Genomic DNA, 230,686 nt, shown 5'->3' with positions numbered 1-230,686 from the left:
GTCGGAGCCGGCAGGACCACGCGTTCTCGCACGATGTCGTCGGGGAAGGGTTGACGCACCGGCCGCTTGCGCTCAAACGAACGCACTGTCTGCGTCTTCCCGGCCGCTTTCTCGGCAGCGAGTTCATCCTCGGTCGCGTCCGCCTCGAGTTCCTCAAGCTCAAGCTCCAGCTGATCGAGCAGCCGTGCCGACCGCTCGGAGCGAGTGCCATATATCGTGCGTCGAAGCTTCTCGATCTCGAGCTTGAGATGGGCAATCAGTGCTTCGGTGCTCGATTGCTTCGCCTGCGCATTGGCCGCCTCACCAAGCCGGGTTTCCGCCGCAAGCCTGGCCGTGCGTTCGGCCAAATCATTGCATGCGCGGCGGCAATATCGAGCGGCATGTCGGCGCTGGAGTCCATGGCCAGATGGAATCACATTCGATGCCAAACTTACCAAACTTAAATGACAGCTCGATCTCGATCCGACGCTCCGTCGAATCTGCGGGCGCGCTCTCCGATGACGCCGCCACCGAGTCGCGCGCAACCCCTCGGCCACAACCGCCACAAAGACAGCCCCGGATTTGGTCCGGGTCGCCGCGAACGCTCTTCGCCAAGTCACCAATAAAGAACGCGACAAGCCGTATCGCCGCGCTGTCGCCGCAACCAGGCGGGGCTCGGACATGCTTTCTAAAACAATCCGCGCCTCCAGGCGATTCAGAGTACTGATCGTATGGCTGTCAATACGTACAGTTCTCAAACATCAGGCCAGCCCGCCGCAAGGCGGCTCCCCTCGGAGGCTTACGACCAAGTCCGCATTCTAGAAAAACTACGCCGTTGCTTCCAGGCACTTCCAGAGGGCGATTGCTGAAATCGACAAATCCATCGATCATCTTCAGAAAACGAAAAATGGAGGGAGACGAGCGGATCAGGAGGGAGTACGTCGTAGACACCGCCGATGCTGCAACGACAAACTCTGCTGAAGTTCCGGCTTCTGACCGCGTTGTCCTGATCGAGCACAACAGCGCTGGCTAGCGCGAGGCTGAAGAAGCGCTCGGCGATCTTGAGAATGACCTGCAGTCGGCTAATCATTTTCCGGACCAGCCCGAGGAAGAAGACCAGTTCGTCGCCGAAATCTCATCGGCGCGGCGGCTTTTGCAGGGCGCCCGGGTGCGGATCGTCGCCGTCGTTTGAGCTTCTAAAGCCGCTCCTCGCCATGGCAGTGCGGGAAATTATCCAGCACCCGGTCACGTCTCTCCTGCAGGGCCATCTTGATGTCGTTGAGCTCCCGCGCTACGGTTGCTTCATCGATGCCGATGGCTGACCACAGAGCGTCAGCTTGCCAAAGATCAATTCGACGAGCCGGCTTGCCACGAATGGTCGATGGCCCCCATTCAGCGCGCTTGAGGTGCAGGCACACCTTCTCGGTTCAGCTCCAAAGCGATTGTGCGTGAGGGCTTGCCGGCGAGGTAATCTGTGAACGTGCGGCGAATAACAGCCGCTTCGGCCTTGTTGATGGCACGGTCACCGGCCTGATACCTTCTCGACGGCGCGCTTTCAAGTGGTACGAAGCTTACGTGACCTCCCGCAACCATTTGGCCTGATCGCCGCGCTCGTGATGGATCTTCACGTTGGCGAGATGCGCCTTCATGCCCTCAATCACGTTGTCAATTGGCATCACGTTGAGGGTGGATCCTGCTGGAAAATAGCGTTGTTTTGGCGAGGTGCACACAACCGGAAGATGGACCACCATTGTCCACTCTCCAACGATCGTCGCCACTGCCCCTCCGCGGTCGTGTGTTGAGCTATGTCTCGTTGAAGACATTGATGTCACGAGCGTGACGGCACGACGCGAACTAGCGCGGCGAGAGCGCATTGTTTTTTCAGGAGTGTTTTCACTACGTCGTTGGCACATCGGTTGCTTGAGAGGGAGCATGCGTCGCGACCACAACAATCTAGCAGCTCACTTCTAAGAGTTCAGATGAAATTCGCTCAATCGATCCTGATGCTAGCGCAGCCGCGCGCGCCATGGTGGCGAGGTCTCTCATGTCATGAGGGCTACGGCTTCCCGGCGAGGTCAGGAGGCCGTATCAGGAATGGGCGAATGGGAGTGGAGGACATGGATTGGCGGGCTCTTGCCGGCCTGGCCCGTCCAAATAGCCATACCTGGGCTTTCCGCTCCGGGAGCGCGCGGGAGCCGCGCTTCTAGCTCAGAACAATGGCCTGCGCGCTTCCAGAATAGTGACTTGCACCTGTATTCCTGGAATCAAACAATATGATTGTGCGTAGCCTGCACGATGTTGAAGCGACCGAGCACTTCGTCGATTGGGGCAATGGTACTAGCCACCGCCTCCTGACGACTAGGGACGGCATGGGCTTTAGCATCTGCCACACCGTAGTGCGCGCTAACACCGTCTCGCTTCTGCAATACCGCAATCATCTCGAAGCCTGCTACTGCATCGCCGGAGAGGGCGAGGTGGAAGACATGAACGGCAATGTCTTCCCCATTCAACAGGGCGACATGTATGCGCTCGACAAGCATGACAAGCATCTTTTGCGCGCGGGACGGCACAAGGATCTGATCCTCGTTAGTATCTTCAACCCGCCCCTCAACGGAACCGAACGCCACAAGCTCAACGACCCGGCAGGCTCGGCATACTAAGCAACGTGAACCAGCCTCGGGCGTGCTCTGGAGGCCATTTGGTTCGAGTTATGCTGGCATAGCTGGTTGTCCGGCCATTGTCCGGGCTCGGCGGGGGAATGATGTTCCAAGGAGCCGTCAATTGTTGACCAATCGACCAATTCGACGGTGGAAATTCGACAGCCTCGAAGCTTCGCCATGGCGCGGCCGATAAATCACGTCGGCCTTCTAGGGGGGAGGGTACGGCGAGAGCGTCGTCACAGGATCTCCGACACTGCCGACAAATGCTCCGCGCGCACTTCAGTCAGGCACTCGGTGTAGCTGATCGAGAGGTATTGGGCAGCCATATCGCTATGGCCCAAGAGCGCCGCGACGGACCAGCCGCCGCAGGGTCTGCTCTAGCGTATCGAACACGAAGTGGGCGCTTGTCGTGCACTAGGCCTGCCACTTCACGATCCTTCGAGGATAGGGGCGACGTAGACGGAGCCGGTCGAGGTCGCGATATAGGTGAAGTCTTAGAAGGGCATTCGGTCGTGACGCCTTGAACTGGCAGTTGACGTATCCAGCTGGCAAGCCGCCACCTTGTCGCTGATCATGGTCTTGACAGTCTTGCCGCGGATACTCTTGCGGACCGATGCCCCGCCTTAATGGCGAGACAGTGGAACGCGCAATATCAAAAGATCTCTGCGCTTGAATTGGCTTTAGACCTCGCGCGCGCGCTACACGGAGAAGTTCTGATGAAGATGCGCCGAACCTCGATCTTCGGCGCCGCATCCTGCCGGGCGCGCTCTGACAGCTTGGCCGGATCGGCATAGGACGTCGAAAGGGCGCTCGGCAAGCCCCATGATGATCGTCAATGAAGGCGATCATCGCTTGAACATGGCGGTCGACCCCGCCATCGCAAAAATAGTCGCTCGCCTTGCGCGGATCTAGCCCAAGCTCGCGGTTCTCCGGTTCCAGCGCCTTCAACTTCTCGGTCGGAACGCCGGCCCGCTGCCTATTGACTTCCACCTTCTTGGCCCAGTCATGCAGCATCTCCGGTGTGCAGCCGATCTTGGCCGCAATCGAGGCCCGCCGCCGAGCGCGACGGATGCTCGCTGGCGTGATCCAGAACCATCCGATCATAGGGGCGGACCTCGGGTGAAAACTTGTTCGCCGTCTTGCTTGTCATGGCTCCATCCTCGAGGACTTGGAGCCTCCGGCAAACTTTGGGGCGGTTCAACGGCCTGTGGAGTTGGTGAATCGTCCAGCTCTTCGAGCCACAGGAATGCGCCCGCCAACGACTTCGCAGCCGCCCCGATCCACGAGCACGCCCACTGCGAGTACCAGTGGCCGCAATCACGCATTCTTGGAATTTCAAGAGAGCCACACCCCAGAAGGCGGTGCGGCGGCCCGGAAAAATCGCTTTGACGTTCTAGGTCCCGCTTTTCTTTGCCCGGAACACATCGGCCGAAATTTCAGAAGCCTTGGGCCGATTGATAGCGCGCTCAGTTGGTACGATGTCCGACGAGGTCGGATAAGCGACATAGCAGGCTAAGGCCTAGCATACTGACAAAGAACGATTCCTCCGTTGGCACAGTACATGCGTAGTCTCCTCTATAGAAGCGTTCTGACTGAGGAGCCGTCGTCCGATGATCTTTACTCAGACCAGGCTGAGATGGCCGCTGCGATTCTGCCGGAGACGATTTCTGGAGGCGTGCGGCCTGCCCGCGACATTGGGAAGATCTTGGCTGGGCCTAAGAGCTTCTGCACCGCCAATGCCCCTACATTGCGCAAGCGACTGCGGGCGCGGTTATCCCAAGCAAATTCGAACCAGTGTGGCTGATTTGAGTCGCTTCGTGGCGCGACGCCCGTGGTGGGAATGCCAGCTTGATGGATCGACTGCAGGAGGATGAAGATGTCGTATCGCGTATCTCCGGCGCGCGGGAGCGTCTGCCAGCCAGGCGATCAGGATAGGCTATCTGCGCGATCGATCTCCTCTACCGTCTTTGTCGGCAGTGGTACGCTCGCTATCAGGTGTGTGCAGCTGGCAATTGAGATGGGCCACGTCATTGGTGCAGCATTGTGTGCTGACGGCATATTCCGCGATTGGGCTGTTCGCTCGAACATCCCGTCTATAGCAAGCGTTGAAGAGCTCTCTACTTTTTTGATGGCCGCGCCGGTAGATTTGATTTTCTCAGTTGCCAACCCGTTCATACTGCCAGCGGATGTATTGGAGTGGGTTCGTCGAGGGGCTTTTAATTGCCACGACGGTCCATTGCCACAATATGCGGGAGCGCACGTGACGTCCTGGGCGCTGCTGGCGCATGAGTCCGAATATGCCATCAATTGGCACTCGATCGATGACGGTATTGATACCGGTGACGTCGTGGTTCAGCACCAGGTGTTGATTGCGCCCACCGATACGGCACTGACCCTGAATCTTAAGTGCCATAAAGCCGCGATCGAAGGCTTCCGCAAGCTCTTAACTGGCCTCGAGAACGGGACGCTTTTAGCCCATCCACAGGCACTGGTGGACAGAAGCTACTTTCCGAGACATCGACGCCCAGATTCCGCGGGCTGTCTCCGGTGGGATCAATCCGCGCAAGAGATATCGGCGATGACACGGGCCCTAGACTTTGGGCCGTATGATCTAAATCCAATGTGTCTGCCCAAGGCTCTCATAGGCGATCAGGCTGTCAAAGTCAGTAACTTGAAGGTGTCGGCTCGAAGCTCGGGCAGTCCGGCAGGTTCCCTGATTGAAGTCCACTCGAGCCTTTGGCGTGTGGCGACGGCCACCGAGGATGTCGATGTTTGCTTTGACGAACTCGATGGGCGGATGCTGGACGCGCGAGCCCTCGCCAGGCATTTCAATGTGGATGAAGGCAGTCGCCTCCCGATCTTGAGCGATGTACAGGCGCGGAGCATAACTGCCACCCATGAAACGCTGGCGCCTCTGGAGGATTTTTGGCGACGACGGCTCGGACAGTTTAAAACATTGCATCCTCCTTTCCTGTCATCGTCCGTGGCTGCGGCGCCGCCCGCATGGCAGTCGAGTTCGTGGTTCAGTCCAAGTGCCTTGGCTAAACTGTCCCCGCTCGATTGCTCGGAATACTTGGCAACGGTTTGGCTGATCTATCTCGCCCGCATCACAGGAGAAACAGAGTTTCAGCTGGGATGGACGCCTGCATCGGATGCATCGCAAGCTGCCGCCGAAGCGCTGGAGGTGTTGATCTCCCCTGTCGTGCCGATGGAAGTGACCATTGAGCTTGCTAATGATCTCGAAGAAGTGCGCAAGACCGTAGCGGCCGAATTCACTCAGCTGAGGGCGCACGGTAGCTTTGCCCGGGATCTTATCACGCGTTGCCCGGTCTTGCGAGATATGGAGGCGCTACGCTCGCGCCGACCCTGGCCGATTGGCATTGCAATCACGACAGAGAGCTGCTCGGTGGCTGGCGATCTGATGAGCAGTCACAGAGCTGGCCCGGCCCTATGCGGCGATTTGCTGACCTTTGAGATTTGCGCTCTGGATGGGAGCTTCCGCTGGCATTTTGATGCCAATCGATTGGCGCCGAAGCAGATCGGTCGCATGACGCAGCATTTGCAGACTTTGTGGAATGGTGTGATGGCCGATGCAAGGCAGCCGGTCGGCCGCACCGACATTCTCCCGGCAGATGAACGCAACTATCTGCTGGAGGAGCTGAATCGGACGGCGGCGCCTTATCCATCGGAGCGGTTCATCCATGAGCTGTTCGAGGCGCAGGTGCAAAAGGCGCCGGAGGCGTTTGCTGCGGTCTATGAGAACGAGAGACTGAGCTATGGCGAACTCAACGCGCGAGCCAACCGGTTAGCGCATCATCTGATCGGGCTCGGGGTCAAGCCGGACCAGCTGGTGGCGATCTGCCTGGAACGCGGCTTGGCAATGGTGGTTGGTGTCTTGGCGATCCTGAAGGCTGGGGGTGCCTATTTGCCGCTCGATCCGGCTTATCCGTCGGCGCGGCTGCGGCAGATTGTCGACGATGCCGCGCCGCGACTGCTGCTTTGTGATGCCGCCGGTCGAACCGCATTGGGCGCCGAGGCCGTGGCCGATGTCAGCGTAGTCGATCTTGATACTGCCACCCCGGTCTGGGCCGAGCGGCCGCATTCGGACCCCGACCCGCGCACGCTTGGCCTCACATCCCATCATCTCGCCTATGTGATCTACACCTCAGGCTCAACCGGAACGCCAAAGGGCGTAGAAATGTCCCACGGCGCGCTTGTGAATTCGCTCGCGGGGGTTGGCACGTCAAAACGATGCACACTTCAATTCGCTACCCTGAACTTCGATGTGTCCTCTCAGGAAATGTTCATTTGCTGGAAGGACGGTGGACTGCTCGTACTTGTGCGGGAAGAGACCCGTAGGCACTTCTCCGAGTTACTCGAATTCATGGAAAAGGAGGGGATCGAGCGACTTTTCCTCCCATTCGTAGCATTGAACCATTTTGCGGAGGTCTGGGGCGCGCAGCAAGTGAAGCTGTCCTCTTTGACTGAGGTTTATACAGCGGGTGAGCAACTGCAGGCCACTCCACTGCTGAGGGCCTTCTTCGAAGCACACCCAAAGGCGAGATTGATCAATCAATACGGGTCCACGGAAATCAGCGTCATTGCCGAGCATCACCTTGCAGCTGACCCATCATGTTGGCCCCAGTTGCCTCCCATCGGCCGTCCGATTGCGAACACGCGGGTGTATCTGCTGGATGGTCATGGCGCGCCCGTGCCGTTCGGGGCGGTGGGCGAGCTTTACATTGGCGGGGCGGGAGTGGCGCGGGGCTATCTGAACCGCCCCGAGCTGACAGAAGAGCGGTTCATCGCCAGTCCCTTTGTGGACGGCGATCGGCTGTACAGGACCGGCGACCTCGGGCGTTATCTGCCGGACGGCAATCTGGAGTTCCTGGGCCGCAACGACGACCAAGTGAAGATCCGCGGCTTCCGCATCGAGCCGGGCGAGATCGCGGCGCGGCTTTGTGAGCACGCCTTTGTGCGCGATGCGGTGGTGGTGGCGCAACAGGATGGCCGCGGTGACAAGCACCTCGTCGGCTATGTGGTGTGTGCGCCCGAAGCTCAATCGGATGAGGTGGATGGCCCTGACCTTGCCAACACCCTGCGCGCGCACCTAAGTGCGCGGCTGCCGGACTACATGGTGCCGTCGGCGTTCGTGCGGCTATCGGGGCTGCCGCTGACGGTGAACGGCAAGCTCGACCGCAAGGCACTGCCGGCGCCGGCTGACGATGCCTATGCGCGGGCGGCCTATGAGGCGCCGCAGGGCGCAGTCGAGGCGGCGTTGGCGGGGATCTGGGCCGAGCTTCTCGGGCTGGAGCGGGTCGGACGCAACGACCACTTCTTCGAACTGGGCGGCCACTCGCTCTTAGCGGTGCAAGTGTCGAGCCGGCTGTCACAGGCTGTTGGGGTCGAACTGCCGCTATCGACGCTGTTCGCCACGCCGGTGCTGGCCGATCTTGCCGCAAGCCTTCGTCCTCATGAGGTGGCGGTACCTGCCAGCTTGATCACCGAGCAGAGTACGGCGATCACGCCGCAGATGCTGCCGCTGATCGAGCTGGCCCAGCCTGAGATCGACCGGATCGTCGCCACGGTGCCTGGTGGCGTCCGCAACATCCAGGACATTTATGCGCTGTCGCCGCTGCAGGACGGCATCCTGTTCCATCATCTGCTGGCCAGCCGGGGCGATCCCTATCTGCTGGTGTCGCAGATGGCGTTTGCCGACCGTAGCCTGTTGGAGCGCTATCTTGATGCGGTTCAGCAAGTGGTGAACCGGCACGACATCCTGCGTACGGCCTTTGTCTGGGAGGGACTGTCGAGCCCGGTCCAGGTGGTGTGGCGTCGTGCGTCGCTTGAGGTGAGCGAGGTCGAGCTGGATGGCTGTGATGGTTCTGGCGCCGATGAGCTGCGGCGCCGGTTTGATCCGCGCCGGCAGCGCATCGATCTTGGCCGGGCACCCTTGTTGCGGTTTGTGACCGCGCGCGATCCCGGCAGCGGGCGCTGGCTGCTGCTGGAGCTGCAGCATCATTTGATCGGGGATCACACGACGCTGGACGTGAGGCATGCGGAGGTGCGTGCCATACTGGCAGGGCGGGCCCATGAACTGGCCGCGCCGCTGCCGTTCCGTAATCTGGTGGCGCAGGCGCGTCTTGCTGTTGATGCCAAGGCGCATGAAGAGTTCTTCCGAGGGCTGCTGGCCGACATCGACGAGCCGACCATGCCGTTCGGGCTAAGCGAGGTCTACGGCGACGGCAGCGGCGTCGGCGAGGCGCATCGGATGCTGCCGCAAGCGCTCAACGAGCGGCTGCGCGAACAGGCGCGGCGGCTCGGGGTGAGCCTGGCCAGCCTGTGCCATCTGGCCTGGGGGCAGGTGGTGGCGCGCAGCAGCGGCCGAGAGCAGGTGGTGTTCGGCACGGTGCTGTTCGGCCGGATGCATGCGGGTGCGGGCGCCGACCGCACAATGGGCCTGTTCATCAACACCCTGCCTGTGCGGCTTGCCTTGGACGAGACCGGGGTTGCGGCGAGCGTGCGCAGCACCCACGCGCAGCTTTCCGAGCTGCTGGCGCACGAGCATGCCTCGCTGGCGCTGGCGCAACGCTGCAGCGGCGTTGCGGCGCCGGTGCCGCTGTTCAGCGCGCTGTTGAACTACCGCCATAACAGGCCGGCAGCCACGCCCGGCTCCGGAACGGATGATGTCCTGTCGGGCATGGAATGGCTCGGCGGCGAGGAGCGCACCAACTATCCCGTGACCCTGTCGGTCGAGGATTATGGCGAAGCGCTCGGCCTGACGGCGCAGGTGGCGGAGCCTGTCTCTGCGGATCGGGTCTGCGGCTATATGCAGCGGGCGCTCGAGCAACTGGCGCAAGCGCTGGAGCATGCCCCCAACACGCCGGTGCGCGAGCTCGACATCCTGCCGGCCGACGAACGCAGCTACCTGCTGGAGGAGTTGAACCGGACCGCCGCGGCCTACCCGACAGAGCGGTGCATCCATGAGCTGTTCGAGGCGCAGGTGCAAAGGGCGCCGGAGGCGGTGGCGGTGGTCCACGAGAACGAGTGCCTGAGCTATGGTGAGCTCAACGCGCGGGCCAACCGGTTGGCGCATCATCTGATCGCACTCGGAGTGAGGCCGGGAGATAGCATTGCGACAGTGCTCGACCGCTCCGTCGCTCTTGTAGTGGCGCAGCTGGCGATCCTGAAGGCAGGCGGAGTGTATGTGCCGATCGATCGCGGCCTTCCATCTGCGCGACAAGAATGGCTGATGGCTGATTGTGCTGCCCGCCTGGTGCTTAGCCGGATCGACGGTGATGATCTGATTGAGGCGACGATACCTGTCCTGGCTATTGAGCCGCTCATAGTTGGAACGGGATGCATTTCCGATCCTGGCCTAGCGTTGAGCGCTGAGGCTGCCGCTTACGTAATGTACACCTCCGGCTCGACCGGAACTCCCAAAGGAGTTCTTGTTCCTCATCGTGCTGTCAACCGGCTCGTGATCAATAATGGATATGCGAAGATTGAGGCTGGCGATCGCGTGGCATGGGCTGGCAATCCCGCTTTCGACGCAAGCACATTCGAAGTGTGGGCGCCGTTGCTTAACGGCGGTTGCATTGTTGCAATGCAAGCTGTCACAGATACTCGCAGTTTTGCCCGGGCGCTTAGACAGCACGGGGTGACGTCGCTTTTTCTAACAACAGCATTATTCAACCAATATACATCATCGATTGCTCCGACATTAGCCCAACTTAAGTACCTCCTCTGTGGAGGAGAGCGCAATGATCTACGCTCATTTCTGAGATTGCTGAAAGAAGAAGGCCCCGTACGTCTCATTCACTGCTACGGCCCGACCGAGACGACGACCTTCGCGACAGCGTACGAAATCAACTTGAGTAACGAAACACTCCGCCGTCTCCCGATCGGCCGTCCGATTGCGAACACGCGGGTGTACCTGCTGGACGGTCATGGTGCGCCCGTGCCGTTCGGGGCGGTGGGCGAGCTTTACATTGGCGGGGCGGGAGTGGCGCGGGGCTATCTGAACCGCCCCGAGCTGACAGAAGAGCGGTTCATCGCCAGTCCCTTTGTGAACGGCGATCGGCTGTACAGGACCGGCGACCTCGGGCGTTATCTGCCGGACGGCAATCTGGAGTTCCTGGGCCGCAACGACGACCAAGTGAAGATCCGCGGCTTCCGCATCGAGCCGGGCGAGATCGCGGCGCGGCTTTGTGAGCACGCCTTTGTGCGCGATGCGGTGGTGGTGGCGCGCCAGAACTGTGCCGGCGACAAGCATCTTATCGCCTATGTGGTGGGCTCGGACGAGGCTGACTCGGACGAGCACGATGGAGGCGGGTTGGCCGGCGCCCTGCGCGCGCACCTAAGTGCGCGGCTGCCGGACTACATGGTGCCGTCGGCGTTCGTGCGGCTATCGGGGCTGCCGCTGACGGTGAACGGCAAGCTCGACCGCAAGGCACTGCCGACGCCGGCTGACGATGCCTATGCGCGGGCGGCCTATGAGGCGCCGCAGGGCGCAGTCGAGACGGCGTTGGCGCGGATCTGGGCCGAGCTTCTCGGGCTGGAGCGGGTCGGACGCAACGACCACTTCTTCGAACTGGGCGGCCACTCGCTCCTCGTGGTGCAGGTGTCGAGCCGGCTGTCACAGGCTGTTGGAGTCGAACTGCCGCTGTCGACGCTGTTCGCCACGCCGGTGCTGGCCGATCTTGCCGCAAAGATCGGCGAGGTGTTGAGCCGCTCCGGTCCCCAAGACCTGCCGGCGATTGCGGTCGTATCGCGTCATGAGCCGCTTGCGCTATCGTTTGCGCAGCAGCGGCTGTGGTTCTTGGCGCAGCTGGATGAAGGCAGCACGCACTATCACATTCCGCTAGCCTTGCGGCTGCGCGGAGTGCTCGATCGCAGCGCCTTGCAGGGCAGCCTTGACCGTCTATTTGCGCGTCACGAGGCCCTGCGTAGTGTCTTTGTCGCGCCGCAGGCCAAGCCCCGGGTTGAGATCCTGCCGCCTGAGGCCGGACTGCCGGTGCTTGAGCACGATCTACGGCAGAGGCTGGATGCGGACGCGGCACTTTTGGATCTATGCCATGAAGAGGAGCGCACGCCGTTTGATCTTGCGCGCGGGCCGCTGATACGCGGGCGTCTGGTGCGGATGTCGGATGAAGAACACGTCTTCCTGCTGACCCAGCATCACATCGTCTCGGACGGCTGGTCGATGGGCGTGCTGCTGCGTGAACTCAGTCAGCTTTACCGGGCGTTCCAGGCTGGACAGGACAATCCTTTGCCGCCGCTGGCGATCCAGTATCCGGATTATGCCGCCTGGCAACGCCAATGGTTGTCGGGGGAACGGCTGCAGAAGCAGGCGAAATATTGGCGCAACGCCCTGTCAGGCACGGCCCGTCTTGTCTTGCCGACGGACCGTGCCCGACCGGCCCAGCAGTCGTTTGCGGGGGCTAGTATTCCTATTGTCATCGATGCGGATCTGACGCGGGACTTGAAGCGGCTGAGCCGGCAACATAGCACGACGTTGTTCATGACGGTGCTGGCAGGCTGGGCGACGGTGCTGTCGCGTCTTTCAGGGCAGGACGACCTTGCGATCGGCGTGCCGAGCGCCAATCGCTGCCGGCGCGAGATCGAAGAATTGATCGGCTTCTTCGTCAACACCCTGGCGCTTCGGCTGGACCTATCGGGCGAGCCAAGCGTGTCGGAGCTTCTGGAGCGGACGCGGCGCACGGCGCTAGCTGCGCAGGAGCATCAGGACCTTCCGTTCGAGCAGGTGGTGGAGATCGTGCAGCCGCCCCGGACTCTTGACCACACGCCGTTGTTGCAGGTGATGTTGGCCTGGGAAAACAACGCGGTCAGGTCATTGGACCTGCCAGGACTGAGTGTGGAGGTTGCCTGGAGGGGGCTCGATCAGGTCAAGTTCGATCTGGAACTGAGCCTTGGCGAGCATGGCGAGGAGATCGCTGGAACATTGAGTTATGCCACAGCGCTTTTTGATCAGGCGAGGATCGAGCGGCAGCGTGGTTATCTGCTGGCGCTGCTGCGGGCGATGGCTGCCGATGCAGGCCAGGCTGTCGGCCACATCGACATCCTGCCGGCTGAGGAGCGCAACTATCTGCTGGATGATCTGAATCGAACGGCAGCGGCCTACCCGTCAGAGCGGTGCATCCATGAGCTGTTCGAGGCGCAGGTGCAAAAGACGCCGGAGGCGGTGGCGGTGGTCCACGAGGACGAGCGCCTGAGCTATGGCGAGCTCAACGCACGGGCCAATCGGCTGGCCCATCATCTGATCGCACTCGGCGTGAGGCCGGATCAGCCGGTCGCGATCTGCCTGGAGCGCAGCCTGGCGATGGTGATCGGGCTTTTGGCGATCCTGAAAGCGGGCGGTGCCTATCTGCCGCTGGACCCGACCTATCCCAGCGAGCGGCTGCGGCAGGTTGTCGACGATGCCGCGCCGCGGCTGCTGCTCTGCGATGCCGCCGGACGCGCAGCACTCGGCGCCGAGGTGCTGAACGATGTGACGGCGGTCGATCTGGACAGGGCGACGCCGGCCTGGGCTGAACGGCCGGCTTTGGACCCCGACCCGCGCACGCTCGGCCTCACATCCCGTCATCTCGCCTATGTGATCTACACCTCAGGCTCAACCGGAATTCCCAAAGGGGTACAGAATGAGCATCGGGCTATTATCAATCGCCTGATCTGGATGCAAAAGGCCTATGCACTCAATGCGGCTGATGTTGTCTTACAGAAGACCCCGTTTGGCTTCGATGTCTCGGCCTGGGAATTCTTCTGGACGTTGCTTGAAGGGGCGAAGCTGGTGCTGGCGGTTCCTGGTGCGCACAAAGACCCAGATGCGCTTGTAAACTTGATAATCGACCAACGCATCACCACTGCGCACTTTGTACCATCCATGCTGGCCAGCTTCATGGACACGAAGGGCGTTGATCGCTGCACATCGCTGCAGCGTCTCGTGTGTAGTGGTGAGGCGCTTTCTGCCTCCCTTACGCAGAAGGTTCGGCGCGTATTACCTTGGACTGGTCTGCACAATTTATATGGTCCCACGGAAGCTGCTATCGACGTAACGGCCTGGAATTGTCCGGCTGATTTTAATGAGGCAGTGGTCCCCATCGGCCGTCCGATTGCGAACACGCGGGTGTATCTGCTGGATGGTCATGGCGCGCCCGTGCCGTTCGGGGCGGTGGGCGAGCTTTACATTGGCGGGGCGGGAGTGGCGCGGGGCTATCTGAACCGCCCCGAGCTGACAGAAGAGCGGTTCATCGCCAGTCCCTTTGTGGACGGCGATCGGCTGTACAGGACCGGCGACCTCGGGCGTTATCTGCCGGACGGCAATCTGGAGTTCCTGGGCCGCAACGACGACCAAGTGAAGATCCGCGGCTTCCGCATCGAGCCGGGCGAGATCGCGGCGCGGCTTTGTGAGCACGCCTTTGTGCGCGATGCGGTGGTGGTGGCGCAACAGGATGGCCGCGGTGACAAGCACCTCGTCGGCTATGTGGTGTGTGCGCCCGAAGCTCAATCGGATGAGGTGGATGGCCCTGACCTTGCCAACACCCTGCGCGCGCACCTAAGTGCGCGGCTGCCGGACTACATGGTGCCGTCGGCGTTCGTGCGGCTATCGGGGCTGCCGCTGACGGTGAACGGCAAGCTCGACCGCAAGGCACTGCCGGCGCCGGCTGACGATGCCTATGCGCGGGCGGCCTATGAGGCGCCGCAGGGCGCAGTCGAGGCGGCGTTGGCGGGGATCTGGGCCGAGCTTCTCGGGCTGGAGCGGGTCGGACGCAACGACCACTTCTTCGAACTGGGCGGCCACTCGCTCTTAGCGGTGCAAGTGTCGAGCCGGCTGTCACAGGCTGTTGGGGTCGAACTGCCGCTATCGACGCTGTTCGCCACGCCGGTGCTGGCCGATCTTGCCGCAAGCCTTCGTCCTCATGAGGTGGCGGTACCTGCCAGCTTGATCACCGAGCAGAGTACGGCGATCACGCCGCAGATGCTGCCGCTGATCGAGCTGGCCCAGCCTGAGATCGACCGGATCGTCGCCACGGTGCCTGGTGGCGTCCGCAACATCCAGGACATTTATGCGCTGTCGCCGCTGCAGGACGGCATCCTGTTCCATCATCTGCTGGCCAGCCGGGGCGATCCCTATCTGCTGGTGTCGCAGATGGCGTTTGCCGACCGTAGCCTGTTGGAGCGCTATCTTGATGCGGTTCAGCAAGTGGTGAACCGGCACGACATCCTGCGTACGGCCTTTGTCTGGGAGGGACTGTCGAGCCCGGTCCAGGTGGTGTGGCGTCGTGCGTCGCTTGAGGTGAGCGAGGTCGAGCTGGATGGCTGTGATGGTTCTGGCGCCGATGAGCTGCGGCGCCGGTTTGATCCGCGCCGGCAGCGCATCGATCTTGGCCGGGCACCCTTGTTGCGGTTTGTGACCGCGCGCGATCCCGGCAGCGGGCGCTGGCTGCTGCTGGAGCTGCAGCATCATTTGATCGGGGATCACACGACGCTGGACGTGAGGCATGCGGAGGTGCGTGCCATACTGGCAGGGCGGGCCCATGAACTGGCCGCGCCGCTGCCGTTCCGTAATCTGGTGGCGCAGGCGCGTCTTGCTGTTGATGCCAAGGCGCATGAAGAGTTCTTCCGAGGGCTGCTGGCCGACATCGACGAGCCGACCATGCCGTTCGGGCTAAGCGAGGTCTACGGCGACGGCAGCGGCGTCGGCGAGGCGCATCGGATGCTGCCGCAAGCGCTCAACGAGCGGCTGCGCGAACAGGCGCGGCGGCTCGGGGTGAGCCTGGCCAGCCTGTGCCATCTGGCCTGGGGGCAGGTGGTGGCGCGCAGCAGCGGCCGAGAGCAGGTGGTGTTCGGCACGGTGCTGTTCGGCCGGATGCATGCGGGTGCGGGCGCCGACCGCACAATGGGCCTGTTCATCAACACCCTGCCTGTGCGGCTTGCCTTGGACGAGACCGGGGTTGCGGCGAGCGTGCGCAGCACCCACGCGCAGCTTTCCGAGCTGCTGGCGCACGAGCATGCCTCGCTGGCGCTGGCGCAACGCTGCAGCGGCGTTGCGGCGCCGGTGCCGCTGTTCAGCGCGCTGTTGAACTACCGCCATAACAGGCCGGCAGCCACGCCCGGCTCCGGAACGGATGATGTCCTGTCGGGCATGGAATGGCTCGGCGGCGAGGAGCGCACCAACTATCCCGTGACCCTGTCGGTCGAGGATTATGGCGAAGCGCTCGGCCTGACGGCGCAGGTGGCGGAGCCTGTCTCTGCGGATCGGGTCTGCGGCTATATGCAGCGGGCGCTCGAGCAACTGGCGCAAGCGCTGGAGCATGCCCCCAACACGCCGGTGCGCGAGCTCGACATCCTGCCGGCCGACGAACGCAGCTACCTGCTGGAGGAGTTGAACCGGACCGCCGCGGCCTACCCGACAGAGCGGTGCATCCATGAGCTGTTCGAGGCGCAGGTGCAAAGGGCGCCGGAGGCGGTGGCGGTGGTCCACGAGAACGAGTGCCTGAGCTATGGTGAGCTCAACGCGCGGGCCAACCGGTTGGCGCATCATCTGATCGCACTCGGAGTGAGGCCGGATCGGCCCGTGGCGATCTGCCTGGAGCGCAGCCTAGCGATGGTGGTGGGGCTCTTGGCGATCCTCAAAGCGGGCGGTGCCTATCTGCCGCTGGATCCAGCCTACCCGTCTCAGCGGCTGCGCCAGGTGCTGGGCGATGCTTCGCCGCAGCTGCTGCTTTGCGACGCGGCCGGCCGCGCCGCACTCGGCGGCGAGGTGCTGATCGATGTGACAGCGGTCGATCTGGACACGGCGACGCCGGCCTGGGCTGAACGGCCGGCTTTGGACCCCGACCCGCACATACTTGGCCTCACATCCCGCCATCTCGCCTATGTGCTCTACACCTCCGGCTCAGGGGGAAACCCAAAGGGCGTGATGGTCCAGCATCGGGGGTTGGTCAATCTGATGTTGGCTCAGGTGGGTCTTTTTGGCGCTTCTTCCAACAGCCGAGTGGTGCAGTTCGCCTCCGTTGGGTTTGATGCAAGCGCTTGGGAGCTTCTTATGGCGTTTGGCTCTGGAGCCGCATTGCACTTGCCTGCGGACGAGATCCGTCAAGCGAGCAACAAGCTCTCGGATTATCTCCGAAGCGAAGACATCACCCATGCGACGTTACCCCCAGCGATGCTTCAGGCAAGCGAGAATCTGGAATGTTTGACGTCGCAAGTTCTCATTCTTGCTGGAGAGCTGCCGAAGGCTGAACTCATCCAAAGTCTTGCCCCGGCCTCAATTGTCAACGCTTATGGCCCGACCGAAACAACGGTCTGCGCAACAGTCTGGAATTGTCCGGCTGATTTTAATGGGGCAGTGGTCCCCATCGGCCGTCCGATTGCGAACACGCGGGTGTATCTGCTGGATGGTCATGGCGCGCCCGTGCCGTTCGGGGCGGTGGGCGAGCTTTACATTGGCGGGGCGGGAGTGGCGCGGGGCTATCTGAACCGCCCCGAGCTGACAGAAGAGCGGTTCATCGCCAGTCCCTTTGTGGACGGCGATCGGCTGTACAGGACCGGCGACCTCGGGCGTTATCTGCCGGACGGCAATCTGGAGTTCCTGGGCCGCAACGACGACCAAGTGAAGATCCGCGGCTTCCGCATCGAGCCGGGCGAGATCGCGGCGCGGCTTTGTGAGCACGCCTTTGTGCGCGATGCGGTGGTGGTGGCGCGCCAGAACTGTGCCGGCGACAAGCATCTTATCGCCTATGTGGTGGGCTCGGACGAGGCTGACTCGGACGAGCACGATGGAGGCGGGTTGGCCGGCGCCCTGCGCGCGCACCTAAGTGCGCGGCTGCCGGACTACATGGTGCCGTCGGCGTTCGTGCGGCTATCGGGGCTGCCGCTGACGGTGAACGGCAAGCTCGACCGCAAGGCACTGCCGACGCCGGCTGACGATGCCTATGCGCGGGCGGCCTATGAGGCGCCGCAGGGCGCAGTCGAGACGGCGTTGGCGCGGATCTGGGCCGAGCTTCTCGGGCTGGAGCGGGTCGGACGCAACGACCACTTCTTCGAACTGGGCGGCCACTCGCTCCTCGTGGTGCAACTGCTCAGTCGCGCAGCCGATCTCGGGCTCAAATTCAGCGCGGCCGACCTCTTTCAAGCCCCCCTTCTGAAGGAAGTTGCATCGAAAGTTCATTTGGCGCCACAGCCCAGCTGTTTGAGAGCGATTCGCGTTCGAGAAGTCGGATCGCGATCACCGCTGTTCTTCGTTCCCACAGGTTTGGGCGATTGCTCCTATGTCCCCAGTTTGGCGCAAGAAATGGACGTCGATTGTCCTGTCTACGCCTTGCCATGGCCGCAATACAGTGCATTTCGATTGCCAACTCTTCAAGAGATTGCCTCGCAAGCGAGCTTGGCGATTCGCGAGATCCAGCCACGAGGTCCATATCGGTTGTCTGGATACTCATCAGGAGGAATCCTGGCTTATGCAGTTGCGCAGCAGTTACTAAACCTCAACGAAGCTGTTTCCTTCATCGGCCTCATTGACGTTGTGTTACTCGCAAATCCATCAAGGGCATCACCCACCCAAATGATACAAGAAGTAGCGTTGGAGTCTCTCGAATTGAATGACGAGAAGTTCGAAATCCTCAACCGCTTTGCTGGACAAAGTTCAATTTCCCGTCTGCTTGAAAAGGCTCAGGCAATTGGAGCGATCCCGCTGGATCGTGATCTCCGCAATGATATTCTGACGTATGAAAGGGCCACGCAGTTCCAACGGGCGCTGTGCTTGTATCAAGTTCCGTCCCTCCCAGTTGAGATACACCAATTCTATGCGGAGCGGCCTCTTAGCAGTCGGACACGTTCTCGAAGAACTTCATTAGATCCAGAAGCAGTCTCGCCTTTGCGGGGTTGGGACCGAGTTCTAAGTGCGGAGGCCATTCATGTCGTGCCAATTCCAGGCGACCACGTGACTATGGTGGATGTCCCGGAGAACCGCCAAGTTCTGGGTCGGGCGATCTCAACGGCGTTAATCGGGACTCTTAGATAGTCGTCCGTTCTTTAATCGCTCCGGCACGGTGTCAATCCCGCATTACCTGATAACCTCAAGGCCGGCCGCGATCTCGACCTATCCGATTCGGAGCTCACGGCTCTGCCGAACAATCTATCGGTTGGTGGCGATCTCAGGCGCGTTGGCCGGGCGCTTCGCCTGAAGAGATGACGCGCCACGTCACCGACCGGATCGAGAAGAAGCGCGAGGAGCTGGAATCGCTCGATTACACCAAGAGCGTCGCTGTTGCGGGAAGACCACTTTTTTCGTATCTGCGTGACACCACCAAGGCTACCGGTGTGAAGCCGACCTGGATTTGCGTCCGCAATATGATCGCAGACATCAAGACCGATTTTCCTCAAGGAGTGATTGGCAGTGCCTGATAAGTCGAGATCGCCGCCGACTGACAGGCTTTCGTGGTGCGGAAGCTCGATCGCCTTGGTGCTTTGATGCCGACGGCAGGCAGTGCGTCCTTTTGCAAGTCCAAGGTTTGAGAGAAGCGCGGCTATCGTTAATCGTAAAGGCGCTTTGCGATTTTACGATGATCCGGCCGAGAGGTCGCTAACAGACTAGGCGTAATGTATCACCCTCGGTGCCAATCCAAGGTGTGATCCATGCCAAACCCCAAATTTCCGAAGATCTCTTCCAACCTGGATGCAATCTTCGAATCGGCCTCCCAATTGAAGTAGGTACAACGGGATGCTCGTTGTGCCGAAAAACACAAACTGATCCGAAAAGGCATTCTCGGTGTGCTCTCCCCAGTCGATGGCGATCGAATAGGAGTTGTGCGGTGATGTCAGGCGCAAGGGCCTCAGAAAGTCTTCGGTGATATTGGGCGCGGATGCCTTCTCTGCGGCGGAGACTTTCAGCCAGGTCCTGCCGCACCATTCCGCCCATTCGGCGAGGGTCGCCGGCCCGCTGCTGCCAGATCTTGCCTTGCGCTTGACACCGCCCCACAGCACGCGATCGCCGTTCTCATACCCAGTACAGGCGATGTCGTTCATTGGCCGCATCACCAGCAAAGACGACTACAAGGCAATCGGGGGCCGATGCCTTCAGCATGTCGGGAGTGGCGATGATGTTGATAGGGCGGTAGTAGCCGGCGTCCGGCGCATCGCCGAGCGTCCCGGCGACCAAAAAGCTCGAACACCTCTATGTGCGCCGCAAGGCCAAGCTTTTCCAGCAGCGCCGACGATGCGCGGTCCGACATCAGCCGCCGCAAAAGCGCAAATGCGATTCTGCGACAATGCGTGTTGACTCTTTGGCTTATCGGCCTCTGCCATGGTGAGGCGGCGGTCTATTCGCTTGCCGTCGTCGCGCTGGCCTTCATTCTCTGTCTCAGCTTGCGCCGCTGACGTCAGCGTGCTGCCCTCGGACCATCGGGGCTGCAAACAATGCATGAAGACGTGTTGCCGTCCCGTCCATGCTGAAAGCGATGCCATGACTGGCGAGCACGCCACTGAACGGGCGCACGTGAGCTGTGAGAACGCAGTGGCCGCACCGTCGGAATCAGGTTGTCCTTCAGCTGAATGGCCCGGCTGCATCTCCGCTACGATGATCAAACGAGCCATGCACAAGGCCTGGAAACCGCAGAACGTTCTCCTTCTCGTTAGCAAGGAAGCTCCGGGCGTGTGTAGTATGAGTGCGTCTCCGAATTACGCTTAATACGCCGTCCGCAACATTGGCGTTAGTGGCGGCGATCCACCGTGCTGTATCTCTCCAATAACCTTGAAGCCATGGCGCTGGTAAAAGGGAATGTTCTTTGGATTCGAGCTTTCGAGGTAGGCAGCGGAGGCCTGCTCATCACATCGTTGGAGAGCGTGCTTCATCAGCAATGTGCCAAGCCCTTGCCCGATCCATTTCGGATCAACGGCAATGAGAGGCAGATACCAATGTGGCTCGGGGGGACGATGTTCGGCCATTCCTCGCCTTAGGTAGGTCATATCTTCCCTGACATCGGGGCTTAGCGACAGCGCCATAATCAGGTTTAGGGCCTCCTCATCCTGCTGCACGCCGGGAGGCAGCCACAGAGCCGCCGCGCGACTGTCTCCCGTGGCGTATGCTGTGCCATGTTCGAATGCTCGTCCGCCGGAGGCGCTAATGAACTGCGGCATGCTCGTAAGATATTGCCGGAGGTCAGGCCAACTCCAGCGCATTAACGGATCGGCGGCAAAGCCGCGTACAATGGTCCAAACAGTGCTTACCTGAATGCTCGCGTTCGCAGTTGTGATATCCGCCTCCATTGTCATGATATGGCTCTTCGAGCGCGGAGTCGCGAGATTGGCATAGGGAACCGATGCGCTTGGATGTGAGCAGAACGTGAGCAACGCGGAGGGGGCCTCGGATGCGTTTGTTTCCCGTCTCGGGCTCTCATCCTGATTACGGCCTGGCCTAACCGCTTCGGACGAAGCTTCCTCGATGGGAGACCCGGACCCTTGTATCTCACGGTGAGGACCCGTGCTTGTTGCGCTGTACGCGTCATGTGATCGTGCAAGGTGTGCTAACGACAACGTTTGGCAGCCCTAAGATAGCAACGAGAAGCCAAGAGCACTCAGCTTGCCAAAACAATGCGAACTGGTGTACTCGGGGAAACTGGATTCACCTAACCAGTTTAAGCACCGCGGTCCAATTTGAAACCCACCAACTTGAGGGGGCGCGTTTGTGATTCTTTTCACTATGTTTGCGAGTTGTAAATCGCGCTCTAGTTGGCCTGCAAGATTCCCAGCCTTACCGCCGCCGCTGCAGCGGCGGTCGCGCAGAGAGATGGATGCGCAGAAGGGCGCCGCGCTGATACGTTCCCTCCATAATGATGTTGTGAAGCACACCGCGAGACTCAGCGTCTCGCGTAGTCTGTAGATGGAAATTGGCCTGGCTTGGTCGAGCTTGGCCTTGCGGCGCGTGGCCGTGGTGGCCTGCATGGCCTGGGTCGCAGCGCGCGGCCTTCCAGATCATCGGGCTTGAGTTTGGAGGGTTCCCATGCGGCAAGCTCGAGCCGAGGGTCCTGAGCATCGAACGTCTAGGGCGCTTTGCCGAGCAACCAGGCGATGGTGACGTCATAGATTTCAGCAAGCCGCGCGAGCTCGACGACACTCGTCAATGTCGCCCGCGCTCTTGGCATGGCCTCCATCCCAGACCCGCTTCTCCAAGAACTCAGTCTGCGTTTCCGAAAGGCCCGCAAGGCTGCTGGCTTGTCTCAGGAGCAAACCGCTCTTCGTGGGATGTCTGCGTCCGGGGATCTGTTTACATATCATTTCCGGCGATCAGCTCTGACAGTCGGAAGGGAAACAGCTGAGCGGCCTTTTCGGCGATCATGGCAGTCTCGAAGGCCGAAGGAACACAACTGCCGTAGGAAACCTCTTCGTGCTCACCGGTCCTAGAAGATTGCGCGATGCGCCGACACGTTCCACCCGGCGGCGTCTTGCTACGCTGTCGGTACAGTGAATGTGACCGTGGATGGTGGTTTCGAGCGTAAACTGGAATGGGAAGAAGTCGTCTAGATTGAGCGTGCTGTCGACGTTGGTGATCGAGTTGACCAACGCAAAACTGCTGTCACCAGATGCTTCCCTCAGGACGCGTTCAAAGAAGAAGAGATACATTCTGTGCCATGAAAGAAAATGAGATGCTGGTGCACCCTGCCTAGAGTGTGGACAGGTGGCCCACACTTCTTCTGCAAGCTCGTCGGGTGGGAGGAAGTGCTTCAGGCCGGCGTAGAAACCGGCGTAGAGCAGCGCGTTCGCCGGAAACCGCGCTTCGCGGGCCAGCCGGACCTGTTCAACGGTCCCGGCCAGAGTTTGGGCCCGGATAGCCGTGGATGTTCGCCCAATATTCCCAACTGGTACGGTATTCTCTGGAATCCGGCGACGCCGCATTGCGCCGCTTCATCTCGCTGACGCCGCGAATTAGGGTCGCCAGCTTCTGGGGGCGCGGGCGAAATCCGACAGATTCTGCCGGACAAATTTCGGCTCTCCGGCAATGGCGCCGCCGACGCTTCCGCCGGTAACGCTCAGCATGGCGCACAGCATTGCCCCGAGCGTGAGCGATCACAACCCAATGATGCTTGGCCAGATGTCCTTCCAGGGGGGCTACAAGGGCATGTGCGTCAGGATCGCCATCCAACGCATTTGCAGCGATAGGGACGCTGACGGCAACTCTTCGCCCGTCAAGGCTTCAGCTTGAACGTGCCCCACATATCCGCTTCATGAACTATGCACCAGAAATTCACGTCATTCTGAAACTTCTCCGTCACTTCTAGTTTTAGCGAACTTGTGAGTGGCGCCACATTGAACTTGCTGCCGGCATTGCACTCGATTTCGCGCAGTGGGTGTTTCGGCTCCGGCCCGGGATCCTGTCCGCAGGCCAGAACCAGATCCAGGGCCGCAGATGGTGATTGGTCTCCCGGCTTGTTGATCGTTGCGACACCGTGATTTCCAGTCACTTTGAACTCGAGCACGTCGCCTTTCTTGACCTCGACTGACAGCGAGGGATTGCCGATAGTCTCTCCAAACTTCCACTTTATACCTTGGTTCTGGACCAGGATGGTGTCGGCGAATGCCGATCCGGAGAACGATCCACCTATGAGCAAGCACAGCGTCAGTACTGCTGCGTTAGGCGACATCCGCATGATATCCTCCCTATTTGGTTTTGCACGGCGACCAGCATCCGCTTCGCGAGGATGCTTGAGACGATTACTGGATCACGGCCCTCGGGGGTGGATTCCACACTTCGATCGGAGCCATGAGGCCGGTGTCTTCATGTTTCAGAATATGACAATGAAAAACGTAGCGGCCGATCTGCTCGCCGGCGACAAAGCTCATAATGACGTAGACTCTTCGGCCCGGAGGCATCGGGATGGTATCGTGCCATCTCGTATTCTGGTCCGAGGAACTCGTGTCATAGAGCTTGTAGACGGGCCCCGGTGTCGTGCATGCAGGCGGATGCGCGCAGATTTCTGACGGTTCAGCCGGTGGACCGTCCAACTTAATCTTGAACCGCGTGGTAAGCTCGTCCGCGGTTGCGAGGCGGAATTTCATCTGGTGAATATGAAAATTGTGGAGTTCGCCGGTCTCGTTCTTCAGCACCCAGAGTTGCTGCAGACCGCCCTTTTGTGCGGGATCGTCCGGATCAACGAAGATGCATACATGCGGCCTTTTAGCGTCGTTGCCGTTGGCGTCCTTGTTCTTCCAGTCAATCTTGCCGTTGCCAAGGTCGTATTCCTCGAAAGGCATTCCCAAAAATTCGCCATCAGGCTGTTTCATTCCGACAGTCTTAGCGTTGTCGGAAACAAAGTCACCATAAGGCACAGGCAGTTTAGTAGGGTCGTCGCCCGGTGGCCGGACAATCTCAGTCTTGACGCTCCAGGACGTCGCCCTGCCGTCGGAGGTTTCGCCGCCATCGACGAATGTGACTCTTCGATGTTCGGCCTTCGCCGGATCGATGTCGTCGACGCAGCCCTCCGGCTTCGTCACTGCTTCCCTGTTTTCTTTTCGCAGACCGGCGCCAGCAAGCTCAAGTCTTCCTGCGACGGCATTGAGTGCAATTTCCTCGGTGCAGGACACAGTGCTTGGCGCCAGCTCGATACGCATCAACTGGATCTCGGGCCAGCGGTCGGCCAGCCCGTTGTTTAATCTGCCAGCGATCACGCCCTTGGTGCGCAGGATATAGGTCTTTGCTTTCGTCCGCAGGCAATCGTTCCGGATGAGGATTTCTGCGCGCGATGCGGGCATGAAAACGAGATCATCCACGGCGGTGGCCTTTGCGGGCTGCCGGTTCGGGTCAGCGAGAACGGGCTTGGCGGGTACGACACCATCGAGGCCCAGAAGCAACAGCTTTTCCTTGTCGTTGTCGTCCTGCTCGTTAGAGAGCTCCAGCCAGTACACCACGTTGGAGCTCAAATTGCCGAAACGAAGCAGCAGGTTCCTGCCACCCTCTACTTTGATCGTGGGAAATCGCTGTCCATTGACGGTGAAGAGCCACGCCTTGTCGCGATCCTGCTGGCAATATCCCTTACGCAGTTTCGCATTGGGGTCACCCGGGTCCTGCGCCGTGCGCCAGACCTTGCAATCGCCATGCTGCTGCAGCCAGCCGTTCAATTCGGGTGCCCAGGTTGCGGTCTTGGGCGCCGTCGTGCCGGCTTCGGGCGGCGCGCTGATTTCTTTCAGCGAAATGTCTCGCAGCAGAGCGTAACGGACATCGGTGCGAGCCTTGAGCGCGGCGGTCCCGTTCGGGTCGTCCTTGCACTTGGCCGGATCGACCAGATCCTGTTTGCATGCGACCAGGTTGGCCTTTGCGTCGCCGACGGAAAGCAGCCCGGACAGGCCGCCCGTGACCTGATCGGAAGCGTATCCGTGCAGGTGCGCGTGGTACCAGTTGAGACCTGTGGGATGCGGGATGACGCCGGCTCCGTCGATCACGCGCGCGTCGAGCCCGGACGGTATGGGCACTTCATAGACGAAGGGCGCGCTGCCGCGTTTGAAGTATGTGTAGATGTTGTCACCGTTGCCCTGCGTTGCGGCTTGGTCGGCGGGATCATTTGGCACCCGGGCGTTTCGTGGGGTGACAATGCCGCCATGGAAAAAGTGCAGGTTTGTGGGATTGTCGCTCGCGTGGTGTGCATGACCTCCGGTCTGCGAGCCCGATGGTTGCCGGGCGTCGAGTGAATTTTGGATCCTGGCTGCTACGGTATCGCCAGGTAGGGCTTCAACGACGGGCGAGAGATAGGACGCGTTGTAGTTCTCGGTCGAAACCGCGTAACCACCAACTTGGATCTTTCCGGTCGTCGCCTTCAGGCCTATCTCGACCCGCTTGCCTCCCGAGGGCCCGTGCAAGGACGTGACGTCGCAAACGCCTGACGGGGCGGTCGAGGAGGCCGGATCCCGCGAGCAAACGGGCGGCAGCACAAGTTCGCATTCACCCAAAGTGGGATCTTGTTCGCAAAGGGTCTGACCATGCGAAGGATCAGCCGCAAGCGCCAGGGCGATGACGGCAAACATCCATCCCGACCGTGCACTCGCAGAGCAACGGAATTGCGAATTTCCATTTCTCCAGCTTTGGGCTTCGCAGGAGAGAGGAGAATGAGCCCCCTGTCCCGGTGCCCCAGCTTCGACACTCGCTTCAGCGTCGACAACTTGCAAGTGAGTCACCGTCGCTACCCTCGCAACCGATACTAGATCTGATCACAATCACAGATCGATTGCAATACTGGCTGCACGCGTTGGGGAGTGGCCTAGTACCGTGACAGCTTTTCCGGAGTGCACCTTTCTTCCGCTTCAGCTCCTCGCGACAAGCAATCGAAGGCGGCGCCGCAGCGCAACCAGCGAAGGCGGGCTGTTGGCCCTGCGAGTTCTTCGGCTGTTTAGGCGGGGTAGGAGGTAGGGATCGCATCATAGATCAGTTGGTGGGTCAGATGCTTTGCTTTCTCGGAGTGAAACTGCACCAGAATCAGCGGCTTTATTCTAGGCAGCGCACCGGCCTTTCACCTTTCGATCTGATGTTTGTTCTTGTGGTATCGCCGAACCAAGTCTGTGGACAGGCAGTTCTGTTCGCCTTGTCTCCTTCAAGCTGGACCGCTGCGTCTTTCGCGAGGCGCTTGGCGTGTGTCGGAGGATCAACATAATCATGTTTGCTATCGCGTCGGCTTCGGCGAGAAAACGTCCGTGCTTTCGTAAGGTCGTGCAATGGCAGCCGAGAGGCAGTCCGGCCTCCGAGATAGTGTAACGCGTTCATTCACTAAGAACCGTGGACAAGGGGTCTGTAAGAAGGCCTGACGGGTACGACGTGTTGCATGTCGCGACGGAAGAGCAGCCCCCGGCCCGTATTGAACTGCTTAGTCGCTGCACGGATCGGCGGCAGCCTCAGCGATATGGAAGGCCTCGACCGTGCAGTCTTAGAACCTCTTGAACCCTTACGGGATGGCCCTGGCGTTTCGTCAGGAGGGGCTGGTTGTACTGACGCCTATGTAGAGCGATCTCCGCAGATCTTAGTGTATCCGCAGACCAGTCCAAAGGTCTTTTGGGACCCGGGTGTCCAATCTGCATCTCACGTTGGAGGCGGGTACTAAGCCCATGATTTTAAGCGATACGCCGCTATGCTAGTTGCCGGATCACGGCGATCGAGGGCGGCGACTAATTGAAGTTGACCGTTTCTTCCGCGATGACCTCTTCCTCGAAACCGGTCGTTCGTAACACGCGTACCTCGGCGCGTTTGGCGCCTGCGAACTGATTGCGATCGACTTCCACTTCGGGGGTGGGACGACTCACTGCGATCGTGTCCCACGCCGACTTGTTGTCTGGCCTGACCTGGACCGAGTAGGTCACGCCGGCGACGGGCTCCAATCCGGCGAGTTGGTCGATCTTCAATGGCCGACGGCTGGTCGCCGCCGCTCCGGCAAGCTCCAGTCCGAATGTCGCGGCCGGTTTGGCAGGCGCCGGCCCGGCCTCGTACCGGCTGATCTCCTTGCCCTTGAGCTCGAGGCTCACGGACTTCATGCCGGCGATGCGCGGAAGGTCCGCTTGAATCAGGCCGACCTCATTCGGTCGGTCGGGTTCGGCGGATGACCGGCGGACCACGACCGGATTACGATACACTTCCTTGCCATTTGTGTCGTAGGCCACAAGCTCCACGTCCTTGTCGGTGGCAGCGTCCGATGCGACGGTAGAGACCGAAGGGTTCACGTACATGATCTTGCCGTCCCCAGCGGTCTTGTTGATGGTGGCGACGACGTGGACGAACGATCCGGTCTTGATTTCGGTCTTCATCGGATCCTCCTAGGCCACCGGCGGACCGAGGCCATCCTCTTCCAGCAGTCGGGCGGATATCGCCTGATAAGTGTACGCCGATAGCCACTGGTTGTCTGCATAGGTCATCACATCGTGATATGTGAGCCCCGGCAACGCAACGGCCGGCAAGCCGAGTTCGTGATCTCCGGTGTCTACACCGACATATTTGTTGTCCGGCTTGCTGATGCAACCGTTCTCATAGGGGAATGTTGGATCGCTTGCGTCCTGCGCGCCGGGAGGAAAACCCGGATGAAAACGGCCGAACGTATGCCCGAGCTCATGAGCGCCGTACCAGTCGGCATATGACGCGTCGCGATCGCCAGCAAAGCCGTTTGGCACACCTGCCGGGCCGGAAGCGACTGTATCGGGCTGGGGAGTGCCCGGAATGGCGAACGCCTTTCCGCGCATGAAGTTGGCGGACGCGTTGTCGTCAACAAGACCATAATAGTGCGTGCGCGGATCGACCCCGCTGCTCACCTCGCGACTTCGCAGCGCAGCGATCTGCGCATTGGCGAGGTCGACGGTCGAGTCGTCGAACGGTGCGGTAAAGTCCGCGTCCACCACCATGTGGGACCATTCGAGTGTGGCGACGGGATAGGCGCGGTTGAGAAACGACCTGAGATACGAAAAGTGCACCGCGGCGGGCGTGACGGTCGTCGCGCCCACCTTGTACCGAAGGCCGATCACCCGGATACGCAGCGGCGCGGCCGCCGTGAATGTTATGGGCCCGATGTTGAACGCCGCCGCCGGAAGCTCAACGCCTCCGGGCTGGAAGATGCGACTGATGCGCAAGTTGAGCTGGCCCGCGCCGATAGCCTCGGCCGGAAGGCGGAAGTTGAGGCTCTTGTCGAGATCCTCACGCTGTTCGCGGAGGCTGAAAGGCGAGCCCGGGTTCACTCGAAGCGAATTGATAGCGGGGAGGAACGTGTCTCCGCCTCCGCTCCGGCTCCAGGCAATTTCAGCGGTGATCTGCCCGGGCTGCGACAACGAGGTCGGATCGAGATAGAGGCGAACGATCGTCGCTTTATCAGCGACCAGCGGAACCGAGTTCGCCAGGTCCTGAACGCACTGGACGATCTCGACGCCGCGCACCTGCACACCAGCTTGCTGTTGAGCTAGACCGAGCGCGCGGGGCTTGCGAGTTTTTGTTCTGGGAAGGCCCGAGCCGCGATGCACACACATCATGCACATGGTGATTTTCCGGCTTTGATGACCCGCAACGCGCTCGGCTTTCGCTTTGCAGAGTGGACTTCTGGTGGGGGCAGGTGTATGGTCATGTTATAGTACTCGCTGAGATTGAAACAGGCCAGCCGGTGCCGATCGGTCATTTCGACGCGCACGGCTGACCGCCCCAGATGCCGTACCGTGAGCGGCTCCAACGCTCAAATTCTGGTGCGAACGATCTTTGTGATCCGGGAGGACGTCCGGTGTTGCATCGCTTTCAGTCGCGCGGGCTCGGCGCGGCGACCGCTCCGCAGAGCACCGTACCGCCACGCTCGGTGATCGAGCCGATCGAGGACATCCGTGCCTCGTTCATCGACAAGTTTCAGAAGCGGCGCATCGAGGCCGGCGAGAAGCCTGCCGAACGTGCCGTCTTCCGCAAGCAGCACGGCGCCGCGAAGGGCAAGCTGATGGTCGCGGACGAATGCCCACCGAAGCTTCGCAGGGGGCTGTGGCAAGGCGGCCCCTATGAGGTTTGGATGCGCTGGTCCAGCGACGTGCCGCCAAACATTCCGGATCAGAACAACAACACGCTCGGCTTCGCGCTCAAGCTGTTCGGGGTCAAAGGCCCGACGCTGGCAACCGACAATCCGCTCGCGTCTACGGCCGACCTGATCTTCCAGAACAGCGATATCTTTTTTGTCGACAACGCGCAGGAAATGGCGGCGATCTCGTCGGGAGACGAAACGAACGCTTTCACCGCGATCCACAAGCGGTCGTTACTGATCCTGAACGAAATGGCGAAGGAAGAGAGAAGTCTCGCGGCGGCGCGCTATTACAGCACGCTGCCATATGCGGTGGGCGAGGAGATCGTCAAATATCGTCTCATTGCCGCACAAGCGGTGCAGACCGTCGCGCCGGGCCCATCACCTGTCTATCTCGCGGAGGATATCAGGGCGCGGCTCAAGGCCGGTGCGATCAGTTTCGTGATGGAGGCGCAAACATTCGTCGACGACAGCGTCACGCCCCTCGATCGCGCAACCGAGCGTTGGGAGGAGACGATCTCCCCCTTTGTGCCCGTCGCCCGGCTGGTTATTTCATCGCAAGACATCGATCAGGCGGGGCAGGCAGCCTATGGCGAGGGCCTTGCGTTCTCGCCGTGGCGGACCTTGTACGAGAACAGGCCGCTCGGCTCCATCGCGGAGGCAAGGCGCATCTCCTATCCGGCCTCCGCTGCCGTGAGGCGCAGCCTGAACGGACAGCCGATGGAGGAGCCGGACCATCCGCGCTAACGGATGGCCGGCGGCCTGCGGCAATTCTCGTGCACCCGCCCCCCGCGTTTGGACAATCCCTTTTTAATCTAGAGGTCAGACGATGATCGACGCCAACGCAATTGCAGCGCTGAAAGTTTATCCGCCGATCGGCATCGCCCGCGTTGGCAATGCCCCAGGCGCGGATGACTACGTTATCGGCCCCGAAGTGATAGGCGGCGCACCGACCTTGCCCGGCGCGACGCCGGAGCAGCCGGCCCGCTTTGTCGAGGACTTCCGCACTGCGAGCGGCGAGATCAAGCGCCAGGCCGCGCGTTTCCGCGTCTACGCCCACATGAAGGACGGCAGCGTGCAGGAGGTGACCGCCGCATCCGCGAAGATCGAGTGGCGCGTCACCATTGCGAACCTCAAGGCCGGTTGGTACGACTTCAATCAGGCGATGGACCTCGGCGCGTTGAGCCACAACGCGTTGCAGCGAAACCGCGAGCTGGTTTTGCCGGACGCCCGGTGGAAACTCGACATCACTCCAGCGCCAAAAAGTATTGCGGGGCAGATGGCCGGCCCGATCAGGCTGGATGACGGCGCGTTCTGGGGCTTGCCGGTCTATCTCGGCGAGCTTCGCACCGATGAAGGCGGACGGCTGATCTTCCTCGGCGGCAACGGGGTGTCGCAGCCGTTTCGCAGAGGAACACGGCCGCTCACATTCGCCAACAATCCAGGTTGGCACGATGACGTCAGCGACGGGCCCGTGCGGGCGCAGGTCACTTTCCCGGGGCACGCACCGATCGATGCAGAGCCCGGCTATGTCTGCGTCACGCCGCCGAATTACGCGCCGGGCTTGTTCGGTCTCGTGACGATGGACGACGTGGTGCGGGAGGTCTTCTACGACAAAGGATGGATTCCACCACCGGTCAAGACCTCGTTCACCAATGACGTGCTACCCGTGTTTCAGCGTCTGACCGGACTGCAGTGGGTCAATCACGGGATCTTCGTCGTACACGGCTTTGGCACGCCGCTCGATGCGCAGAATCCGCAAGCCGTCGCGAAGCTCAACGACGCGTCTCCTGCGAATGCGGCGTGGCGCACCGCCGTGCTGGCGTTGTTTCGCGATCCAGGTGCGGGGGGCGCCCTGATCGAAGATCAGATCCCGCAGATCTTCGGCGATGCGGTCGACGAGTTCTTCGGCAACCCGCCGAAGCCACCGAATTCGCTGCTTGCCGTGACCAAGACACAGTACACGCACCTCAAGCGCTGGGCCTCTGGAACATTCGACGCCGACGGGTCGTCGAATGCACCGGCGCAGCCGCAGGACTTCTCCGCCCTGCCTCCGGAGATCCAGGTCGCGCATCTCGAGCGCGCGCCTTTGCACGACTGTCTCGGCGGCCCATTCCATCCCGCGATGGAGATGACATGGGTGATGCGGATTCCTCTAATGTGGACATCGGCGTATCGACTGAAAATCCTGCCCGGCGAGCAACCGGCGCGCCAGGACTTTGGGGGCACTCTCACGCCGGCGGTCTGCACTGGCGCGAACGGCCCACACGACGGCGTTGCGGCAGGCTGCCTCACCCGTTTCCTCGGCGTGCCCTGGCAGACCGATCATACCTCGTGCAATTCGGCGGCCGACTACTTCCCCTCGACATTCCTGTCGACGCCGACGTTCTGGGGAGCGCGTGCACCGGATCAGGTTCTGGCGGACGGAAATTATCTCCGTGCGGCCGCGATCGTGCCGCTCGGTCAGGCGACGCAACCGCAGGCTTTTAAGCACCTAATGAACCGGGTCGACTGGCTGCGCGATATCCGCGGCAACGATTACTATGACCGCCTGTCGAACATGATTGCGGAATGGTCCGAACTCGGCATGGTGTTGCCGGTGAAGAACGCGCCTGCATCCTTGCCGGTGCAGGACGTGCGTGTCGAGCAGGGTCGCTGCGACAACGGTGTGCTGATCGATGTCACGACCGATCCGAAGTATCACGCGGCGGAAAACATGGAGAGCCTGTTCTCGCCGCAGACAACGGCAGGCTTGGCACAGCGGCGCGCCGCTCGCACGATGACTCCGCCGCCGAAGCGGACCTATCGCCAGGGCGAGATCTGACTTGGACGTGCTGCGCACCGACTGTCTCGTGGTCGGCGCGGGGCCTGCCGGGTTGACCACCGCACGCCTACTCGCCCTCAAGGGTCGCACGGTCGTCGTTGCGGAATCCGGCAACTCTCGGACGACCCGCCTCGAGCTCCTGGCGCCGGCCTCGCTTGTCACCGTCGCGGCGTTAGGACTCGATCATGTGCTGGCCGATCCGGCGATCGCGCGGGGCTGTCTCGGAATTCGACGAACCGGCCGCTCGGGCGAGCGGGAGTACGAAGACTTTCTGCGTCATCCCTGCCGCCTCGGCTATGTGGTCGATCGCGCCCGTTTCGACGAGCGCCTTCGCGACGAGGCTGTCGCCGCCGGGGTTATGTTCTGCGGGCTGCGCGCAATCGGCGTCACGCCGGGCCGCGGCGTCATCTGTCGTGCAAGCGATAGCGCGAGGGCCAAGCTCGTGCTTGCGGAAATCGTCGTCGATGCCACTGGTCGCGCCGCCGCAATTGCGCGGCGTCGGGGTGCGCGCATGGCCGCCCGGGATCGTATGGTCGCCGAACTGGTCGAGGATGCGGCCATCGACGCGACCGCCGACAGAGTATCGTGGCTCGATTATCGCAGCGATGGACCGACCTGGTCCTATCGCATCCATGGGCCGGGAGGGCGCGTCCAGAATTGGCGCATTCGCGCCTCCGGGACACCGGCTGGACGCGCGCTGCTTAGCGTAGACGCATCCGCATGCACCCTCTCACAAGCTGCGGGCGAAGGTTGGATTGCAGTGGGCGATGCGGCGATAGCGTTCGATCCGATCGCCTCTCAGGGGCTGTTCAACGCTTTGTCGTCAGCGTTGGTGGCTACGGGTGCATTGCTATCGACCGATCGATTGAGTCCGGCCGCAGCTCGTTTATATTCTGACGCGGTCACCGCAACATTCGTTCGCTGCGAAGCAGGGCGTTTCAGCATCTACAACCTACACCGCCTTTCAGGTCGTGAAGTCCATGGCTAATCCAGCAAAAAGCGGCGGTGTAAAATCGAACCGCTCATTGATCATTGTCCAATTTGTGGTTGCTTGGTGCTGCTCGCAACCGAGTTAATCTCGATTCCAAGCGACCTGTAAAAACAATTCAAGTTTCCTTCCACCCTATCGGTATTTAACCTGGCAGCGTACGACCGGATCGGGCGCCGTCAGAGCACGGCGAAACCCCTGTCTTCCATCTTCGTGATTTCGAACCGCTCGACCTGCTTAGCTCGCTCGGAGATGTTGGCTTCTTCGTCAGCTATGAAAAGGGCTGGCTAAAGGGAATGCTGCCGGTCTGCCTGTTTCGCCAAGCCGCCAGGCGATCGGCGTCTCGTGATAACCGACGTCACGCGCCATGTCGTGCTGACGACGGTGGCCGGGCGCCATACCTAGTCACGCGTGTCGAAGTTGAGCGAGGTCGGTATCGGCAACAGGCGGATGTGAGCATCAGTTCGCTGTGTCGGCTACGCAAATGAATGGCCTATGCTAGACCGAGCAACTCGTCCAACCGTTCCCAACCGGTATCAGCGCTCAAGCTTAAAGGGTCGGCTTACCATGACGAGTACCTCCTGCCGTCGTCATCCCATAAGGACAGTGGCGGATCCACACTCGAAGTGCAACACTTGAGAGGAGGCCTCTGCCGGGGTCCTGAAGGTCAAGGCACTTGCGTGGAGTGTTGTTGTAGGTGGCGACGAGCCGACGAAAAGCGGTGCTTGTCAGGGTGGCGAGATCGGTTTTCCGCGGGATGAAGCGTCGCATCCGTCCGATCGCGTTCTCGATGCCACCCTTCTGCCAGGGCGAGTGAAGGTCACAGAAGAAAATCGCGATCGAGAGGCGGTGCAGCGCCAAGTGATGAGCGAACTCGGTGCCATCGTCGGAGGTGACGGTCTGGCGCAGGTTCTCCGGCAGATCAGCGAACAAGCGCACGAGATGGCGCGCGACGCCGCGGGCGGCCTTGCTGGCGAGGCGGATGCCGAGCAGCAGGCGCGAGGTGCGCTCATGCACGGTGAGGACCGCCTGACAGTATTTAGAGAACATCATCAGGTCGACTTCCCAATGGCCGGCGACCCTGCGGCTGGCGGCCTCGATGCGCCGTTCCGCAGGCGAAACACGGCCTTCGCCGAGAAGCGGGCAATCTCGCATCGATCTTCAAGGGATAGCTGCTCGTAACTCCGCCCCAAGGCAACACATCCTCCAGGAAGTGTTGCCTTCTTTTGTGAACTCAGGCAGTTCCCCGCGAGACCACGGCATTGTGGGAAATGGTTCGTTGGCCGGCTGCAGGGCATGCCTAAGATTGTCGAGAAAGTTGGTCGTCTGAGTGTTGACGTTGTCCGCGACGGAATCCGTCATGACACGTCCTTCGCCGCAACTTAGGCCTGATCTATCATGCTTCTAGCGGTTCGCCGGCACCGCTATGAGATTAACCTGCCGGATTTCGCCTGGCTGCGGCGGACGCGCAGAGGCATCCCTTTGAACGACCTGCAGGCGCAATCGTAACCGCCCATCCACCAGTGTGACCGGTGGTACGGGAATCGTGGCGGTTTCACCGCGGAGCGCATCCGGGATGCCAAATGGTCTGACGGTGCCGAGGAGTTCGCCTCGTTCGGTTCTAACCTCCAGCCGAGCGCCGCTCGGCAGCGGTCCGGTGACCATCTGGATTTCGGCGGACTCATTGGCGGCTAGTGGTCGCAATAACAGCAATTCGATCACACCGTTCTCCTGCCCATCAAGCGCACTTGCAAACAGCACGCTGGCGCAGACCATGAGAACTCCGGTCGACAAGCCCGCTCGCATTGATCGCTAGTCTGTCCTAATTCGGATCGCGCTGACAAGAGGTGCTGGTGCTGCGGCTGCAGTCGCGGCCACACCGGGACGAGGCGGAGTGCCGATCGGCACGACACGCACATCGAGCGGAACGGTTGCCCCGGTCGCGGCCGAAGCCAGCGAATCCGGCAGCGGCACCGTAAATGTTGTCGGGCCGTGATGGGGATGGCCGAAGACAGTGATCGCGCCGGCCGCAACTGGCGTACTGCCCGAACCGGCGGACACCAGCACGCGAAAGCGGCGGCCAGCGTCATCATGACCGAGGTTCATGGTAATCTCCACCACAGGGCTGGTGTCGGCGGAAGCAGTCGCTCCCAGAGCGGCCGCCGGCACGTTGGCGATACCGCCGGCCGCGGTCGAAGCTCCGACCGCAGCGGATGTCACTTGGGCGGAAAATACCTGCGGTGAAGCTTCCGCCATCGGACCCGGCGCCGGCACCTGATCGTCGCCCGAACCCGGCGAATAATCGTAGTCAAACAGATCAGTCGCTGCGTAGTCACCGGCCTTGTTTTGCAAGACCGGCTCGCCCTTTGCATTGCTAAAGAACAGGAACTTCTCGTCGGACCACGCGGTGAGATCGGCGCCCTGCGGAAGGATTGGACGTCCGAGCGCAGTCTGCCGGCGCGTCCAGACCGTCCACAGCCGATCCAGATTGCCATGATGCAGGAAGAAGATGGGGTCCACCGGGGAAAAGAAGGAGATCATGAAGGCATCTCCGCCGCCACCCATGGCGCCGTGCACGTTGTCGTGGGGGCCGCTCTCGAGAATGCCCTTGATGCTGCCACCGCTATGGTTGGCAGCCTTCGCGCTCTGGAAGCCGGCCGGAGCGCCGGGAGCGCCGCTGCCGGCGAACCGGGAGGTCCGCAACGCACTGCGTATCGTGCTCATCCCGACCGACAACCTCGTGTTGGAATCGAGATCCGGATTGGTCGCCGTCAGACCTCGCGCACTCGGCTGATTGAAGAAAACTTGCGGCAAAACCTGCCAGAAATCGGCCGGCGTGGTGAATGGAAACGGCCGGAGCGCCAGCGCTCCCTTCTGTTCGGGCGAAAACGACGCATAGAGCGCCGTGACGGCTGGCTCGAAGGCTGTCTTGAATTTCTCGAACGTCGGGATGAATGCGCCGTTGTTGGGATCAAGCACACCCTCAAACATCGCCAGCGGTACGCGCTGCGTCTTGGTCCAGTCCCAGTAGGGCAAGGCAAACTCCGGATCGCCGGAGAGATCGCGCAGCGTCATCTCCAGCCAGCCGAGATATGCGCGATGCCAACCCAGGAACCACCAATTGCCATGCGGGCAGTCGAGGAGATGAACGATCGCGTTACGATACCAGTTCCGCGGATCGGTTGGAGGCAAGGCCAGCATTTTTGTGATCCCTGCCTTGTAGCTGGCAAGAACACGCGGAGGCATCGCCGGGTCGGTGATCTCCCAGCGGCGGAATTTTGGGGTCTGGGCCGAGGCGACGGACGGAAAAGCCTGCGATGTCGCGAGCGCGGCTGCTGCGGCTAGCAGATCGCGGCGAGTCAGAGAAGGACGAACGGTAAGGGTCATAGTTCTCTCCCATCCATTTGGCGTTTCGTCGCGCTTAATGGTTGTGATGTGCCGCTGCGATCCCACCCGTCCCGTCGGGAATGCCGATACGGACGTTCTGCATCATGCCCTGGTCCTCATGATCCAGGATATGGCAATGTAGGACGAAGTCTCCGATGTAGCGGCGATAGCGAGTGTAAACGTAGGCGGTGTATCCTTGGCGGACGAACAGTGTGTCTTTCCATACGCCCTTCAGGTTGGCGTATTGCGGCTCGTCGGCATCGCCGCTCACGCTCACATCCTGGCCGGTGGAGTCTTTGATGATCTTGGCGATCTGAAACGGATTGACGTGGATATGGAACGGATGTCCGAACGCATTGACAGTGGACAATTTCCATTCCTCGATACCGCCAAGCGGCAGCAACTGGTCAATGCGGTCCGGCTTGTAAGGATTGCCGTTGATCTGGAAGCCCGCCGCCCCGATCTCGAATTTGGCCTCCCGCTGCGGAGGCTTGATATCGGTATCGGCAATCGCGGCGTGCGGGACGAATGAATCGAGGCGAAGGCCGTTTGTCAGATCGTTGCGCACCTTCTGGCGCGCGGACACGGGCATGAAGCTGTCGGCAGCCGCGACGAGCTGCGCCTGGATGTACGCCTTGGGATCGGCGACGGCGGCGCCCGCGGCAACGGACACTTTGCCGAGAAACTGACGGCTCTTCGCCTGGCTGTTCACGGTACTGGTGGCGGGCGCCGCGCCGTCGAGCACACAATAATCGCCGGCCTCCGGGAAGACCACGAGCATGTCCTCGCGATAGCCCGGCTGAAGCGTAGTAGTGGAGCGCTCGACGATCTGCGAACGCGTCAACCCATCGGCGGCGACAGGGAATTGCGGGAGCAGATCGTTACCGGGACAGTTGCGCGCCACCCAGTCCTCCTGCTGCGGTGCTGCCATCACCGCATAGGGATCGGCGTTCGCCCGCATCTTCTTGAATTGCAGATTGACCGTATCCCTCACGCCGGCATGGACGATGCGCCAGCGCTCGATCGCACCGGCCAGGGCACCGGCAAAGGTTGGGATCACCTCACCATTGATGCTGGTGTAACGGCCGGACTTTCGCCACGTCGTCGGGCCGAACTGATCATAACCCTCGATGCCGCCAACATCCGTCGGGGCGCAGATGTAGAGACCGTTAGCATCCTGTTTGATCTGACCGTTGGCATCCCGGCACGCGTACTGGATCTGCTGCAGCAGGATGACGCGTTCGCGGTATTTCGTTCCATCGCTGTTGCGCAACAGGGTATCGATGTCACCACGACCGTCAGGGCCCGGCGGGCGATTGCCCCGGACGATCAGCACGCCGGCCATGCCGCTCGCCACCTGAAGCGCCGTCGAACCGTGCCTGTGCGGATGATACCAGTATGTCCCCGCCGGATGATCCGGCGGCAGGTTGTACTCGTACTGAAAGCTGACGCCCTGATTGATGCTGAGCAGGACATTGTCGCTGTTCCCTGCGGGGCTGACCCAAAGACCGTGCGCATGCAGGTTGGTCCGGTTGAAGCAATTCGGATGGTTGACATCTGGATCGGTCGGCGGGCATCGCGGGTCGGCGGGCAGCTTGTCGTTGTTCAGCGTGATCCGCACGGTCTCGCCGGGGTCGATCTCTATCGTCGGTGCGACGAAGGGGACTTTCGGCGCCTCGACTTCCCGAACATCGCGATAGGAGCGCAATTTCACCGAGTCGTATTGACCGAGCCCCGGATTATAGATCTTGGCGTCCGTGTATTGGATGTTCAGGTTGATCACCGCTTCTCCGCCGGCAACCGGCCCGGCCCGCGACGGCGCTCCAGCGGCCGTCGGTGCCGGCGCGCCCACACGCGGTGATAGACGCTCGGCGTTGGCAACAGGCGGATCCACGGCGATGCGCTCCACGGCCTGCCCCAATGCGAACTCGGTGCCGGCGAGCTGAGCTGCGGCGAGCAAAAACATGCCCTTGAGAGTCCTGCTCAAGGTAGCGGTGCGGATTGTCCTTCCAAAGCCTATCTTGGTCAGGAGATCCTGCGATGAAAGGCGAGTCGGCATGGCAATACCTCGAATGATCGGTCTGGTCCGAGCAATCCCTGAAGCCGGTGATCGCGCCTTTAGGACCGCTTCACGGCGATGAACGAGGCCACATAGCCAGCCGGGGCGCCATCGTGCGGCTTCGCACGAATCACGCTGCCGACGAGCGCAGGCACCTGGTTGACGCCAGCCGGCCATCGATAGTTGAGCTGGCCGCGATAGTCATATTCCCAGTTGGCAGTGCCGGTGCCGGGACGCCCGAGGCCCACGATCTCCACCATCGGCGCTCCCGTGACGGGGTCCTGCTTGACGGTGCCTTGCAGATCGAGCCCGCCACCCGGCCAGTCGATCGCTCCCTTCAACGTGGTGCTCGTCGGGATCTCAAAGGTGAAGACGGCTTCCGCGAAAATCAGCGCCAGCGCTTTCTCCGCGGCCGTGTTCGGATCATCCGCGACCGGCGTCGGGTTGTTGTGAAAGCTTCGATAGGTCCACTTCCCCGCCAGACTGCTCGCCGGATTTTCTTCTGAATGCAAAAGGCATGGCGACAGCACGACAGAGAGCGCCGCAACGGATGCGAATAGGTGTTGACGCATATCACACCCTCAAAATCTAAAGTTGACAATGCATTCAACATATCCCTGCGCTAGAGCAGCCGCAAGGCGTTATTTTCACGCATCAGCATCCGCCGGCTTCAAGATCGGTTCGCTCGCAAATCCAGCTCCGCCTCTCGTTGATCGTCACATCCTGCATCGCCATCGATTCCGCGTTCATGCAGGCGTGCGCCCATTGCATCTCGGGGCTGCCAAACTCAGGGCGAACTAGCGTGTTGTAGGAAATGACGCCCTGAATGTACCGTGGGCGAAATTCCCTGCTCTTGTCGCTTCGCCGACAACCTCGATTGCGCCCTGCCAGCACCGGCCCGCCGGAATCGCCCTGACAAAAGGCGCTCCTATGACGGTCGCCCTGGCCGGGCTTGAACCTGTACTGACCGCCGGCATCTTTCTGCAGCGGCACCGGCCAGGTCAGATTGAAGCGACCGAGCGTGCCCTGGTCGGCGTTCGAGAAGCCATAGCCCGCGATCGTAGCGTCTGGAAGAAAGCCTCCGGGACTCGCCAGGCGAGCCGTTTCGACCGGATCCGCCGGATATGGCGAGGACAGTTGCAGCAGCGCGAGATCATCGGAATAGTAGATATCGTTGATCTTGGCGGAGCCGCCATAGCGGCCATAGACAATCGCGCGCGACAGCTTGCGTTCGCGTTCAGTCGCGGTGAGCGTGACGGCGTTGTCCGCGGTGATCCGGAATTGGAGGAGTTCCTCCGCGCCCATGATGAGGTCAGCGCCCGAATTGGCGCCTCGCTTGCTCGGGGGATCGTCCTCGATCAGGCAATGGGCCGCCGTCAGGACCCATTGCGGCGAAATCAACGTGCCGGTGCACAGCGCATCCCAGCGGCCGGCGGCGCTGTTGTACATGCTCATCTGCACGACCTCAGTGAACTGCGACAGCGAGTATTGCTCGCAGCGGCGGCCCGCGGCAGCCGGGCCTGCCGTGCAGGACCTTGCGCGGTTAGCCAATTCGTCAAATGGAATGTCGCAGTCGGTCAGGCCGCTGTCGAAGGTCTGCGGACCGGCTCCGTGCCGTGGCATCGCCGCCGCAGCTGACCGCGGCTGCTCACGCTGGGAGATTGCGACACTGGGGTCGGCGATGATCACGGCCGTCCCGCCCTGCGGTACGACATGCGTCGTCGCGGATGCGGGTTGCCGATCCGGATCAACGTTCGATCGTGGAGACGACGGGCCGACCGGCGTGCCCGGCACGACGATGATGTTGGGGCCATTTGTACCGGGTGGACTCCGGGGCACCGGGACCACGATCACGTTCACGCCACCATCGGACCATCCCGCAGCCGGTGGCGCGGGAGCTGCAGCACCGGCGGGCGATGCTGCACTAGCGGCCGCTGGATTGCCCGCGCGTCGCGCGCAACCAGGCCCGGTGCAGGTGCCGCCATCCACGATCGGGGCAAGGCTGCGTCCGGCGCGGGCCGGTGCCGCGGCGCCGGCCGCCACCCCATCGAGGCCGTGCGTCCTGGGGCAACCCGGCCCGACGCAGTCGCCGGGATCGGTGATCGGATCGACCGGCCGCAGTTCGGTCTGTGCTACGACAGCGATACTGCCCAGAGCGATTGAAATGATGCCCAGGGAGACCGCAACAAAAAACGATTTTCCGTTTTTCAATTGCATGAGAAAATCCCAATTGACGATGCACAACTTAGCCGCGATGCTCGATTGTATCAACAGGATGTGCGCGCGGCGGATCGAATGCGGGAGCATTTGCCTTGAGAAGGATCTGCTGGCCGGTGCTGCTGGTTGCGCTTCTATTGGCCGTGCCTGCGCAGGCCTGCGACCCGGATCCGTGCCGCCGCATGATCGGCAAGCCTTTTTCGGCAGAACTCGCCGAGGAAGTGCGGCTTATTGCTGGAGCGAAAACCGTTAGACCAAGCGGACCGGGCATCCCCACCAGCGCCGACGTGCGCGGCGATCGGCTCAATGTTCTTGTCGACGAGAAGCACATTGTCGTCGGCTTCAGGTGCGGATGATAATCCAATCTTTTGGCGCGATAGGCGTCGCTTTGGGAGTTCACTAGGGGGTGAGACGCGATTGACGACGCGGAGGCTTCCGTCCTCGGCGAGCGTATCATTCAACTTATCGTTCGGCGGATAAATGGACGGGGCTTCTCAGGATCCTGATCAGCAGCAAAGCGCCTTGACGGATCTAAGCGGCGACTTCGTGACATGGAAATTCTGCTCTGAGGGACTCGATCGTTTGTCGAGGAGTGGGGGCGGCGTTGACCTCGGAGGCTGGGGCTCCGGAGAGCGATTCCCGAAACAGTTAATTTACTCGCGGCTCTTGAGGATATGGCGCAGGCGCAGGTGCAGCATGAACAATTTGCGCGGGAACGAGATCGGGTTGTTGCTGCTGCTGCTGCTGACGTTCGGGCACCACGTGACCAGCTTGTCACCTTGCGCGCGCAACGTGACACTATCAATGATCTGATCGTCAGACGGAAAAGCAAGATGATCTAGCTGAAGTTAAGGCGGATTTGCGCGTCATGAAAATAGGAGAGGACGTTTAATACATAAGCGGCGTGACCCATGAGCAGGAGCAGCGAGCGTTCTTCTCTCACGATAACTGCACGCTCTATCTTACCCAAAACAACTTAATGATTTTCAATCGCCATATGCAACCTCGTTGGCAGAGAGCAGCTCTTCGGATTGCGCCAGCTAATATACCTTCGTGGTTCTACGCGGAGAGGGAGATAGTCGGGATCGCGCGATCACCTCGAACACAAAGTATTGTCTCGACAAAGTTTTCTCCCAGGAGGGGCGCTGTATCCCTTCAGGAGCGGATGAAGGAGCCGTCTCTGGACCCCAGTTTGCAAGCGATGCTTCCGCAGCGGCGCGCTCGTCGCGGATGCGATAGATCGACTGGCGGCTAAGCGTCGTGGCCGACGATATCGGCTGATGCCTTTCCTTGCTCCAGCAGAGCAACTAGGAGCCCGGCAATCGAAGTCGCGGCGGAGGCGAGGGACGGCAATCCTTGTCGAGGTGGATATCGCCTCGTTCGTGCTCAGAGGACCAGGCCGTTAGCGCCAACGCCGCAAACGATCAGACGATCTATTTGTTCAATGGGACTGCAGGATGCGAATGGCACTCATATCGTTCAGCCGGTGCTCCAGTGAGGACCATCCTCCCGCGGCAGCACGAATGCTTGGGGCGCGCGAGCTTGCGGGTAGGTGGGCCAACGATCTGGGGTTCACTACCGTTGGGAAGAGGTCGCCCCTCTCACGGTCGTGACCGGTCGCATGACGATCAATGCTCAGGACGACGGTCTTTTCAGCTGCACAACGGAGTTCGACGGCTATCCTTCGACGCAGCTGACCGCCAAGAACCTTCCGGCGTTGGTCGGGTAAGTCCTGACCCTGGAGTCCTACAGGACGGGACTCACCCCGCCGCATCCAAAAGTTCCAATGTACGGAGTTCAGTGCGGATCTGTGTTCCGGATGCCGCCGCAGCCGCAGTCCTTTGGGCGGCTAGCGGAGGAGCGGTGATTAAGAAGGACACGGGCAACGACGCATGTGTCGTTGCCGATCCAGCGACGGAGACGTGACGATAACGAGGCTGAACCCTGAGAGGAACTGGACCAGGACTTCCTGCGAGTGGCGGAGTTGCTGCTTTCAGAGCCGCCAAAACGGATCCAGACGTTCAGAACGGTGCCAAGTCAGCTTCAATCCGCCGACGGTAAAAGGGCAGGGATCACTGCTCGCACCTTGACGAAAACGCGGCAGCACAGCCATGTCGATGAACATGCCGGCCGGCGATCCGTCCGAGCGATCTGAAATCAGCTCCCGCGGGCCTACCTATCGGCGTGGCTCTGCATCCAGCCATGCGGCTCGCATTCGCAATGGCGCCGGCGTCCCTGAGCACCGCAATCGCCCAGCTGCGTCACGACACGTTGGGGGGCGCAACGCAGCGCTTCTCAACGTTTCTGCGTCTTATAGGTGCTGTCTTGATGAACCGACGCAACGCCCTTCACCTTGCGGAGTTCAGCAAGGCCGTCCGCGTTGACGCTACCGTTGACAATCATAAACCTCTTATGGCTTTCGACGTCGCCGAGCCCACTCACCTTGAGGGCGTCGACGATCTCGTCCATTCGATTTTGCTCTGACTTCTCTATTCGGATCGTGACGTCAACTTTTTCGACCATTCATACATCGTCCAGATTAGAGGCCTACGAAGGTGGCGCCTGCGCAAATCCTTTACCAATGTCACGCGGCGGAAACCGCAGCGGCTTGGAGATCTGGAGCAGGCGCGCCCACAACGCCCAGCCTCGAAATGCATTATTGGACTGCGCAAGTAAAGCTGCAATCCCACTTACATGGGGAGTGGCCATGCTGGTTCCATCCCAGCGATCGTACTTATTTCCAGGTAAGCTCGAAAGTATGGCAACACCAGGTGCGGCAATGTCGACGTCTTGGTTGGGGTTCATTCCACCGCACGAGAACGAGGCAATGCGGAAGGCATTATCCACGGCCGCCACCGCCATAATCGTGGACGCATTTGCCGGCGAACCGAGTGGGGCGATCCGCTGTGGACGTGTGCTGTCGTTGCCGGCGGCGGCGATCACCAGTGTCCCTGCGTCCAGACAGACCTGTCCGATCTGCTCGTAATCGTCGCTTGGCTGGTCTCCAAGTCGCGTCGTGGCGCCGAGCGACATCGAAATGATTTGGCAGTTCTGATCCAGCGCCCAATCCATGCCGGCGATGATCGAGCGATCGGTGCCGAAACCGTCGTCACCCAGGACTTTTCCGGCGTAGATTTCCGCCTCGTAGGCAATGCCGTAGCGCGGGCCCGTGGTCGGACGCATCGGACCGCAAGCGGTACCGATGCAGTGTGTGCCATGGCCGACCATATCATCTTCGCTACTGCGGCTCGCAAACAGCTTCTTCGTGACGGCACGACCGACGAAATCCTGGTGAGTGTGATCGAAGCCGGTATCGAGTACCGCGACCCTGATGCCGGCGCCCGTCAGACTGCTGCCAATGACTCTGGTCGCTTGCAATCCCCACGTGGCCGCTGTCTCGTCAACCCGCGGCACGGCCGCCAGCTCGCCCTCCACCACGTCCTTGCCCAGCAGGCGATCAACCAACTCATTAATGCCGTCGCGGTAGCCTCGTAGGTAATCCTGATCCAATGTGGCGAGGCCAGCGAATGACGCTCGCCCAATCTCGGCGCGTTGCATTCCGGCTGCACCAAGAGCGCGATACGTCCGCTCGGGCCGAACGGAGCTTACGGTTTTATGCTGCATGGCCTTTTCCACCATGGGCTTCAACCGTTCGCCGTCCCGCCTGACGATGGCGATTCCGAAGCGCTCGAAGTACTGTACATCAGCGCCATCGAAGTCATTTGGCACTGCGTTAGCTGAGCGGAAATCCTTCGATGATGCCACGCGAAAACCACTTCCTTCGAGCTGTCTGACACCCGTGCGGGCCGCCTGTGGCGTAAACCGCACCACGGTGCCGAGGCGTTGCGTAGCTGTAGCCTGCTCACCGGTTCGGCGTGTCGATCGCTTCGCCATGAATCCCTCCTAATTGAATGGAGTTCCCACCTAATCGGTCTAGATCGAAGGCTAAAGAGTAATGGCTCACCTCAGGAATGATCAGAGACATTGCTCTGAAGCTTTGCGGTTCCCGGGCGAGTTTCTTGCAATTCTTGAGACACAAGCCCGGTTTTCATCGCTTGCGGCAATCTCCCCTGATACGACGACTGCAACCGTTGCATCGCACATACTGGAATATCCGGTAATTTTTGTATTCGGCCGCCCCGCTGCTGCGTTGCAGGTCATCGCAATGAGCAATCCGATAACTGGAATTCATAGCCGTTCCTCTCTGGCCCGCAGAAAAGGTACGCTATTTCGTTAGCCGAAAAGCTTCGAGATGCGATTTGAAACATCGGGGGGGAGCCTTGGGGCTTCCGCCACGCACAATCTAAATAACCTATAGCAATATAATACACGCGAAAGCGATGCGCAACTGTCTCCTCAGCGATCGCTACTGCGGTTGGGATGGAAAGCCTTTTCGGAAGGTAAGGTGCTCGTTTCACTTTCGTCGAGTTTGCTCTGCTTGTTCCTTTTCGGGAGAGCGGGTCTGGTCGGCGCGATCCTGGGCATCGATAGACGAGGTGGCAGCCTGCGGAAGCTGCCCAGCGCGCGGCTTTTGACGAGCAGATCGCGACGGCTGCGCGGTGAGTTTCCGTTTCTTAGACGGCGCGCACGAGGACGTTCTTGCTCCATAGCCATGACGCGATCCTGTCGCCGGTAGCCGACGGAACGTGATCTCGCCAAAACTTGGGAATGTCGCAATACGCGAACCGCTGCGGCAGAGCCGAAAGCAAGCGAGCCAAATCGACGCCCTCGACGTAAGCAACGTCACCGTTGATATTGGGGTGCCTGACGACCTGCCGGACCTGCACGAAGACGCCATCGATCACAGGCGCTGCGCCGAGCGAGACATCGGGCGAGACGGCGACCCGGTCGGATGCTGCGCGCGGCGGCGATTCCACAATTGAATCGAGGTCGCCGGCCATTGGAACGGAGGCATCGCCCGCACGCGCGCGCCAGAATGCGTTCGGATAGATGGCCGCGACGCGCGCATATTCCTGCTTCGTCCTGCCTGTATAACGACCGATCCGCTCCCCGGTCCGCATTAAAAAGAACTGCTGGGCTGCTTCGGTGTTTTCCGGCTTTCTCAGGATGGTATTGACGACGATTGAGCCTTGCAGGCCCGACTGCAATGCCAGATGGACGCCTTGCGACGAAAGCGGGTCGACGCTGAAACACGCATCCCCGAGCCGGATGTAACCGTCGCCGACGGGATCCTCGGCGTGGTGACTGGTAGCATCGCAGACTTGCGGAACGGAACTTTGTTCTCCCAATTGCTGCGGCCGCAAAGCGCGGAATTGCCGGAGCACGCCGGCGTACTGCGCTTGCATGCCGTCTGCCTTGCCTGCTCTGAGGCTGCGCGGATCGCAGAAGACAGATACCACCGCCTGATTGTGCCCCGTCTGGGCGTACCAGAGCCAGGCATCCTCCCCGGCTTCGATCAATCCGTCGAACGCGATCGTCCTCGAAGGCGCCCAGTTCGCATGGATCGATACCAGCGGTGGGCCATCCTTGATGCGCGCGCCTGAGATGGCGGGGCGCCGTCCGGCTGCGTCGACGATGAATTGCGCCTTCAGGCGCTGTCGTCGCTCGTTGGCAGCGATCGTTACGCTCCAGCCAAAATCCTCCAGCCGCCTCACTTCCTGGAGTTGAGCCGGCTGATAAATCCTCGCGCCCACCGAACGTGCTCGGCGCAACATGAGTTCGTCGAGCACGGCGCGATCCACATGGTATCCCTGTTGCGGAACGAGCCTTGCCTCTGGGTCTCCCCACCGCACGGCCGTGAGATGGCGGCGCCAGAACTGCGCATCGTCGAACTCGCGGCCAAGGCCGAGGTAATCGATCAGCGCGACCGTTTCATCCGATATGCAGATGCCGACATGGCCGCGCGGAAATTGAAGGCGCTCGAGCAGCCCAACGTCGAGGCCCATTTGCGCCAGCCGGATAGCGGCCGAGGCTCCCGCCTGCCCGGCCCCCAGGATCACGACATCATGCTCGGCGACAAATTCCATGCTTTGTCCGAAGCAAGAGAAATCAATGGATCGTCATGATACGCCTCAAACTTTCTGGATTGGTCCGCAACAGTTCAGTGTAAAGGACAAGGCAGTAGTTCAACCACCCGCGAATGTAGTCGCAGGCCGGCCGCCCGCGCTTGATCGACTCGTAGTGGCAGCTTCCAGAGCAGAGGTAGCGCGCCCAGCACGTGCCGCAGGGGGATTGCTTCTGAAGGTGGCGGCTGTCGAGCCAATTGGACTGCCTGACCTGATCCACGCCGGTGAACACATCGCCCATCAGGCCATCCTCGTCATTGACGAAGCGATGGCAGGCATACAGTCCGCCTTTCGCGGACACGCCCATATATCCGCCGCCGGCGCCGCAGGGATACTGATCCCGCTGTTGGTAGTGGATGCGCTGAAGGGTCGTGATGATGTTCGAGAACGGCAGGATGCGGCCCTGTCGCAAGGTGTCACGAAAGTTGTCGCCACACCTGATCAATTGCGCGAGCAATTGATCGAGGTCAGCAGTGTCCATCTCGTCCTCGCCGGTGGGCGCGCTGAGCATGGGCGAAAACATGATGGCGTCGAAGCCCATGTCCAGCAGACCGACCATAATCTCGGGGAGATCTAGGTTTTTCGGCGTCACGGTGACGCGCGCCAATACGCGATAGCGCCGTTCCTCCGCGGCCAGAAGCGCTTTCACATTCCTTGCAACTTGCTCGAAACTGCCTTTGCCTGAGCGATACGGACGCAGGTTGTCATGCGTTGCCTGCAGGCCGTCCAGACTTATCGTCAATATGAAGCCGTATTCCTTAAACAGCGCGATGTCCTCGTCGTTTAGCAAGGTGGCATTCGTCGTCATGGCGAAGCCGATCCGGATGCCACGCGCGGCGGCAGCGGCAGCGGCATACCGGGTCGAAGCGTGCAACGTCTTCCGGTTGACCAGCGGCTCTCCGCCCATGAACGCCAGGGTCAGGCTTTCGCCTGAAGCGGCCTCGCCAACCAGCCGGTCGATCGCAGCTCTCGCTACGTCGGGGGGCATACTGCCTGCCGCTCCGCCGAATGTTCCCTGCTGCGCATAGCAATAGGTGCAGCCGAGGTTGCACGTCTGCGCGACCGCGAGTGATATGGCCTTCACGGGCACGCTTGCCGGCGCGCCGGTCTGCATCGCCGCCGGGGTCGCGATACCGAATGCGAGAGCCGCCAACTCGGCGCGATTGGGGTCCCCCAGACGCAACGTTGCGTCCAGGACGTTGGCGTGCGCCGCGGGCAGCGGATGGATAGTTCCGCTCTCGACGTCGAGAGCGAAGTGGCCCACCGCACTTTCGAAGAAATGGAGCTTTGCCGAGCGCGGCCGCGTGTGAGCGTGGCGATCGATCTCCTCGACGGGGCCGGCGATCGCCATCGCTACGCTCCCGGCGGCAGCTGCACGGCTTCCACCGGGAATGGCGCCACCGGTTCGTCGCCGGCGGTGTCATTGGCGTCCCGCTCCGTCCCGTGCAGGAAGTTGATATCATTCTCGACGTCGCGGGCGATTTCCATCATGTCAATGTTGGCGTTGAGCCAATCGGGGTTGTTGATACGCGGGCCAGCGGCTGCAAATTGCTTTCGCGCCAGAACCCGTGTCTCCGGTTCCGTATCGGGGAATGACACATGATTGGGATAGGTCGACGTCCAGTAGTTCAGGCAGGCGCTTAGATCGGTCTGCCAGGCCGAGCAAAGTCCCGCGGTTAGCTGACCCGGCTTTGCGGTCGCATAGCTCGGCCGAATCTCGTTGTCGTCGATGTACTGCTGTCCTCGCGGAAAGAAAGCGCTGGCGGGATTGCGCAACGCGGGTCCTCCGTCGAGGCAGATTTCCATGCCCGGGTTGTAATCGGCATTCATGGTTTTCATCATCGCGATGTCCATGGCATAGCCGACCCCGGTAAGGCTGGCATTCTGCGGAATGTTCAGAAGCGTCCTCGTCTGCTTCACGAAATCTTTGTTCTGTAGATTGTCGATCTGGCCCGGGCCCACGTCGGGGGAATGATCCTGCGGGGCGACGATGACGCAAGCGGGCACGATCGGAATGTTGCCGGCGCCGGCCAGGCTGACATTAATCGAGCCATCGGATGTGGTGTCCAGGATGCCATTGTCGTTCCGATGAGCACCGTAGGGCGGAATAGAGGTGTCGGCGGTCTTTCGGTACGCCCCGCCCATGGGCGGGATGAACAGGCCATCGCCCGTGATGTCCCCGAGCCAGACCTTGCCCGGGCGCCAAGGATTGTCGCCCTCAAGGCGCTTGCTCTCACCAGCGGTGGCGGAAGCCTGCGCCTCGACCGCGGGCGTTGCTCCCTGGGACCAGACGTTGAGCTTCCGATTGGCTACATTCGCGGTCCAGGTCGCGCGTAGCCCCAGCCTGGTCATGATATCGCCCGTCAATTCCCCGATCTCGCGGCCCTGGTTGTCGTACGCGAATATCCTGAACCTCACCGCCTGCCGCATGATCCAGTGCTTGCCGTCACGCAGCGACATGTACTTTACGCTTTGCGGGTCGGCCTCCCGCTTTTTCTCTTGCTCGAAGAACTCGTAATAATCCTTGTTGCTGGCCAGCCGGGCACAGCCGATGGCCGGATGAATCTTAAAGGCTGCGACACCTGTCAGATCGTCTGGGAATGCCATCAATTCATACCTCCGGTTTGGGGACGCCTATCGACGGACGCCGTCAGGAGATCGGCGGCTTGGTGAACTCGAATGGAATGCCGGCCATTACATTTTTCTGCTTCGCGTTTTGAATGATCGCTGAGGCCTGGTTGGGCATGGTCTGCATGGTCGCCATCGCGTCGTCATAGGCCGCCTTCGCCTGCGGTTGCTGCTCCGGGGACGGGCAGTTGAAGGCCTGCTGCAATGCGTTGATCATGCTGGCGTAGTAATCGTTGAAACGCTTCATCTGCCGGCGGACGGTTGGATAGGCCTCAAAGTCCGCGGTTTTGGCGTTGGTACGGAATTCGTGCACGCCGCCCTCGTCAAACGGCAGATCGCCGCCCGAAAAGGAATATCCGAGTGTCTTGACCCTTTCGTCCTTGATGAGAAAACGCTGCTTGATGATCGACTCGAACCGGTAAAAGTGCGCGGGAATGCCTTCGGCGGTGAGCGGGTCGAAGGGGGCCGTCCCCTCGCCCTGACCGACGACCCAGCGCAGATGCCGGACGGCGGACGCCTTGTCCGTGATCCTGAAGTTGATGTCGTTCTTCAGCGGGTAGGCGTGGGTGTCCTGGTTGCTGAGATAGGCGATCGGCCTGAAATTCGGAACGACCTCCCTTTGCTTGTACGCATCGCGCGTGGCGTGATCGAACAATCCGGGAATGGTGTCACGATCGATGATCTCGATGATGCCCTCATAGAATTGCCCGATCGTTCTAGGCCGACCTGCGGCGAGGGCCATTGGAAAATGGACTGGATCCTCCGGCGTTTCGATCTGCATGAAAAGATCTTTGACCAGATCATACGAAAAAGAACGGAGATCGAGCTTGAGCGGCGGGTCAAGAATGGTCAGCTGACAGGGATAGTCGGGCACCGCGGACACGATGTCGGGCGCGACGCCAATGGCGTTCATGAGATTAGCCACCGCGGTCATATGAAGCATCTCTTCAATGGCCGCCCGCAGGATCAACTCGGAGATCTTGGTATTTGCGGTCGTCAGGCTGAAAACTGCCGACAGATAGGTCGGGATCGTCGCAAATTCCAGCTGTAAGGCTTGCTGCAGCAGCCCGCCGAGTTCCTGGCGCGCGGCATCGCCCTGGATAGCGGCCGTCTGAATGCTGCGGAGGCGGGCATCAAGATGGCGATTGATGGTCAGGGGAGAATAATTTGTCGCCATAATAACTCACCAACACTTCAATATCCGGGAATGATAGCGGGGCGCGCCGAAGATCGCAACCAAAGGTTGGTTGGGGCGATGGCAACTTACGGGCGAAAAGTTGGTTCGTCTCGTCATTGTCGAAATCAAACGTCAACCGGCCGGGCGGGCAGGTGGCGAGCAAATAGTGGCATAATGCCGCTGCCAGGATTCCTCTCGGCGGTACTAAGCATGAAGTCTTCACTGGGCAAATTGGGGGCGAGAAGCTGACCGATCTGTTTGGCACGAGTGTTGGAAGCTTACCCGGGCCTGTTGGCTTTGCCGACATTCCACTAACGATTTAGGTCGAGACATATCCTAAAGTGAACAACAAAGCTGATTTTGCCACTGCGGCAGGCGTGCCTCCGCCTGCAGTGTCGCAGCTGATTTGCGCGCTCAGGTGGCGGCTTCGCTAACGAGGCCGACCGCGCGGCACTTCGAAGGAGATGCGCTTGGGCACGTGAGAAGCGACAGCAAGCTTAACATGTCCATCAAACGCCACGGGCCAGCGCACTCGCGGCCGCGATTACTTTGGCGAGCTATGGCTGGTCAGTCGATTTGCAATCGACCTGAAAATCAATGAAACAATTCCCCCGCGTTATGTGCTGGGCGGATCTGCGCTGATCTTTCTAACTCGACTGGGCTTCGCCCGTGAGAAGCTGCTCAGCATCGCTCAGCCCAGTCCTGAATTTTAGTCGCATTGCGGCGCAAGGCCTCACAGAACGACTTCCTTAGTACTCCGCATGGCTACGCGTACGCGGTAGAGAGGCGATTTCCCCAATTGTTGCCAACGAGCGCACGAGCTCGGCGTGTCTGTTGGCTGGGCTGCCTGCTTCCCAATGGAAGCTCCTGGCCTAGGTCGCTTGCGTAATGAGGATCACAGCGTTTCTGGTGATAAGCTCCCCGCATTCGTTGCAGCTGCTGGCATAGATACTCGAGCTGTGATCGACAGACGATTGCTGCCGGAAGCTGCCGCAGAGGATGGGCCTACGCCGTAGCAGGGCCAACGGATCCGTCGGCATTGATGTTATCACGGATGCAAAGGCGCTTGCGAAGCAAGTTCCAAAATCGTCGGCATTAAGTATCCTCGCAAAGTTCAGGCCGCAACAATCACTCCCTCAGTCATAGCCTCCAAACATGAATAGCAACAGATTTTCATCGAGCAAGTTGGCAAGGGCATGAAACTGCCCTGGCTTCACCAAGGAAAGGTCGCCCGGCTTCATGATCCGCAATTCTACCGCGCGCTCGCGCGACGATGTTTTTTCCCAGTCGCCCATCACCATCAGCCCGCGCCCCTCCATTAGGAGGAACACTTCCTGGTTGTCGCGATGTCGATGCATGCCGATAATCGCGGCGGGCTTTAGGATATGCAGGTCCATGTAGTCAACGGCTAGGAAATTTTCCTGTTGCTTCCCCGAAGGTCGGCCGCGATCGGCATCGAACTGCCATTCTCGTATGATCCGCCCCAGTTCGGGTGTCCAGGTCGAGCCTAGCTCGCCACGCCGCTGATCCTCATGACCGAAATAGTTGGAATAGAGGTTGCGATACTCGAGCCCACCGATGCCGCCATGCGGATTTTGGCTCTCGCCGATCGCGAAGTAGCTGCCCCAGCCACGCAGCGACATCGAGAACTCGTAGACGTAGTTGCCGCCCGGCGCATGGTCCCATTTAGTTCCCGTCGTATCAGTCCAGGCAAGCTCGAGCCGCAGGCGTCTCACCGGATGCATCGTGTGATTGGGCACCCGGTCCAGCATGTTGATGCCCTCGCCCGCCTTCCAAGCCGCTGTGCGCGCTTCGTCAAACGGAAGACCTACGAAATCACAAAGCTGCCCATGCACCAAGTCAGGTCGCGCCAGCAGCGCCCCGCGGTCGACGGCATCCTTGCCACGTGGGCCCAGTCGCGCGGCCAAATCATTGCCCGGATATGCCCAGAGCTCAATCTCGTAGCGGGCTGAATCTGCGCTGTAAGGAACGGTTAGGTAGCTGGTGCCGGTCTCGTCCTGCCCGATCCTGAGGTAAAGTTGAACTGACTTTCCCGGAAATACACCGTCTGGATCCACGAGCGGCCGCCTCGGCACGTAGGCGATCCGCAGGAAGCTGCCGGTCCACTCACCGGCTTGCGCGTACCCGCGCGTAATCTCAGTCCCGTTCAGCACGAAATCATAGAGATTCTGCTTCTGGAAGTCCTCTTTGATGTCCTGAAAGCGTGGGTCGGTTGTCTGCCAATCATCGCCCGAAGGGCCCACCAGTGCCAGCTCTTGGAGCCCGAACAAATGCTGGAGGCTCTCCGGTAGATAATGCTCGCGATCGGCTTGAAGGTTGCTTGCTTCCAACACGTTCACCAGCTTCCAGATCGGATTGTTCTGGTTGTAGTTCGGCCGCGTGCCCGGCGGAAACGTCCTGACTTTGGCGATCTCCACATCGACGATGGACATGGTCAGCTTAGCTCCCCGTCGGTATTAGGTGCTGTGGTAGAGGAACGCGACGAACCGCAATGGCTCGTCGTAGGGATTCTCAATCCCATGAATGCCGCCGCTCTTCGTGTAGATTACGCTACCAGGGGCGACTTCGAGCTTCTTACACGGCTTTGGATCAAGGCCATAGATCTGCCGCGTTACCACCGGTATCGTGTCATCCTTGGCAAGGTTAGGATCGTCATTGGCGCCCATGTACGCGATGCCGCGCCCCTCGAAGACGTAGTAGAGCTCCTCGCTGCCAATATGCTGATGAGTGCCCTCAACCGTGTGCGGCGGGATCGTCACTTCATGGAAGAACACAACGGTGCCGCCGAACTCTTGCTGCAACACCCATCGCATCTCGATGACGTTGGCGTCACTTGCCTGCGGGTTGCCGGGCTCCATCATGCCGTTGCGATATCGGACCGGCGGGATTTCTCGGACTTTCTTGATGAACCAGCCGCGTTCGAAATCCACACCATAGCCGTTCTGCTCCACGGTGTTACGGTCGCTGCTCGGCTCTTGCGTGTTAGGTACTTGGATATTGCGCCTGTAGTAGTTGTCCCAGGCGGCATCGGAATCCTGCACAATGATGCGTGATGGGTAGGACACGTCATTTTCGCGGAACGCGAGATCGATCCGTTTCAGCGCGGGAAGATCGGCGAGCGCCGCCGCGAACTCCGGCACTTTGGTAATCGAGCCATGATAGCCCATCATGTCCAGCACTTGGTAGTCATGATTCTTGTCCACAGGCGCATCCAAAGTCTCCCAAAGCTCAACCTGATAGCCGTGAATCCAGGGGCAGAAATGCATGCGCACTCGTGCGTCGACTCGTTGCCCACCGGCTGGCGTGAGGCCGACGTTGGCCATGATATCCGGCCCCATGAGGCGGCCCCTCTCGCGCACGACCTCGGCCAAACGACCACCGCGCGCCTCAATCCGAAGGAAGTTGCAGATTTGTAGGCCGTCGATGAACACGTAGCCCTTGAGTGTAGTGATTTCAGACTTACCACGCACCTCTTGCACCACATACCGGTAGCGGCTGCTGCGTGTCGCGTTCAGATATTGTGCATGATAGACCCGATCCGGGAAGAACATGACCTGGAAGATCGAATTGCGTGGATCTGCCGCGATGTCATTGAACCTCGGGTCCATTGTAACCTCAGAGTTGCTTCAGGTGATCAGCGACCCGGAATGCATTCGCCTGTATCGTCAGCGTCGGATTTGCGCCTCCCGAGGTCGGCATGAATGAGCCGTCGGTCACGTAGAGATTGTCGATGTCCCAAACCCTGCAGTTTGGGTCCAGAACGCCAAGGTCGCGCGTCGGCGCGAAGCGAGCGCCACCCAGGATATGGTTCGCGATGCGCACCGCGTTACCGTAAACCGACCCCCAACCTAGCTCTGTGTATTCCGGCACGCCATTGGCCATGATTTGCCGGCACACGTCGGCGAAGGCTTTCATCACAGTTTCGTCGTGCGGATGGAAGTTCTTGATGATGTGGCCACATTTGCGGTTCCACTTGTCGCGAACGTTCGGGTGCAGCTCGATTCGGTTCACGAAGCGCGGCACCTGGTTGGCCATAAAGGCTGCGGACAGGCGCGAGCCGAAAGCGCCATTGAGCCATTGTAGCGCAGCCTCCGAAGTGTGGTCCTGGGCACCCATGAAGCCGCCCCAGAAGAAGTCGAGGTCAGTGTCACCCTCAGTCCGCGCCATGGTGATCGGCAGGCACTGGTCGGACGTGTTGTTGTAGATGGCCCCGCCCGCCCACAATCCGTGGTCATCCAAAAAGGCCTGAGAAGCACAGGAGTCGGTCGCATAGTCGCTGTCGAGTGAGATAGATTTGTCGAACCGCTGGCCCTTGATCTGCACCTCGGCACCACCGAACGCATGCGTCAGGAAGAAGCGACCGAGGAGGCCACCGTTCTCTTGGTAGCGTACGAGAGAGCCGAAGGTTTGCCGATCCTCCTCGGCCGATAACATCAACAGTCGGACAGACTCGATCGCCGAGCAGGCGACCACCACGGTCTTGCCGGTCACCGTACGGGTACGTCCGCTGGGATCGCGATAGTGCGCCTTCGACACCGTGCATCCGCTCGCCTCGAGATGCGTGACCACGCAGTTCGGCCGGAGCTCGAGATCATGCCCATCGTGGATGGTCGGACGCAGCAGAGACACCCAAGTGTTGGACTTGTAGCCAAGCGGGTCGCCGTACCGGTTAACGTAGCCGACCTTGGGGTCGCCCGCCTTGCGGCCGCTGGGCGCGTGATCCTCAGTGATCACCGCAAGCGGCGTACGGTACGTCTGAAGACCCAGCTTTTGCATACCCAGCCGGGCAAACTCACTAATCGGATTGGGCGGCAGGGGCGTTTGATAGCTGTCCTTCGAGAACTTCTTCGCCTGGCCCGCGACTGTCCCGTTGAGACCAATCAGATACTCTGCCTTGACGTAGTACGGCTCTAATGTCTCGTAATCGAATGGCCAGTCGATGACATGCTTGAGTGCGTCGCCGCCGGGATCGCCCTGGAGATTGCGTCCTTCATTGGCCGACTTCAGCTTGAAGTCACGTTCGGCAAAGCGCAGCGAAACGGCTCCATAGAGCTGCGTCCCACCGCCCACGACTTGGGCCGTGTAGCCCTCGACCGTGATCTTGGAGCCGTCCTCTGGCCTATCCACGTTGGTGAAGACATGCGGCTCGTCGTTGAGATCGGGCTCCACATGGCTGGTGAAGAAGGCCGCACCCGTGTTGGTCATCCCAGGGATATTGATGATCCGCTCCGGGCCGGCGTTGAACATTTCATCGCGCTTGAAATCGCTGAGCTTACCAGGACCACGCTCGTCCTGCGTACGCAGCAGCGGACCTTTCTCGAGGACCAACACGGATTTGCCCGCTTTGGCGAGCTCGTACGCAATGGGCGACCCGCCGGCGCCGCTGCCAATGACAACAACGTCGAACTGGTCCCGTATCGCACCCATCGCCTAACCTCGATATTCGTTGCTTTTACCGAGCGGTGCCTCGATGGCGCGCGCCCAATCGAATGCAGTCTTGGTAAGATCGGCGGTGGTGCGGAACGTCTCGCCCAGGAACGCCCAACCGAGGCCGCCAGGATTGCCGCCGTATTTCGGATGTGAGAATGCCCCGGTCCAAGTGTGGCGCCGTAGAGTATAGAGGAAGTAACCTGGATTGTCGTATACTGCGACGTCCCAGCCATCCTGCATCAGCGCTGCCGATCTATTCTTCATGTCGTCGAACAGCACTTTGTAGTCTGGATCACTGACGTTGACAGGTTCAATGCCGGAATGGCGTTTACGTAGCACTCGGTCGATCATCGGCAGACAGAGTCGGTAAGAATTGAGGTGGTGCCGCTCTTCGCGCGCCAGGATGTTGTCAATATAGTTCGCGACGCCCGCCGGGATATCCATCCGAAAGAAGTGCGTGACGTTTCCGTCATTCAGGCCGCGCTCGACGAGATTGCGCGTTTCGCGGCCCTGGAATGGTAGCAGCGCATTCGTCATTCGCCGGACGAGCGCTATCTCCCAACGCTCCAGGTTGATAGGCTCGTTATACGTCCAGGTCCAAAAGCTGGACCAGGTCTCGTTCTGCGGTGTCGTCGTGATCTGCGGATTAATCGGATCGAGTTGCGCGTGACCGTCTACTATGAACCGATATCGATCCCGACGTGCCTTAGAAACACGCAATGTCAGCGCCAGGTAAAGACTGTCATCTATGGGGTTCAGCGCCGCGGGCGCATGGAGTCCTAGGCACGGTGTCAGCAGTTGAACGGAGACGCCCGGATGATCTTCAGGCGCCTGATAAATAAAGGTGACATGGTTCCACTCAGAGGAGTCCGCAGCACCGCTGTCATCGGCATCTACAATCGGAAAGCGCCAGGATTCGCTAATTCGCGCTCGCGCCTGACCGGCATCCGAGCCAAAGAAGCTATGGCGCTCATCAGTGTTGTCACGCGCTAGATACTTAGCGCAGTGATTGAAGACGTACTCGGGCTCCTTTTGGACCACGACCGCGAGCATACACCCTCGCTTTCATGAACATGATCACACATCGATCGGCTCTCGTCTAGGTGGTAAAAATGTGCGAAGCTCCTCGTATCGCACGGAGTAGCAGGACATCTGGCACATGCCCGTCAGCCAAGGCCACGTGACCGGTGATATCCCGATGGGTTCCACCCTGGTCGACGGCGGGTGCGTCTTCCGCCTCTGGGCTCCGCGGGCGAGCGAAGTTCACGTCCTTGGAGATTTCAATCGCTGGCAAAGAACAGATGCTTCACTGCTGGTGAAGAATGCTGCCGGCCATTGGACCGGCTTCTTTCCCGGCGCGCAGGAGGGTGAGCAGTATAAGTATTGGGTGAGTGGGCCGGGCTCAGTAGGGTTCAAGCGCGATCCGTTTGCGCGCGAGCTGGAAGGGACCGCATGGAACTGTGTCATTCGCGACCCAAAGATCTACCCTTGGCATGATGCTGAATTCAAAGCACCTGCCTTCGAAGACCTGATCATCTACCAATTCCACATTGGATCCTACTATGCTGTCGACAATTCGGGCAAAGATGCGCGGCGAAACCGAGGCGCGTGCTTTCTCGACCTACTGGACAGAGTGGAGTACCTCGTCGAGCTCGGCGTAACCGCTGTGCAGCCGCTGCCGATTGTGGAATTCCCCACTCGTTTCAGCCAGGGCTACAATGGTACCGACTATTTCTCGCCGGAATTTTCCTACAGCGTCGATGATGGCGAGTTGGATCGCTACTTAGCGAGGGCCAATCGTCTTTTGTCCTTGCGCGGTAAGTCGCCTCTTAGACGGGAGCACCTTCGAGGCGGGGCCAACCAGCTCCGCGCGCTGATCGATGTCTTGCATGTCTATGACATCGCCGTGCTTTTCGACGTAGTCTATAACCATGCGGGTGGTGACTTCGGCGACGAGAGCTTATTTTTCATCGACCGACTTGCCTACGGCAATCACAACGATAGTCTTTATTTTACGGACCGGGACTGGGCGGGTGGGCTGGTTTTTGCCTACTGGAATGATGGTGTCAGGCAGTTCCTGATAGATAATGCCAGGTTCTTCCTGGACGAGTTCCACGTGGATGGCTTTCGCTATGATGAGGTGAGCGTCATCGACCGGTTCGGCGGGTGGCATTTCTGCCAGGCGCTGACGGAAACGATACGGTTTGCAGCGCCGTCCGCAGCGCAGATCGCCGAGTTTTGGAACCCAAGGAAGGAGTTTGCGATCAAGCCACCTAGCGCTGGCGGAGGAGGCTTCGATCTGGTCTGGGACGACCGGACCCGCGATGCGGTACGCGGTGCGCTCGCGCAAGCTGCCGCAGGTCGCGACGCGCCGTTCTCTTGGTCAGGGGTCGCAAGCGCGTTGGGCTCTGCTCCCGGCCTTGATTATCCGTGGCGTGCTGTCGCCATGCTCGAGAATCATGATCTCCTGCTCGCTTCCCACTCGGACGCGGACAAGAAGCCGCGCATTCCCGTGGTCGCCGACCCTAGCAACCCACGATCATGGTATGCGCGCAGCCGAGCCCGGGTTGCCGCAGGTCTGCTAATGATGGGACCGGGCGTGCCTTTGCTGTTCATGGGGCAGGAGTTCCTCGAAGACAAATACTGGGATGACTCGATAGGCGCCGCCAACCTCCTGATATGGTGGGATGGGCTCAGCACCGACCGGGCAATGTCGGATTACCTGCGGTTTATGCGGGAGCTAATCGCATTACGTCGCAAGCTGGATGCCGTGCGTCGCGGCCGGATTAACGTGTACCACGCTTGGGATACCACACGTGTTCTAGCCTATCACCGCTGGATCGAAGGCTCCGGGCAAGACGTCGTCATCATCGCATCCCTAAGCGAGGTGACGTATTATGGCTATCGGCTCGGCTTCCCACGTCCCGGGCGGTGGATCGAGTGCTTTAACTCAGATGTGTACGATAATTGGATAAACCCTATCACCGCGGGAAATGGTGGTGCCATCATCGCATACGAGAGCGGCATACATGGTTTGCCTGCATACGCAGATGTGGTCATACCTGCGAACGCGATATTGACGTTCAGCTTCGCGCCCTAGGCACGGATCTTCGACAAGGAGGTTCTCCGTTCTTCGGCCGAGACGCCGAATAAGGCTGGCAGAGACGAGCGGGCGCGCCAGAGACTCTAACGGCTGCTGGATGAAAGTTGAGTGGCAGGTCACGGGGGGTACAGTCCGTCGTTCAGACGATCAATTGTATCGAATCAGCTCATGAGGAGGACGCTAATGCGCACCGCGTTGTATTTTCCCCATACTGAGATCCGAAGCCAACATTTACTCAAGACGAGCCTGCTGCTCTGGGATAGAATTGAATTCATCGTCCCATATCCCGAGTACGTACCACATTATGCGGACGCCACCGTTGCGAGAGCCATCGAACTCATGGGCGTACAACACTATCCGACCGAAAAAGAGAAACAAGAAACGCATGATTTGGTCGAGGATCTTGCTACGCGCACGTTGCCAGACGTTTTTTACTATCGCCCGGACGTCACGCACGGCAGCTACGAAATTTATCCGCAGAAATTTTTGAATACTACGTGGAAAATTCTGGAGGAATTGCAATTGGCTGGCGCGCCTTTGCCGAACGCCGACTATCCGCTGACCACGACTGCCGGTCTCTCTGTCATGTCGATCCTGGCGGATTGTTGTGCTGGCGAGACCCGCGCTCGCATAACCGATCGGGGAATGGCCTATGCGACGATTACGAACTTGTTGGTAGATACCTCCAAACAAGATGCCGTGTCCCCTTATGAACGTATCGTACCGCTAACATTGAAGCTGATTGAAGCCACGAGCTTACCGTTGGACTCGCTTATTAAGTTCAGGGAGCGGGAAGAAAAGGAGTCGGGCGGACACACGCTGCGCAAGCTTCGTCACACATACCTCCGCCGTATCGAGGACCATGTGAATGCGTTGCAAAGGCTGACGCGCCCAGCAGACTGGGCGGAATTAGATCGAACCTTCGAGACGGACATGGCGGACGATCTGCGGCGTCTCGAAGAAGAGCTTGGCTCAGAGAAAAGGGGGGTCGCCTATTCCAAAGAAATCGTAGTGAGCGCACTCGCCGCCGCGGGCACCATTTGGGGCGCCACGCACGGGTTACCTTTGGAAATTCCGGCCGCTTTCACGGCCATAGGCGCGCCCGTTACCGTCGGCGGAATTCTCAGTTCGCACAACAAGTACGCGGCGGCCCGACGAGCGATCATGGAGAAACACCCGATGGCTTACCTTTACCAGCTTCAGAACATGCATTGAGCTCTCGAATAGGCAATTGTTCTAAGCGGCTCATGATTTGTCGCAAACGGTCAACGCTGACCTGGACAAGAGATGCTTTGCATCTTTCGATCAATCAGGCGATGGCTGCGCCTTGATGAGTTCGCAGCCTGGATTTCTCTACGTTGTACGCTCAGGTTGCCCCGCAACCTCCGGCTTCTCGCCTCCCAAAACGCAGCTTTTGAAAAGATCAGCCACTTGCGCGTAAAGTACGCGAAACGTTAAAAGTGTATCGTCTCATATTGATAGGCACTATCCAGGTATCGTGTCTGGACATTATTTCCTGCCAACAGTGCTTTCAGCAATTCCTCTGTCCCTGACTGGCTAAGGCGCTTCCCATCGACGATACGGTGATCACCGCTGCCTAGCGGGATATCGCTAGTCTACCGAGATCGGCATCGGCAGAAGGGCGATCGTTGGACGGTCAATGCGAACCCGAGTGGAATTGCGGGCGGCATGAGTCCCTCCGGGCCCGCACTGTCGTTGTTGGGTGCTGGCGGTGATAGCCCACTCTCAGCTTTCCGGATTGTCGCGGCGCTCACCGTATCGTGACATTCAGCGTGAGCGGATGCTCGCCCAGTCGCCATTCGTAATCCAATCCTCTCGGTTTGGCGGCGATGTTGATGTCCTGGCTAACGATACAGACCTCCAGTTTTCGTTGCAGCGCTCTTTTGAAGGCATATCCCGCAAAACGAGTGATATAGCCCGTTGTTAAACCGGAGCGGGAATTGCTTATCACATGGCTCCGCGAATGCACACCTGCTCCATATATGACAGGCGGATGAAGCTAGAGCACAAATCGAACAGTTGATTGACGAGCAAATTTACCGCTAACGTTTAAATTGTCTATTTAGATACTATAACGTAGGGTAGAGTAATAATGCGTTTGCGCCGATTCATTTGGGCCGCGAGACATCCGTTTCTTTCTTACAACCTCGATTGTACCTGTTGCGGACGCGCGAGGAGTTACCTTCCTAAAAATATCTTCAAGCTTGGCTCGCCGGCAAAACAAACATTTCTCATCGGCGAAAAGAATGCCGCTTTCGTTTCATGGACTGGACATCGATTGACCGTATGATTGCGATGTAAGAGCGAGGTGATTGATCATGTTGCACGTCGATCCCGGCACCGTTGCCCGTCGACTACGTCGTCTGATCAGAGCTGATGCAGGAGTGTGGATATGCGCGACTGAGCAGGTCACTCGGTGGTCGTGCTCCGTAGCCGACGACTATGGCTTCGCTTTTGGTGGCGGCTGCTGCAGCACATTGCGGCCGAGTAGGGCGCATCACCAGGCCGACGTCGTTGGCTTCTGTCGTTAGTCCTGCGACCAAGTTATCACGCAGCTTTGTTTACGCATCACGATAATGGAAGAGTGAGCATGAGCAACATGACGGATAAGATCATCCCGCGAGCGGATATCGTCAAATCCGCGACCCGGCTGGGTGCCGAGATCAAGAACGTAAGACTTTCGGACGAATTGTCCGACGAGGTCATCGGGGCCCTCGGCCAGCTACTCCTCGAGCACAAGGTCATCTTCTTCCGTGATCAGGGGCATCTCGATGATTTCGAACAGCAGCGCTTTGCGCTCAGGCTCGGTTCGCTGACAACTCCTAAGACCCAGGGATCGGTCCTGGGAAATGCGCCGGATCGTCGCAGCGGTCGTGATGACCAGATGCACACGGATGATCGATTCGGTGACGCATGTCCGAAGATTTCGGTGCTTCGCGGCGTGGTGATCCCACCTGATGACCGTGACACGCTTTGGTCAAGCACTGCGGCCGCCTATCTTGATCTTCCGGAGCCGCTGCGGATGCTGGCCGACAATCTCTGGGCGGTATACTGCAGCGCCCATGATTGTTCCGTGAACAGGCACTCCGGCGAGATGGATCAAAAGCAATTTGATGATATCTTCATCGGAACCATCTGCGAGGACGCCCGCCCGGTTGTCCGCGTCCATCCCGAAACGGGCGAGCGCTTGCTCGTACTCGGAGATTCCGTGAGGAACTTCGTCGGCCTAGAAAAGTACGCGAGCCAGAAGCTGCTTGATCGCTTTCGATCTTACCTCACCTCGCCCGAGAATACCGTACGATGGAGCTGGAGGTCGGGCGACGTTGTAATCTGGGATAATCGCGCGACGCAGTGCTATTCTACGAGGGAATCCAGCGACCTAGATCGGATGGAGAGATATAGCGCTATCGATGGCGATGTGCCGCTCAGCATCGCTGGTCCTCGCTTCGTGGCGCGCTCCAAGTCAAAGTCGCAGGCGGCCAAGGCTGCCTAGTTCGATCCCTGAGTTGCTCTATCAGTATAGAAGGAAACGATCTGAGCCTCGGAAGATGGCTTCAACGAGACATTCGTGCGGGCAATGAAGGCGGAGTAGCTAATGCGTACGCCTTGGTCTGTTGTTTCCCGACATTCGCGAAGTTGCTTCACTGAAGCTCAGATCGGTCCGCATCAAGGCGCCACAGGCTCCAGATCGTTGGTACTTCTCATGTTCGACTCCGAAACGACCGCTCTCTTGCGTGCAGTTCTGAATGACGTCTGTAAAGAAGTTTCAGCTCGCGAGACTAGCACCCGAACACACGTAGCTTCGAGAATCCTTGAAGCCGCGTCACGAGGAGAGACGTCCGTTGAGGTCCTAAAGCAAATCGGTCAGACGGCGCTGATCAGCGCCCCGCCGATGTCGCCCCAGAAAGGCTCTCGCCGTGATAATCCGGCAGCGCCGGGTGGGGCGGCGAGCTCACAGGAAACCAATATGGATTGAAGGATCAGATTTTTAGGGGATTCGATATGAAAAGGCCCAGCCACCGCAGGACTAGTTGATTGGAGATCAGTCTGGTTGGAGGCCTGCAAGCCAGTAGGGGCGACCGCATCGACTGCTGAAGCGAACCTCTACTTTCCTGAATGTCATAGGTTCAAATCCTATCCCCGCAACCACCGACGCTTGCGATGCAAGCCGTTCAGAGCCCCTGCTTCCGAAAGGACGTCGGGGTTCTTTTTGCCTGCCGCAAACCGGGAGGATCGCGGCTAGGTCGCCGCGCAGCACGATCGCGAGTTCCTCCGCCTCGGGCATCAGCGTCACCTGATCGACGAGGGTACGGAAAACCTCCGCTGCCTCCCCTTTGGCGTCGTCGCTTTGCAGGCTTTCGTACAGCGCGGCCACGCGCTGCCGATTCCGCCATGTTGGGATGTAGGAGAGGCGGCGGTTCTTCTGCGTTCGCGAGCTTCTCTCGTACCTCCACCTTTCTGGCCTCGAGCCGCGTCGTGTCCTCGACAATGGCCTCGATCGGACCTTCAGCCTTGATGGCGGCCACCAGCTTTCCAAGTTCACGTTCAATGCGCGGAAGCTCGTTCCTCATCGCCGCAAGATCCGCTCCTCGGTCAATCCGCAGCCGGTTCACCTCGCGGGTAAACTGGTGCAACTCATCGCAGAACTCTTTGAACAGCTCTGGTTCCATCAGGTGCGTGCGAAGGCCGCTCAACACGGAGGTCTCCAGCGCATCGTGCCGGATGTTCAAACGATTGTTGCACGTTCCCTTATTGCGAGCCGTTGCGCAGCCGAGCAGGTCCTTCGAAAATCATCGTGTACCCGCCGCCGCAGCATCCGCACTTCACGAGGCCGGCGAGGAGGTATTTGGGCCGATGGCGCTCATTAAGCCTGTTCTCGCCAAGCGCTGAAGGCTCGTAGGCTAGCGTCTGCTGACGCGCCTGACCGCATCCCACATTTCCTGATCGACAATGCGCAGCTCGGGGACTTCTTGGATCACCCATTCGGATTCAGGATTCAGACGAGAAAGCGCTGTCCGGTATCAGGGTCGTAGCGGAGCCGATTCCACACGAGGCGACCCACATAGAGCTCGTTGTTGAGGATGCCAACGCCGCGCTTTGGGTTGCCGTGAATGGTCGATGGTCCCCATTCAGCGCCTTGCGGTCCAGGCACACCTTCGCGGTTCAGCTCGAAAGCGATTGCGCGCGAGGAACTTGCCGGCGAGGTAGTCTGCGAAGATCCGGCGAACGACCGTCGCTTCGACCTCGTTGATAGTGCGGTCACCTCGGATCGGCTCGCCATTGGCGGCGAATTGCTTGACGACGTCATAACCGAAGCATAGCCCGCCGCCCGACTTGCCGTCCGCGACGCGGCCGCGCAGACCTCGCCGTGTCTTGTCAGCGAGGGCCTTCAGGAACAAGGCGTTCATCGTGCCCTTCAGCCCGACGTGCAGATGCGTGACGTCTCCCCCCGAGAGGGTGACTATCCGTACGCCGGCGAAGGCCATGCGCTTGAAGAGCCCGGCACTGTCCTCCTGATCGCGGCTGAGGCGGTCCATCGCCTCGGCAAGCACAATCGCAAACTTTCCGCGCATGGCGTCGCTGATCAGTTCCTGGATCCCGGGGCGAAGCAGCGATGCACCGGAGGCCACCCGGTCCGTGTAATAATCGACCGCCGTCCAACCTTGCTTCTCCGCGTGCAGGCGGCAGAGCCGCAACTGATCTTCGATCGATGCGTCACGCTGATTATCGGACGAGTAGCGGGCGTAAAGCGCGATCTTCATGACGCCTCCTTAGTCCGGGAGACGGTCATGCTTCCGGTTGTCGGTTTCGGCCTGGACGAAATCCCGCGCGGCTTGCCCGGCGAGCAATCGCACCAGATTGATAAGGCGAGAATCGGTGCATTTCGCACATTGCCGAGGCTGACCATGGCTGAGGAGAAGGAGTTTCAGGCTCGGCCCGGCCGCATCCGCTCCTCTAGGAGCCAGCGGGCCGAGCCATTCATCGCTCAGGCGCTCGCGGCCGCGCAGCGCGCTGGCGGCGGCGTGTCGCGAGCCGGCCGCCTCACCAGCCATCGTCACTCGCGCTTCGGCCGCGGCCGGGTCGCCAGTAAACGGGCGAACCGACTGCTCACCGGCCGCGCACCTCGGCTATCTCCGGCGCGAGGGCGTCATCCGGGACGGGGAGAGGGGCCATCTGTTCGGCCACGAGCGAGAGGATACCGATCCCAAGGCCTTCGCCGAGCGCTGCGAGGGCGATCGGCACCATTTCCGCTTCATCGTCTCGCCGGAGGACGCAGCCGATATGACCGATCTCAAAGGCTTTAGCCGCGAGCTGGTCAGCCAGATGGAAGTGGACCTCGGCACGAAGCTCGACTGGGTCGCCGTCGATCACTGGAACACCCGGCACCCGCGTCCATATTCTCGTGCGCGGCATCGCCGCGGACGGCCATGACCTTGTCATATCCCGCGCCTACCTCAAGGAGGGGATGCGCGCACGTGCGCAGGACCTGGTCACTCAGGAACTGGGACTGCGCTCCGATTTCGACATCCGCCGCTCGCTCGAGCACCAGGTCGAAGCCGAACGCTAGACGCAGCTCGATCGCCAGCTCGTCCGCGACGCAGGACGGCACGGTGTCATCGACCTTGCGCCCGATCCGGCGCAGCAGCCCGATCAGTTCCATGCGTAAGGCCGGCCGGTGCGGCGTTTGGAGAGCCTTGGCCTCGCCCATCAAGTCGGGCCAGGCCAATGGATGATAGGCGAGAGCGCCGAGACGACGCTGCGCGAGCTCGGCGATCGCGGCGACATCATCAAGCGCATCCACCGCAGCCTGACCGAGCGCGGCATCGAGCGAGGGGCCGCGAGCTAAGTGCTATCAGGCCAAAGCCTCGACGTCCCTGTCATCGGATGCCTCGTCGATCGCGGTCTCGACGACGAACCCAAGGGAAGCGCCTATGCGGCCGCACCCACCACACATCAGGCTACCCGATCTCGAGGCCGCCGGTGACAGTGCAGCAGGATCGATCGTCGAGCTCCGCAAATTCGACCACGCGCGCAGGCAGCGTCGCGTGGCGCTCGCCGTTCTCTCGGATCTGTCGATTGAAGCGCAGGTGACGACAAGCGGTGCGACGTGGCTCGACCGGCAGGCGGTCGCGCGCGATCCGGCGGCACTTGGCCAGGCCGGCTTCGGCGCCGAGGTTCGGCAGGCCATGGAACGGCGCGCTGAGCAGCTCGTCGAGCAGGGTCTTGCCGAGCGCCAGGCGCGTGGAGTGGTGTTCGCGAAGAACCTGATCGGCACGCTGCGTCGCCGGGAGTTAGAGGCTCTCGGTCGCCAGCTCGCCGCCGACATGGGCCGGCCGTTCAACCCATCGGCGGCTGGCGAATATGTCACGGGGACCTATCGCCAGCGCTTCGCTCTCGCCTCGGGTCGCTTCGCGATGATCGACGATGGTCTCGGCTTCCAGCTCGTGCCGTGGACGCCCTCCCTTGAGAAGCAGCTCGGTCACCACGTCTCCGGAGTCGCTCGAGGCGACGGTGGCGTTTATTGGGGTTTTGGTCGCAGCCGGGGGCTCGGCCTGTAAGCCATTGCTCGGATCGCTGATTTTAAGGAAAGGGCGGCCGCCGTGTCTGCTACCAAGATACTTTGGGGTCAGGTCATCACTGTTTTGGCGATCGTCCTGCTGACGTTCTGGGCCGCGACCGAATGGACGGCCTGGCGGCTCGGCTTCCAATCTCAACTCGGGCAACCCTGGTTCGAGTTGTTGAATTGTCCATTCTGCCTTCCGCCCGCCTTCTTATGGTGGTGGTATGCCTACGAGTGCCTATGCGCCGCACGTATTCATCGAGGGTGCCACTATCGCAGCATCCGGCGGCATCATCGCCGCGGCAGTCGCGATCGGCAGTCGGTGTGGCGCGCCCGCGAAGCGAAGAACGCCGAGACCTATGGCTCTGCACGCTGCGCAGAGGCAAAGGAGATCGAGCAGGCCGTTCTGCTCCGGCTCGATGGCGTGGTGCTCGGCCGGTTCGAGCGCGCCTATCTCCGCCATGATGGACCGGAGCACGTCCTGTGCTTCGCTCCCACGAGATCGGGCAAGGGCGTCGGCCTCGTCATCCCGTCGCTGCTGACCTGGTCGGGATCTGCCATCATCCACGACATCAAGGGCGAGAATTGGCAGCTTAGTGTCGGTTTTCGCGCGCGGCACGGCCGCGTTCTTCTGTTCGATCCGACCAGCGCGAAGCCGTCAGCCTACAACCCGCTGCTCGAAGTTCGGCACGGCGAGTGGGAGGTGCGCGATGTCCAGAACATTGCCGACATCCTGGTCGACCCCGAGGGCAGCCTCGAGAAGCGGAACCATTGGGAGAAGACCAGCCACGCGCTCCTGGTCGGCGCGATCCTCCACGTCCTCTATGCCGAGGAGGACAAGACCCTTGCCGGCGTTGCGGCCTTTCTGTCCGACCCCAAGCGGCCGATCGAATCGACGCTCGCCGTGATGATGCGGACGGCGCATCTCGGCGAGGCCGGCGTCCATCCCGTCGTCGCCTCCGCCGCGCGGGAGCTATTGAACAATCCGGCAACGAGCGCTCCGGTGTCCTGCGCACGGCGATGTCGTTCCTGGGCCTCTACCGCGACCCCGTCGTTGCCGAGATGACCAAGCGCTGCGACTGGCGGATCGCCGACCTCGTTGGTGCAGAGCGAGCGACGACCCTTTACCTCGTCGTGCCGCCATCGGACATCAACCGCACCAAGCCGCTGATCCGGTTGATCCTCAATCAGATCGGCCGCCGCCTGACCGAGGATCTCCAGCCCAAGGCGGGCCGGCGCCGGCTCCTCCTGATGCTCGACGAATTCCCCGCGCTCGGCCGGCTCGACTTCTTTGGGTCAGCGCTCGCCTTCATGGCGGGTTACGGCATCAAGAGCTTCCTGATCGCCCAGTCGCTGAACCAGATCGAGAAGGCGTATGGGCCCAACAACTCGATCCTCGACAATTGTCACGTCCGGGTCAGCTTCGCGACCAATGACGAACTGACGGCGAAGCGAGGTCCGACGCGTTGGCATGGCGACCGAGATGAAGGCGATGAAGAACTATGCCGGCAGCCGGGTGGCACCCTGGCTCGGTCACCTCATGGTGTCGCGGTCGGAGACCGCCCGCCCGCTGCTCACGCCCGGTGAGATGATGCAGCTCCCGCCATCAGACGAGGTCGTCATGATGTCGGGCCTCCATCCGATCCGCGCCAGGAAGGCGCGCGATTGCGAGGACAGACGGTTCCAGGAGCGCATCCTGGCGCCGCCGGTGCTGACCAGACCCAGCGATAGCCGGCCGGACGACTGGAGCTCACGGCCACTGCAGCCGCGTCCCACGGCACTGCCGGCATCGGCTGACGACAAGACCGACGTAGAGGATCTGAAGACCGCTGACCGCCGGCAGCAGCCGGAACTGGCTCGTGACCTCGTGGAGTGGAGAGAACCCCTAGATAGCGAGTTCGCCTCGGAATTTGCCGACGAGCTCGAGGAAGATGCCCCGCGGATCGGGCGTCACAACGACATGATGCAGGGCGTCGCGCGCCAAGCATCGCTGGGTCCCGGCGATGATCTCGGGCTGAGAGGCAGACATGACCGCGGCAAAGAAGAAAGGCCAGATGTCGGTCTACCTCGACCCTGATGTCATGAAGGCGCTCTCGGCCCACGCTGCCCGGCGCGAGCAGTCGCTGTCGCTCATTCCCGAAGCCGCGATTGCTTCTTTCCTGTCGCCGGACGCCGACGAGCGGCGGGAAGCCGCTATTGCCAAGCGGCTCGACCAAGTCGATCGCCGCGTCGCACGGCTCGAACGCGACATCGGGATATCGGAGGAGACCTTGGCCTTGTTCGTCCGGTTCTGGCTCACGACGACACCGCCTTTACCCGAACCGGATGCAAAGGCGGCAAGGGCACAGGCAGGAGTTCGCTACGACAACTTCGTCGCGGCACTCGGGCGGCGGCTGAATCAAGGGCCGAAGCTGAGACAGGAAATCCCAGATGATGTTGATAGCGTCCAGTTCCGCCCAGAACCACGCAGGCCGAGGGCAAATAGCAACGGGAGGCAGACGTGCTCGGCTCCATTTGTGTTAGCAGATCTTGCTTAAAAGGTTCTGTTCACGGAAACCCACGGCTCGTAGCGCGAAGCCCTTATAGTTGTTCCGGTATGCCACATTCATAACGTATCCTTCCGTTGAGGCTTTCAATTACCCACAAGTTCTCCTCCGACCATGGCGCCCAGTGCGATGTCGGTGAGGCGCGACTGCCCGCGCCGCATGACCGTATTGCCGAGACGCGGTACATGGCTCGTCGGGAAATTCACATCGGTCATCATCACAGCGCCTATGCGACTTTCGTCCACAGCAGGCCATCGGACCATACGTGGTCAACACGCCCCCATTGACAAGCCCCTGCGGCATCCGGGAAGAACCCGCATCCATTGAGATTGGCACTCGTATTGCAAAGCAGTGGGATGCCGGTAAGTTCTTCATACGCCACGAGAAGCTCAGCTATCTTGTGCGAAGAGGTTCTAGAGACAGTCTGCAATCGTGCAGATCCATCGAGATGTACCACAGCTGGTACTCTATCGAGCCATTCCGCTTTTGTCTGATGATCGAACAGCATGTAAGGATCCGGCGTTCCAGGGCAAAAGATATCAGGCGCACGATCCTCAATGCATATGGGCGCCACCGGCCGAAAGTATTCACGACGTTTGATCTGATTGAGATGATCCTTCATTCCCCCTGATGTCGCAGCCGCAAGGATGCTTCGCCCACCCAATGCCCGCGGTCCGAGTTCGGCACTGCCTGCCAGAAAGACGACCGGCTTGTCACTCGCAAGGATGTTAGCAAGCTCGCGCATATTGCACGGTACGGCCTCCCATCCTGGCGGCACCTCGCTCCGTCTCAGTTGCGGACCGCTGTAGACCGACCAATCCAGCGCCATGAAGCCTTGCCGCTCCGCTAGCGCGGCACAAGCCGCACCTATCGCTGCGCCGCTGTCATTCGGAAAGGGCGGTACCCAAACAGCGTCGAACAGGCCAGCGGACCGCACTGCGCTGTTCCACTTTATGTTAAGACCACAACCGCCAGCTATACATAGATTGTGTGATCCTGGGAGTTCTGAATGACGCTTTACAGCAGCCGCCAATTGCTCAACGAGGAGGTACTCGAGAAAAAAGTGAAATGATGCAAGTATGTCTTCATCTCGCTTGCTGTCCAATTGTGACGCGCATGCGTCAAAGAAGGCGTGCATAGCCGGAAACCAATCCCCGCTCTCGATCTCCGCACGGTAGCGACAAGCACGCGGTGTATCGCCCGCAAAGCATTGCTCATAGAGCTTGCGAAACACCATCACTATTTCATCTTCAACGCAACCCAGCGCGATATAGGCCATCAGCTTGCCGGCGATACCTAAATCCCAGGGTTTGCGGTCCATATCTTTGTAGGGCCCAAAGTGATCCCCGGCGACAGCATAGGCGTGACCTACAATTGGGAACAGACATTCAAGGAACCGAGCGCTTCGACGTCCAACATGGTAGAGGCGTGGAAGGGTTGAGCCGTCCCACACGAGGCAGAAAGCCGATTCTCCGGAATCGGCAAATGGGCTCGTGCAGTATGCGGAGGCTACATGCCCCGAGACGTGTGAATAGCTTTTATAGGGAAATGCTCTGCCTTCGAGAATCAGGCCAGAGCCATTGTACGAAGTGAGAAGCCCTTCCGCATGGGGTTCCACGTACGGCCCCCATTTGAGAATGACCGACTCGGCACCACTGAGCACCTGGGACTGACCGTCCCCTCCACCGTCGATCACGAACTGATCAACATCGCGCGAAGTCAGCCCGTGCTCCGCCAAGTCGGCGATGACAGCGTCAAGATTTTCGATTGCTTGGTACCGGAGATTGTTTTTCCGTTTCTCTTGCTCCACACAAAAGAGAAGCCGTCCGTTCTCGATAAGCGCAATCGCTCCGTCATGCCTCAACTTGATGCCGCAGATGCGCATAGCGTCTCCATGCTAACGTCGAAAAATCCAGCTTCCGCTGCATCTCGATGCAGAATCCGGGCCATGTGACCCAGCGGAATCGCTTGACGTCTTCGCTCCCGAATGTCGTTTCCGGTAGCAAGCTTGTCTGATTGCAGACTCGGGCGTGTTCGGTCTGGTACAGCCGCGCGTGCGAGCTTGCAACAGAACAGAAGGGGCGCCGACAAATGGCAACGAAGCGTCAATGGGTCTATGGGGGGAGGCGTTCCCGACAACAGTCGGTAAGCGATATCGCTGCTTTGAGTTGGCCCAAGAGTTGCTCTGCAATCGGAATTCGGAGCTATAGGGCGAGGCGAGCTGAGTTTCAATGGGCAGAACGACAAAGGAGACGGCTGCTCGCGACATAAGCCCGATCGGATGTCAGTTCATCGATTTGGCAACCGACGAGATCATCTTCGAGTCGTCTTTATCCATGCGCGAAGCGGTTTCTGCTGCCAATGCTGGAACGAAGCGGCTATAGACTCCCCCTCGGTCTGACATCCCTTCGTAGAATTGTTGCGGAAAAGCTGTCGGTTAAAACAGGGATGCCGTGGAGTACGGAAGACATCGTAATCTCTGCGGATCCAAAACAAGCGGTACGTGAAGCGGCCTTAGCCCTGCTCAGTCCAGGTGACGAGGCCATCATCATTCGTCCCTGCTCGCCCTTAATCCCCGACCAGGTTCTTCTCGCTGGCGCAACGCCGGTATTTGTTGATACTCGCCGTCCGAGATAATCTCCGGATACCAGAGCTCTCCGCGCTGCTGTCACACCGCGAACGAAAGCGATAGTAATAAACTCACCCAGCGATCCTACCGGCGCAGTTTATGATTGGGCCACTCTCGACAGGATCGGTGACCTGGCGCTCGATGCCGGACTCTGGATCATTTCCGAGGAAAGTTACTCTAGCTTTATCTTCACTGGTGCGCGCCGCCAGGAATCGGTCGTCATGGCGCGTCCAAGGGTATGTTCACGGACGATCGTCGTTAACGCGCTGTCGCACGAGCTCGCGACAATGGGGTGGCGTTTGGGCTGCCTGGCGGCACCCGGGGAGATCGTGTTGGCGGTAATGAGGAGGCGGCACTGCCATGCTGCCGCGCTGCCAAGTGTGACCGCACAGAGTGCGATTCTGCACCACATTCAGGTCAGCGACGGTAGCTTTAAGCGGGCGATACATCAGCGATTGCCGACCACGCAATATAGGTCTTCATATCTTATCCGATCTGCGTGACGTTACTCTGTCGCGCGCAGACGGTTCGTTGTTCTTCTTTCTCGATCTAAGCAGGCTCCTCTCCGCTTTAGCAAATAGCGCTCCCGTTCAATCCACGGACGAAATCGTGCGCTGGGAGGAAGCCAATGTAGCGTGCGTTCCCGGCTGCGCGTTTGGTGACGCAAACGGCCTACGGCTCTCATTCGGGGCCACACCACTACTTGTAGAGACCGGATTAAGACGCGTCGTTCACATCCTAAACAGTCTTAGGTCTCGGTAGCGTGCAACCGAAACCTCACTGGAAAAACGTTCTGGAATCCACACGTGCAGTTTCAATCGGCTCGAAAATTGGACGCCTGAATCTTCACCAGACCGTCGGTCGGACAGATTTCCGCACATGACGATCGGAGAGGATTAGCTCGCGGAGGCGGCATCTGCGGCCGGCCGCACGGGCAAAGCTCGATCCTTCTAGGGAGCATTGATTGCTTAATGGTGATTCACATCTTGTCGGCCGCCTAACTTTTGTTCAGAATCGATCCGATCGCTTTTACATGTCGAAAGCTCCGCAAGAATGCGAATCCACGAACGAATTCCCTTTTGAAAGGTGTAAAGATCGTACTTTTCATTTGGGCTGTGGTGGTGATTGTCAGATCGCGCGAAACCGATGGGCAGAGAGTCGAGTCCCAATCGATGCTTAACAATGCTTACGATAGGAATCGATCCTCCGCTTCCTATCAGCACAGACCCGCAACCCCATTCCTGTTTCAGAGCGGCGCGCGCGCAGTCCAGATACGCGTTCCTTGACTTGATAACAGATGCGGGGGTGGCTGTGAGGCCGACGAACTGCACTTTGCAGTCGGGCGGTGTTCGCGCGCGAACGTGATTGCGAAACTTCGATCGTATCTCTTCCGGATCTTGACCATCTACCAACCTGAAAGAGACCTTGGCCACGGCACTTGACGGAATGATCGTCTTCAGGCCAACTCCGCAATACCCACCTGCTATTCCGTTGATTTCGCAGGAGGGCCGAGTCCAGATCTGCTCCATTACTGAGTAAGAAATGTCCCCGGCCGATTGGGAGAGGCCGGCAGCTCTAAGGAATTGCTTGGTGTCGAAATTCAGCTTCAGTAGCTCGTCTCTGACTGTATTGTCCAACTCCGCTATGTTGTCATAGAAGCCCTCGATCGCCACTTCCCCGTTGCCACCTCTTAGGCTAGCGATTAGCTCAGCGAGAACCTGGATTGGATTGCGTGCAGCATTGCCGTATGCACCTGAATGCAAGTCCCGATCGGCGCATGTTACTCGAATCTCTTCTTCCAAAAGGCCGCGAAACATCACGGTAATCGCGGGTACCGAGTCCTTCCACAACGCGGTGTCGCAAAGCAGCATGACATCAGCAATCAGTTCATGTCCGAATTCGTCCAAGAAGGCCTCCATACTTGGACTGCCACTTTCCTCCTCTCCCTCGAAGAACATGGACACGCCAACTGGTAGACTTCCTGTCGTCGCCTTCCACGAGCGGCACGCCTCAATGAAAGTCAGAAGCTGACCCTTATCGTCAGATGCGCCACGGGCAACAATGTGGGCGCCCCCGTTGGACTGCATCCTAAGCATCGGCTCGAACGGTTCGGCCTCCCATTCATCCAGAGGCTCAACGGGTTGAACATCGTAGTGGCCGTAGAACAGGACATGTGGACCGGCGGCTTGTTTGCTGTGTCCGACCACTACAGGGTTTCCAATCGTAGCTCTGATAGATGCATCGAAGCCAATGCCGGAGAGCTCATTAGCCAGCCAGGAAGCTGCCTCGCGGCAGTGGTGCGCATAATGCGGGTCGCATGAGATGGATTGAATTCGCAGCAGTTGGAATAGCCGATCAAGGCTAGCATTTAGGGTCGTGTCCGCATGCCGCAGGACCTCGTCAACGGTTCGCTTGGACACGCAATGGCTATCCTCCCAAGGTCTTTCTTTCGGAGACATGCCTCTTTGTCCTTTCCTCTACGGAAGCTGTTGCTCGGATGCCGCCACTGTTGCGGGCTACTCTGGGATCGGCTAACTGGAAACTGCACCGCATGCGCCGCCGTCGACCGAATTGCCTCTCGAAGATTAGATCCTTGGTGCCGCGACCTGCCTCAACCGGCAAGATGGTAGATCCTCCAACCGGCAGGCTCAACCCCATGTTGCTAAGGTATGGTTTGGTGCGAGCCAAAGGTGATCCATTGCTAGCAAGCCTCGCGCTCCATTCCTTGTCTTATCCGCACTGGTGACGATTCAATAGCGTCTATTGGGACTGAGGTCCCTACGACTTCAACGCGGCGCAGACATCACGTAGTCGACGGATGGCGCGTTTTGCTCAAGGACGAATTCTTTCGACCTGCCGTCGAGTGCCCGAAAATCGAACTTCCCGTTGCGCAGTCGCGAGGTGACCTAGGGGCGGCCTGGGCGATCCACTGGTTATGTAGGGGCCCAGCAGGGCGTAGGACAAAACGACTATGCGCGAGGATGCAACTGTAGCTTGGCTTAACGGCTGTCGGAGCGATCGGCCTGTCCGACTCGGGTCGATGTGCCGCCGTTCCTGTTTGTAGGTCTGCACACACAAGTCATGTCAGCCTGTCTCTTTCCCGACACAGGCAACGCGTCTGTCAACAATCAGATATCGCAATCTCGATTAAGTGTCGGAAGTGACGCATACGTTCTTAGCGCTGACTTCTCTCCAAGTTGGCACAGCCTTTGCTGTTCGCACGGTTCATCGCCCATGTGTCACACCGGTTCCAAAACGGCGTTGTCACAACTTCGTCGATGCTCGCTTGTGGCTCTCCCGTGGCGAGCGGGTGCTCTTGAACGAAGGTGCCGAATGCCGAGAGCGGTTGTGGCAGAAAGATCGCGAGAGGCAGGCCCGTTATATGATGAACTTCGTGTCGAAGCTCAATTTGCCGTCTGCAGGAACGCTTGGCCGACGAAGGCCACTGGGAGTAGTCGGCGGAATGGGAAGTTTGGCAACTGCCAAATTCCTGGAATCTCTCGCCCGAAAACGCCAAGCGGAGAAAGATCAAGACCATATTCCGTTTGTTGCCCTATCGCTTCCAGACATCTCTGATAGATCGCAGGCAATCTCCGAGGGGAGTGATGCACCCTTGCGGCAAATTGTGGCGCGGGCTCATTGGCTAGAGCAAGCTGGATGTGGAGCGATAGCCATCCCCTGCAACACCGCGCACTTCTGGGTTGGCGAGATCAAGCGTGCGCTGTCAATCGATTTGATCGACGTAACCGAGATCACAGCCAAGAAGATTTGCGACATGAAGAATGATGAAATTCGAGAGTTTCGTTCAATTCTGCTGGGTACGAAAGCTACCATGCAGCACTCTCTATACCCACAAACGAATGAAACAAGTTTCGGTGAAGGATTCGTGCGCTGTCGTAAAAGACTTCAACGTGAAGCCATCCAGATCATCGCGGATGTTAAGTGTGGAAATACCGCAAAAGCACGAGCAGAACTGGAGCAGCTTATTCATCAGATTAGGTCCTTCGCGCCTGACGTAATTATCCTTGGTTGCAGTGAATTGTCCGCCATCTCGGGCGATCTCGCAGACGATGATGACGTCATTGATCCAATCAGCATTCTTGCTGAAGCCTGTATTGACTGGTGGAGAAAAGAAAATGAACCCGTAACCCAGGATCGTGCCGGGGGAGAATGATGAGTCGGATAGTACTTGCAAACACTGGCTCCGCTGCAATGACGCCTTCGGCTCACATGCTCTCAGACGACTTCCTGCTAACAAACGCCGCCTCAGCCAAGAGATTGATTTGGCTTGCTAAAGGCGACGATCTGCTTATCACCCCAACCCCCATCACGAAGGAGTTTCTGAAGTACGTCAGTTCCCTAAAAGGCGGAAGCAACATCACTTTGCTGTCGACTTCTTCGACGCCCACTAAGCGTCCCTTGCCGATCTCGGAGAAAGACATTGCGCCCGATAGCGCCTTTTCCAGATCGCTACGTGTGATGACTGCAGGCACTCAATTCTCGTCTCTGGAGCCTTATATCGCTGACGAGGTATCAATCTTCATCGCTAAAATGGTGGGGGACGTTCCTGTAAGATTCTCAAACGAAAACGTTAGAGCATGCCCCGCCGCGACTCGGCTTCTCAACGACAAGGAGAAATTCCGCCAATTTGCTTCCGACCTTGGCGTGCCGATCGCCAACGGCAGCAATTGCGCTAGCACACAACAAGTAGTCGACTCTGTATGTAGAGTTCTGTCAGCTTCCGGTCGGGCCATTCTGAAGGTAGCCCGTCACTCAGGCGGCGATGGAAATATTGTCATTTCGAAAAGTGTTGAAGGATCGTCGCAGGGCGCGACGCGGTCGGTCGTAGCACCGAAAGTTGATGCCAATTCTGTGCGCGAGACCATTCATGAACTTGGGTTGTCTCCGACAATAGAAGAGCCCGTGATTGTTGAGGTATATAGTGAAAATGAGTGTTCGATGGGCATCCACTTTGATGTCGGGAAGGACAGAGTTGAGCTTGTAGGCGCAGCTTCGATCCTGTTCAATCCAGGATATGGCGGAGCATACTGGAGTAGAACGCTGCTTGATCGTCTGCCCAACGATGTTCTTTCCTGGTGCCGAAATCTTGGCAATTACGCCCAGCAGATCGGCTATTTCGGGCCGCTCAGCGTTGATATAGTTAGAGCCAAAGAGGTTGGGTTCTTTGCCTGCGAAGTAAACGGGCGACACGGAGGCTTCTCTTCGATAAGGGCCGTATCAAACTCCCTAGGATTGGAATCCGATATCAAAAATGGAGCACGTGTTGCTCTCTCTCGAAATTGTGTCCCTATCGGACTCCGATTTCCCGATCTCGTTGATGCGCTGGAGCGAAGGCAGCTTCAGTATAAGCCTACCGATAGACTGGGCGTAATTGTGATGGCGGAAGGCCATGAAGACGCTGGTCCCTATGACTTTGTAATTTTCGGAAGAGATCTGGAGGAGCTTCAAGCTACAGAGCGTGATCTGGCTCAATTGTCGGGCATGAGAAACTGAGTACGACGACGGCTTCATCGAAGATAGGGTGTCATGGGCAATCGATGCGGAACTCTAGATAGAGAAGTTGGGAATCTTCTGCGCTTGGAGGAGCAGCGTCAGTTGCGTCAGCTAAGCTTAGTCGCCTCTGAAAACTATTCCTCTCCCAGAGTCAGGGGATTCGAAGGAAGCATATTTGCTGACAAGAATGCGGAGGGGTATCCGGGAAACCGCTGTGTGTCTGGTTGTGAATATGCTGACAAACTGGAAAGTTTGGCAATCCAGAGAGCAAAATCCGCGTTCGCATGCGAACATGCGAACGTGCAAGCGATGAGCGCTACCATCGCAAACTTCGCAATCATGAACGGGCTTTTTCAGCCTCAAGACAGGCTGATGGCGATGCGGCTTCAGGATGGCGGCCATTTGAGCCATGGAGCCTCTTTCCACGCGAGCGGCCAAAATTTTCGGTGGTGTTTCTATGGAGTGTCAAAGACTGATGAGCACCTGAATTATGATGAGGTGCGTTCGATTGCACTCGAGAATCGACCTGTAGCGATCATCTGTGGTGGTTCATCCTATCCACGCTTAGTTGAGTATGAGAAGATGCATGAGATCGCACGTGAGATCGGTGCGCTTCTGTGGGTGGATCTAGCACATACCGCAGGTCTCGTTGCGGGTCGCGCGGTTCCGTCTCCCTTCCCTCACGCCGATATTGTAACAACTTCCACACATAAGACACTACGAGGTCCGAGGGGTGGCGGGCTTGTCTTATGCAAGAAGAGTTTAGGAAAAAAGATTGACCGAGCTATATTCCCCGGACTGCAAGGGGCGCCGAAGATGGACTTAATTGCAGCACGAGCAGTGTTGTTGGCTGAAGTGCAAACTGCTTGCTTTCAGAGATATGCCAGGGCGGTCTTGAGAAACGCGAAAGCGTTGGAGCGTGGCTTGCTTGAGGCAGGAGCTACACTCGTTTCGGGGGGTACGTCGTCGCACTTGCTGCTTCTTAATTTGCTGAGCTGGAATATGAGCGGTCTTCAACTTGAGGCCGCGTTGTCAGAAGCTCAGGTCATCGCCAATAAGAATCCGATCCCGTTCGACAAGCGTCCACCATCAGAAGCAGGGGACTGAGAATTGGTAGCGCCGCTCTCACGACGAGAGGATTTAATGAAGCGCAATTCGTTCGGCTTGGAACGTTGATTGGAGATGTGATCACGTCGACCAATAGGCATCGCGGAATTGGTAGTTTGAGCGCTTTCGTTAAGGATAATACACAAGGGCTGCCATTGTTCAATGAGAAGTGGTTGGCGTAACTTAAGAAGCCCAATTCAGGCTGAAGTGTCTATCTAGTCCTTCTACGAAGGCGAACGTTCACCCCAGCGAGAAAATCAAAGTCAGTTCCGCGTTGGTCGCTCTGCCAGAGAGACCGAAGATCCAAATAGAATAAGTCCAGCGCCAAGCCACATCATGGGTGTAGGAGTCGTGCCAAAGCACACCAGATCAACCAACAAACTTGCTGGCAAACGAACGAAGTCGAATGGAGCGGCGCGAGCGAGGCGGACCAGAGCGTAACCTCGCCCCAGCGCGATCTGTGTCAGCACGGCCAAAACTGCAATAAGCAGCAATAACGGCCAATCAGCGGGCGCCGGCCAAACCCATACAGGGATTGCGAGAGGCAGGCCAATCGCGGAGCTCCATAGCATAAAGCTTAGGGCCATCCGTTCGGGAGCATTGATGCTCGCTATGCGCCGTATCATCATAACAGCGAGGCTGTCGAGGGCCGCCCCAAGAAAGCCGATGGCGATCCAGGCGTCTGCGCTGCTGATGGTCGGTTGAACTATGGCAAGCATGCCAAAGAACCCGAAAATCAGCCCAATGGTCGGCGCGACGCTCTGCCGCTCCTTCAATACTATCGTCGACAATAGCAAGGACCAGATGGGTGAGGTGTAGAATATTGAGGAAACTACCGTTAACGGAAGCTTCGATGTACAAGCGACGAATGCCAGAAAGCCCGTATAACCAAATGCAGATCTGAGAAAGTGCTCCTTCGAAAAATAGGGAAGGACGTCGAATCGGACATCTCTAGGGAGAACCAAGAAGAGTAGTGGAATCGACATCATGCTACGCAGGGCAGCGACCTCCAGCGGAGAAAGCGTCTGCGTTACAACCTTGATCACCGAAGACATAGTAACGAACATCAGGCTGGCGAAGGCAATATGAGCTATGCCGCTTAGTTCGGCGTCGCGGTTCATCTAGCCTCCTGAGGAACCTGGAAGGCGGAGGCATGATGAGCGTACCGCACGACTCTCTGACAAATCCAGGAATGTATTGGTCGCGGTCGTCCCCGGTATGCCACCGGAAGCATTGTGCTAGCTCGACGAGATTCTCGGAGACGTTTCGTGCAGTCACGGATGGTCAGTTCGTATATTTCAAACGGAGTGTGCGCCTTGAACTGATCCGCGAGAGGAGTGGATACGGAACTATACCGGCTAAGTGATCCAGCGCTGCCTTTACTAAGAGGGAGCCGTCCGGACCAGCGACCAGTAACATGCAAACGGAGCGTAACGCCGGATGGGCGGAGAGGCGCCAGTGCCTGCGCAATTCTGTCACCCGCAATGATGAGATAGGATGCGTTCGGCGGTCTGATGGCGTCCATCGTGAAAGGGATAGCGCAGCCGAAATGATTGTGCATGAAGGAGTCGTCGCACTGAAACTGATACTTCCGTTTCAGCCCTATTGCCCTGGCATCGATCTTGCCAGGTGCGCTCCATCTCAATCAACCACTAGGAATGGTAGTTGACCGTTAATCGTTGGCAATTCTCTTACAGACCAACGTCATCCTGCAGTTTAGCAAGTACGGTACGAAAGAGGTGTCCCGTCATTTGGGCTCCGAAGCGGCGTCGATAGACAAGCACAGGCAGCTTCAATGAATGATCTAAGGCCGGCAAACTTGACCAATTTTGGCTAGAGTTTTGCGCACCGATTCCCGGTTGGGAGGAGCGACGAACGATGAAGGCCTCAAATTTTTGGACGCTCAGAAGGCGTTCGTCCAGAAGCAGGGCCATGACGGGATTACGGTGGCAGACATCTGCCGCAAGGCAGGGATCAGCCAGGCGACCTATTTCAACTGGAAGAAGAAGTATGACGGGCTGCTGCCGACCGAGATGCGGCGGTTGAAGCAGCTTGAGGCTGAGAACGCCAAGCTGAAGAAACTGGTCGCCGATCTCAGCCTCGACAAAGAGCTGCTGCAGGACGTGATCCGCCGAAAGCTATGAAGCCTGGCCGGAAGCGCAAGCTGGTCTACTAGCTTCGCGGTGAGTGGCAGGTCTCGATCCGCAAGGCTTGCGAAGCCCTCGAGTTCGACCGGTCGACCTACCACTACAAGTCGCGTCGCTCCGGTCAGGCTGCCCTCGAACATCGGATCAAGGAAATCTGCCATGCGCGCGTTCGCTACGGTTACCGCCGTGTCCACGTTCTGCTCCACCGCGAGGGATGGCGCCACGGCCTGAACAAGACGCGGCGGATCTATCGCGAATTGGGCCTGCAACTGCGCAACAAATCACCCAAGCGCCGGGTCAAGGCCAAGCTGCGCGATGATCGCAGGCCGGCGCCGCGGTCGAACGAGACGTGGACGATGGATTTTGGACGCCTCTTATCGATCGGAGAGAGTGGAAGCCTGGCTGAAGGTTAAGTCCGTCCAGCGCGAGAAATTTCCCATGGTCGGGTTCATCAAGGACCCTACCGGTGTTGCCGCGCTCTATCTCGGCAAGCAGGAAGGCAAAGAGCTGCGTTACATGGGGAAGGTCGGGACGGGCTGGAGCCGCACCACCTCACGCAAGATCAGGGACGCGCTCGATACTGTCGTCAGCCCGAAGCAGAAGCTCACCAAGCCCATCAAGAAGCCGAAGGCCACATGGGTCGAGCCGAAGTTCTACGCCGACGTCGAATACCGGGATATCACATCCGAAGGCCTGCTGCGCGCCAGCTCATTCAAGGGGCTGAGCAAAGGAACACGTCGTTCCTGACCGCGTTTTCTCCGGAAAATGAGTGGAGTACCGGCATGCCGGATCCCGTAACCCAGGCGGTCAAAGAAGCCCAGGCCATCCTGGCTGGCCATGTCGAGCCTGGCCAGCGGGACTGCGAGAAGACAATCAATGACCTGCTCGCCGTCCTTGACGATGAACGGCTTGTGCAGGCGACGGAGGAGCAAGATGAGCGACAATCTCACCAAAAGGGACCAGCGCGACCGTAGCAAGATCAACATGCACGAGGACTTCGAGGTCAAATACTGAACCAAGGACTTGGGCGTCTCGAAGGAAGAGCTGCAGAAGGCCGTGGACAAGGTCGGGAATTCGGCCGCCGCCGTTCGCAAAGAACTGGCGACGTAACCGGAGGCGCGCGGTATGCTTGCGATCTTGGGAGCAAGGCCCGCGCGCTTTCTCATGCCATGACCAATCCCAATTGCCCGATCTGCTTCGGCATCGGCTTCGTCTGCGAGAACCATCCCGATCGCGCCTGGAGCGAAGAACTTGGCTGCCAGTGCGGTGCCGGCGAGCCGTGCGCCTGCAATCGCTCAGACGATATCGACCGGGGCATTGAAGAGCCGGACGTGAGCCACTTCATCCCGGATCCCCACGTGAAAAAGCATCGGCATTGAAATGAATTCGGATTTGTGGTAGAAGACCCTTGCTCGCTAACGCACGAGCTTGGTTTAGCTAGGAGGGCCCCACTGCAATGGGGCCTTTCCTTTTCCTAGAGCCGGATGGTGAGCATGAACGCGAGTTCAAGCCCCTTCCATGCGAGCCTTAGGAAGGCGCTCGCTGTACGCATCGCGACCTCCTTTTTCTTCTTGGTTTAGCACGGAGGTGCGTTGCCCTTGCGAGCCTTGGCAGTGTGAGGAGGCAACCCGCGCGCGGCAATGGATTCCGGCCGGGTTACGCGCAAAGCGCTCATTCGCCGGCAGCCCGTCGGATGCCCGACAACAGACAATAAACGCAAAAGCCGGCGGAAAACCGCGACTTCCTGCTCCCATCGCCCGGCTGTTGTTTCCACTTCACCCAGGTCCGCTCACAGTGAAGACGCAGACACCTGCGCATCTATCAACGTTTGAAAGAGTGGACCCATGGGTGAGAACACCAAAACCAAGCCGGCCTTTGAGGCCTTCGTCGTCGATGACTCGCCAGCGCGTAAAGGGTGAGCTGGGCGAACGGCTGGTTGGTACGGGCGCCGGGCTTGTAGTCGAGGATATGCAGGCAGCCGTTGCGCACCTGCAGGAAATCTATATGTCCGGTGACCTGCCGTGGCACGTGCCCGCCGGCTGGATGTCCGGGGTCGCGCAACTGCCTGGGTACGAGCACAATGCCGTGCTCGGCCTCCAGGGCGGCGATGTCGACCTCGCGGAGCCAGATCGGCACCTCGACGGCGATGGTGGCGGCATCGTTGGCGAGCATGAAGCGTTGCAAACGGCTGTGCCGTTCGTGGTTGCTGCCGACGCCGGGAATGATCAGCGCCGCGGTCTCGGTCGCCGCGTTCTGGCGCTCGATAACCTCCAGGCTGGCGATGTCTATGAACGTGTTGCCGAGCTGCGAGCCGCGGACTCCGTCTTCCGACTTGAAGAGGGTATGTGGACAGCTTGAAGGGATGCTTTCAATAAAGTCGGCAAACTTCTGAAATGAATCGGATGAACTGCGGTGGATGAACGGGTCGAGCATCCCCTTGCGCAGCAGGTCGAGCTTGGCGCGATGGTAAGCGAACTCGTAGACCTGCCGGTGGTAGAGCTTGTTGGTACGGATCAGCTGGCGCGGGCTGTAGAGACGCTTGCCCGCGGAGCGCAGCCGCGAATAGGTGGTGAGCGACGGATGCTGGCCCAGCCAGCGGGAGATGGTGGCAGCGCTGACCTTGTGGCCGTAGCGCGATGAGAGTTGCGCGCTGGTTTCGGCCAGGCTGAAGCCGCGGTTGTAGGTGGTGATGGCTTCCAGGATCTCGGTGAGCGGATAGGTCTTGTTGCGCAGCGCGCGCGGGCCCGGCGTGAAGGTGCGGCCGCAGGCCTTGCACTTCATCATCGCCACCGCCTCCAGCTTCTTGGTGCGGCTGCCCTTCTTGATGAGCCGCGTGCTGTTGCAGTGGGGGCAACGCTCCGGTGCCTTGATGCCGGATCGCGTCGGAGGCTGTCGGGCGTGATCGGATGCCATTCGCAAGGGTGGCGCCCGGATGCCGCCGTGTCACGGATATGCAAGAAAGTGGCGACGGGGCAGGTGACGGATTTACAACGGCGGTGGTCGTCGAACGGTGCTGCGTTCGGGCGACGGATTTGCAAGGATCTTGAGGCGCGGATGGCGGATTTTTGCAAATCCGTTGCTTTGGTCGTTCACACGGGTGTTCGGCTGTTTTCGAGGGCCAGGGGGCGGCCGCCGCGCGGGTGTGGATTTGCGCGAGGGATCGTGACCGGAGGCCGGGACCTCCTGGCCCGGCGCGCTTGCGCGTAGAGCCCGGTCGGGTTGCCGACGTGCCTACGTTCGTCTGTAGCCGTCGACAAAAGTCCCGTCCCAATGCCACCCCCCACTTGCTGATGAAGGTACGGAAGGAGCAGCCGACGAGGACATGCTGCCCGACCAACCGTGATGCCGAATTTGGTTCATACCGACGCTCCCGCAACGGTAGTGGCGCCGGCGTGGCTATACTTTCGTGGTACAAGGGGGCTAGAATAGCAGCGATACCAGCGCACGCATTCAAACCATCCGTTTATTTCGACGAATATTGCCGGAGACAAAGATGGCTAAGCCCGGTAGCACCGAGATCACTTCGACAAATCATGTTGTTGGCCGCACGCCTTGGGATTTCCTCTCAGACGCACTGCGGACGTTCGGGATCCTCGCTCCGCTGATCATAGTGTCCTGTTTGGCGGTCTACGTCATACTGCAGTTTCAGGCGGCGTTCCGGCAGACGCAGATCGATAACCAGAGCAGGCTGGAAGTCATCAATCGCGCGTATAAGGAAAGCATCGACAATATAAATCTGACCTACAAAGACAGGATGGTCACTTCGGGAGACACGTTGATCAAAACGTATGACACGATGGCAACGGTCAGTTCAGCCCAAGTCGATCAAATTAAGAAATTGTTTCAAATAACCGCGGACGCAACTTCCGCGGCCGAGGAAGCGCGAAAGAAAGCCGGAGAGGAAAACGCCAAGGCAATAATGGCCGCTGCCGAACAACTCAAGACCGCGAAGGCGTTGGAAGTTCAGCAGGCTGAACTTGCCCAAACCTCGCGGCGGCTGGAGGTAAGAACATCGGAGTTTGAGCGCATCAAAAAGCGCATGCAAGAGTTGGTGAAACTCGCCAACGCCGAGGAGTGGGAAGGAGCAATTCAAGGGCTTAACGACCTTCTGAGTGAGTTCGGTCTCCGCTTCGATAGTGAAGCTCTGTCCAAACTGGCCAAGCTGAGTGAGGGGGATGACCAGACCGAGGAGGCAGCGGCAGATGAAGAGATCGCGGCAAACCAAATCCGCTCTTTTGCAAACACCAGCCGCGATAACCTGGAGCTTGTTCAACAATGGCTGTCAAAAAACGGTCTTGACGTGCCGGTTGCGCTCTTCCTTCGCGCGAAATATCTCGAACAGCAAAAGAAAATGATTCAAGAGCTGAAAATGCCGATCGTGGAGGTTCCTCGCCCGCAGCAGAGCATTGAAATGCCGGAAGGGACACCTTTAACTCCAATTGAACGAAGGATGCCTGCTACGGTGATCCGATCGATTCAGCAAAATCTATGCGTACCGCCCAGCGGCGCTTTTGATCCTCAAACAAGGGAGGCTATCCAGCAGGCGAAGTTCGGAGCGGTGCGAAGCGGGGCTGCAACAGCTCCATTCGACAATGTCGAGGATCGTATCGTAAATACAGTAGAAGCCCAACTGCTCTCAAATTCGAAAGCCTGCAATCTTGATTCAGAAGGTGTGGATCGTGGATACCGAACCGCGTTCGAAAAGTTTGCTTTTGCCGATATAAGCCGTCTCAAATTGCTACAGTCCGTCCTTGCCGTGTGTGACCCCAATCTCAAGGGCCGAGAATCAGGTGTGTTCGATGCTGCCACGCGAAACGCAATCAGGCTGGCGAAGAGTAAGCTTAGCGCGGCGAGAAGTTCGCAACTGGCCGATCTGAACTCCGATGATCTGAGCTATAAATCCTACAGGGCCATTGCACTAGCCTGCCTATGAGAGAGGTTCGGTCGGCAATCCCTGGTGTAAGCGTCTGGTGCGAGTGACACCACTATTGGTGCTTCGCAGGCATATGGACTGTCTTTGGCGGAGTTTCAGCTTGTCATGAGACGGCGGGCTGCAGTTCCGATGTTGGCGTACCATGCAGCTGCCGGCGCGGGCGTGGTTGGCGCGGGACGCAGGGTGAGCATGTGGCCGGTGGCGGGATTGAGTGGTTACTTGCGGTGGAGACGCTGGCGGATTTCGTAGAGGCGTTCCCTCGTTATTCTTCCGCCGCGGGTGCCGGTGAAGCCCAGTTCCTCGAGCCTGGCAGCAAGCGCGGTGTATCCGGTGATGCCCTGCTTCATCAGCCTGCGCATCGCCGCGTGGATGGCGCTGGCATGCTTGTGCGCCTTCAAGCGATTGGCCTTGATCCCCTTCTCTGCCGCCTGGTGGGTGAAACCGGGCATTGGTCGGCTAGCGCAGTCCCGCCCGTTTCTTGAGGACTTCAATGTCGCGCTGCTGGCTATCCAGCCGCTTCTTCAGGTCGTCGTTGGCGGCCTTGAGGTTGTCGTTGGCGGCCTTCAGCTCCTTCACGGCATTGACCAGCGCGGCCTCGATGGGGCGGTCCGAGAGGGTGAGCTAGCCGCGCTGGTCGGTGCTCACCGCTTCCGGGATGGCCTTCTGCACGTCCTGCGCCGAGAAGCCGGCGTAGGTGGTGGTCATGTCGTTGCCGCTCTTCGCATTCCATTGGTAGACGATGGGGTTAAGTGACGTGATGGCTTCCAGGCCGCGGGTGAAGCCGCCCTTGATGTCCTTCAGGCGCTCGTCAGACGAGGCGGTGACGTTGCCGCTGGCGTCGGTGGTGAGCGTCCCCGCGCCATAGTTGTCAAGCTGCACCGCGCCGCTGGCGTAGAGGGTGGTCACGCTGGTGCGGTTGGTGGTGATGGAGATGCCGGTGGCGGCGATAAGGCCCGTGCCGAGGCTGTTGAACTGGCCGGTGGTGGCGCTTACGGTGCCGGAGACTTCGAGCGGGGTGGTGGGGGTAACGGTGCCAACGCCCATAAATCCGGTCTCGGTGAGACGCATGAGTTCCGTACCACCGCCGAAATTCTGCGAGCCCTTGGCGATAGCGAAGAAGGCGGTGGATTCATCGTTATTGGAGTCAATGTTCATATACACGCTGCTTGCGCCGGCAACACCGCCGCGACCTCCATTGTCCGCCGGCTGATATCGATTGAAGGCGCTGTTACCACCGACCCAGCCATACGAGTTCACACTGCCACTTGGGAGGTTGATGCTACTGGCGGAGATGGTGCCAGAAACTTCGAGGGGGGCGGTGGGGGTGGCAGTGGCGATACCGACAAGGCCACTGTTGTCTATCCGTACACGCTCGGTGCCGTTGGTATAAAAGGTAAGGTAAGACCCACCTCCGTTGGAATAAAGCGCCACATCGCTGCTGCTGTTGCCTGTACTCGGATAACCAACCCAACCATTATTGACCCCATCGCTTGCGCGGTTGAAGTAGATCCTGCCGCTGGCGCCGGTTTGCCCCATGTACAGATTGCCTCTGATGTTGGCGCTCGCTGCTACATCCAAACGGTTTGCAGGGGCATTGGTGCCGATGCCGACGTAGCCGGTGGAGACCATGCGCATGGCTTCGGTGCCGGAGGTGGTGAACGTGAGATAGTGGCCAGAGTTGCTGCCGCTCATGGTCTCGCTCCAACCGGGAAGACCGAACTGCTGGGCATTCATCGAGCCGTTCGCCACCATGTTGTTATTGGTTACGATGCTACCCGAGACAGTGAGTTGATAGCCGGAGGTAGGGCTGCCGGTGCCGATGCCGACTTGACCGGTGCTGACGATCCGCATGGCTTCGGTGGATGAAGTGTAGAGGGACATGAACTGCTGGTCGGTACGGCCGCGGATGTAGGTTGTGCCGTCACCCCACATCAGGTTCTGGTTATTGCCGATGATGACGTTGTTGTTGGTGCGGATCTGGCCGATGGCATAAAGGTCGTAACCTGCCTGGGGCGCAGTACCGATCCCCACCGGGCCGGTGAAGTAGCCGTTGGTGGCGCTGACGGGGCCAGTTGTGGAAATGCCCGGAAGAATGAACTTGCCCGAGGTGTCCATGTAGCCGGTGGTGGTGCCGCCGGTAGTAAAGCTGATGTAGCCGGTCTGGTTGGCTGTCATCTTGGTGGTGCCGCTGGCGATGGTGTCGCCGCTTGATGAGCCGACGATGCCGGTGAGCAGAGAGCCGTCGCCGACGAACCGTGTGGCGCTTACGGTGCCGGAGACTTCGAGGGCGACGCTGGGGGTGACGTAGTTGATGCCGACCTCGCCAATGCCCGAGCCACCATTGCTGCTCGCGACAAGTCCATTGCCATAGATGAGGTTGCCGATGTCGAGCATGTTGCTGCTGGTGGCAGTGGGAGCATAGGCGTAGCTGCCGATCATGATGTTGTTACCACCGGTGGTGACGTTGTAGCCCGCCTGCGTGCCGAGGAAGGTGTTGTAACCACCGGTGGTGATGCTGTAGCCAGCCTTGAAGCCGATCATCACCTCATTGAGCAGGCCGGTGGTGGAGCCAGAGACACCGTAGCCGGCCTGGTGGCCTATGAGCACCGATTGGCTGATTGTGTCGGTGAAGTTGGCTGCCGCAGAGCCCACGATCACGTTGTATACGCTATCTACACTGCTCTGGGCCGCTCCCGACCCAATGGCCGTATTGTAGAAGCCGGACTGGTTGGCGAAGAGGCTGGCGTAGCCAAGCGCCACGTTGTCGTTTCCGGTTGTGTTCTGGTAAAGTGCGCCCCTGCCTACGGCGGCGTTCCTCATACCGGACGTGTTGTTCTGCATGATGTACCGGCCGATTGCGGTATTGCCGCTGCCGCTCATGCTGGCGCTATTGAATATGATACTGCCCACAGCCGTATTCTCGGTTGAGCTTTGATTTCCGGTGGTACCCACGCCTGAACCGATGTAGAGGCTCCCCAGACTGGTACTGGCTGAGGCATCGCTGAGGTCCCTAAGCGGTATGATCTCGGCATTAATGGCCGTCGCGCTGATCAGGCCAGTGGTGGAGACGCCGGGAAGAATGAATTTCCCCGCCGTGTCCATATATCCGGTGGTGGTGCCGCCGGTGGTGAAGGAGATGTAGCCGGTGGTGTTGGCGGTGACGCGGGTGGTGCCGGAGGCGATGTTGTCGCCGCTGGAGGCGCCGACGATGCCGGTGAGGCCGGAGCCGTCGCCAACAAATCTTGTGGCGCTTACTGTGCCGGAGACTTCGAGAGGAGCGGTGGGAGTTGTGGTGCTGGCGATGAGAATGCCCGTGCCTTGGGGGGTGACCTTCATCAAGGAGAAGTTGGCCGACCCTGGATATCCAAACCGTTATTGGCGCCCGCCCCGGTGCCGCCAATACGCAAGCGGGCGGTGTTGCTGATCCAGCCCATGTAGAAATTGGCAGCAGAGTTGAGCGGGTTTGATGCGGCGATTTGCGCGGTTCCGTCGTAGGTCGATGCAGGAGTAGACACAAACCTGCCGCTACCGCTGACATCACCCACTATCTCAAGCTTAGCGTTGGGCGTGGAGGTGCCGATGCCGACGTAGCCGGTGGAGACGATGCGCATGGCTTCGGTGCCGGAGGTGTAGACCGAAACGTAACCGCTCGTGTCACTTCCCCTTATAAGGTTGTTGTTGGAAGTGCCGAAGAAGAGCGAGGCCGCACTGGTATTGGCAATTTGCATCCACGAGACCGCGGTCATGGTGTTCGCACCCAGGTTGGTGGAAACGTTCGCCGATCCGCTTACATCCAATGCTCTGCTGGGGGCCGTAGTGCCGATGCCGACGTAGCCGGTGGAGACGATGCGCATGGCTTCGGTGGAGGACGTAAGGAGGGCGATGTACTTGGTGTTGGTGTTTCCATCGCCGATGACGCGGTTGGCGTTGCCCCACCAAAGACCCGAACCACCACCCGAAGCTGCCAAGAAGTTGCTGGCCTGAACGTTGCCGCTAACGTGCAGTTTTTCCGCTTGGCGAGGTGACGCCGATGCCGACGTAGCCTGTGCTGACGATGCGCATGGCTTCGGTGCCGGAGGTGGTGAAGCGGATATAATGGTTGTTCGCCGAGGCATCCCCGTGAATGCTATCATTGGTTACAGCGCCCCAGGTCAATCGTCCGCCACTGGCGCTAAGAACGAAATTGCCATCAGTGCTTGCATTGCCGCTGAAATATCCATTGGTTGAGCTGACGCCTGCGGTGGTGAGGCTGATACCGGGCAGAATGAACTTGCCCGCCGTATCCATGTAGCCGGTGGTGGTGCCGCCGGTGGTGAAGGAGATGTAGCCGGTGGTGTTGGCGGTGACGCGGGTGGTGCCGGAGGCGATGTTGTCGCCGCTGGAGGCGCCGACGATGCCGGTGAGGCCGGAGCCGTCGCCAACAAATCTTGTGGCGCTTACTGTGCCGGAGACTTCGAGAGGAGCGGTGGGGGTTACGTTGTCGCCGATGTAGGTGTAGCTGGTGATGCGGGCGGTGCCGGACACGTGGAGAGTGGCGGAGGCGTTGAGGGTCCCGGTGCCGATGCTGACGTTGCCGGTGCTATCAACTAGCAGGCGGGTGTTATTGTTGGTGTAGAGGCCTATTTTGCCGCCGGTGGCCGCGGCGCGGATTGAGTTGTCTCCGCTGCGAGTGAAGACGAGGGAGCTGCCGGCAGTATCAAGGTACATACGGCCGTTGGTACCGGAGACATCAAGCGGGCCAGCAGGGGCCGTGGTGCCGATGCCGACGTAGCCGCTGCTGACGATGCGCATGGCTTCGGTGCCGGAAGTGGAGAAGGCCAGGTATTTGTTGGTGACATCACCGGTCATCCGTGCGGCGCCACCGCCCCATTGCACATAAGTCCCGTTGTTCTGGAAGTTAATGTAGGAACCAGTGTTTCCGGCTATGGTGAGGTTGGAGGCAATGGTTGTCGGAGCGCTGAAATAGCCGTTGGTTGAACTGATGCCGCTTGTTGTCAGGCTTACTCCCGGCATCACAAAATTACCCGAGGTATCCATGTAACCGGTCGTCGTTCCGCCGGTGGTGAAGCTGATATAGCCGGTGGTGTTAGCGGTCACGCGCGTCGTGCCGGAGATGATCTTTGTCGGCGACCGTTCCACCCCCGCTCGCCAGTCCAGCGGTGCCGTCGCAGAGGATGTTGGTGCCGTCGCTCCAGCAGATGCCGTTGTTGGTGAGCTTTGGGGTTTCCGGGTCGGTCATGCTGACCGTGGCGAAGTCGGACCATTCGCCGGGGGCGGCGAAGGACATGCTCGCGAGTGAGAGCAAGAGCAGTGTGGAGAGGGTGGTGAGGACGGCGGTGGGTCTGGAGGCGGTTTTGATGGCGGCCTGGGATTGTATACGTTTTGCAAATCCGTTGCCTGAAGCTTTGCAAATCCGACGCCTGCGCGCCGGGCCCCTTCCCTGAGCGAGGAGTGCGGCGGTGCGGGCCAGCAGCGCGCTCACTTGCACACCTGCTTGCGTCCGGTGAGGGGACTGATGCGTTCGGTGCCGATCTTGCACTGCGGCGCGACTTCGCGACGGGGTGCAGGCGTGGTCGGCGATGCGGCGTCCACTTCCGCGGCCGGGGGCGTGTGTGCCGGCCGGGTTTTGGGAGCAGCGAGCGGGGACGCCGCGACGGATGCCACCATCAGGGCATACGCAGCAACGCGGGCTTTGTGTCCGTGCACGAGCCCAATCTAGCGCGCGGAGTTGTATTCAGCAGCGGGGCTGCCTCTTAAGAAGCCAGCGGTGAAGTAATCGGTGATTACCGGCGTGGCAGGAAAGACACCGGGCGGTTGCCTGGCGACGTTCTGCCGCAGGGAGGATGGCCAACATTGCAGAACCTTAAGGTTGTGCTCACCTCCGGTTCATCTCGGCGGCCGCAGTCTCCAATCCCGTTGTCATTTCCAACGCAGGAAACGGGGTTCGGATCATGAAGCTCTCCCTTATGGCGATTGCGGTGCCGTTGGCTACTACCTGGCTGCCCCTTGCGTCCCCTGCCCATGCCGGACCTGAACGGCCCGCCCTTGTGCTCGCTGAACGGTTCGGATGGGTCCGGACGTCGGGATATGCCTTCAGGACTTTCGAGCTTACCGCAGCGGAGAGAGAAGCCGCCATGAAGGCGCTGATGTCTACGGGACGGTACGACTTCCTTATGGCGGCGGACGCATCGAGCGGGATGAGTGGTTCTGCGGCTCAGCTGCTCTCCCGCAGGTCCGACATCGTCGCGCTCGCCGACAGCGTCAAAGCTACCGGCTCGAGGTCCGGTGTGGAAGTCGCTGGTCGATCCGCTTCGGAGGCCGCCGCCGGTCTTACGATCAAGCCGTGGTCTCCCACGCGACTTGAAAGCATGGGGTTAGAATCTGCTGTGGCGAAACCTTCCGAGCGATCGATTACCATCAACCTCAACGGCAAGACCAAGGTTGAGCTGGCGAAGATCGATACCCGGTTTGGCAAGGTCAAAATCGAGGGAGAGACCAACGTCTACGTGGTGGGCGGTGCCGTTGCCGGCGTCGCCTGCCTTCGGGACGAAGACTGCAAAGAAGCGGTCGTAGAACTCGCCGATGAGACGCTTGGTCTCAAGAAGATACGCAAAATGGCCGAGATTGGCAGCAAGCTCGATAGCGGGAGCACTCTGCTGCCTACGTCTGCGATGCCTCCGGTCAACGTGCCTTAGGAGATAGCTCGCCCTTGCAAGAACGCAGCCGCTTCGCCAGCCTTTGACGCAGCAGTGAAGATGGCCCGCTTGTCGGCTTTTAGCACCTTCAGCCAGTGCGCCAGGTACTGCGCATGGTCGGCACGCGGCTCAACCGCAATCCCCAGCTCGGCGCACAGGAAGGCAGCGCCAAGCTCGGCCACCAGTTCTTCCATTGCATAGGCTTCAGTCCCGAAGCGGCCGGAAAGGTCGCGGTTGCAGCGGTGCGCCGGTCCGGTCCAGTGGGTCAGCTCATGGAGCAGGGTGGAGTAGTAGGCCTCGGTGGCGGTTGACGTTGCCGATCCGGTGAACAGCTCGCGCGGCGGCATGTGGATCTCGTCCAGCTTCGGAACGAAGCAGGCGCGGTTGCCGCCATGGATGATGTTCGCGCGGGTACGGGCGATGAAGCTTTCAACGTCGCCCAGCTGCTCTACAGGAGCGGCAGGTACGTCCTGCGGCAAACCATCGACCTGGTCGGCATTGAACACCGGCGTGGCCCGCGCGTATGCCCGCGTCTTACCGTCGGTTTCAGCCTCGTCATCGGATGCCACCTCGACCTGCTTGTAGAAAACCACGTAGGAGGCTTTCTCGCCCTTGCGGACGGTGGCCCCCTTCTCGGCCCACTGGCGGTAGGTGCCCCAGAGGTGTGATCCATAGCCGTTGACCTGGGCCTCGGCCCAGGTCTGAATTGCCTCACAACAATTTCACTGTCACCTTAGCTTTGCCTACGTTGTTCGGATAAAACGTTTCGCTGAGCCATGGCAGGCCGATCACCGCGTCGTTGACATAGAGAAAAAGCTCTCCGCTGCGCGCAGCCTTGAACGTTGCCTTGTACGTCTGCGGTGTCGTGTTCGGAAGCGGGATGGGATCAAGGAAATACTCGTCTACGCCGGTCTCGCCGACGCGCGCAATAATGCGGTACCAGGGTCTGAACAGGATGCGGCGGAGGAAAATGGCGCTGCGAAACTTCCACCGGCTGGCAAGCTCGACGGTGGAGGTCCGGAAACCAGCAGGTGTGGTCGGCCGCTCGGCGTCGGTCCAGGGCTCGGTGACTGCGATCCGGATCTCATACGAGCGACCGGAAAAGACCTTCAGGCCTGTTGGTGCACAGATCGCAGATGTAGCGAAGTCGGCGCCGTCCTGGTCGATGCCTTTGTTGACCGGAACAAGGTTGGCCTCCGCTGTGCCCTTGCAGAATGCTCCCATCGAGTCCGCGACGTTGAACAGGAAATGGCTCGCGACCGTCGCGCCGAGCCCCACCATTCCTACGACCAAAAGCAACGGCAGGACGTGCCGCTTCCCGGCGCGGATGACGAACTGATAGAGTGGATGGGTCCTGAACGCGTAAATGGCGTCGTGCATCAGACCGGAGAGCGGCACTGGCGCCGCCCGGTCCCGCCAGAGCAGGCGCATCCGGTCCTTGATTTTGCTGCTGAGGCTGCCGCCAAGAACCATAAGCAGGATCACGGCGGCGATGCCCCCGGCGAACCATTCAGGGTTCGCGGCGTACCAGTCCGTCCACCAGTGGAGTGATTTCGGCAGGAAGGATTCGAAGAACCGCACGAGTTCGGAGACCATTCGGATCGGCGACTCGAACTCATGCTCCTTGATGCGGTCGTGGATGAACGGGAATGCCGCAAGGTGCAGCGTGGCCGCCAGTGTGGCGAAATACGCCAGCCGGCGCATCCAGACGAAATTCCAGAGCTTTTCCTGTGCCACAAAACGGGCGGTCGCACCCGCCGACGTCTCGAATGTCGTCGGCCCGAGCGAGGTGAGCTTGCCGTTGCGGGAAACCACGACATATTCCGGTGGCAAGCCAATCGGAGCATAGGCATTGCAGCCGCTGTCGATACGGTCGAACACGCTTTCGTGGATCTTCGGCAACTTGACGCTGACGCCGACATCCGGGTCATTGCAGAGGTCGGAGACCTTCCGTGGGCCATAGCGATAGTAGGAGCCGAGGCCGGAACGCGAGTCGTAGAGGCGGCCGTCCTTGTCCTGCGCCGAATTGATCAGTTTGATGGAGTCCGGGTCCGCGAACGGGGCCTCCTTGAACACGAGACCACGCTTGATGGCCTCGTCGACCAGCCAGGACAGCGGCACGAACGACACGGCATCGTCGGGATACCCTCCGCCCACGTTGGCGTGCATGCCGACGAACCAGACCTGGACCAGGCGCTCGTCGTCGATGGTGGTGGGGACCGCCGGCTTGGATTCGCCTTCCTCGGTCCAGAGCACGGGATGGAAGGTCGTCCGCTCATCGTCGAGCGCGAGCGCGTGCCTTGCGCATTTGACGCGTTGATTCAATATCCGGTTCGGGAGCTCAAGGGGCCAGATCCAGTTGCTGACGCCGCGCGTCATCTCATCCATGGGAAGGCCGTAGGCCGCGACCGTGTCCCACACGCCGATGAACTCTATGGACGGGATGTCCCTGCGGACGATTTCGGCATAGGGCTTGTTGCGCCGCAGGAGGTCGAGCACCGGCATCACGACGTAGTCGCGCAAGGCGCGGAAGAGCACCTCGATCCCCAAGATTGAGTGGTAACCCTTGGCCCGGTAGGCCCGGTAAGCCTTGACCGCACCGTTGTGCAGCTCCGCTTCGGTATCCGCCACAACCAAGCCCTGCTGCAGGATGAGCGCGCCGAGGACGCGGACGGTGAACGCGCCACGGCTGAAGCCGAAGAGGTAGATCTTCGAGTGGTTCTGGTGATCGTAGTTGCGGCAGATGAACTTGTAGGCGTCGAGGATATTGCGCTTGAGGCCGAACCCAAATGCGCCGCCCAGCACAGCGAGCGGCACGAAGGAGGAGGTGCCCACGCCGTCGTCGTATTTCGCGGCCTGGCTGTTGCCTTGCAGGTCGAGCCCCTGGAACATCCGCCAGACGTTCGTGCGCCAAACGCTTGAGGCGGCATTACCGGTGCCGTCAGACAGGATAATGATCTTGGGGCTGGCCATGCGAGCGCCCTCCCTGAAAAGAAATCGATGAATGCAGTGAGCGTAACAGGTGCCGGGAAGATTTCAACCTTGGATAGTCGTTCTCCCAAACGCCGGAGCGTCACCTTCTCGCGGTGCTTTGGCCGAGCTACGGCCAATCCCCGCCTTCGTCGCCTTCATCGATCACGTCCGGGCATTCCTGGCCTTCGTAGGCCGGACGGAAATTGACGCAGAGCCCACCAAAGCCGCCTTCATATTCGGCGTGTTCGGAGATGATCCCGTAGTGGTCGGCTAGGACCTTGGCGACATGGGCCACGGAGGTTTCCAGCGTATCGATCAGGGCACGCTGCGTGTCGTCGTCGAGCGTGGACGCTGCGATCGCGTCACAAAGGTCGTTGACGTTCAGGATTTTGGTCATTCGAGGATCTCCCGTTTTGGTTTTCGCCGGCTGCGCCAATCGCGGCCGGACGGGAAATTTTGGGAGACGAGGAGATAGCGGGCGCGCAACGGGAGGGTCCGGCCGAGGGCTCCCCCTGGGATACGGTTGGATGCCTTGCGCCGACGCGCCTCGGCGCCAGTTTCCCCGTCCTTCTGGCCGTGCGTTGGGACTGACGTGCAACAGGAGATCGCCTTGAGACGCAACAGGACCGCGCCCGGATGAGTTCGACGCGTCGAGCGGAGAGAAGGATCTCGGAGGCCCTCAGCCTGCCGAGTCCGACATACCTCCGAAAATGCGGATGCGCCGCAGCTTGGCGCAGATTTCGTTCGTGGTTGAGAGCGGACCGCTGCAATCGCCGGCTTCGTCACGTAGCTGCCGCTGAAGCTCAATCGCGGCATTCTGACTCTCCATTTCCAACCGAAGGCAGTCCTCAATCAATTCTGCAATGCCTTTTGTGCCGAACAAAGGGGTTTCTAGGTAATTGGCAACGAGGCCAATCGTTGTCGCGGCAAAGCTGATCAATGCGGTTATGATGGTTGTTCTATTATCCCCGAAGATGGCTGATGAAACCACTCCAGCGCTGATAACGGTAGCCAAGACCGCGCCGGCCAACCGAATGCGCTTGGCCCGTATCGCTCGTTTTGGCAGCTCAAGAAGGATGGCCGCCACTTCGTTCTTGGCTTCTTCGAGACCAGCGCGGGTTAGTTCGCAAAGAACCCCGTGCGAGCGGGCGAATCCGCTGGTGGGGCCCAACGGAAGTCCTTCAGACAGCAGATTCACCTCGTTTGGAAAAGCCTCTTGCAGCTTGGTGAGTCGCTCCGGAGCCGACGCTCTGAGCAATTCGACAATCGCATTCGCTTTTGGGGCCGGCATCCGCACAACTACCCGTCAGACCACGTCAATGAGGGCAAAGACCGCTGCCGCTATCAGAGGTAGCGCCTTTACGGCGTAGAACGTAAACATCAATCGATTTGTGGAGCGCCGGCCTGAGATAGCCATCGAAATTCTTATCAAGCGTTCATCGAGCCAATCTACGATCATCCGTCTATTGCGGAAGATGAAGTAAGCGGCAACAACGAGGCCAAGCATCTCAACGACCACTCCCCACATGCCGATCGGGTAAAGAAGGATGCCGAGCAAGGAAGAGGCGACGACCACGGGGATACCGATCCAGAGAAGATTCGAAGCGAGAATGCATAGGCCGAGGAGAACCCGATGCGGGATAATCAGGAGCGTCCACAGCCCTTCAAGAACTTCGTCGCGAGTTCGCCAGGCCGATGTCGTAAAATTGAAAGCGGATAAGATAATCAGGGCAAAAAATACTGCGGCGACAAGAGGTGAGAGTAGGTAGAAAATGGCCATTCGCGCTACCGCCAGCGCCCGATAAAGGCGTGGCGACAAGAGCGGGTTGGGAAGGGTCGGAAATACTTTATCAAATGCACCAGTAAGTGACCTTCCGTCGAAGGCCTCGAGCGTCCAGGCCAGGCTGGCAGCGAAACCATAGGGCAATAGCAACAGCCACAACGTCGAATCTGCTTTTGAGGCCTTAGATAGGAAGGCGGCGACTCTAATTGTAATCGCTCCGCCGCGTACTGCCGCAGCCCCAGCCGGAAGACGCTCCAGTCTCGCCGTGAAACTTTCCGCTGCGGCGCTGATAGAGCTATTGGTGATGACGAACGGCGAATCGGCACTACCGAAAGCGGCTAGTAGATCGGCATTGTTGTCTGCTTGCAGGACCTTCCGAAGCGAATCGGCAACTTCAGTGTCGCGTACTATGCGCGTTGTTCCCGAAGCTCGACTGCACGTGTAGGTGTCGCATCCGACGAAGACGGCCGAAACGTCTTTCTCCTTTGCGGCCTTTTCAATGGCTTCGAAGCTGATGCTGTCGGCGAGCGTACCATCGGGTCGGCGAATAGCGAACCCGTTTCCTTCGACGTGACCGATTACGACGGTAAGCCCGCCTTTGCCTCCTGGTAGCAACAGTTGGCCATTTGCGTCCTTTATCTCATGAAGAGACTTCAGCTTGTCACCTGCAATCTGACCCAAGCGACGGAGAGAATCGGCGTCCTCGCGGGCCATAGTCGTCGCGATATGCAACTGACCTCGGTCTACGCTGCCTTCGAGGAATTGCCGAAAGATCGCTGTTAACGGCGCATCCTTGAGCGGAAGAAGGAGCCCCGGCTTAATTTCGAGTGCTGCGCCAATCTTGCCGAAATGTTTCAGGCGGTAGACGCCACCGCTTGGATCGGCGACCTGCACGGCAATACTGCGCTCTACGTCGGCGAAGTCGCGCTCTAAAGCTTTTATCGTTTGAAGGTCTACAACTAGTTGTTGGGGACCATCGCTGCTTTTTGCCGCGTTGACGAGTTTGGCCTTCCATTGCGCATCAGTGAGGTCGATGGTGGGACCGGCATGGCCTTTGACAAACCGCGTAAGAAGTTGGCCGCCCTCACGCTCGACGTAAATAGCGCCTGCTCCGACAGCGCTCAACGCAGCGAGGGCTTCCGCGCGTTTCGCGAAGGTCGATCCCGCGTGGCCTGCGGCTCTTCCTGCAGCTCGTCCCGCATCCTTTCCGGCTGTGGCAAGACCATGCTCGAATAGAGAGAAGAGCCCGGCATACGATGTCGAAATGGGCTGGAACGAGAGTAGCGTAGTGGTCGCAATTAGCGCAAAGTAAAATGACAGATGCATTGCCATAATCCTTCAAAATGAGCGAAGGACGTACTTCATTAAATGCCTCATTATACACGTTCTGAGTGTGAGTGGAAAGCGGGCATGGTCGAGCAAAGCCGATGGTCTGCGGAGACGCTCAGAATGCACCGCGTAAAAGCAAGCCGGGCTGCATTGCGGCCCGGCTTGTTGAATATAATGCGGTACCTAGGCGGCCAGTCCTTCGGGCTTTGCAGGATACAGCGGTCGCAGCACCTCCGGCAGCCAACACTTATCCGTTAGCAACCGCTCGGCGGCCTCGGCCATCGCGGGCTTCTTCAACTCCGCCAGCTGTGCGGCCGCTTCCTCCGACACGCCCTCACGCAGCGCCTCGACGATAACCGCCTTGGTGACCTGCCCGAGATAGTTGGCGGCGGTAGGCTGCCAGTGCGCCGCCATGTCCAGCGAGACCGCCTGAGACAGTGCCTCGGCATGTTTCAAGGTTGAAGATGACCCTGCACCCGGACGGACCACCGCATCAAGGGTAAGCGCCGTGCAATGCGCCAAGAGACGCATCAACTGCTCCTGCGTGAACCCCAGCAAGGTATCCCACAGGTCCTGCACATCGGTGGGCAACGCTTTGGCAAGCTCGGCCTGCCGATCACTGCACGCGCGCCCCTGCGGGCTTTCATCAATCCCTGCCGCATGTCCCGACAGGTAGACCGTGCGCACGGTAACATCGAGGCACGACACGCGGTTGCCGAAGTAGAACGTGGATGCGACGAACGCATGCACCACCGCGATGAACGCGATGTCCGGGCGCTGCGCCACCGCCTCCCGCAACGCCGCCGTGCGCTGGGCGGTCAGTTGCGCGAGCAGCCGGTCGGGTAGGGCGCTTCCCGGCTCAACGGCTTCCGGCTCGGCTTCGGAGCCGCCCTCGCGCCGCTGTGCAACGGGTGCCTCATCCTCCTTGCAGATGAACCCGCGCTCCACCCGCACGCCGCCCTCGTAGCCGAGCGACACGAGCGCGCCGCCCGCCGCCATGTCGGCCGGGTCGTAGACCGGCTGGCCCTTCAAGGCCTCCATCTCGGTTTCAAGCTGGTCGAGCCGCGTCTGCATGGCTTCGGTCATCTCCTCGTTCTCGGCGACGGCGGCCAGTTCGTCGTACTCCGCCGCCAGCTTCTCCAGCTTGCGCTGCGCCTTGGCGGGGATGTCCGGCTCGGTGGGGTAGACCCGGCGCATGGCGCTGGTGGCGCGGAAGTCGAACTCGGGCGTGACCAATACCCACGCCCAGCCTTCCGCGCGCACCGCCTGCGCTTCCTGCTCTAGCTTGGCCAGCACCAGCCGGTCGAGCAGCGCCGGGTCGGCGAAGTACCCGCCGTTCTCGTCGGCGAACAGGTCGCGGGTGATGACGCCCCCGGCCTCCACATAAGCTTCGGCGCCGACGAACCGCGCGCGTCGGTCGTTCGCGTCCACCTGGCCCTCGGTCAGCGCCCGGCGGATCGCCTCGGCCCCCTTGTCCCAGCCGAGGCCCTGCCAGACCTCCTGCTGCCGCGCATGGTCGTCGGTGAGGGTGAACGCCATCACCTGCTCAAGGCTCATGCCGCCTTCGCGGTAGACTGCCATGAGCGCCGGGCTGACCGCCGCCAGCTTCAGCCGCTGCCTCACCACCGCCGGGGTCACCTCGAACCGCGCCGCGATGTCGTCCGCCGCCATCCCTTTCTCGGTGTGGAGCAGCGCGAACGCCTCGAATTCATCGGCGGGATGCATCGGCGAACGGATGACGTTCTCGGCGAGGCTGATCTCGTGGGCGTCATGCTCGGTATCGAGCACGCAGCGGATGGGCTCGTCCTTCCTGATTTGCTTACGCTTGGCCCGCAGCAACTGTGCCAGTCTGCGGCCTTCGCCGATGGTGACGAAGTAACGGCCGGTCTCCTTGCCATTGCCGTCGCGCTCCGGCTCCACCACGAGGTTCTGCAGCATGCCGTTGGCCGCGATGCTCGCCGCCAAGCCTTCAATCTCCGCCGGGGTGTGATTGGTCTTCCGCACGTTGCGGGGCGACTTCTTCAGCATGTTAAGCGGTACGAAAATCTCGCTGCCACTCTTGGGTTGGGTTTTCTTGGTCATCTTGGTCTCTTTCCTAGGGTTTGAGGTTTCAGCGCAAATCCGCGCTGAACCTCTGCCCGTCGGCGAGACCGGGGAGGCAAGTGCAAGGGCGGACGCGGCCCGAGGGGTATCTCCCGGTCTGCACAAGCGTAAGCGCGGAAGACCGGGGAAACGGCTGCGGCCGAGCGTGATCTTCACGCGGTCCCTTGCAGGTGCCAGGGGCGGCGCCCCTTAGCTCTTCGCGCGAGGGATCGTGACCGGAGGCCGGGAACTCTTGGCCCGGCGCGCGATGCGCGTAGAGCCTGGTCGGCGTGCCGACGCGCCGAGTGACAACTTGCGCCGGTTAGGCAAGGCGGGATTTGGCGAAGCGGTTGAACCTAAACGAAAGTCGGTCCCAATATCCCCCAAAAAGGGCGCGCACGATGCACCTTTTTTATTGCACGGCGTCTCGCGCCACGGTTGAGTGGGCGCGGGAGGGGCAAGAATGGCGAATGACCAAAACGCGCTACCTGACCTTATTGAGGTCATCACGCGTGTCCAGAACGGCAACGAGCCAGAAAACAGAGAGGTCCGGGTCGAGCTCCGCATTGACAGCGTTACGCTGGCCGCTGACGAGTGCCTCGAGTTCATTGTCGAACTAAACCGCGCAAACCTTTCTCTCGATCTGGATGGATTCGAGGTGGTTCCCAAGAGCCGCCACGGCGAGCCGATGAAGCCGAACGACGTTTCCGTCGAGCACAAGCTCACGAGCGAACGAACCAAGCAAGCCGAGGCTGGTGGCGCCGCGGAACTGAACGTCAGTAGTCAACCCAGCGGATCATTGAGCGCGAAGGCCTCTGCGAGCGTCGCTTCGAAGACTACCGAGTCTGTAAGTTCGCAGCAGACTTACAGTCTGCTCAGAGTGAAGGCGCGTGGCAATTTGAGGTGGGAAATTTCAGAGCCCGGTGACGGAAGCAAGACTTTGGGGGACACATACTTGAACGATGACGTGCTCTGCAAGATAAGAGCACTGCCGGGGGCGAACATGCTGGCGGTCAAGTTGGCTGCATTTGCGCGAAAGCGCGATGTACGGATTACGCCCGCGAGCAAACTGAGCAAGTTCAGCTTCAAGAGTAAGAACCATGAGAAGATGCTCAATGCGCTCATTGGGAAGGCCTTAGCTCACAACGCGAGCAACGGCGGCATCCTCACTTTTTCAGTCTCGGAGATAATTGTTGAAGACGACGGATTACACAGATGATCCGATAAGCCGGGAATATCTCAAGCGGATTCCGCAACTTCTCGACCTTGAAGACACTAACTTCGTCACCCAGGCTAAATTCTGCGGCCTTGATCCGGCCGAGGATTTTCAGAATCTGGATCTCGGTGAGGTCGACTTTTCGAATTGCGATCTGCGTGGCTTCAACTTCTCGGGCTCGGACCTTCGTGGTTGTTACGGTGTCAACGTCAGGTGGGAGGTCGATGATCCCATATTCGACGGGGCCGACACTGACGATTCTCTATTTTCTCACCGATTGACCCAGGAGCGATACTTTCAAGAGCACCCGGACGAACTCGAGGTTGTCGATAGGCTCTCCATTGACTATTGGGCAAACGTCATCATCCGGGTTGAGGAGTTCCTGCAAGACAAAGCATCCGATCGCGGCGCGATGATTGCGCGAGCGCTGTTTGACAGGAGCAGAGACCCCACGGTCCGCATGAATATTCTCCTGTTCATGAAGGTAACCACTGAGCATTCTCGGGACCACAAGCTTTTCATATTCGACATTCTCTCAGGGTATGAGAGCGATCCGACTGTCACTCTTGCCGCCGTCCGCGCCCTCAATGTGTTTTATGGAGACGACCGGGACGCTTTCAATTGGCTTTTAAAGTACCTTGATCATTCCAGTCGGGAGGTGCGACGCGCTGCATTTCTTGGTGCGCTCAGGTCAGATAGAATCAAGGATGGCCTGCCTCGGATCATTTCTTACGTGAAGGACCAGGCCGACAGCGCCCAACGTCGCGCATTTGTCGGCGTAGCTTCGAGGTTGATTTCGTCCCAGATCAATTCCGCGGTCTACAACTGGCGGGACAAATGTTTTTATGACTTTCATGATGTTCTATCGACGAGCGATGTTCTGGCTTGGAATAACGAGGAGTTTCGCCTGTTCGAAGGGAGGCACACCAAGCAGGCTGCGGGGGTGCTAGTCAAAACGTTCCTCAAGCGCCGCCTCAATCTGATAGGGAAGTTCGGCGAGCGATACGGCTTCCACTTCAGGTATCAGGAAAAACCCAATGGGCCCGTCGTAGTACTGGGTGCCAAAGACGTTCAACTCGCCGAGTCCTTGCAAAGCCTTATTGCTCAGCGCCGTTGACGTCATCATCGAAGCATAACGGAAGCCCCACACCGTTGCCGGTGCGGGGCGCATAGCATTGCACGTTGCGGGTCATCAGCTCTCAACGGGCTTCGACCATTTCTGAGTTTCTAGAGATGGTTTCCCTCACCACGCCAGCGTGCCTAACCGCTGCTCTGGGAAGAATCGCACAAGGCTACTTCGCGGAGCCGGCAACTCATGCCGCCGGCGATAGAGCCGGTCAGGCGCTGCCGGCCTTGCGCTCACGGATGACGAGTCGTCCGCTGACGGGTAGGGCGATCAGGTCGACGTTGAAGCCCTTGGCGTTGTCATGCGGCCAGACCGCGCCGATCTTGGTCCAGAACGCACTCTCGCCTTCGCCGGTGATGACGAAGGCCTCGTGGCTCGGTTTCTTAGTTTTGGGTTTTGCGGGCATTGCATTCTCCAGGTTGGGGTTGCCGCGAGGGCAGGACCGGCCGGGAGACGAAAACGTTCTGGTGCCGGTCGTTGCCGGCATGCGGTTGCTTTCAACTTAGCAGGATACGGCGCGACAACGATTGCTGAGTGTCACTTCGCTCGTCGAAGGGTGGCGACGACGGCACGCTTCGTCGGACATAGGATAGCCTTCGGGAATCCAAAGCTCATGACACGCTGATTCAAGAAATCGATTCGTATGATTGCAAGAAAGAAAGTAGTGCAAATCTCTAGGGGATGATGAGGCTAGCGGCGCGTTATAACGCAAAAAACCGCAGCAATTACAATGGCTCGAGCGTCTTCGAATCGGGACGCAGATTCCTTCAACAGGTTTGTCAAGATTCAGCTTGCGACTCAAATTCAGCGCACCTAGCATTTCACTCAGAGTCCGAATCAGAGATTCGCAAATGCGTATCGTTGAACTCGCGTCTTCATGGAGCGACTCGCCGCCGAAGTGGTGCGGCAACTGGTTTTCGAATCCCGTCGGCCCCGAACAGCCGCCGCTCGAAAGGGCGTGCGGCTTTTTTATTGGAGCGCAACGGTGACGTTGAGAGAGGATCTAACCGAAGGAGTATCGCCATGAAGTAGCTCCACAGAAAGGAGCTGCGGATCGGAAGAAGACCCGTCGTTGCGCTAACAACGACGGGCCTCCCAGTTTACCGGTCTTGCAGATCCGTCCAGCTCGCCCCGTTGCAAGGAAAACGAGCTGTCCGCATGAGTGTCAACAAGGACCGATACCGATGAACGGTAATCCGTTTTGGTCATCCCTTGTATTGGATGACCTTTGTCGCGGGTTGGTTTGACCTTGGCCATAACTGGTCCCATGTCATCGGCCGCGTAATGACCGCCTCGCTCAACCTGAATGAAATCGTCTGGTTGGTCGTGTTGGTCTTGGCGAGCTGCCATCTCTGGCACCATCGCCATCATTGATCGCCCCTTTGGGGCGGTAGAAAAAGCTACATTTCCCGGCGCGTCACCGACGCTCCGGGACTTGCTTGTATGAACATAAGGCGAACAGTGAGGAAAATCAATAAGCTTGGATGGCCGGGGCCAGCCTGGCGACGCACAAGCTCGACGCCGAACAGCGTCTGATCCAAACGCACAAGCCGTCATCACTGGCTCGGCTGCCGGACTTTTGGCTGGGAACGAGCGAGGATCACCCCGCCAGTTCGACGCTGCACCAAATCCTGGCGCCGCCCCTGCTTGAGGGAAGGGAAAGATTGGCTGGATGCTGCCTCTCGCGGAATCGCAAGTCAAGGGCGTGTGCATGGCCCGCGTAACCCCGGAAAGTGGCGATCGGGAACGCAGTACGAATCATCCAACTGAATTGAATCATGATTTCTAAAGCCTGTCACGTTTGGGAAAAGACAATTGAAGTTAAGGAGAGAACGACCACGATTGGGCTTTTCCCCCTTTTCCACCGCAGCCCAGGCGCTCAGGGCGAGATGCATATGCATGAACTTGTGGTGTGCGTGGGCGTAGTGACCCGGGAATGTATCCTCCTGTGAACGCGCAACGAAGTGCGGCTTGAGACGCAATTAGACAAGGCCGGAATGCGTCAATGTGTGAGATGCGAGGGACACACACATCTCTGCCGAAGAACTCAGGGCCAGTGCTTCCGATGAGCTTCAGCACTAACGACGCACCGGACCGGGCGGATTGTCGCTGAGCAATGCTGAGGCTTCGCGCTTTAAAGGCGCGCCACGCGAGGTTAGCGCAACAAGTGTCGGATACCCCACCAGATTGGCGGCAGCGAAAGGACCAAGACTGCTGCGAACACGAACCCAGCCGCAATGTTGAACATCGTGAACTTACGCATAGCAATGCGAGCATTGACCGATATCTGCACACATAGATCATCGAGGTAACGCTCGGTGACGCTGTGGTTCTCTTGCGGCTTATAGCGCTCCGTTACCCGCGCATGATAACGCCCGACCGGTATCTCGGCGACGTGTCCCCAATAGAGAAGGCTTTTGTCGTCGTCATCTTGCTGATGAAAGCGGTCTAAGATCTGCGGAACGAACGACAGAATGCACACAAGGCCGGCGGCGGCGAATAGGGGCAGGGCGACACAGAAGGCTACAGCGTATCCAGCAGGTAGGGTGGCCTGCCCGGTCAGCAGGTTTATAGAACCGATGATCCATGCTGAGGAAAACGTCAGCAAGGCAGCGTTCTTTGTCTCCGCGAATCTAACAAAGTCGATGTTGCGGCTAAGTTGGGTTGAGAGGACTTTCTCGAATGCATCTTCCTGGTCGTCTTTCATGATGTCCCATCAGGTTTGCGCATCGACAAGCGAATAGCTTGTGCTCCTGCCGCCGGCAGCGTCTTTCTGAAGTATCCCGTGCTCAACAAGTTCGTCGATGTCTCTGGAGGCGGTGGCTTGCGACACTTTGGTAAGCTTGGCCCACTTCGACGAGGTCAGCTTGCCCTCGAAGCCATCCAAGAGGCGGTTGAGCACCAGCCGCTGGCGCTTATTGAGCTGGCGGGCATTATGCAAATCCCAGAAGTTCGCCTTGCGGAGAATGCTGGCAAGGATGACGTCCGCGCCGTCAAAGGCGCGATCGAGGCAATCAAGAAACCACGCCAACCAGTCGGTGATGTCGAGGTCTCCTTTCTGAGTCCGTTCGAGAATGGTGTAGTAGTCATTTCGCTCGCGACGGATCTGGGCAGACATGCTGTAGAACCGTTGCGCGCTCTGTTCGGAGCGTGCGAGCGCCAAGTCAGCGATGGCACGCGCGATGCGCCCGTTACCATCCTCGAACGGATGGATCGTCACGAACCACAGGTGCGCGAGGGCGGCTTTCAATACCGGGTCAATGCCACCAGCGTTGCCGTTGAACCACTCCAGGAACGCTTTCATCTCATGAGCAAGGCGCTCGGCGGGAGGAGCTTCGTAATGGACGCGCTCGCGCCCGATCGGGCCCGAGATCACCTGCATCGGACCGGCTTGCGCCGTGCGCCAGGCGCCCACAACGATCTTGGTCATGCCGCTTCGGCCGGTGGGGAAGAGCGCGGCATGCCAACCGAACAGCCTTTCGTCGGTAAGCTCGTCAGCGTAGTGCTCGGTCGCGTCGAGGATCATCTCCACGACGCCCTCAACGTGCCGGTCGGCGGGGACGAGCGCACCGATATCCATCCCGAGACGGCGGGCAATGGACGAACGGACCTGGTCACGGTCTAGGACTTCGCCTTCAATCTCGCTCGACTTCACGACTTCTTCGGTGAGGGTCTGGAGGGTGGCCTCGGCTTTGAGCCGGAAACCTAACCGCTCCATACGGCCCAGCAATCGCCCCTGCTTGTGTCGGACGGCGGCCAGGCGATCGGCAATCCTTTGAACGTTCCAGTTGAAGGCGGGCCACCCCGGCAGTTCGTGAATATAGACCATAATCTCATCATCCTTTGCAGAGATTATGGGGTCTATTCTCGTCATCGGCAAGGTTATTCTCCACAAAAGATGAAGAGAAAAGGGCGCCCAATCTCTGCATGGCGGAAAAGAGGGGAAAACTGCCCAAATCTGTTACAGCCGCCTTCTATCGGTTCTTCTTATGTTCTAAATATACGCGTACCGCGTGCAGGGTCAACGAGGCACCTCGCACTGCAGAGATCAATTACGCGCTGCCATCGCCGTCGCCCTTCCGGGCACCGCTCGTGCCGCGCAACCAAACGGAGCACCAGCAATGGCAGGTCGGAATTGGAATAAAGAGCGTGCTACAAAGCGGATTGATGCCAAGATCGAGGGCCTTCCGCTCAAGGCGATCGAAATCAAGGAATACGTGCGCGACACGGATCTCTCCAACCTCGCGAACACGGTCGCTTACCGGGTCGACGGCGTGCACCTTTACGCCGACGTGCTCAACATGAAGGACATGTTGGCAGTCACCGATATCGAAGGTGAGACTTGCCATAAGCGCACGCTCCGCTTTCTGAACCTCCATTACCGCGCGGTGCACCGGATCATCGCTCGGGTGGATGCCATCCTGGTCGACTTCCACAACCAGCGCCTCCATTCCGTGGTGGCTAAGCCCTACGACAGCGAAGCCAAACGGGTGCACCGCGCCGTTGCGACGGCACAACTGATCATTGACGTCTTGGCGCAAACGGGTGAGGACGCCGATCATCCGGCCGCGAAGGTGCGGGTCGGCATCGACACCGGCAAGGCTCTGGCGGTGAACAACGGACGTCGCGGCCACCGCGAACCGCTGTTCCTGGGTGAGCCCGCGAACTATGCGGCCAAGCGCTCGGGCGGTGGTACTGCGACCGGCATCTATCTCACCAACAAGGCGCGCAAAGCCATCGGGCTTTCCGAGGTAACGGACGTTGACGTGACACCGCTTTCCGCCGCTGAAATCGAGAAGAGCCAGAAGGAGGCCAAGCTTGAGGTCACGGCCGCCGAGATCGTGAAGGAGTGGAAGGAAGACCTGAAGAACAACCCGATCGGGGCGTTTGAGTTTTCGGGGCACACGCCTCCGTATTCGACGCTCGATATCGAAGCGCTTTCCGCAAAGAACTCGCGCCGGCAGGACGCTTGTGCGGTGTACGGCGACATCGACGGATTCACAAATTATGTGGGGAGGAACATCGCCACCGATGCAGGAGCTAAGCACGTCGTGCGAGCGCTGCATATCCTGCGGGCAGAGCTCGATGCCGTATTACATGAGGATTTCAAGGGCGTGAAAGTCCGTTTCATCGGTGATTGCGTGCATGGCCTGTTGGTGGAAGGGACTGCGCAAACCACTGATGTGGAGGAGACCATCAGCAATATGACCCTCTGCGCGGGCGGCATGCGCAGCAGCTTCGATCTCGCTTTGTCTCGCCTCAAGGCGAACGGGACTGACGCATCCAGCCTGGGCTTGGCGATTGGTTTCGACTTTGGACCGATGAACGTCACGCGCCTGGGCATCAAGGGCGAGCTTATTCGGTGCTCGGTCAGCCGCGGCGTGTTGGCGGCAGAGAAGGAGCAATCCCGTTGTGCCGGCACGGAGAGCGCAATCGGGGCCAACGCCTACGCCAAGGCATCGGAACCGGTACGCACCATCTTCGGTTCGGGCCGCAAACGCGCCGGTCTGGACTATGACACGGCCGTCAACGAGATGTCGGCCAAGGGTGATAAGGCAGCCAAGGCGGCGAAGGCTCTGTCCGCCGGCTCACTCTTGCAGCCGGCTGCCGCTGCGGCGCAGCCGTTCAGCTTCCCCAACCGAGCGACCGGACCTGCCACGCCCGGCGGTTTTGCTTAATGTGGTGGTATCTTGCCGATCTCGGCCGCTTCAAAAGCGAAAGGCTAGGGCTCGAAGCCCTAGCCGCGAGCGCGGATTGGCTGACCCCGCTTGGGTGGAGGACGGATGATACCAAACGCTTGATCTTCGAGGCCGACATTACGATCGGAGCACGCACCTATCCGGTGTACCTGAGTTATCCCTCGCATTTCCCTCATACGCCGCCCTCCGTGTACCCGCGGGGCGACCAAACGACTTTGTGGTCAAACCACCAGTTCGGTCCTGGCGGCGAGCTGTGCCTCGAATACCGCCCCGATAACTGGACCAGCGATATCACCGGCGCGATGCTGCTGGAGAGCGCGCACCGGCTGCTGTTTACGGAAAACCCGGCCGAGGGCGAAGCGGAGAGGGTCCCTTCGGCGCACGAAGTTTCGCTTGGACAGACCTTGCGCACGCGCAATCTCCGGATGCTACTGACCCGCGGGTTGATGGCTTTCTTCGCCGGCATGAAGACCGGCGAGATGCTCAAGAGCAATATGCTGGTGCTCTGCCGCCCGGAAACCAATGTGTACGTCATCGACAAAGTCACGAAATCGGACGGGGAGGTCTGGACCGATCCTGACGTGCCGCTGAAGCTGGGCAGTGAAACGTTTGAGCGATCGGCACCGATCCTGCGGATCGAGCGTACCCAAGCGCTGCCGCCTACGACAAGCGTTGCTGATTTCAAGGCAGCGACAAAAAAGCTGGGATTCGATGAGGATGCGGCCACAATCGTCATCCTCAGGGGCGACAAGGCTCATTGCTACTTTGCGTACGGGGAGTACGCCGGCGAAGCCGCGACCATCCCTCCTGAGCCCGTCGCCCATCGACTGGACGAAAGCCATGAGCGCCTCCGTGGCATGAGCGCGGCGCTGATCGGCTGCGGGTCTTTGGGAAGCAAGGTCGCGGCAATGCTTGCGCGGTCAGGGGTAGGCAATTTCTATCTCGTCGATGATGACCTTCTGCTGCCTGACAACCTGGTGCGCCACGATCTCGATTGGCGAGATGTCGGCACCCACAAGGTCGATGCGGTTGCACAGCGGATCAAGAACGTGAATCCCGACGCGAAGGTTCATGTCCGCAAGGTGCGGATGGCTGGCCAGGAATCGAGCGGCAGTGCGGAGACTGCCATCACCTCGTTGCTCGCACGCGACGTTATCGTCAACGCGACCGCAAACCCGAGTGTTTTCAATTTGGTCGCAGCGGTTGCTGAGTCGGACCAAAAGCCCGTTGTGTGGGCCGAAGTATTCGGAGGAGGGTTCGGCGGGCTTATGGCTCGTTATCGGCCCGGTAAGGAGCCGTCCCCTCAGCTCATGCGCCGCGCGATAGAAAACTGGTTTGCGGAGAGAGGGTATCAACCCAAGACCGTCACGCGGGATTATGGGACCGGAGGCGACGGGCCGCCGATGATCGCTGACGACGCCGATGTCGCCAGTATCGCTGCCGCCACCGCGCGGTTGGCCATTGATACGCTTCTGGCGCGCGAACCCTCTTATTTCCCGGTGTCGGCCTATGTGCTGGGCCTCGCGCCGGAGGATGGCCTCTTTACGCAAGCGTTTGAGACATTTCCCGTCCCAATGCCGGAGTCGCCTCCGCAAGAGATTCCGTTCGACATGTCAGCCGAAGAAGCCACCGCCGAAATCGTGGAAATCGCCAAGATCTTCGACAAGCAATGAAAGTGCTCCTTCCGTACGAAGTGGTCCAAAAGCTGGCGGCGGAGCTCAAGCGTGCAGGAATACGCGAAATCGGTGGTGTTCTGGTGGGGGAGCACGTCGCTGGCGAGACATTCCGCGTCGCTGATCTGTCCGTTCAGCACAGCGGCGGCTCGGCGACCCACTTCGTAAGGGACGTGGCGCACAATCGCGCGTTCATCGCGAATTTCTTCGCGCGCACCGGTCATGACTATGAACGTTTCAATTATCTAGGCGAATGGCACTCACATCCTTCATTCGAACCGCTGCCCAGTGGGCAGGATATCCGCGCGATGCGGGATATCGTCGAGGATCCGAACGTGGGAGTTAACTTTGCGGTTCTCTTAATCGTCACCCTCGCCAGAAGGTCCTCCCTGCGCCTATCCGGCACGGCCTTTCGCGCGAACGCCTCGCCCGTCAACGTCGACATCAAGATCGAGGGTGGTCCCGGCCCCAAACGAAACTGGATTGTGCGGTTTATCGATCTTTTTCGATAGAGAAGGTCCGCACCCCAAGGCGAAGTACGAGATCCCTGATGGTGTCGCATACCGGCGCAATCCGCTCGGCAATGGTTGCATCATCGCCCGCCTGGTAGGGCACAAGGGTCAATCCCTGTAAATCAGAGGGAAGCTTTAAGTCCTTCACCTTGGGATGCACCAGGATGGTGCGATAGCGGCTGAGCTTGCCCATAAACAAGCCAAGCTCGAAGAGAACATTGTCGCGGACGGTCGGCGCACGTTGCCCGCGCGATTCAGAGATGTCGTCCGGTTCGGCGATCGCCACCGCGAAATCGGATTCACCCACCTGCTTCTCTAAAGCCTCCAATGGGTAACCGCCGGCAAAAAATACGCCGTCATCCCACACCGTACTGAACACGTCCTTTTCCAAGCCGGAGCGAAGTGCGTGAGCGATCTTCAACGCCTCGGATGAGGACATAATAAAGAGCTTGGGGGCCTTGTTGGGAGGGTAGATGGTCTTGTTGCGTTGATGAAGGCGCTTAGAGAGTTCTTGCGCAATCGGCAGCCACAACTCGGGGAAGCTGTGTCCGACAGAGAGGAAGGCTGCACTACTGAGCTTTAACACGACCGCGCTCTCCAGCACGGTCACAGTGGCCGAGCGCGGTAGCGACGGTTCGATGGCCGCCATTTCTCCGACGTGTTGGCCCGCTGCGCGCGTTGCGACTTGAGCACCATTCACGATGACGGCGACGACCCCCGTCACAAGCAGATAAATGTCGTTATCGGCAGCGTGCTGAACGATGATGTTCTCACCTGGCTTGAATTCAACGAGTTCGCCCGCATCCGCGAGCGCGTTGGCGATTTCGAGCTTGCCTCCCGCAAATTCCTGGCGGCGAAGGGATGCAACGAGCTGAGGGCGGTTCTGCTCTCCTTCAAATCGCTCTTTCATCGCCACCTCAATTGCTCAATTGAAATCTCTGGTGCGGGCGGCCGGACTCGAACCGGCACAGGCCTTGCGGCCCCACGGATTTTCATACCACTTCGGCTTTCGCCGCCGCCCATCCGGCGTTCGTGGTCTGGACTATCCCTTCACCCTGGCGCTTGTCCGCTGTAGGTGCTGCCCGTCTAGTCTCTACACCTTCCCCCTGGCGGGGGCTTGGCTCGGGATTGCCAGTGAAGGTTTCCCCGACTTTGAGCAGTTCTGCGCCTGGGGTTTCCCCCAGGGCACTCAATGACTTAAGTCCGATGCGTCTACCAGTTCCGCCACGCCCGCATCGGTCCATCTATACGGCGCAATTCCGGTTTCGGCAAAGAGAATACAACCGATTCCGCACACGTATTGAGCAGCTTAGCGCAGTGTCTCCAGCTCGCCTTTGCGGATTTCCGCCACTTCCCGCTTCGGCCGCTTCTTGCGGACGTTGATAGCGCTGGCATCCAGCACGTCCTTCAGGTGAGCGGCATAGTACTTCTCAATCATTTCAACGCTGGTCCGGCAGTTCTTGGCCAGCATATAGATGTCGGCGCCCTCCATAAGGCGGAAGCAGATGTAGGTGTGCCGCAGGCTGTAGAGCGTGCGGGGACGTCCTTCCCGGTCGAATTTCAGGATTTCATTGAACATCGCGTGGTGCGACTTGGGGAAGATCCTGTCGGTCGGCTGCGGATTGTTGCGCTTCTTCAAACGCTCAAACACCGGCACGGCATTCTGGGTGCTCTTGCAGGGACCGTAGCCGCGCTTTCCGCGCACCTCGATCTCCAGGATGGTTTCCTGGGTACCTTCATCGAAGGCTACGGTCACGTCGCGATACTCAAGACGGAGGATTTCATCCGGCCTCATGCCGGTGTTGCTCATGAAGAGGATGAGGTCGTGCAACTGCTCGCCCCACCATTTGTATTTGTTGTTCTTGGGCTTCCGGGCCCTCCGCCCGGTCGCCTGGTAGAGCTGGCGATACTCTTCGCGGGAAAACCAGGCCCGGTGGGAAATCTTGCCGTTCTTCCGGTAAGGCTCTGAAAGATCAGGAAGTGAACTAAGCCATTGGTGGCGGATAGCCGTTTTTAGGATCTGCCGCAGGCAGACGATCTCCTGATGAGTTGTCGTGCGGGCAGGTGGCTTTCCCCACCTTTCCTTGGCGTCCGCAATCCGATGCATGCGGTACTCGTTCACGAGACCGCCAGTTATTTCGGAGAGACCCTTCTTGCCGAAAAAGGGGATGAGGTACTTGCGCGCCCGGCGCTCGTGGCCGGCGATGTAGATGGGGTTGCGCTGACCTTCCGTCAGCACCGGAAACTCTTCCAGAAATTTCTCGGCTGCGGCCTTGAAAGTCTTTTCCCTCTTGCGAGCGGTGACCTTTTCCAGGTCACCGCTGGTCACCAGCCCGCGCAGTTTCATGTACCACTGCTCGGCAATCTCCTTTGCCAATTGGAGATCATCCGCGCCTGTGGCTGAGCGGTGTTGTTTTTCTTCGATTGAAGCGGAGCAATGATAGTGGCCGCGCTTCCCGCGGCGGTAGATGTGAACTTTGCCACCGAGAATAACGTGGCTCTTTTGCTTCAAGGCCCGCGTCGCGAGTTCTTCCATGACCCTTGCTTTCGTTGGCTTCACGGCTCGCCACACGCTGGGCGTGCTAAACCGCGACTTGTGCTAACAGTGTGCTAAGGGTTTTAGGCTCGGTCAATCACCTAACATGATGATTTATCGTACATTTTTATCCTTAGCTTATCAAGGATAAGAATTAGTAAGTCTTTTTTCTCTGCTCTACGCCGGGCTCATACGCCGGCTGGATACTTGTTGAATTAACCCGTTTCCTGTCTTCTCTACTCGTCCGCGTCGCCAAGCACATACTGCAGTTGGCGCTCGACGGGGGACGATCGTGGCGGGCACCTCACTCAATTCGGAAGCGTTCTCGCGTGGCGCGCGCATGCTGCGTACCGCGCTTGGCCCGGCAATTGCGACTTTTCTCGAAGATCCCTCGATCGTCGAGGTGATGCTCAACCCCGACGGTCGGCTCTGGATCGACCGGCTGTCGGGCGGCCTTGAGGACAGCAGTCGGACGATGTCCGCGGCTGATGGCGAGCGGATCGTGCGCCTGGTGGCGCACCACGTCGGTGCTGAGGTGCATGCCGGCAGCCCCCGTGTTTCGGCCGAGCTTCCCGAGACCGGAGAGAGGTTCGAGGGACTTCTCCCGCCCGTGGTCGCGGCACCGGCCTTTGCGATCCGCAAGCCTGCGGTGGCCGTGTTCACACTCGATGACTACGTCGCCGCCGGCACCATGACCGCCGGCCAGGCGGCGGCGCTGCGTGCCGCGGTCGCTTCGCGCAAGAACATCCTGGTCGCTGGCGGCACCTCGACCGGCAAGACCACCCTCACCAACGCACTGCTCGCCGAGGTCGCCGGCACCAGCGATCGCGTGGTGCTGATCGAGGACACGCGTGAGCTACAGTGCAGGGCGCCCAATCTGGTCGCACTGCGCACCACGGACGGCATCGCGTCGCTGTCAGATCTGGTTCGATCGTCGCTGCGTTTGCGCCCAGATCGCATTCCGGTTGGCGAGGTGCGAGGTAGCGAAGCCTTGGAGCTCCTCAAAGCCGGGGCACCGGCCACCCCGGTGGGATCGGAGCGATTCCCGCAGGCTCCGCGCTGGGCGCGCTTCGTCGCCTCGAACAGCTCATTCAGGAAGCCGTCCTCACCGTTCCCAAAGGACTAATCGCCGAGAAGATTGATGTCGTCGCGGTGCTGCGCGGTCGCGGTAGCGAACGCCGCCTCGCTGAACTTGGTCTGGTCGCCGGCCTCGATCCCGCCACCGGCGATTACTGCATCCAGTCCGCAGGGGCCGGCGGTGACCCCTTGCTTCCCGGAGAGCCCGTATGATCCAGTTTCCTGCCGCGATCCGTCACGTTCGCCGCCGCGTTGCCGAACTCGCAGCGATCGCCTTCATCTTTCTCGCTTTCGCGCCAGCGGCCTCCGCTTCCGGCTCCTCGATGCCGTGGGAGACGCCGCTCAATCAGATCTTGGAGTCGGTGCAAGGTCCGTTCGCCAAGATCATCTCGGTTATCATCATCACCGTGACAGGCCTGACGCTTGCGTTCGGCGACACCGCCGGGAGCTTTCGCCGACTGATCCAGATCGTCTTCGGCCTGTCGATCGCCTTCGCTGCGTCGAGCTTCTTCCTGACCTTCTTCTCCTTCTCGGGCGGGGCACTGGTCTGATGGTCGGATTAGTTCATCCAGAGGTGCCAGGCTTCTTGAAGCCGGTCCATCGCGCCCTCACGGACCCATCAGGATGGGCGGTGCGCCGCGCCGCGTCGCGATCGCCAACGGCACGCTGGCGGCCGCCATCGCGCTCGGGCTGCGGCTCTGGATCCCCAGCGCACTGATCTGGGCCGTGGACCAGGCCGCGGCCGTCTGGGCCGCCAAGCGCGACCCGCAGTTCGTGGACGTCGTCAGGCGTCACCGCCGCTAGCCGAAGGAGATGATGACACGCTCGGTCGAAATCCAATGTCCTTTCTCCTGGTCAAAGAGCAGGGTAAGGAGGATTCTTGTGCTCAAGTTTCCTCGAGTGTTTCGTCCTCACTGTCCGTCTGTAGGATGGTTTGCGACAGGAGCACGGCGGCCTTTTGAAGTGAAGGAATGAAACGATCAAGTTCTTCAAAACTGACTCGCGCCACGGGCACCGATACGCCAAGGCAGGCTATCAGCTCTCGGTCCGGTGAAACTATCGGCACCGCGCAGCCGACGACGCCCTTCACGTATTCCTCATTGGTCTTGGCCCAACCATGACGGCGTGTCTCCTCGAGAACCTGCAGGAGGGTGTCGCAATCCACGATCGTGTTATCAGTGTACTGCGTCAGGGCGAGTGACCGGCACAACCTCTCACGTGCCTTCTCGGGTAGCCGGCTCATGTAGATTTTCCCAGTCGAGGTGCAGTGAAGTGGAGCAGCCTCGCCTGGATTGAATTGAAGCCCCTTTGGTTGAGTCACGCGTACGCTGTCGACGTAAGCGACGACATTGTCGCGCACGACTCCGATCTCGCACTGCTCGCCGATCTCGCCCGCAACCGCGCGCAGCACCGCATGCCGCCGCGCCGTGCGAAAAGCCGCGCCGATTACTCTGGCGGACAGTATGACCAACTGATTGCCCACCACGTAGCGCTTCGATCCAAGCGCCTTCTGCAGGAGGCCGCGTTCTTCCAAGTTTCCGACAAGCCGATGGGCCGTCGGGACGGGTAGCGAAAGGGCGTTAGCGATCTCCGCGACCGAGGCGGCCTTCGTCTGATTGGCGACATAACCAATGATGGCGAATGCACGGTCGAGAGGCCCAGTCGTCTTCTCTTGTTCAGTCATACAAAACTCCCGCAGCATTATTATCAATTTTCGAAACAAACGCTACTGAAATATGAAAAACTCGTTGGTTTCGCTCACATTTGCTCATATCGTTGGCGTTGCCACCTTCTGATTGGATTTTGTGCACTGCACAGTTCGGACATGGGTGGCGGCTTAGCGCTGAATTTGACCCGTGCGGCCGACGTGCCTGAAAAGGAGGTGGGAATGTCTCGTCATTACGACGTGGAAGCTGTACGCAAAGAGTTTCCGGCAGCCGAAAGGATGGTCTACCTCGACTCCGGGTTTCAGGCGCCTCTCGCGCGTCCCGTAATGGCGGCAGTCGAAACCTTCCTTCGTGAAGGTTTGGAGACGGCCGGACCGAAAAGCGTCTGGCTCGATCGAGTCGAGCAAACGCGTGCCAAGGTTGCCCGTTTCCTTGGGGTGTCGGCTGACGAAATTGCCTTCACGAAGAACACATCGGAGAGCATGAATATCGCGGCGAACGCGCTGCCGTTGCGAGGCGGCGATAACGTCTTGATGATCCACGGGGATCATCCCAACAACGCTTATGCCTTCCTCAATTTGAAGAAGAAGGGCGTCCAGATTGACTTCCTTCCGATGACGGACGTCGTAAACGCCGACACTTTCCTTCCACACATCGACGAGAAAACCCGCGCGATCTCGTTGTCGCACGTCACCTTCCACGCCGGGCATCGCTTCGATATCGAGAGCATCGGCGCTCTTTGCGCGGACAAGAAGCTCTACTTCGTCGTCGATGTGATGCAAGCAATCGGGGTCGTTCCGATCGACGCGAAGGCTATCCAAGCCACCTTCGTTGGCTCCGGGAGTCACAAGGGGTTGCTCGTCCCTCAGGGTCTCGGATTGCTCTATTGGGACATGACCCTGAAGGAACTAGAGCCCGCCTATCTCGCCGCTGCCAGTCTGGCGGAGGTTCCTCACGACCTCATCGCTCGTCCCGACCGCTTGGCGCCGTCTCCCACCGCGCGACGTTTCGAGCTAGGAAACTTCAATCTTCCTGCAATACACGCGTTGGGGGCCTCGCTCGAGATGATCGAGCAGATCGGCGTGAACAACATTCAGAACCATTGCTTCGATCTGGGCGATCATCTCATCGCTCAACTGGACGGGCTCGACATCGGTCTCGTCGGCCCGCGTCAGCGGCAACATCGCTCGCCCCACATCTACGTCGTCGGTCTGCCCGCGACAGATTGGCTCGGCTACTTCGACGAGAATGGCGTGCGTGTTTCCCCCGAACGCGACGGCATCCGTGTATCGTTCGGCATGTTCAACACGGTGGACGATGTAGATCGTCTGGTGCATCTCATCCGCGAACGCCGATCAAAAAAGTCATTCAGGGCCGCTTAGGACTTGGCATGGAGCAGCTCGGCAATTCGCACGCGAAGTGGACAGCAGCCTGATCTCGCCGAAGGGCGAGCATCATGCCTTTCTGAGGACGCGCATTTTGGTGACGCGATCGATTAGTACCGGCGCAGCGCGCACGACGACCGACCATGCGGAGCATGGCCGTCGTGCATATCCGCAATCGTGAGGCTCGCGATGTTCGGAGTTCTTTTTGAGCAGACCACGGATGGCCAGCGGTACATCGACTGGCTTCTTTCGGGTCTAGGTTGGACGTTGGCGCTTGCCTTCCTCGGTTGGTGGATTGCCTTCACAATCGGAGTCATCGTCGGCATAGGTCGAACCGTGAAGAACCCCTTCTTTGGGGCCTTAGCTCGATTGTACGTGGAGATCTTCCGGAACATCCCCGTTCTCGTGCAGATGTTTCTCTGGTATTTCGTCCTGCCCGAGCTTCTTCCGAGTGCTATTGGTGACTGGATAAAGCAGATACCTCCGCCCTGGGGATCTTTCTTTCCAGCCTTGTGGTGTCTGAGCCTGTACACCGCCGCGCGCATTGCAGAACAGGTTCGCGCAGGCATCGAAGCTTTGCCTCAGGGGCAAGCCGAAGCAGCTGCCGCACTTGGCTTAAGCGGCTATCTGACCTATCGCCATATCATCCTGCCGCAGGCACTACGCCTCATCGTGCCAAGCCTGACGAGCGAGGTGATGGGCATCTACAAGAACACGTCCGTTGCTCTGACCATCGGCTTGATGGAGCTCACTGCTCAGGCGCGCCAAATCAGCGACGCTACGTTCCAAACCTTCACCGCATTCGGTGCTGCCACACTCATCTATCTTGTTTTGGCTCTGATCGCCTACCAGACAATGATGCTCATCGACAAAGTCGTGCGCATTCCTGGTATCGCGCCGGGCAAGGAAGCCGCGGGGTCAAACTCTGACGATGTGAAGCTGGAGAGCCCTCTGCCTGGCAGTATGGAGGTCGTGAAATGAACAGCCTTGATTTCTCGATTGTCGCGCAGGCATGGCCCTATCTATGGTCAGGATTACTCTTCTCGCTTTCCTTAACGGCAGCCGCCTTCCTGATTGGAATGATACTTGGAACGCTCTTCGCTCTCGTGCAGCACTTTGAGCTCCGCATTCTGAGCCAGCTCGTCCGTAGCTACGTTGCACTCATGCGATCGATTCCGCTGATCCTCGTTTTGTTTTGGTTCTTCTTTTTGGTGCCCATTGTTCTTGGTCACCTGTCAGGGACTGGTCGTCCAATTCCAGTCGGTGCCACCTACACGGCGTTCATCACGTTCGGCCTGTTCGAGGCAGCCTACTATTCGGAAATCATCCGTGTCGGACTGCGCGCAGTGAACAAAGGACAATTTGAGGCTTGTCAGGCTCTCGCTTTGTCGACATTCGATTCATATCGGCACGTCGTTCTGCCACAGGTGTTCCGGGTCGCCAGTCCGATCATACTCAGCCAGACCATCATTCTGTTTCAGGATACGTCCCTCGTCTACGTCCTCTCGCTCACTGATCTCCTTGGCGCGGCTTCGAAGCTCGCGCAGCTCAACGGTCGCTTGGTCGAGATGTATCTCGCAGTGGCCGTCGTTTATCTCATCATAAGTTCTGCAGCGTCCCAATTCGTCGCTTCGCTCCGCAAGAGGTACGCGATCGCAGGCACAAACCGCTAGTCGATCGGTAATCTGACGGCCCGTCGTTCCTTAGGCTCTACAACCCTGGAGACCAGCATGCAGAAAGAGCGCGCAGTTAGCCCAGCCGACCGGTCTCCGATGGTTATCGTAGAGCACCTCGTCAAGCGGTTCGGCAGCTTCAACGCCCTGAGCGACATCAACCTCAACGTCGCAAAGGGAGAAAAGATTGTGCTCTGTGGGCCGTCGGGTTCTGGGAAGTCGACGTTGATCCGCTGCATCAATCATATCGAAAGGCATGATTCCGGCCGGATAGTTGTCGATGGAATCGAACTGACAGATCGGATCCGCGATATCAACAGCGTCCGCTGTGAAGTCGGAATGGTCTTTCAGAGTTTCAACTTGTTTCCGCATCTCTCGGTGGTCGAGAATTGTATGTTGGCGCCAATGAAAGTCAGAGGTCTTGCTCAGTCTGAAGCGCACGACCGGGCGATGGTCCTGCTGAGAAAGGTCAGGATTCACGATCAGGCCGAAAAATATCCCGTGCAATTGTCGGGCGGTCAGCAGCAGCGTGTCGCGATAGCTCGCGCCTTGTGCATGCAGCCCAAGCTGATGCTATTCGACGAACCGACTTCTGCCCTCGACCCGGAAATGGTCAAGGAAGTACTCGAAACTATGGTTGAACTGGCGCAGGACGGGATGACGATGGTCTGCGTCACACACGAAATGGGCTTCGCGCGCGAGGTTGCGGATCGCGTGGTCTTTATGGATCGCGGGTCAATCGTGGAAGAAGGCGATCCGAGCACCTTCTTTAGCGCGCCGAACACGGAACGTGCGAAGGCTTTCCTCAACCAGATTATTCACTGAGGCCGCGGTCCGCGCGGTCTTCCCTGAAAGCACAACAACAACGAGAGTTTGATATGACGAGCGCATCGCCCACAGAGCGCATCGAAAGCGATTCCCTTGGCCCGGTGACGATCCCGGTCAAAGCCTACTACGGACCGCAGACCGCGCGTGGGATCGCAAATTTCCCGATCTCAGGTATTCTGATCAATCACTTTCCCACGTTGATCAAGGCGCTGGCGTTCGTGAAGTTGGCCGCGGCAAGGGCAAATGCGCGTCTAGGGGACCTTGAGCAAAGCAAGGCCAATGTAATCTGCGAGGTTTGCAGCGAAATAGCGCGAGGAGCGCTGTTGAGAGAATTTCCGCTCGACGTCTTCCAGGGAGGAGCGGGAACGTCGACCAACATGAATATCAACGAGGTGATCGCAAATCGCGCGCTTGAAATCATGCGATTGCCGCGGGGACGATACGACGTCGTGCACCCCAACAACGATGTCAACCTGTCGCAATCCACGAACGACGTCTACCCGACGGCAATCCGGCTTGCGATTCTCCTATCCCATGGGCAGCTTCAGGCTGCGCTCGAACTTCTCGCGCTTGCCTTCGAGGAAAAGGCGGCTTCCTTCAGTGAAGTGATAAAGCTCGGCCGAACGCAATTGCAGGATGCCGTCCCCATGACGTTGGGGCAGGAATTCCAAGCCTTCGCGACGACTCTTCGCGAGGACGTTTCTCGGCTCGGAGAGATCGCCGCGTTCTTCCAGGAGATAAATCTTGGAGGAACGGCGATCGGCACCGGCATCAATACCAACCCCGACTATCAGGCGCTTGCCGTTTCAGAGCTTTGCAAGATATCGGGTCTCCCCCTCGTGGCTGCCGGAAACCTGATCGAAGCATGTTGGGATACCGGAGCCTTCGTTTTGTTCTCCGGGATGCTCAAGCGAACGGCGACCAAGTTATCGAAGATCTGCAACGACCTAAGACTGCTTTCCAGCGGCCCGCGAGGAGGATTGAATGAAATCAATCTGCCACCGCTTCAGCCCGGCTCGTCGATCATGCCTGGCAAGGTCAATCCGGTGGTGCCGGAGGTCGTCAATCAGGTCGCATTCCAGATTATCGGCTACGATCTAACGATCACGCTTGCTGCCGAAGCTGGGCAGCTCCAGTTGAACGTCATGGAGCCCGTGATTGCGTACAATATTCTTCACTCTCTCGAACTTTTGACGAATGCGGTCGAGGTGCTGCGCACCAAGTGCGTCAGCGGGATCACGCCGAATGTGCAAATATGTCAGAGACACCTTGAGGCCAGCACCGCGGTGGCAACGGCGCTCACCCCCGCGATCGGCTATGAGCGGGCGGCCGAGCTGGCGAAGAAGGTGCTCATCTCGGGCAAGACAATCCGCGAGGTGCTCGACGACCAGCCGGATCTTTCCCCGGATTTGATCGCCCAAACGACCGATCCGCATCGTCTTACAAGGCCAACGCGAAAGCGAGTGGTATCATAGATCGCGATCACTGACCGCAAGGAGAATCACGGAGTGACGAATGCTGATCGTCGTCCTGCAGAATTTGTCACTGGATGGAGTAGGTATGAAATCCAGAGCAGCCGTCGACTGGGAAGCCAAGAGGCCGCTATCGATAGAATCGATCGAAATCGGCGGTCCGCGACCGGGAGAGGTGCTTGTCGAGATCAAGGCGACGGGCGTTTGCCACACCGATGCCTACACGCTGTCGGGTCTGGCTCTGAAGGTAAATTTCCGGCGATCCTCGGCCACGAGGGCGCGGGAATCGTGCGCGAAGTTGGCGAAGGTGTGACCTCTCCGGTTCTGATCTCCGGTCCATCCATCTGGAGCCATATGACTGTTTGTCGCCGCCTTTGATGGACTATCTCGCCACATGGACGGCAAAGAAGAGCGGTGTTCTCCGCTGAGGTGGAGATAGCAAGATCATCCTGATCGGGAGCGAATAGGAGTGCCTCGAGTAGACTTTCGACACGATCTACCCACGTTACACCTATCGTGAGATGCCCGGCTCAAGCTTGCTAATCAGCGTTTTCAGTTCCTCCCTGACTTGGCCACCGCGCACGCGGTGGCCAATCTTTTTCGGACCGGAGCTGGTTGGAGTTTGGGCGCGGATTGACTTTGCGAAGGTCGACCGCTTGTACCGCCGGCACTGGCTTGAGTTCGAACCGTTGTACATTCAGCGGATGCCTGAAAGCGCCGACAGCGCGATGAAAAGCTTCGCCAACTCCATAGTCGGCTTGACCCGGAAGTGTCCCACTCAATCTCAGCCATGCCGTAAGCTTGGTTGGCGCCGGTCCTCTGTAAACGCCTCGTCTGTGCTCAAGGAGACGCTCGAACAGAACGTAGCTCTCGAAGACGTGGATTTCGAATTACGGAATCACCTATTTGGGGAACGATAGGAAAACGCGCGTCGCTCGGATTTCCGCGTTCCCGATCGCATATGATCGCCCCCCCCCCACACGCGGAAGTTTTGATTTGGAGATGCCAACTCTGACAAATAAATTATCAATTTTCGGAATAAACATACTCGCAAACTGACATTTTTGTGTCTTGAAGGCACCGCGTCGCCTATCATTTTGCCACGGCTGAGTGCTGCCCGGTTCATGTGCGGTGCCGAAATGAGTGGATCTTATGCTTCCCAAGTTCGAGGGCTAAGGGCGTCTGCCGACTGCTGGAAGTCCTCAACTCTAACGGGGCCTGTGCGCACAAGGGCCCGCGGCAAAGCACACGTCACTCCAAGACCAATAAGGCGCAAAAAAGCGCGTCCCACCTGAAGCAGAGGAATTCCCATGGCTAAAATGTTTGCACTGCTTTCTACCACTGTGATCGCCGTGTCTATGATCTCCACGGCCAAGGCGGGTTCAACGCTGGACAACATCAAATCGAAAAAAGTGATCACGCTTGGCTATCGCGAGGCTTCGATACCCTTTTCCTATCTCGGCGCTGACCAGAAGCCTGTTGGATTTTCCTTGGACCTGTGCGCGCACGTCGTCGATCGTCTGAAAACTGATCTCGGCACTCCAGACCTTCAGATAAAACTTACGCCGGTCAACTCGTCCAACCGTATCCCGCTTATCCAGAACGGCACGATCGATATCGAGTGCGGCGGCACCGCTAGCAGCAAACAGCGTCTGGAGCAGGTCTCATTCAGCGTTTCAACTTTCGCCAGTCAAACGGCGTGGCTCGCAAAGGCGTCGAGCGGACTCAAGGCACCCGACGACTTGAAGGGAAAGACTATTGTAGTCACACAAGGCTCCGACGCGCTCGATATTGCGAAAAGCATTTCGCAGAAGGACGGCCTCAACCTTAATATCGCGCAAGCCAAAGACCATGCGGAGTCATTGCTCCTACTCGCCACCGGCCGTGCCGCAGCCTGGGTGGAAGCGGACATTCTCTTGGCCGGTATGAAGGCGGAGTACTCGAACCCTGCTGATCTCACTTTCCTAAAGGCCAACTATGGCACTATTTACTATTACGGTTTGATGTTCTCGAAGAATGATCCAGACTTCAAGAAGATAGTCGACGACGTTCTCTCTAAGCTCATGGCTTCCGGCGAGTTCACGAAGATTTACGACAAATGGTTCATGGCTGCGATCCCGCCGAAGAACATCAATCTTAGCTTCCCAATGACCGACGCTCTTAAAGAGCGCGTTTCTCATCCCAGTGATGTCGTCAATAATTGATCTTGCCCGCCGCGTCCCTGAAGGCGCCGCGGCCGGCGCCCACGTACTGCATGGTCTAACGCCTGCTGCGATCGCGAATGCGGATGCAAGCGACTACCTTCACCGAAAGGGAACCCAAAATGAGCAGAGCTGCGATTAGCTGGGAGGAAATGACGGACTCCGATCGACAAATCGCACGATGGGTTGAGGAGACGCCGTTTGTAGATACCCATGAGCATTTGATTGAGGAAAGTCAGCGGCTGGCCGGGGCGATCCATCCACGAACATTGCCGTGCAACGACTGGGCTTATTTGTTCAGATCCTATGCTGCCGAGGATCTAGCGGTTGCTGGTCTGCCAGCAGCAGACTTACGCCGGTTTCTCGGGCCAGATCTTCCGAGCCAGGAGAAATACCGGTTGATTGCCCCCTTTTGGGCCCGCATCCGCCACACCGGTTACGCCCAGGCGCTGCGCCATACGTTTCGCGGCGTTTATGGTGAGGACGACCTGACTGTCGAGAGCCTACCCCGCATCGCCGAGAAATACCGTGAAACCATTCAGCCCGGCTTTTATGGGCGCATTTTCGACCTGGCAAACATCAAGGGCTGCCATGTCAATTCGCTACAGCGCATCTTCATGGAGACCGAACAGCCAGGGTTACTCGATCACGACATTAGCATCCTTCAATTGTGCCGGTGTAGCGCTGCCGACTTTGCGTGGGTGGAGGCCGAGACAGGCAGGCGCCCGACGACGCTCGATGAGTGGCTCGACGTCATCGACTTCTATTTCGCAACATACGGCGCCAAAGCCGTGGCTGTTAAATCGCAAATTGCCTATTCGCGCGCACTCGATTTCGAGCCGGTCACCAAAGCGCATGCGTCAAGGCTATTTCCGCACCACGCCGACCGAGTCGGAGCATTACATGCTCTCGGTCCTGACGACCTGAAGGCGCTGCAAGATTATCTGTTCCGCTATTGCGTCGGCAAGGCTGGCGAGTGCGGCCTACCGGTCAAGCTGCACACAGGCGTTTTGGCTGGCTACGGCGTGATGCAACTCGGTCATACCCGCAGCAATGCCGCAGACGTCTGCCGCCTATTGCAGGATTTTCCAGAAACCCGATTCGTTCTAATGCACATCGGCTATCCATACCAGCACGAGTTTATCGCGCTGGCCAAACATTACCCTAACGCCGCGATCGACATGTGCTGGGCATGGATTATCAATCCTGTGGCGGGCGTTCGCTTTCTGAAGGAATTTCTAATGGCGGTTCCGTCCAACAAGATCTTCACCTTCGGCGGCGACTATGTCGCCGTCGAGCCAATTTATGGCCACGCGTTCGTAGCGCGCCGCGGAATCGCACAGGCACTCTCGCAATTGGTCGCTGAGGGCTGGATCGCGCTTGAGGACACCCATGACCTGATTGATCGAATCATGTGCGGCAACGCGCTTCAGTTCTTTCGGAAAGGGCATCGAGCGGACGCGACACATTCGTGAACGTGGACCCAGCTTCTCGAGAGCTTTTCGACATCCGTGGCCGTCACTCCTTTGCCCGCTTGCCGCCCGGAGTGCACGCTCTTCATCGGACTCGCGCGCGCCGCACACAGGGTGACAACCACATTGTCCTCAATAGGGGATTTGATCTTCGTTGGCAGAGTAGGCAAGTATAGCGACCGGCGGGGATATCGCAGGGATGCAAGCCGGAGCCATGATCTTATATTCCTACTCACGTGAGGCTGAACCGAACGAAGACCGCTGGAAAGACACAGGAATCCCGAGTTTCTTTTTTGCAGAGCTGGAAGAGGTGCGACAGGTCGTTCTCGATCTCCGCGAGGAAGTCGCCTCGGATGAGGACAAGGAGCCCTCATGGAGTCCGGTTCGCATCGAGCGGATTGAACTCCTCGCTCCGACAGCGCACAAACGTCCTGATCCTGCTCAACAAGGGGATCGGACCTCTGATCCGGCGCTATGAAATCGTGGAAACCATCGTTTGAGCCGAGAGCTATCCGACCAATCGATACCCGCGCAGTTTTTGCCTTCCTTTGTTCGCAGCCGCGTTGCAACGACTGTTTCCGGGAGACACGCAAGATCGGTGAAGTAGAGCTCCAGGATAAGACCTCCCTCAACGTCTTCGCCAACTTCGTCATCGTGTGCTTGTCTGGCAATCATCTTAGCAACAGACATCACAGGCATGAAACAGCCCGATAGAGACCGAACAACGCGGAAAGTCTGACGCGGAACGGCAGCGCGACGCCAACCGAGCCGGCCAAATTGATCTCCGATGATCGAGTGCTTCATGGCGACGGGCCGCGCCTTTGCGAAGTCCCGGCGAAATGGCGCTCATTCCGTCCCTAGAGCGGCCGAGAGATCCGGATAGCGCTCGCGAAGCAGGCCGAGTAACCTACGTAGCGATGGATTATATTTCTAAATCAACAGCTTAGAAGGTTTTGGGACGCGAAGGCGCCAGTTCTGATCAGTCATGCAGCGAGTCTGGGAACTTCCTGTTCTACCAATCGCAACAATCGGGTGTTGCGTGTCCCCGCAACCAACGATTCTTGTGAAAGCTAGGCAGCTTCCGAAAGGACGGGCTGGGTTTTTTGGTTCGGGTCGAAGCGACGGATTCTAGCCAGGTCCCTGCGCAGCAGAATCGTCAGCTCGGCGTCGCCAGGCACCAGCGTCACCTGATCGACCAGCGTCCGGAACACCTCAGCCGCGTCGGCCTTGCCGCTCACTCCGTAGGTTCTCATAGAGCTCGGCGATCGGCGAGCGGTAGATTTCCGCCATGTTCGAACGCAGAAAGGGCGGCGGCTGTTCGGCATTTGCAAGCAGCTCGGTCAGTTCGAGCTTGCGGGCTTCAAGACCACCATCTTATCCTTAAGCTGAGCGCCGCCCAGACGAAGGTTTGTCCGGGGATCGATTCCGGCGAGATCCCTAATTAGGTGGACGATATCGCCCCCGCGCTGATGACCAGTTAGAGCACGCTTATCGCCGATCGTCGCAGACGCGGACACGATCTTTGACTTTTCATCTTTCCAGTCACGCTAGATATGTCAGGCCGAGCACGGCGAAGTGTCGGTCCCCGATTCCGATCTGCAGGTTTCAATGGAGCGACTCACTCTCAACTACGTTTGGAAGCAGAAGCCAATTCCGGTCGTGCTACGCCGGACCAGGCGTAGCGAGAGGCTTCGGGTGCGCCTACCGTTTGCCGACGACAATCGGCAATGGCTGCAGAACGGCCGGCGAACGACGTCTGAATGGATCGGCGGCAATCACCCTTATTGGGAGCTGCCGAAGTCCTGGTTCAACGACTTCGTCGATCGCGCCCTACAGCGCTACGGCAAGGTCTACATCATCCAGCCCTATCGCGAGCAGGAGATCTGTGCGCCAGCGTGCCAGAAGCACAGGGGCACGACTGCCAGTGTTCCTGCATGGGGGCCAACCATGGCATCGGCAATGATGGCAGCTGGTTCGAGGTCTCCGACACCTTCTCGACCGCTGGGGCGAGCGCGAGCTCGCTTGTCGGCTGCTGACGACCCGGTAGGGAAGATCGCCCGATGTGAACCTATGCCATTGGGTAGCGGATGAACTTCTCGACCACTCCGTCGAAAAACACCCGCTCGACATGGTGGCCTGCGCCTTCGACGAGACTGCGCGCCACCAGCGGTAGTTCCTAGTCCCGCACTGAGCGGGTCACATCGTCCATTGCGATCGGCGCGTCGCTTTCCGGCACATCGATCCGTGATGACGTTGCTCTTGCCAACTAGCAGATAGGCTTGGCCGTTGCGCGCTCGCTCATCAACAGTGAAGGTGGACTCACCCGTGCCCAGGCTTAGGATACGCACGTCCTCGCGTGCAATGTCGAAGCAGGCGAGGGCGTCGGCGAGGTAGGCGTTCATGACGGGATTGTTGGCCCAGATGCTGGCGCTCCACACGACGGCGGCCCCGTCCTATTACCCCGGTGTCGAGGACGACGGTTACGTCATGATCAATGGCGGCATGCCTGACGGGAAAATTCGGGAGACGAGGAGATAGCGGGCGCGCAACGGAGGATCCGGCCGAGGGTCCCTTCAGGGATGCGGTTGGATGCCTTGTGCGTACGCGCCTCGACGCCAGTTTCCCCGTCCTACTGGCCGCGCATTGGGGACAGACGCGCAACGGGAGAGTGGGCTTGAGACGCAACAGGACCGCCCCAGAGTTTTGTTTTCGTTGTCAGTGGCGTGCGGAAAGGCCGTCGCCCACAGGTAAAGTCGCCGTGCCTGCTCGCAAGAAGCTGCGGCTCGCGTTCAGCCTGCCGCGGGGCGCGATCAAGCCCGTCGGTACGGCCCACGCAACCCTGCAACAGCGTTGGCAGGTCCGAACTAGAAGCTGACGGCCTGCTGGCGCGGTCTACTCGGCAAAGATGCTGTCGAGCAAATCCGCGAGCCGAACGCCCGCCTTCTGAAGCTGCTCCCTCACGATCGGTTCGTTCGCGGCGAGATATTCGGCGCTGATGGTTACGCTGCCCGCGGGCCGGTCGCAGGAAGAGCCGTGCATCACGCAATAGCCCGTCTTCGCGGCTTCCGAGATTGCAAACGACTCGTTGGCCCAATCACTCGGGTCCGACGAAGTCCACCTGGTCTTCATCGCAGGAGTGATGGCATCAATGAGGTCAGAAGCCGCCTCATCGACATCGGGCCCGACCGCGTGTGTAACAAGACAACTATCCCAGGTGCCGTGCAGATTACCCGAGCACTCGCCGTTCACCCTGATATCGTTTCCTCCGCGGTCGTCCTCAAAGGACACGTGGAGAGGCTGATGGATGTCGCCAACCCAGTGTCCAAGCGACTTGAGCGCGATAAGCCTGTCGGCCCGCTTGGCGTGCCTCGAGTTCACAATCTTCGAGTCGTTGAGTATGGCCGTGAGCACACATTCCGGAGCGTTCGGGCAATTGTCCCCTGTTACCCCCCGCGCGTCGCGGGGCAGATTGATGAAGTGCTCCGATCGGCGGATGCGTGGATGGTCTGGAAACACGCAGGAGTCAGAAAAGGTGTCGAACACTTTGTCCGTCTGGATGAGTTTCCTTACCGCTGCGCGCGTATCCGGCTGGGCAAGCCGGTAGGCAATCTCGCAAACAATCCTGTGGCCTTCGTCGCCCCATGCCGAGGCGCTGGTGCAGAAAGCGAGGAGGAGAACAGCGGCTAATGAAAAACGGCGCATGCGGAATACCTCACGCCAAGACAATATGGCTGGAGCTTATCACCCAAGGTTGCCGGAGAGAAGGACCTCGCCGGCCGCCTGGAGGCCTTCAGGGTGGATATGACACTTCGCCGGGCAACGTAAAGTTGAACCCCGGTTCAGAGTGTGCATCAATAGGATCGGGAGGAGAATTGGGGAGGCGGCCCATTTTGCGGTCGGACTCCAGCCATCCGCCCGGTTATTTTTCATTCAGACATTTCAGGGGCATCCATGAGAGAGAACAGGACAAGGAACGGCTTGAAGGTGAACGCCGTTTCGGGAACTTACGTCGTCATGCTGGGCTTTAATCTGCCAAGGCAGTCATGCAACGGGCTGCGGGGTTTCGCGATTCACCGGGTGGATCACACGTCCGAGGAAGCCGGATTCATGTCCGGCATGAAGGCGTTCGCCGAGACCGACCCCGGCTTCCCGCCTCCGGCACACTACTCCACGCGGCAACATCCCATTCAGAGTTTTCAATGGGCCGACTACACGGCTGAGCCCGGCCACGACTATACCTACACAGTGTCGGCACTGAAGGGAGACCCGAAAGATCTTGCGGTGTTCCGCGAGGTCAGCGTCGACATCTCCTCCGAAAGCCCTGAGGGCGGCGACGAGGATGTTTACTTTGATCGGGGCGTTGCCGGCTCGCAGGCCTATGTCGCCCGGTTCGGTGACAAAAGCCCGAAGAACGTCCCGAACGGTCAGGCCTGGATTTGGCTGTCCCGCGGCCTGTATGAGGCGATCGAGGCGTTCGTGAATTCCTGTAAGAAGGGTGACGGACTGCGCATCGCAGCCTACGAATTCCACTATCCCGACTTCCTCAAACTGCTGAAGGCCGCGAAAAAGCGAGGGGTCGACATCAAGGTGGTTTAAGACAAGCGAGGAGCAAAGCCCGGCAGGAAGAACCAACAAGCGATCAAGACGGCAGGGATCGGCGCGTTCTGCATCCCGCGCACCGAGGGCAAGTCATACATCTCGCACAATAAATTCATGGTGCGGCTGCACAACAAAAAGCCGGTCTCTGTGTGGACCGGAGGCACCAACTTCTCAGACGGCGGCATTTTCGGCCATTCGAACGTAGGCCATCTGGTCGAGGACAAGGACGTTGCGGTCAAATTCCTGGAGTATTGGGAGCTGCTGGCGGAAGACCCGGAAACGCCGGCCGAGCGGAACGAGGTCGAGTTGATAACCCCGCTTCCGAAGGGGAAGCTGCCTAAGGGCGTGACGCCGGTGTTCAGTCCCCGTAACGACCTTTCAGCCCTTCAGTGGTACGCCAAGCTGGCGCAAGGCGCGAAGGAAGGCCTGATGATGACCTTCGCCTTCGGCATGAACAAGATCTGGAAGGACGTTTACCGCCAGAACAACGCGCAGTTCAGGCTGGCGCTGCTCGAGAAGGCGACCCGCCCCATGAAGGATGGCCCTGAGAAAACCAAGGAGTTGAAGGACATCCAGGCGCTGAGGGCAATGCCGGAAAACACGTTCGCCATCGGCGATTTCATCCGCTCCAACAAATACGATAGCTGGGTGAAGGAGCGGCTGACCGGCCTCAACACCAACGTGCGCTACGTGCACAACAAGTTCATGCTCGTCGATCCATTGACCGACGATCCCATCGTGGTCGCCGGTTTGGCCAACTTCAGCGACGCCTCCACCACGGACAACGACGAGAACATGCTGGTGATCCGGGGTAATACGCGCGTGGCCGACATCTATCTCGGAGAGTTCATGCGGCTGTACACCCACCACGCCTTCCGGGAGTCGCTCAAGCGGCGCAAGACGCCGCCGAAACCGCTTGAGACCGGTGATTGGTGGCGCGACTATTTTGGCAACACCGAACGTTCCATCCGTCGAAAATTCTTCGCCCGGACGTCGGACTAGCCAGCACTCTGCGCCGGCAAATAAAACTGCGAACCGGACAAGGCGAGGATGATGACCTGCCGGGCGCGGCCCGGCAGCTTTCAGCCAATAAAAATCCGCCTACCAAGGACTTGAAGGGGCCAGTGTCACTCAACAAGATGTGCAGCGAAAAGCTGAGCCTGATTTCGGACTTCTGCGAAAGTCCGGCCGAGCAATATTCTAAACGCTTCGCCAACAAGTGAATGTTTTCCATTTTTTAGGGAGGCGCAACCGTGTCCTTGTCGGTAACCCGTCACGATGACGGCACCATCACGATCGAGTGCAGCGGAGACGCCATAACGCTGGCCGCCAGTCCGTCCGCGAGCGCGCCCCGGCCGAAGCAGAACGCGGATGATGACATACCCGTGCTCTGGCCCAACAACGGCGCGACCGCCTCGATTGTCGCCGATGCCAAGGCTGAAATAGAGATCGTTCGCGTTCCTTCAGTGGATGAACTCTTGCGTGCCATCAAGGAGCAGTACGACAGTCATGTCATGGCAGCCAAGCCGACCCTATTTCAGTTCCATGTCCGGGGCAGCGCGCGCCGTTACAGGTGGACATGCTCAACAAGGTTCTCTCGGACCTCGGCAATCCGGAATGGATGGGCACACAGGTCAACCTAACCGGCCGGGACGATGAGTGACGGTGCTTCACCTGATCCCTACGCGACGGCGAAAGCGAACCTCCGCGATACCATCAAATGGCTTGCCATGAGTCTCTCTGCGGTCGGCGCAGCGGTCGTTGCCGGAGCCTCGATCAACGGCCTCGCACAATGAAGGGCTCCACGCTGGTAATTGCGGTGATAGCCGGCGGCATCGGTCTTGTGGCTCTGCTTGGCGCGATCGCAATCCTCCTGGGTCTCCTGACAGCGAAGGTTTTCTACTTCTCAGACCTGACGAAAGCCTCGATGAGCGCGGGCTATCCGTCCGCGTTCGACAACGCCGCGCAGTACCTGCTGCGCGAAGGCAAGCACCAGGAAGCGGAAGGACTCTTGCGGCGCGGGGTCCAGTTGGAGGACCCGGACGCCATGGTATCGCTGGCCGACGCCATCAGGGCCGGATGGGTATCACCGCATGTGGCTGGAGGGGACTTCATGCTTTATGGAAGAGCCGCGAAGCTAGGGCATCAAGGTGCGAAGAACACCGTCGATCGTGATGTCGGGATGCAGATCGGCAACGGGTTGATGCGAGCAATCGGACGTTAGGGCTGGACAAGCCCACAGGTGGGCTTGGCGATGGCAAGCCCCAAGTCGTCGCGCCACGCGGCCGTCAAGGGCGGCCCTGCCGCTCGTATTACCCTTGACGGGCGCGGGGAGCGGCGGCCCCTTTGTTTCTCGGACGTTTTATGTAGTGCGTTTCCAATGCACATGCCTTCATAAGTGGCGGTGGGAGCCGATTCCAGTGGCACCCGCACCTGGCGGTGCTGGCCAATTCTTGCGGATTGCTGGCAACCTTGGGCATGGTGCTGTTTTGCCTGCGCGTGATGTGGTTTGTCTTCTTTCTGTTGATGCGGACGGCCGTGCGCATCGGCAAACTCCTTTACGCGCTCCTAAGCTGGCAAGGCTGGAGTCTGGGCGGCGCGCTCGGCACCGCGCGCTTGCGACCTCATGGGAAATGTTGCGAGCGGGAGTCCGAAGAGGACGTGGACCAATCGTCGGCCGGATAGGCCGTTCTTTTTTGCGTTTTAACAAGGACGGGATGATTACCGTGTTCGCACCGATGGGCGCGGGCAAGGGCGTCGGCATCGTCGTTCCCAACCTGCTCTCCTACGAGGGCTCCATCGTCTGCACGGAAAGGGTGAGAACCGCGCCATAACAGAGCGCCAACGCCGCAAGATGGGCAGGGTGCGTGCGCTTGATACGCTCAAGCCACGCTGCTCCGACGAGTTCAATCCGCTCGACATGGTGCGCACCGGCACCTGGCATGAGCGGGACGACGCGGAAGCGCTCGCCAAGCTGATGGTCATGCCGGATGGCCACGAGAGCCACTGGGACAGCAAGGCGGAGGGCATGCTCGCATGCCTCATTCTCTATACCGTGCGCCTGGAGCCGCCGCGCCGGACGCTGTCGCAGATCCGCAATTTCTCGACGCTGCCTCCGGAGTCGTTCAAGCAGTTGCTGCAAACCATAGGCACCGACGGGCCAGTCACGGCTGCCGAGCTGGCCGCCAGCTTCCTCGCGATGGAATCCAGCGAGGAGTTCAAGAGCGTGCTTTCGAAGGTCGAGAAAGCCACGCGCGTCTGGTCAGCCGGTGGACCGGCGGCGCATGTCACGTCAGAGTCGAGCTTCAGCCTTGCGGAGCTGGTCGAGCGGACCACAACGCTCTATCTCGTGGTGGACGAGGAGAAGCTGTCCGTCTACGCGGGCTTCCTGCGCGTCATGGTCGGCTGCGCCATCAACGCGCTCACCCGCGCGAAAGGCCGCAAGCGGCCCAAGCACAAGGTGCTGCTGCTGCTTGACGAGGCCGCGGCACTCGGCAGCCTCGAGCCACTGGAGCGGGGAGTAGGCTACTTGCGGGCCTACTGCACCCCGATGCTGATCTTCCAGGACATGCACCAGCTCAAGACGCTCTATCGCCGATGGGGCTCGTTCCTCGCAAACAGCACCTGCAAGGTGTTTTTCAATATCGCAGACCTGGAGGCCGCGCGCTTTGAGATGCTCGGGCAGACCACTTCGGTCAGTCGCAGCGAGGGCACATCGCAGGCCAACACGGACCTGCTGCGCCAGCAGCTCTCTTCAGGCCAATCGGAGGCCGGACGCTGGCTGCTGGACCCATCCGAGGTCCTGCGCCTTCCTGGCAAGCGCTCCATTGTCCTGTACCGCTCCGATATCCTGCGGTTCGCCATCCTGGCGAAGAAAATTAATTACCGCGACTGGCAGCATGTAGGCTGGTGGGGAAAGTACGACCGTTGGCCAGTCCCCGATTTGCCTTGGTCCTCCTAAAGGCAATGCTAAAGTGATAGAACCTTGGTTAGCATGATCGACTGATGGACAATCTTCAACAGACGATGCGCGGGGTGTTGCGATGGGAGACGACCAAATCAACCAAGCGACATTGATCCTAGTCCCAGGCACTTTTGAAAGTAACAACGGGGACCTCCCTCGGTGGTGCAGCCCAAAAGAACAATTTGTCCGAACGTTGATTGAGCATGGGTTTTCCAATGTAGAGCCGTTTCAATGGTCTACAAAGAATTCTCACATAGCTCGCTACAGGGCGGCTCGCCGCCTATCGCGGGAGATCGATAGCACACAAGGGAATGTGATCCTCATAGGATATAGCCATGGCGGAACTGTCGCTCTCATGGCCTCAAATCTTGCGAAGAGAAAGCCCACGGGGTTGATCACCGTGGCTACTCCCTTCATCGAGTTTAAGCGTGTCGAGAAGGGTGAGCGACGGTTCGCGGCCTACTTCTTCTTCAAGTGGATTTCCGCCATCGTGGCAGGCGTTATCTTTGGCGCTCTATCGTGGTTGCTGGGCACGTCATGGCTAGTACGGATAGTGACGTTTCCATTGACTATGGGCATCGGAGTTGTCCTGGCAGTGCTTGCGCTAACCTATATCATAGATCGAGGCACTCTGTTGTTTCATGCGCGAACCAGGCGTCTAATGCGCAATAATGACATTCCTAAGTTCGTACTCTACATCAAGGATGATGAAGCCCTTGGTTGGCTCTTCTTTCTGTCAAATTACGACTTGTTGGAGAAGCTTTTCCTACCCGTTATGTCAGCATGCGTTGTAAGTTTTCTAGCTACGGTGATCTCTTTGCTCATTGGGGCCGAGCAAGTAGCGACAGTCTGCTTTGTGATCCTCTTGTTTTGTGCCATTTCTCCTGGCGTGGTCCTCATTGCCTTCTCAATCGCTAGAGGAGTGCTGTCTATGACCAAGTACGGATTTGGAGAAACGTTGGCGAGGACAATTTTGGGAGAACGCCTGGTTACTCCGTGGCCCGAACCAATAAACTTGGAGGATTATCGCATTGTTTTGACCGCTGGTGGGCTCGTTGACGGAAAGGGCTTCCGTCATTCCCGGATCATGCTGAGTGACGGGCTCGTTTTTATGATGGGGGAATGTCTGAAGAGGATCTGTTCGATGCCATCATTTCTCGACAAATTTCCGGTAGGCAAGCGACACCTTGCCTACTGGTTCGTCAGGGAAAAGAATGAACTGCCTGGCTGGATTCTTAGCAGGGCAGAAGCAGGAAAGCAGTTAACGGCACAGCCTACAGAGAACGGGGCTTAACGCGGTAGCGACCGAGGACCGGAGGCGCTAGGAGATGACTACGCCGCCTGAGCCGGTTGGCCCATTCGGTGTTCCGCGTCAGTTGCGACTCGCGAATGCCGAGGAGCGCGAGGAATAGCCGGTCAAGCTGGTCAATCATCCAGAGCAGTTGCGCGCGCCGCTTGCGGACGTGCTCATACCGGCTCGCGGGGCTGAATACTAGATCCACCACATCGACCGGCTGCGACCGCCTACGCGGCAGCCTGTGCAACGAATGAAGTTTCAGCACGCGGTCGTATCGCTGCAGGCGCTGCCTCATGCGCGCCAGTGTCGTTTCCGTCCGGGCGACCAGCCTGCCATACGCTTTCGCATTCCTGCGCAGCGTCCGCATGTTCCACTCGCGCCTGCTGCCGTGGTCGATAAGGTCGTAGCGGAGAGGGCGCTTGCCCTTCTTCAGATTTCGGCCGACAAGCCGGATCTTGCTCTTGGGTGCCTGCTGACGCGACGCCTTGCGGTCCTTGGGCCCGACGTGGATTTCCGGAGCACGGTCCAGCGTAGCCGCCGCGACGCGGTCACCGCGCTCCAGCGCCTTGCGGCGACGAACGGCAAGACTGCGATGATCAACCCTTTGGGTGAAGCCCCGCCGCTCCAGGGCTTCGTTCTGCCGCGCAGCCCATGCCGCGCGCCAGCGCGCGAGCATGTCGTCGCTGTTCCATTCGTGTGTCTTCACCCGCCGCAGGCCGCCACCTCCGGCCTAGCGCATGGTCAGCAGCACATGGGCATGAAAATTTCGCGGATCATCCCACTTCTCTATGACGGGTGCATGGATGGCGATATCCGCCACCATGCCCAACGAGACGAATTGCTCCAGAACAAACGAGCGCACCAGCGCTAGCTGTTCGTCTGCGTTAAGTTCGTACGGCAAGGCCATGTTGATTTCGCGCGCGAGCTGCGCGTCGCGGCGCGTCTCCATGCGTTCAACGCCATTCCAGAGCGTCTCGCGATCAAGCAGCCAGTCGGCAGAACCTTCCGGCGCAAGGATCTCGGCGTGAACCACGCCACGGCGCCGCCGAAAATCAACGTCTATCCCACGCCGCTCGTCCGTCAGCCTCTGACCGGCGCGGTAGGCGGCCATCGCCACCATGGAGCGGCCCTCCGAACGCTTCACCGCCTGCGCTGAAAAATGATAGGACGCCACGTCGCTCCGCTTTCTTGTCGCGGAGCGACTCCTTACGGCCAGCCCTGTGCTGGCCGTGCACCTATGTCGCGTAGCGATGTATAAGTGCGCCATTCCACTACTACACACTCTTTTCCTCGGTTGCCCTTGGCAACCTTGCAACAGTGGCTTCTAAGAAGAACGCATGGTGTGCGGCCAGGAGTGAGGTCGCCGACCACCGGTTCAGCGGACATTTATTGTCCGATGTTTTCGCCGGGCTCAAAGCCCCCGGACCCCCGATGTTCTGCTTTGCAGATTGCTGGTGCCAACCTAAAGTCCGACTTCGTCCTAACAGACCCAAATTAATCGTGCTGTTCTACTGGCTGCGGTTTTGGTATCGAGAGAAAAGTTGCCACCGTGGGTGGCAAGACGGCAGAGCCGAGAAGCCGTCAAGGCCGCCGCTCTGGGCCCTGAGCGGCTTTTACGCTGCTGGGTACAGACATTCGCGAGTAGATGACCAGTATCGCCCATCACCGGAGTTCAACAGCACACTAAGCGTCACCGCCTCGACCAGTCCCTTTGATTACGAAATCGATCCGTCACCTTATTGGCCGCCTGAGCCGCGAGAGGAGCCAGCCCTTTCGCCCGAAAGCAAGCAGGAAAAGCGCGAAGCCATCGCTCATGCGATGCTCATCGTCTTACCTTGTTGGATATTTCATAAGACCGATGCAGACCCGTGGCCGTCAGTCTTGCATGGCCACCACAACGAGCGCCCGTTGAAACGGATGCAATCAGCGGATTTATCTACAGCATCCATACGCGGCAGCACGTTCAGACCCTCCGTCCGAGGGAATTGACGAGGATCCAGACGGCATTGATGAACAGCAAGGACTTTAGCGCACGAGCGCGCCTCCTGATTGGTCCTGCCTAAATGCATGCCGAGCCCGTGATGCCGAGCCGTTGGGCTCACTGCAAGCAGTACGCATCCTGGCGGTCTCGCAATGCTGCGCATCAAGTTCGATGCCTGCGTACGCACGGCCTGACAATTGCGCCGCGACTAGGGTCGAGCCGGACCCGCAGAAGGGGGCGAGCACGAGCCCTCGCGCAGGACAGAATGCTTCAATAAGCGGCTGCAAGACCTTGATTGGCTTCTGAGTCGGATGAAGCCGGTTACCCGTGTAGTGCCAATCGCGGACATCGTCGATCGGCCGCAACGGACGGGCTGGCTCGCCCTTGGCGAGCAGGTAGGCCTGCTCGTGCTTAATCTGCTCGAAGCGCGACGACGAAGCGTAGCGCTTGGTGAAGACGATATGGCCCACCATGCGGAATCCCGCAGAGCGCCAGGCGCCGATGAACTTGTCGGCGGCATTCCAGCCGTAGAAGCTCAGGCATAGTGAGCCGGGCTTAAGCACGCGGTGCATCTCGGCGAAGGATGGCTCCAGCCAGCCGTCGCGGTCGTCGTTGGCGATGGTTTGGCCATCGCGCGAACGGTACCGGCAGAGATATGGCGGGTCGGTGAGGATGAAATCCACCGAGGCGGATTGCATCCGACGCATCACGTTGACGCAGTCGCCATGGACAACGGAGTTACGAAGGAGGGCGCTCATTGCAGCACTTCCAGTCCGAGGACGCTGGCGTCCCAGTCTACGGCGCTGACACCGCTGGAATTCAGCTCGTCCGGGCCAATGAGGTCGTTGATGGCAACCGCCTTGGTGATAGCGGCTTCCTTGCTGTCGGCAAGAACGATCATGTCGTGAGTCTCCCAATCGTGGAGTCGGACGCGGTAGCGCCGCGTAGCGGCGGGGCTCATCGCCCCGCCTCCGCGTCGGCCTTCGGTTCGCGAACCACGAGGCGGCCGTTCAAGGGCAGGCAGCTTAGCTGCATGTTGAAGCCCTTGCCGTCTTGGTGTTCGAATGCTGCACCGATCCGGGTCCAGAAGGCGTTGTCACCTTCTCCTTCGACCACATAAACCGCATGCGGCGCGATCTTCTTTTCATTGCGTTTCATCTTACGTTCTCCCGTTTGGTTTTACCGGCTGCGCCAATCGCGGCCGGACGGGAAATCTCAGGAGACGAGGAGATAGCAGGCGCGCAATGGAGGGTCCGACCCAGGGCTCCCTCCGGGATACGGTTGGATGCCTTGCGCGCATGCGCCTCGGCGCCATTTTCCCCGTCCGCCTGGCCGTGCGTTGGGGATAGCCGCACCACGGGAGTACGCCTGAGACGCAATAGAACCGCGTCAAAATGAGTTTGTCGGATTCGGGGTGGAAGGGGGGCGCCTGCCGAAACTGGAAGAAGCGGTGATTGGCCGAGGAAGCCGGGGGCAGTACAACGTACGCGAGCATGTTATAGGAATTGGCCCAGAGAGGGAGGACCGATGGCGAAGAAGGCGGAGATCGGCAAGTGCGTCCACTGCCTCAAGGACGGCGTCGAGCTAACATCGGATCATATGTTTCCGAAGTCATGGTATCCGGAAACGACGGCCGAGAACCTTGAGAAGTGGCAGTTTCCGTGCTGCCGCGTTTGCAATCAACGCTACAGCAAGATCGAAGATGACTTGCTGAACCGGCTCGCGCTTGTGCTGGATGCCAAGCACCCGGCGTCGCAGGGACTTGTCGACGCAGCACTGAGAGCAATAGATCCGAACGCGGGTAGGGACGAAAAGGATGCTGCGGCCCGCGCGGCAAGACGCAGGAAAATTCTGGCCGACACATTCAAGGGTGAAAAAATGCCCGACGATCAGGTCATGCATGGTCTGGGCGAGCGTTGGGGACGCGACAAAGCTGAACAGATGGCCATCCAGATCCCGCGTGCGGGTCTTGATGCCATGACCGAGAAAATCGTTCGCGGATTGGTTTACCGCGAAGACGGGCGCTTTATTGAGGGTTCATACAAGATAGCGACTTACCTCGATGGCCCGGGCGCCGAAATTGCCAGACAGATAATACAGAAGGCCGGGAAGGCCTATAAGCGCGAGCCTGGACTAGAGATAATCCGTGCAGTAGTCGACGGCGACCAGCATACCGCAATCTACGAGATAACGTTTTGGCAGCAGTTCAAAACATATGCGACAGTGCGGAGTGGTAGGCATGATTACCCCGAAGGGTATCTTCCCTTAGACAGGAATGAACCGGTTAAAGCGGGTGATCTATGGTGTCATCAGGGAGAGGTGCACCGGCAGTGGCTTCCTGCGAAGCTGTTTGGAAAACAGCTATCGAACAACGACTATTGCAGGAAGGCTGTCTAACTCAAACCACTCCGTGACACGGTTGCATGTCGTTTAGCTTGCGTGCACCAAAAAAAGGGAGTCGCAGCGACCCGCGTTTCGCACCTTCAGCCAAAGGCTCTTGCGCAACGCGGCAAAGCAAGCTCGGAGTGCCGAGACCGGTTAACAACGGCACCCGGGAACGCATCAGTGTTAGCGGTGCCGAAGGCAGATGCTTTCCCGAGTGCCTCCGGCGAGGGACCCATGTTGGGACCCTAGGCTGGGCTGTGACGCACGCCTGCAATCAGGGAACGACCTTCGCCGAGACGAGAATCGGCATCGGAAAAAGCTCTTCTTAAGTGCTGGACGTGATAGCCGCGCATGTGCAGCTTCATACCCGGGACTGTCGGTTCAAACCACTTGAAGGTGCGGTTTAGGGTTATGGCGAAGTCTTCACACGCCGCTAGGGTCCCATGAATGATGAGGTTTAGAACCGGTGCCAGTGGCGCCAATCCGTTCGCGACGACTTCCGTCTCGCGCCAGATATTGATATCGCGAAAAGAACCCAAGCTGTTGGTTATGAAGAACCCAGTCTCGCCGTGGAAGATAGTCTGAACGCGATGACCTCTATGGACGAGATCATCCCTGAATTGCCGGATCTTGAGAAACATGGGCGCGTGGCCTTCGTAACACTCCGCCAACGGCAAGGGCAGTCCATATTTTTTGGTGATTTCCTCGGCCGCCCGCGGTTTGTTGCCGTGCAATGCCATGTCGGCAAAACTCTTCGCGAGCTCCTTCTTTTTGACGGTCGTATCAATGAGAAGAATCGTTTCCCAAAGGCTCTTTATTACCTCTTGCAACAAATCGAAGACGCTTCGGCAAATGAATAGTATGTACTCCACCTCAGTAGCGGCTAACCGGCTTGAACCGTGCGCCGCCGTAGAGGAGGAATGAAAAATCGGTAACTTGGCGAGTGAGGCAGACAGGTTGAAGATATCGTCGCCGATTGCAGAGAACTGCCTCATAACCGAAAGCGTATTCGCCGATTGCGCTATGAAGTTGAGAAACTCGCTGCAAATGTCGTTCTCGTTCTCAGGTATGGCGGAAAAGTAGAACGACTCGGCAGGCCATGCATGAACCTTGACGAAGCGGTCGGCATCCTCTGTCCGCAGCCACGTGTGCCAATCAGCGGCTTCATAGAACATTGTGCTCGCCAGAAAGCGGTTCTGTAGATCAGCTTTCGTTAGGTATGGGATGTCCGATAGCGGTCCTATCTCGCCAAAGTTCATGCTGCCACCAAGCTTAGCCTTTCGACTTGCGTGGGTCCGCGCTACGGGGAAAGGTGCGTTCTTCCTGGTAGCGACCCGAGAGTTTCTCGATTTTGACCGATCCGCCTTGCGTACCAAGGGCGCGCGCCAAGGCGCCACCGGCAGTGGCGACGGCCTTTGTGTCGAACCACTTCACCAACTGATGCGTCTTATCTTGCCGCAGCTCCCAGCGGTCGCGGCTATCGTTATGAGAGAGGGTGTATTTTGGAAGTTTGGTCATTGTATCTCCTATCGTTAAGCGAACGTAAACTACCGGTCCACTCGACATTACCGCGCCGTATCCAAAAGTGAGATAGGCAGCCTGCAAGCTGGTGTACGGACGGCATGACGGTTGGCCGTTGAAGCCAATCGACAACGACGGTCCACGATGGCCGCCGGTCCGTTTGTAAAGAAAGGGCAATTTTCTGGTTGCACCCACATGGGCATTTGAAGCACGCCCATTTGGTGAAACTGCCCGTCCTGACGATGACAAAGTCGTCATCGGATAGTTCTGAAACAGACGGATGTTGTTCAGCGTAGCGCGTCAAGTAGCGCGGCTTCGCGATGACACCAAGCCAAACGAGGAAAAGCAGAAGGGTTCTAAGGACTGCGTTCATCCGACCAGATCCAGGAACGGTTCAACATCTGCCATGCCCCAGTAGAGCTTGCTCGCGCAAATAGAGCAGGAATTGCGAGGAGAGGCGGAAGTGGCTCGATCTTCGCAGAAGAGGAAGCGGCGGCGATGCTCGCTGCCCATCTCACGCTTCCGGTAGCCGACGATGCGATTCAGAAGCTCATTCACGGCCATGCAGGCGACTTCAGTCGTGAACGTGACCACTGCGGGATTCGGATTGCCTTCACCGCGGACGTAGGCTTCGCGCTTCTGGCGGTCGTATTCTATGGGATTGCGCCGCCGCAGATCCTCCTCGCGCGCGAGGTCAGTATCTACCACGTCGCGGCAGAGCAGGCAGGTCTCCGGGGGAAGAATTGTCGTCACTCGTGCCGAGATATCCGCCATTCCAACGGCAGGCGGCTTGGCGACTGCCATGGCAAGTCCCATGTCGATGACGGGGATAAAGTAGAAGTACGCCAGCCGATTGAGGAAAATTCGGCCAGAGTTGTCATCGGTGCAGCAGAAGATGATGTCGCAGGATTTCAGCGCATCCTGAACGTGGGGCGCGTTGGCCCAGCCCTTGAGGGGGACTACGCGAACGCCCAAACCCATCCTGGCGATTTCGCGGGCGGCGACGTCGGCCTTGCTCATCATTGCATCGGCGTCAGATTGGTTCGCCCCGTGGAGGCGGTTTAGATTGGTCGGCTCCACAATGTCGTCGTCCACCACCAAAATCTGGGCGGCGCCAGCGCGCGCAGCCAGCATTGCCGTCGCGCTGCCGGTGCCGCCAGCACCGATAATGCCGACGCGCAGTGCCTTGAGCTGTGACATCAGAGACGGTCCAAAAGCGAGTACTTGACGTGCGAAGACCTCGGAGGCCGGAGAGGGCGCGGTTGGGAAGTGAAACCGGAGCCGCTCACCTAGCACCGCAACCGATTTGCAGTCCTCTTTGTGCTTGGGATACTGCCAAACGCGCGCGCGAATACCGCCGTCGTCATAGAAAAGGATGCTGACGAGTTTTGTTGCAGGTCCGTTGCGATTGCAGGCGGTTCGGAGCAATTCCGCCTCGTTCCTGTCGTCCTGCTCGGAGAAGTCTCTCGGCCCGTGTGGATGGCAGTGAGCAATAGCGAGGACGAGTTCCTCGCGCTGGCAACGCTGCAAGAGTGCAACGAACCCCCCTGTATCCCAGGAGACGTGTTGTCCGCTGGACGAAACACGATGCTCGGCAGCAATCGGCACGATTTCGCGCACCACAAACTTGGTTCGCGAGCGTCGCTCCCAAGGGTCGATCGTGATTTTGCACTCGCGCAATAGCACGTAAGCAGCGCCTTCGACGTCCTTCGTTTCATGAAGGAGATCGCGCAGGTCAGCTTCCTGCTGTTCAATGAAGACGATATTGAAGTTAGTCACGCCGCTGCCTCCAGTGCTGTGTCAATGCGCCGGAGCATTGTCCAGATTCCGTCGACGCCCGGCCGCCACTGATCGTTATGCCGCGACCAGCGCTGCCAGCGGCGGCCCTGATAATCATGGGCCTGATCGGCGGCTCGCGGATACTGCGAAGACCTGGAAAGCTTGATCCAGGGCATCGCGAAGAACATGTCGGGTCGTACGTCGGGATATCCGGGTGGCAGAAGAACCAGGATGTCAGCTTTGGCCTGATCGAAGCGCCCGACGGGAAGGACGTAATCCCGAAAGATCACGCCCTTTTCGCTGCCGTCGACCTCTTCGAACGCGAGGCCGCGTTCGGTCAGGTAATTGCGGTCACGAATGGGAAGGACTGCCATGATTGCCCTCCGTGGTGTGTTTCATGACCGTGTAGAAGCGCTCGACGCCCTTCTCGGCAAGGTTCGCGGGATGACCGGCTAGCACTTCCTTGTCGGGCTGGTTCTTGAACTCCTGCCAGACCGAGAATTGCGTCGGATCTTGACCGGCCAGCTTGAGCAGCACTTCACGAGTGATGGTTGCCTCCGGCCATTCCTGATCCTTGCCGTCGATCTCGAAGCGGTACTCGCGGTCGCTCTTTGCGACGATGAATCGTTCCGCGCCCGGCTTACGCAGATCGGTCGTCTCATCGAGACGAAGACGCTCAAGGGAGCCATCGGCGAGCCACTCAAGCACTGCGTACTCTTCGGGAGGGCGTCCACCCGCCGCGTCGATGATCTGACGGCCGGTGGGCTCCGGATCGGTCAGCGTCAGGGGGCGGAACTGGAGGTCAGTTCCAGCCACCAGAATCTGAAAACTGCCCGGGTGGGGGTGGCCGTGAGGGTTAATTTCTTGATTTTGCAACATGTTCGTGTCCTTTGTCAGTTTGAATGGGATACTTTACAATAATAGTATGTCACTTGTCAAATAGACAAAATAGGTTTACAAGTATGGACAACTAAAAAAGTGGAGAAACAGCGTGCCCCTCGACCCCAAACACCTCATTGAACTGACGGATGCGGCTCTCTCGGCCGACTACACCCGAGTGCGTCGTATCGCGGGCAACCTCGCGCGCGAGCTTGCAAAGGCTGGCAATGAGGCCGCTGCTAAAGAGTTGAGGGCGCTTGTTCGCAAGCGTGGAGTGCCCCTCAGGGCGTCCGGATACGTGGAGACACTTCCGGTCGACTCAAAATCGCGCCTGCCTCTCGTTGAAGAGCAGTCGTGGCCCGATAATCCGATTTTTCTTAATGAAGCAGGAAATCGAGTATTCCGCGATTTCCTCACGGATGTTCAACACGTCGACGAGCTTAGCGCCAAAGGTCTCGCTTCTCGCCTCAATCTTCTGCTGTCTGGTCCTCCCGGTACGGGCAAGTCCTTGCTCGCCGGTCACATCGCCGCAAGCCTCGGGCGACCATTCTACGTGGTTCGTCTTGATTCCGTGATTACGTCACTACTTGGCGATACCGGCAAGAACATCCGGACGGTCTTCGACTTCGTGCCTTCTAGGAATGCGGTGCTGTTCCTGGACGAAATGGATGCCATCGCCAAGCTTCGGGACGATAGGAACGAGCTCGGTGAGCTCAAGCGGGTGGTAAATACCGTCATTCAGGGTCTCGATTCACTAGATCCGCACGCGGTCGTTGTTGCGGCTACAAACCATGCTCATTTGCTCGACCCAGCTATTTGGCGCCGCTTTCCCTACAAAATCGAATTTGGCCCACCGGAGGTCGAGGTGCGCGCCGACCTTTGGAAGCACTTCCTGTTTGAGGATAAGGACGGCGAGCAAATCGCTGATCCCCTTTCTGTTCTGTCAGAGGGGTTATCCGGCGCCGACATAGAGACAATCGCGCTGACGGCGCGGAGACACGCGCTACTCGACAAGCGGGATATCGACTTTGGAGCGGTTGCGCTGGCCATTCTCAACTTCAGGGCCGGTGGGTCTTCAATGCCGCAACGCACGGCGCTTGAACCGGAGCAGAAGAAGCAACTCGCTCAGGGATTGAAAGAAAAGGTTTCCGCAGCCAATATTGCGCGTTTGCTCGGCGTAACCCGCCAAGCTGTCTATCAATATTTCAAACAGGAGGAATAGCCTGTGGCTGATAGAGCGCCTCCGCTTCTGAACCCGGTTTTAAGCTTGCAGATGGAGCCTAAACCGGAAGCCCCAACCGCGCGCGGCAAGAGCCAGCGAAGCGTCGTGGTTGCGCGGCTCCCAACCCAGCAGCGCGTTCTCTCCTCATCAGCGCGAAGCTTGTACAGCTCGCGGAGTACGTTGCCGTCCTTTGCCGGAACAACGCACCTCGTGGTGCGCATGTTCTCAGAGGACTCATTGGCACCCACCCACACACCCGATGACCTATTTAGCCCGGTCAACGGCTGCCGTCTCGTTGCCCCGTACCGCGGAGGATACCTTATCGAGGCTGATCTGGAGCGGCTCGACCATCTCGCGAGGGCAATCGAGCATCCCGTCAATTACCCCGTCCAGGCCGACATATCCCGCGTTGAAAGCCTTTCGTCGTTCACACCAGCAGACAGGATACGCGGTCGAACGATCGACGACCTTTGGCAAGCGGCCCCCGAGGAGGACGGGGCACGATTATTTGTCGTGTGGCTGGCGCCTTTTCGTACACCTCAAGCCCGAGAGGTCTTGCTTGAACGTGTCGATCTACTTTCGCGGCAACAAATCCTCTTGCCGAGCTTCCCTAGTGTAAGGCTTCTGTCTGGCCCTGACACAACGGGTTCGCGCGATCTGACCTCTCAGCGTCAGTCAGGTATCGCGCGCGCGATGCGGAATTATCGTAACACCGGTGTCGGACGAGGCACCGTTCGTATCGCCTCCCGCGAGGCGCTTGGAGCGCTGCTTGCTTCCGGGGCGTCTTATAGGGTTGACCCCGTCCGCACGGTTCGGGTTGCGGCCCCCGGCGAAGGGACACATCCCGCGATTCCAGTTGACCTGGACAATGCACCGATCGTGGGCGTTGTAGACGGCGGCTTGCATGCGCCAAGTTACGCCCCAGCAGAAGCGTGGCGTGCGCCTAAGCTGGTGACCGATGCAGAGGCCGACCGCAGGCACGGCAGCGCTATCAGCTCGCTAGTTGTTCAAGGCCATGCCTGGAATACAAACCGTCTGCTGCCGGATCTAAATTGCCGTATCGGAACCGTGCAGGCGGTTCCTGCGCGCAACACCAACGCGAGAGTCGACGAACAGGATCTTATTGACCACCTGGCTGCGGCGATGAGGGCACATCCGGAGACGAAAATTTGGAACATCTCGGCAAACCAAGTTGGAGATGATCCCGAGACCGTAAGCCTTCTCGGTCACGAACTGACGGTTTTGAGCCGACACTTCGGCGTTCTGCCGGTCGTCTCGGTCGGTAACGTGGCTGCCTCTGGGGGTACCAGCCCCGAACCGCCAGCAGACTGCGAAGCTGCGATTGTGGTGGGCGGTCGTCAGGCGGATGCAAACGGCGGTCCTGCCGACCCCTGCCCCCGTTGTCTCGGAGGACCGGGACCTGACGGGATGCTCAGGCCGGACGTGTCCTGGTTCTCGCAGCTCCGGATGCTTGGCGGCGTCACTGACGTCGGCAGCAGCTATCCGACCGCACTGGTGTCGTCACTTGCTGCGCACACGTTTGAAAACCTACGAAATCCGACCCCCGATCTCGTCAAAGCACTCTTGGTAAGCGCGAGTGAGCTCGAAGAACATCATCCTCAGTTGGGATGGGGCACACCCTATCACGGCACGATGCCGTGGTCTTGTGCTCCCGGAACCGTTGCACTCACATGGACGGCTCAACTGCTGCCAGGAGTTGCTTACTATTGGACCGGAATCCCAATTCCGCCGGAAATGGTGCACAACGGCAAGCTGCTTGGGCGCGCGACCCTGACTGCGGTACTCAAGCCGGTAGTGTCGCCCTTTGCCGAGACCAACTACTTCGCTACACGGCTGGAGACGTCGCTTCAGCAGCCCGCAAAGAACGGCGAGTGGAAATCCTTGTTGGGCTCGATGATGGAATCGACTCTTCCCGAGAACGATGCGCGCGAGAACCTCAAGAAATGGCAGCCTCTACGGAGGCATTGTCGAGATTTCACGAAGGGAGGCGGCTTGGCCTACTCTGGCAATCAACTGCGCCTCTACGCCCGGGTGTACGCGCGCGACCTGTACCAATTCGGTTGGCAGAGCAACAGCGATGTCGGCGCACAAGAAGTAGCGTTTGTGCTTACCCTGCGTGGGCCGAATGACGAGCCGTCAATCTACAACTCGACGGCTCAGATGTTGGGCAATTTCGTGGAGAGTGCAGTGATCAACCAGGATATTGAAATCAACAACCAATAAATCGGGCGGCGCAAGGTGCCTGCAGCGCAGTCCGGGTTGAAAGATTTCAGAGACTTCTACGGACAATTTGGCAAAGCTTGGCATCGTACACCTGATTGAGAATCTTGCCGTCCAGAAGCATAGCGATGGCGTCTTCAATCGTGGGAAGTTTCAATAGGAACCACTCTTTAGGTTTGAAGGGCTTTCCAAACCGGTCCTTGATTTCAATGTTGAGGCGCGTCTCGGCGAAGAACCTATGAAGTAAGTACTCGAATTTTCCCGTGTTTAGGTCCACCGCGTCGTAGGTTCTAACCGGATGAACTGGTGCAAAGCGGAATGTGGGGTCATCTTTAGCATCCCGAACGCGGTCCTCGAATGAGCCGGTCGTGAACCCAATCTTGAAGAGGCGCCCGTCAAGTTCAGCAATCTCAGACGCGTTAGATAGGCTCTTCACCACGTAAATGCAGCCCGTTATACGACTCGCCGGAGCCGAAACCCTTTCCACTTCAGATGGCGAGCCGAAAAGTGGGCCCGCCTCGGCGCTGGAAATGCGTCGGCCACTCAGATCTTTATAAAGCTCGGTGGCTAGAGATCTGAGAAGATCCTCCCCTTCAGTGCCATTCTCGAGAATAAGGCGAAGACAAGCATTTCGCTTTCCATTGCGGAAGTGAGGGTCGTTTACTTCCGCAACATAGACCATCACACCGTTCAGAATGAAGAACTCACCAGCATTGATCTCTTGCTCATTGGCAAAATTCAAGCTCTTGGGCTTGCCGGAAACCAAATCGCCCACACACTCATCAAACAATGGCTTGAAGCGGTCAAAATCCCGGGCTGGCTTTCGTTCCGATACTTTATCTGGTCGGGCCGCTTTGGTCCGAGCGTGCCTCATCGTAAAGATATCGTCGTTCGGAGAACTCAGCAGGTCGTCATCCATGTCGAGAATCTCATCGACACTTGCGGGCTCTTTCATGCTGGTTGCCACCTCCGCCAATAGACCGTGGCGGTTACTCGGCATGTTGTCGGGATCATATAGCCAGGAAATCGTTTTACCGGGATGCGTCTCGCGCGCGCCGAGCACCTCCACAGCAAGGTCCTCGAGCGACGCCTTCTGTTCGTCTGAGAGCTTCGGGATTGGAAACGTATTATAAACAAGCGTGTTGGAATACCGGGGGTCCATCTTGAATCGTCCGCCTACCGAAGCTCCCCACACATAGTGCAGCCGGGATGAGATGATCGAAAAGATGTACGGGTCGGCATCGTAGACCGCAAAGGCCAGGTCGGAGATGACGCTTCCAGCCTCGATGAAACCGGCTGTGATGTAGAAACGCCGCTCCGACGTATTTTTGGGCACAATGATTGCATCGCTTTCCTTATGCCTCACTTCAGCAAAGCGATGGGGCACCGCGGCGAGCTCAGCCGTACTCTCTCGATCACTGTCTGATCGAGCCGCCCTGACTGCCTCTATGCGAGAGCGGATCGGAGGGATTTCCTCCGCAGCATCCACGTCGCGATCCTCGATCCATAGACACCACCTCTCGGTGCCCTTGGAGAACTCCTGCGAACCATAGAGGCGCTTGAAGAACTTCGTAGCTTCGGGATAGCGAGCCAGTATTTCGTCTTTCTCCGACGCGGACAAAAGGAGATTGCCGCCGTCATTGGCCATGCTGCCGAATGTCATATCCTTCTCGAAGGAAATCGGAGCGCGCCTCTTCGTAACGAAGATATCCTCGCCTTCTACAAGATACGGACTGATGTTTGTTACCCGACGGTGATAAGCATCGCTATACAGAACCTTGTTAGCCTCGGAAATTGATCGAATTCCGACGATCACACACGTCACAGCCGCATTTTTCGCCGCGCTGTTCCGCCACTTGAACGGCTGATGGGCAAATCCGATCTCAAGCTCATTCTTGTAAATGATGGGCCGAAGGAGGGCCACTTGCTCCCCCTGGCAAATAGAGTTTGTTGTAACCAACGCGCACTGCGCTCTGCTTGATTTGCAGTAGTGCGCAGCTTTCACGTACCAGCAGGCGACGTAATCGAGGCTTTTGTAGCTGACTCCGAGAGGCGCGAAGATCTTCGCCATATCAGCCTTCTGTTCCTTCGTTTGATCAGCCCGTCCCAGGTAGGGAGGGTTGCCAACGATATACGTTTCCCGATCATCGGTCAGAGGACAGACCTGCGTCCAGTCGACAAATGCGGCATTGCCGTGGACGATGTTACCGCTTTCGCGTAGCGGGAGAGCCGGAGGTGCCTTGCCAAACGTCGCTTTGAACATTTCGTTCATTTGATACTCGGCAATCCACAGCGATAGCTTCGCGGTTTCGGTTGCGAAGTCGGTGAGCTCGATGCCGTAGAATTGTGTGAGGGCGACCTCCGTCATTGGCAATGTCCATGACGACAGTTACGTCACGATATTCAAGCCGGTTGGCCTCGTCGGGACGCTGGCCGGTATTGGCCATGAAGATCACGTAGTCATGAAGCTGCTCGCAGGCGCGGCGCCAACGCTCGTTGATTGGATTTTCCGCGCGTCGCGAGGTCGCCACCCTACGGAGTCAAAGGCATGAAGCGCTTCGCCCGCGACGTAGGCGTCTGGCTTGGGACCGAGCTCGACTCCGACGGCGACACGCCGTTCGGTCTGGCCGATCTCGGCGAACCCGAACTGGGGTCGTTCAGCCTGGCAGAGATGATGGCAGTCCGCCTGCCATTCGATATGGGAATCGAGCACTCTCTTCGAGGGCATGGTCCCGATTTCGGTCTGGGTCGAGGCCGCGCGGCGGACCGGCGGCATCCGGGAGGCGGAGCCGATCCCCTATGCCGCCGCGCGGGCAAGCGGGAGGGCAAGTGACGCGCCTCTCCATCGTTACCTTGTGATGTCGCCGAAAGAAGAGAGGCAGAGGGCTGCAAACTACCATACGCGCGTGAATATATCTGCGCCCTTCAACTTGCTAGGCTTCCCGTTCTTATCAACGTAGAACAGCGTCCATGACGTGGGCATTTGAGCGCCGTTAGTTTTTCCGACCCAACGAGTAAAGGAATTGCATTGGGCAAAAGTAACAACAAAATACAAGCCAGTTGGACCAACAGCTCCCGATGCAGGATAAGGAATGCCCTGGCACGCAAACCCTTGAGCATGATTTGTGAAAGTCCCTTGTATTGCCCCGTTATTAGCTGACCAAATAAACAGTTCCGAGCCCCGTTCGTTCTTCCAGTATGAGGGAGCAGGAAGCCCCTGCGCCATAACCTCGCCGGAAAGAAACAAGAATTGAGCGATAAGCAAAAGTCCGAGAAATCTCTTCATATTGAGCCCCAAAAGAGTTCGCTTAAAGGTAGCAACTAGATAATGTGCTCGGATGATACAACGACTTACGCAGCTTTTTCTATTTCTAAAATTCCTTCGTACGAACCGTACATGAGCTCGCTCTCCCCAGTCCTACTGTTCTCTTGCAGCGAAATTTTTGGGAAGCTCGGAGTGACGTTCTTCACTCTTATCTTACATTCGGCGCCGGGATGCGGCTTGTATGCGCCAAATCGCGCCGGATCGCGGCGAGGTCGGATATATCAAGCGCCCGCGGAGCTTGGTATCCGAGCAGATGCTCAGCTATTTTGATGTGAGGCCTCTGCCGATGACCGCCATCGTCGGCCGGAATGCTGAGAGCAGAGGACGCAGCGACAAGCCTGACGACTCGCGTCAGGTCCAAGGAATCAGGTCTCCCGCCTCACATCGACATTGTGCCGCCTCCAGCGGCTGGCGGGGTATGGACCATACCGAACATTATTGCCGGGAGATGGACGCTCGCGCGCTTGCCTCCCCAAATTCCGTCGACCGGTCACATTAGCAGATTGCTGAATCAGGTACTGAAGCCCTTGCGGGTGATTCGTTGATGGTTGTAGGCTAGCGATTCGCGCATTGATGGTAGTAGCTGCGCGATTCTCGGCGTCGAACTTGACCGCCGTGTCGGGGCCGGGGGACGAACATGGCAAAGCCGGAGGACGACGCCCGCAAAGCGCTGCTGGACCGGGCGCAAGCGCTTCTCTCCAACGATGCTTCTCCGACTGTCAAGAAAAGCCTCAAAAGCAATCTTGAGCCGCTGGCCGCAACGTTGTTGCTCGAATAGATCGTGGGCGACAAACGCTTCGAGAGTCAGAGTCAGCAGACCGAATATTGGCTCTCGCGATTTTATGAGGGAGTATTCGTCGACGAGCAGCCCGATGCAACGCGGATCTACGAACGCTTCGGGATCAATCTGGCGCGCGCCGGATATCTGGCCCGCCTGCTGCGCGCCCGGCGAGCTTCTCAATGGCGCCAAGCGGCGCGAGCCGAATTGAAGACGCAGCTCGAACGATACAAGGCCCGTGCCGAGGAAGCCAGGAAAGAAGGCCAAGGTCACGTCACCGAGTTCGACGTAAGCCTGTCGCCTGGCGCTGCCGACGAGATGCGTGTCGTCTACGACCGGCTAGCGGCCTTCATGGCCGAGCGCGAACGGCCGAAACCTCCAAAGGCGAAGCCGGGTTTCGGAAATTCCAGATGGTTCGGCGTGCCGGCTGAAACGCTCCTTTCTATCCTTGAGGCAATTGCAACCGGAGATGGCGCATGAATGCAAATCCCTTGGCCACTGTTGGCTTGATGCTGACGCTGGCCGGCCTTGTCGGCAGTTTCTTTAATATTCAGCTCAGCCAATGGCTTCGTGACCTCGTTGCGGTCGCGCAGAAGGTGAAGCTCAACAAGGCGCAAGGCAACGACAACCAACAGAAGGCGATCGTCGAGTGCAAGATCGAGATCGAGAAACTCGCCAATGTCCAAAGCTATGTGATCAACGGACTGGTTCTAGCATTTGTCGTTTTCGTCCTCGTCAACGGTCTTGTCATGATCGAGGCAGCATCCGCGGACCCATTATATCCGCATGTCCATCGCGCTCTCTGGGTATTTCTTTGGTTCTTCATCGCTGTGTCGCTGTGGTTGAGTTTTGACGGTTGGCGCATCGCCAGAGGCATTCGGACGACGCTTGCGCAAAAGCCGTAAACCCATCAAACGTTCGCGTTCGCCGGCGTCGAAATCCAACCCAACGCTTTGGGCCATTGCCAAGGCGCTGTTTGCAAACGACGTTGCGCGTGATCGTGCCTATACGTTGCGGCGTTATCAGGTCGAGACCGCGATCCGCGCAGTTGAAATCGCCCTCGCGGGCCGGAACGCCGGAATTGAACTTCCAACCGGAACCGGCAAAACGCTGATCGCGTGCCTTGTGGCAGCGCTCTGGAAGAAATTGCGCCCCACTAGCCGCGTGCTGCTGATCGTGCCGTCACGCACCCTGGTCGTTCAGCACTTCGATGTGGCGCTCTGGATTGCGAAGAGCCTGATGGTGGACCGGCTGACCGATGACCAGTCCGGCGATCCCGGAGCGCTGCGACGGACGATTCTGCGAAGTGATCTTCTTGTTTCGACGCCTGGAATCCTCGCCGGGGCCGTCGCGCGCGGCATCGCCGATGACGTGATTGCGTCTTTCGATCTCGTGATTGTGGACGAGTTCGATCAGTTCGTTGTCGTTGACGAGACCGATCGAGAAACCGCTGTGCGATATGCCGAGCTCTGGCAACGGCTGGTACGGGAGCTTCCGGCCGCGGCGCGATATCTCGTCAAGTCGGCAACCCTCGGATTTTCGTCGCATCAGCCAAAGCGTCGAGTCATGACCAAAGCCCAGCGACGTTCAGCGTTGATTGGCAAGCTGCTCAACCCTGTGGCGATTACAGTTCCCGAACAGAGTTATGCCGCGGTAATTCCGTTCAAACCAATCCAGATGTCCCGAGTGCACGATGGCAATGTCGCCGTTCTGCTTGAAGCTGTCGACGTCTCGAAAGGCAAAGCCCACCTCCGACTCGATGAGGCAATTGGTCCGGTGGACTACAAAGACGTCGAGCGGCGCGCGCCGCAATTGTGCGAAGGCGCGGCGAATCGTTCGGCTCAGCTTCGTTCGGGAGCGGGTGCGATGCGCTCCATCTTCATTACAAGCCCGGTGCGTCAGGCGTTCTGCAGCATCACCAAACTGATGATGATGCCGCAACATATCCTCGAAGACCTGACGAGGGATCTGGGAGCAGACTTCGGTGACTGCAAGATTAAGACCCGGCGCAACGAGATTGCATATCTGGAAGATGTTCCGATCCTGCGCGATGATCGTGATGACGACCACTTTTACTTCCTGCGTGGCCAAAAGACCGATGCGCTCCAGGCGATCGTGACGGCGCGCGCGAAAGCCAGAGAGCGTGGCGTGCTGTTTCTGCGCACCATCACGCTCCTGGAAGGATTGAAGCCGATCCTGGCGGCCGCGCGCCTTCCGCTGTTCGAACTCACGGGGGAGAAGACTGACCATGAAAGAAAAGTAGCGATCGACCGGTTTCGTAAAAGCACCAACGGTCTGCTTCTCATGACTCGTACTACCGGAGGGCGAGGTCTCGATCTTCCTTTCGCCCACTATGCAGTCTTCTATTCCCCAAAGTCGGATCCGGTGACGATGTGGCAGGAGATGTCGCGCATTCGATCGACTGTATCGACTCCAAAAGATATCCATGTGCTCTGCTACGGCGACAGAGAGGTTTCAGTGCTGCAGCAAGTGGTGAGCGCGCTATTGGCGGAGAATCGGCGGGTGACCTGTTCGCAGATGGATATTCCCTGAACAACAAAAGCCGAATACCGAAATCTCGACGCCAACTCGCGACGCGGCCTGCCGCTGAGAGGGAGAGGAGGGTCGGCGTTTTCCGCGAACGGGTCGGAGGTCGAGAGAGGTCGAGAGAGGGTCTTGGCCGCTCGTTCCGGAGAAACTGATATGGCAAAGGCCGTCCAGAAAATCATGCTGTCCCCTCCGTGCGACATTCCCTTCAACAAACTCGTGCTCAGTCGATCGAACGTCCGTCGTGTGAAGGCCGGCGTCTCCATCGAGGAGCTGGCCGAGGACATCGCCCAGGGTACCTTGCTCCAAAGCCTCAACGTCCGGCCGGTTCTCAGCGCCGAACGCAGTGAGACCGGCATGTTCGGATCCCGGCCGGGAGGCGCCGTTACGGGCATTGGAGCTGTTGGTGAAGCAGAAGCGCCTGGCCAAGAGCGCGCCAGTGCTTTGCGTCGTGCGCGATCTCGCGACCGACGTTCTCGCCGAGGGCGACTCGCTCGCCGAGAACATCCAGCGCGCTCTGCTGGATGCGCTCGACCAGTGCCGCGCGTTCCAGGCGCTGCGCGAGAAGGGCCGGACCGAGGAGGACATTGCCGCTGCATTCTTCACCTCGGTCAACGTGGTGAAGCAGTGCCTGCGCCTTGCCTCCATTTCACCCGCGCTGCACGACGTCTATGCCAAAGACGGCATGACCCTCGAGCAGCTCATGGCCTCTTCCGTGACTGCCGACCACGCCAGGCAATAACAGGTCTGGGAAAGCATGAGTCGCTCCGGCTATGACGAACCCTACCAGATCCGCCGAATTCTGACAGAAGCGACCGCCCGTGCCTCTGACCGACGTGCGCGCTTCGTCGGATTGGACGCCTATGAGCGGGCAGGTGGTGGGATTCTACGAGATCTATTCGAGCACAAGGACGGCGGTTGGCTTCAGGATGTCGCTTTGCTCGATCGTCTTGTTACCGAAAAGCCTAGAGCGGAGGCCGAGACAATCGCCGCCGAAGGCTGGAAGTGGATCGAGGTCGCGATCGACTTCCCTTACGGCCATCCTCGTGGTTTGCGCGAGTTGGACGGTGTGCCCGCTGATCTCACCGCCGAAGAGCAGGCGACCATCGAGGCGCTCAACGCCGAATATGCGAGGCTCGAAGCCGAGTATGACAGCGTGGGCGAGCTGCCCGACGAGGTTGACCAGCGGCTCGGCCAGAGCGAGACGGCGCTCGCCGCCTTCGAGGATCGAGCCGTCATCTATCAGGCGGCCGACATCGCCCGCGCGGGCGTGTTCGTCGGCATGGACACCGAAAGCAGGCTGTCCGTCGATGGCGGCTATGTCCGGCCCGAGGACGAACTGCCCGTGGCAGAACCGGGGCAGAGCAGCGATAGCGAACAAGACGCCGCAGATGATATGGACGGTGCGAAGTCGACGGCGCCGGTCGTCCAGCGCGCGATCATCAGCATCGGTGGGCAGGTTGCGGAGCCCGAGGACGAGGATGAAGACGTGGCCAAGCCGCTGCCGGATCGCCTCCTGACTGAACTGACGGCGGAGCGGACACTGACGCTGCGCGACAAGCTGGCGATCACGCCGTCGGTTGCCTTTCAGGCGGTGCTGCACAAATTCTGCCTCGACGTCTTCTCCCGCTATTCCTCCTACGGGACGGCGATGGAGGTCTTCGTGCGCAACGCCAGCTTCCCGGTGCAGGCGCAGGGGCTGAAGGACACGCCGGCGGCCAAGGCGATCGATGCGCGCCACAAGGCCTGGGAGGAGCGCCTGCCGAAGGACAAGGCCGGCCTCTGGGATTGGCTCACCGGCCTCACGGGGGATGAGCAGGCGGCGCTCTCCGCGCACTGCGCCTCGTTCGGCGTCAACGCGCTCTACGAGAAGGGCGACCGCTACGGTGGCGGCGCCACGCCGCACCCGGACGATCCCACCTCGAGTATTGCTGCTCGCCTCCTAGGACAATCTGTCCGTCGGAAATGCCAAATCGGCTGAGATCGTAGGTGACGATCATGAAGTTTGCCGGCGCGAAGGTGGAATTCTGGCCCATATAGAGCGGGTTTGCGATAGTGCTTCGGGCGGCATCGGCAGCAGGTTGTTTGTAAGCTGTTGTGCGTCCAACCGATGTAGCCGATGCCGATATCTGCAAGCGCCGATCTAGATCAACCCCGCCCCCTGATCAATCGTGTCCGCAGGCCCAGGTATGTTGAACCACAGCCCTTTTTCACGCAGATTGTCGTATCTTGCGAAGGGATCGACGGTCGTTTGCGCTCTTGTCCAAACAGCTCTGCCCGCACGAGCGCGCTTTTCAAAAGGCACTCCACTAGTTGGAGCTGGCGCAGGTGCAGGAGAGCTGATTGTCCGGTCAATCCGGAGCTTTTCAATGCGACCAGTAGCCTTTCGTCTTCTGCTGGCCTGATCCACAGGACGGTCACTGAGATCAACCACGCTCGCCGTTTGCGCCAGTACGGAATAGTCGAACAGGCAGGCCGATAGCGAAACTGCGACTACAAGCCAACGGTGTTTTACCCTGGACTTTAGATTGAAAGAATGAGCCGCCGCCGCAGAGTATCTCCGCGGCAAAGTCCTAAGGAAGAAATCGCTCGCGGCGCAATTCGATTCCATATCTGCCCGCCATAAGTCGATTGCTTGGGCCCGATGGCCAAGACGACGCTCGCAGCGTTGTCGCGCCTAAGGGCGAGGGATGAGCTAGGTCTCGATTGGCCCGACCAGAACTCCTCACCGTGCAGGGCTGTTAGCCTGCGGGGCGATGACCAGGCCGCAACCTTGTTCATGAATGATGCCGGTATGCCGACAGGCGGCCGCAAGCGTTGGCTCGTCAAAATGAAAAACGAGAGCGCCGCGCTGCCAATGGGCAAAAAGCGCTATGGATGTTCACCTTGCCCGCCCATGAGCCAGACTTCGATGAGGCGCTCACCGTAACGAGACCGCGGCGGAATACGCCGAGCTGCGCTTCCAATCAGCTTCCTCAGCTATGGATACGCGCGCTTCGTATTCCGTACCTGAATGTCCGATTACCACCTCAATGTCGCAAATATGACAGAGCTGCCGGAGCAACTCCGCACGAAACGCTGTGCGTCGGCATGTTCTTCTGTCCAACAAGGCGCAGTCGAGATTTTGTCGCTGGCACGGCGGTTGCTAATGAGCAGAGACCGCCGGGTGGGGACGGGGAAGATGGTTGCAAGCGGACTTTGCACCGATGAGATGGTCGCCGATTCCAGCAGACGGGTTGCACGACGCGGCTATTGCGGATGCGCAATCCATCACGTCTCCTGCGGCTACAGGCCAAGCCGCTGCCCCGACCCAAGTCACAAAAGCGTGCCTCAGTCATGAAGGGCAGAATCCGGACCCAGACAGAATCTGCGCGAGCCCCGAGACCAAAAACTTGCGCGAGCTCAAAGAGACTTCTGTGGAAATGCTGGATGTTATTGGAATTGGGATCGGCCCATTTAACCTCAGTCTTGCAGCGCTTATTGAACCAACTCCGCTCCGTGCACTTTTTCTAGACAAGCGAGACACATTTTTCTGGCATCCAGGGCTTAGGCTGCCGAACAGTCGCCTACAGGTGTCGCCGCTCAAGGATTGCGTGACCCTGGTCGATCCTACGAGCCCACACTCATTTCTCAACTATTTGGCACTGCATGGCCGGCTCTACAGCTTTGTCAACAAGCGCAATGCTTCAACGTCTCGGCAGGAGTTCATCGAGTATTACCGGTGGGTCGCAGGGCGGCTCAATACTCTCCGGTTCTCAGAGGACGTCACAAATGTTGTTCCGTTCAGGGATGGCTATCGTATCAGCACGAATGCAACCACATTTCTGACGCGTGCTATCGTTGTGGGCGTTGGCGTAGAGCCCAAAATCCCCGACTGTGCCAGATCTTTGTCATCTGAAACCGTCTACCATGCGGCCGATTATCTCGATCGGCAGCTACCGCATGCAGCTGAGCATGTGCTCGTAGTGGGAGGCGGTCAGAGCGGGGCTGAGATTATCGAGGACATTCTTGGTCGTTCTGTATCCACCCAGATTACATGGGTAACGTCGCGCTCAAACTTGTTCTCCATGGACGACAACAGCTTTGTGAATGAGGCTTACACGCCGGCCTATAGCCGCCGCTTTCACGCTTTGCCGCTTCAGCAACGCCGGGACATAGTCGAGGGCGAGATGCTTACGAGCGACGGCATTTCTGCCGATTTATGCAACCGGCTTTATGAGATGCTGTACGATCGCAGCGTGGATCGCACGCTGGCCGACCGTTTTCGTGTGTTGTCCAGCGCAGTGGTGAAAGACATCACGTCCCACAACAAGCGCTGGCGAGTGGATCTAGATGAGATTGCAACGCAACGAAGTAGCAGCGTTGTCGTCGATCGTATAGTGCTTGCTACAGGGTTCCAGCCACGTATGCCGCCTTTCTTGGAGGCCCTCCTCGAGGGGGCGTGTAAGGAAGGTGGGCTACCCGTGCTGGGGCCGGACTACGCAGTCCGCTTCGGTCGGCACATGCCAGGACCAATATACCTACAAAATCAGAGCCGCGTGCAACACGGATTACAGAGCGCCAACCTATCTTTGGTCGCGTACCGCAACAGCCAAATTATCAACAGCCTCCTCGGCCGACCGTTCTATTTGAATACATCCGACAGGCAGATGATTCTGGGGTGCGCACCTTTGGATACCTCTAAACGAGACGCCGGTGTAGTTGCGATGCAATCAACCCGACACGTATTGGGTGGCACATGAACGGTGGCTCTGCCTCGCCGCTGCGAGGCCGCACTGCGGATGGAACGGTCATCACCGCGGAGCTGCTTTCGAGCACGCTCGACTACCGCGCCTTTGTCCCATTTTTGATTGCCTCCACTGTCGTAGCAGCAGCTTACGGCACTAGTTTTCTATTGCCGGACTACATGGATGCGCTTGAAACGGACAGTCGTGCCGCGGGTCATATCATTTCCAGTGGCATGGCTACGACTCTCGTTTGCTGTTACTTGGCAGGGTGGCTGTCAAGGCGGATAGGCCTATTACCCACGTTGACCGTCGCATCGCTGTTTATGGCGTTAGCCATGCTGGCCTTTGCCGGCGCTACCATCGATACGCGAGCAGCGTATGGTGGAGGACTCCTGGTGGGCGCTGCTTGGTCCGTGTTCTTCATTCTGGCGCCGCTGCAGCTCATCCGCCATCTGCGGCCGTCAGCACGTATTCAGTATTTGACGTTTTTATCGGGGTCACAAATGGCTGGGCTTGGCCTAGCTGCCCCACTTGGTCACTTGCTCGCAAGATACACTGGTTCGTTGGCCACGATCTACACGGTGCTTGCGATTGCGTGCCTGCTCGCCGCCGTCTGCGTAGACCTTACCAGACGCGCGATGTCGAGGCTATCTGCCCAGGCTATGCCCGATATCGCAATTACACTAGCCGCTACCACGACACTGCTTCAGAAATGCACGGCACTCCCCGTCGCCATGATTGCGATTTCAGCCTGCATATTCGCGGGGCTGTCCACATATCAGAGCGCGTATTCCGCATCTCATCACTTGAATTCCGATCTGTTCTTTCTCGTTTTTACTTCAACGAGCGTGGTGCTGCGCTTCTCAGTCGCTCACCTCATAGGCAGCCTGCCGTTACGCCGACTGGCGTTCGCTCTCATCCTAATGACCGCTGCCTCCCTAGTGCTGTTCCTTCTCAACGGTGGCAGCACCTCGCTCTATATTGTAGCTACCGTCCTTTTTGCCGCCGGCTACGGGTTAAGTTATTCAACCTTGAACACGATAGCGGTCAATCTCGCCGGCGAGCACGGCGTCTCCGTGCCTACGACCTCGCAGATCTTTACCCTCGCATACTTCCTCGGTCTCTTCGGCTTTCCCATGGTCGGAGGGCAGCTGGTCCTTGGATTCGGCCCTGACGTGATGTTGCTGAGCTTATTGGGCGCGACCGCTTTAAATGCAGTGCTAGCAACCCGCCTCGAACAAAGAACAACCGATCCGTCTCATCTTAGGAAGGAGCTCACACATGCTGACTGAGGCGCAACAATCGAAATGGCATCACGATGGATACCTTCGATTGGCAAAGTTCTTCAATCCAGCCACCCGCAACAAGATTTCTCGTTACGTTGAGGAAGTTGCACGTTGGGATGTAAGCTCCGACAAGTGGATGTTGTGGTTCGAGAAGACGAGTGACAGCCGGAAGATTATCTCCAAGGCCGAGAACTTCTTAGACTACCATGCCCCTCTACGGGAGGCGCTTCTAGCAGATGGCCGCATTCGTACGGCGGTCGAGACACTCTTGAATGAGAAGACACGGATGTTGAAGGAACTCCTGATCTTCAAGTATCCGGACAGCGGCGGATACCGCCCTCATCAGGACATCTATCATGTCCCACACAAGATACCCGAACGCATGGTCCACGCAATTGCATCAATTGCCGTGGACGACTCCGACCCGGGTAACGGTGGGCTGTTTTTCACGCCAGCTCGCCACAAGGAAGGAATGTTGCCGATGGATGCTGGCGGCGTGCTTGCCCCAGAGATCGCCGAGACCTTCACATGGGAGCCGGTGCGATTGAAAGCTGGCGACGTTTTGATTTTCGACGATTATGCGCCCCATTACTCCTTGCCAAACAAGAGCGATCGGTCTCGCCGCGCGATTCACTTGGTATTCCAGCGCGCATCCACTGGAGGTCCGACCCGCGCCGAGTACAACCGCATGAAGCGCGCCTACAACCCACCAGAGGACGCTGTGGCGGATCTTGAAAACCTAAAGCGTCCCAATGGCATATTCTATCGCAATTGATAGCCACGTCCGAGGATGACCAGCGTGTACACGATGCGGGCCGACCATTCTCTAATGCGAACCGAATACGGCGTTCTGGTCTGGCGCCTTTTGGAGCATCTCCCGGAGGGGATCAGCACAGCATTTGGGGCTTCAATCGTGGAACTCGCTCCAGGCGATGCGGTCGACCCGCACGATCATCAGGAGCACGAACTGTGGCTGCTGATCTCTGGACGGGGAGAATTCGAAGTCGACGGTCAGGTCCGCGATGTCAGCGAAACGACCTTGTGTTACATGTCGCCACACCAGACGCACACTATCCGCAATATCAGCCAAGACAGCGCTCTCAAATTTATCTCGATTTGGTGGGATTGACGTGCGCACCTATTTTGTCTGTCCCGCGCCGCCTTGTCCTAACGGCAAACTACATCTCGGCCACATCGGCGGTGTGTATTTACTCGCGGATATTTTCGTTCGCTTTCAACGCATGGCTGGCCATCGGGCCTACTACATCACTGGCTCGGACGAGCACGGCACACATACGCTCGAAGCGGCACGAAGGCTCGGCCGATCCTTTGGCGAGGTCGCAGAACAATATGTTCAGCAGATCTTGGAGTGCCTGCGCGCCGTGCAAATTACGCCTGATGTGTTCGTGCGAACGTCTAGCGCAATTCACAAGGAAAATGCGCTAGCGATATTTCGCGAGCTGCAAGTGGCCGGCTACGTCGACGTGCGGCCAGGCGTCCAACTGTATTGCGAACATTGCAATGAGCTCGTTGCGGACTCGCTTGCAACTGGTCGATGCCCGGCTTGCTCATCGCCTTGCGATAGCAACCTGTGTGAGAACTGTGGGCTGGCTCTTCAGCACGACACAATCCGTGAAGCACGGCACGCACGCTGTGGCCGCGATCTTGTGCTAAGACCCATCGCGCAGGCCATGTTCGATATGCCACGTCTCGCTGGCCAACTAGACGAAGCCCTTGGAGAGTGCGCATGGTCCGAGCCGATACGCTCCAAGGCGCGTGCTTGGCTACGCCGCGAAGTCGGTGGTTTGCCGATGACTCGCCATTTTAAGCACGGAGTGGAGATCAAAGAGCCTGAGTCTCTGGTCGGCCAAACGCTGCTTCCATGGTTTGAGGGCCTCTGGTGCTTCGACACCGGAATTCGCGAGCTATGCACCCGCTCAGGTCTGGATGCGAACGCGACGTTGCACGACGAGAACAGCGAGCTTCTCTTCTTTATGGGACAAGATAATCGCTTCTATTACACGCTGGGTGTGGCCGGCGCTCAGCTCGCGCGCGGTTACCCAATTCCAAAAAATAACTCCGTTCAAGATTTCTACAAGCTTGAGGGCGAGAAGTTTTCCACCAGTCGTGATCATGCTCTTTGGGCCGATGAGGTGGCGCGCGCGGTGGGCCCAAACGTACTCCGTTATGCACTGGCACGGGTGGCCAAGCCGTTTGGAACCGACGCAAACCATTTCGATCTCGATGTGCTCATGTCGGCAGCCTCACGCATTCGGGTCTGGGAGGATGCGTTACGGCGATGTGCAGAAAGCGCAGGCACCGCAGAGAGCACCGAACTCTCCCCGAAATGCCGCCGCTTCGCTGATGATTACGCCGACGCGGTCACCGCCCTTCGCTTCTGGGATGCCCTTGATATCATCGAGAGGTATTTCGAGCTAGTTGGCTTCTCAAATGCAGAGAATGAGACATGGAATTCTGTCCAGATCTCGCTGTTCCTGAGCTTACTCTATCCCGTAATACCTGAGCTCGCGATGGGCTACGGCCGGCACTACTTTGGCGAGGCGTGGGCGCCGTCCCTCGAGAGGTCAGCTGTAGCAGCCCAGCCAAGGGCGTCGGTGGACCTGCCTCATTTTGGCGCGCCAATACCTGCAAGCTTTGCCTTGGAGTACAAAAAGCGCTTTCGCCAAGGAAAAATTTGACAATCATGAAGGTCCGAATGACGAAGCTATGAATATGCGCATTTCAAAACGGAGCGCTCTCGCTCGAGGTTTCGCGCCGTTCGACGTCTCAAGTGCGAGGAAGGGTATTAATTTCGGTTACGCGCTGCCCGACCCGGTAATGTTCGCAGAACTGCCGTGGCCCGACGCGTTCGACGGACGGACAGGCGTGGCTTCCGCCGATCTGCCGCAGTATACGGATTCGGCGGGCTTGCCCGAACTTCGTACAAAGCTGGCACTGAGGTACGGTGTGGGGCGTGACCAAGTTATGCTGACGGGAGGGGCTTCACAGGCCCTGCAATTGCTTGCCGATGGCTGGATTGACCCCGGTGATGTGGTCCTGACGGAGGACCCCTCTTACTTGGGTGCACTGCGTATGTTTTCGATCGCGGGCGCAACCGTGGTCCAGCTAGGTATGGCCGCAGAGGGTGTGGATCTGAACGAGGTGGAGGCAATCCTGCAGACCAGCACCCGGGTGAAGCTTTTTTACACGATGCCGGCATTTCATAATCCAACCGGGCACCGGATGTCGTACGACTATGTGGCCAAACTGGCGGCACTGCTAGCCCGCAGTGGCGCTCTCTTGGTGCAGGATCTTGTGTATTCTGAGTTGCCTTATAACGGTCCAGCGCATTGGTTGGCGCCGGGCAACAACGTGGTCAATGTCCATAGCATCTCAAAAATTGCCGGACCGGGACTTCGGGTGGGCTGGGTGCTTGCGGAGTCTGACATCATCAACGGGCTTGCACACCTCAAACGCGACGGTGGCGTAAGTCCCCTTCTCAGTAATGTCGTTTTGGGATTGTTGAAATCGAGCGCGCTCGACTCGCACATAACTCGCTTGCGCGAGCACTACCGAGCGAAGCGTGACGGCGTACATAGGTTGTTGCAGCGAAGCCGGATTTGCGAGCCGGGGTACAGGGTGCCAAGCGGGGGCTTCTCGTTCTGGGTTCGGCTTACCGCGGGTACCGATCCGGAGAGGTTTATTGAAGCTGCAAGCCACGAGCACGACGTGCACCTTATAAATGGTCGGAGCTATGGCCCACGAAGTGGCCGTCACGTCCGCTTGTGTTTCAGCTATCTTCCAATGTCACTCATCGAGCGGGGGCTCGATCGCTTGGATGATTTGCATTCGAACCTCTAGACGCGCGTTTCAGCAGAGTGTGCCCATTTGAGACGTGGTCGCAGGTCCTGCTCTCAGCGCCGTCTGAAGGTTGAAGGTGATGAACCGCACGCCTCTGAGCTTTCCGTGGCTGCGGCGGCACCTGATGAACCGACCCAGCGAACAAATCACGAGGGACGCCAAGCGCCTTCCAGCTCTTGCTCACGGCTCACGTGCGACTGCTGCTTACGCGCTGGACCTCGCGGGTCCGCAAAACTCTCTTGCGGAAAAGATTCAATGTTGCGGCGACGTTCCGTTCTGTCGCTCTATATGTTGGTATTGCGGCTTCCATACGAGCCTTACTCGCCTGGCCGACGTCGTCGGAAAGCCCCAGCAGCTCCTTACCGCATATAATGCGATCGGCATCCGGCCGCGAAAGCAGCAACGACGCTGTCACGTGCGTTAGGAAATCGCGACCATGTGGAGCGGGTCCACCAACCCGGAAGTGCTTTGACTGATCAGAAGAACTGGGCTTTTCGATTCCGCAGCGCCCGCCCAACGTCCGGCCTCTGCTCCTTGTACAAAGCCCGTATGCCCGCAAATAGTACATCCAAGCAGTAATCCGCATACTCATGCAGGACATAAAATTGGTTTTCAGTAGCAGTCGCTTCTTTTCTAAGAACAATTGCCCCGTTTTTCGAACTCGAATCGTGTGTGCAAATGTCGCAGCGAGAAATCCTCCGCCTTCTCCCATTGGCGGCTGCACAACGAAGTAGATCAACCGCTTCGAAGGTTCATTTCCGACTGATTTGGTTGTCGGCGATGAACCTCTATCTTGCGATACGTATTTGGGGGTGGCAGCCCCTGAAACTGATAGACTCTAACGACCTCACGATGAGGCTGTGTAATCATCGTCCACGCAGTGTGCTCTGCGCGTACTATCGAGCCATCAGTTGGAGAAATGAACTCCGCTCGTCCGCCTCTTGAGAGGGGGCTCACGGTTCGCGGAAGCTGGTTGGCTGTTACGGGCGCTACCGAATAGTTTGTCGAACAGTCCCATCCGTGCTGTTCCGTTCTTGTGCCGCTATAACACAGGTCATGGTGTTTAAGGATTACTAGGACGAGGGCCGCGGGAAGGTCGAATCTGCTATCGGTCGATCCTGAGCTTGTTTTTCTCGTCTACGGCGTTATTGCTTCCTGCGGAGTGTTTCGACTACTTCTTCTTTGGTGTGCGATCTCCTGTTGGGCGCAACGGAGCGAGTGGGGCAGGTTCGGATTGCTCCGCTGCCAATTTTCGCTTCATTTCTCGATCGTCAGCAACATACTTTTCTAGTTCGTCTATACGCTCGTCAAAACGTCTACTGCTCGGGCGAGGAAGCCTAAATGGCTCGGGGGGCACCGGCCCTGGCTCTGGATTGGTCGGCTGCAATCGGCTCCTCTCTGCGACTAGCAGCGATTGGAGCTTCGTTTCTGGTAGTCTCTCGACCGACAGGGAAGAGACGGGTCACTCCCAAGGAAACCTCAACACTCATGCCGCGAACAGTCATGCCGCGAAGCGGCAATGCAGTTACGCCATTCAACCACCGCGAAACTTCGTCGTAGGAAATATCGCATTGGGGCTTCTGCGCTAAAGTCAGCTTCTGCAAGAAGTGCCTTCGTCACTAGCCTTCAATTCGTCCAACGTTCGCGCCGATGATAACGGCCTAGCGTGATCGACCTCCCATTGCCGATAATTGTCCCAGCCCATTGCTCTCCGAAACTGCCCAGCGATGTCATCGCGCAATTCGAACGATGAATCCGACGCGGAGGACCCGAAGACGGTTGGCCGCCGGCAGCAGCCGGAGCTGGCTCGTGGCGGCGTTACAGTGTCTCGCTAAGGTAGCCCGACGGATCGGGATGAGATGTGATCATATAGGATAAGTATCCTCAGACATCTGGGGCGATCGATCTTACGCCTTTGCATAAGCTTTATCGGCTCCACTAGTAGGTTGGCGCGATTATCGCCTCCGCTTCGGTCAGATATCTCAAACCATATATGTTGGAGCTTGGGGCTCCGCGCCGTTCATTGTGCTCACAGGCGCGGGCGAACAATGCGACAAGACTGGTGCGAGCGCCAAGAAAGAGACCGGCGACGGGTGAGACCTTGCGATGTGCACACCGCAGTGTTTCTTATTCGCGCGGCGGGGCCGCTGGTGTGGAGCGTCGGTCGAGATAGCCACCAGGAAACGCTGTCGGGGGAAGGATTGGCGTATATGGATGCCATAACGCGAGCCCAACCAGTCGCGCGTCAAGCCGTACGATCAGTTTGCGGGCGATCATGTTAGCTATTGCCGCCTCAATCTCACCTTGCATTACATTCGCGGCGCCCAGCCGTTCCCGCAGGCGGGTTTCAGGCGACCCTTCGTCCGCGGCCAGAAGAATTTCTCGCTCGATCCCTCTGACGCGGTGTTCGCGCTGGACTGCTACGGCTCGCGTGTCCTCGACTATGATTTCGTCGCCGTTGTCCTGCATCGACAGCATAGACAAAGTCGGCCCGCTCCAGGCTTTCAGCCAGGCATCGATGCCCTTGACGACGGCATTTAGTCCCGGGCGGCCGTGAGCGTCGCGCACTGTGAAATGGCCGCCGACACCGTTGTACTCGCTGTCTTCGAAGTAGTATACCTGATCCGAGAGATCGCGCTCCGACAACGGATAGACGTAGCGATAGGGGGCGGCGGGGAGCAGCTTCAGTCCATGTTTCTCGGCTGTGTGATGATAAGGGCTGTAGCGCTGGTATCTCAAGCGTACCGCAGGTCCCGGCTGCAGATGATGCAGCAACGGCAACCAAGAGGCCATTTCCGCATACCATACATCACTCTCGCCGGGAAAGCCCCACAATAAACTCCAACTGACCCGCACGCCGTACTGACGGCACCACTTCAAGAGAAGAACATTGTGCGCTGAGGTCGTTCCTTTGCGCATCAGCTTCAAAACACGAGTATCCAGGCTCTCAATACCCGGTTGAATCCAGCGGACGCCGGCAGCAGCTAGCTTCTCCACTTCGTGGCGCTTCAGATTGGCTTTGACCTCAAAGAAGATCGCGAGCTTCTCGGGTAGCGCGGTGAGGTGAGGCAGCGCGTTTTCGAGGTAGTCAATGGCCATAATATTGTCCACAGCTTCGATGCGAGACGAGCCGTAGCGCGCCGACATCTCAATCATCTCCGCTGCGGCCTGCCCCGCGGGCTTCTGGCGATAGGTCATCGATCCGCCGTTCAGTCCGCAAAACATGCAATGACTGCGCTCGCCCCACCAGCAGCCGCGAGAGAACTCCATCGGCAGCCCGACATGGATGCGATCGGCGTAGAGCGATGCCTCGACCTCCGCAAAATAGTCCGAGAAATCCGGCAGCGGCAGGTCACGCATGCTCTCGATCACTGCGCGGGGCACCAAGTCGCGCGTCAACGCCGCGGGATAGCTGGCCTCGCGATGCGCCGGACCGAAAACGCCAAATGGCAGGTCAGCAGGCGGAATGTCTCTGCCGCGATTGAGGATGTCCCAACACAGCGGGCCGATCAGTGCGTCGGCCTCGCCCGACACGACATAGTCGACCCATGGGAAACGCGCGTGAGTGCTCCACCCCATTACCGACTCGCAGTTTGCTCCACCCATGAGGGTGACAAGATCAGGTGAGCGCTCGCTCAGCCGGCGCAGCAACGCGAGCGATGGGACATGCTGGGTGAAGGTCGAGCTGCACCCGACCATAGCCGGCCGCTTCTCCAGTATCTTGTCAGCCGTCCAGTCGATAAACCCGCCGATAAGCGAGCGCAGCCTGAGGAAATTCGCACGACGTTCGGCCAAACCACTGCCTGCGCGTATCGGGTTGCGCTTGAAATAGAGGTCGAGGAAGGCGTTTTGTTCGCGTTCGAAGCCGGGAAAAGCAATGCCCGCGAACAGCCAATCAACCAGTGCCTCCTCTGGCGGGCAATTCTCAAGAGGTCCATAGTCGGCGATGCCTATGTATTCTAAAAACCAGATGTTGGCATAAGCTATGGTGGATTGCATTCCAGCCTGGGTCAGCGCTGATTTCAGCAGACCAAGCGCCAGCGACGGCCTTTCGACTGCCGACACAGGCATGTTGACTAGGACGATTGGTACATCGATACTCATAATCATACCACGTTATTCATGATGTGCGCACAGGTGCGTTCGCCCTGCCATGGTCTCACGCGACGGACGGCAAAGTGAACTTCTGCGCAATCCCTGACTGGAGACGTGAACATGAAGTCGACTAATTCCTAGTGCGCAGCCCGCTTCGAGCTACGATTTCCGCGCCACGTTCGTTGCCGGGCGATTGGACCGCATGAACAAGCAGAGAGTGTTGGAGCCGAGCGGTGAATAATTGCCTACCCGCAGCTCGGTCTTGAGATTGAGCGGCGCCACGCTGGAGTGCGACTCGTTGTTTTTCATCATCGATGAACGGATTGAAGTCGTCATTCACATGGACCTATCAAAGTTTCAGGTGCGTCGTCGTTCGCTACCAGGATCACCGCCAATGCAAGTTGCAATGGCGCGCCACAAGAGCGACGACCTCTCCGGAACCAGCGGCACTGTCGTCTGGCAGAACCATTTGATTGACGACTGGACGGGGCAAGCCATTCTTGACTGAACAGCGTGCGTCCAGTCGTGCACCGCTGATGCACGCAAATGAGGGCTTGGCTCGAAGCCGCAAGCGCGGAAGTCCCACTGGGCTTCTGTGGTCACGCCGGTTGTGCACGCCACGAAGCCACGGACCGTGGATGCGGAGCGGCTTGTCATCGCGCTCAGCACTGTTGGATGTGGGATGCTGCCGTAGCTTGAGGCTAAGTAGTACCTCAATGCGAATCGGCACAGTCTGCACCCGTGCGGGAGCCCGCGTGTTTGACTCCTTCGAGGCGGCTCGTCGTCCAGTCACCGGTCTGCCAGATGAAGCGATCGTCGAGGTCTTCTTCGATCAGGCCGGCCCCGTACAACTGATCAAGCAAGTCGGCGACCCCAAGGAGGGTCTTTCCGTCAGCTGCGGCCCGAATAACCAGCTCCGACATTGTGCAGTTGCCGTCCGCGATCAAACGGCCAACGGAAATCGGGGCGATGTCGTCGAGAACGCGGTGTTCTATGTTGCGTGAGCGAAGATGAAAGTACCGGTTCCCTGCCTCGTATTGCAGGTCGCTGCGGAAGCGGATTGGCAGATCATGGGCTGGGCTCTCGAGCATATGCTGTTCGATCATGCTCTGCAGCCCGCCCCGGAACCCGTCAGGCGTGCTGAAGAAGCGTTCGCCCAGAATGCGGTACCCGAGAGGCCAGCGCTCGCTACCCGGCACCGGAGTCACCAGTCGTAAACGCCCCTGCCGCATATTTACGAGGAAGCCGGAAACACAGGCGATTGTCGTGTGACTGCGTTCCAGAAAGGCGATTGCACGGTCCTTGTTAGCGCCCCTGAGCTTCTCCTTCCGCTCGCGTGCGCGCCCGGCCATGGCCTTTGCCGTCAGCGCCTCGTTGCCCTGCAGGATGAGTTCGACTCCTAGCAACTCCTCAGGCGAAAACGCCGTGTGAATCTGATTGAGATGTGCCGTACTCAGCACGGAGAAACGATTCGTCGTCGTGCGATATAGATTGAAGAGCCCGAGCACGCGGCTGGTGAGTGCCCGATCCTTGAGTGGGGCTGCCGTTGTTGTTTGTGGTAACGCCCCCGTAATCTGATAGTAGTCGAACAGAAAGCGGTCGTAGTGTGGGTTGTCCATAGGATCTGTGGCCCAGTAGCAGAAGCCCGTGCGGACTGCCGAACCAAACATTTCGCTCGCGACACCAACCACGCCCCGCCAAAGCGCTGCATGCTCTTTGCTATAGTCGTAATAGCCTTTGAAGCGATCGGCCGAGAGGCCGCAGAACCAACAGCCAACGGTGCAGCCTTCGCTTAGCTCGAAAGCGATTATGGGGTGCGTGAGCGCCGCCGCCGACACGCCCAATTGGTCATTGCAGCGCCGGATTTGCCTTTCGCGCCAAGCATGAAAGCGAGGATTGATCGTTGACATCTCGCCTTCGTCGCGCAAGAGGTCGCGGTGACGCATCATCTCGCGGAGGTACTCATCCCACATGACAGCCAGCGGCCACGGCGCAGACTCTGGCTTGAAGCGGTATCGTTGGTAGCCACCGCGCCAGAGCGGCAGCACCTCCGTCGGATCCACTTTGATCCCGTACCGCTCTGTTACCGCTCGAGGCGTGGCGGTTGCCTCCGCAAGCGCCCTGCGGAACTCCACGTCACCGACTAAGCGCTCCATGAAGCGTTTGAGGTGCGACAGGGTGCGCAGTTGCTCCGGGGTGCGTAGGTCAAAAATCTGTCGGTAGTGTTCGGCGGCAGCGTGTGTCATTTGACGAGGCTTACTTCATGTTCTCATCGAACTTCATCGCTTGCTTCAGCAACCAGCCGATGCGGTCAGAGCGAAGGGCAGGTCAGACCTCGGCCGCGACCGCAACAATAACAACCACAACAACTGCAACGGGCTCAACTGCCGTGGCGTGGTCAGAGGCCGGTTCCGCGGCTTGCGCGCCGCTCGTGGCCACCTGCGCAAGGGCCTGCACAGCGCCGGTCGAGATCGGATCACTCGAATAAAAAGTGCCACCGGCGAGCCGTTTAGTCGTCAGCTTCTGTCGGGCTCGAATGCAGCTTTTAGCTTCATCAAGTGTGAAGCTGTAGCCGAGGCTCTTTCCGATCGCGACAATCGATGCAAGGCCGGTAGCGATCGGTTTTATGCGTTCAAGCAGGCCACCCTCGTTCCCGAGATCGTTGACGAATCGCTCTACGTCAGTTCGCGACACAGCGAGTCTCCCTGCCTTTGCTCAAAGTCGCCAAATCATCCATCACGGGCTCACAAGTGCCGACGCTGTCAACAAGGCAAGCGGCGTGCCGAATTGAAGATTGCTGATTTTCGCTTTTTCTGACCGTGCGTATCGTCCACTTAGTGACATTTCGTTGCCGAACTGACAATCGACCCACTCCGCGGGACGAGGTTTTCGTTGTCGGTATGCAACGCAGCGGCTTTGGGGCGATATCAAAGCGCGGGAACCGAGTTCGAAAGTTGCTGATCGTCGGTGCGACCTTGATCATCAAGTCGCTTGACGAGGCTTGAAAGCCCCGCTCTGGATTCATGCCGGGACGCGATGACCCCACCAGAGCTGGCGCGAGAAGGTCCATGGCCGCATCCAGTCGAGGCAGGTTTTTTTCCGCTGCTTGACGGCGGGAAAAGCAGACGTGCTCCACGAAGCCGTCCGCCCGCAGGAACATCCTGGTGGCCGGCGGCGCCTTGACCGGCAAGACCACCCTGACGAACGCATTGCTGGCCGAGAGATCGCCGGCACCGCCGATCGCGTGTTCCTAATCGAGGATACGTGTGAGCTGCAATGCCGCGCGCGGAACCCGGTCGCTCTGCGCACCAAGGAACGTTGCGTCGCGACCCTGTCTGATCTGGTCCGCTCGCCCCTGTGCCTCAACCGAATTCAAATTGGCGAAGTCCGCAGCAGCGAAGCCTTGGAGCTGCTCAAAGCCTGGGGCATGGGGCATCCCGGCGGAACCGGAATGATTCACGCCGGCTCGGCGCTGGGCGTGCTTCGCCGCCTCGAGCAGCTCATCCAGGAAGCCCTCCTCACCGTTCTCAAAGCGCTGATCGCCGAGACCATCGATCTCGTCGCGGTGCTGCGCGGCCGCGCCTCACTGACTATTTTCTCGAACCGGAGCGGGCATCAATCCACGTGATAGCCGAGCTGCGGGGCGACCAGTTCAGAATGCCCGCCATGGAGCCGCTAGATCGAAGAAGGATATTTTCGGCTGCGAAACTTCGCAACGGTTTATCGGCGCGCCCTACATCCGCTGAAACAGGAGCTAGGAATGGACAAGGTCGTGCATTACGTAGTCAGCCGACTTCCGGTGATCGGCGCCGACCCGGCGGTGATCAACTACAATCGGATTGGTCGCCTTCGTTTCGCCCCTCAGGCGGGCGCATGACGCCGAGATGAAACGCCTGGCCGGGTAGATCAATGGACCATCCATGCGCTCGACGTCCTGCTTTGCCTTCCGCACATCCTCGAACCGGGCGACTGGGTCGAATATCGCTCGGCGCCGGCAATGATGGGCGCGATTTCGACCTGGAGACCAACCTGCCGGTCGCCGAGCTCAAAAATTCATTCGATGGCCGGGCGGCGCGGAGTCGATCCGTGAGATCCCGTGTTCAAGGATTAGCTGCTGCCGTTGCCGCCGCCAGGGTGATTCACGAGCGCCTAACTGAATCCGCTCTGCGCCCGCCACAAGCGAGCGTAAGCGCCTTCAGCCGTCAACAGATCAGCATGCCTTCCCTCCGCAACAACACGTCCCTTATCCAACACGACGATCTTATCGGCTCCGCAAATCGTGTTGGTCGATGAGAGATAACCACGATGATCTTGCCGGCCAGACGCAGTTCCTCAATCGCCCGTATGACAAATGCCTCGGCGACGGAGTCGAGAGAGGCGTTCGCCTCGTCGAGGATTAAGACCTCTGATCGCGGTTGGGCGGCCACAACGTCCCTCGGGGCCACCGAGCTTACAAGAAAATGGCACCTCGCGCACGAACCTGCGCGGGAGCAATATCTGCTGGTTACGGGTGGCGGTCCCAGGATCATGGAATGCCAAGACCATAGAAGATGTGACACCAATGATCTTCTTTGGCGCGGACGGATATTGGCGCGCAGGCAACCGACGCTCGCGACGGGCATCGAGGCGTGAGGTGTGTTCACCGGTGCGCGTCCTAGCCTGCCGGCCCATCAGAACAGCGCTCCTTGCACTGGCGGACGCTCTGCAGCGGCAGCCAAGCGGCCGAGGTGCTCGACTGTCTCGCCAATGATCTGCTCGCGGTCGACGTCAATCAGCAGCAAGCCGTCATCACCGCCAGCGGGATCATAAATCACGAAGTCTCGGCCCAAGGCGGCATGTCGCGATGGCGACGAGGCGCACGCCAGCGGGTACATCCTCCGCCGCCTTGAACTCGGCCTCAGGTGGCGACCTTGTACCCAGCCGCTGCCAAGAGTTGTTTGCGCGTCACGCCAAGGCGCCTTCCGTGGCGGAGAGAGCGGCTAAGCTGATCTCGCAGAAGCTGCGGGGGCCCACGCAATGGCCGCGGCTTTCGCCTCGTCAGATGAAGCCTTGTGCCCACCGCGCTGGATTTGGTCGCGACCGTAATCATGATCAACGGACACATGCCAGCACCATCCGCGATTGCGGTCGGATTGATCCGTGGCGGCAAGGCGCATGGTCGCGATCTCCGACTCGAAAGAACTTCCCACGGGCCTCGCGGTCCATCTGATGAGCGCCTTTCCAGCGGCGCCGCCGATGGCATCAAGGACGCCGAATTGACCTGGCTCGGCCCTGGCGAGTTCGACGCGCCCAGTCGGGGTAATTTCAATCTGGCCAGGATCAACGCGCCGCGCGAGCCCGCGGTTAACGAGAACGCGTTCCGGAGTGCAATCACCGTCGTCCCGTCGGCCGCGTGCGAGGCTATTGACCGCCTTGACCAGCAGGTTGCGATCGTTCTTGACATGCTGATCGAGCAACACAAAACGAGACTTCGCGCGGTCGACCCGGAACACACCGACGTATTCCCAGCCCAAGCAACCATGGTGCCTTTGGCTCGGAGCCGTGTTCAGGTCATCCTTGAGTTGGCGCAGGGCGCGAGCGGGTCCGCTCCATGGCGGCGTCCGCCGCCTCCGTTTTCGGCGCCCGCGCGACTGCTGTCGACGAAGCACTCAAGAGTCTGCGAGGTTAGCTTACGGGTCTCCAGTCCGCCGCAGTGACGCGTGAGGCGGGCACATCGAACGCGATGGTCCCGCTGATGATCAAACAATTGATTAGGCTGGGAAATTGACGATATTGGTGCCTTTAGGCGCCACTATCTAAGTTTGTGGTAGGTTAAGGCGCCAAGCGCTTGCAAAACATGACGGCGAGCTTTATAAAAGATGGGGACCATAAGGCGCCAAAAAGCCTTTTAAGGGAGCCTTAAGACGCCATGCCTCCTCGTAGCCAGTTAATCAGCGCGCCCCCTTCAGCCGTTCAGGATGCGATCAGGCGCCTGGGGAACAACCTTCGGACCGCACGCTTGCGCCGCAACCTGAGCCATGCGGAGGTGGCTGCCAAGCTGGGGGTAGACCGTCACGTCATCGCGGACGCCGAAAACGGTAAATTGAGCACCAGTGCCGGCGTGTATGTCGGCATGCTGTGGGCGATGAACCTGCTCGCGTCGCTGGCTGACGTTGCCAACCCGAAGAACGATGAGGAGGGGCTTGCTCTGAGCGGCCTCGATGAGCGCGAACGTGCGCGACAGGGGGGAGGACCAAGCAATGCCTTCTGAGGAGTGTTTCGTCTACATCACGCTGCCCGGCCAGACCGAGCCGGTTACAGCGGGGCGGTACCAGCTCGACACGACACGCCAAGGTGCTGCCGTTGGACAATTCGTCTATGGCCGCAGCTACCTTGAGCGAAAGGATCGCGTCGAGTTCGACCCGGTTGAGCTCAAGATTCAAGTCCCCCCGTTCCGGACAATGAAGCTGCGCGGCAATTTTGGAGCGCTGCGGGACAGCTCTCCCGACGCCTGGGGCCGGAAGCTGATCGAAACTCGTTTGGGCGATCCCTCGCCGAACGAAATTCAATACCTACTCAATTCACCCGATGATCGCGCCGGCGCCTTGGGCTTCGGTCTTAACGTGCAACCGCCGGCACCTGTTCGTGCGTTCAACAAAACGCTGGATTTGGCGCGGTTGATCGAAGTGGCTGAACAGATCGTCTCCGCTGAAAAGGATCCAGCAGCACCAGCACCAGCAGGTGCTGACGCCGAACAGGCTGAGGCGTTGATGCGCGCGGGCACCTCGATGGGAGGCGCACGGCCGAAGGCTACCGTCGAGGACGAGGATGCGCTTTGGCTCGCGAAATTCCCGCATCGCGATGATCGATGGAACACCCCCCGGGTCGAACACGCCATGCTGACCCTTGCTCGCGAGTGCGGCATCTCGTGCGCGGAGAGCCAAATGACTACGATCGGCGACAAGGATGTTGTCTTGATCAAGCGGTTCGATCGGAATAAGGCCGACAAAGGCTACCTCCGCAGCAGGATGGTGAGCGCCTTGACGCTGCTCGATGCCGATGACACGCCCGATACGGTCGATAAGCGCCAAAAATGGTCGTATCTTCTGCTGGCCGACGAAATCCGACGAGCCGCATCCGGAAGTCAGTCGAAGGATCTGCCAGAGCTGTTTCGGCGGGTGTGCTTCAATGCTCTCATCTCCAACACCGACGATCATCCACGCAACCATGCCATTTTGGCAAAGGATTCGGCCTGGTCGCTGTCACCGGCATACGACCTCACGCCGAACCCGATGATTGCCTTGGAACGCCGAGATCTGGCGATGGCTTTTGGCAACTGGGGACGATACGCCAACCGGCTTAATTTGCTGTCGCAATGCGAACGTTTTCTCTTGTCCAAAGAAGACGCGACGGCAATCGTCGACGGCATGAAAGCGATCATCAGGGAATCCTGGTATCGGGTCTGCCGGCAGGTTGGCGTCAGCGAGCGGGACTGCGAATTGATCCGCACCGCGTTCGTTTACGAAGGCTTCGGTTACAATTTGGCGGATCCGACGATCGCACCCGACGATGCCGAAGATCTGCCAACAACCCGTCCACGCTAAGCGAACGGAGGCGTTTTGCGAATTCCGTCGTCTCAGAGGCTCGTGCAGATACTTTTCGAGCTCGAAGCCGCGGACTCGGGCTTCTGGAAGGTTCTGAAGGGAGCCGCCGAAAATCATCGCGCCCTGGCCGAGCCTAATGTTGAACGGGATCGCTCCGCTGAAAAAGTCCTCGAAGGAACTCAGAGATGAGCAGCCTTCCGGCCCTTGGCAAGGCCTGCACCCTCCCGGCCACCATCGCTCCCGAGTTGGCCGCCGCCGTCGCATTCGCGAAGGCTGAGAAGGCGCCAGCAACCCGCAAAGCCTATGAGACCGACTTCCGCCTATTCCGCGCCTGGTGCCGAGGCAAGGGGTGTTGGCTCGCTCCCAGCGAGCCCCGAGACGCTCGCCGCATATCTGGCGTACGGTGCAGCCGCAGGCGCCATGGTCTCGACACTCAGCCGGCGCGTGGCAGCGGTCCGCTACGCCCACAAGCTGGCCTCCCTGCTAGCCCCGAGTGACGCTGAGGCCGTCAAAGTCACGCTCCGAGGCATCCGGCGCACCCTTGGCGCCGCCAAGGTTAAGGAAGCGCCTGCCATTGTGACGCGCATTAAGGCCATGGTCGAGACTTGCCCCGACACTCTGACGGGCAAGCGCGACCGCGCACTGCTGCTGTTGGGCTTCGGGGGCGCTTTCCGCCGTTCCGAGCTCGTCGCGCTCGACGTGGAGCATTTGGAGGTTGCCGCAGAAGGGCTGCGAGTCTTCATCGCACGCTCGAAGACCGATCAGGACGCCGAAAGGCACATATATAGCCATCGCCCGGGGATCCGTCGCTTGTCCCGTCGCCGCTGTCCGGAATTGGCTCGATGCTTCCGGCATCACCTCTGGCCCCGTTTTTCGACCGATCAACAAAGCCGGAACGGTGAGCAGAGTGCGGCTCACGGATCGATCAGCCGCCAACATCGTCAAAGTCCATGCTTGCCGAGCGGCCTGGATGAAAGGCAGTTTTCCGGCCACTCGCTCGGGCGAGGCTTCCTTACGTCCGCGGCTGCCGCCGGGAAGTCGATCTTCCGCATGATGGATGTCAGCCGGCACAAGTCAGTCGAGACGCTGCGCGGCTACGTCCAAGAGGCGGAGCTCTTCAGGAACCATGCTGGCGCTGGCCTTCTCTAGGTGACCTGAGAGGCTCTTGCACTTCATCGGAATGGCGCGCGCCTATTTTTTCAGATTGCGCGAGTGACCCGTTAGGGAGCGGCGCTCACAACGATTCTGCTGATCCATCGAAGAGTGCGAGAACCTGGGTCTTGCGGTCTTCCTCGTCGAAAGCGTCGTTTGTTTGGAGTAGCCGACTCCCGAGCTCCTTCGGCCACTGCAGGCGAGCGAAGGATTCAATAACAGCCTCACGACCTTCTTCAGCGAACCGAGTGATCAACGCCTCACGGTTCTCGTTGCCAACTGTGTTGGCGATGATGAGCGCGGCTGCGGCGCATAGCTCAACTCTACCGTCTTTTAGCCGACGAAGAGGGCTTTGCGGAACCCTATCTTGTTGGCGTATGAGAGCCGCTGCAGCCTCGCGCGCCGCCTTCGGTACACTCTCGATCTGGTTTGTCACGATTGCAACCTCATCGCTTTTCCGCAAACTTTATCAAGAAGCTTGTAAATTTCAATTTCGTCGGGCTTCCTGAATTTTTCCAAGTCCCGAAGAAGCACACAGAGGTGCCGGTATGGCGGCGAACCTAGCTTCCGACGATTTGCCGTCTTCATGATTCCATCAATGTCAGGTTCGAGCGGAAACTCCTTCGTCTCGCCTCGAAAACCCTGCCGCAGGAGATGTATGTATGCTTGAAACGCATGGCAGTTAAGGACTCCCAACAAATAAAACTCCGCTACACCGCCGATTTCCTCAACGGAAAGCATCCCTCGTTCATAATAATCACCCAAAACGTTGAGCTGGCTCAGAAGCGCGTCGACCATGCCCTCCTCTTGCGTGCCCCAAAAATGGCGAGGATGCCATCGTCGAGTTCCTGCTTTTCTCATTCGGTTCTCATCTTCGAGTGCTTTCTCGCGATCGGCTGGCGGAAGCGCATCAAGCTTGTCGAAGAGCCCATTTGGATAATTGTAAAAGAGTTCATACCAAGTTCTGAATGCCTCATCTGAGAATAGGCGGCCCAGATAGTCCTTCATCTGGTCAGCTTGTTTTATGATTGAGGTCAGCCACGCTTGGTAAGCGCCTAGCAGAATAGCCGGAACACCAAGGTAAAAGGTTGGACTGCGTAGGGCAGGGCTGTCGGAGAAAAATCGGCTCGCATATGCGCAACCTATTCCGATGGAAAATAGTATGAGATACACAACTATGGGATGATGAATCGCTTCTCGTCTCAACGCTCTGACAAATAGGCGACTCCTGTAATCTAAGCTTGACGACCGAGCGGGCCTGACCGTCGAGATAGTCTCGGCGAAATGATCAATGGCTTGTCGGTACTCACTCTGATTGCTGGAAACCAAGTTGGACCTCCAATAAGCCTCTTTGAACCGACCACGCAGGAGTAGCTCTCGAGCGATCTATCGAAAAGATGAGGTGCGCTATCTTCCTAGGCGCGCACTACCTCGGAGCAATCCGATAAGGCCAGCCTTTAACCTGACCGATAATGCCAAGGTTGAACAGAACTTCTACCCGATATTCCGAGCCCTCCTTTTGAGCTGACCGTTTAGGGGTTGGCATACCTACCCTTGGAGAAAATTGTGAGCAGTCCAGACATTGGCAAGAAGCCGATGGATATGCTGGTGTGTCAATAGTGCACACGGCAACCCTCACTGCATACTGATTTCGGTCGTTGAAGAACGGTTGATAAAGCTCAGTTGCCTCGGGCAATCCGGCAAACGCCGTCGCCTCAGCGCGTTCGCACTGATACAGGCCCGCTGTCTTACTTCCTGCAAAGCTAGTTGCTCTCAGCTGCATCGATCAAAAGCTGATCCGTGGGCGGTGGATCTTGATCGTATCCCATCAATCACGCTGGCCTGCCCGAACCAAGTTGCCCGGATAGACTGAGACGGTCGGCAGAACGGAAATTGCCAATGCCAGCCCGAAAGTTCGAATTATTTCGATTTTCACAATGATTTTTTCGACCTTCAAAATAGGCGAATCCCGCCCTTTTGGGCAAAACAATTTCCTCTTTTAAAGCGTGTGTAAGTTCGTCCGATTTATCCAGTCGCTGGAAATGCCCTTTTGGGGCTCGCAAGTCGAAAGGCTGGGGCCCCAAAAGGGCGGGGTACTTCCGAATAAAAAATTAGCGCTTCCGCTTCTTCATCCGGACGCCGGCACCGCCTCCGTTCTCTGGAATGAACTCGACGCCAGCCCTTTCGAGGGCCTTGGCTATCGCCTCGATGGTTTCTTCTGCGACCTTGATTGGACCGCCTGCTTCGGCGCGCTTCAACGTGGGCACAGATACACCCGCAGCCTCAGCTACCTCGGGCTGAGACAAGCCGGTCAGGGCGCGCGCCGCTCTAAGTTGAGAAAAATCCACCAAACGTCTTGATCCTTTTAGATCATTTTTTGTATGATCCTTTTGTATCAAAACTGATTTCTGAAAGCAACCCAGATGAGCAAAAACACCCTCCCGGTGAACGGCGGAGCCACGCCTTTAACCTCCCTCACCATCCGCAATCTTATCGATGAAGAAACCGGCCAAGTGAAAGTGTGGGTCCTCAAGGGGCTCGCTCGCCGTGAGGCAATACGGACTTGGTAGATTACCCCCCGGTCGCTGCGAGCCGCAGTCCGCACGCTGGCCGACACGATCCCCGAAATGCAGTGCGCTTGGCGTCAGCGCCACGGCTTGCCCGCCGCGATGACTACCATGATCCAATATGGCACTGCGTGCGATGGCGTACGTCGCTCGGCTTTCTGACGATGGCGCCGACACTTACCCAATTGCTGGCGGTCTCCAACCTGCTTACGGCGGCCGAAAGCGCCGTTCATTCGGGGCAGCTCTCTGAGCGGCAGCAAACGGCGCTTACGATGGCAATCGACCTCACGTCAAAGGCTTTCAGCTCAGCGTCCAGCCGTCGCGTTGATGCGGCGAGGCGCTCAACGAGCCGGGAAGGAGGTGAAGCACACTAGGGCGTCCCTCGCGACCACCGGGCGAGGGCGGAACCATACCGCTCGGCTGCAAGCGAGTAGTTGCGTACATCACTCCTCACATTGCGAGAGACGACATGAGCAACGCGGTAAGGACCGCGCGGCAACGGGCAACTGCGGCCCGTTCAGCAGCCGGCAATGATCCGACTGATTTCAAGATGCTTACGATTGAGCCGCCCCCGGGGCGCGCAACCATCTGGAGCGGCCACGCCGTTTTCGGAGGCCGCACCTACGAATGGTTCTATCAAATCGACCAGGACCACTTCTGGGCGCGAGCTGAAACGCCGGTAAATTGCGGCTTTTGGTGCAACGTTAAGACAACCCTCGCCTTCAAGGTTCTGTCTCTGGGGAGGATGCGATGAAGTCCGCCCCGAGTTGCGAACGTGCGGCCAATCTTCGGCGGCAAGCTAAGAAGCGCGCGTCAGCCCTCAGCCAGCTCCGGCAGCTTCGCAGCCAAGCCCGCGTCGAAATCGAGAGGCTGATTGGCTTTCTCGATGCCTCCGACCCCTACGTCACTACTGAGCGCGAGGACGAGGCCGACGCGGGCCCGTGCGACACCGACGAACTGGAACAGGATCTGGCATCGCCAGACCCCAGAACCGGCTTCGACTATCTCGGTCGATCTCCGTGGATGACAAGGAGCTTCGATCAAAGCCGCTTTCGGGCGAAGACGTCGAGGCCGACGACAGCGACGACGAACCCTCACTCGGCAGCCTTGAGCGCCACCCCAGCCTCTACGAGGTGGTAGACGGTCGCAACTGGACCGGAGATCAGACCGCGTGGGCCGCAGGCGGCGCGCAGGACCTGGAGGACGAGCACGACGGCGCCGAACCAGGGGAGGACGAAGAGCCCTCGCTCGGCTGGACAACCAGTGGCGTCTTGGGCACATGCCTCACCGATCGCGAGCAAGACGATTGCGACCGGGAGGACAGCGAGCCGTTGCTGAGCGAATGCGTTTGATGCGTGCGATATGGGCGCTCCAGCGGCTTAGGTGGCGCACTGGTGGGCTGAGCGTCGTGCGATCTGGCGATTCGAAGCCCGGTCGCTGTCTTCAAGCTACCCCTCCCGCCGGCTCGCAACGTCGGCGGGAATTTTTCTTGATTAGGCCTCTTGGCAGGCAATGTCGAAGCTATCGCACACGAGTGCGAATGAGGCTTTCGCTTCAGCGTCTTCAAAGCAAAACTTGGTGCCGACTTCCGCACGATCGGTCCACCAATTTACGTTGGCCGCTTTTGCGATGCGTGCAGCTTCCCCCCTCAGCAGGTCCAATTGTTTCCCAGCGGCACGTACAATCAGGCAATATTCCTTGGGCACGATATTGTCCTCCGTGCAGAGCAACGAAGGCCGCAGCAGGGATGCTGCTACGGCCAACGCGACGGCCAAAAAATTCCGAGTGAAATATTTAAGTGAACTATGATCCAGCCCCGGTACATCTACCAAAGCATCGCATTGTTTCAGGCGTGTTTCGTCGCGAACGGAAATGTCGTTCCTTTCGAGGAACTTAAGCAGTGTGGCAATTGTGTTTGGTCGACGAGGGAAGGCCCGCCGCGGGGCTGGCTAGCTGGCGGGCCCTCTCCCCCGAGCACAAAGCCGCGAAGATCCCCACGGCCCGTCCACATGCACGTTATGACAGGAATCAAAGCAATTTAAATTGCCCCTTGGGACAGTTGCAGAGCTCTGCTCAAAGATTCCACTTGCAATTGAGCCCGTCTATTGCCCTGATACCGAAATTGGAGACTATTTATTAAATAGTTCGGGGTTGCGTTGCGATGAGTATTCTCGATCGTGCTGCCGCTTTGCATTTACGTGTGGCTTTTCTTGAACATCAATTTGCTGAACTGGGTGTCCTGCGAAGCCGATTAGCCCAAGCTCAGCTGCGACGTTCGGGGTTAAGGCCGGATCGCTGCGCTTCCCACAAACTCGGTCGACGCCGCAAGTGTAGGTAGCTTTCAGCACAACCAACTCCGAGTTGCCATTTGCCCCACATAGCCTCAAGCTAATGGGCAAATCGTGAATTGGGGGATTCATGGAACGGAAGCCGTTTGAGACCATGTCTCTCGAAGAGCTGTGGCAACTTCACACGGTCGTCAATGACGTTCTCGCCGCGAGACTTGTGGCCAAGAAAGAAGAGCTTGAAGGACGATTAGATCTGCTCAATGGGGATGACAAGCCTCCCCGTGATCACGCTCACTAGCCTCTGTGCTAGCACTCGTAGTGCCGCGCCGATCGTGCGGAACGTCGCGGCATCGGCCGCAGGATCTGTCTCAGGGCAGCGCCTGCTGCCGGTTGTTCTTGGTCCGATCTCTTCGATGGGCCGTACTGTGCGCATTTGACCATCGGTGACCTCGTTTGTTCTTGGGGCCGCGGTTTGCAACCGAACCGGCACAGGTGCATTGTTCCCTCATCACCGGCTTCGGCACTGTCCGTAGGCGTCGGTGGCTGAGAGACCGAGCGTGCTCCCGCCTGCTAGGCAGAGGAGCGGCTGATGTCCAAGCCGACCATCCACGAACATATCGATTTGCGGCTGCGTATTGCTTCTAGAGAGACGCGGAGCTTATCGCCCGGACGCGCGAGCTGATCGCACGCTCCAAGGAGTTGCTGCGCCAGCCGGCGCCGTCAACCTTCCTCGGCAGGCTCGCTAAAGGCAGACAACGATAACCGCGGCTCGGATTGTGGAAGAGACCTAACTCAGTTTATTAGCTTCAATTATCATTTGTTGTAAGGTCCCCACTTGAATCGGGACCGCACGATATGAGCAACGAAGCTGAAACTGCGACCCGCAAGCCCTCTTGTGCCGATTGCCACACGCCGATGACGTTCCGGGCCAGCTTGTTTGACCCCAAGAAGGGCGGATACGTGCGAGTCTACGATTGGCTGACCTGCAAGCGGCTTCACTGGAAAAAGTAAAGGCCCGCCGGCCGCCAGGAACGACTCGCGGACCAAGACGATTTAGCTTTCGGTCTGTGGCGCGAGGATCAACCCAGCTTCGCGACATCCACCCGGGGCGGCCCATCGTTCGAACGCGCGTTTGGCGATGGGCCGGTTCTCGCAAGGCGCAGCCTCTTTTTCTAGGAACACATCGCAAGCGACCGGTTTGGTGCTGTGCTCCGGCAGTATCCCCCTCTGCGTGTCGGAGCGTTTAAACGGTCCCAGCCGCCGCCAAGTGCTGGGGCCGCTTTCTTTGGCAGGGCCCCGAGGAACAGTAATCGCACAAGGGAATCGTATTACAGCCTTCCTCACCCGAGGGGACTGCAATATGCGATATGTTGCGTACGCGGTCGACTTGTACGGCGTCGCTCGCGCAGTTTATGAGATAGATTGCCAGACCGACAAAAACGCCCAGGCCAGAGCCGAAAAGTTCTTGGAGGCCATCCAGCCGTGGAGTTATGGGACGGTCCACGCAGGGTTGCACGGCTCGTGGTGAACAGGGCCAATGAACCCGGTAAATCGCGGCGAACGTCAGTGCAATCGCGGACTGAAGAGGGCAGCCCGTAGCGCTGACGGATCGGAACACTTTGCGAGCGAAGTCAGCAAGTGAGCACTTGTTCAGCTCGATCGCTGTAGACCGGCCGCATGGGCGGTCCGATCAGTGCTTAGCTCACTTCGAATCAACCGATTCTCCTGCATTGCGCATATCTGATGACCTCCGTGGACACCCCAGAGCCGCGATTCAGGATTCGCCTCCGAGCGTGACCTCCGAAACTTGGTCACGTCTAACATCATTCGGAGAAACGCTATGACGGCTTGTTCGATGTGTCCGCATCCTGAAGATTGCGCAGTAATTGGTGAGTGCCTGGACAAGATCAACGCTCGCGCTCCTCGTCACTCAGTGGAATACATGACGCCAACTCAGGTGGCTGCCTGCATGGCGGCGTTAAAGGCGGGAAAATCGCAACGCACGATCACGAGTATCGGCGGCGCAATTGTTTCTTATAAGAAGCTGCAGAAGCACATAGCGAGATACCCTTTGTGGGGCGCTAAAGCGCTCAAGCTATTCGAGACCAATCGCAAGTCAGCGGACAAACGAAAAGGCAAAAATCGACGCACGCCCGAAATTGAGTCTAGGATCGAGGCTGTTCGAAAGAATAATGCCTCAGATACGCTTCAAGGGTTTCCGGAGTTAAAAGCTCGGAATTTCAACCCTTCAACGTGCGGGATGACGGCCGTGTGCGGCAACTGCGTGCATCCCAACGACTGCGCAAATAGGGGAGAGTGTCTCGACACAGTCAATGCTCGCGCTTCGTCGCCCCTCCGTCGAATATATGACGCCAGTTCAAGCAAAGGCATGCACATCTGCGCTGGAAGAGGGAAAGTCGCAGCGTGTTATTACCGGCATTGCGGGCGCCATCGTCTCCTACAAGAAGCTGCACAAACACATCGCTGCGCATCCAATCTGGGGCGCATGGATGGTGGCTTTAATTCAGCGCAATTTCAAATGGGCCGATAGGCGGAAGGGACACATGGCGGGCCGAACCGTTTGCAAACATGGGCACGACTTGTCGGTGCACAGCAAAACTTATTTGCAACGAGACGGCCGTTTGGGACCCACACACCTAAACCGGAGGTGGTTGCCGGGGTTATGGTCGCGATCAATAGCGGGCAGAGGGTGAGTTCTTTCACGCAGAAAGTTAAGCGCCCCGAGACCTTCATTTGTGACTTCCGACAATTAAGAGCGGTACGTCGGCTTCATCCCGAGCTGGAGCGGAAGATTATCGCAAACATGAAACTGCCGATCATACGGGTATCATCACCAAGCATCATTCGAACCAACGTCCGCACCCCGACGCTCACCGGCACGGTTGCAGCATCAGCCGATCCCTTCTACACACTTGCAGATCAAACAACTGCACGAAGCTTGCCACCCCATATCCGTAGGAGCGCTGTAAACTTACTCGCGGCGGCTTTGTGGCTGGGCGAGGTAAGGCCAGAGAACGTTGCAGCAGCAGCAAAAACCTTCGCAGATGCAGCTTGGAAGGAGGACAGCGTCGATGAGCGCTTGGTTTCGTTGGATGCGCCTGCCTTTCGCGACGGGGAAACGCCATTGGTGGAAAGGCTCAGCGTAGGCCTCTGGTCGTAAGCGTTCTCGCCCGTGCCCGGCGCGGCGAAGCCTGGAGATCCGCTTGGGTGACGCAAATTAAACCCCGAGTGACAAAACGTCGGGATTGGATGCTTGCCACCGCTTACGCGGCTTCGCAGACATCCAGCTATAGCCGACATGAGGGGCGACGTCGCGAGGACCATTCGGTCGAGAACCTCGCGTCCGAGGGTTGTCACTCCTCAGTTTGGGTCTGAGCGACGGACGAGCGTCTCCAACTCGTCATGGATACTAATGCGCACCGGAGCGGTCCGTGTCCGGCAGGAAATCTCAGTGGCATGTGAGGTGCAGGACTCAAGGGGATCCCAATCGGCAACCAAAGCCTATAGTCCTCGCGCGGGGGCTCGAAAAAATGGGCTGGGAAGCATGAAGCAGCCCAGCCCCAACCGAAAGATCAAGCGGCTTTCCGGGCCTTGCCGATGCCGCCGGTCTTGGCTGCTTGGCTGAAGTGCTCGTCCAGCTCGCCTGCGCGGACTGCCCCAATCAGCGCATCGATGACGGCCGGCAGCTTGTCCCTGGAGCCTACCACGATGCCGGCCTTACCCTTCTCAAACTCAATAGGCTTCGAGCCGAACTTAACTGACATGACCACTTGGCCAGACGCATCCGTCTTCCACCAGGGCCGGACGGCTTGCTGTTTAGTCGTGGCCTGACGCTCGCCGTTGACCTTAGTCCAGCGCTGGACGGTCCGGACGTGGTTGGGTCGGCGAGGAGCAGCTTTTGCTCCTCCAGCTTGGTGATGAACTTGGTCCGGCGTATCTGGACCGGATCGTTGGCAGCCTTGGGCAGTGCAGTGAAGGAGAGTGACTTGAGGATCGGCATCCGGGTTCTCCGTTGTTGGATAAACCCGTCCGATCCTAACGCGATGCAAAGCATTGTACATGCTAGCTGCGGAGCAAAGACTATCGCCTGCGGCCTATAATCATCCGGCCAAGCCTAAAAGCTAAATCGAGGTAATGGCTACGCGCAGAATTATTCGCACCACTGTACGCGACCACCTTTTAGCCAGAAATGCGAACGGCAGCCGCGCTGTACCCAAACCGACGGCTTCAGCGACGGACGCTGTTTTACATCGATGGAAACATCCCAACGAGGCTTCGCTTCGGGAACGACTAGCAACTCAATTGTCATGCCACAGCCGCAAGGGCAGCGCATTCCGACGCACCAGTCCTCACCGTCATCGCGAGCTAGGACGAGATCGGGCCTGGGCATCATAGCTGGCAGGCTATCGCCTTGTATGATTTGAATACGCCGCTCTGGTCCGAAACCATCCCACTTCTTGCGGGTCCAGCGCCAGGCGGCGTCCAACGATTCAAGTGCTGATCTAAACATCACGCTGCCGCATTTCTTGATCGTTTGAGCGCCGGTAACCCCAACATTGGTTCGAGGTCGCCACGTGCCAAGAGAGTGTTGTCGCCGCGCTTGAATTGCTCTTCGGAGCTGTACTCTTCCTCGCAGGCCGCGAGGCTGAATTCCGTGCGGGCGTAGTTCTCATTTGCATCGAGGCGAAATGGATACGCCCGAGCGATGTACTCGTTCACAGCTGCCGCGGCCGCGCGCATATTGAGAGTGATGACCGCGGGGGCTTCCTCAACAAGACCCTTGATGTAGCCGGCCTGTACTTCCTCCTGATGTTGATCAGGAGCGGTCCGGAGCAGGTATTCTGCGCGCACACGTGCAGGAGAATACACGTTGCGGTCCAAGAGAGTAGAACCACCTGGAAAGACATAATCGATGCGGCCACACGCATCGGCGATAGCAATCGTGTTACCGCTCTTGCGCGTCGGGATAACCACCCCGACGTCAATCATCGGCATGAGAAATGCCGCACCCATCATGTCCGCGATCTGCCGAGCCTCCAAAGTATCCACGCAGCTAAACAAGACATCGCCCATAGCCGCGGTCTCCACGGCCTCCCGTGTTGTCACCGACGCGGGTAGCGGGACTGCGATACCGGGCCCGCGATATGACGCGATCGCGCCGGCGAACATGTCGACCTTGAGAAGTTTGTGGTCGGCGTCGACAAGACGGGCGTTCAAAATTCGGTTCAAATTCTTCCGCTCGATCTTGTCGAAATCAATAAGAATGACCCGGCCGAAACCCAACCGCGCGAGCTGTTCGGCGACAATCGAGCCGGTGCCCGACACGCCAACGACGACTGCGGTTAGGCGGCTGAGTTCGGTTGTCATCGCGGCCGTGAATGTTAAAGGCCGCGAGGCCCGTCCTTCACCATTCGCCCACCAGTAGCTGATGTTATGATGAGCCATGGTCACGAGGTCTAGGTCACGCGCCACCATGTCCGGTGAGTAGATGCGTGCGCGCACCGCGCCGCCCGGCACCATCACCGCTGAGCCATGGGCGGAGCCGAAAGCCTGAAATAGCGAGGGCATAACCCGGGCGTCGCTCTCATCGTCAGCATCTGAAAACGCAAACAAGCCACCGGGATGCGAGTGCATCGCAATGATAGTGTAGCCCTGCGCCTCAGCGACATCGACTGCGGTTTCGAGGAATTCGCCCGGCCAGATGATCGCGTCGGCAGTTCGCTTGCGGCACGCATTGTGCGGAACGGGAATGAACGTGTGGCTCAAGAGGCGGCTTCGGTTACCCGGAGCGCGTGAGCAAAGCATAAGTCCGGCGGCTTCAAGGCCGTCGCCGGGGAAAAGATGGGCCTGCGCCTCGGCGTGGAGGGCGGCGGTCAACGTGAAGGTGTTGGCCGGGATCATTGGCCGGATTCCTTCGCCATCGCTTCGTCGACCAGCGTAAGCTGGGTAGCGACATTGTCCTTCGCTGGGTTCCAGACGACGGCTCCACGATTGCGGGACCAGCCATGGAACTCCTGGCCGCGAATCGTGCCGCGTAACTGCGTGTTCGGGATCGCGCCGCCTGAAGCCAAAGCAAGCGGCGGAAAGGCGTAGAATCCATACAGTGCCGCCTGGGGGTAGGTCGGCGGAATTTCCAGCGCGAGCAAGGTGAGCTTCGTCGTGAAGCCGTCGGGCACCGGATAGTTGTGGATGAGCAGCCAGCGTCGCTCATCGGCTTCGATGATCGTCTCCCAGCGGAGACCGAGGCGGTTGAGATGCTCCTCATCCGCATCGAGAAGGTCGAAAGCCCGCGTCGGCGCGGCCGCCTCGCCGTTGCCGACATGGTCCGGGGTAAGCCGCAACTTTTCGATGCCGGGCTGGGTCAGATCAACCGTGTCGTTCAGCGCCACCGAGCGCTTCGGCTGGCCGCGCACCTTCAGGAAGATCAGCCACCCCGCGTTGGGGTCGAAGCCCGCATCGACCAGCGCATTACGCACCACGATCGAAGGTGCGTCCGAGATCACCGGGACGCCTTGCACGTTCAGTTCCCACTGGCGCTTACGTGACTTGAAGGTCTCGACACCGGGATGGCCAAGATCGACCAGCTCATCACGGCCGATGACCTTGCCGCGCTCATCCTCCCGATCGAGGAGTAGGTCGCGATCATCGGGGATCTGGCCAAGCTTGCGGACCGTGCCGCCGGAAATGACGCGCACCGGCCAGTCGAAGCGCTCGGCATCCACCGTGAAGCGGTACGAACGATCGCTCTCGACGATGACAAAGCGTTCCTCGTCCGTGGTCAGGACCACGGATTCGGTCGGGCGAAGGTCCTCCAGCTCCCCGTTGGGGAGGATGTGAAGAACCGTGGCCTGCTGGGCAGGCTGGAACCCGGCCGCCATCGCCAACTGCTGGCCAGTCGGCGTCTTATCATCGACTTCACCGCGATGGAACTTGAGGTCCGCACCACTATAGGAGAAAAAGCGTTTAGTTATCATGTACTTAGCTCCTTCAGTTGTATCTGATCGGGTTCCGGAGTAGAACTTCAGAAAGCTCCCGAGTCGTCCCACTTTACAGACTGGAAGCTTTAGGACAAAATAGGACCTAGTTTTCATTTGTCAAGAGGGTGATGTCTATGGCGACCCAACCAGCCTTCAGCCCCCCCACCGCTCCGCACATCCACGTCAGCGGCCAGACTTGTCCCTACTGCCAGCAAGAAATTCCGAACGAACGCGTCGCGGAAATCCGCGAGCGCTACGAGGCTGATCAACAGCGTCAGGAAAAAGAATTTACCGCCCGGCTGGAGGCACAGGTCAGTTCGATCCGAATCCAGTTTGACGAAGCAAGGAAGGCTGCCATCGCTACCCTGAACGAACAGCACGCAGCGGCCATTGCGCAACATAAGGCCGAGTCCCTGCTTCAGCAGGAGGCGGCGCGGGAAGCAGGCAAGAAACTCGCCGATGCGGCGCTTCAGCAGCAAATCGAGTTGCTGACTGCTGCGCAGACTGCCTCAGCCGAACGGGCGCAGGAGGCAGAGCAAAAACGTCTCGAGGCTGCGAACGAGCTTGCCACGCTAAAGGCGCAGCAAGAAGCCACGATCAAGTTGCGCACTGATGAAGTCCGCACCGCGATGGAGGCGCAAAAGGTCGAAGACATCAATGCGGTGAATGCAAAGAATGCGGCGGAAGCGAAAGTTCTCAATGATAAGATCGCGGCGCTCCAGAAGCTTGTCGACGCGGAAGAAGCCGACGGCGCCGACCTCAAAGTGCTTGAACTCCTAAAGAAGGCCTATCCGAAAGATGACTTCCGAGTAGTAGTCAAGAGCACCGGTGCGGATGTTGTCCATACCGTAAAAAGTAATGCGAAGGCCTGCGGCATTATTGTCTACGATACGCGAAGCCGCGATATTTGGAATCCAAAGTTCGCATCCAATCTGCACCAAGACATGGTGACCGAAAAAGCGAACCACGCGGTCCTCGTGACCAGTAAGCTCCAGAAGGGCGCAGGTCACGTCCAAATTTGCGAGGGCGTAGTATGCGTTAAGCCGACCTGCGTTCTAGCAATAGCTGGCATCCTGCGTAACGAAATTGTCCGTAGTCACGGTCAGCGGCTAAGTGCCGAGGGGCGCGAGCGGAAAACCGAGCAACTTTACACTCTCATAACTTCTGATGGCTTCACGAAGCTACTTGAATCCATGGAAGGTACTGACGAGAAGTTGCTGAAACTCGAAGAAGACGAGCAAAAAGCGCACAAGGCGATGTGGAGCAAGCGAGGCTCGCTTATCAAGTCTCAGCAAAGAAACCACGCCAAAATGCGCGAGCAGATTGAAGCAATCATTGAATCCTGCAGCGACGAATAAGCGTATGAACAAGCCTGAAACTACCCCCCCTCGTGTTGTCGGCACTCAAGAACGTCCCCTCGGAGGAACTGTCCTGCGGACCTACCGCAGAAAGATCGATATTGATTATGTCGTTCCCAATCCAAGGCAGCCACGTCTCGGCCCCAAGGAGGACGAGGAGCTTCAGCGCCAGATCGTGGACAACAAGGGGATTTTTGAGCCGCTACTCGTTGAGCCGCATCCGGAGATCGAGGGAAAATTCCGGATCATCGATGGCGAACGACGATGGGAGAATTCAAAAGTTCTTGTCGATCAAGGAAAGTCCGAGTTTCGCGAGATACCGATCGAGGTGACGGATCGGGTTCTCAGCGAAGAGGACCGGCTTCGTGTCTGGATTTACATCCATAGGCAAAGAAAAGAATGGGATGCGCGAGAAAAAGAAATGGTTGCTTACCGTCTCATAGAATTAGTCGGACGAGCAAGCGCAGCCAATATATTAGGTATATCGTTTCGTGAGCTCGATAAGCTTATCGAAGTTTTTGATATCGCCAAGCGATTTAACAAAGAAGGTCTAAAAGATTTAAACGCTAGCATCGCTTGGGCGCGCGAGCTCTATGGCGTGAGCAAGAAGCTCCTTGTGCCAACAGTGATTGATGCAGTCGTCGATAAGGTCGCCAGAAAGCGCATTACCAATTCTAAAGACCTCCGCAAGTTGAGGGCAATTCTGCCGGACCCCGTTGCGAAAGCGCACTTCCTTACCCGCGACGGAGATATCGAATCGGCGATGCTGCGGATCGGCAGTAGTACGCAAGGGCAGACAGGGCTCTCTGGTGACCTTTCCGCCGTTGTTGAATCTATGAAGCGAGTCCCATGGACGGCTTTGGCGGAAATGAAGAATGACCCCGATATCCTGAAGAAAATCGATGAAGCTTCGGCTCTTCTTCGAACTTTGCGCCAGTCCATCACATCGAGCTGACCAAACTCCTTGCCTTCATGTCCAGTGTATCAATGTAAGGACTGAGCACGTTTGGTTGCGGGGCATCGAGCAACGGCATTGAGTTGATTATAGAATAACCTTCTATCATCAGTGCTCCCAAGTCCCTGACCCGTGGGCGCTTTCATGGCCGGCCCGAATGATCTCGTCCCGGCCTGATTACAATTCCGCTTTTCCCGCCGTTTCGTCGGTTCAAAAGGCAAGCGGATCGGGGCCAGCAGGCATATAAGGCGCTGTCACCTCAACATTGCCAATTGTCGGTCCCAAACGCTCCGACCGTGTCAGGATACGGCGACAAATATTTGACCAGCTTTGCTTTGGTTTGATTGATTGCCGTTGATGGAAGGACTCGGTCTTCAAATTTGTCCGCGAGGAGGCGTTCGATTCCGGCATGCCGGCCAAAGTCGTTGCTTGAAAGCCTTCAATATCGGTTCTGATCAAGTCAAAGGAAGTGATCATCAAAACTAATGATCTAGTTTGCAACTGCATCCAGCATGCGCCGAAAGCATCGCTGTATTCTCGGCGTCTCACCGTAAAATGCTCTTTTTGGAGCGCTTGGCTATGAGGCCCTGATGGACACCAATTACTGCCACACGACGCTTCAGATCCTCACCATCGCAGGTGCGATCTACACCTACATCATCCAGCGCTTTGAGCGTAAGGGCGACGAGACGGCTAGCTACATCCCCTCAGACTTGAGCTAATTCGGGCCAAATCTGCGCCAGAATGCGCGAAGCTCAACAAGACGCCCTGGGATCGCTCCTAGCGTCTGTAATCCCGTTCTATGACCGACCACTGGATAAATCCTCGGGTCATAATCGACAGCCTACCGAGGCGGCCTGAAGCTACTATGAGCCCTCGTCCTTCTAGTCTTGCGCCTACTTGTCTTGTGCCTGCTTGTCTTTGATGCGCTTGTACTTAAACCGGTAGTACGCGATCTGTGCATCCTGCCAGAGCAAGAACGGCGTGCCTATTGCCGTGGGGAATACCCACAAAAGGAAAACAACGATTTGACATAGGACGACACGCCCCATCACTTCATCAAATGTTATCCCGCGCGCGTAGCTGTCTAAAAGGCCAAACGTACCCATGGCGGGGATCGAAACACCCACAGCCGCGCTCCAAACGCCCGGATACCCTCGACCAATAAAGCGATAGATAGCCATGTTCCACAGCAAGACTTGGAAGAAGGTGATGCCAAGCAACGCTGGCGATACGAGGTTGATCTTTCCATCGGGGTAAAACGAGTGCGTGTGAAAGATGAGATCGAGCCCGGTGAGAAGTATCGGTTGCTGAAGCAGCACGATATGAATGAGCGGGATTGAAAAAGCAATCAGGAGAATAACCCTCGTTACTATCAAATAGGTGATTGCGGCAGCGCGCAGAACTTTATGCTCCACCCGCGTGAGACCAAGAAGGGTCTTTTTCTTGCCAAGCGCACGATAGACACACTGTCGCAGTTGATCCTTTCCACCGAGATGAACTGGAACATCATCACGGATACCATGCCGATGGTAGCGAAGTACATCAGCACGACTACGCAATAGATGAGACCTTGAAGCTTCTCGACGCTGTTGATGGTGAACGAGATGCCCGCGTATGAGACCTTATCGAGCTGCAACTCAATTGCACCCGCAGCAATACCGAGCACCCAAACCAAATAGATTCGACGAAGCTACTTATCGAGAAACTCGCTCGTCGTTTTGCGTGCGTCGTCATCCAAACGTGGTTTGACGGCCATTCTACCCCCTACGCTTCAGGTACTTTCGGCATCGAGTACATACCGGCAAAAACTCGCATGCCTTGCGCCGCTATGGTGGCAACGAGGACATAGATGCACAGCAGGACACTCGCGCCCAGAGAAAATGTCGGATGCCGCAAAATAGAAACTATCCCCGCGATCTCGATGATTATCAAGAACACGAATATACCCATTATCCAAAGCAGCATGCTCAGCCCGATTATGATCAAGTGCACCTTCTGCCACTTCGAAAGATTTCGGGTTTGCAACTCTGTAGGCATAAATCGGACGCCGAGACCATAGCGGAGCTTGAGCGCACGCAGCACCCCGACATTGCCAGCAGCTTGTTTCTCCACATACAGAGTCATTGCTTCAGTAACTCTGCCTTGCTCAACCGATGGCACCATGGTGTAGAACTGGACACTGGGGAGTATGAACAACAGTATTTCGCGAAATGCTCTCGCCTTCTCAGACAATCCGAGCACCGAAACCGACATGTCCGGGGAGAGCAACGCTATCAGCAGAAAGAAAGACATAGTCAGTGAGACGATCGAAAGCTTCTGCGCGCGCCCGTCCAGCAAGTCGCGCCGCTTCTCAAGCCAATCCATGAACTTTTCAGTAAAGACTGTCTCGCGGAGCTTGGTGTTATTGAGAGCCTCTCTAAACTGCTGGTTCTCCAGATCTCGCTGCTCGCCCCATTTGAACTTAGCTTGTTCCCCCATAGCCCTTTATACCCTTCAGTAGCATGATGCTCTTGGGTTTCTACCTCTCTATGCAGAACGTAGTCAGTCCGTCTTTCAGTGAGAGTAGAGCCTACCCTTGGAGGTTGCAGCAACAAAGACTGGAAAGAGATTTTAAGCGGCGCGAAATCGAAAAATGCTGAGTGACCTGAGCGAACTAGTCGCGCTGTTCTTGCAGGTGCAGCGGACAGCACGATGCTGGTCTCCCACAGCCCCACAAGCTTGACCCTTTCGGGTTCGGGCCATTCAACAATCTTTCAAAGTGCACCGTCTCGCATCCCCATCAAGTCGCCAGTCGTCAGGGCCGACGACGTTGCTGGCGATTACGGGGGACACGAGCGTATTAAGGTGGTGATGAAAAACAGTAGAACGCTCGGGGTCAGCAAGCGCGACGTACCCGCCCTCACCATCAGAGCATTACCGTCCACTAGAGCACGTTAGTTTGTGATACCCTCCGGGCCATGACCCTCCTCCACTCTCTGGCCGACCGCCGCCATATGAACGGTTTAGTTGTCCTTCCACGTGCTCGGTGCTGAAGTCATCCGGTGTCAATTCACCTACTTCCTGCGGATCAATGCAGGCGTGACCCCGACTGTTCTACTCTCTTTCAAAGACCACCCGTACCTACCTGACAAGTTTTCCGAGCTTACGTGGTAATGGCTCGCTACAATCGTTTTTCCTCACTAAAACACAAATGCCCGCACCGTACAGGCGGGCGAGCATTTGTGTGCTAGCGAGCGCCTGTACACTCACGAACATCCCTATTGTCTCACAGGTAGCGATTCGGGCAAGATGCACGCTACTTCTGGGGTGGGGATAATGACGCTAGATACCTATTTGGGGCTCTTTGGCGCCGCGACTGGCCTACTTGGGCTCTTCTTGGCCTATTACTTCTACAAAAAATCCGTACGTACAAAGGTGCTCGCAATAGCGTACACGGACCCTATCCCGCGCATGGTTACATTTGGAAAGCAGGAGGTGGTGTACGAGGGTGTGCTTATGCGCGCGCTTTCGACGGTCTATCTTCTATTATGGAATCGCGGCACCGCACCGATCGAAGCGAGTGACTTTCTGTCGCCCGTCTCAATCACCGCATCGAAGCAGGTTCTCAACTTGCGAGTCCACGACAAGGACGCGGCAGCTGACGTAACCTTGAATGAAGATGCGCGGACGCTCACTATTAGTCTTCTTCGGCCAGGAGAGGCTGTGACTCTCATCGCTGAGGTGACGAGTGAGAACTACACCCCAGACATCAAGGTGGAGATGAAATCCGCCGATATGAGCACGTTTATAGCTGGCATACATTCGGTCTATCCGCCGCTTGTTGCCGTTCTTACTTTCTTTATTCTCTTCTCGGTGGAGTTCGCGGTCCTAAAGGACATAATTCCAGAACCTGGGCCGACACCAACCTATTTCCCTTTCAAGGAAGATCCAGGCGCCCTCGTCTTCGTTGCGACAGCACTCCTCGGCATGTTTGTAGGTGTTGCTGCCCTCTCGATTGTGCCAGCCATTTGCAGTTTCATTGCACAGAAGCTGACTAAAGCCGTTTTGGCTAGAACGGTCACACCGGTAGCGTGGCGCTTTTCCAAGCTCAAGGTTTCTGCAGTCACGATGCGAACGCGCCTAAAGCAATTCCGCAAATTTATCGATGCCGAGTACAAGAAAATTGAGCCAAACTAATGGATTGCCCAGAGTTGAACTGGGATCGCCCTAACCAAGTCACCAGACTATGATTTCACGGATTTGCACCGTGGCAGGGGATCGAACTCCTGTTGGCTAGTTGCTTCGAACGTGTATCGAAAACGACGACGTGCCCCCCAATCCTTTGTCAATTATCTCGTGCGAACGTTGTTCAACAGCTCTCAAATGGGAATAACCCATGGCTCTGCCAAAACTGTTCCTGGACACGTTAGAACGCTATCTTGAACCGACTGCGTGCACTAAGGACGCCACCCCTCTTACTCTGCAAAAGTGCTTAAACAAGCGACCTCCGTGGGTACAACGCGTGGGCCGTGACGCCCGAAACTATCCAATGTATGTTACGACTGAAGAAGGGCGCCGCGTTTTGCAAGAGGATCAGAACACAAGGTCGACATAGGCCCTCACCTGTGCGCCCCACCGTTGATTGAGGCGCCCACTGAAGGTCACCCTGATGATTTCTGCTTTAGATAAGCTTCTTCATTGCCATAGATGTCGCGCTCCTTAGCCTCTTTCATGCAGTCACCCGAGCAGTAGTACCGGACTGTCTTCATGAGATACATCGGGCATATCAGGCATTGCTGGTTGCCACGTATGTCTGCCTCCGCCAACCCATGCACGATAAACTTCGGCCGAAAGCGTCGAGCATCCATACCTAAAAAGGGATATCGTTTTCTTCCTCTTGCCCGACGAGTGGTTGGCTAAGCTTAGAAGAGTCCTTCAGGCTATTGCCGCTATTGAAGTTCTGGCGAAGCTCCCATTCCTCTGCTGACTGCATCGTCTTCAGAATGAACTCCGGCAGAGCCTCGATCACTTCCCTTGGTGCGGTGTTGATGTCGATAAGGCGGGTGCTGTTGAACAGTTTCGGCGCTTCCATACCCTTAGGCAATGGAAATGCGCTTTGGATGTTTGCGTAGGTTTGGCGCGCGCCAACCTTGATCATCGACGAGGGGGCGGGCATTCCTTGAGAATGCGGCGAATGCGGTCGGGAAAGACAGGCAAGTTGAGGCGTGTGACAGATGAACGTGTCTTGCTCGACGCGCGCGATGGCCTACTTGTTCAGTCATCGGGCGCTTCTTCTGACCGAGACCTCCAACGTTTTCGTCTTCGCAACGGTCTGCTTCACCATCGTCATTACGCGGCAAGAGAACGCGATGTGATAAAGCGTTCCTTGGAGCGAACACCTTAGTATTGCGGGCGCTTCAGCAACTCGGGAAGGCGGAAATCGCCTTTGCGATCCGTCTCGCCTCCTCTCGCGAGAGAAAGTCGTTGCCATATTGGTAGCTGCGCTGGTGGAGGTCCTCGCGGTGCGGAACGGCGCAGATGAAGAAGCCGCTAGCGTCGAACACGCGGAAGCCGTTCCCGTCCTCCCTCATCACCCAGGGAGCAGGGAAGTGCCGGAGGTTGTCCATCAAACCCGGCGGTGCGCTGGAGTGCCCTTCATGGGTTTACCCGAGGCGTAGGTCGGCCCACTTGCCTTCTCCTCGCTCGCGAGCCGATCCCGTTCAGCGCAAAGCCCTTCCACGTTCGCCTGCATTCGCGAGAGGAGCGCTTCGGCGGAGGCGGACGAGATAGCGGCGCGCTGAAGCTGGAGGATTTCCTTGCGCTGCCGGCTGATCTGCGAGCGCATGTGGTCGATTTCCGAGCGGAGATATTCGAGGGTGGGCATGGGCAAACCTGGGATTTTGCCCATAGAACAAAACAAGAACACAGAGTCAAGGTCCGTACGGGGACCGTGTCTCTTCGTTCAAGCAAACAGGAGAGAATATTCTACTCTTTCAGTAGGAACGGCCGATGGTCCTTCCCGTTGGCGTTGTGCGATCCAACAGGGAGCTAATAAATGAAGAAGGTCATTGTCGCCGCTGCCGCGCTTGCCATGATGTGCGGCTCCGTCTTTGCGCAGAATTCGAACATGGGCAAGCCAGGCATGGAGAAGAACTCCATGGAGAAAGGCTCGATGACTAAGGGCACGACCGGTATGAACAAAGACGGGATGGCGAAGGGCGGTACGGTGCAGCCGGATGCTTCCGGTCAGGGCCGCTCTGGCCCCGGCAGTGACCAGGGCGGGACCAAAGCAAAGATGAAGTAAGCCAAACCTCCTCACCACACCAGACCGCGTCGAAGCCACGACGCGGTCATTTCATTTCCAACAGCCGACGCATAGTTTTTTGCGCTCAATTGAGCCACCGACAGCTAGGTCACATCGTCAATGAAGGGTGACAGGCTCAGCAGCTTCTCCCTTGCGGTCACCGCCCATCTCGCCGCTTGCTTAATTTCCATGGAAGCGCTTCGCCTAATCTTTCATTCATAAAATGAACTGAGAGTCAGGATTCGCGGATCAAGCCAGTATATCTGCTACATTGGCGCGCCGTATCCTCGACTAGGAAAACAGATCTGCTCGACGTTATGTCGCTCGCTTCGCTTCCAAGTGCACCTGATCGACACACCGCTGCACGGGACCGGGTAATCTTGCTCGACCCACCGCTCGTTAGCCGAGCGAACGCTATCGATCTTCGACAGCCGAAGGCAGATCCAGCCATGTCGGGCGGGTTGCTTTGTGTTTGAACTTGGCTCCACAAGGAGCGCGAATGCGCGCTCCTCCCCTGCGGCGTGGCCTAGGATGTAAGGGCAGACCGTCTGGCACTTGCCGTCATGGCTCACGCGAACGGGCCGGCGTTCGAGTAGAGCTTGTTCGAGCGCAATAAAGGTTTCGTTGTGGCCTTCGCTCAGAATTGGAAAGGGAGGCTTGCGACCAGGTCGGGGTTGGTACGTTGCGAAAACTGGATTGAACGTTGCCGCTCGGGTGATCTCCAGGCGCTCCATCAGCGCAAAACTCGTCCGGTCGATGAAGGAACAACGCTCGTCCGGGAAGCTCGCCTCTATCTTCGAAGCCGCCTCCAGATCGGCGCCGATCACAGGCTCGATCTGAACTCCGCTGTCGCGCAGCCGCTCCCAGAACGTGTCTGCAACGTCTTTGCCGAATTGAGCTTCGAGAAGGTGCCAAGTTTCAACCAGGACCAGGGCCGTCGTGAGGTGCTGGTCGATGCTCCGAAGGATCGACTTGGCGCGCTCATTCTGAGCATCCCGCTTGGCCGCCGCGGCGAACCAGACTGAGCTGTCAACGAATGCACTCATGCGCCTCACCACTGAATCGGATACTCTCCCATCTTGCCTCTTGGATAGTTCTGCTCAAGCCATTTATTCGCGGCTTCGGCCGACGCAAAGAGCTTGAGCCAATCGGGGTCTCCGATCGCTCTGGACGCCGGATCGGGCGAGTAGAGCCAAACCGATCCTTCGGCCGGACCGCCATCCACTTGGTACTCCCAAGCAACGCCTTCGGGATCGTTGTCGTCGAACCACCTGTCTGCGGCCTCGGCAGATGCAAACACCTTCACCCGCTCGGGATCGTCGACCGTGCGCGATGCGCCGTTCTCGTAAGCGTTGAGGTAGAGCCATACGGTTCTGCCCTCGCGGCGAGCTTCATCATGGCTGCGGACGGCCGCGTTCACCCTCTGCCGGTCCGAGCGATCGGCCTCAGGCAGAGACATTACCGCGCCGTAGAGTTCGGCGGGAATGCCGCGCCTATTGCCCGCAGGTTTGTGGCGCCATTCCACCCATTGATCGAATGCATCGGACATGCGGCTCACTTGCTCGTGTTGGGGCGGAATGGACTGTTAATGTTGAAAGCATCCGGCGCAATCCCGCTCTCAATGCGCTTCCAGGCCACGGGCGCTGCGATCGGAAATCCCTGTCGGGCTCGCGGGGAATAGGTGCCGATGGCCGTGGTGCCGCGGCCGTTCCGCAGGTAGTCCAGAAAGATGCGATCGCGACGCTTGGCCTGGGCCGACAGAAGGTAGCGGTCTGGATGACGCGCTGCGAGAGCAGAGACCAGCTGATGCGCAATCCGATGCGCTTTATCGTGCAGCACCGGCTGATCCAATGGCGCCATCAAATGTATTCCCTTGCCGCCCGTGAGCTTTGGCCAGGTCTCGAATCCTTCGCGTTTCATCAGCGTGCGCAGATCGAGCGCGGTCTCCACGACCGCATTCCAGCCGACTCCCTCCCCAGGATCAAGGTCGATCACGATACAGTCCGCATGTTCGAAGTCCTCGACGGTCGCATTCCACGGGTGCAGCTCGACGGCGCCGATTTCGACGAGCCCTAGGAAACCATCCAGGCTGTCGACCCACAGGCGCGTTCCCTGGCCGCCCTCGCGCTTCTGAATACGAAGCTGGTGCACGGCGGCCGGAATGTCCTTCGGCAGCGGCCCCTTGTGATAGAAGGTCGTGCCGTGCACCCGACGCACCAGCTTGAGCGGACGATGTCCCAGGTGCGGCAGCGCCTTCTTCCAGACGCGGGTCCAATAGTCGGCGAGTTCTTCCTTCGACGGAGCTACGGCGTCTGGCAGAAGCTGCAGGATGTTCTCTCGGGGGACGCCGAGCTTCGGCCGGCCGGTTACGGATGGCACCAGTCGCGGCGCTTTTACCTTGCGCACCGCGAGATCATCCCGAAAGCCCTTGAACACGGCTTCGCGGAGCAGGCCATCATCGGTCAGCGCGCCATACTGGACCTCGATTGCAAGGGATGGATCGACCCAGGTGGCCTTCGGCTTCTTGACCCCGACATCGAGCGGAGTAGACTTGCGGATCAAGGGATCCAGCCGCTCGCGCAATTCGCGCGCGCTCGTCTCAGTGTAGCCGGTGCGAACCTTGCCGGCATACAGCAGCTGTCCGTTCTCGCGCCGGCCGACATACAGGGAGGCGACCTTGCGCGGGCGAGCTCCGAGCTTCTCCACGAATGCGACAATCGGGAAAGTTTCGCTCTTCTTGCACTTGAGCTTGGCCCACGTCTCTTGCCGCCCCGAGCGGTAGGGTTCGCCGACTCGTTTGGCGATCAGCCCTTCCAGCCCTAGCTTGCATCCCTTCTCGAAGACATCGTTGCCCTCGGCCGCAAGCGCCTCGACGTAGATAAAGGTTTCGGGTGCGCTCTTCAGGAGGCGCTCCAGCAGGCGCTTGCGATCCTCATACACGACTGCGCGCAGGTCGTAGCCGTCCAGGTAGAGGAGGTCGAAGGCGTGGTAGCGCACGCGCTGACTTTGCTTGGGTCCCAGTTCTCGCCGAAGCTGCTGGAAGTCCGGTAGGCCGCCACGGCCGTACACCACCGCTTCGCCGTCGATGATCGCGCTGTTTGCCTTGAGCAGGTGGGCGCTGGCTGCGATCGAGGAGAACTGTTCGGTCCAGTCCAGGCCGTTGCGCGAATATACCTTGGCGTCCTCATCTTGCAGGTGCAGCTGTGCGCGGTAGCCGTCGGCCTTGATCTCGTAGACCCAGTCTGCGCCGCGCGGCGGCTTCTCGCGCAAAGTGGGATCACAAGGCTCGATGTAACCAGGAATAGCAGATTTGACGGCGCCATGGACACGCGAGACTCCCAAACGAGACTGACGCAACGCCACGGCACACATGGCGATTCAACGCAGTCACGGTGAATCGTTCCGTTCTCGTCGCCGGCTTTCAGGAATGTAAATGGCCTCCGCCGGGAAGTGTCAGCTTCCCAGATAGTGAAGATGGCCGGGCCTGGTGGGGCCCGGGGTAGCTGAAATTGGGTCCCCGGAAAGGGTAGCACAGCTCGCGAAACTACGCTCCGAGAGTACCCTCTCCGCGCCTGCTCTTGGGCAGCAGCATGTACGAGTAATCCGAACAGATTACAGTCAAGCGTCCTGTAAGCCGTCGATCTGGCGTCGGGAGGACGAAATGGGTTTGGGTAAGCAAGCGAAGACGTTGAGCAAGGGGCAAGCCGGGCCACGCTGGCGTATCTGTCGACTACCAGATATCCCGAGCGAAACAGGCTGATCTTCCTGCTGTCGGCAAAGGCCGGGCTTAGAGCGAAGGAGATAGCCCACCTGACTTGGCGGATGGCCTTCGACGCCGCTGGCCAGGTCGGGCATGCCATCCACCTAACCAATGATGCTAGCAAAGGCATGTCTGGACGCGTGATTCCCATGCATCCAGAAGTGAGGGCCGCACTCATCGCATATCGACAGACCCTGGCCAAAGTGACCGGTGAATACGTGATCGGCACCGAGCGTATGTCGTCTACGTCGCCGCAGGTCATCGTGAACATGTTCCAGCGATGGTATCGGCACTTGGGCTTCGTTGGCTGCTCCAGCCACAGCGGCCGAAGGACCTTCATCACTGGCGCTGCACGGAAGATCTCCTTTGTCGGCGGATCACTAAGGGACGTCCAGGCTCTGGCGGGACACTCCAATTTGCGCACCACTCAGCGTTACATCGAGGAGAACGCCGACGCCCAGAGAAGAGTCGTGCAACAGCTCTGAGCTGAAGTACGAGCCTGATCACGGTGGCGCCAAGCCGCTTTACTAGCTAGCTATTTCGAATCTAAGGTACATATCTCCAATGGGTTGGACTTTGGGGCGGCTCGGGATAGCTTCTTATTTCCGTCAATCGAGGCGGCTTGTCCCGCTTATCGATCAATATTTTCAAGTCGTTCATCACCGCACGATTGGTAGCGAACTCAGAGTGATTGAGACCCAACAGCTCATCGCCCACTTCAGTCACGTCAATTGTATCCAGATTCGGAAGCACGATCGGACCTTCAGGAGGAACGTCACCCGCGCGCGGGTAGATCGCAAGCACCTTCGAGGCCATCAGAGCTTTATCAGCCGAAGAGGCGTACAACGTGGCTCCTTGAATGATCTTCTGGACCTCGGGCAATTGTCGAATGAAAGTGTCCCGCGCCACGTCCGGCGCAGCCATGATCAAGTGATCCAGCTGCACTGGGCTTGTCGACGATGCGCTCCCCTTCAAGGCATCCAGCACGACGAGGTTTCCCATGCTGTGCGCCAGTACGTCTACGTGTTCAATCCCCAGATCTCTAAGCTTCTTGAGGATGAATATGAAGCCGTCGCGCGCAGCGAGCGCGCTATCAAGATCATAACGGTAATCTCGAACGGCTCCTCGCGAACTCCAAGAGTACAAGACTGAAAGCCCTTTGTAGTCAAGGTCGTATACCATTTGCGCGTTGCGGAATAACGCGTCTTCGAAGGTGTTCGCAAAGCCATGAACAAAAACCAGCGCGCTTTTAGCGTTTCTTTGCTTGACTAGTTGCTCCCAGGTCTCAAGAGGCATGATGGAAAGCTTGCGTAGCGCGAAGTGCTTCTTGTCGTCTTGCTGTTCGCGCTTAAGCTCGATTCCCCAAAACTTCCAAACCGACGGCAATTCGATGCGGCCTATTCGGTGATGCTCAGGGATGTGTACTGCGACGGCGCCAAAGGTCAGATTTGCCTGACGATCGCCCATAAATTCTACGTTGAGAGCTCCATTCTTGGGGATGCGATCTGTCGCGAACAAGAACTCGACTAACCGCCTGTCATTTAGTTGTCCGGGCGTTCCGGCTCCACACGCGCCAGATGCCGTGCGGCATGGATCGGTGTAGCGTATTGGAGGCGCAGGCGAAGGAGCGGGCCGAGCGTTACCTTGCGATTCGCCAACCTGCGCATTCGCCCTGGGGCCAATAATAGGCGGTGTATTTTGGAAGTTGCGCAAATATTTGTCCGCGAGTATGTCACCCTTGTTATTTGGCGTGGGGAGAGGAGGTGGAGACGGCGGCGGCAACGCCGGCGATAGGGAAACGGATTCAAGGTTCGACCACAGGATTTTATGGTTCGCGACCGCAACGACAAAGGACCATTCTGAAAGCCCTCTGTTATGAAGAACTGTGGCACGAAACGAATACGTGCCGGGGTACCTGCTATCCTGCTGAACGGCTGAGACCTGAATGTTTGCGATCGGACCAAGATCACGAAGAATAGGATAGACACCCGTTCCTGATGTCTGAGCTAACGTGCTTTGGTAGAGCAGGGGGTCAAGTAGTCCCTGCAGAGCTGGAATGTTTCCACCCTGCAGAGCTGAAATGTACGTGTAGGCGGTGCCCTGCGCGGCGTAGGACGAGTCAGGTGTCGAGGAAAATGAGAGGCCAGCAGGTCCATTGCAGGTGGCTTTTCTTGCCACGCAAGCTGGATCGTTTCCACGAAGTTCGCACCGTCCGATTCCTGGAACAAGGCAACGCACGCAATTCTCATTCGGATCGCATGCTGCATTTGCCGGCACCGGAACGTTGGCGAGTAGTGCAAGAAGCAGCAAAATGCGTCTGACTGGAAATATATCGAAATGCCAAGCGAACACAGAGAGGCTACCCATAGGTCGTCCTCCTTATAAGGCCTTCAAGAAATAACCATATCCAACCTCAACCTTTGGGCGAGGACAAGGCCAAATCGCCCATGGCATAGATCCAAGTAATTCAGCAGCGGAGATGACGGCTGGCCGACCGAACTTGCTTTGTCAGACATGTGTGATGATATCGCCTTCGCGCTGCGTCCTTAACGCTTGAGTTTCCTAAGCCCCTGCCCGGCTTCGTTCATTTCTTCCCAACCTGAACGCCCTATGAGCGACTGTAATCGCGCAGGGGAGCGCGTCCGGCGGTTGTCTCAGGCAGCACGCCGCTGTGCTTCACGATGATACCGGCCGTTGTGCATTCATGAGTATGGAAGAACATTCTCCCGCCGATAAGTTAGCCGGATATTTCAGCACAAATTCTGAACCGTGACCTCTGCTGAAGGAGTACCCGCGGAAACCCAATGGGTGGGAAATCGGTCGGTGCATCGGACTCATAGTCCGGTTCACTCACTGAAGGGTCGGCTCTACCGGGATCTCCTGGCCGTGCAGATGGTTGTGCACCGCGCCGAGTTCGCGCGTGTCAGACAGATCCGTGCAGCGGATGAAGTGCTCGCTCTCATCCCGAGCCGGCCACCCAGGCGATTTGCTTTCGATCGGCATCAGGAAATGCTCCGCAGCGGAAGGGCCAGCTGCATGTGGAAAGGCCTGGTTGCGTTGGCGTTGATGAAGTCCTGCAGGACTAGAGGAACTTCCGCGTCGGTTTGGGCGGCTCGCTCCGCCAGTGCGTCGGCGACCTCGGCAGTCGCGTCGCGGGACCAGCCGTCAACTGCGTTAAAGCATACGATCCCAACCGGATAGGCGTATTGGCCGGACAGAATGTTCTTCAGGACGGTCTCGAGGTCGGTATCGGCCTCATCCGTCTCGCGCCAAGCACACCCCGCGCGTGCGCCGAAATCCTCAAGAACCAGGTAGATGTCGCGATCGAGACGGTCGGCCGGAACGATCGAAGGCGCGAGACGCATAAGCTTACTCCAACACTACCAAAGGCGGAGAGTCGGCTAAGAGAGGGACAAGGCCGACCGGAACCGCTCCCGCCAGCCCGCCGCCTGGCCGGCGACCTCATAATCTGATCCCGCGGTCTTCGTTCCTCCTGCCGTCGGCACTTGGCCCGTTTGAAAACGGACCGGACGGCAGAGAAACCGATACCGTGTCCCAACAACGCTGTCGCGTATTGGGGCGCGAGGTCTTCCTTCACCCCACGAGCTACGATGCGCAGCGTCCCGTCCGGAAGCGGCCGCTGCAACTTCAGCGCCTCGTCGACGGGTGCGTTCATCCAGGTCTCGACTTCCTCTCGCGTGGTCAGGATCACAGGCATCGCCTTTGGATGAATGGCACCCACTTCGGCGTTGGCTTCGGTCGTCAAGAACGCGCACAGATCGTTGGTGGTCTCGCCCTCCTTGACCTTACGGACCGACGTCCAGTTGGTCCAGAGGCCGGCAAAGCATAGAGGCGGCCGGCTCTCATCGAGCGCGAACCAGATGTCACCGCCTTTAGCCTTGTTGAAATCGCTGAATGAATTGAACGGGACCACGCATCGGTGCTCCGGGCTCAGCCATCGCGTCCAATGCCTTGACTTCACATTGCGGATATTGGTCGTTCCGGAATCCGGCTCCATACGAAGCAATTCCTTGAAGTCGACGGTCTCGCCTTTGGCCTCAAGCTTCGCGGCCCGCTTCTTGGTAGCCTCCAGCGCCTGTGCGGAGGAAGGCATTCCCCAACGAGCCAGCGCGAGCTCGCGCCCGGCGACGCTAGTCCGGACGATTGGTGCCTTGTAGTCAGGAAAAACCCCCGGCATTGGGGCGAGGTTGCCGACGTATTGATTAACCACGCGGAACAGCGCGCTGATCGCAGCCTGGTTGGTGGTGATCGAATACAGATTGCAGATGTGGACGGCCCCCCGCTTGTCAGGATTATAGCAGACTCCTGGCCAGATCGCTTGCTATCAGATGTCCGGCCTGTTTGCGCGGACAAAGCCCGCTGGCCGAGATGGTGTTCGCTACGCGCGCTCCAAGCACATGGGCGACATTCTTGTTGCCAGTGTAATCTTCGGAAGCTCGCGCGTATCGACCGATCGGTCCTTCCATCTACTGTGTCCTGCAAGTTCGTGGGCAATCCGCCTAGCAACCTGCTCGCGGGCCGATTTCAGATCAAGTCGGCATGACGGCTACCGGCTGCTTGTACACGCCGCCCGATATCATCAAGCGCCAAGCGATGCGGGCAAACTTGTTGGCCAAGGCCACCGCGACCAACTTTGGCGGCTTTCGCTCCAGCAGCGAAGCGAGCCATGGTGTGGGCTTATGACGGCCCTTTCGAATATGCCTCAGCAGTGCGGTCGCACCGACGATCAACGTCGATCGCAGTATAGAATCTCCAGCCTTTGTAATGCCGCCAAGCCTTTGCCGGCCGCCAGTTGAATGATCCTTAGGTGTCAGCCCGAGCCACGCCGCAAAGTCGCGACCCGATCTGAAGGTCTCGGGGGGCGGCGCTTTCATGCTTAGCATGGACGACCCAATCGGACCGACGCCGGGAATCGTCGCGATCCGCCTGCTGACATCATCGTCGCGGTGCCACCTCATCAGCTTGGCTTCGATCTTTGCCAGGCGGGCTTCGACCGCGGCATATTCCTCTGCTTGGAGTCGGAAGAGATCCTTTGCCATTTCCGGCAAGCTGTCATCCTCGAGTACCCGTTTGATGAGTTGCGCGACATTCTGCCGACCGGCGGGGCCGACGATGCCAAATTCAGCCGCATAGCTCCTGAAAGCATTGGAAAGCTGCGACTTCACGCTGACCAGGCGTTCCCGCACAGTCATTAACATGCAGGCCGCTTGCCGTTCCTTCGATTTGACCGGTACAAACCGCATACTCGGCCGGGTGACCGCCTCGCACAGCGCTTCGGCATCGGCCGCGTCGTTCTTGCCGCGCTTCACGTAAGCCTTCACGTACTGAGGGGGGATCAGCTTCACCTCGTGACCGAACGACTGCAGCAGGCGCGCCCAATGATGCGAGCTGCCGCAGGACTCGATGGCGACGAGAACCGGTGGAAGCCGCTCGAAGTAGCGGATCATCTCGGCTCGCCGGAACTGGCGGCGGACCACGACCTCATTCTCATCAACACCATGAAGCTGGAAAACCGACTTGGAAGTGTCCATACCGATGCGAACAGGAAGATTCATCAGACTTTCCTCTCATCTAGCTGTGACGCTGACAGCGCCATAGGACCGTGGGGATGAGAGGCCGTCCACACCAGCACATGGTTTCAACTAACTTGATTCGCAGCTCGACCTAACGTTCTTCAGTCGGATGCACCCACTTGTACGGGGTAATTTGCCTTGTCTCGGTTAGTTTGATCATGCGTGCGGGTGGCGCATACCATGGCGTGCGGCACGACCGGCACTTCAGCGAGGCTTCCAGCTTCCAGAGCGGCGTCTCCGGACGTCTGCGGATGGCGCCAAGAGGAAGACTGCTGCGCATCTTACAGCGAGAGCACTCGACTTCCAGCCAGCCGAGTCCGCCGTTGATGCATTGGCCGATCGTCGGGGAGGGCTGTGCGGGGCCTCCGTAGCCTTCCATGCAGACCGACCAGGCCTCGGCCTCGGCTCAGTCGGCCTCGCGAACGGCCGCCTCGGCGCGCTGGCGAGCTCCCTTGGCCCGGATCTTCGCGCCCATGATCCGACCGCTCCAAATGACCTCTCGCGACTTGGTGCTCGTGTCGGAGGATTCCGCGAGGAGGCCCGAGACGCAAGCCGCTACGTCTTGCGGGCCGGCCCTCCGACTCCACTAGTTCTTCGTTCAACATAGACGAGCGGCTAAGCAGTGCAGGCCGCCTCGCCGAATGCTCCGGCGCTTTCGGCTCCATTTCGACTAAATGGGGCTTGTGCTCGCCGGAAGGTTGCATGATGCTCATGCCTTTATTTCTAGGGGGCGAATCATGGCAAAACTGTCAACCAAAGTAGCTACTCGGATCACCACTCAGCTTAAGAAATACCAGAGTGTATTGGCAGGCCTGCTGAAGCGCGATGTCAGCGAAGCCGACACGGTCACTGTCATCAACGATATGCTTTCCGATATCTGCGGCTATGACAAATATTTGCATGTCACTAGCCAGTATGCCATCCGTGGTACCTATGTTGATCTTGCCGTGAAGTTTGATGACGAGATCAGGTTCATCATCGAAGTTAAGGCAATCGGAATCGATCTCAAGGATGCTCATGTCAAGCAGGCCATCGATTACGCCGCTAACGAGGGCATTGAGTGGGTGGTGCTCACCAATGGTGCTCACTGGCGGATCTACAAGGTGCATTTCGGTCAGCCAATCGAGAAAATTCTCGTTTGCGAGCTGGACGCCATTGAGGCAAGCGCAAAAAGCCCAGAAGCCTTAGAGTGCTTTGGAAATTTGAGCCGTGAAGGCTTCTCGAAGGGCACGATGGCGGAGTTCTTGCTGCACAAGCAAGTCACGAACAAGTTCACTGTCGCAGCCGTTCTGCAGACCGACTTCATCCTGGAGGTTCTGCGCCGCGAGATTCGTCGGATGAGTTCCGGCGTGAAGGTGGAGGTCGACTACCTGAAGACGTTGTTGCGCGAGGAGGTCATCAAACGCGACTTGGTTGATAGTGATGAAGCGAAAGCGGCTCTCCAGAACATCAAGCGTTTGCAGCGAGCGGCGACGCGGAAAAAAGCTGCACCGAAAGCTGCAGAAGAAGAAGCTCCGATAGTGGCCCGGGTCGAGGATGCTGCCGCGTCAACGCCGCGAGCGGTCGCCATTCCCTGACTAAGATAGGGCTATCGTTGAGGGGCGTTCCTGCTTTCTTTGGCAGCCCGCCACTTGACCTTTGAAGCTACGCCTCTCAGTAGTGGGCTGATGTTGGCTTGCGCTGTCGAGCAGGATAAGAGGGCGGCCGCCGATGGTGCTGCAACGGTGTGACGTGATGTACAGCACAACCGAATACTACGTCATCGGTGGCTTCCCGTGATGAATCGCCATCAACGAGCGCGCTACATTCTCGATCGATTGATCGGGACCAGCGTGGTGTTTAACGGGGTACTGATCCCAGCATCAATGCTGACGGCGGCCCTGGCGAGGTACGTGGACAATCTTTCCATCTGGAACGATCACGAAATATATAAGGTCTCCCTCGTAGGATCGACCGTCCCCATTAAGTTCGCAGAGCGGTACTTTGTGCTTTGCACCAATCACCAATTACGAGGATGTCAACCGGAGAACGTGTCACTGTTAGGACGCGACGGAAAGATGCTCATTACCTCCGCCGGAGTGCGTCACTTCAACGACGACAGCAATCCGTACTATCTCGATCTGGCCGCTTTCGACTTCACTGAGCCATGCGAGGCCCGTCAGGAATTGAAGGAGAGATTCTTTGCGTTGCGGGAGGTCCCTCCAGATTGCCCCGCCACAGATATTGTATTCGCAGTCGTTGCGGGCTTCCCATCTGGCAAGCAGCGATACGAACTTGAAGAAAAGAACCACATTGGCAAAGTGAAGCGAATCGTGGTGTGCCGGCCTGAGCCGGCTTCCTATGACCCAGCGCTCCTCTGTCTACGTGCAGAAGAGCCGTTAGACTTCGACCCAAATGGCATGAGCGGCGGATCGGCATTTGTCGTCCAGGCCGTCGCTGGAGAGTTTCGTGCTTACTTTGCGGGGCTCGTAGTGACCGGGGGTAAAGATCAATTCCATATCATCAAAGCCGGACACATTTGGCGTTTTCTGCGAACGCTGGTTTGACGCAACTGATGACAGATACACCTGCTCTGAGCAGTCGCTAGGTACGTCCCAGCCATTCTGCCTTGCCGGCCAACGTAATGCGATAGTGCGGTATTCGCCCCTCCCGCGGCAGCGGCTGAACCTCGACAGGACGCCCCATCGACTTCATCGTCCAGTACTGAGATCCTGGATATGGAATGTTGTGTGCCCTACAGATCGCGGCCAACGAGGTTGCTGATATGCCGAATTGGCGCGCGGTCTTCTTGAGCGGCGCCTTCCAAACGAGTTCATAGAGTTCAGACCGAGAAATCTGCATGTTGGTCCTGACGCTTTCGATGACCTTAGCGCGCGTGGCCAAGGAGAGCGAATCTGGCCGGGTGTGCGATAGAAGGAGAAGAAATGAATCTCGACAGGATGCTGCAAGAAATCATCCCCTATAGGATGTACGCGGTCAGCGCGCTCAACTTGGCAACTAGCCTGGGAGCGGACGCGGACAAGCCAAAGGCAATTCAGATCTATATCGACGGCAAATTGCGCATCGAAGGCAATCTGTTTGCTTTTACCAACCCTGCTATCGAAGCTGGCTTAGTTCATTGTCGCGCGCTGCTGGAGTTTCTCGGCCTGAGCGCGCATCGCTGTGGCCACATCGTCAACGTTGACCGACGTCGACCCACCGACGTTGGAATTGAGAATTTCTCAAATGCGAGCGGTGCACTCTCGATGGTCCGCCCTGAGGCCGCACTTGCTCGCTATGAAGGAGGTAAAGAGGAGGCTGAAAAAGCGCTGCTGGCTGTCTTCCGGATCACGAACAAGGGGATTGCTCACGTAACAGAGGACTTACTGGACAATCCTGAGCACGGACGCCTGATAGAGATTGCAAGCCGAGGGGTGCCGTCGCTGGTGGTCAGCTATCTATACACGCCATTGGGATTGCCAGCGCCCGATTACAAGCTAACGCATCGGACGGCATAACTGCGATACTCAAGGCTCGAGCCACTGGCTGGGCCAAGTAACCTTGGCAAATTCAGCTGACATTTTTTGCCAATAGGGCTGATCTATCGACTTCGCGTAGTCGAGCAACCCTTTGACGTGTCTATAGAGGCCTGAAAGCGAGTCAAAGCCTCGGATGTCGGCATGATACTGAACGCCCTACTTCCGCATGTGGAAGATATGCATCCGCAGATTGTCTCGAAGTTTTCGAGACAATCTTGGCGCGGTCCCGTCGACGAGTAGCCCTAACACCACCTTGCGGCCGTCAGGCGGGATGATGCGGGTCTTGGCGGTATTAATGCGTAGCCCCTTGACGCGGATAATTGCCGCGACCGCGTGAATTAGTTCCTTGGCACGCTCTCGGCTGAAGTCGCCTCTCGTCGAGAACGTCATGTCGTCGCTATAGCGGCTGTAGCGTAACTTGCGGTGCTCGGCCAACGCCTGAAGCTGTTGGTCAATGTTGATCATGAACAGGTTTGACAACAACGGGCTCGTTGGCGCTCCCTGCGGGAGGTATCCGACCTTGGCGCTTCGGTACTGGGCTATCTCGTACTCGCCGGGATCGCGCTTCCATGGCACGGCTTGGTAGCGTTTGCTGTAGAGAGGAGCGTCGGTGACTATCCTAGCCATTTCGAACGCGACCAGAGGATTGTAGCCAAAGCCTTTGAAAATGTCGAAGGCGTCCCGTTCGCTGATCGAGCCGAAGAACGCCGATATGTCGATTTTAATCACCCACGTCGCGCCACGATGCACGGCGGCGCAGTCGCGAATGGACTTTTTGCGGAGAAAGGAGAAGCAGGCCTCGTGCGCCTTTGCTTGACTCAGAATATAGGTGTGGATCCATTTTTGGACTCGCAGCAATTCTGCTTCCGGCACGCTGATGAGGCGATGGCCGCCAGATCGTTTGCGAATACGGAAATAAGAATATTGCTTGCCATTGCGTGCGACGATGGCCCGGAGCGAATTATAACTTACGCCGCAGCGCCGAGCCAAATGATTGAGGGTAATCACGGCCGGCAGGGGGGTCGGATTGCTGTAAACCGCTCGTTCTATTTCCTTAGCGGCCGTCTCAAGCAGCTCGCGGTCGCGGCCGCTGGCTAGGCCTTTAGTGATGTAGTGTTGAGAAGACCAAGACATAGTTACTTTGACTTCACCGTAGGTGAATAAAGGGAGAGCCGACGCGAGGCGCACGATGGGAAACAGGCTTTCCCTTTAATCGACTGCCTAGCGTCAGCTTGCTCACAGGGCTGCGGTAGTCCGAGCCCCAGCAGTTACAGCTTACAACTGCCTAGGTGCCTGACCTGCGTCAGGCACGCACTAACCATGCCCCGATCCTCTCAACTGTTTGGGATAATACTCATCGGAGCCGAGTGTGGGAAGGGTGGCGGCGCCTGAGCGCTTTCGGCGCGCGTAGTCGAGCTCGGCGTGGCCGCGGTCCGTAATGCGCAAAGCAGGCGTCAAGAGCCTCCAGGAAATACAGCGCTCGATGATCTTGGTGCATTCTTCGATGGTAAGGCCAGTGGCATGGGCAAGCGCCGAGCGCTTGCGCACGCGCTTGGCAACGAGACCGAGCAGTACCAGGATCGTCTCGCCGATTGCCCCTCTGCGCGATAGGGCACCGGACGTTGCGAGTCGGCCTTGTCCAGCCCCCTGAAGGACTGCGGAAGCCGACGGGACCCCGAACTCAGCCGGGAATGCCGAAGCGGCTCCTGGCAAAACGGACCGCTTGGGGAAGAGTGGCTTCCAGATCTTGCCGCTACCAGCTTTGGCCCAGAAGACGGGCGGGACATTATCGGCACAACCGTGCTCGAAGACCAGGACCGAGCCAGTGTTATCGTAACGTAAAGGGATGCCGGGGCTGTCGGTACGTTTGGCGTAACGCTTCAAGGCCGCCATCAGCGCAGCCCGCTCCGGCCGAGTAACCGGCAGTTCCTGGAACGTTGGGCATCCTCGAACGAGCTGAGGCTCAAGATCGAGCAGTCTGCTGACGCGCGCGCGGCCGCGGTCGGTGGCGGAGTAGGCCACGAGCGCGAATTTGATCCACCCAAAAGAGTGCCACGACCGGATCGTCCGGTTAGCCCACAGCGCCGCGTGAAATTCGGCAATTCGCTGACCGGATCCGACAAAGTCATCGACGAGAACAATGAGGCGGCATTTGACGTCAAGCATTTGTCGGATGCTAGGATGGTTAAGGAGCTGGCTGGAATGAGTCCTGCACAGTCCGCGAATAATGGCGGCAACGCGGCCCTCGCTTCCGATATCGCCGCCCGGTCCAACAGCATCAGCCTCTTCATCCTCCATCAGATAGGGACCCGCACCGTCCCATTCGCGCGCGGCGAAAAAGGCCGTCGGTCCTGCGGCGCCTTGCGCGGTGCTCGCCAAAAGGGAGATGAGCCGTCGCTCGAACTCGAGGCTGGACACTAACACGAGCGACTCCAGTAGTTGCCGAGCCAGTTCGCGATCCAGCGCGTCGAACTGGTTGATCCACGCCTGTCCGTCTGCTGTATCAGGAAGCCGCAGCGCCAGCGATCGGGTCAATGGTGTGGTTCTCCTAAATGGCATATCCGCGCTCCCGCACTGATGTCTTCGCCTTGTCAGATTATTTCAAGCCCGACGGGATCCGGCTGTGATGGCCTTGTCTTGGCGGGCAAGTAAAAATGCGCGGGGAAAGTACTAAGGTCTGGGTGGTTATTCGATCTCGTGCTACTATATATTGACAACCGACGCTTCGAAGAATCTGCGGTTTGCCGATTCGGCTCCCCGCAAAATCTTTGGGGGCCCTGTACGACGCGAAGTCCTGCGTTCCACGCGGGATACTCATGTAGCGGCTACGGGGTTCCCTTCTTCCTCTTTGTTCGCTTGCTACCAGGCAGCACAATTCGTTCTGCTGGCGTGAACAGCCAATGCCGATATGGATGAGTCCAGCGACAATCTTCGGTCGGTTGTCCGGTCGATATCCCAATGTTGAAATTGGGATAGATGTCCTGGATGCGACGCAGGATGTGTCGGTAAACTCGATCCTTCGCTTTGGTGCGGCTGCCTCGGCGTTTGCCGCTGGGCGATGTCAAGTCGAAAATTGATGGCGCCGAGGACAACATCTAAACATTGCAGAATGACGTTCTGCTTGGAGTCAACGTCAGCAATGTTCTCTCGCTTGATTTGTATCTTTCGTTCTCGAAATGGCGGCGAACTAGCCAAACCAGAGAGAAAACCTCGAAACTGTTCGACGCGCTCTTTGTTGTCTGGGATTTGATCAGGATAGATTCTGAGATTGACACCGCCTTCGATAATTGGAGAAACGCTTACCCTCCAAAACTGAGGAGGCTCAATTCATTGCGACTACGGTATCGCCCCGCGACCTAGATGCCTACATGGATGGGCATGTTGATCTGCGTTATTTGTTTACATACCCAGCGACCCGAGCTGAATTTACATTCGATCTGATGAAAATGACTGATAACAAAGTCATGATGGTGCCATTTGAGGAAAACATCCCGGAGGAGTGGCTGCCGTCGCCACGCTTCTTTTGTACCAGTCACACGGAAGATGATCCAGAATCCGAAAATCCCCGAGACGAGCAAATGCTGACCGTGGATGGGGAATGGGATATGCCGGACTTTGGCGAGTTCTATAGTAAGTATTCAGACGTGTACTATTTTTTGTCCGCAAGCCATTCGTTTACCGACGAAACGGTTGACCTAGAGAAGAAGAAAGCGATCAAAAAGACCTTCGTACATACACCGTTTAAAGGTGGTTTTAGCTACGTGCATTTCTACGGAATGTTGCCCGCTGTCGTGCCAAGGAGTGAACGGCTCCGAATGGACAAAATCAAGTATGAGTCGCCTGGCTACGTGAACGTTAATGGTGACGCTGAAACGTTTCTTGAGACGAAATCGATAATAAAGTCGTTCTTGGAAAACCGAATTGTACTACGCAAGCTTTATTCGGACTTTTATGACTTTCTTTCTAAGCGCAGGTATCTGGCGATGGCAGCGGAAGATTTCTTACCTGCCGATGTTTCGTTCGCCTATATCGATGGTACTGCAACTTCATTGGCAGAGAAAATGAGCTTGCCCAATATCGATATCAGCAAATCCCTTACTGAGGGGAATCCATTGGCCTTTGCGAAGATAGTGCTGTCTCTTTATAGGCGCCTAGATGACGCATCGAAATTCTTTGCACAAGGTCGGATGAATTTCGGCTAGCTTCCTTTCACCTTTTTTCGGGGGCGCAGCTCATTGGCTACGCCGCTAGTCATACGAATCTTTCCGATCACGCGGCAGCACTCGCCCGCGCGCGTATCCAGGTGAAGCAAGCTCTTCGAGGCGCCGCTCCAAGAACTCATTTGCGACGATCAGCGCCTTAACAGCCTCCCGTGCATCCCCGCCGCAAGCCGCTATGACTTCATCGGCAGCCGCTTCCAGGCGGTTGGGATCGGAAGGAAAATAAGTAGTGTAAGCCGGCATCGAACCATTGTGCCACTTTTGTTCTCATTCGCAATCTGATCTTGGTGCCAGTGCCTAACCGTCTCTAATATCTTAGGTTGAATTTCGGAGGGGGCGTCATTAGGTCTGGGTCGGAGGCCCCTTTCAATGCCAGATCAATCTCACACAGAGACCGTGACCGCGTGGCGCGAAGCCAGAGACAAGAGCCGGCCAGGTTCAAAAGAATGGGCGGAATACGACGCCGAGCTGAAGAAGGCTGAAGCCGACCTTAACAGACAGAGGAAGTAAGGCTGCCAACTTAGGCGACCTCTTAGGGCTGATCGATGGCGTTGGCGCGGTGCGAGCTTTGCAACAACCCAAAGGGACGCGGGGGCAGATCATATGTGCTGCCCGTCGAGCCGATCGGCTACCCTAAAAGTGCTGCCATCTGCGGAAGTAACGGTTGCGAGAACGTCGCTTACATCTGGCTCACTAATGAAGAACGGGACGAGTACTTTCGAGGACGCCGAATATTTCAGTACCCCTCGCAGGCCATGAAGGTGCAAGTCATCGGCCCCGATGAGGATGGGTTGGGAGCCTGAGGGCCGCCTCACTTGGCGGCCTCCGATTCCCAAAATATCCACAGCCACGATAGTCAGTAGACCAAAAGCGTTCCGGCTCCCAACGGATTGATAATTTGCGCAGGTAAGCGCGCTACGCTTCTCTATAGCGCCATGTCCACCAAATCCCCGCCAGTAGCTGTTTGGTACACAAATCAAGATGTCAGCCGAACGCGCCAAGGAAGCGCGTAAGGTAGCAGACAAGCTAGCGTGTGAGGCTTGGAATTAACGCATGCTCGGATACAAGGGACCGGCTCAGTCATCGCCAACCATCGGCGATGCCATCAATGGCGGCTATCCTTATCTGGAAGTACGGTGCTTGGGGTGCGACACCAATCAGACCGTTGCGCTAGATATTATTCGTCGCGCCAAGTCTACACCGGTCCACGAGCTGGAACGCTCTCTGCGTTGCAAAGACTGTTCGGCGGTGCGACGATATCCGTACAAGCGAAGCGCGCTAGTGGCGCTGCGGCCAACTGAGATTTCGGCGAGCCATCGCCCTCAACGTGGTGGCCGGGGGGAACGATAGGGAGAAACGTTTGATATCCTTGACGTTGAATTTCCAATGGGAGGAGGCACCGGGCGCAAAGACCCTAAGTAATCCAACCAAACCTCGCCCAGCCAACGAATTTCGCGATGCACCAGCCGGGCAGACTGCGCGCCAGGCGGCCTTCTATAGGAATTTGGTTCGGCTTGCCGAACAGACGCAATCGAAGACACTTCCAATCGCATTCGTAACCGCAGATGGCTTAGCAAAACGGATGGATCACGGGTGCATTAAGATTGCGGAGCGTGCTGGATTCATAGAACCGTTGGCGAATTCAGCAAGTGGTGGGGTCGAGACAGTGACGGTGACGTGGAATCCCGCGCTCTGACCACTATCGTGTCGGTATAACTACCGCCGACCTTTTGATTAGCGGAACTCACAACTTCCGCGTAGTAGCCAATTAGACTTGTCGCAGCCACCGTGACTATTTGCTCGCCACTCTCACGCACGTGGCAACAATGACAGAATCGATCATCTTCGCTGCATCGCTAGTTTTCTTCGCGACCGGTGCGCAAGCTCACTACGTTGGGACCGGCTCGAATCTGAACACTCACAGCTCATCTGGCTATACTCGCAGCAACGGCACTTACGTACAGCCTTACACAGCAACTAATCCAAATGGCACTCAGCGAGACAATTACGGCACGTCTGTAAACTTCAATCCGAACAACGGAACGTTTGGTACGCGCACGCCGCATCCTTGATTCGATACGAGAACTCAGGCACGGAGGCCGCCTCAATTGGCGGCTCTTCCGTTGTTGTGGACTAGACGTGTATCCACACCCGCGATGCGGTAGCTTGGTGGCACACCAACGTGGTGGGCCGGGTAAGCGATGGAGGAAAGCAAGCCGGTGACGTTGATCATTCCCAAATGACCGTTGAGATAGGTCAGTTCTACATCTGAGACTTGGGGTCATTGAGGTGAAGTCAGAAAATAGCAAGCCACGTTGGCAGAAGATTCTTGAGTTGGAAGCCAAGGCTAACGAGAGGGAATCGGCGCAACAAGAACGAACGTCTGTTCTGACTTGCAGGGGGCGCGGTGCAAACCTGGAATTGCACGACGACTGCGTGGTGATCCGCCGTGGGTTGGTTTGGGGACTTGTCTTTCAGCAAGGGATTAAGGGCGACAAGCGGATTCCGTTCTCTTCAATTCGTGCGATCCAGTTTAAGCCCCCCCCGGTCTCCTAAAGGGCTATATACAGTTCACTCTGGGCGGGTCTGTCGAGGACACGGGCGGCGTATTGTCTGCGGCTCACGATGAGAACACGGTTTTATTTTCGAGTGAGATTGAATTCGCAAAAGCGAGGCGGTTCATAGAGGCGAAGGTCGCCGCTAAGAATCATCATCCTACGTTGTCCGCGACAGAACACGGGCTAAGTGTTGCGGAGCAACTTGAAAAGCTTGCCGCATTGCTTGATCGTGGCTTGCTAACGCGAGACGAATTCAATGCGCAAAAGAAAAAGCTTCTGTTGCAGAATGAGTAAGATAGCGGGCCTAGCCAGCCTGGCGCTGATTGTCGCCTTCGTCTTCCTTCTTTTCATGCCAATCGCTTCGGCAGTTGCCGATGAATGTGAAGCTATTGCCGGCGAGGTCGCAGCGCGGGTACCGGAGGTTTCGGTGGGCCGTCGCACCTCGGTGGTCTTATTCCTCGCTCACCCAGCGGTGAAATATGCGTCGATCGGGTGTTTGCCCTCTAGAAATTTCGTTGCGGTCGCAGAAGGCAAGTACCCGAAAGCAGACCATTTTGATTTCATCGGCTCTGCGGGAGCCGTCGTATTGCACGGCAACAGTGACACCATTCGGGAAGGCGCGATACGTTGCCTGAAGCGTGCATTAGCCAAACCGGAGGAGGACACCAATCTCGACTTTGGCTCGTTCTCGTTTGGTTGTTCGGCCGATAAGTTGTCAACCGTAGTCACGGTGCAGAAGCGATAGACTTGAGCGCATGCAACGAACTGTTCAAGCGGTGGTGCTTGCCTCTTCGTTGTCATTGGAGGCTGGGCGTTCGCTTCGGACCTCACCGGCCGGGCCAGCATCATCGACGGCGACACGATCGGAATTCACGGCCGGCGCGATCGGCTTTGGGGCATTGACGCGCCCGAAAGTGGTCAACTTTGCCGTAGTGACGATAGCTTGCAGTATTGCTGCGGTGCGAACGCAGCGAACGAGTTAGATCGGTTCATTCAATCACGCCCCGTGGCTTGCATACCGGTCGATACCGACCGATACTGCCGAACAGTTGCATCATGGTCGGTCGGGCGCGTCGATCTTGCCGGGTGGCTTGTCTCGCACGGCGATGCGCTAGACTGGCCGCGTTATTCAAAAGCCAAGTACGAGCAGGAGCAAAGGGAGGCCGAAAAGGCTGAAATTGGCATTCGGGCGGGTAGCTTTGCCAACCCTTGGGATTATCTAATGTGCGTCAAAGAGGGGGGCAATCGCGGGAAGCGCTCGGACGGAGAGCGAAAATAGAATCTGATGTAGCCTATCGGCTAAGTCCGCTTCTCTTCGAAGAGCGACGGAAAGTCGGCGCTGAACCGAATTTCGAAAGGGGGCCTGTAGCGAACTATTTCTACTAGTGCTAGAATCTTCCCGCATCAGAGTTGCGAGGACGCAATGACCGTTGCGCAGTGGGCGTTCTGGTTGGCGATGGCTGCGTTCGTTGCCGCCAGCGGGAAGTTCCTCGACGACTATCACCTCAAAGCCGCGACCAAGACAAAGATGCGCGAGGCGTTAGTTAAATGGTTCATTTGGCTTGAAGCACACAAGGTGCCTGATCTGGGTGGTGTCATCCTCAAAGGGTTTCGAGTTGCTTTTCGTGTACGACTGATTTTGCTAGTGGCTATGAGCTTCGCGGCGGTCTATTGGGCAACTCTTTCAACGCTTTATCTAGTGCGGCGAATTTTCGGCCCGGAAATCAATCAGTCATATGTAAATTATTTGCTCAACTGGGTGCCGCTGGACGAATCCGCCCCGTACTGGGCAGGTTTTCTAACTCTAATAATAGTGCCGCAGCTCTTGGGGCTTCTGGTTATGGCGCGTCTGCTTCATGACGCGAGCCTAACCGACAGTGACGCGAGCCGACTCGTGCTGCTCGTTAGCGGCTTAGTTTCTGGGATGCTACTCGGTCTCTTAGGTGGCGTGCTGTCTATTCTAGCGTTCGGTCCAGGTCCCTACGGTGCTATGATTTTTGTCGCGGGGCTGGCATCGATCTTGGTGCCTGTAACGATGGCCCTCTTAACTTTACTACTGATCTTTGTGCGTTACGGGATAAAGCTTGTCCGACTTATTCTACTTGAGATTTTTGATGTCGCCAGTAGTCCGGCAGTGTCACCCTTCACGTACGCCACGTCGCTGCTTGGTGTAGTTATCCTTGCTGCCAAGGCCGGTCAGGCAGCCGTTACAGGCTGATGCGCAGAGGTCCGCGCTTTACGGAGTCGTCCATTGGACAAACGATCGCGGTCTACGTCCGATTAGGACAACTGTACTCCGAAAGAACAGAAATTGTCTGCTTAGATCATGCTGAAAGTAGACGCTTGCGGAGCGCTCCAAAATCAACGCTTCTTAGTCTCTTCCTCGAATAGGGCGGCGATCTTGACACCAAACGCTTGGCTGATATGCCAGAGCGGAACGATGGTTGCGTTGCGCTCGCCGCGCTCAAGGCCGCTAATGTAAGCGCGGTCAATTTCCATCTTTGCAGCTAGGGCGTTTTGCGAAAGAGGCGGGTTTCTCGCTTCGCGGATGCGAGCGACGTTCCGGCCAACCAGTTTCCGCACGTCCGTAGGCATTTGGCCACGAGGCCAGATGTTGCATTTTAATGCGACGCATTATTGTGATCATGCGGACCAAGGAGATTGGAGTGTTCGCCTTTTCGATTCCCGTTCGTCCAACGTCATTGCCTGACTAGTGCTTTCCGTTGTGAACGCAGCTTTGGCGGAGGGAAAAGGGCGGTCATTCATTGGATGGATGCTGGCGTGCATGTTCGTCACGCCTTTCGTTGCTGCTACTGCCAAGTCGGTTCGTGAACTCGGGTGCGACAGAGCAACGTTTTCGCCTCGCCCCCTTGGCTATCAACCCCGCTATGCCAAGAATTGAATTCAAGCAAAAGTTGTGCTTGAATGCACCGCTATTAGGGGGGCATTTATGGAAGGAATATTGATTTTATCAGCCATCCTCGCGTTTCTACCGTTCATCATTTCACTAGGCGGCCGGGGTGGCGTCTGGAAATTCCTATCGTTTCTTTTTTGCTGTTTTTCACTGGTTGGCATCGTGCCTGTTGTTGGATTTGCAGGCGTCCTTTTCGCATGGGTAATCGCCTGGATATTTGCCGCCATTGCCGCTCAATCTCGTCGAAGCGAACAGCGCTTTGCGAGAATGGAACGTAGCATAGCGGCCGCTCGCGCTAATGAGGCGGAATCGCCGGTTGGCCGTCTCTTGGAGAACGAGCAGAGGCAACAGCGGTACATTTCGTTTGGCAAGGTGTTCACTTTGTTGATCGTATTTGGAATTGCGGGCGTGCTAATCGTAATGGGCGTCCAAGACTTCCAAACACCGAAGGATACAGCTATCACGTCTGAGCAACAGAAATTGGCTACTCTGGTCCCCACGAAAATCGAGTCAGTGTCTCCGCCTCTGACGAGCAGGTGCCGGGCAACCGATTTCACGGTGGAAGGATTTTCCCCAAGGGTGTTTGATGATTGCAGGCAATCATCGTGTCCGGCTTTGAAGCTGACGGGGAAGCTAAAGAACAACTGCGCTCTAAGCGCTGGGGCTCAGATCAAGATCACCGCAGAAGATGGCAAGGGGGGTGTTATCGACACCATCGACGGCTGGCCAGCGAGCACACGCAACATCGCGCCGGGCTCAACATACGCGTTCGATATGGGGCCGCTGATGGTGTACCGAAAGGGCATGAAGACCTTTAACATCGCAATAATCGATGCTCGGACTTGGTGATTTTGGCGACGCTACCGGCCGCCTGGGATCGCTGATGGAGCGCGGTCGTTCGCGGAAGCGCGGGGCGAGCGGGCATCCCATTCGCGACGGCGCATGTCACTTATCGGAAAGCTTTCTAAGGAGGGTGGCGTCAAGCTGCCAAGCGATTCAGCTTCTTAAAGACCGCGCTTGACGATGCGTGCGCATACCCGAGCAGCATGGTCGCATCTCGGTGACCACTTATGGTCGCGACCTCTGGGATGGTTAGCCCTAGCTCGAAGAACCGACTGATAGCTTCGTGGCGAAGGTCATGAAACCGCAAGTCGTCGATTGCAGCACGCTTCGTAATACGATCCCAAGATAAATGTATGGCGTTCCCTGTCATCGAGAACACGCGACCTTCGATTGAGCGTTGCTTTGGCAATACCTTGATCGCATCATTCGAAAGCGGAATTGTTCTCGCATGACCATTCTTGGTGACGGGAATGGTTTGATGGCGCTTCTTAAGATCGAGGTCTTTCCACTGCATACCGGCGATTTCGCCCCTCCTCATACCGGTAGCGAGTGCGAATTGGATTATCTGCGCAATCGCTGGGCTTCGGCATGAACGAGTGGTTTTCAATAGCCTGTTCAACTCTCCGGGGCGCAACCGGCGAGTGCGCATGCGCATTTTGGCGGAAAAGCAAAGTGCCTTGATAGGATTGTTCTTGATCGGTATCGCCCAATCGCGTTTTGCGACTTCAAACATGTGCTGGATTGGATTCATCTGCCGCTTAAGCGTTGTGGGTGCGACACAAGCCAGTCGGCGGTCGCGGTAGCGTGCGAAGTCGGCGGTCCCCAACTGTGAAAGCGGCAATTTGCAGATGGGGTCGAGGAGCATCCGCGCGAGCACAGCGTCTTCAACTTTCCCGCCGCGCTTCTTGGGCGTCACCTCTTTGCGGTAACGGGTGATGAGGTCGGCCAACTTGACGGACTTGAGAACGCTACCGTCAACGGGCAGCTCAGATCGGTCGGCCTGAATCCTCCATTTGCCTTGCCCAAGCGTCCGCTTCCTTCCTTCGCAGGAAGGACTTGGATGCGGCCCCCGAACCCGCCCGCCTGATCTGAACCTGCCATTTCTTGCCTCGCTGCCGGATTGTGGCCATGTGTTTTCTCGCTGTGACACGGTTGTGACAGCGAGCTTTTCGGTAGCTGGGGGCGGGAGGGCTCAAATCGCTGGAAACGCCCTAAATTGTGGCCTTTCCTTACTGGCGCACCCGACACGATTCGAACGTGTGACCTTTGCCTTCGGAGGGCAACGGCCGCACCCAGCTGTCGGGATGAGGCCGGATATCCGATCGATTTTGAGAGCTTGACCTCAAGGCCTTCCTCGACGCGATGATCGCGAGCTTTCACTGCGACTAAGCGCCGCTTGCCGCGTTGGTCCAGGCGCTTATCGAGGACCAGCCGGACTGAACGGCCTATCTAAAATCGGGCTTGCTGACTTTCGGCAACGGAGTTCTGCGCGGAGCGCAATGCCGCGTCGACACCGGCAGCTTTTTGTCGACCATCGCAATACCGCGAACGGCTTTTGGCCGAGACCATGGTGCTGGTGCTGCCTTCGGACAATCTGGCTGCAAACAATGCATGAAGAGGTGTTACCGTCCCATCCATGCGGAAGGCGACATATGACCGGCGAGCAGACCGCTGAACGGGGACCTGTGAGTGAAGGTTCCCGCCCAAACCTGAAACAGGCCTCCGATCAATCGCTTAAAGCCTTGTTCGCGGGTAAGGATCACAACGCTCCGCCGGACAGACAGATTGGATAACGCAGCCGCCGCACCGGCGGAATCAAGTTGACCTTTACCGAAATGGACCGGCTGCATCTCCGCTAGGATGATTAAACGAGCCACGCAGAAGGCCTGGAAACGCAGAACTTCTCCTTCATTGTTAGCAAGGAGGCTCCGGGCGTAGGGGGTCCCAGTCGAGCGCCGATTGACACGCTTGGCGTCTCGCACTCACCGCAATCGCTGGAAACGGAGATATGCATCTCAAGAATCGGTCGCTGCTCTACCCCGGAGATGGCCGGACACCCACGCTGTCGCCTGTCTATGACGTGCTCTCAACAGTTCCCTACATTCCGAAGGACGGGCTGGCCCTAAGCCTCGACGGCGAAAATTCGTTCAAGGCGCGCCGAGATCGTGAGTATTGAGAACTATCGCAATCTTCTCGAACCGATCAGCCGCCATCGCGCCCGTGATCCGCCGGGGCACCTCTTACCATCAATTGGCAAATTCACACATCCGGCAAGCCAGAAAACCGTCCTTTCCGTTCATGCGTTCGGCGATCTCGCAAAAGGCCGGCCCTTCGAATAGATCCGTATAGCTGTCGCGGAGAAGATTGCCTAAAACGTGGCGTCGCTCAAAATCCATACAGCAGAGAGTGACGTCCCCATTTGGGAGAAGAACATTGCGATGCTGTCGTTCGTCAGGACAAGTCAGTGCTCCGGCGATCGGCTGTCGTGTTCCAACGATCTCAGGATTGACGCCTCCACGCAGCGGACGAGAGCGGATCAGCGCTTTGTAGGGAACGATCTCGACAAGGTCAGGATGGATCTCTCCCATCACTATGAATAGCAAGGATGAGATGTCTGTGTCGATCAGCTGACGCATCAAGTCGATATAGTGGCGCCCGACCAGGCCACCGTCCATGTAGGTGCCGTCGTCAAAAACATGTACTAAAAAAACTCGGAAATCCAGCGCTTGCAGGCGTCGTAGATCCCGCTCATTCATTCCTACGAGCGTCGTGGAAATCCGGATGCCGTGGCCAGACGCGTGGGCATGCTCAACCATTTCAGTACAGTCCGGATTGAGCCAAGGCTCCGAGTATCCGGAAAAGCTGATATCGACAGCTGCTGGTACGCGCGCCAGGCATTTCTTGAAATCTTCAAGCCGAAGATGCCTTGCGTGAGATACGGCTCTTTGTCGGACCGCGAACTTGTTCTGTGGACAATAAGTACATCCGACGAAGCAACCCGTGGTCGTCGTTATTTCCAAGACCCTGCCGTCGGAGATGACAGGACTGGGCAGGCCCTGTGAACTCATCGGGTGTAAACTATCCATTTTTCAGGGTCTCCCAAACTTCCGGAACTTACAAAGCGAGGACCGCGCAACTTGCGTCCTTTATGAGAGCTCACTTATGGTCGTACCGACAATCTCCGGCGAACCCAGGATGATTGCGCAAGGCGAAACCCACCCATCAGGTTGACCCGCTTAGTGCCGTAGCACGCAGTCAACAGGCCGGCGGAAAAGCGTCGCGGCAACCTGAACCCTAGAGGCAAAGACACAAAACCCAAAACGCAGTCATGGGCCACCAGTCGCTCCTTCACGAAAGCTACCAGCGGCTCTCAGGCAGCCTTGCCGAAGTCAGTAAGAAAGAATGGAAGACGCATCGCAGTCGGGCGGCCGGTTCCAGACATTGCTTGGGATCTCCGGAGAAACAGTCCGCGAAGGCAGTGCTGGGTACTTTGCGCCACATTCTGCACCGCTGTGCCGAGCGGTGCATTTGCAATGTTGGGTGACCGGAGCGGAAAGTCCACCTACCAAAATTGAGGGGCTCAAGTTGCTGCACAGGGGCTCTTAATCTTCCCATTTGTGCCTTCACCGCGCAGAGCACTCGTCGGCCCCGCTTCTGACAAGGGAAAGGCCGAGCTCACTGAGTGCGAACATTAGAACCAATAGGTCAGCAAACCGATTACGGTTTCAGATTCCGGACGGGATAGTCGTCTAGCGAGGCCCAACAGCCGAAGGTAAGCGGACCAAATGATGCGCCGGCAGGGAAGGCGTTGCGGCGCGCTCTTGATGAAGCCGAAGACAGGCGACGCCAAGTGCCTCCGCGACGCTAGGCTGTCAGCATGGTATCGCCACACCGATGTTCGTCGTCGCGCCCGTGGAGCTTGCAACGGCTCATTGCGGTATTGCTCTGGCGTCGGCGCGATCGCCGGCATCGCACCTTGGCCTATGCCAGCATCGCACCAGAAACTTGGCTGCGATGTCAACTTCTCGCAGTCGGTCTCGGTCGCCGAGGGTCAAAGCGCTGATCGGGGAGGCCCGCCGGCGATGGTGTTGCAAGCCACGGGATCGCGCGGGGAAATCGCGCAGCCGTCGCAGGACACATTGAAGACGCGACGATGCTCGACGGAATTGTCCGGCACTCTAGCGTGTGCAGGCGATGGCTTGACCAGAGGCGCCATCAGCGCGTTCATGAACCTCAACGACGAAGCGCTGTCTCCGGTCATGCGGGCCATCTACGCGTTTGCCGCCACCCCGCAAATGCTCAGGACCTTCCGCAGATTGCGGGCGCTTGATTTTCGCGGCCAGAAGCACGATATCCGGGCCAACAATCCCTGGACGCGAGTTCGAGATTAGAGCCGATGACCGATCGAGACCGGCAACCCGAAGAGACGACCGTGCCGCCGCCCGAGCCGGGCTCGATCGAGCTGCTGCAGAAGGAAGCCGCCGAGGCGCGTGACCACATGCTGCGGACGCTGGCCGAGATGGAGAATCTGCGCAAGCGCACCGCCAAGGAGGTCGCCGACTCCAAGCTCTACGGCGTCACCGGCTTTGCCCGTGACGTGCTCGACATCGCCGACAACCTCCAGCGCGCGCTCGATGCCATTCCGGCCGAGGCGCGTGCCGCTGCCGATCCCGGCCTGATCGCGCTGATCGAGGGCGTCGAGCTCACCGAGCGTTCGCTGCTCAACGCGCTGGAAAAGCACGGCGTGAAGAAGTTCGATCCCCAGGGCCAGAAGTTCGATCCGAACTTCCAGCAGGCGATGTTCGAAGTGCCCGATGCGTCGGTGCCTTCGGGCACCGTGGTGCAGGTCGTGCAGGCCGGCTACACCATCAGCGAGCGCGTGCTGCGCCCGGCGCTGGTCGGTGTCGCCAAGGGCGGCGCGAAGGCCGCGCCTGCGGCGAACAGCAACGAGTCGAACAGCGCTGCGAACTGATCGTCCTTGTCCTGAGGAGTGAGCTTGCGCGCGTCTCGAAGGATGAAGCCCGGCTCTCGCAGGTCGGCCTGCATGGTTCGAGACGGCGCTGTCGCGCCTCCTCACCATGAGGGGCCGAGGATGCGTGTGCCTTACGCATTCACCGCGATATCACCCGACTGAATCCGCTTCACGCGGGCCTTGGCCATATCGAGCCAAACCTTTGCCAGCGAGCCTTTGCCAGCGAGCCTTGCGTGTCGATGCCGCGGCAAGCGTCTTCCACGACATAGACCTCCAAGTTCGCCTTGCGCGCGTTCGTTGCCAGCTCCGATCAGCAGTCTGTTCGCGGGCGGTATACGCTCGCTTTTGCAACCTCGAAGCTTTTGGCCAACCGAACTGCGTCCATCTCTGCTGGCCGATTGCCCAATCCGGATCAGCCGCGTTCTCGCGACCGATGCAGCATTTTTCGCCCTGTCCGCGCACCCTGCGCATCAGTCCCAGAAGACCTCGTCTGCAGGATCTTGAAAATAACGACGACCACCGGGGGCTCGTCGGATGTTCTTGTTGTCCATAGGATAACAAGAGCCGTATCTCATAATCGAAATAGCTAGCTCGCTTCAGAACGAGCACGCGGGGCACACCATCACGGGAGGACGTGACGATGGAGCAAGTTTCTGTTCGCCGGCCAGCGCCTTCAATCTGATCAGCGATTTGAATCTCAAGGGGCTCTCAGCTGATCTTTTCCAAATCGGCCAGGCACCTTTCGAGGTTAACCTTGGCTTCGTTCAACAGCCTTTGCGTCTCGCCAAGTCGTTTGAAGTCAGGTTTCACGGGGCCGGCGGCCACCGCGCTGAAGTGACGGCAAACAGTCGTGAGATCGTTCGATATGTCCTCGAGAACGAACGCTATGTTTTCGAGGGGCACAAGCTCCGAGAAGAAGCTCTTCGAAACAGTGTCGTCCTGGCCGCTGGGGCCCTCGAACTTCATCTCGACGAATGGCACGAGGACATCGCGGTTATCACGCGCAGCTGTGCCTACACTCATGACCAGTGAACTGACGGTTGATGATATGTAGGTGAGCCGGTCGACGAGGGCACTTCCATATAGCATGACGGCATCGGGGTCGCTTTGCGGCTCACCCGGGCTCAAAGCACCAAGATCATCTTCATTCGACATGTTCGCTCTCCTCGCCGTATGGATGCAGTATCCCCACGGGGAATGAGGCAGGTTTCGGATTGCTCGCCGCCTCAGTTGTGTAGAAGCCATGAGCCTCGGCCTTTTTCGCCTGCACAACCATGACTGAAAAGCCTTGATACGAGTTTTTCGTCGGAGCCTTCAAATATCCGGGCGCTGAAGGTGTTGGTCCGTGCAAATGGAGCAAATAATCTTCAATCGCGCGACGAATGCCTACAGCACTCGCATGCCGTAGCCCCGCGGAATGTAGCCCGGCTAAATCTTGAGTGTGCACCGAGCCCTGTAACGCCTGGCTGAAGAAGTCCCGAAGAACATCCGCGTCTGCTACGACGTGCTGAGGATGAGCGGCTCCGACCCGCGCGAATGTCTCTCGCTCATGTGCGGGTAATCGATCGCGGTTCTTCGTTTCGCGCTTTTCGCGCCTTTCCAGCTCGAGCAAGCCGTTACGGGTCAGGGCAAAAAGGGCGAATTTGCCTTGGGTTGTTCGTTCGACGAACCGCGCATTGGTCATCAAGCGGAGAATCCTGCTGAGATTGGCATCTCGCAGATCGAGCCTCTTCGCGATCGCCGCCTTCTCCATTTGTCCCGACGGCGTGTCGCGGAGCAATCGAAGTATTGGCAGCACGTGCTGACGATGCAGGACCTCGCTCGGACGTGCGAGCTTGGACGTGTTTATCGACATATGCAGAAGATCATAGAATGCTCTGAAGCGTTCCGCATAGGCAGCATTCCGTGTGCCAAGCGTTGCGCTTATCCGTCGCAGAATATCGAACCATTCTCGTAGCTCTGGGTCACGCCGGCGGCTCTCCAGGGTGGTCCAAACCCACGCTCCCAGAGTGGCGTAGAGGCGCTCCAGGCTTTTTTCGGACCCCTCTTTGAGGAGCTCGGAAACGACATGCCTGGCTTCACCGGCCCTCGCTTCGCCCGTCTCAATCTTTTCCAATGCCACGTCCGACATGGGCTAGCCCTACGCCATAATAGTTAATAACGCTTTACAACGCTTTACTCTGATTTTAGTCCCCAGATCTAGTTGTCAAGAGAGCCATTTGTAGGCTGCCCAAACGGTTTTTTGGCCGAGTTCCCTGGGTGAAATGGCGTTGGGTTCTTTCAGAAGGGGTAGTATAGTACCTATACGGTGGTCTGTGAATGTCGTCTCGGTCGGATGCTGCACCACGAAGCTGCGGGTACCGAACCTCACCTCAACTTGCGCCGCGGTGGTCTGGTGGCCTTGCATTGTGCGGTCGTTACCCATTGACGGGACCAGCATGACGTCGACGTCGAGCTCACTAAAAGGCGTCTGGCACACGTCACAAAAATCCAGGCAAATGGCGACGCCGATCAATGCGCCTTCTGTGGCAAGGACACATATCCGGTCGCCCGCGGTGATATTTTCCATGCCCCAGCCCTCGTCGGCGTATGGAGCGATCTTGTCGTAGCTCAAGCGCTCCTCTCCGTAACCGTCGTAGATCCTGGCCCGGTTGACGGTCCCGTGGTCGGTTTCTTCATGCCAAGTCCCTGGAATCAGAATCTCGGGCGCTTCGAGCTCGTCCGTAACATCCCGGTCTCGAATGAACCCGACAATCTTCTCACGCAGTTCCGGCGAGACAGTTAGCTCGGGCCACACAGCTGCGATGCAGTTCTCTTTCAGAGCCTCAGCGATCTGCTCAGCAATCGCGTCCTCTGCTGACGGCGCCTCAACGCGCGCTATCCTGAAACGCTTATCGCCTGCTACGGAGAAAAACTCTGGCTTGAGTTCTAAGGCCTTGAACAGGCAAGCACCCATCTTCCACTTGCTCGCGTCGGAAGCGGTCGTATGCAGCGTGCGAGTATCCACGACATGGACAGGGTAGCCCTGGATCACTGAAGGCAATATCCGATGAAACAGTAGACCCCGCTTCGAGTAGGCCTGAAGTCTTCGAGCAGGGCGCAATGCGCTCACGCCTTGCCGCGGAATGAACCAGCATCCAAGTTGCTCGACGTGCCACTCACTCGGCGCAATTGGCCATCGCGAACGCCGCTCAGCAAGCACCCGGTCGATTTCCCGTATGAGGCCGCCCATCATTGACGCCGCCAGCTCAGGCGTCTCATCGGACAACGACCAGGAGAGATGGCCGTCTCCTATTGAGCCAGCGAAACTCTCTCGTGCCTCCTCGATTCTCTTTTCTGTGAGATTCCGATAGGCCTTGTGCACGCTTCCCGGAGCATTCCGAAACAGCGTGTCGAGCTCGATTAGCGCTTTCCTGAGCTCATCCCGACTGGCATTCGTGATCAGCTCCTGCCGGTCGGAGAGCTCTCGCGCTCCTTTCTTCCAGGCATCAAAGGCTGACGTTTTGGCTCGGCTATCCACGGGCCTTCGCAAAATTTTCGTCCAAATCAGATCGGCAATATTCTCTTTCGATAGGCGTGCGCAGACGATTTTGCAACCCACTCCAATCGTTGCTCACACTTCTTGGTCCTGATGCGACTGGCCACGCCTTTCCGTTTCAAGGAGGAGTGCAGAGCCACGAGGAAAATCTGCGCTAAACATGGCGAATGCAATGGAAAGCTGCGCTGTCCTCACGATGCCAATGACGAACCTAAAGCAGACGGTTTTTCAATCTGGCAGAGATCCGCGGAGTTAGCGATGCGGACCAGAACGTTCATTTGTCGAAGTTCAGCCGACCCGTGCGACGGCATTTGTCTCGCCATGCACGGTTGGCACCAACCCGAATCACATTCATGATCCGCAGACGGGCGTGATCACAGCGGGTGAGCTGCCGTATTTCCTCAATCAAGTGTGAAGTCGCGACTTTCTACCAGATCGAAACGGGAGAGGCGGAGGGAATACCTGAAGATCTACAAGGCCCCCCTGAAGAGGTGTTCAACAGGTATGATCATTTCGAAATAGATCCTCCCGTAGGGCAAGTTCTTCCTGGAGTAGAAGGTGACCGGGGCGGGCTCGGATCCGGCACGGCATTCAATTACAAGCGGATTCTAAAGTGCAACCAGCAATGAGGTGGCCCATGTGGGCCACGACTTGGCTTCGGTCAAGAACACCTATTAACTGATCTGGCTATCCTGATGAAGCAGAACGCCGAGCTTGCTTCCGATGCGATGCAGGCGTCGTCGAGTCCTGCAACGTATGAGCGCGGCTGCATGCGAGGAACGCCCGCTGATCCGATCGAGCTTGAGCGGCTCGTGAGAACAAGTATGCGGACCCGCGCCAGCAAGCGCATCATTGTCGATGCATCCAAGCCACTGGCAGCTTGGCTGCGAGACAGCGCGATCCTGATAGCAGCCAATAATCTCACACTGGCGATGCCTGCAGAAGGCGCGGAGCCGGGGCAATGGCGTATACGTTTTCGGTCCAGGTTGCCGGCGGGCATCGAGGCAAAATGCTCCCTCACTCCAAAGCGCTGGACACCTGCCGCCGTCCAGGCGTCGGCCTCAGCTCAGCAGTTCAGTAACCTCCGAATCTATATCAACGGTCCGAATGCGGTTCTTGCAAAAGGAGCCAAATCGGATCAGCGGGCTACGCGGCGAAGAGGCCACCGCTTGGGTCAAAGGACAATCCAATTTACACGGCTCCCTCACCGGGAGGAGAAAAGTCGCAGGAATTGCCCGGAGGCTGCTAATCTCGTTCGTAAACCGTGTCTGGTTGCCAAAACTCGTTCTGCTGCTGCCGCTCTTCGTTGTGCTAAGGCACGAACGCTCAGCTGGCGCCTCCTACGGGAGTGTCCGAGATAGAGCTGTGCGGGGTGGTCATTCGCGGCTTGAAATGGGACATCAAGGAAATTCCCGTCTGCTGGGAGAACTTACAGAGGAACGATCAAAAGCATCGCCGGATGCCGTACCGGCGGCGCGTCCTCGAACAAACGTTTCATTGTGGCGCCGGTGCCTGTGTTCCCGCCGACCCCACGGACGCAGTAAGATGTTGCGCGAGGTACAACGCGGCGATCAAGGGTGTTGTGCCGGTCTACTTCTCCGCGGATCGGGTGGTGACAGCCGGGCCAGGTCTACAATTGACCCAGATCGCCTACGGTCGTGCGGCCACCAACACCTTCGGCTACGTGACCGTCAGCATTCGCATCGTTCACAAGATGGGCGACGTGGAAACGCCGAAGACCAGTTGGTTCGGGCTGAAGAAGGCCCAGGATGACAGAAAGCATCTCCGGATCGAGAAGTTGTATCGTCTTTCCTCGCGAAGAGTTTGCTTCAGCCATCGGAACTCCTGTCGCTCAGTGCTCCCACCGCAAAAAGAAACCGTTCGTTGCTCAAAACAGCAGGAATTCTGCGCCAGTGTTCTATAGGGACCCTATGGTGCGTTGAGCGTCTAAAGAGAACAGTTGCTCGTCGATACTGTCGTGCACCAGTCGTTCGCCCAGCCTAGCGTAGATCGTCGATCCGCATGCCGTCTCTTTGGCAGCCTAGCGAGCCGTCGCGCACCTGGAATGAGCGGGCGGGGGATAAATTGAATGGTTGGCTTGAAAGGCTGATGCAACTACAGGTAAATTGGTGCTGATGCTTAGGCCGGCTGGGTGGGTGCATGCTGAGATCGTTTATCGTCGCCATATATGCGCTCGCGCTGGCCGGCTGTTTC

The 230,686-nt window shown here is 58.5% G+C and carries 178 protein-coding genes and 21 pseudogenes (2 of these 199 only partly in view); 96 read left to right on the top strand and 103 right to left on the bottom strand.

Annotated elements, in window-relative coordinates; genetic code table 11:
* From tnpC to BCCGELA001_RS37650, 3 genes and pseudogenes are all read right to left on the bottom strand, one after another.
* Positions 1 to 382, bottom strand: a pseudogene (tnpC, locus tag BCCGELA001_RS30930) (IS66 family transposase) (its annotated part extends 1,221 nt beyond the left edge of the window); the annotation flags it as partial.
* Positions 383 to 1,371: 989 nt separating this feature from the next.
* Positions 1,372 to 1,572 carry a recombinase family protein gene (locus BCCGELA001_RS39140; protein WP_236840790.1) on the bottom strand — a complete coding sequence of 67 codons (201 nt, stop codon included), beginning with the start codon at positions 1,570 to 1,572 and terminating at the stop codon, positions 1,372 to 1,374.
* Complete coding sequence (locus tag BCCGELA001_RS37650) at positions 1,551 to 1,757, bottom strand: hypothetical protein (RefSeq protein ID WP_144441589.1); 207 nt, start codon at positions 1,755 to 1,757, stop codon at positions 1,551 to 1,553. Before BCCGELA001_RS37650 ends, BCCGELA001_RS39140 begins: the two co-directional genes overlap by 22 nt.
* A gap of 495 nt (positions 1,758 to 2,252) precedes the next feature.
* On the opposite strand from BCCGELA001_RS37650, the gene BCCGELA001_RS30920 reads away from it, so the two are divergent.
* On the top strand, positions 2,253 to 2,639 hold the full coding sequence (locus BCCGELA001_RS30920; RefSeq protein ID WP_008545645.1) for an ectoine synthase: 387 nt from the start codon (positions 2,253 to 2,255) through the stop codon (positions 2,637 to 2,639).
* A gap of 91 nt (positions 2,640 to 2,730) precedes the next feature.
* Here the strand turns inward: BCCGELA001_RS30920 and BCCGELA001_RS39565 are convergent.
* Positions 2,731 to 3,789, bottom strand: a pseudogene (locus tag BCCGELA001_RS39565) (IS3 family transposase); the annotation flags it as partial.
* 726 nt (positions 3,790 to 4,515) lie between these two features.
* Here BCCGELA001_RS39565 and BCCGELA001_RS36560 point away from each other — a divergent pair.
* Positions 4,516 to 18,684: a non-ribosomal peptide synthetase gene (locus BCCGELA001_RS36560; RefSeq protein WP_158511662.1), complete on the top strand. Its 14,169-nt coding sequence runs from the start codon at positions 4,516 to 4,518 to the stop codon at positions 18,682 to 18,684.
* 134 nt (positions 18,685 to 18,818) lie between these two features.
* Positions 18,819 to 19,058: pseudogene (locus BCCGELA001_RS30900) on the top strand (hypothetical protein); the annotation flags it as partial.
* A 195-nt stretch (positions 19,059 to 19,253) separates the two neighbouring features.
* Here BCCGELA001_RS30900 and BCCGELA001_RS30895 read toward each other — a convergent pair.
* The 7 genes from BCCGELA001_RS30895 to BCCGELA001_RS30865 form a co-directional block, all read right to left on the bottom strand.
* Positions 19,254 to 19,688 carry a hypothetical protein gene (locus BCCGELA001_RS30895; protein WP_060737018.1) on the bottom strand — a complete coding sequence of 145 codons (435 nt, stop codon included), beginning with the start codon at positions 19,686 to 19,688 and terminating at the stop codon, positions 19,254 to 19,256.
* A gap of 657 nt (positions 19,689 to 20,345) precedes the next feature.
* Complete coding sequence (locus tag BCCGELA001_RS30885) at positions 20,346 to 20,933, bottom strand: GNAT family N-acetyltransferase (RefSeq protein WP_193409749.1); 588 nt, start codon at positions 20,931 to 20,933, stop codon at positions 20,346 to 20,348.
* 1,059 nt (positions 20,934 to 21,992) lie between these two features.
* On the bottom strand, positions 21,993 to 22,553 hold the full coding sequence (locus BCCGELA001_RS36550; RefSeq protein ID WP_083543469.1) for a tyrosinase family protein: 561 nt from the start codon (positions 22,551 to 22,553) through the stop codon (positions 21,993 to 21,995).
* A 290-nt stretch (positions 22,554 to 22,843) separates the two neighbouring features.
* Positions 22,844 to 23,305, bottom strand: a complete 462-nt coding sequence (locus tag BCCGELA001_RS30880; protein ID WP_144441588.1) for a hypothetical protein — start codon at positions 23,303 to 23,305, stop codon at positions 22,844 to 22,846.
* A gap of 64 nt (positions 23,306 to 23,369) precedes the next feature.
* Positions 23,370 to 25,673, bottom strand: a complete 2,304-nt coding sequence (locus tag BCCGELA001_RS30875) for a multicopper oxidase domain-containing protein (RefSeq protein WP_083543468.1) — start codon at positions 25,671 to 25,673, stop codon at positions 23,370 to 23,372.
* 1,131 nt (positions 25,674 to 26,804) lie between these two features.
* A complete protein-coding gene (locus BCCGELA001_RS30870; RefSeq protein ID WP_008545578.1) occupies positions 26,805 to 27,437 on the bottom strand; it encodes a hypothetical protein in 633 nt (210 codons plus the stop codon).
* Positions 27,438 to 27,446: 9 nt separating this feature from the next.
* Entirely contained in the window at positions 27,447 to 28,649 is a 1,203-nt protein-coding gene (locus BCCGELA001_RS30865) for a hypothetical protein (protein WP_144441587.1), read from the bottom strand.
* Positions 28,650 to 28,885: 236 nt separating this feature from the next.
* Here BCCGELA001_RS30865 and BCCGELA001_RS30860 point away from each other — a divergent pair, with 236 nt between their 5' ends.
* The 3 genes from BCCGELA001_RS30860 to BCCGELA001_RS37640 all read left to right on the top strand — a co-directional run bounded on the left by BCCGELA001_RS30860 (position 28,886) and on the right by BCCGELA001_RS37640 (position 32,976).
* Entirely contained in the window at positions 28,886 to 29,911 is a 1,026-nt protein-coding gene (locus tag BCCGELA001_RS30860) for a hypothetical protein (protein ID WP_144441586.1), read from the top strand.
* 82 nt (positions 29,912 to 29,993) lie between these two features.
* Positions 29,994 to 31,988: a LodA/GoxA family CTQ-dependent oxidase gene (locus BCCGELA001_RS30855; RefSeq protein WP_008545560.1), complete on the top strand. Its 1,995-nt coding sequence runs from the start codon at positions 29,994 to 29,996 to the stop codon at positions 31,986 to 31,988.
* A 7-nt stretch (positions 31,989 to 31,995) separates the two neighbouring features.
* A complete protein-coding gene (locus tag BCCGELA001_RS37640) occupies positions 31,996 to 32,976 on the top strand; it encodes an NAD(P)/FAD-dependent oxidoreductase (protein ID WP_236840914.1) in 981 nt (326 codons plus the stop codon).
* Between the two features lie 549 nt (positions 32,977 to 33,525).
* On the opposite strand, the gene BCCGELA001_RS30845 is transcribed toward BCCGELA001_RS37640, so the two are convergent.
* The 6 genes from BCCGELA001_RS30845 to BCCGELA001_RS30820 all read right to left on the bottom strand — a co-directional run bounded on the left by BCCGELA001_RS30845 (position 33,526) and on the right by BCCGELA001_RS30820 (position 40,639).
* Entirely contained in the window at positions 33,526 to 34,131 is a 606-nt protein-coding gene (locus BCCGELA001_RS30845) for an IS30 family transposase (RefSeq protein ID WP_008545556.1), read from the bottom strand.
* A gap of 249 nt (positions 34,132 to 34,380) precedes the next feature.
* Positions 34,381 to 34,752 carry a hypothetical protein gene (locus tag BCCGELA001_RS30840; RefSeq protein ID WP_144441584.1) on the bottom strand — a complete coding sequence of 124 codons (372 nt, stop codon included), beginning with the start codon at positions 34,750 to 34,752 and terminating at the stop codon, positions 34,381 to 34,383.
* 36 nt (positions 34,753 to 34,788) lie between these two features.
* A complete protein-coding gene (locus tag BCCGELA001_RS30835) occupies positions 34,789 to 36,363 on the bottom strand; it encodes a tyrosinase family protein (protein WP_008545552.1) in 1,575 nt (524 codons plus the stop codon).
* A 34-nt stretch (positions 36,364 to 36,397) separates the two neighbouring features.
* On the bottom strand, positions 36,398 to 38,329 hold the full coding sequence (locus BCCGELA001_RS30830) for a multicopper oxidase family protein (RefSeq protein WP_008545549.1): 1,932 nt from the start codon (positions 38,327 to 38,329) through the stop codon (positions 36,398 to 36,400).
* 152 nt (positions 38,330 to 38,481) lie between these two features.
* On the bottom strand, positions 38,482 to 38,994 hold the full coding sequence (locus BCCGELA001_RS30825; protein WP_236840789.1) for a hypothetical protein: 513 nt from the start codon (positions 38,992 to 38,994) through the stop codon (positions 38,482 to 38,484).
* Between the two features lie 82 nt (positions 38,995 to 39,076).
* A complete protein-coding gene (locus BCCGELA001_RS30820) occupies positions 39,077 to 40,639 on the bottom strand; it encodes a trypsin-like serine protease (RefSeq protein ID WP_158511661.1) in 1,563 nt (520 codons plus the stop codon).
* Positions 40,640 to 40,755: 116 nt separating this feature from the next.
* Here BCCGELA001_RS30820 and BCCGELA001_RS30815 point away from each other — a divergent pair, with 116 nt between their 5' ends.
* Positions 40,756 to 40,995, top strand: coding sequence for an I78 family peptidase inhibitor (locus BCCGELA001_RS30815; protein WP_060737014.1), 240 nt, complete (start codon positions 40,756 to 40,758; stop codon positions 40,993 to 40,995).
* A 1,939-nt stretch (positions 40,996 to 42,934) separates the two neighbouring features.
* On the opposite strand, the gene BCCGELA001_RS30810 is transcribed toward BCCGELA001_RS30815, so the two are convergent.
* The 10 genes from BCCGELA001_RS30810 to BCCGELA001_RS30765 form a co-directional block, all read right to left on the bottom strand.
* Positions 42,935 to 43,162 carry a hypothetical protein gene (locus BCCGELA001_RS30810; protein ID WP_060737013.1) on the bottom strand — a complete coding sequence of 76 codons (228 nt, stop codon included), beginning with the start codon at positions 43,160 to 43,162 and terminating at the stop codon, positions 42,935 to 42,937.
* Between the two features lie 24 nt (positions 43,163 to 43,186).
* Entirely contained in the window at positions 43,187 to 44,533 is a 1,347-nt protein-coding gene (locus BCCGELA001_RS30805; RefSeq protein WP_060737012.1) for a S8 family peptidase, read from the bottom strand.
* Between the two features lie 680 nt (positions 44,534 to 45,213).
* Positions 45,214 to 46,626, bottom strand: coding sequence for a flavin-dependent monooxygenase QhpG (qhpG, locus tag BCCGELA001_RS30800; RefSeq protein WP_008545536.1), 1,413 nt, complete (start codon positions 46,624 to 46,626; stop codon positions 45,214 to 45,216).
* A 22-nt stretch (positions 46,627 to 46,648) separates the two neighbouring features.
* Positions 46,649 to 48,016, bottom strand: coding sequence for a radical SAM/SPASM domain-containing protein (locus tag BCCGELA001_RS30795; RefSeq protein WP_060737011.1), 1,368 nt, complete (start codon positions 48,014 to 48,016; stop codon positions 46,649 to 46,651).
* A 2-nt stretch (positions 48,017 to 48,018) separates the two neighbouring features.
* Positions 48,019 to 49,272, bottom strand: a complete 1,254-nt coding sequence (locus BCCGELA001_RS30790; protein ID WP_008545534.1) for a LodA/GoxA family CTQ-dependent oxidase — start codon at positions 49,270 to 49,272, stop codon at positions 48,019 to 48,021.
* Positions 49,273 to 49,315: 43 nt separating this feature from the next.
* A complete protein-coding gene (locus BCCGELA001_RS30785) occupies positions 49,316 to 50,470 on the bottom strand; it encodes a ferritin-like domain-containing protein (protein ID WP_008545533.1) in 1,155 nt (384 codons plus the stop codon).
* Positions 50,471 to 51,606: 1,136 nt separating this feature from the next.
* Complete coding sequence (locus tag BCCGELA001_RS30780; RefSeq protein ID WP_060737010.1) at positions 51,607 to 52,923, bottom strand: cupin domain-containing protein; 1,317 nt, start codon at positions 52,921 to 52,923, stop codon at positions 51,607 to 51,609.
* 24 nt (positions 52,924 to 52,947) lie between these two features.
* Positions 52,948 to 54,099: a cupin domain-containing protein gene (locus tag BCCGELA001_RS30775; RefSeq protein ID WP_008545530.1), complete on the bottom strand. Its 1,152-nt coding sequence runs from the start codon at positions 54,097 to 54,099 to the stop codon at positions 52,948 to 52,950.
* Between the two features lie 7 nt (positions 54,100 to 54,106).
* Positions 54,107 to 55,918 (bottom strand): GMC oxidoreductase, encoded by a 1,812-nt coding sequence (locus tag BCCGELA001_RS30770; protein ID WP_083543466.1) that lies wholly within the window; start codon positions 55,916 to 55,918, stop codon positions 54,107 to 54,109.
* Between the two features lie 3 nt (positions 55,919 to 55,921).
* Entirely contained in the window at positions 55,922 to 56,974 is a 1,053-nt protein-coding gene (locus BCCGELA001_RS30765; RefSeq protein WP_008545527.1) for a gluconate 2-dehydrogenase subunit 3 family protein, read from the bottom strand.
* 106 nt (positions 56,975 to 57,080) lie between these two features.
* On the opposite strand from BCCGELA001_RS30765, the gene BCCGELA001_RS30760 reads away from it, so the two are divergent.
* The 4 genes and pseudogenes from BCCGELA001_RS30760 to BCCGELA001_RS39135 all read left to right on the top strand — a co-directional run.
* Entirely contained in the window at positions 57,081 to 59,021 is a 1,941-nt protein-coding gene (locus BCCGELA001_RS30760; protein WP_060737009.1) for an alpha amylase C-terminal domain-containing protein, read from the top strand.
* A 186-nt stretch (positions 59,022 to 59,207) separates the two neighbouring features.
* Positions 59,208 to 60,239: a hypothetical protein gene (locus tag BCCGELA001_RS30755; protein ID WP_144441582.1), complete on the top strand. Its 1,032-nt coding sequence runs from the start codon at positions 59,208 to 59,210 to the stop codon at positions 60,237 to 60,239.
* 1,396 nt (positions 60,240 to 61,635) lie between these two features.
* Positions 61,636 to 62,538 carry a TauD/TfdA dioxygenase family protein gene (locus BCCGELA001_RS30750; RefSeq protein WP_008545523.1) on the top strand — a complete coding sequence of 301 codons (903 nt, stop codon included), beginning with the start codon at positions 61,636 to 61,638 and terminating at the stop codon, positions 62,536 to 62,538.
* A 210-nt stretch (positions 62,539 to 62,748) separates the two neighbouring features.
* A pseudogene (locus BCCGELA001_RS39135) lies at positions 62,749 to 62,934 on the top strand (hypothetical protein); the annotation flags it as partial.
* Positions 62,935 to 63,087: 153 nt separating this feature from the next.
* Here BCCGELA001_RS39135 and BCCGELA001_RS39130 read toward each other — a convergent pair.
* The 4 genes from BCCGELA001_RS39130 to BCCGELA001_RS39115 form a co-directional block, all read right to left on the bottom strand.
* Positions 63,088 to 63,420, bottom strand: a complete 333-nt coding sequence (locus BCCGELA001_RS39130; protein WP_236840788.1) for a hypothetical protein — start codon at positions 63,418 to 63,420, stop codon at positions 63,088 to 63,090.
* Positions 63,421 to 64,041: 621 nt separating this feature from the next.
* Positions 64,042 to 64,197, bottom strand: coding sequence for a recombinase family protein (locus tag BCCGELA001_RS39125; protein ID WP_236840787.1), 156 nt, complete (start codon positions 64,195 to 64,197; stop codon positions 64,042 to 64,044).
* Positions 64,175 to 64,807 carry a recombinase family protein gene (locus tag BCCGELA001_RS39120; protein ID WP_236840786.1) on the bottom strand — a complete coding sequence of 211 codons (633 nt, stop codon included), beginning with the start codon at positions 64,805 to 64,807 and terminating at the stop codon, positions 64,175 to 64,177. Before BCCGELA001_RS39120 ends, BCCGELA001_RS39125 begins: the two co-directional genes overlap by 23 nt.
* A gap of 9 nt (positions 64,808 to 64,816) precedes the next feature.
* Entirely contained in the window at positions 64,817 to 65,098 is a 282-nt protein-coding gene (locus BCCGELA001_RS39115; protein ID WP_008545522.1) for a hypothetical protein, read from the bottom strand.
* Between BCCGELA001_RS39115 and BCCGELA001_RS30740 the strand changes: the two are divergent.
* The 3 genes and pseudogenes from BCCGELA001_RS30740 (at position 64,991) to BCCGELA001_RS30730 (ending at position 69,143) form a co-directional block, all read left to right on the top strand.
* A pseudogene (locus BCCGELA001_RS30740) lies at positions 64,991 to 66,604 on the top strand (relaxase/mobilization nuclease domain-containing protein). The gene BCCGELA001_RS39115 and the pseudogene BCCGELA001_RS30740 sit on opposite strands and share 108 nt — an antisense overlap.
* A gap of 42 nt (positions 66,605 to 66,646) precedes the next feature.
* A pseudogene (locus BCCGELA001_RS30735) lies at positions 66,647 to 68,683 on the top strand (conjugal transfer protein TraG).
* Complete coding sequence (locus BCCGELA001_RS30730; RefSeq protein ID WP_236840785.1) at positions 68,634 to 69,143, top strand: CopG family transcriptional regulator; 510 nt, start codon at positions 68,634 to 68,636, stop codon at positions 69,141 to 69,143. The pseudogene BCCGELA001_RS30735 and the gene BCCGELA001_RS30730 overlap by 50 nt, the downstream one beginning before the upstream one ends.
* A gap of 95 nt (positions 69,144 to 69,238) precedes the next feature.
* Here BCCGELA001_RS30730 and BCCGELA001_RS39335 read toward each other — a convergent pair whose 3' ends face one another.
* Together BCCGELA001_RS39335 and nodU are read right to left on the bottom strand one after the other, a co-directional pair.
* A complete protein-coding gene (locus BCCGELA001_RS39335) occupies positions 69,239 to 69,370 on the bottom strand; it encodes a hypothetical protein (protein WP_257721923.1) in 132 nt (43 codons plus the stop codon).
* An 8-nt stretch (positions 69,371 to 69,378) separates the two neighbouring features.
* Entirely contained in the window at positions 69,379 to 71,037 is a 1,659-nt protein-coding gene (gene nodU / locus BCCGELA001_RS30725) for a nodulation protein NodU (RefSeq protein ID WP_060737008.1), read from the bottom strand.
* A gap of 803 nt (positions 71,038 to 71,840) precedes the next feature.
* On the opposite strand from nodU, the gene BCCGELA001_RS39110 reads away from it, so the two are divergent.
* Positions 71,841 to 72,284, top strand: a complete 444-nt coding sequence (locus tag BCCGELA001_RS39110; RefSeq protein ID WP_335339445.1) for an aminotransferase class I/II-fold pyridoxal phosphate-dependent enzyme — start codon at positions 71,841 to 71,843, stop codon at positions 72,282 to 72,284.
* A gap of 465 nt (positions 72,285 to 72,749) precedes the next feature.
* Here the strand turns inward: BCCGELA001_RS39110 and BCCGELA001_RS30720 are convergent, their stop codons facing one another.
* Positions 72,750 to 74,201, bottom strand: a complete 1,452-nt coding sequence (locus BCCGELA001_RS30720; protein ID WP_060737007.1) for a M20/M25/M40 family metallo-hydrolase — start codon at positions 74,199 to 74,201, stop codon at positions 72,750 to 72,752.
* Between the two features lie 740 nt (positions 74,202 to 74,941).
* Between BCCGELA001_RS30720 and BCCGELA001_RS30710 the strand changes: the two genes are divergently transcribed.
* From BCCGELA001_RS30710 to glyA, 3 genes are read left to right on the top strand one after another with little or no spacing between them, the layout of a single operon-like run.
* Positions 74,942 to 75,955, top strand: a complete 1,014-nt coding sequence (locus BCCGELA001_RS30710; RefSeq protein ID WP_144441581.1) for an aspartate/glutamate racemase family protein — start codon at positions 74,942 to 74,944, stop codon at positions 75,953 to 75,955.
* Between the two features lie 56 nt (positions 75,956 to 76,011).
* Positions 76,012 to 77,295 carry a peptide ligase PGM1-related protein gene (locus BCCGELA001_RS37630; protein WP_236840784.1) on the top strand — a complete coding sequence of 428 codons (1,284 nt, stop codon included), beginning with the start codon at positions 76,012 to 76,014 and terminating at the stop codon, positions 77,293 to 77,295.
* Between the two features lie 33 nt (positions 77,296 to 77,328).
* Complete coding sequence (gene glyA, locus BCCGELA001_RS36530) at positions 77,329 to 78,402, top strand: serine hydroxymethyltransferase (RefSeq protein ID WP_083543464.1); 1,074 nt, start codon at positions 77,329 to 77,331, stop codon at positions 78,400 to 78,402.
* Positions 78,403 to 78,665: 263 nt separating this feature from the next.
* Here the strand turns inward: glyA and BCCGELA001_RS30695 are convergent, their stop codons facing one another.
* Positions 78,666 to 79,523 (bottom strand): DMT family transporter, encoded by an 858-nt coding sequence (locus tag BCCGELA001_RS30695; RefSeq protein ID WP_060737003.1) that lies wholly within the window; start codon positions 79,521 to 79,523, stop codon positions 78,666 to 78,668.
* 738 nt (positions 79,524 to 80,261) lie between these two features.
* Here BCCGELA001_RS30695 and BCCGELA001_RS36525 point away from each other — a divergent pair.
* The 5 genes and pseudogenes from BCCGELA001_RS36525 to BCCGELA001_RS30675 form a co-directional block, all read left to right on the top strand.
* Positions 80,262 to 80,914: pseudogene (locus BCCGELA001_RS36525) on the top strand (transposase); the annotation flags it as partial.
* 25 nt (positions 80,915 to 80,939) lie between these two features.
* Positions 80,940 to 81,296: an ATP dependent DNA ligase gene (locus BCCGELA001_RS30685; protein ID WP_008545484.1), complete on the top strand. Its 357-nt coding sequence runs from the start codon at positions 80,940 to 80,942 to the stop codon at positions 81,294 to 81,296.
* Positions 81,297 to 81,331: 35 nt separating this feature from the next.
* On the top strand, positions 81,332 to 81,523 hold the full coding sequence (locus tag BCCGELA001_RS38200; protein WP_008545482.1) for a hypothetical protein: 192 nt from the start codon (positions 81,332 to 81,334) through the stop codon (positions 81,521 to 81,523).
* Positions 81,483 to 81,659 (top strand): annotated as a pseudogene (locus BCCGELA001_RS30680) (DUF3606 domain-containing protein). The gene BCCGELA001_RS38200 and the pseudogene BCCGELA001_RS30680 overlap by 41 nt, the downstream one beginning before the upstream one ends.
* Before the next feature lie 59 nt (positions 81,660 to 81,718).
* Complete coding sequence (locus BCCGELA001_RS30675) at positions 81,719 to 81,928, top strand: hypothetical protein (RefSeq protein WP_008545479.1); 210 nt, start codon at positions 81,719 to 81,721, stop codon at positions 81,926 to 81,928.
* Between the two features lie 442 nt (positions 81,929 to 82,370).
* Here BCCGELA001_RS30675 and BCCGELA001_RS30670 read toward each other — a convergent pair whose 3' ends face one another.
* Positions 82,371 to 83,462 carry a PD-(D/E)XK nuclease family protein gene (locus tag BCCGELA001_RS30670; protein ID WP_008545476.1) on the bottom strand — a complete coding sequence of 364 codons (1,092 nt, stop codon included), beginning with the start codon at positions 83,460 to 83,462 and terminating at the stop codon, positions 82,371 to 82,373.
* Positions 83,463 to 84,042: 580 nt separating this feature from the next.
* Here BCCGELA001_RS30670 and BCCGELA001_RS30665 point away from each other — a divergent pair.
* Positions 84,043 to 85,482: a hypothetical protein gene (locus BCCGELA001_RS30665; RefSeq protein WP_008545469.1), complete on the top strand. Its 1,440-nt coding sequence runs from the start codon at positions 84,043 to 84,045 to the stop codon at positions 85,480 to 85,482.
* A 215-nt stretch (positions 85,483 to 85,697) separates the two neighbouring features.
* On the opposite strand, the gene BCCGELA001_RS30660 is transcribed toward BCCGELA001_RS30665, so the two are convergent.
* The 5 genes from BCCGELA001_RS30660 to BCCGELA001_RS37625 all read right to left on the bottom strand — a co-directional run bounded on the left by BCCGELA001_RS30660 (position 85,698) and on the right by BCCGELA001_RS37625 (position 90,964).
* Complete coding sequence (locus BCCGELA001_RS30660) at positions 85,698 to 85,931, bottom strand: hypothetical protein (RefSeq protein ID WP_008545468.1); 234 nt, start codon at positions 85,929 to 85,931, stop codon at positions 85,698 to 85,700.
* A 172-nt stretch (positions 85,932 to 86,103) separates the two neighbouring features.
* Positions 86,104 to 88,818, bottom strand: coding sequence for a beta strand repeat-containing protein (locus BCCGELA001_RS30655; protein WP_060737002.1), 2,715 nt, complete (start codon positions 88,816 to 88,818; stop codon positions 86,104 to 86,106).
* Positions 88,818 to 89,450 (bottom strand): hypothetical protein, encoded by a 633-nt coding sequence (locus BCCGELA001_RS30650; protein WP_060737001.1) that lies wholly within the window; start codon positions 89,448 to 89,450, stop codon positions 88,818 to 88,820. The genes BCCGELA001_RS30655 and BCCGELA001_RS30650 overlap by 1 nt, the downstream gene beginning before the upstream one ends.
* Before the next feature lie 25 nt (positions 89,451 to 89,475).
* Positions 89,476 to 90,621 carry a hypothetical protein gene (locus tag BCCGELA001_RS30645; protein WP_060737000.1) on the bottom strand — a complete coding sequence of 382 codons (1,146 nt, stop codon included), beginning with the start codon at positions 90,619 to 90,621 and terminating at the stop codon, positions 89,476 to 89,478.
* Entirely contained in the window at positions 90,569 to 90,964 is a 396-nt protein-coding gene (locus tag BCCGELA001_RS37625) for a hypothetical protein (RefSeq protein WP_144441578.1), read from the bottom strand. The genes BCCGELA001_RS30645 and BCCGELA001_RS37625 overlap by 53 nt, the downstream gene beginning before the upstream one ends.
* Before the next feature lie 652 nt (positions 90,965 to 91,616).
* Between BCCGELA001_RS37625 and BCCGELA001_RS30635 the strand changes: the two genes are divergently transcribed.
* Positions 91,617 to 92,177: a hypothetical protein gene (locus BCCGELA001_RS30635; RefSeq protein WP_144441577.1), complete on the top strand. Its 561-nt coding sequence runs from the start codon at positions 91,617 to 91,619 to the stop codon at positions 92,175 to 92,177.
* On the opposite strand, the gene BCCGELA001_RS30630 is transcribed toward BCCGELA001_RS30635, so the two are convergent.
* From BCCGELA001_RS30630 to BCCGELA001_RS30605, 6 genes are all read right to left on the bottom strand, one after another.
* Complete coding sequence (locus tag BCCGELA001_RS30630; RefSeq protein WP_083543463.1) at positions 92,174 to 92,884, bottom strand: ArdC family protein; 711 nt, start codon at positions 92,882 to 92,884, stop codon at positions 92,174 to 92,176. The genes BCCGELA001_RS30635 and BCCGELA001_RS30630 overlap by 4 nt on opposite strands.
* A 4-nt stretch (positions 92,885 to 92,888) precedes the next feature.
* The gene (locus BCCGELA001_RS30625; RefSeq protein ID WP_008545445.1) at positions 92,889 to 95,150 is read right to left on the bottom strand and encodes a DUF2235 domain-containing protein; all 2,262 of its coding nucleotides are present in this window, start codon (positions 95,148 to 95,150) and stop codon (positions 92,889 to 92,891) included.
* Between the two features lie 127 nt (positions 95,151 to 95,277).
* Complete coding sequence (locus BCCGELA001_RS30620; protein WP_008545444.1) at positions 95,278 to 95,547, bottom strand: hypothetical protein; 270 nt, start codon at positions 95,545 to 95,547, stop codon at positions 95,278 to 95,280.
* Positions 95,548 to 95,829: 282 nt separating this feature from the next.
* Positions 95,830 to 96,441 carry a hypothetical protein gene (locus BCCGELA001_RS30615; protein ID WP_144441576.1) on the bottom strand — a complete coding sequence of 204 codons (612 nt, stop codon included), beginning with the start codon at positions 96,439 to 96,441 and terminating at the stop codon, positions 95,830 to 95,832.
* 15 nt (positions 96,442 to 96,456) lie between these two features.
* Entirely contained in the window at positions 96,457 to 98,259 is a 1,803-nt protein-coding gene (locus BCCGELA001_RS30610) for a hypothetical protein (protein WP_008545441.1), read from the bottom strand.
* A gap of 186 nt (positions 98,260 to 98,445) precedes the next feature.
* Positions 98,446 to 100,344: a ParB/RepB/Spo0J family partition protein gene (locus tag BCCGELA001_RS30605; protein ID WP_063921123.1), complete on the bottom strand. Its 1,899-nt coding sequence runs from the start codon at positions 100,342 to 100,344 to the stop codon at positions 98,446 to 98,448.
* Positions 100,345 to 100,807: 463 nt separating this feature from the next.
* On the opposite strand from BCCGELA001_RS30605, the gene BCCGELA001_RS30600 reads away from it, so the two are divergent.
* Positions 100,808 to 101,563, top strand: a complete 756-nt coding sequence (locus BCCGELA001_RS30600; protein ID WP_008545431.1) for a hypothetical protein — start codon at positions 100,808 to 100,810, stop codon at positions 101,561 to 101,563.
* Positions 101,538 to 102,677 carry a pentapeptide repeat-containing protein gene (locus tag BCCGELA001_RS30595; RefSeq protein WP_060736994.1) on the top strand — a complete coding sequence of 380 codons (1,140 nt, stop codon included), beginning with the start codon at positions 101,538 to 101,540 and terminating at the stop codon, positions 102,675 to 102,677. Before BCCGELA001_RS30600 ends, BCCGELA001_RS30595 begins: the two co-directional genes overlap by 26 nt.
* Before the next feature lie 220 nt (positions 102,678 to 102,897).
* On the opposite strand, the gene BCCGELA001_RS30590 is transcribed toward BCCGELA001_RS30595, so the two are convergent.
* From BCCGELA001_RS30590 to BCCGELA001_RS30580, 3 genes are all read right to left on the bottom strand, one after another.
* A complete protein-coding gene (locus BCCGELA001_RS30590) occupies positions 102,898 to 103,092 on the bottom strand; it encodes a hypothetical protein (protein ID WP_008568157.1) in 195 nt (64 codons plus the stop codon).
* Between the two features lie 1,749 nt (positions 103,093 to 104,841).
* A complete protein-coding gene (locus BCCGELA001_RS30585) occupies positions 104,842 to 105,393 on the bottom strand; it encodes a Pycsar system effector family protein (RefSeq protein ID WP_008545416.1) in 552 nt (183 codons plus the stop codon).
* A gap of 9 nt (positions 105,394 to 105,402) precedes the next feature.
* Complete coding sequence (locus BCCGELA001_RS30580) at positions 105,403 to 106,515, bottom strand: Fic family protein (RefSeq protein WP_060737941.1); 1,113 nt, start codon at positions 106,513 to 106,515, stop codon at positions 105,403 to 105,405.
* A 292-nt stretch (positions 106,516 to 106,807) separates the two neighbouring features.
* On the opposite strand from BCCGELA001_RS30580, the gene BCCGELA001_RS30575 reads away from it, so the two are divergent.
* Genes BCCGELA001_RS30575 through BCCGELA001_RS30565 form a run of 3 tightly spaced genes read left to right on the top strand, consistent with a single transcriptional unit; the run spans position 106,808 to position 110,570 of the window.
* Positions 106,808 to 108,364 carry a transcriptional regulator gene (locus BCCGELA001_RS30575; RefSeq protein ID WP_060736993.1) on the top strand — a complete coding sequence of 519 codons (1,557 nt, stop codon included), beginning with the start codon at positions 106,808 to 106,810 and terminating at the stop codon, positions 108,362 to 108,364.
* Complete coding sequence (locus tag BCCGELA001_RS30570) at positions 108,364 to 110,058, top strand: ThiF family adenylyltransferase (protein ID WP_008545411.1); 1,695 nt, start codon at positions 108,364 to 108,366, stop codon at positions 110,056 to 110,058. The genes BCCGELA001_RS30575 and BCCGELA001_RS30570 overlap by 1 nt, the downstream gene beginning before the upstream one ends.
* Entirely contained in the window at positions 110,055 to 110,570 is a 516-nt protein-coding gene (locus BCCGELA001_RS30565) for a Mov34/MPN/PAD-1 family protein (protein WP_008545410.1), read from the top strand. Before BCCGELA001_RS30570 ends, BCCGELA001_RS30565 begins: the two co-directional genes overlap by 4 nt.
* On the opposite strand, the gene BCCGELA001_RS30560 is transcribed toward BCCGELA001_RS30565, so the two are convergent.
* Positions 110,551 to 111,480, bottom strand: coding sequence for a TIR domain-containing protein (locus tag BCCGELA001_RS30560; protein ID WP_008545409.1), 930 nt, complete (start codon positions 111,478 to 111,480; stop codon positions 110,551 to 110,553). The two genes, BCCGELA001_RS30565 and BCCGELA001_RS30560, sit on opposite strands and share 20 nt — an antisense overlap.
* A 399-nt stretch (positions 111,481 to 111,879) precedes the next feature.
* Entirely contained in the window at positions 111,880 to 113,106 is a 1,227-nt protein-coding gene (locus BCCGELA001_RS30555) for a tyrosine-type recombinase/integrase (protein WP_008545408.1), read from the bottom strand.
* Between the two features lie 340 nt (positions 113,107 to 113,446).
* On the opposite strand from BCCGELA001_RS30555, the pseudogene trbB reads away from it, so the two are divergent.
* The 3 genes and pseudogenes from trbB (at position 113,447) to BCCGELA001_RS30540 (ending at position 114,987) form a co-directional block, all read left to right on the top strand.
* Positions 113,447 to 114,396: pseudogene (gene trbB, locus BCCGELA001_RS30550) on the top strand (P-type conjugative transfer ATPase TrbB).
* Positions 114,393 to 114,734, top strand: coding sequence for a TrbC/VirB2 family protein (locus BCCGELA001_RS30545; RefSeq protein ID WP_060736992.1), 342 nt, complete (start codon positions 114,393 to 114,395; stop codon positions 114,732 to 114,734). Before trbB ends, BCCGELA001_RS30545 begins: the two are co-directional and overlap by 4 nt.
* Positions 114,734 to 114,987, top strand: a pseudogene (locus tag BCCGELA001_RS30540) (VirB3 family type IV secretion system protein). Before BCCGELA001_RS30545 ends, BCCGELA001_RS30540 begins: the two are co-directional and overlap by 1 nt.
* An 82-nt stretch (positions 114,988 to 115,069) precedes the next feature.
* On the opposite strand, the gene BCCGELA001_RS30535 reads toward BCCGELA001_RS30540, so the two are convergent.
* Positions 115,070 to 115,867: an IclR family transcriptional regulator gene (locus tag BCCGELA001_RS30535; RefSeq protein ID WP_060737940.1), complete on the bottom strand. Its 798-nt coding sequence runs from the start codon at positions 115,865 to 115,867 to the stop codon at positions 115,070 to 115,072.
* 204 nt (positions 115,868 to 116,071) lie between these two features.
* Between BCCGELA001_RS30535 and BCCGELA001_RS30530 the strand changes: the two genes are divergently transcribed.
* The 10 genes and pseudogenes from BCCGELA001_RS30530 to BCCGELA001_RS37615 all read left to right on the top strand — a co-directional run bounded on the left by BCCGELA001_RS30530 (position 116,072) and on the right by BCCGELA001_RS37615 (position 125,359).
* Complete coding sequence (locus BCCGELA001_RS30530; protein WP_193409748.1) at positions 116,072 to 117,232, top strand: aminotransferase class V-fold PLP-dependent enzyme; 1,161 nt, start codon at positions 116,072 to 116,074, stop codon at positions 117,230 to 117,232.
* A gap of 192 nt (positions 117,233 to 117,424) precedes the next feature.
* Positions 117,425 to 118,216 carry an amino acid ABC transporter permease gene (locus tag BCCGELA001_RS30525; RefSeq protein ID WP_008545389.1) on the top strand — a complete coding sequence of 264 codons (792 nt, stop codon included), beginning with the start codon at positions 117,425 to 117,427 and terminating at the stop codon, positions 118,214 to 118,216.
* A complete protein-coding gene (locus BCCGELA001_RS30520; RefSeq protein WP_008545387.1) occupies positions 118,213 to 118,908 on the top strand; it encodes an amino acid ABC transporter permease in 696 nt (231 codons plus the stop codon). The genes BCCGELA001_RS30525 and BCCGELA001_RS30520 overlap by 4 nt, the downstream gene beginning before the upstream one ends.
* Before the next feature lie 57 nt (positions 118,909 to 118,965).
* Positions 118,966 to 119,733 (top strand): amino acid ABC transporter ATP-binding protein, encoded by a 768-nt coding sequence (locus BCCGELA001_RS30515; RefSeq protein WP_060736991.1) that lies wholly within the window; start codon positions 118,966 to 118,968, stop codon positions 119,731 to 119,733.
* 53 nt (positions 119,734 to 119,786) lie between these two features.
* Positions 119,787 to 121,211, top strand: coding sequence for an aspartate ammonia-lyase (locus BCCGELA001_RS30510; RefSeq protein WP_008545383.1), 1,425 nt, complete (start codon positions 119,787 to 119,789; stop codon positions 121,209 to 121,211).
* Positions 121,212 to 121,296: 85 nt separating this feature from the next.
* Positions 121,297 to 121,526: pseudogene (locus BCCGELA001_RS30505) on the top strand (alcohol dehydrogenase catalytic domain-containing protein); the annotation flags it as partial.
* Positions 121,527 to 121,543: 17 nt separating this feature from the next.
* Positions 121,544 to 121,636: pseudogene (locus BCCGELA001_RS39105) on the top strand (S-(hydroxymethyl)glutathione synthase); the annotation flags it as partial.
* Between the two features lie 882 nt (positions 121,637 to 122,518).
* Positions 122,519 to 123,412: an amino acid ABC transporter substrate-binding protein gene (locus BCCGELA001_RS30495; protein ID WP_008545371.1), complete on the top strand. Its 894-nt coding sequence runs from the start codon at positions 122,519 to 122,521 to the stop codon at positions 123,410 to 123,412.
* A gap of 119 nt (positions 123,413 to 123,531) precedes the next feature.
* Positions 123,532 to 124,884 carry an amidohydrolase family protein gene (locus tag BCCGELA001_RS30490; RefSeq protein WP_158511660.1) on the top strand — a complete coding sequence of 451 codons (1,353 nt, stop codon included), beginning with the start codon at positions 123,532 to 123,534 and terminating at the stop codon, positions 124,882 to 124,884.
* Positions 124,885 to 125,080: 196 nt separating this feature from the next.
* Entirely contained in the window at positions 125,081 to 125,359 is a 279-nt protein-coding gene (locus BCCGELA001_RS37615; protein WP_144441575.1) for a hypothetical protein, read from the top strand.
* 592 nt (positions 125,360 to 125,951) lie between these two features.
* Here BCCGELA001_RS37615 and BCCGELA001_RS38065 read toward each other — a convergent pair.
* Positions 125,952 to 126,119 (bottom strand): hypothetical protein, encoded by a 168-nt coding sequence (locus tag BCCGELA001_RS38065; protein WP_158511659.1) that lies wholly within the window; start codon positions 126,117 to 126,119, stop codon positions 125,952 to 125,954.
* Between the two features lie 1,162 nt (positions 126,120 to 127,281).
* Here BCCGELA001_RS38065 and BCCGELA001_RS38060 point away from each other — a divergent pair.
* Positions 127,282 to 127,419: a hypothetical protein gene (locus BCCGELA001_RS38060; protein ID WP_008545355.1), complete on the top strand. Its 138-nt coding sequence runs from the start codon at positions 127,282 to 127,284 to the stop codon at positions 127,417 to 127,419.
* A gap of 354 nt (positions 127,420 to 127,773) precedes the next feature.
* Here the strand turns inward: BCCGELA001_RS38060 and BCCGELA001_RS30470 are convergent, their stop codons facing one another.
* A complete protein-coding gene (locus BCCGELA001_RS30470) occupies positions 127,774 to 128,583 on the bottom strand; it encodes a S1/P1 nuclease (RefSeq protein ID WP_008545350.1) in 810 nt (269 codons plus the stop codon).
* Between the two features lie 276 nt (positions 128,584 to 128,859).
* Between BCCGELA001_RS30470 and BCCGELA001_RS38635 the strand changes: the two genes are divergently transcribed.
* The 7 genes from BCCGELA001_RS38635 (at position 128,860) to BCCGELA001_RS30445 (ending at position 134,738) form a co-directional block, all read left to right on the top strand.
* Complete coding sequence (locus BCCGELA001_RS38635) at positions 128,860 to 129,477, top strand: hypothetical protein (RefSeq protein ID WP_202815397.1); 618 nt, start codon at positions 128,860 to 128,862, stop codon at positions 129,475 to 129,477.
* Positions 129,478 to 129,594: 117 nt separating this feature from the next.
* Complete coding sequence (locus BCCGELA001_RS38630) at positions 129,595 to 130,482, top strand: phospholipase D-like domain-containing protein (RefSeq protein ID WP_202815396.1); 888 nt, start codon at positions 129,595 to 129,597, stop codon at positions 130,480 to 130,482.
* Between the two features lie 790 nt (positions 130,483 to 131,272).
* A complete protein-coding gene (locus tag BCCGELA001_RS30460) occupies positions 131,273 to 131,704 on the top strand; it encodes a hypothetical protein (RefSeq protein ID WP_008545334.1) in 432 nt (143 codons plus the stop codon).
* Positions 131,705 to 131,952: 248 nt separating this feature from the next.
* Positions 131,953 to 132,165 carry a hypothetical protein gene (locus tag BCCGELA001_RS38055; RefSeq protein WP_158511658.1) on the top strand — a complete coding sequence of 71 codons (213 nt, stop codon included), beginning with the start codon at positions 131,953 to 131,955 and terminating at the stop codon, positions 132,163 to 132,165.
* Between the two features lie 41 nt (positions 132,166 to 132,206).
* On the top strand, positions 132,207 to 132,314 hold the full coding sequence (locus tag BCCGELA001_RS39230) for a type IV secretory system conjugative DNA transfer family protein (protein ID WP_158511657.1): 108 nt from the start codon (positions 132,207 to 132,209) through the stop codon (positions 132,312 to 132,314).
* 29 nt (positions 132,315 to 132,343) lie between these two features.
* Positions 132,344 to 133,441 (top strand): type IV secretory system conjugative DNA transfer family protein, encoded by a 1,098-nt coding sequence (locus BCCGELA001_RS30450; protein WP_250636939.1) that lies wholly within the window; start codon positions 132,344 to 132,346, stop codon positions 133,439 to 133,441.
* Positions 133,442 to 133,799: 358 nt separating this feature from the next.
* Positions 133,800 to 134,738: a hypothetical protein gene (locus tag BCCGELA001_RS30445; RefSeq protein ID WP_144441573.1), complete on the top strand. Its 939-nt coding sequence runs from the start codon at positions 133,800 to 133,802 to the stop codon at positions 134,736 to 134,738.
* Here BCCGELA001_RS30445 and mobQ read toward each other — a convergent pair.
* From mobQ to BCCGELA001_RS30425, 4 genes and pseudogenes are all read right to left on the bottom strand, one after another.
* Positions 134,719 to 135,852 (bottom strand): annotated as a pseudogene (gene mobQ / locus BCCGELA001_RS39100) (MobQ family relaxase). The gene BCCGELA001_RS30445 and the pseudogene mobQ sit on opposite strands and share 20 nt — an antisense overlap.
* 914 nt (positions 135,853 to 136,766) lie before the next feature.
* Positions 136,767 to 137,480: a DNA methyltransferase gene (locus tag BCCGELA001_RS30430; protein WP_083543460.1), complete on the bottom strand. Its 714-nt coding sequence runs from the start codon at positions 137,478 to 137,480 to the stop codon at positions 136,767 to 136,769.
* Positions 137,477 to 137,623 carry a hypothetical protein gene (locus tag BCCGELA001_RS38045; RefSeq protein ID WP_158511656.1) on the bottom strand — a complete coding sequence of 49 codons (147 nt, stop codon included), beginning with the start codon at positions 137,621 to 137,623 and terminating at the stop codon, positions 137,477 to 137,479. The genes BCCGELA001_RS30430 and BCCGELA001_RS38045 overlap by 4 nt, the downstream gene beginning before the upstream one ends.
* 56 nt (positions 137,624 to 137,679) lie before the next feature.
* Positions 137,680 to 137,880, bottom strand: a complete 201-nt coding sequence (locus BCCGELA001_RS30425) for a hypothetical protein (protein WP_008545318.1) — start codon at positions 137,878 to 137,880, stop codon at positions 137,680 to 137,682.
* Positions 137,881 to 138,249: 369 nt separating this feature from the next.
* On the opposite strand from BCCGELA001_RS30425, the gene BCCGELA001_RS30420 reads away from it, so the two are divergent.
* On the top strand, positions 138,250 to 139,119 hold the full coding sequence (locus tag BCCGELA001_RS30420; protein ID WP_008545316.1) for an HNH endonuclease: 870 nt from the start codon (positions 138,250 to 138,252) through the stop codon (positions 139,117 to 139,119).
* Positions 139,120 to 139,352: 233 nt separating this feature from the next.
* Here the strand turns inward: BCCGELA001_RS30420 and BCCGELA001_RS30415 are convergent, their stop codons facing one another.
* From BCCGELA001_RS30415 to BCCGELA001_RS30395, 6 genes are all read right to left on the bottom strand, one after another.
* Positions 139,353 to 140,282: a hypothetical protein gene (locus tag BCCGELA001_RS30415; protein WP_144441572.1), complete on the bottom strand. Its 930-nt coding sequence runs from the start codon at positions 140,280 to 140,282 to the stop codon at positions 139,353 to 139,355.
* 97 nt (positions 140,283 to 140,379) lie between these two features.
* On the bottom strand, positions 140,380 to 140,625 hold the full coding sequence (locus tag BCCGELA001_RS30410) for a hypothetical protein (RefSeq protein WP_060736986.1): 246 nt from the start codon (positions 140,623 to 140,625) through the stop codon (positions 140,380 to 140,382).
* A complete protein-coding gene (locus tag BCCGELA001_RS39560; protein WP_442855159.1) occupies positions 140,591 to 141,001 on the bottom strand; it encodes a DUF6527 family protein in 411 nt (136 codons plus the stop codon). Before BCCGELA001_RS39560 ends, BCCGELA001_RS30410 begins: the two co-directional genes overlap by 35 nt.
* Positions 140,998 to 142,407: a ThiF family adenylyltransferase gene (locus BCCGELA001_RS30405; protein WP_060736985.1), complete on the bottom strand. Its 1,410-nt coding sequence runs from the start codon at positions 142,405 to 142,407 to the stop codon at positions 140,998 to 141,000. Before BCCGELA001_RS30405 ends, BCCGELA001_RS39560 begins: the two co-directional genes overlap by 4 nt.
* Positions 142,404 to 142,781, bottom strand: coding sequence for an E2/UBC family protein (locus BCCGELA001_RS30400; RefSeq protein ID WP_060736984.1), 378 nt, complete (start codon positions 142,779 to 142,781; stop codon positions 142,404 to 142,406). The genes BCCGELA001_RS30405 and BCCGELA001_RS30400 overlap by 4 nt, the downstream gene beginning before the upstream one ends.
* Positions 142,759 to 143,286, bottom strand: a complete 528-nt coding sequence (locus BCCGELA001_RS30395) for a multiubiquitin domain-containing protein (RefSeq protein WP_083543459.1) — start codon at positions 143,284 to 143,286, stop codon at positions 142,759 to 142,761. The genes BCCGELA001_RS30400 and BCCGELA001_RS30395 overlap by 23 nt, the downstream gene beginning before the upstream one ends.
* Positions 143,287 to 143,398: 112 nt before the next feature.
* Between BCCGELA001_RS30395 and BCCGELA001_RS30390 the strand changes: the two genes are divergently transcribed.
* Together BCCGELA001_RS30390 and BCCGELA001_RS30385 are read left to right on the top strand one after the other, a co-directional pair.
* Positions 143,399 to 144,508: an AAA family ATPase gene (locus BCCGELA001_RS30390; RefSeq protein ID WP_008545302.1), complete on the top strand. Its 1,110-nt coding sequence runs from the start codon at positions 143,399 to 143,401 to the stop codon at positions 144,506 to 144,508.
* A gap of 180 nt (positions 144,509 to 144,688) precedes the next feature.
* Positions 144,689 to 146,752, top strand: a complete 2,064-nt coding sequence (locus tag BCCGELA001_RS30385) for a S8 family peptidase (RefSeq protein ID WP_236840783.1) — start codon at positions 144,689 to 144,691, stop codon at positions 146,750 to 146,752.
* Positions 146,753 to 146,798: 46 nt separating this feature from the next.
* On the opposite strand, the gene BCCGELA001_RS30380 is transcribed toward BCCGELA001_RS30385, so the two are convergent.
* A complete protein-coding gene (locus tag BCCGELA001_RS30380) occupies positions 146,799 to 149,117 on the bottom strand; it encodes a DNA methyltransferase (protein ID WP_008545298.1) in 2,319 nt (772 codons plus the stop codon).
* A 180-nt stretch (positions 149,118 to 149,297) separates the two neighbouring features.
* Between BCCGELA001_RS30380 and BCCGELA001_RS39095 the strand changes: the two genes are divergently transcribed.
* A complete protein-coding gene (locus tag BCCGELA001_RS39095) occupies positions 149,298 to 149,582 on the top strand; it encodes a DUF2958 domain-containing protein (RefSeq protein WP_442855158.1) in 285 nt (94 codons plus the stop codon).
* Between the two features lie 60 nt (positions 149,583 to 149,642).
* Here the strand turns inward: BCCGELA001_RS39095 and BCCGELA001_RS30370 are convergent, their stop codons facing one another.
* Positions 149,643 to 150,035, bottom strand: a complete 393-nt coding sequence (locus BCCGELA001_RS30370) for an avidin/streptavidin family protein (protein ID WP_008545294.1) — start codon at positions 150,033 to 150,035, stop codon at positions 149,643 to 149,645.
* Between the two features lie 676 nt (positions 150,036 to 150,711).
* Between BCCGELA001_RS30370 and BCCGELA001_RS38040 the strand changes: the two genes are divergently transcribed.
* The 11 genes and pseudogenes from BCCGELA001_RS38040 (at position 150,712) to BCCGELA001_RS30315 (ending at position 163,273) form a co-directional block, all read left to right on the top strand.
* Positions 150,712 to 150,852 (top strand): hypothetical protein, encoded by a 141-nt coding sequence (locus BCCGELA001_RS38040; protein WP_158511654.1) that lies wholly within the window; start codon positions 150,712 to 150,714, stop codon positions 150,850 to 150,852.
* A gap of 3 nt (positions 150,853 to 150,855) precedes the next feature.
* Positions 150,856 to 151,332 carry a hypothetical protein gene (locus BCCGELA001_RS30365; RefSeq protein WP_060736982.1) on the top strand — a complete coding sequence of 159 codons (477 nt, stop codon included), beginning with the start codon at positions 150,856 to 150,858 and terminating at the stop codon, positions 151,330 to 151,332.
* Entirely contained in the window at positions 151,329 to 151,757 is a 429-nt protein-coding gene (locus BCCGELA001_RS30360; protein WP_060736981.1) for a hypothetical protein, read from the top strand. Before BCCGELA001_RS30365 ends, BCCGELA001_RS30360 begins: the two co-directional genes overlap by 4 nt.
* Positions 151,741 to 153,405 carry a DEAD/DEAH box helicase gene (locus BCCGELA001_RS36510; protein ID WP_008545280.1) on the top strand — a complete coding sequence of 555 codons (1,665 nt, stop codon included), beginning with the start codon at positions 151,741 to 151,743 and terminating at the stop codon, positions 153,403 to 153,405. Before BCCGELA001_RS30360 ends, BCCGELA001_RS36510 begins: the two co-directional genes overlap by 17 nt.
* A 150-nt stretch (positions 153,406 to 153,555) precedes the next feature.
* Positions 153,556 to 155,305, top strand: a pseudogene (locus tag BCCGELA001_RS30345) (ParB/RepB/Spo0J family partition protein); the annotation flags it as partial.
* Positions 155,306 to 156,791: 1,486 nt separating this feature from the next.
* Positions 156,792 to 158,141 (top strand): lysine N(6)-hydroxylase/L-ornithine N(5)-oxygenase family protein, encoded by a 1,350-nt coding sequence (locus BCCGELA001_RS30340; protein WP_236840782.1) that lies wholly within the window; start codon positions 156,792 to 156,794, stop codon positions 158,139 to 158,141.
* Positions 158,138 to 159,418, top strand: coding sequence for an MFS transporter (locus BCCGELA001_RS30335; RefSeq protein WP_060736978.1), 1,281 nt, complete (start codon positions 158,138 to 158,140; stop codon positions 159,416 to 159,418). The genes BCCGELA001_RS30340 and BCCGELA001_RS30335 overlap by 4 nt, the downstream gene beginning before the upstream one ends.
* Positions 159,408 to 160,187: a phytanoyl-CoA dioxygenase family protein gene (locus BCCGELA001_RS30330; protein WP_008545256.1), complete on the top strand. Its 780-nt coding sequence runs from the start codon at positions 159,408 to 159,410 to the stop codon at positions 160,185 to 160,187. Before BCCGELA001_RS30335 ends, BCCGELA001_RS30330 begins: the two co-directional genes overlap by 11 nt.
* 33 nt (positions 160,188 to 160,220) lie before the next feature.
* Positions 160,221 to 160,541, top strand: a complete 321-nt coding sequence (locus tag BCCGELA001_RS30325) for a cupin domain-containing protein (RefSeq protein ID WP_236840912.1) — start codon at positions 160,221 to 160,223, stop codon at positions 160,539 to 160,541.
* A gap of 1 nt (position 160,542) precedes the next feature.
* Positions 160,543 to 162,111 (top strand): class I tRNA ligase family protein, encoded by a 1,569-nt coding sequence (locus tag BCCGELA001_RS30320; RefSeq protein WP_083543457.1) that lies wholly within the window; start codon positions 160,543 to 160,545, stop codon positions 162,109 to 162,111.
* Positions 162,044 to 163,273 carry an aminotransferase-like domain-containing protein gene (locus BCCGELA001_RS30315; protein ID WP_236840781.1) on the top strand — a complete coding sequence of 410 codons (1,230 nt, stop codon included), beginning with the start codon at positions 162,044 to 162,046 and terminating at the stop codon, positions 163,271 to 163,273. Before BCCGELA001_RS30320 ends, BCCGELA001_RS30315 begins: the two co-directional genes overlap by 68 nt.
* Positions 163,274 to 165,400: 2,127 nt before the next feature.
* Here BCCGELA001_RS30315 and BCCGELA001_RS30310 read toward each other — a convergent pair.
* Positions 165,401 to 167,383: a RiPP maturation radical SAM C-methyltransferase gene (locus BCCGELA001_RS30310; RefSeq protein ID WP_060736976.1), complete on the bottom strand. Its 1,983-nt coding sequence runs from the start codon at positions 167,381 to 167,383 to the stop codon at positions 165,401 to 165,403.
* 283 nt (positions 167,384 to 167,666) lie between these two features.
* Here BCCGELA001_RS30310 and BCCGELA001_RS37595 point away from each other — a divergent pair, with 283 nt between their 5' ends.
* On the top strand, positions 167,667 to 167,876 hold the full coding sequence (locus tag BCCGELA001_RS37595) for a hypothetical protein (RefSeq protein WP_144441571.1): 210 nt from the start codon (positions 167,667 to 167,669) through the stop codon (positions 167,874 to 167,876).
* 205 nt (positions 167,877 to 168,081) lie between these two features.
* On the opposite strand, the gene BCCGELA001_RS36500 is transcribed toward BCCGELA001_RS37595, so the two are convergent.
* Entirely contained in the window at positions 168,082 to 169,614 is a 1,533-nt protein-coding gene (locus tag BCCGELA001_RS36500) for a radical SAM family RiPP maturation amino acid epimerase (protein WP_083543456.1), read from the bottom strand.
* 82 nt (positions 169,615 to 169,696) lie between these two features.
* Complete coding sequence (locus tag BCCGELA001_RS30295; RefSeq protein ID WP_008545220.1) at positions 169,697 to 170,062, bottom strand: Nif11-like leader peptide family natural product precursor; 366 nt, start codon at positions 170,060 to 170,062, stop codon at positions 169,697 to 169,699.
* Between the two features lie 412 nt (positions 170,063 to 170,474).
* Here BCCGELA001_RS30295 and BCCGELA001_RS30290 point away from each other — a divergent pair.
* Positions 170,475 to 170,996, top strand: a pseudogene (locus tag BCCGELA001_RS30290) (ATPase, T2SS/T4P/T4SS family); the annotation flags it as partial.
* 521 nt (positions 170,997 to 171,517) lie between these two features.
* Here BCCGELA001_RS30290 and BCCGELA001_RS39090 read toward each other — a convergent pair.
* Both BCCGELA001_RS39090 and BCCGELA001_RS37585 read right to left on the bottom strand, forming a co-directional pair.
* Positions 171,518 to 171,774, bottom strand: a pseudogene (locus BCCGELA001_RS39090) (peptidase C39); the annotation flags it as partial.
* Between the two features lie 264 nt (positions 171,775 to 172,038).
* Positions 172,039 to 172,242 carry a hypothetical protein gene (locus BCCGELA001_RS37585; RefSeq protein WP_144441570.1) on the bottom strand — a complete coding sequence of 68 codons (204 nt, stop codon included), beginning with the start codon at positions 172,240 to 172,242 and terminating at the stop codon, positions 172,039 to 172,041.
* A 177-nt stretch (positions 172,243 to 172,419) separates the two neighbouring features.
* Here BCCGELA001_RS37585 and BCCGELA001_RS30275 point away from each other — a divergent pair, with 177 nt between their 5' ends.
* From BCCGELA001_RS30275 to BCCGELA001_RS30260, 4 genes are all read left to right on the top strand, one after another.
* Positions 172,420 to 173,064, top strand: coding sequence for a hypothetical protein (locus tag BCCGELA001_RS30275; protein WP_008545213.1), 645 nt, complete (start codon positions 172,420 to 172,422; stop codon positions 173,062 to 173,064).
* A 302-nt stretch (positions 173,065 to 173,366) separates the two neighbouring features.
* The gene (locus tag BCCGELA001_RS30270; RefSeq protein ID WP_236840779.1) at positions 173,367 to 173,618 is read left to right on the top strand and encodes a helix-turn-helix domain-containing protein; all 252 of its coding nucleotides are present in this window, start codon (positions 173,367 to 173,369) and stop codon (positions 173,616 to 173,618) included.
* Positions 173,608 to 174,951, top strand: a complete 1,344-nt coding sequence (locus BCCGELA001_RS30265) for a type II toxin-antitoxin system HipA family toxin (protein ID WP_083543455.1) — start codon at positions 173,608 to 173,610, stop codon at positions 174,949 to 174,951. Before BCCGELA001_RS30270 ends, BCCGELA001_RS30265 begins: the two co-directional genes overlap by 11 nt.
* Before the next feature lie 420 nt (positions 174,952 to 175,371).
* Positions 175,372 to 176,100: a site-specific integrase gene (locus tag BCCGELA001_RS30260; RefSeq protein WP_060736973.1), complete on the top strand. Its 729-nt coding sequence runs from the start codon at positions 175,372 to 175,374 to the stop codon at positions 176,098 to 176,100.
* A gap of 85 nt (positions 176,101 to 176,185) precedes the next feature.
* Here the strand turns inward: BCCGELA001_RS30260 and BCCGELA001_RS30255 are convergent, their stop codons facing one another.
* The 3 genes from BCCGELA001_RS30255 to BCCGELA001_RS30245 form a co-directional block, all read right to left on the bottom strand.
* Complete coding sequence (locus BCCGELA001_RS30255) at positions 176,186 to 176,539, bottom strand: hypothetical protein (RefSeq protein WP_008545200.1); 354 nt, start codon at positions 176,537 to 176,539, stop codon at positions 176,186 to 176,188.
* Positions 176,536 to 177,111 (bottom strand): hypothetical protein, encoded by a 576-nt coding sequence (locus BCCGELA001_RS37580; RefSeq protein ID WP_008545198.1) that lies wholly within the window; start codon positions 177,109 to 177,111, stop codon positions 176,536 to 176,538. The genes BCCGELA001_RS30255 and BCCGELA001_RS37580 overlap by 4 nt, the downstream gene beginning before the upstream one ends.
* A 1,103-nt stretch (positions 177,112 to 178,214) precedes the next feature.
* Entirely contained in the window at positions 178,215 to 178,502 is a 288-nt protein-coding gene (locus tag BCCGELA001_RS30245) for a helix-turn-helix domain-containing protein (RefSeq protein WP_335339432.1), read from the bottom strand.
* A gap of 637 nt (positions 178,503 to 179,139) precedes the next feature.
* On the opposite strand from BCCGELA001_RS30245, the gene BCCGELA001_RS30240 reads away from it, so the two are divergent.
* Both BCCGELA001_RS30240 and BCCGELA001_RS30235 read left to right on the top strand, forming a co-directional pair.
* A complete protein-coding gene (locus BCCGELA001_RS30240) occupies positions 179,140 to 179,424 on the top strand; it encodes a hypothetical protein (protein ID WP_008545191.1) in 285 nt (94 codons plus the stop codon).
* A 265-nt stretch (positions 179,425 to 179,689) separates the two neighbouring features.
* Complete coding sequence (locus BCCGELA001_RS30235) at positions 179,690 to 180,022, top strand: hypothetical protein (protein ID WP_060736968.1); 333 nt, start codon at positions 179,690 to 179,692, stop codon at positions 180,020 to 180,022.
* Between the two features lie 141 nt (positions 180,023 to 180,163).
* Here BCCGELA001_RS30235 and BCCGELA001_RS30230 read toward each other — a convergent pair whose 3' ends face one another.
* Positions 180,164 to 180,376, bottom strand: a complete 213-nt coding sequence (locus BCCGELA001_RS30230) for a hypothetical protein (RefSeq protein ID WP_060737937.1) — start codon at positions 180,374 to 180,376, stop codon at positions 180,164 to 180,166.
* Positions 180,377 to 183,641: 3,265 nt separating this feature from the next.
* Here BCCGELA001_RS30230 and BCCGELA001_RS37575 point away from each other — a divergent pair.
* Entirely contained in the window at positions 183,642 to 184,139 is a 498-nt protein-coding gene (locus BCCGELA001_RS37575; RefSeq protein ID WP_144441569.1) for a hypothetical protein, read from the top strand.
* Positions 184,140 to 184,551: 412 nt separating this feature from the next.
* Here the strand turns inward: BCCGELA001_RS37575 and BCCGELA001_RS39085 are convergent, their stop codons facing one another.
* From BCCGELA001_RS39085 to BCCGELA001_RS30215, 4 genes are all read right to left on the bottom strand, one after another.
* A complete protein-coding gene (locus BCCGELA001_RS39085; RefSeq protein ID WP_008545174.1) occupies positions 184,552 to 184,743 on the bottom strand; it encodes a hypothetical protein in 192 nt (63 codons plus the stop codon).
* A 386-nt stretch (positions 184,744 to 185,129) separates the two neighbouring features.
* Positions 185,130 to 185,288, bottom strand: a complete 159-nt coding sequence (locus BCCGELA001_RS39080; RefSeq protein ID WP_335339444.1) for a DUF6527 family protein — start codon at positions 185,286 to 185,288, stop codon at positions 185,130 to 185,132.
* A 200-nt stretch (positions 185,289 to 185,488) separates the two neighbouring features.
* Complete coding sequence (locus BCCGELA001_RS30220; RefSeq protein ID WP_008545173.1) at positions 185,489 to 186,880, bottom strand: ThiF family adenylyltransferase; 1,392 nt, start codon at positions 186,878 to 186,880, stop codon at positions 185,489 to 185,491.
* Positions 186,877 to 187,953 (bottom strand): multiubiquitin domain-containing protein, encoded by a 1,077-nt coding sequence (locus BCCGELA001_RS30215; protein ID WP_060736967.1) that lies wholly within the window; start codon positions 187,951 to 187,953, stop codon positions 186,877 to 186,879. The genes BCCGELA001_RS30220 and BCCGELA001_RS30215 overlap by 4 nt, the downstream gene beginning before the upstream one ends.
* Positions 187,954 to 188,090: 137 nt before the next feature.
* On the opposite strand from BCCGELA001_RS30215, the gene BCCGELA001_RS30210 reads away from it, so the two are divergent.
* Positions 188,091 to 189,314, top strand: a complete 1,224-nt coding sequence (locus BCCGELA001_RS30210) for a DUF2130 domain-containing protein (protein ID WP_158511653.1) — start codon at positions 188,091 to 188,093, stop codon at positions 189,312 to 189,314.
* Between the two features lie 4 nt (positions 189,315 to 189,318).
* Positions 189,319 to 190,269, top strand: coding sequence for a ParB/RepB/Spo0J family partition protein (locus BCCGELA001_RS30205; protein WP_008545165.1), 951 nt, complete (start codon positions 189,319 to 189,321; stop codon positions 190,267 to 190,269).
* 210 nt (positions 190,270 to 190,479) lie between these two features.
* Here BCCGELA001_RS30205 and BCCGELA001_RS37570 read toward each other — a convergent pair whose 3' ends face one another.
* Positions 190,480 to 190,776: a hypothetical protein gene (locus BCCGELA001_RS37570; RefSeq protein WP_144441568.1), complete on the bottom strand. Its 297-nt coding sequence runs from the start codon at positions 190,774 to 190,776 to the stop codon at positions 190,480 to 190,482.
* A gap of 83 nt (positions 190,777 to 190,859) precedes the next feature.
* Between BCCGELA001_RS37570 and BCCGELA001_RS39330 the strand changes: the two genes are divergently transcribed.
* On the top strand, positions 190,860 to 190,991 hold the full coding sequence (locus BCCGELA001_RS39330; protein WP_257721922.1) for a hypothetical protein: 132 nt from the start codon (positions 190,860 to 190,862) through the stop codon (positions 190,989 to 190,991).
* Between the two features lie 174 nt (positions 190,992 to 191,165).
* On the opposite strand, the gene BCCGELA001_RS30200 is transcribed toward BCCGELA001_RS39330, so the two are convergent.
* Together BCCGELA001_RS30200 and BCCGELA001_RS30190 are read right to left on the bottom strand one after the other, a co-directional pair.
* Positions 191,166 to 191,831 (bottom strand): hypothetical protein, encoded by a 666-nt coding sequence (locus BCCGELA001_RS30200; RefSeq protein ID WP_144441567.1) that lies wholly within the window; start codon positions 191,829 to 191,831, stop codon positions 191,166 to 191,168.
* A 205-nt stretch (positions 191,832 to 192,036) separates the two neighbouring features.
* Positions 192,037 to 192,750: a hypothetical protein gene (locus BCCGELA001_RS30190; protein ID WP_008545158.1), complete on the bottom strand. Its 714-nt coding sequence runs from the start codon at positions 192,748 to 192,750 to the stop codon at positions 192,037 to 192,039.
* 837 nt (positions 192,751 to 193,587) lie between these two features.
* Here BCCGELA001_RS30190 and BCCGELA001_RS30185 point away from each other — a divergent pair.
* Positions 193,588 to 194,448, top strand: a complete 861-nt coding sequence (locus BCCGELA001_RS30185) for a hypothetical protein (protein ID WP_144441566.1) — start codon at positions 193,588 to 193,590, stop codon at positions 194,446 to 194,448.
* A 673-nt stretch (positions 194,449 to 195,121) separates the two neighbouring features.
* Here the strand turns inward: BCCGELA001_RS30185 and BCCGELA001_RS30175 are convergent.
* Both BCCGELA001_RS30175 and BCCGELA001_RS30165 read right to left on the bottom strand, forming a co-directional pair.
* Positions 195,122 to 195,427: a hypothetical protein gene (locus BCCGELA001_RS30175; protein WP_008545151.1), complete on the bottom strand. Its 306-nt coding sequence runs from the start codon at positions 195,425 to 195,427 to the stop codon at positions 195,122 to 195,124.
* Between the two features lie 450 nt (positions 195,428 to 195,877).
* On the bottom strand, positions 195,878 to 196,135 hold the full coding sequence (locus BCCGELA001_RS30165; protein WP_008545148.1) for a hypothetical protein: 258 nt from the start codon (positions 196,133 to 196,135) through the stop codon (positions 195,878 to 195,880).
* Positions 196,136 to 196,306: 171 nt separating this feature from the next.
* On the opposite strand from BCCGELA001_RS30165, the gene BCCGELA001_RS30160 reads away from it, so the two are divergent.
* Positions 196,307 to 196,555, top strand: a complete 249-nt coding sequence (locus tag BCCGELA001_RS30160; protein WP_008545145.1) for a hypothetical protein — start codon at positions 196,307 to 196,309, stop codon at positions 196,553 to 196,555.
* 266 nt (positions 196,556 to 196,821) lie between these two features.
* Here BCCGELA001_RS30160 and BCCGELA001_RS30155 read toward each other — a convergent pair whose 3' ends face one another.
* Genes BCCGELA001_RS30155 through ligD form a run of 3 tightly spaced genes read right to left on the bottom strand, consistent with a single transcriptional unit; the run spans position 196,822 to position 199,927 of the window.
* On the bottom strand, positions 196,822 to 197,601 hold the full coding sequence (locus BCCGELA001_RS30155) for a type II toxin-antitoxin system VapC family toxin (protein WP_008545144.1): 780 nt from the start codon (positions 197,599 to 197,601) through the stop codon (positions 196,822 to 196,824).
* A 5-nt stretch (positions 197,602 to 197,606) separates the two neighbouring features.
* Positions 197,607 to 198,104 (bottom strand): hypothetical protein, encoded by a 498-nt coding sequence (locus BCCGELA001_RS30150; protein WP_144441565.1) that lies wholly within the window; start codon positions 198,102 to 198,104, stop codon positions 197,607 to 197,609.
* 5 nt (positions 198,105 to 198,109) lie between these two features.
* Entirely contained in the window at positions 198,110 to 199,927 is a 1,818-nt protein-coding gene (ligD, locus tag BCCGELA001_RS30145) for a DNA ligase D (protein ID WP_060736965.1), read from the bottom strand.
* A 342-nt stretch (positions 199,928 to 200,269) separates the two neighbouring features.
* Between ligD and BCCGELA001_RS30140 the strand changes: the two genes are divergently transcribed.
* Positions 200,270 to 200,800: a tyrosine-type recombinase/integrase gene (locus tag BCCGELA001_RS30140; protein ID WP_335339443.1), complete on the top strand. Its 531-nt coding sequence runs from the start codon at positions 200,270 to 200,272 to the stop codon at positions 200,798 to 200,800.
* A gap of 61 nt (positions 200,801 to 200,861) precedes the next feature.
* On the opposite strand, the gene BCCGELA001_RS36490 is transcribed toward BCCGELA001_RS30140, so the two are convergent.
* The 6 genes and pseudogenes from BCCGELA001_RS36490 to BCCGELA001_RS39075 all read right to left on the bottom strand — a co-directional run bounded on the left by BCCGELA001_RS36490 (position 200,862) and on the right by BCCGELA001_RS39075 (position 206,384).
* Positions 200,862 to 202,682, bottom strand: a complete 1,821-nt coding sequence (locus tag BCCGELA001_RS36490; RefSeq protein ID WP_083543453.1) for an alpha/beta hydrolase — start codon at positions 202,680 to 202,682, stop codon at positions 200,862 to 200,864.
* Between the two features lie 483 nt (positions 202,683 to 203,165).
* Positions 203,166 to 203,318 (bottom strand): hypothetical protein, encoded by a 153-nt coding sequence (locus tag BCCGELA001_RS38540; protein WP_193409747.1) that lies wholly within the window; start codon positions 203,316 to 203,318, stop codon positions 203,166 to 203,168.
* On the bottom strand, positions 203,318 to 203,680 hold the full coding sequence (locus BCCGELA001_RS30130; protein WP_060736964.1) for a hypothetical protein: 363 nt from the start codon (positions 203,678 to 203,680) through the stop codon (positions 203,318 to 203,320). The genes BCCGELA001_RS38540 and BCCGELA001_RS30130 overlap by 1 nt, the downstream gene beginning before the upstream one ends.
* Before the next feature lie 215 nt (positions 203,681 to 203,895).
* A pseudogene (locus BCCGELA001_RS36485) lies at positions 203,896 to 204,603 on the bottom strand (SOS response-associated peptidase); the annotation flags it as partial.
* 262 nt (positions 204,604 to 204,865) lie between these two features.
* On the bottom strand, positions 204,866 to 205,891 hold the full coding sequence (locus BCCGELA001_RS30125) for an IS110 family transposase (RefSeq protein WP_060736963.1): 1,026 nt from the start codon (positions 205,889 to 205,891) through the stop codon (positions 204,866 to 204,868).
* A gap of 109 nt (positions 205,892 to 206,000) precedes the next feature.
* A pseudogene (locus BCCGELA001_RS39075) lies at positions 206,001 to 206,384 on the bottom strand (hypothetical protein).
* 262 nt (positions 206,385 to 206,646) lie between these two features.
* Here BCCGELA001_RS39075 and BCCGELA001_RS30115 point away from each other — a divergent pair.
* The 3 genes from BCCGELA001_RS30115 (at position 206,647) to BCCGELA001_RS30105 (ending at position 209,406) form a co-directional block, all read left to right on the top strand.
* Positions 206,647 to 207,486, top strand: a complete 840-nt coding sequence (locus tag BCCGELA001_RS30115; RefSeq protein WP_083543540.1) for a type I restriction enzyme HsdR N-terminal domain-containing protein — start codon at positions 206,647 to 206,649, stop codon at positions 207,484 to 207,486.
* A 201-nt stretch (positions 207,487 to 207,687) separates the two neighbouring features.
* On the top strand, positions 207,688 to 208,455 hold the full coding sequence (locus tag BCCGELA001_RS30110; protein ID WP_008545121.1) for a hypothetical protein: 768 nt from the start codon (positions 207,688 to 207,690) through the stop codon (positions 208,453 to 208,455).
* Between the two features lie 378 nt (positions 208,456 to 208,833).
* Positions 208,834 to 209,406 carry a hypothetical protein gene (locus BCCGELA001_RS30105; RefSeq protein WP_008545120.1) on the top strand — a complete coding sequence of 191 codons (573 nt, stop codon included), beginning with the start codon at positions 208,834 to 208,836 and terminating at the stop codon, positions 209,404 to 209,406.
* 177 nt (positions 209,407 to 209,583) lie between these two features.
* Here the strand turns inward: BCCGELA001_RS30105 and BCCGELA001_RS30100 are convergent, their stop codons facing one another.
* Together BCCGELA001_RS30100 and BCCGELA001_RS30090 are read right to left on the bottom strand one after the other, a co-directional pair.
* On the bottom strand, positions 209,584 to 210,615 hold the full coding sequence (locus BCCGELA001_RS30100; RefSeq protein ID WP_144441564.1) for a reverse transcriptase family protein: 1,032 nt from the start codon (positions 210,613 to 210,615) through the stop codon (positions 209,584 to 209,586).
* Positions 210,616 to 210,741: 126 nt separating this feature from the next.
* Positions 210,742 to 211,962 (bottom strand): phosphoribosyltransferase-like protein, encoded by a 1,221-nt coding sequence (locus BCCGELA001_RS30090; RefSeq protein ID WP_008545117.1) that lies wholly within the window; start codon positions 211,960 to 211,962, stop codon positions 210,742 to 210,744.
* Between the two features lie 833 nt (positions 211,963 to 212,795).
* Here BCCGELA001_RS30090 and BCCGELA001_RS30085 point away from each other — a divergent pair.
* The 6 genes and pseudogenes from BCCGELA001_RS30085 (at position 212,796) to BCCGELA001_RS30070 (ending at position 218,423) form a co-directional block, all read left to right on the top strand.
* On the top strand, positions 212,796 to 213,629 hold the full coding sequence (locus BCCGELA001_RS30085; protein WP_144441563.1) for a hypothetical protein: 834 nt from the start codon (positions 212,796 to 212,798) through the stop codon (positions 213,627 to 213,629).
* Between the two features lie 999 nt (positions 213,630 to 214,628).
* A pseudogene (locus BCCGELA001_RS39065) lies at positions 214,629 to 215,011 on the top strand (hypothetical protein).
* Between the two features lie 1,245 nt (positions 215,012 to 216,256).
* Positions 216,257 to 216,499 (top strand): SHOCT domain-containing protein, encoded by a 243-nt coding sequence (locus tag BCCGELA001_RS39555; RefSeq protein ID WP_008545114.1) that lies wholly within the window; start codon positions 216,257 to 216,259, stop codon positions 216,497 to 216,499.
* On the top strand, positions 216,462 to 216,950 hold the full coding sequence (locus tag BCCGELA001_RS30075; RefSeq protein ID WP_144441562.1) for a hypothetical protein: 489 nt from the start codon (positions 216,462 to 216,464) through the stop codon (positions 216,948 to 216,950). The genes BCCGELA001_RS39555 and BCCGELA001_RS30075 overlap by 38 nt, the downstream gene beginning before the upstream one ends.
* A gap of 198 nt (positions 216,951 to 217,148) precedes the next feature.
* Entirely contained in the window at positions 217,149 to 217,484 is a 336-nt protein-coding gene (locus BCCGELA001_RS36455; RefSeq protein ID WP_236840778.1) for a thermonuclease family protein, read from the top strand.
* 144 nt (positions 217,485 to 217,628) lie between these two features.
* Positions 217,629 to 218,423 (top strand): hypothetical protein, encoded by a 795-nt coding sequence (locus BCCGELA001_RS30070; RefSeq protein ID WP_008545112.1) that lies wholly within the window; start codon positions 217,629 to 217,631, stop codon positions 218,421 to 218,423.
* A gap of 143 nt (positions 218,424 to 218,566) precedes the next feature.
* Here BCCGELA001_RS30070 and BCCGELA001_RS30065 read toward each other — a convergent pair whose 3' ends face one another.
* Complete coding sequence (locus tag BCCGELA001_RS30065) at positions 218,567 to 218,800, bottom strand: helix-turn-helix domain-containing protein (protein ID WP_008545111.1); 234 nt, start codon at positions 218,798 to 218,800, stop codon at positions 218,567 to 218,569.
* A gap of 355 nt (positions 218,801 to 219,155) precedes the next feature.
* On the opposite strand from BCCGELA001_RS30065, the gene BCCGELA001_RS36450 reads away from it, so the two are divergent.
* On the top strand, positions 219,156 to 219,968 hold the full coding sequence (locus tag BCCGELA001_RS36450; RefSeq protein ID WP_008545110.1) for a hypothetical protein: 813 nt from the start codon (positions 219,156 to 219,158) through the stop codon (positions 219,966 to 219,968).
* Between the two features lie 130 nt (positions 219,969 to 220,098).
* On the opposite strand, the gene BCCGELA001_RS30055 is transcribed toward BCCGELA001_RS36450, so the two are convergent.
* Positions 220,099 to 220,911, bottom strand: a complete 813-nt coding sequence (locus tag BCCGELA001_RS30055) for a site-specific integrase (RefSeq protein ID WP_008545109.1) — start codon at positions 220,909 to 220,911, stop codon at positions 220,099 to 220,101.
* A 1,023-nt stretch (positions 220,912 to 221,934) separates the two neighbouring features.
* On the opposite strand from BCCGELA001_RS30055, the pseudogene BCCGELA001_RS36445 reads away from it, so the two are divergent.
* A pseudogene (locus BCCGELA001_RS36445) lies at positions 221,935 to 222,117 on the top strand (HipA domain-containing protein); the annotation flags it as partial.
* 91 nt (positions 222,118 to 222,208) lie between these two features.
* Here the strand turns inward: BCCGELA001_RS36445 and BCCGELA001_RS30050 are convergent.
* Positions 222,209 to 223,048 (bottom strand): radical SAM/SPASM domain-containing protein, encoded by an 840-nt coding sequence (locus BCCGELA001_RS30050; protein ID WP_060736957.1) that lies wholly within the window; start codon positions 223,046 to 223,048, stop codon positions 222,209 to 222,211.
* Between the two features lie 996 nt (positions 223,049 to 224,044).
* Between BCCGELA001_RS30050 and BCCGELA001_RS30045 the strand changes: the two genes are divergently transcribed.
* Together BCCGELA001_RS30045 and grpE are read left to right on the top strand one after the other, a co-directional pair.
* Entirely contained in the window at positions 224,045 to 224,353 is a 309-nt protein-coding gene (locus BCCGELA001_RS30045) for a hypothetical protein (protein WP_144441561.1), read from the top strand.
* 5 nt (positions 224,354 to 224,358) lie between these two features.
* A complete protein-coding gene (grpE, locus tag BCCGELA001_RS30040) occupies positions 224,359 to 224,934 on the top strand; it encodes a nucleotide exchange factor GrpE (protein ID WP_060736956.1) in 576 nt (191 codons plus the stop codon).
* 131 nt (positions 224,935 to 225,065) lie between these two features.
* Here grpE and BCCGELA001_RS39060 read toward each other — a convergent pair.
* The 4 genes and pseudogenes from BCCGELA001_RS39060 to BCCGELA001_RS30025 all read right to left on the bottom strand — a co-directional run.
* Positions 225,066 to 225,235 (bottom strand): annotated as a pseudogene (locus tag BCCGELA001_RS39060) (nicotinamidase); the annotation flags it as partial.
* Between the two features lie 407 nt (positions 225,236 to 225,642).
* The gene (locus BCCGELA001_RS30035) at positions 225,643 to 226,089 is read right to left on the bottom strand and encodes a hypothetical protein (RefSeq protein WP_008545104.1); all 447 of its coding nucleotides are present in this window, start codon (positions 226,087 to 226,089) and stop codon (positions 225,643 to 225,645) included.
* Complete coding sequence (locus tag BCCGELA001_RS30030; RefSeq protein WP_008545103.1) at positions 226,079 to 227,065, bottom strand: helix-turn-helix domain-containing protein; 987 nt, start codon at positions 227,063 to 227,065, stop codon at positions 226,079 to 226,081. Before BCCGELA001_RS30030 ends, BCCGELA001_RS30035 begins: the two co-directional genes overlap by 11 nt.
* A 75-nt stretch (positions 227,066 to 227,140) precedes the next feature.
* Positions 227,141 to 228,535: a hypothetical protein gene (locus BCCGELA001_RS30025; RefSeq protein ID WP_144441560.1), complete on the bottom strand. Its 1,395-nt coding sequence runs from the start codon at positions 228,533 to 228,535 to the stop codon at positions 227,141 to 227,143.
* A 1,285-nt stretch (positions 228,536 to 229,820) separates the two neighbouring features.
* Between BCCGELA001_RS30025 and BCCGELA001_RS30020 the strand changes: the two genes are divergently transcribed.
* Both BCCGELA001_RS30020 and BCCGELA001_RS30015 read left to right on the top strand, forming a co-directional pair.
* Positions 229,821 to 230,396: a hypothetical protein gene (locus BCCGELA001_RS30020; protein WP_008545101.1), complete on the top strand. Its 576-nt coding sequence runs from the start codon at positions 229,821 to 229,823 to the stop codon at positions 230,394 to 230,396.
* A gap of 236 nt (positions 230,397 to 230,632) precedes the next feature.
* On the top strand, positions 230,633 to 230,686 hold the start of the coding sequence (locus BCCGELA001_RS30015) for a hypothetical protein (protein WP_008545100.1). The gene runs 1,410 nt beyond the window's last position; only the first 54 of its 1,464 coding nucleotides appear in the window; the start codon lies at positions 230,633 to 230,635; its stop codon lies off the right edge, out of view.

The organism is Bradyrhizobium sp. CCGE-LA001, from assembly GCF_000296215.2.
Classification (GTDB): Bacteria; Pseudomonadota; Alphaproteobacteria; order Rhizobiales; family Xanthobacteraceae; genus Bradyrhizobium.
Note: the sequence above shows the minus strand (reverse complement) of the source record. Positions and strands in the feature narration are given on the sequence as shown.

Excerpts from the sequence above, each read along its gene's own strand:
- BCCGELA001_RS39140 (WP_236840790.1), bottom strand. The coding sequence starts at position 1,572 with ATGGTTGCGGGAGGTCACGTAAGCTTCGTACCACTTGAAAGCGCGCCG.
- BCCGELA001_RS30920 (WP_008545645.1), top strand. The coding sequence starts at position 2,253 with ATGATTGTGCGTAGCCTGCACGATGTTGAAGCGACCGAGCACTTCGTC.
- BCCGELA001_RS36560 (WP_158511662.1), top strand. The coding sequence starts at position 4,516 with ATGTCGTATCGCGTATCTCCGGCGCGCGGGAGCGTCTGCCAGCCAGGC.
- BCCGELA001_RS30895 (WP_060737018.1), bottom strand. The coding sequence starts at position 19,688 with ATGAACGACATCGCCTGTACTGGGTATGAGAACGGCGATCGCGTGCTG.
- BCCGELA001_RS30885 (WP_193409749.1), bottom strand. The coding sequence starts at position 20,933 with ATGACAATGGAGGCGGATATCACAACTGCGAACGCGAGCATTCAGGTA.
- BCCGELA001_RS36550 (WP_083543469.1), bottom strand. The coding sequence starts at position 22,553 with ATGCGGCGTCGCCGGATTCCAGAGAATACCGTACCAGTTGGGAATATT.
- BCCGELA001_RS30880 (WP_144441588.1), bottom strand. The coding sequence starts at position 23,305 with ATGCGGATGTCGCCTAACGCAGCAGTACTGACGCTGTGCTTGCTCATA.
- BCCGELA001_RS30875 (WP_083543468.1), bottom strand. The coding sequence starts at position 25,673 with ATGTTTGCCGTCATCGCCCTGGCGCTTGCGGCTGATCCTTCGCATGGT.
- BCCGELA001_RS30870 (WP_008545578.1), bottom strand. The coding sequence starts at position 27,437 with ATGAAGACCGAAATCAAGACCGGATCGTTCGTCCACGTCGTCGCCACC.
- BCCGELA001_RS30865 (WP_144441587.1), bottom strand. The coding sequence starts at position 28,649 with ATGTGCATGATGTGTGTGCATCGCGGCTCGGGCCTTCCCAGAACAAAA.
- BCCGELA001_RS30855 (WP_008545560.1), top strand. The coding sequence starts at position 29,994 with ATGATCGACGCCAACGCAATTGCAGCGCTGAAAGTTTATCCGCCGATC.
- BCCGELA001_RS30845 (WP_008545556.1), bottom strand. The coding sequence starts at position 34,131 with ATGCGAGATTGCCCGCTTCTCGGCGAAGGCCGTGTTTCGCCTGCGGAA.
- BCCGELA001_RS30840 (WP_144441584.1), bottom strand. The coding sequence starts at position 34,752 with ATGGTCTGCGCCAGCGTGCTGTTTGCAAGTGCGCTTGATGGGCAGGAG.
- BCCGELA001_RS30835 (WP_008545552.1), bottom strand. The coding sequence starts at position 36,363 with ATGACCCTTACCGTTCGTCCTTCTCTGACTCGCCGCGATCTGCTAGCC.
- BCCGELA001_RS30830 (WP_008545549.1), bottom strand. The coding sequence starts at position 38,329 with ATGTTTTTGCTCGCCGCAGCTCAGCTCGCCGGCACCGAGTTCGCATTG.
- BCCGELA001_RS30825 (WP_236840789.1), bottom strand. The coding sequence starts at position 38,994 with ATGCGTCAACACCTATTCGCATCCGTTGCGGCGCTCTCTGTCGTGCTG.
- BCCGELA001_RS30820 (WP_158511661.1), bottom strand. The coding sequence starts at position 40,639 with ATGCAATTGAAAAACGGAAAATCGTTTTTTGTTGCGGTCTCCCTGGGC.
- BCCGELA001_RS30810 (WP_060737013.1), bottom strand. The coding sequence starts at position 43,162 with ATGGTCGAAAAAGTTGACGTCACGATCCGAATAGAGAAGTCAGAGCAA.
- BCCGELA001_RS30805 (WP_060737012.1), bottom strand. The coding sequence starts at position 44,533 with ATGGCGAAGCGATCGACACGCCGAACCGGTGAGCAGGCTACAGCTACG.
- qhpG (WP_008545536.1), bottom strand. The coding sequence starts at position 46,626 with ATGGAATTTGTCGCCGAGCATGATGTCGTGATCCTGGGGGCCGGGCAG.
- BCCGELA001_RS30795 (WP_060737011.1), bottom strand. The coding sequence starts at position 48,016 with ATGGCGATCGCCGGCCCCGTCGAGGAGATCGATCGCCACGCTCACACG.
- BCCGELA001_RS30790 (WP_008545534.1), bottom strand. The coding sequence starts at position 49,272 with ATGGCATTCCCAGACGATCTGACAGGTGTCGCAGCCTTTAAGATTCAT.
- BCCGELA001_RS30785 (WP_008545533.1), bottom strand. The coding sequence starts at position 50,470 with ATGGCGACAAATTATTCTCCCCTGACCATCAATCGCCATCTTGATGCC.
- BCCGELA001_RS30780 (WP_060737010.1), bottom strand. The coding sequence starts at position 52,923 with ATGTCCATCGTCGATGTGGAGATCGCCAAAGTCAGGACGTTTCCGCCG.
- BCCGELA001_RS30775 (WP_008545530.1), bottom strand. The coding sequence starts at position 54,099 with ATGGACCCGAGGTTCAATGACATCGCGGCAGATCCACGCAATTCGATC.
- BCCGELA001_RS30770 (WP_083543466.1), bottom strand. The coding sequence starts at position 55,918 with ATGGGTGCGATACGGGACCAGTTCGACGTTGTTGTCATTGGCAGCGGC.
- BCCGELA001_RS30765 (WP_008545527.1), bottom strand. The coding sequence starts at position 56,974 with ATGCTCGCGGTCGTGGTCCAAAAGGAGCCCGAGTACGTCTTCAATCAC.
- BCCGELA001_RS30760 (WP_060737009.1), top strand. The coding sequence starts at position 57,081 with ATGCCCGTCAGCCAAGGCCACGTGACCGGTGATATCCCGATGGGTTCC.
- BCCGELA001_RS30755 (WP_144441582.1), top strand. The coding sequence starts at position 59,208 with ATGCGCACCGCGTTGTATTTTCCCCATACTGAGATCCGAAGCCAACAT.
- BCCGELA001_RS30750 (WP_008545523.1), top strand. The coding sequence starts at position 61,636 with ATGAGCAACATGACGGATAAGATCATCCCGCGAGCGGATATCGTCAAA.
- BCCGELA001_RS39120 (WP_236840786.1), bottom strand. The coding sequence starts at position 64,807 with ATGAAGATCGCGCTTTACGCCCGCTACTCGTCCGATAATCAGCGTGAC.
- BCCGELA001_RS39115 (WP_008545522.1), bottom strand. The coding sequence starts at position 65,098 with ATGGCTGGTGAGGCGGCCGGCTCGCGACACGCCGCCGCCAGCGCGCTG.
- BCCGELA001_RS30730 (WP_236840785.1), top strand. The coding sequence starts at position 68,634 with ATGACCGCGGCAAAGAAGAAAGGCCAGATGTCGGTCTACCTCGACCCT.
- BCCGELA001_RS39335 (WP_257721923.1), bottom strand. The coding sequence starts at position 69,370 with ATGATGACCGATGTGAATTTCCCGACGAGCCATGTACCGCGTCTCGGC.
- nodU (WP_060737008.1), bottom strand. The coding sequence starts at position 71,037 with ATGCGCATCTGCGGCATCAAGTTGAGGCATGACGGAGCGATTGCGCTT.
- BCCGELA001_RS37630 (WP_236840784.1), top strand. The coding sequence starts at position 76,012 with ATGCTCTCAGACGACTTCCTGCTAACAAACGCCGCCTCAGCCAAGAGA.
- glyA (WP_083543464.1), top strand. The coding sequence starts at position 77,329 with ATGGGCAATCGATGCGGAACTCTAGATAGAGAAGTTGGGAATCTTCTG.
- BCCGELA001_RS30695 (WP_060737003.1), bottom strand. The coding sequence starts at position 79,523 with ATGAACCGCGACGCCGAACTAAGCGGCATAGCTCATATTGCCTTCGCC.
- BCCGELA001_RS38200 (WP_008545482.1), top strand. The coding sequence starts at position 81,332 with ATGCCGGATCCCGTAACCCAGGCGGTCAAAGAAGCCCAGGCCATCCTG.
- BCCGELA001_RS30675 (WP_008545479.1), top strand. The coding sequence starts at position 81,719 with ATGACCAATCCCAATTGCCCGATCTGCTTCGGCATCGGCTTCGTCTGC.
- BCCGELA001_RS30670 (WP_008545476.1), bottom strand. The coding sequence starts at position 83,462 with ATGGCATCCGATCACGCCCGACAGCCTCCGACGCGATCCGGCATCAAG.
- BCCGELA001_RS30665 (WP_008545469.1), top strand. The coding sequence starts at position 84,043 with ATGGCTAAGCCCGGTAGCACCGAGATCACTTCGACAAATCATGTTGTT.
- BCCGELA001_RS30660 (WP_008545468.1), bottom strand. The coding sequence starts at position 85,931 with ATGCCCGGTTTCACCCACCAGGCGGCAGAGAAGGGGATCAAGGCCAAT.
- BCCGELA001_RS30655 (WP_060737002.1), bottom strand. The coding sequence starts at position 88,818 with ATGAAGGTCACCCCCCAAGGCACGGGCATTCTCATCGCCAGCACCACA.
- BCCGELA001_RS30635 (WP_144441577.1), top strand. The coding sequence starts at position 91,617 with ATGAAGGCGCTGATGTCTACGGGACGGTACGACTTCCTTATGGCGGCG.
- BCCGELA001_RS30625 (WP_008545445.1), bottom strand. The coding sequence starts at position 95,150 with ATGGCCAGCCCCAAGATCATTATCCTGTCTGACGGCACCGGTAATGCC.
- BCCGELA001_RS30620 (WP_008545444.1), bottom strand. The coding sequence starts at position 95,547 with ATGACCAAAATCCTGAACGTCAACGACCTTTGTGACGCGATCGCAGCG.
- BCCGELA001_RS30615 (WP_144441576.1), bottom strand. The coding sequence starts at position 96,441 with ATGCCGGCCCCAAAAGCGAATGCGATTGTCGAATTGCTCAGAGCGTCG.
- BCCGELA001_RS30610 (WP_008545441.1), bottom strand. The coding sequence starts at position 98,259 with ATGCATCTGTCATTTTACTTTGCGCTAATTGCGACCACTACGCTACTC.
- BCCGELA001_RS30605 (WP_063921123.1), bottom strand. The coding sequence starts at position 100,344 with ATGACCAAGAAAACCCAACCCAAGAGTGGCAGCGAGATTTTCGTACCG.
- BCCGELA001_RS30600 (WP_008545431.1), top strand. The coding sequence starts at position 100,808 with ATGGCGAATGACCAAAACGCGCTACCTGACCTTATTGAGGTCATCACG.
- BCCGELA001_RS30590 (WP_008568157.1), bottom strand. The coding sequence starts at position 103,092 with ATGCCCGCAAAACCCAAAACTAAGAAACCGAGCCACGAGGCCTTCGTC.
- BCCGELA001_RS30585 (WP_008545416.1), bottom strand. The coding sequence starts at position 105,393 with ATGAAAGACGACCAGGAAGATGCATTCGAGAAAGTCCTCTCAACCCAA.
- BCCGELA001_RS30580 (WP_060737941.1), bottom strand. The coding sequence starts at position 106,515 with ATGGTCTATATTCACGAACTGCCGGGGTGGCCCGCCTTCAACTGGAAC.
- BCCGELA001_RS30575 (WP_060736993.1), top strand. The coding sequence starts at position 106,808 with ATGGCAGGTCGGAATTGGAATAAAGAGCGTGCTACAAAGCGGATTGAT.
- BCCGELA001_RS30570 (WP_008545411.1), top strand. The coding sequence starts at position 108,364 with ATGTGGTGGTATCTTGCCGATCTCGGCCGCTTCAAAAGCGAAAGGCTA.
- BCCGELA001_RS30565 (WP_008545410.1), top strand. The coding sequence starts at position 110,055 with ATGAAAGTGCTCCTTCCGTACGAAGTGGTCCAAAAGCTGGCGGCGGAG.
- BCCGELA001_RS30560 (WP_008545409.1), bottom strand. The coding sequence starts at position 111,480 with ATGAAAGAGCGATTTGAAGGAGAGCAGAACCGCCCTCAGCTCGTTGCA.
- BCCGELA001_RS30555 (WP_008545408.1), bottom strand. The coding sequence starts at position 113,106 with ATGGAAGAACTCGCGACGCGGGCCTTGAAGCAAAAGAGCCACGTTATT.
- BCCGELA001_RS30545 (WP_060736992.1), top strand. The coding sequence starts at position 114,393 with ATGATCCAGTTTCCTGCCGCGATCCGTCACGTTCGCCGCCGCGTTGCC.
- BCCGELA001_RS30535 (WP_060737940.1), bottom strand. The coding sequence starts at position 115,867 with ATGACTGAACAAGAGAAGACGACTGGGCCTCTCGACCGTGCATTCGCC.
- BCCGELA001_RS30530 (WP_193409748.1), top strand. The coding sequence starts at position 116,072 with ATGTCTCGTCATTACGACGTGGAAGCTGTACGCAAAGAGTTTCCGGCA.
- BCCGELA001_RS30525 (WP_008545389.1), top strand. The coding sequence starts at position 117,425 with ATGTTCGGAGTTCTTTTTGAGCAGACCACGGATGGCCAGCGGTACATC.
- BCCGELA001_RS30520 (WP_008545387.1), top strand. The coding sequence starts at position 118,213 with ATGAACAGCCTTGATTTCTCGATTGTCGCGCAGGCATGGCCCTATCTA.
- BCCGELA001_RS30515 (WP_060736991.1), top strand. The coding sequence starts at position 118,966 with ATGCAGAAAGAGCGCGCAGTTAGCCCAGCCGACCGGTCTCCGATGGTT.
- BCCGELA001_RS30510 (WP_008545383.1), top strand. The coding sequence starts at position 119,787 with ATGACGAGCGCATCGCCCACAGAGCGCATCGAAAGCGATTCCCTTGGC.
- BCCGELA001_RS30495 (WP_008545371.1), top strand. The coding sequence starts at position 122,519 with ATGGCTAAAATGTTTGCACTGCTTTCTACCACTGTGATCGCCGTGTCT.
- BCCGELA001_RS30490 (WP_158511660.1), top strand. The coding sequence starts at position 123,532 with ATGAGCAGAGCTGCGATTAGCTGGGAGGAAATGACGGACTCCGATCGA.
- BCCGELA001_RS37615 (WP_144441575.1), top strand. The coding sequence starts at position 125,081 with ATGCAAGCCGGAGCCATGATCTTATATTCCTACTCACGTGAGGCTGAA.
- BCCGELA001_RS38060 (WP_008545355.1), top strand. The coding sequence starts at position 127,282 with ATGACGGGATTGTTGGCCCAGATGCTGGCGCTCCACACGACGGCGGCC.
- BCCGELA001_RS30470 (WP_008545350.1), bottom strand. The coding sequence starts at position 128,583 with ATGCGCCGTTTTTCATTAGCCGCTGTTCTCCTCCTCGCTTTCTGCACC.
- BCCGELA001_RS38630 (WP_202815396.1), top strand. The coding sequence starts at position 129,595 with ATGGTGCGGCTGCACAACAAAAAGCCGGTCTCTGTGTGGACCGGAGGC.
- BCCGELA001_RS30460 (WP_008545334.1), top strand. The coding sequence starts at position 131,273 with ATGAAGGGCTCCACGCTGGTAATTGCGGTGATAGCCGGCGGCATCGGT.
- BCCGELA001_RS30445 (WP_144441573.1), top strand. The coding sequence starts at position 133,800 with ATGGCCTCAAATCTTGCGAAGAGAAAGCCCACGGGGTTGATCACCGTG.
- BCCGELA001_RS30430 (WP_083543460.1), bottom strand. The coding sequence starts at position 137,480 with ATGAGCGCCCTCCTTCGTAACTCCGTTGTCCATGGCGACTGCGTCAAC.
- BCCGELA001_RS38045 (WP_158511656.1), bottom strand. The coding sequence starts at position 137,623 with ATGATCGTTCTTGCCGACAGCAAGGAAGCCGCTATCACCAAGGCGGTT.
- BCCGELA001_RS30425 (WP_008545318.1), bottom strand. The coding sequence starts at position 137,880 with ATGAAACGCAATGAAAAGAAGATCGCGCCGCATGCGGTTTATGTGGTC.
- BCCGELA001_RS30420 (WP_008545316.1), top strand. The coding sequence starts at position 138,250 with ATGGCGAAGAAGGCGGAGATCGGCAAGTGCGTCCACTGCCTCAAGGAC.
- BCCGELA001_RS30415 (WP_144441572.1), bottom strand. The coding sequence starts at position 140,282 with ATGTTCTATGAAGCCGCTGATTGGCACACGTGGCTGCGGACAGAGGAT.
- BCCGELA001_RS30410 (WP_060736986.1), bottom strand. The coding sequence starts at position 140,625 with ATGACCAAACTTCCAAAATACACCCTCTCTCATAACGATAGCCGCGAC.
- BCCGELA001_RS39560 (WP_442855159.1), bottom strand. The coding sequence starts at position 141,001 with ATGAACGCAGTCCTTAGAACCCTTCTGCTTTTCCTCGTTTGGCTTGGT.
- BCCGELA001_RS30400 (WP_060736984.1), bottom strand. The coding sequence starts at position 142,781 with ATGGCAGTCCTTCCCATTCGTGACCGCAATTACCTGACCGAACGCGGC.
- BCCGELA001_RS30395 (WP_083543459.1), bottom strand. The coding sequence starts at position 143,286 with ATGTTGCAAAATCAAGAAATTAACCCTCACGGCCACCCCCACCCGGGC.
- BCCGELA001_RS30380 (WP_008545298.1), bottom strand. The coding sequence starts at position 149,117 with ATGACGGAGGTCGCCCTCACACAATTCTACGGCATCGAGCTCACCGAC.
- BCCGELA001_RS39095 (WP_442855158.1), top strand. The coding sequence starts at position 149,298 with ATGAAGCGCTTCGCCCGCGACGTAGGCGTCTGGCTTGGGACCGAGCTC.
- BCCGELA001_RS30370 (WP_008545294.1), bottom strand. The coding sequence starts at position 150,035 with ATGAAGAGATTTCTCGGACTTTTGCTTATCGCTCAATTCTTGTTTCTT.
- BCCGELA001_RS38040 (WP_158511654.1), top strand. The coding sequence starts at position 150,712 with ATGGCAAAGCCGGAGGACGACGCCCGCAAAGCGCTGCTGGACCGGGCG.
- BCCGELA001_RS30360 (WP_060736981.1), top strand. The coding sequence starts at position 151,329 with ATGAATGCAAATCCCTTGGCCACTGTTGGCTTGATGCTGACGCTGGCC.
- BCCGELA001_RS30335 (WP_060736978.1), top strand. The coding sequence starts at position 158,138 with ATGAACGGTGGCTCTGCCTCGCCGCTGCGAGGCCGCACTGCGGATGGA.
- BCCGELA001_RS30330 (WP_008545256.1), top strand. The coding sequence starts at position 159,408 with ATGCTGACTGAGGCGCAACAATCGAAATGGCATCACGATGGATACCTT.
- BCCGELA001_RS30325 (WP_236840912.1), top strand. The coding sequence starts at position 160,221 with ATGCGGGCCGACCATTCTCTAATGCGAACCGAATACGGCGTTCTGGTC.
- BCCGELA001_RS30310 (WP_060736976.1), bottom strand. The coding sequence starts at position 167,383 with ATGATTATGAGTATCGATGTACCAATCGTCCTAGTCAACATGCCTGTG.
- BCCGELA001_RS36500 (WP_083543456.1), bottom strand. The coding sequence starts at position 169,614 with ATGACACACGCTGCCGCCGAACACTACCGACAGATTTTTGACCTACGC.
- BCCGELA001_RS37585 (WP_144441570.1), bottom strand. The coding sequence starts at position 172,242 with ATGTACCCGCTGGCGTGCGCCTCGTCGCCATCGCGACATGCCGCCTTG.
- BCCGELA001_RS30265 (WP_083543455.1), top strand. The coding sequence starts at position 173,608 with ATGCCTTCTGAGGAGTGTTTCGTCTACATCACGCTGCCCGGCCAGACC.
- BCCGELA001_RS30260 (WP_060736973.1), top strand. The coding sequence starts at position 175,372 with ATGGTCTCGACACTCAGCCGGCGCGTGGCAGCGGTCCGCTACGCCCAC.
- BCCGELA001_RS37580 (WP_008545198.1), bottom strand. The coding sequence starts at position 177,111 with ATGAAGGACTATCTGGGCCGCCTATTCTCAGATGAGGCATTCAGAACT.
- BCCGELA001_RS30240 (WP_008545191.1), top strand. The coding sequence starts at position 179,140 with ATGAGCAACGCGGTAAGGACCGCGCGGCAACGGGCAACTGCGGCCCGT.
- BCCGELA001_RS37575 (WP_144441569.1), top strand. The coding sequence starts at position 183,642 with ATGGTCGCGATCAATAGCGGGCAGAGGGTGAGTTCTTTCACGCAGAAA.
- BCCGELA001_RS39085 (WP_008545174.1), bottom strand. The coding sequence starts at position 184,743 with ATGTCAGTTAAGTTCGGCTCGAAGCCTATTGAGTTTGAGAAGGGTAAG.
- BCCGELA001_RS39080 (WP_335339444.1), bottom strand. The coding sequence starts at position 185,288 with ATGACAATTGAGTTGCTAGTCGTTCCCGAAGCGAAGCCTCGTTGGGAT.
- BCCGELA001_RS30220 (WP_008545173.1), bottom strand. The coding sequence starts at position 186,880 with ATGATCCCGGCCAACACCTTCACGTTGACCGCCGCCCTCCACGCCGAG.
- BCCGELA001_RS30215 (WP_060736967.1), bottom strand. The coding sequence starts at position 187,953 with ATGATAACTAAACGCTTTTTCTCCTATAGTGGTGCGGACCTCAAGTTC.
- BCCGELA001_RS30210 (WP_158511653.1), top strand. The coding sequence starts at position 188,091 with ATGGCGACCCAACCAGCCTTCAGCCCCCCCACCGCTCCGCACATCCAC.
- BCCGELA001_RS30205 (WP_008545165.1), top strand. The coding sequence starts at position 189,319 with ATGAACAAGCCTGAAACTACCCCCCCTCGTGTTGTCGGCACTCAAGAA.
- BCCGELA001_RS37570 (WP_144441568.1), bottom strand. The coding sequence starts at position 190,776 with ATGCAGTTGCAAACTAGATCATTAGTTTTGATGATCACTTCCTTTGAC.
- BCCGELA001_RS39330 (WP_257721922.1), top strand. The coding sequence starts at position 190,860 with ATGGACACCAATTACTGCCACACGACGCTTCAGATCCTCACCATCGCA.
- BCCGELA001_RS30190 (WP_008545158.1), bottom strand. The coding sequence starts at position 192,750 with ATGGGGGAACAAGCTAAGTTCAAATGGGGCGAGCAGCGAGATCTGGAG.
- BCCGELA001_RS30185 (WP_144441566.1), top strand. The coding sequence starts at position 193,588 with ATGACGCTAGATACCTATTTGGGGCTCTTTGGCGCCGCGACTGGCCTA.
- BCCGELA001_RS30175 (WP_008545151.1), bottom strand. The coding sequence starts at position 195,427 with ATGCCCGCCCCCTCGTCGATGATCAAGGTTGGCGCGCGCCAAACCTAC.
- BCCGELA001_RS30165 (WP_008545148.1), bottom strand. The coding sequence starts at position 196,135 with ATGCCCACCCTCGAATATCTCCGCTCGGAAATCGACCACATGCGCTCG.
- BCCGELA001_RS30160 (WP_008545145.1), top strand. The coding sequence starts at position 196,307 with ATGAAGAAGGTCATTGTCGCCGCTGCCGCGCTTGCCATGATGTGCGGC.
- BCCGELA001_RS30155 (WP_008545144.1), bottom strand. The coding sequence starts at position 197,601 with ATGAGTGCATTCGTTGACAGCTCAGTCTGGTTCGCCGCGGCGGCCAAG.
- BCCGELA001_RS30150 (WP_144441565.1), bottom strand. The coding sequence starts at position 198,104 with ATGTCCGATGCATTCGATCAATGGGTGGAATGGCGCCACAAACCTGCG.
- ligD (WP_060736965.1), bottom strand. The coding sequence starts at position 199,927 with ATGTGTGCCGTGGCGTTGCGTCAGTCTCGTTTGGGAGTCTCGCGTGTC.
- BCCGELA001_RS36490 (WP_083543453.1), bottom strand. The coding sequence starts at position 202,682 with ATGGGTAGCCTCTCTGTGTTCGCTTGGCATTTCGATATATTTCCAGTC.
- BCCGELA001_RS38540 (WP_193409747.1), bottom strand. The coding sequence starts at position 203,318 with ATGCCGATCGAAAGCAAATCGCCTGGGTGGCCGGCTCGGGATGAGAGC.
- BCCGELA001_RS30130 (WP_060736964.1), bottom strand. The coding sequence starts at position 203,680 with ATGCGTCTCGCGCCTTCGATCGTTCCGGCCGACCGTCTCGATCGCGAC.
- BCCGELA001_RS30125 (WP_060736963.1), bottom strand. The coding sequence starts at position 205,891 with ATGAATCTTCCTGTTCGCATCGGTATGGACACTTCCAAGTCGGTTTTC.
- BCCGELA001_RS30115 (WP_083543540.1), top strand. The coding sequence starts at position 206,647 with ATGGCAAAACTGTCAACCAAAGTAGCTACTCGGATCACCACTCAGCTT.
- BCCGELA001_RS30110 (WP_008545121.1), top strand. The coding sequence starts at position 207,688 with ATGAATCGCCATCAACGAGCGCGCTACATTCTCGATCGATTGATCGGG.
- BCCGELA001_RS30105 (WP_008545120.1), top strand. The coding sequence starts at position 208,834 with ATGAATCTCGACAGGATGCTGCAAGAAATCATCCCCTATAGGATGTAC.
- BCCGELA001_RS30085 (WP_144441563.1), top strand. The coding sequence starts at position 212,796 with ATGGATGGGCATGTTGATCTGCGTTATTTGTTTACATACCCAGCGACC.
- BCCGELA001_RS30075 (WP_144441562.1), top strand. The coding sequence starts at position 216,462 with ATGCGCAAAAGAAAAAGCTTCTGTTGCAGAATGAGTAAGATAGCGGGC.
- BCCGELA001_RS30070 (WP_008545112.1), top strand. The coding sequence starts at position 217,629 with ATGACCGTTGCGCAGTGGGCGTTCTGGTTGGCGATGGCTGCGTTCGTT.
- BCCGELA001_RS30065 (WP_008545111.1), bottom strand. The coding sequence starts at position 218,800 with ATGCCTACGGACGTGCGGAAACTGGTTGGCCGGAACGTCGCTCGCATC.
- BCCGELA001_RS36450 (WP_008545110.1), top strand. The coding sequence starts at position 219,156 with ATGGAAGGAATATTGATTTTATCAGCCATCCTCGCGTTTCTACCGTTC.
- BCCGELA001_RS30050 (WP_060736957.1), bottom strand. The coding sequence starts at position 223,048 with ATGGATAGTTTACACCCGATGAGTTCACAGGGCCTGCCCAGTCCTGTC.
- BCCGELA001_RS30045 (WP_144441561.1), top strand. The coding sequence starts at position 224,045 with ATGGTGTTGCAAGCCACGGGATCGCGCGGGGAAATCGCGCAGCCGTCG.
- grpE (WP_060736956.1), top strand. The coding sequence starts at position 224,359 with ATGACCGATCGAGACCGGCAACCCGAAGAGACGACCGTGCCGCCGCCC.
- BCCGELA001_RS30035 (WP_008545104.1), bottom strand. The coding sequence starts at position 226,089 with ATGTCGAATGAAGATGATCTTGGTGCTTTGAGCCCGGGTGAGCCGCAA.
- BCCGELA001_RS30030 (WP_008545103.1), bottom strand. The coding sequence starts at position 227,065 with ATGTCGGACGTGGCATTGGAAAAGATTGAGACGGGCGAAGCGAGGGCC.